The organism is Chitinophaga terrae (ex Kim and Jung 2007) (assembly GCF_900107795.1).
Taxonomy (GTDB): domain Bacteria; phylum Bacteroidota; class Bacteroidia; order Chitinophagales; family Chitinophagaceae; genus Chitinophaga; species Chitinophaga terrae.
In genome coordinates, this window is the sequence record NZ_FNRL01000001.1 from 116,215 (window position 1) to 346,900 (window position 230,686).

Here is a 230,686-nt window from a genome sequence, read left to right on the forward strand (position 1 = left end):
ACCCCAAAAATATTTTGCCATGTAAGCAAATTTTATTTGCTTTGTTCCATTATTCCAGCCGATGGACAATATTTACAAAAATATCATTAACCGGCCTTCCTAGCAGGATTCCCCCCTGCCGGCAGTTTTCATCTGCTATTTTCTAACTGATTTATTACCATCATATCGTTGCCAGGTACAGTATGTATTTGCACGATTTCCAACCATTCAATTTTTTTCTTTTATGAATTTTGAAAACAATCTGGCTTTCGCGAGAAGCCTGGATCAACATGATCCCCTGCATCACCTGAGGGAAGAGTTCCTGTTTCCACAGCAGCATGGCGAGCCATTTATTTACCTCTGCGGCAACTCCCTGGGTCTGCAACCCAAAACAGCGCGTAAATATATTGACAGGCAACTCAGCAACTGGGAGAACCTGGCCGTTGAAGGCTGGTTCGAGGGCGAAACACCATGGATGTTCTATCACAAAGAACTAAAAGAAATGATGGCCAACATCGTTGGCGCCAGCCCGCTGGAAGTATGCCCTATGAATACCCTCACTGTAAACCTTCACCTGCTGATGGTGAGCTTTTACAGACCCGCCGGCAACAGGTATAAGATCATCATGGAAGCAGGCGCTTTCCCGTCCGACCAATATGCCGTGGAAAGCCAGGTGAAGTTTCATGGCTATGATCCGACAGATGCGATCATTGAAGTAGCGCCCCGCAATGGCGAGCATACATTAAGAACAGAAGATATACTGGCTGCCATCGCCGATAATGGTGAACAGGTTGCCCTGGTATTATTCGGCGGCATCAATTATTTCACCGGTCAATGGTATGATATGCCTGCTATCACAAAGGCCGGGCATAATGCAGGAGCAGTTGTAGGATTCGATCTGGCACATGCTGCAGGCAACGTACCGCTGCAACTCCACGACTGGGATATTGACTTTGCCTGCTGGTGTTCTTATAAATACCAGAATGCTGGCCCCGGCGGTATCAGCGGTATTTATGTGCATGAAAAACACTTTTCCGATTCGTCACTTAACCGGTTCGCCGGCTGGTGGGGCTACCAGGAACAGGAAAGATTCAAAATGGAAAAAGGATTTTTACCCGAAGCCGGCGCAGACGGCTGGCAAGTGAGTTGCTCGCAGGTCATTCCCCTGGCGCTCTATCATGCTTCTTTAAAGATCTTTGAGAAAGCAGGCTATATCCAGCCGCTCAGGCAAAAAAGCATTCAACTCACCGCCTACCTGCAATACCTTATCAGTGAAGTAAACAACAGCCTGGGCTTTGAACAATACAAGATCATTTCACCAGCCAGGCCCGAAGAACGGGGCGCGCAACTGTCTATCGTTGCCAAATACAAAGCGAAAGAAATATTTCATGCTCTTGTAGCGAACAATGTGCTTGGCGATTGGCGCGAGCCTAACGTCATCAGGCTTAGCCCGGCGCCGCTATACAACAGCTTCGAAGATGTATTTGCAACGGCACAACGATTGATGAACATAAGTAAAGAATTGCTCACCTCCCAACAATAACTGCAACAAAATGGAAATTACACCTGAAATAAAAGACAAGCTTTTCCGATTGCAGGAAAAATATGCAGCGATGGGTCAAGACCTCACCGCCTACCTGGATGGGCTGCTATACGCCGATTACCTTACTTACTGGGATTATATCCACCTGGACACGCTGCTAAGCCTGCAACATCCAAAAACTTCTTACCCGGACGAAGAGATCTTCATCATGTATCACCAGATCACGGAGCTTTATTTCAAGCTGGTGCTGCACGAATGCAAACAGATAAGTACCAATGCTTCATTGACGCCTGATTTCTTCACGACCAGGTTAAAAAGGATCAACGCGTATTTTACAGCGCTGGTGTCGTCTTTTGATATTATGGTAGATGGCATGGATAAAGAACAGTTCCTGAAATTCAGGATGTCGCTGCTCCCTGCCAGCGGCTTCCAGTCGGGCCAGTACCGGATGATAGAGATCTATTGCACCGATCTTATCCGCCTGGTAACACTAAGCAAAAGGGAAGAATTAAAACATGCGTCGCTGGAAGAACAGTTTGAAAATATCTATTGGAAATACGGCGCCTCCGAACTCTCTACCGGTAAACAAACGCTTACACTGCAACAGTTTATCGCGAAGTATTCCACACAACTTTTCCAGCTTGCACAAAGTAATGTGAATACCAATTTTTCTGCGCTCTATCAGCAACTAAAGCAGCAGCATAACGACCTGGCTTCGGTAGAAGAAGAACTGCGCAAACTGGATCTTTTTGTAAATGTAGAATGGCCGCTTTCACACTACAAATCAGCCGTCCGTTACCTGGAACGCGATCCTGTTGATATTGCCGCTACCGGCGGTACCAACTGGCAGAAATACCTGCCGCCAAGATTTCAGAAAAGGATCTTTTACCCGGAGTTATGGACGGAGGAACAGATAGAACAATGGGGTAAGTCGTGGGTGATGAATGTGTTGAAGGCGTATAGGACGTAGATGGAATGTTATTGAAAAGTCGCCGGGGCAATGCCTTGGCGACTTTTTATATCAACAAAAGTTGCTTTAATTACATAGACTATATGACAATAACTTCTGCTTGTACATCTAATCTAACTCCGTATGATCTAAACCATTTCAATTGTGTTTCCTGGTCTATTTCCTGAAAATGAGGGCGCCGCTTATTACACGCAAATGCCTTTTTATGGCGGTATTGTGCCAAACTATGTTCCTCCAGAAAAAACTGAACAGTAGATTCCAATTGATCAATGGCATCAGTTATCCAATCAGAGGCCTTATCTTTTAACTCTACGAAAAATATATGCTCATGAGATGTTAACATCCCATCGCATCTGCCCCTACCTGGATGTTGATCCCCGGTTATCACACAAGCATCAATGGCAGTAAAAATCAGTTCAATTTTCTTTTTATTTATTACTGTGGCTACCCATTTAGAGTTGTCATCTACACTGGTATAAGCTTTCTTGCCATTTTGATCATCACAAATACCGAACAGTTCATCACAGCGTGGAGATTCCTGGCAAGTACTGTCAAAAAAATTCATATCGCTAGGTCTTCTTCTATTTCTAATAAGGCATCAAACAATTGATTCGCTTCTCTGATTTTCATATTGAGCTGATTCTTATCTGTCAGAATCCCTGTCGGAGCCGGCAGCTTCCGGATAGTTCCATCTTTTTCATCCAATTGGTAAACTACGACGTCTGCCGAACTTATTAACGAATTTTTATTTACTATTTCGTGCAGTCTTGGCAATAAATCTGAAGTTCGATTTGCATCTTCAATCTTGTTCTTTAAATCATGACCTAAGATAGCAATATTCAGAAAGCTGATAATGTAGGGACTATGTGTTGTCAGGATTAATTTGTTGCCAGCACTAATATTGTTAAAGCCAAGTAAACTTTGCAATATTTCCCATTGAGAATCAGGAAATAAATTTTGCTCTGGCTCTTCAACAATATTAATAAATGCCGATTTATTAAATTTTGCTGCCAGGGCCGAAAGTGCAAGCCTACGTTGTTCTTCTGTAAAACTGTCATTGTTCCAGATTTCCTCCACACCTTTCCTGAAACGCGCCATTTCATCCGCCGTCATTTGGTCTTTACCATTTTGGTTATCCCCGTTATTTTTTACAATTGAATTAGCCAAATGAGAGGAAACCAGGTAAAGCGGCACCAATGATTGAAAACCGCTGGACGCTTCAGATAACTTCAATCTATAGTCGGCGCCTCTTAAGTTTAAGGTATCATTTAATTTATCATACTCTATAGCAGTACTGTTGATCGGCAGAGGTTCAGGACCTCTCAATTCATTTTTTGCATTATCGAACTCAGTTAGAAACTCCTGTAAAGAAGGTGAAGATAGCTTTAACTCTTTTGGCGACTTAACGTATGCAATAAAGTTCCGTTCCGCCGGCACATACATGATCTGGGGCAACGGATAAGACGAATGAGTTATTTCCTCAATTGACAAAGAGCCTTTCTGGTAGCTAATGGAATAGGCCTCTCCAATATATTGAATCTCCGTTTGTTTGTCACCACTGGACTTAAGGTAGTTTTCTAACCTGTGGTAGGGTAAATATTGATTCTTAAGCTTGTTCTTGCGTTCAAACCATTTTTGAGGATAATCGCCCCGTACCAGCGCTTTTTCAATCCACGTAAAAGTGGATATCAATTTTGCAACTGTACTTTTACCGGAGCCTTGATTACCGATAAGTACGGTTGCCTTGCGTATGTCCATCCAACCTCCCTTCTCTATATAACCGTCACCGATAGGCCCAAAATTCTTTATCCTAATCTTACTCATCTTTAATATTAGTTATCATAGTAAAAAGACATCTTTATCAAAGTCTCCAGCGTCATTTTATCACTATAGCAAGATACATTTTTGTAGTTAAATAGACCGATGCAATTCCTGTATTTAAGCAAGAATACTTAATCTTACAAATTGAATTACATTCGAATATAATAATTATAACAGAAGCTATTTACAGTGTGCCAACAAACAAAAAAGGAAAACTGCTATTGGCAATTTTCCTGCTAGCTTCGTGTCCCGGATTGGATTCGAACCAATGACCGACTGACTAGAAGGCAGTATACTATTTTGTTAATTATAATGGAATCTGCATTGAATGATGTGTAGTCTTTTATCTTTTACGGTATAAACCAGTCTATGTTCATCATTAATACGTCTACTCCAAAACCCGGCGAGATTTCCTTTCAAAGGTTCGGGCTTACCAATTCCCTTGAACGGAGAACGCAATGTATCTTTAATAAGGTCATTAATTCTAAACAGAATTTTCTTGTCTTGTTCCTGCCAATAAAGATAATCCTCCCACGCGTTTGTCTGCCAAACCAATTCCATTATTTTTCAATCAATTTATGTTTAGCGGATTTCCCTTTGGCCATTTCCTGTATAGACTCCTCCAATCTTTTACGATTGGCTTTTGTACTTAATAAATGAAGTGTCTCTTGAATCGAGTTATATTCGTCTAAATCCATTACAACTACATTTTTTCCTTGCACCCTGGATACTACAACAATTTCCTTGTCATCATTTACAGCGTTGAGATTTTCCGCCAGGTGATTTCGAAATTCAGAGTAATTAACAACTCGCATTTGTTTATTTTTACGTACTAAATTACGTACTTTTTTCCGAACAAACAAACACAATCAAACCTAATACGAGATAATTCTTCTTCTTTAAAATGCAAATTGGCTTAACATAATCTGTGAAACATTCATCCTTAGGGAATTGAAGCGGCAGAAATCAGACAGGAATAAAAAAACCGATTGAAATTCAATCGGCTTACTTCGTGTCCCGGATTGGATTCGAACCAATGACCTACTGCTTAGAAGGCAGTTGCTCTATCCAGCTGAGCTACCGAGACTTATATATCGTTATTCCCCTTGTAATCTGAAATAAATTGTTATATTTATCTCGTTTTGGGAGTGCAAATTTATATAATTTCTTCCCAATTAATCAAATTTAATTCTATTTTTCTTTAAATATTTTGAGACCACTATGGACGTACAAATCGAATCAAGCTGGAAGGAAGTGCTAAACGAAGAATTCAAGAAGTCGTATTTCGAGCAAATAGCCATGTTCCTCAAACATGAAAAAGCGCTCGGCAAAACTATCTATCCCAATGGCAGCCTTATTTTCAATGCCTTTGAAAAAACACCGTTCCAAAACGTAAAAGTAGTGATACTCGGACAAGACCCTTACCATAACCCCGGCCAGGCGCATGGTTTGAGCTTCTCCGTTCCCGATGGCGTTAAACCGCCTCCTTCACTGGTAAATATCTATAAAGAAATGAAAACAGATCTCGGACTTGAGATCCCTACCAGTGGCAACCTCACCAAATGGGCTGAAAACGGGGTGTTACTCCTGAACGCTTTCCTGACAGTTAGAGCCAATGAACCCGCATCACACAGCAAAATCGGATGGGGTGATTTTACCGACGCTGTCATAAAAAAGATCTCTGATAAAAAAGAAAACGTAGTATTCCTGCTGTGGGGAAGATTTGCGCAAGACAAACAATATCTCATTGATGCTACCAGGCATCATATCCTGCAAGCTGCCCATCCATCGCCATTCAGCGCCGACAAAGGATTTTTCGGATGCAGGCATTTTTCCAGGACCAATGAAATATTAGGTAAAGCCGGTATTGAACCAGTAGACTGGCGACTATAAATAAAAAACTATGTTGAAGCTTATACTCGGCAGATTATATGCATTGTATGCGTTGTTGCTGTTTATTATCACAATGCTCATCGTTTTTATCCCTATCTGGATCCTTTCATTCTTCCCCGACCCTCAGAAATCCAAAGGATTCCTGGCTATAGGAAGAGTATGGATGAAAGTATATCTTCCTTTAATCGGCTGTCCTGTTACCCGTAAAGGCCTCGAAAACTTCAAATCCGGTGAAACCTATGTGATCGTCTGCAACCACAATTCATTAATGGACGTTCCTGTTACTACTTCAAAAATACCAGGACTCAATAAAACCCTGGCAAAAGCCAGTATGGGTAAGATCCCCCTCTTCGGCGTAATGTACAGGATCGGCGGTATCATGGTAGACAGAAGCAGTGAAGCCAGCAGGAAACAAAGTGTTGTTGAAATGAAACAGGCGCTGGAAATGGGATTCAATATCCTCCTTTATCCCGAAGGTACCCGCAACCGTACGCCTGATCCCTTAAAAGCTTTCTACGATGGTGCGTTCGCGTTAGCCATCGATTCCCAGAAACCTTTAATGCCTTCGTTACTGTTTAATACCAGGAAAATATTTCCTCCAAATAAAGGCTTCTACGCCTGGCCACATAAAATAGAATACCATTTCCTGCCGCCTATCCATACCACAGGCCTCACCAGGGACGATATCCCGGCCCTTAAAGAGAAGGTGTTTAAAATTATGTGGGATTACTACTCCGCGGGTGTTTCACGCGAAGACACAGAGGAAGCAAAGAGCGCAAAGGATTTTATTTAAGGAAAATAAGAAAGCAAAGGGAAAGAAGATTAAGTTATATAACATCTTCTTTTCCTTTGCTTTCTTATTTCTCTTAAAAGAATATCTTATGCTTCTTAGCTTCCTTCTTTTCTTTGCGTGAAACTATAGATCCATGAACTGCCGCGATCGGTTGATCCGCAGGTCCCGCAGGATACCGGCCTTCGGGTTGATGGTGATACTGAATTGCCTAAATGTACCGAACGGTACGAGGTTGATCGACATCTGCCAGCAATGCAGGTCCCTCGAAATATACATATTCGTATAGGCGATCTGCATATTCGTGAAATCAAAACCGCTGTTCATACCGATCTTCCACTTGGGCGTTAAACTGAAGTCGCCGTTGAAACTAACGTACTGGGTTAAACGACGTACATAACCGCCGGAGTCTACCAATACTGTGTTCGTATAAGAAAGGCTGTACGAAAGATCCAGTCGCCACGGAATATCGAAATCCACATACTCGCCAGGGTTATTTCTTACCATCTGCAATTGCCGCTGCTGCGCCTGGAAGGCCGCATCAGAGGTCTGCGCATTTTCAATGGAATCTATCGTTTGCTGCTTGGCTTTTGATTTTTTGTCTTTCGACTGGAAAGAAGTACTCAGTGTCAGGCTGGCATTGGTGAGGCGGCCCAGGCTGAGCTTACCCGCCTGCCATACATATTTATCCAACCTGTGCCCGCGGTTATCTACCTGGTAAGGATCAATATTACCGCTGGCAGAGATATTCACTTTGTCGAAGAGGTTCGTTCTGGCATACCAGCTAAATGGCGATAACTTGAACGAGTCGGCCAGGAGGTTATAGTTGGTATTAAGACCGAAACCATCCAGCAACTTCACTTTCTTTTCATGGTTCCCGGAAGTATCTTTTTTCGAGAAAACTTTCATTTCCAGGTTATTGTCCAGCCCGAAACTGATCCCCCCGAAGGAACCCGGGGACGGTACGCTCACGATAGCCCCGTCGAAATCAGACACCAGGCTTTTATCTCCTTCTTTGTTATACTGTAAATAGTGATAATAGCCTTTGGAAAGATCGGGGCTGAAACTGGCGCTGATAGTTGGTCTCATCACATGCCTGATGGCCTTGATCTTGGAAGTCTTTTTAAAGGCGTACATACCGTACAGGGCGGTAGACAAAGATACGCCGGTGCTCACGCTTCTTGCCGCATAGAAGCCCGCTGTATAGGAGGTATCAATCGCTCCCAGGGTATCTGTCTGCGGGTTGAATTTATTCGGGTTCCATGTTCTGTTGAATTTCTTTGTGAACCACGATTCTGTATAGTTGATACTGGGCGATAAGGTCAGTGTTTTCAGGATCGGGATAGAGAACGAGATCGGGATGTTATGTTGCATACCGGTCTGCATGGCGTCGAACATCTGCGGTTTCAGGAACAGGGAGTCTTTAAAGTTGGCCTGGTTGCGCAGCATGGTATTGTAGGAAATACCGATCTTCTGATACCATTTAGGTGTACCTACCAGTTCTTTAGGCTGGAAAGGGAAGATGGTATTTACCGTGAACGTCGCATCCGGGAAGGAAACGGATACATCCCTGGTGCTAAGGTTCTGGGTATGGTTCAGGCCCACGCTCAGGTTATAAGGTTTGCCCTGCCAGTTTTTTGAGAAGGTGATGGAAGACCCGATATTGTTATTCACCCTGGTGCTGTAGTCGTATACATTGTACCTGTTATACGAAGAAGTACCGAAGTTTACGGCTGCTCCGAAGTTCACACCCGGGCGGGCTTTACTGTCCATACTATGGTTCCAGGTAACCCTGAAGTCTTTGGATGTGGAAAACTCCGACTTGATGGCCGGATCCCCGAACCTGGTATTTGCGAAACTCAGGTTCAGCCCCCCGCTATATTTATATCTTTTTCTATATGTTGGACTGGCTGTTAAACTCCAGCTCCCGTAGGAATATACATCTCCTCTCATGGTCAGGTCGAAATGCTCCCCCAGGCCGATGTAGTACCCCCCGTTTTCGAGACCAATCCCTTTCTGTTGGTTTACAACGTATTGCGGAGGCAAAATACCTGAACGCTGTCCTTGTGTGATAGGAAATATGGCAAATGGAATAAATAATGGAGTTGGGATGCCTTCAATTTCCAGGTTCGCCGGACCTGAGATCACCAGTTTGTCGGGGATCACCTTGATCTTCTTGGCCCGGAAGCTGAAGTGCGGCGTATCCAGGTTACAGGTAGTATAGCCGTTCCTGAAACCGAAAATGGTGTTATCTGCCGCCTTTTTTGTTTGCTGGCTGTGGATATAGCCTTCCCCGTACTGGGATTTTGTATGATAGATCTTTGCTTTCTGAGAAGTAAAATTATATTTAAGCGTGTCGGATTCGAAGCTTTGACCGCCATCGTTCATTACGGGTCCTCCGAACAGCTTGCCGGCAGTGTCTTTCGCGTTGGTTGCCTCCAGGATACCGGTTTCCTGGTCGAAATTCATTTTTTCTGCCGACAGATCAATTGTCTTATATTTGGTGGTAGCCGCACCATACAGGTAGAAGCGTTTATCAGGCACCAGCAATACAATTGAATCTTTTGCTTTGTAACTTACAGGAGCATCCAGGGTATCCTTGGATATTTTTGGTATGTAGAGCGTATCTACTCCTGAAGAATCGGTGCTCTGGCTGAGGGAAGTACTGTCGCCCGCCAACGTGGCAGAATCCCGCTTTCCAAGCAGGTTGGAGTCTTTACCCGCCGGACGGCTGGTGTCTTTACCTTTGATTGGCGTAGTTGTATCTGCCAAATTTTTGTTAAAAAGGAAATTTCCTTGTGGCCTGGAGGCCGCAACTGCATCTATAATAAACGGAAAGGCGAAGAACATACCGGCAAAAACCAGGTATGCCTGTCTGAAAAACTTTTTATAATTATTTTTGTAGCTAGCGTTCATGTGTTATGGCGGCCACAAACCTACAAGATTTTGTACAATTTATTACAAAGGGTAAATTGTAATCCGAAAATATCTGCGAGGGGCAAAGTAGTGGAAACGCTCATGGAGCAAGCAGATTATTAGTTTAAAAGAAAAAGTTATTTTTTTTATTATTTGTGAAAAACAGCACCCATTAAAATGAGAATCACGCGCTGGAACAGATTTTGGATTTTAGGATTGGGGACTTTATTTACCTGTACCTTCTTTATCCAGGCCAAAGAAAATCCCGATTCGCCTAAACAGGATAAACCGATTAAAACTATCGTAATTGATGCGGGACATGGAGGCCATGACCCCGGCGCCAGGGGAAGCTACTCTACCGAAAAAGAAGTAACGCTGGATGTTGCTCTTAAACTGGGGAAGATCATTGAAGAGAATATGCCGGATGTAAAAGTGGTGTATACACGAAAAACGGACCGCTTCGATGACCCTCGCGTTAAAGCTCAGATTGCCAACGATAATAAAGGAGAACTCTTCGTTTCCATCCACTGTAATTCTACCGGTAAAATTCGTAAAGTAACAGGTTATAAGACTGTTTACCATAAAAAAGGTAAAAGGAAAGTAGCTGTAAAACAGCCTATATACGCCTACTACCCAAGCAATGCAAAAGGTACGGAAACTTATATCTGGGCTACCAGTAAAAACAATGCGAAAATGGAGTCGCTGAAACAAAACTCCGTGATCGTCCTGGACGCCAACTCCGAAGAAACGAAACAGCTGATGGATGATACTGATCCTGAAACCTTTATCCTGTTAAATACTTTAAGGAACGCGTACTTTGACCAAAGCCTCCGTCTTTCTACCCTCATTGAAGACGAATTTACAAGAGTGGGCAGGATCAGCAGGGGCGCAAGGCAAAGGAACGAGAAAGGTATCTGGGTATTATCCGCTACGGCGATGCCAAGCGTGCTTGTTGAACTGGGCTTCATCAGCAACCCGGAAGAAGAAGATTACCTGAACTCCGCAAACGGGCAAACTGAAATGGCTAACTGCATTTACAGGGCGATCAAACGTTACAGGGAGGAACTCGACAGATTCACCAACAACCGCAACACACCTAATTCTACAACTAAGATCAGCAATACAAAACAGAAAAACACTGCATCAACAGCAAAAACCGGGAAAACCACCAACGGTAAAACCGGCACTTCTTCCGATGCCTATTGTGTTCAATTACTGATCACAGATAAGATCTACAAACCAGGAGCTCCCATTTTCAGGGAGCTTCATGGTGTGATCAACCGCGAACAGGTGGTCATGAATAAAAAAAAAATGCATAAATATATCTGGGGCCGATTCAAGACCGATGAACAAGCCTCTTCTGCACTTAAGAAAGCCCGCAAACTCGGATTTAAAGACGCTTTTGTTACCTCCTGCTAACTTCTTCTACCCCAATAGCTTTTCTTAAAATTTTCCTTTTTTCCCCTTTTATTTATCAAGTTTTTTCCCTAACCACTTCCCGTGCATGCTTTTTGATTATTTTTGCGTGAACGTATACGAATCTCATGCTCAAATTATCTAATGAAACCAAAGTAGGGATATTGACAGTTGTGGGGATAACCCTCCTGGTGCTGGGTTTTAATCTATTGAAAGGAAAAAGCCTGTTTTCACACAATAAGACTATTTACGCCGTATATAAGAACGTAAATGGCTTAATGCCGGCAAACGCCGTACAGGTGAACGGTTTGGTCGTAGGTAGCGTAAGCAACCTGGAAGTAAAAGATAAAGACGCAAGCCAGATTTTAGTCACCCTTACCATCACCAAAAAAATTGACATCCCACGTAACTCTGTAGCCCGTATCAGTAGCGACTTATTAGGCACTAAAACAGTGCAGGTAGACCTGGGAAATGCCACCGAATACCTCCAGAGCGGCGATACCGTTTATGCCGCTACCGATGGCAGCATGACAGACGCGCTCAAAGAACAATTAAACCCGCTGGTGCAGAAATTACAGGGTACCTTATCCAATATCGACTCTGTATTGCTTACTGTAAACGCCATCCTCGATACCACTGCCAAAGGCAACCTCCAGGATGCTATCAGGAACCTGAACGCCACCATGCGCAACTTCACCCATACTTCTGCATCCCTGAACGGTATGCTGGATCCGCACAACGGGAATATCCAGAAAACCTTCGATAACCTTGCTGCAGTAACCGGCAACCTGAAAGACAATAACCAGAAAATCACCGGGATACTCGACAATGCAGAAAAAGCTACCGGCGCCCTGGCTAACGGGAATATCGACAAAACACTGCAACAACTGCAGCAAACGGCTAATAACCTGAACCAGACAATCGCCAAGCTTAATACTACAGATGGTACTGCCGGTTTATTACTGAACGATAAAAAAGTATATAATAACCTGCAATACTCATTAGGTAACCTGAATAAACTGTTGGAAGATCTGCGTATCAATCCTAAACGCTACGTACATTTCTCTTTGTTCGGTAAAAAGGATAAAACGAAACCATTACCTTCTGATACAGCAGCGGTACAACAATAAGAATCAATGCATCGACACATAAAATCAGGGATATTCCTGGCCGTTATATGCCTCCTCGCTATTTCGGCCAGTGCCCAGTTTCCGGTTCAGCCTCGTCCTAAATCCGGATCTGTTATAGAGATCCTGCATGCAGACAGCCTGCTGATGATAGAGCACGACTCCGTCAGCCTCACCAGGTTCGTAGGCAATACCCTCTTCAAACAAGGCACTACCCTCTTCAGTTGCGACAGCGCTGTAAAAAACAATAAATCAAACATCATCGACGCATACGGCAATATTCACATCAACCAGGCCGACAGTGTTCACATCTACGGCAATTACCTGAACTACGACGCCAACACAAGGATTGCCGTTCTCCGGGAAAATGCCAAACTAACCGACGGAAAAGTAACCATCACCGGACCGGAACTGCAATACGACATGAATGCCAAGATCGGCTCCTACCAGACAGGCGGGCGGCTCGTGAATGGAAAAAGCGTTCTGACAAGCAACGAAGGTTACTACTACACGGAAACCAAAGAAATGCACTTCATCCAGAATGTATTACTGGTAGATCCGGAATATACCCTCAGCACATCGGAACTCCTTTATAACACCGGTACCAAAATAGCCACTTTCGTTGCTCCTACTACTATCAACAACAACGACAAAAGCGTAATGTACGCCACCAGCGGGTATTACGACACAGATAAAGGATACGGCAATTTCGGGAACAGGCCTACCATCGAAGACAGTACCAGCAGCATCACTGCCGATAATATCGAAATGGACAGGGCAACCGGCATGGCCTATGCCACCGGTAACATGGTATACAGGGATACCACCCGCAAAATGTCGTTACTCGCCAACAAAGGCATTGTAAACCAGACACAGAAAACAGTACTGGCCATTCAAAAACCTTTGCTGATCATGGAAAAGAATAAAGACACCATGTACCTGGCCGCAGATACCCTGTTTTCGGGCGTTATCAGGGCCAACGACAGTCTTTCCATTCCTTCAGTCGCAGGGCTTAAACGCATACCGGATCCGCCTACCAAGAACCTTAAAAGCGTCAAAACGATCAAGCCTCCTGATAAATTCCCGGCAACCATCCAACTGCCGGTAAAAGGCGCCAACTCCGATAATAAAAACCTGGACACCGTTCCCGGCAAACCGGCTATGGTAGTTCCGGACAGCGTACTGGCTATCAATCGCCAGAAATTAGATCCCTCATTAAGCAAAAACATAAAAATTGCTCCGGAATCGAAGATCGAATTGCCGGATACGTCAAAAACCCTGACGCCACCCGTGGCTGCAAAAGCGGAGGACGATACCACCGAATTCAGGTACGTCCTGGCTTACCATAACGTAAGGATCTTCTCTGACTCTTTGCAGGGAGTGGCAGACAGCGTTTATTACAGTTCTCGCGATTCCATCTTCCGTTTCTATAAATCGCCGGTTTTATGGTCTAACAACACAACCCAGTTAAGCGGCGATACTATCTACATGTTCACCAAAAACCAGACTGCTGATAAAATGTTGTTGAAGAACAACGGGTTTATCATCAACGAAACAGGACCCAACATGTATAACCAGATCAAAGGCAACGAGATCACCGGTTATGTGAAGGATGAAAAGCTGGACTGGATGCATGTGGAAGGAAATGCGGAAACTATTAACTATATTAAAGATAAGGAAGACGCGTTCATGAGCGTTAACAAAACGCAGTCGGCCATTATCGACATCTATTTTAAGAACAGCGACGTTTACAAAGTTGTATTTATAAAAGACGGGGAAGGAACAATGTATCCTTTCACCCAACGTCCGATGGATCAGTTACAGTTAGAGAACTTTAAATGGGAAATAAAACGCAAACCCAAGACGAAGTATGAATTGATGCAATAAAAACCTTATTTTCAATACAGTTGCCGCGTTATTTCACCGCCCCCGGCCTTGAAATAACGCGGTGTTATTAAAGCCCGGTCTTAGTTATGATCCGTAATACAGTGAATATTGTTCGTGAGAAACTATTGTCTCCTATTTACACTTTCCTGAAAGACAGCCGCGCTGTGGGGATAATATTACTGGCATGCACCTTTGTTTCGATGTTGCTTGCCAACACTTCTACCGCAGAGGCCTACACTGGTTTCTGGACCAAACTCTTCGACCCGGCAGGCGAACATCATTATCATTTAAACGGTCTTATATTACCCAACTCGTGGCTCCTGTGGATCAATGACGGGTTAATGGTCCTGTTCTTTTTCCTGGTAGGGATGGAGATAAAAAGGGAATTGACGGTAGGAGAACTTTCTTCTGTCCGTAAAGCCATTTTGCCCGTTCTGGCAGCCATTGGCGGAATGATCTTCCCTGCAGTTATTTTTTCCGTCATTAACCAGGGTACTCCTTATGCTCACGGCTGGGGAATACCAATGGCTACCGACATTGCCTTTTCGCTGGGTATTCTATCCCTGCTAACCAAACGGGTACCCGTGGCATTGAAGATCTTTCTTATGGCGCTGGCGATCATCGACGACCTTGGCGCCATCCTTACTATCGCCATTTTCTATACCCCGCACCTGGATATTAAATTCCTGCTGATAGGTATTTTCGTGTACCTGATACCGTTATGCCTGAACTATTTCAGGGTTAAAAGACTGATCTTCTATTTTATACCGGGGATCATTCTCTGGTATTGCCTTTTCAATTCAGGCGTTCATGCAACTATTGCCGGTGTATTGCTGGCATTCAGCATCCCACAGGATAAAATTACAGCGTTGGTACATGGCCTGCACGATCCTGTAAACTTTATTATCATGCCTGTTTTCGCGTTGGCCAACACAGCTATCATGCTGCCTGCCGATATTGCAGGCGCCTTACAGAATTCGCTGAGCTATGGCGTGATGGCGGGACTGGTGTTAGGCAAACCATTGGGAATATTTTTATTCTCATTCCTGGCAGTAAAAACGAAGCTGGCAAAACTGCCATCTCAAAGCAGCTGGCTTCAGTTATTAGGCATTGGCGTTATTGCCGGAATTGGTTTTACGATGTCTATCTTCATAGCTTCTTTGGCGTATTCAGAGCGAGAATTGCAGATCATTGCCATTATCTCCGTTATTGCAGCATCTTTGCTTGCAGGTATTGCGGGATATATTTTCCTTCGGCTTGTCCGACCTGTTGGCACTGTTATTGTAAGGCAACGGTAACTTAAATTTATCGGAAAAATAACTTTCTGGAAAAGCCAATTTTAAAGTTTATCAAACAACAATCTATGAAAAAAGTCGTGTTACTTCTTAGCCTGGTAGCTATAGTAGCCACTCAAGCCAACGCACAAAAGAGGAATTACCGCAGCAGTGGTAATGAAGCCGCTAATTACTCTACAGCCCTGGGTATCCGTTTGAACCCATGGGTGGTAGGTTTCACCATCAGGCATTTTATTACAGGTCCTCACGCCATAGAAGGATTGGTAACAACCAACCACTCACATAAGAACAACGCAACTTTCACTGCTTTGTATGAATACAACTGGGGAATTGGTGTTCCTAACCTGAACATGTATGCAGGTGGCGGTGCGCACCTGGGATTTTACGATCGCCGCGATTATGATTGGGACAGGTATGTAGACAAAGGCAAAGGCGCCTATGTATCTCCGGGTCTGGATGGTATTATCGGTATCGAATACACGTTTAAAAATATTCCGCTGAACATCAGTGCAGATTTAAAACCTTATGTTCAGTTCGTTGGGCCTACCAATTATATAGGCGAAGAAATCGGTGGTGTTTCTGCCAGGTTTACTTTCTAATTCCGGCATACCACTTTATTCAACCGGGTCATGAGGCAAGCCATGGCCCGTTTTTTATTTTACAGGCTTTGGGTTGAAGGATCGAAATTGCTGATTTTGAATTATTTTTATTACCCAATCGCGTTAGAACTATGAAGATCTTCTCCGCAGCACAGATAAGGGAAGCCGATCAATATACCATTCAACACGAACCCATCAGCAGCGCCGATCTTATGGAAAGGGCTGCAGGGAAATGTGCCGAATGGATAGAAGATCATTTTTCCCCTACCCAACCTGTGTATATCTTCTGCGGAAAAGGAAATAATGGCGGAGATGGCCTCGTTATCTCCAGGCTGTTGCAGGAACATGGCTACACCGTTCATACCTGCATTATTCAACATTCACCCAACGCCAGTGCAGATCATACCCTCAAATTACAGCAACTCAGGGAAGCGTTTCCCGCTAACATAACGGAGATCGGCGACCTCTCCGATTTTCCCGGACTTCCGGATAATGCCATCATTGTAGACGCCCTTTTTGGAACAGGGATGAGCAGACCTGTAGAAGGCTGGCTTGCCGGGGTTATTCACCGGATCAACGACCTGCGCTCACAGCATACCGTTATCGCAATAGATCTGCCTTCCGGTATGATAGCCGATACCAGCAGCAACCATTTTGCCGTGGTAAAAGCTCATTATACCCTCAGTTTCGAGTTTTATAAACTGGCTTTCCTGTTGCCGGAGAATGCTGCATTAAGCGGGGAAGTACATATTCTTCCCATCGGTTTATCGCCCGATTATATTTTACATACCCCTACCCGTTATCACCTGACCGACAGGCAGATCATCCGTACTATTTATAAACCCCGAGACCCGTTTTCACATAAAGGCACTTATGGTCATGCCCTGCTGATAGCAGGAAGTTATGGCAAGATGGGAGCCGCCGTTCTGAGCGCCAGGGCCTGCATACGCGCCGGTGTAGGGCTGCTGTCATGCCATCTGCCCAAATGCGGGTACGAGATCATGCAGATCAGCGAGCCCTGTGCAATGTGCATACCGGATAAAGACACTTATTTTAACACCCACTTCCACACCGGGCTGGCAGACGCGCGTTATAAAGTGATAGGAATAGGCCCGGGGATAGACACCCAGCCTGAAACCGCCAGGTCGTTCGAACAGTTGCTACACTCGTGGCAGCAGCCAATGGTGATAGACGCAGATGCCCTGAACCTGTTGGCAAAGAATCCGAAGTTGTTGCAGCTTGTTCCAAAAAACAGTATCTTAACTCCTCATCCTAAAGAATTTGAAAGATTGTTCGGACCTGCCCCTAATGACGTTGAAAGATTGGCCCTATTATCAAAAGAAGCAGTGTCCAGGCATTTATATATCTTGTTGAAAGGTAGGTATACTGCAATGGCATGTCCGGATGGCAGTATTTATTTTAATCCCACCGGGAACCCGGGTATGGCAACAGGAGGCAGCGGAGATGTGCTGACCGGCATCCTTACCGGCTTACTGGCGCAGGGATATACGTCGAAAGAAGCATTAATACTAGGCGTCTGGTTGCATGGATATGCGGGGGACATAGCAGCCGCGGAACATTCGCAGGAAGCTATGACGGCAGGCGACATCATTACCGGGTTAGGGCAAGCCTTTAAAGAAGGTATCTGATATTTTTTTCTTGCTGAAATGCCGACTAATGACCGATGTGCAGAATAATTTTCCATTGCACTGCGCAATTAACAATTTATGTTTTATATTCATTTGAATATTTAGTGTAAATCCTATTTGCAAGAATAGCGCTTTTATCAACCTCGGATTTATAAATTTCACATACATGAATATCGTTTACCTCGTCCCATGTTTTGGATTATTGGCTTTGTTATTTACTGCCGTAAAAAGCTCCTGGGTTACCAAGCAGGATGCCGGCAATGATAAAATGAAAGAAATAGCTCAGCACATTGCTGAAGGCGCTATGGCATTTCTGAAATCAGAGTATAAAGTCCTTATTTACTTCGTTATTATAGCAGCCCTGTTACTTGGATACATGGGCGCTACACACGAAAATTCTCACTGGACCATCGCACTGGCCTTTATAATAGGCGCCTTTTTCTCTGCTACCGCGGGGTTTATTGGAATGAAAATAGCCACCAAGGCTAATGTAAGAACAGCCCAGGCAGCAAGAAGCAGTCTTGCCAAAGCTTTACAGGTATCTTTTACAGGAGGTTCCGTAATGGGTATGGGGGTTGCCGGTCTGGCAGTTCTCGGATTGGGATCCCTGTTCATTATATTGAAATCATATTTCGTTGCGGAAGCCAATACCGCCGAAATGATCAAAACAATTGAAGTACTGACCGGCTTTTCATTAGGCGCGGAAAGTATTGCGTTGTTTGCCCGCGTAGGCGGCGGTATCTATACAAAAGCTGCCGACGTAGGGGCCGACCTGGTAGGTAAAGTAGAAGCCGGCATCCCGGAAGACGATCCGCGCAACCCAGCCACCATTGCCGATAACGTAGGCGATAACGTAGGAGACGTAGCCGGTATGGGAGCCGATCTTTTCGGTTCTTACGTAGCTACTGTACTCGCAACCATGGTGTTGGGCTCCGAAACCCTCTCGCACGACCAGTTTGGCGGAATTGCCCCTATCCTGCTGCCTATGCTCATTGCCGGTGCAGGTATCATCTTCTCCATTATTGCAACTTTCTTTGTACGCATCAGCGATGCAGCGGGGTTAAACACTGCCGTGGTACAAAAAGCGCTGAACATGGGGAACTGGGGATCCATTATTCTCACCGCCGCTGCATCCTGGTTCCTGGTGTACTGGATCCTGCCGGATACAACAATGACCTTAAGGGGCCACGGCTTCACCAGCGGCCAGGTGTTTGGCGCCATCCTGGTAGGCCTTGCAGTGGGTACGCTCATCAGTATTATCACCGAATATTATACGGCAATGGGTAAACGCCCTGTTAAATCCATCATCAAACAATCTGCTACCGGTGCTGCTACCAACATCATCGGGGGCTTGTCTGTAGGTATGGAATCGACCATGCTGCCTATCCTGGTATTGGCGGCAGGTATTGCCGGCTCTTTCACCCTGGCTGGTTTATATGGCGTTGCCATTGCCGCCGCCGGTATGATGGCCACTACCGCCATGCAGCTGGCGATCGACGCCTTTGGTCCCATCGCCGATAACGCCGGTGGTATTGCCGAAATGAGCGAACTGCCTAAAGATGTAAGGGAAAAAACAGATATCCTGGATGCCGTAGGTAACACCACCGCAGCTACAGGTAAGGGGTTTGCCATCGCATCCGCCGCTTTGACCGCACTGGCATTGTTTGCTGCCTTCGTGGGCGTAGCAGGCATCCAGGGTATCGATATCTATAAAGCCAATGTACTGGCTGGCCTGTTCATCGGGGGTATGATACCGTTTATCTTCTCTTCCCTTGCTATAGCAGCCGTAGGCCGCGCCGCAATGTCAATGGTCCAGGAAGTACGCCGCCAGTTCCGGGAAATCCCGGGAATTATGGACGGCACGGGCAAACCGGAATACGATAAATGCGTGGCTATCTCTACCCAGGCATCCATCCGTGAAATGATGCTGCCTGGCGCTATCGCGCTGATAGCTCCTTTGCTGGTAGGATTCCTGGCCGGACCTGAAGTACTGGGAGGTTTCCTTGCCGGTGCAACTGTGAGCGGCGTATTAATGGGTATTTTCCAGAATAATGCCGGCGGCGCCTGGGATAATGCTAAAAAATCATTTGAAAAAGGCGTTGAGATCAACGGTGAAACCTATTATAAAAAATCAGAACCGCATAAAGCGTCTGTAACCGGCGATACCGTAGGCGATCCGTTTAAAGATACTTCCGGTCCTTCCATGAACATCCTCATTAAACTGATGTCTATCGTTTCCCTGGTTATTGCACCAACATTAGGACAGATGTACAAGACCAAAAGTACTCCTGCCCCGGATACCGCTAAAACAGCTCCCGTTCCGGCTAAAAAGGCGGCACAGAAACCAACGGCCATGCTGCTGGATAAAAACTAATTCAATTTTGGTTGATACAAAAAGGCGCTCCTGCTCAGCAGGGGCGCTTTTTTCATTTAATGCCCCTCTCCTCCCAAACCCATTTTTAAATATTTCTTTTGGAGAAATCACAAACTTGCCTAATTTTGTACTGTAACAAAAATAATTACAGTTTAAAACTGTAATAAATTACATTACATTTAAAACAATCAGCCTGTCAGGCTGTATTTATCTGATCATAAAATATATCATTATGAAAGTAGCTATTATCGGAGCATCAGGATTCATTGGCGCCGCTGTATTAGACGAAGCTTTGAGCAGGGGCCATGAGGTTACCGCCATTGTACGCCACCCGGAAAAGATTAAAGTCAGCAATCCCGGACTGACGGTAAAAAAAGGCGATACCACCAACGAAGCGGAATTGACTGAATTGCTGAAAGGCAGTGAAGCGGTGATCGTTGCTTACAAAACAGACGACACAGCCGAATCTGTAAAAGCTACCAATGCGTTGATAAACGCTGCCAGGAAGGATGGTATTAAAAGAGTATTGCTGGTAAGCGGCGCCGCCAGCCTGGAAGTAGCTCCCGGCACGCTGTTGATCGATACGCCTCAATTCCCTGCAGAATGGAAAAACCTGGCTATTGCTACCAAAGAAGCGCTGGAAGTGATCAAACAGGCTAACGACCTGGATTGGACAGCTTTAAGTCCTGCCATCATGATCGAACCCGGACCACGTACGGGTAAGTTCCGCCTCGGTACCAACCAGGTAGTGTTCAATGAGAAAGGGGAAAGTAAAATATCCAACGCCGATTATGCGGTAGCGTTAATTGATGAGTTGGAGCATCCTCAGCACATCAGGCAGCGTTTTACACTGGCATATTAATATATTATCTCCTACAGGTGAGGAAGCTTATTGCTTCCTTATCTGCAACGGGGTTACCCCGAAACGTTTCCTGAAAGCGTTGCTGAAATGTTGGGGAGAAGAATATCCCGCCTCTTCGGCTATCGCTGTCATACTCTGTTTTCCTTCCTGGATCATCTGGCGGGCAATATCCAGCCGGTGTTCGTTCAGGTAACCGAATACAGTATTGTTAAACAGCGCTTTAAAGCCTGATTTAAGTTTAAACTCATTCAACCCCACTTTTTTCGATAACTGGGCCAGGCTATATGGTTGCTGGATATTATTGATCACCAGTTCCCGGGCGTAGTACAGCCGTTCCATATCCTGGGCCGAAATACCTTCTTTGCCACGGGGATACTCCAATATATTATTCTCCAGTTGATCGCACTGCAAGGCAAGCAGTTCCAGGGCCTTGGAATGGAAAAACAGCTTTTTTACCGGGCCATTAAAGGGGCAACGACGGATATCTGCAATTACCCGTTGCATACTGGCGGTAATTGGCAGGTTACGTTTGTTGTGCAGGGCTACAAACTTGTTTCCTGCAACCCGGTTGGCCACTTTGTCCAACACTTTCCCGTTGTTATCGGCTAATTCCAGGAAACGGTCAGTAGAAAAGCTTAACCCGAAAAAGTGAATATTACTTTGCTTTTTAACGGTTGCAGACTCGGAATCGTGCGGGCTAAACAAAAGATTATGCTCCAGGGTCGAAAACGCCTTTTTCCCTGCAATACCATCTATCGAGGCGGTGATCTGCCCCTGTTCCATGAAGAACAGTCCTACCCGGGGTTCTATCTGGTCGGCTTTGATATTGATATTCTGGTAAGTGTCTGCTGTACAGAAAACAATGCTGATCCCATCGAAATGAAATTCCTGCAGGTTCGCTATCCCGAAATCCTTTTCAATAGCGTGAGACTCCTCCACGATGGTAGGGGAATGCACTATCTTCCTGTAATGTTCTGCCGGCATATCTTCTGTCATCAGCACATGCCTTTCATCATTCATAATCACTACGGCCATAAAAAATCCGTTTAGTGTAAAAGATTATCCTTCTCGTGTAACAGTTGTATGGGATAACGATGGCAAATTTGCATCAAAAATATTCCGATTAATTAAATTTTTCAACTCATGTTGGGAATATTCCGAACAAATATCCAAACAACGAAGGATAAAAGTGATGTTATCGATGCCATTGTCGCCCAACTCCCTGTAACTGCCTGCAGCGTTGACCTGGAAGATTGTGACAAAGTTTTGCGTATAGATAGCCCGGTTATTTTTGCCCCGGAAACGATCATCAACCTGGTTGCCGATCTGGGTTTTGATTGCCAGATCCTGGATTGAACTGCCCGTTTTTAAGCCTGTAGCCGCCTTTCATCTATTATCAAAAAAAAATATTTATTACGTAGGGGTATGATATTTTTGCTACGTCTTATCTACGTGCAATAAAAAATTGCGATAAGTCAAATATCAAACGGACCTACATATTATGAATAACAAGACTATCTTGTTGCTTCTGGTGTTGTTTCTGACGACAGGAAGATTAGCAACAGCCCAGCAACAGCGATATACCATCAGCGGCTATATCAAAGACAAGCAAAATGGAGAAAGCCTTCCGGGGATCTCCATTGGAAAACCCGGAACCACTCTTGGTACGATCAGTAATCAATATGGTTTCTATTCCCTCACCCTCCCTGCCGGAGAACACGAAATACAATTCTCATTCATCGGCTATGCCAGCTATAAAACAGTTGTTAAACTGAATAAAAATATTAACCTGGACGTGAGCCTCGAATCGTCCAGCAGCCAGCTGAATGAAGTAGTGGTAAATGGGCAGAAACAGGAGAAAATGGTTAATACCATTAATACCAGTATTAATAAGCTCGACATCCAGCAGATGAAAAAAATGCCCACTTTCATGGGAGAAGTGGATGTACTGAAAGCTATACAAACCTTGCCGGGCGTAAATACTGTAGGCGAAGGCGCTTCCGGCTTCAACGTAAGGGGCGGGAACAGCGACGAGAACCTTATCCTCCTGGATGAAGCTCCTGTTTACAACTCCACTCACATGCTCGGTTTCTTCTCCGTATTCAACCCCGATGCAGTAAAAAGCCTGAACCTCATTAAAGGCGGATTCCCTGCTGAATACGGCGGACGTACTTCTTCGGTATTAGACATCAGGATGAAAGATGGCAACAACCAGAACTTCAACGTGAATGGCGGTATCGGCAACATCTTCAGCCGGTTATCTGTAGAGGGTCCGCTGGTTAAAGACAAATCTTCCTTCATTGTTGCCGGCAGAAGATCATATATTGATATCCTTATGAAACCTTTTGTGAAAGGCGATATGAAGGATACCAAGCTAAACTTCTACGACCTCACTGCGAAAGCGAATTATAAATTCAATAAGAATAACTCTCTCTTCCTCAGTGGCTACTTTGGCCGTGATGTTTTTGGTTTTGGGAAAGATGTAAATATGAACTGGGGAAACCAGACAGCAACCATCCGCTGGAACCACGTTTTCACCAACCGTTTGTTCATGAACCTCACTACCTATTACAGCAAATATGATTACAGCCTGCAGTTCAGCAACGAATCGAAGAGGGCCGACAATGAAGCGCAGCAGGGATATGACTGGACTTCCAATATCATCAACTATGGCCTGAAACCTTCTTTCACCTATTACCTTAACGCAGCAAATAGCCTGCACTTCGGCGTACAGGGCGTTTATTATACCTTCAAACCAGGTAAAGGCGTGGGTACAGAAGGAAGTGACCAGCATGTAAAAGAACTGGCAGATAAACATGCGCTTGAATCTGCCGTGTACCTCGATCACGAGTTCAAACCTTCCAAGCACTTCGGTATCCAATATGGCGCTCGTTTCTCTGCTTATCAGCTGTTAGGTAAAGGAATCGTATACTATTTCAATGATACCACCCCCGGAATTCGTAAACCCCTGGCTGGCAGTAAGGAGTACGGGGCTAATGAGCTGATCAAAGGCTACTATTATTTTGAACCGCGTTTGAGCGCCAGGTACGCGATCAATGATCAACATGCCGTGAAGGTAGCATATAGCAGAACTACCCAGTTCATGCACCAGTTATCCAATACGGCCTCTCCTACGCCGCTGGACATCTGGACGCCAAGCAGCAACAATATTCAACCGATGGTTTCCGATCAGTATACAGCAGGATACTTCTACAATGCGCCGAACGATTCTTACGAGCTTTCTGCAGAACTCTTCTATAAGAACACTGACCACCAGATAGATTACATAGACAATGCGAACCTGACCCTGAACCCGTTGATCGAAGCAGACCTGCTGCCTTCTCAAACCAGGGCTTACGGATTGGAACTTTTTGCGAAAAAAGATATTGGCAGAACAACAGGTTGGGTAAGTTATACATTGTCGCGCAGCGAAAGAAAAACTCCCGGCATCAGCCTGAATGAGTGGTTCTTAAACCGCTACGACAGAACCCATAACCTGAATATTGTCGTTTCACATACATTGAACAAGAAAACTACCTTCTCCGCTAACTGGGCCTTTGCATCCGGTACGCCAGGAACATTTGCAGATAACAGGTTAGAATGGCAGGACTGGGATATTCCTTACAACAGTACTGAAAAACGTAACAACTATCGCCTGCCTGCATATCACCGCCTGGACCTGTCGTGCACTATCAAAGGCCGCCAGGACAGACGCTGGAAAGGCGAATGGGTATTCTCCCTTTACAACGTTTATGCGCGTAGAAATGCCTATACGATTTACTTCAAGCAGAACGACGACGACCCTACCAAGAAAGAAGCCGTTCGCTTGTCGATCATCGGATCTATTATCCCGGGCATTACCTACAACTTTAAATTCTAAACTATTAAGAGATGAAAAGATTGCATTTATTAATATTACTGGTTGCCGGGATTAGTATGGTATCGTGCGAAGACAAGATCAACCTGAATGTCGAGAAAGGTATTTCTTACCCGGTGCTGGATGCCTGGATCACTACGGAACAAGGCATACAAACAATTAAATTTACCATGTCGGTGCCGTATACAGATGAGGCGCCTGCACCTATCGTGAACGACGCCAAGATAACGTTATTTGATATGACCTCCGGCGCCAGCTATCCGTTCACCTTCAATAACAACAAGTATACTTACGACGCATCACAGAAGGCGATAGGTATAGTTGATCACATTTACAAACTGCATGTGGAATTCAAAGGAGAGATCTTCGAAGCATTTGATACGATCAAACGTGTACCGCCTATTGATTCCATCAGCTATAAGTTTAAAACGAAAGACGAATCTATCAGCGGTAAAGAAGGTTATTACGCCACAATGCACGCAAAAGATATCAAAGGAGCTGTAGATAATTACTGGATAAGGTCTTACCGCAACGATACCCTGCATAGACTGGAAGATAATTTTTCTATTGACGGATCTTATGATGCGGGAGTTTCTGATGGCGCAACATTTATCACGCCTATTGCTGAAGGCATCACTGATTACGAAAAACCTTTCCAGGCCAATGAGAAAGCAATAGTAAGGCTGATGTCGTGCAGCGCGCCCAGCTACAATTTTGTAACGCAGGTATATAACCAGGTAAACGCAGGCGGATTGTTTGCCAAAGTACTGGAAAATGTGAGAAGCAATGTTCACAGTACTACGCCAAGCAGCAAAACCAAGATCCTTGGCTGGTTTGGCACATCTGCTGTTAGCCGGGCAGAACGGAGCTTTAAGTAAGAGTTCCGGCGCCCGGTCAGAACGAATATAACAAAGGCCTTGATTGTCTGATGATAATCAAGGCCTTTCTGCTTTATAAAAGTTTTCTTCCTAAAAAAATTTCCCTTCGGGAAAAAAAATTTGGTCATTACGAAAACTATCGTACATTTGTTTACGAAGATATTCGTAGAACAAGTAATCACCCCTTAAAAATTAGTGTTTTGAAAACTATACGTCCGACCGATAGCGAGTTAGAGATTTTAAGCGTACTATGGGAAAAGGGTCCCTGCACTGTACGTGAGGTACATGACGTCTTATCTCAAACGAAAGATGCAGGTTATACCACTACGCTTAAACTTATGCAGATCATGCATGACAAATCTTTACTGCATCGTGATACCAGTAGTAAAACACATATTTACACAGCGGCTGTTTCGCAGGAAAAAACGCAGCAACAGTTGCTGGAAAAAATGATAGATACTGTATTTGGAGGTTCTGCTTCTCAATTGGTCATGCAGGCGTTGGGCCAGCATTCCTCATCAGAAGAAGAGCTGAATAAGATCAAGGCATATTTGGCAGACATAGAGAAACAACAAAAAAACGGTAAAAACTAAACCTTATGAACACATTGCACCTTACCAGTGATATTGTTCGTGCGTTAGGATGGTCTATCCTTCATTCATTATGGCAGGCATTCCTGGTTTTTGCCTGTCTGAAAATTGTACTGAAGGCATTACCGCAAGCAGGGGCCAGGATCAAACATAACCTGTCTTTGATTTCCCTTGCCGGTATTTTTGTGTGGTTTCTCGCTACTTTCTACCTGCATTTGGATCGTTTGCAGGCGGTAAGATCAACCCTTATTATCAGCGGCGTGCCTGGTGAAGCAACAGGAGATATTCCAATGCCGGTGGTGTATCCCAGCCAGCAATCCTGGCTGTACCTCATACCCACGCTGGAAAATTTCTTCCCTTACCTGGTGGCTGTCTATACGTTGGGAATGTTGTTAATGTCCTTAAAACTAGGCTCGGATCTTATCCAGTTGCAAAGAATACGTACTGTAAACACAGAGCCGATCGGCGAAGCATGGGAGAAATACGTGCAAAAACTGGCTGCCCAGCTGCAGATCCCGCGTAAAGTGACCTTATTGATCTCGCACCGGCTTTCCGTACCTGTAATGCTGGGTTTCTTCAAACCTGTCATCCTGGTACCGATAGCTATGGTCAACAATCTTTCAGAATCACAGCTGGAAGCAGTGTTGCTGCACGAGTTAGCCCACATCAAACGAAATGATTACTTGTTGAATATCTTCCAATCCATTGTAGAAACAATCCTCTTCTTCAACCCGTTTATCTGGTTGATCTCGAAGATCATCCGGATAGAAAGGGAACATTGTTGCGACGACCTGGTAATTGCCAATACGGCCCAACCTATTCAATACGCCCATGCACTGGTTGCATTGGCTGAGTATAAGCTGAACGCAAACAGGCTTACCATGGCAGCAGCCAACAACAAACAACACCTGTTTCATCGTATTAAACGCATCATGGAAATGAAAACAAGACATCTTAATTATACACAGAAATTCCTGGCAGTCCTGGTGATCGCAACCGGTCTGACATCCATAGCCTGGCTTAATCCGGCCAAAGGAAAAAACAATGAAGCCAAACAGGATAATAAAAAACAGAAGCAAGTTGTTACTTATAAATTCACACCGGCTAATGCGGATAAAAAAGACAGTGTAAGCATTAAATACAGCCATACTGTGACCATTAGCGTACCGGATTCCGTACCATCAAACAGGCACCAGTATGTAACGTATGATATGTCTGTCAATCCGCCGGCGCCACCGTTGCCGCCAACACCAGCGCCAGCAGCAACACCGCTTCCAGCGCCTTTACCGCCATTGCCTCCGATGCCTCCTTCCGCCCCTATGGCACCAATCGTTGTAACAAATACCACAGCTACGCTCACAGGTATTAGTCCCAACGTGCACCCGAACGTCAATTTCAACTATGCCTATACTACCAGGGATACAGTCATTGACGATGTAAACATCAAACAGCAGATCAAGTTGGCCCAACAAAGCATGCAGCAAGCCATACAACAGCTGAAAAATATTGATGTAAAGCAACTGCAGGAAGATATTAAAGCAGCAACCGCAGGTATTAATGCTGCTGAACTATCGAAAGAAACTCAGAAAGCATACGAAGCAAGCCTGGCCGCTCTTAAAAATGTGAACTGGAACGAAATGGCCAAGGCACAAAAAGAAGCAGCAGAAGCTTTAAGGAAGATTAATATTGATTCGATCAATAACACTGTTGCCATTGCGCTGAAATCAGTGAACTTCGACCAGATTTCAGCTGATGTGAACAGGGCAATGAATGAAGCGGCACGCGTCAATGCCGAATCGCATAGAGCTATGGACGAAGCATTTGCCAGTACGCAGCGTGCAGACGCGGCGAGGTCAGAGGCTAAAATAGCCGCTGTCAATGCCGAAGCAGCCAGGAAACAAGCAGCCGCCAAAAGCAAAAAGCTAAAGGAACTGGTAGCGAAGCTGGAAGGCGACAAACTGCTGGATTCCCGTAAAAGCTATCATATAGAGAAAAATGGGAACGAACTCTATATCAATGGCGTCAAACAACCCGATAGCGTGTTAAATAAATACCGCTCCTATTTCCCGGGTAACGAGGTAAGTATCAGCGGGTCGGCAGATAATTTCAATGTTAACATTCGTGATTGATTTTAACAGTAATAGTTCGATACCCTTACCGTTCATACGGTAAGGGTATTTTTTTTAACCCGGTTCCTTTAACTTAGCCTGCATAATTACAGCTTATGAAATATGGAATTATACTGGGCCTGCTAACCACCGCTGTTGGCATCGCAAATGCCCAGGAAAAAAACCTGGCGATCAATAATTTAACCCAGGTAAAAGTAAATGCGGCAACCCCTGTAAAATCCCAGGGCGAGACAGGCACCTGCTGGGCTTTCTCCACCACTTCCCTGGTTGAATCTGAAGCGCTTAGAAAAGGAATACCAGCGCTGGATATTTCTGAAATGTACACCGCCCGCAACATTTACATTGAAAAGGCGAAGAACTATGTTCACAGGCAAGGCAAGGCACAGTTTGATGAAGGAGGGTTAGGCCATGATGTTATCCGCGCCATGGCCAATTATGGAATTGTTCCTGAAAGTGTATACAGTGGCATGCTGCCGGGAGATACTATTCATAACCATTCTAAAATGGTGAAAGAAATGAAAGCCTACCTGGATACCTTACTGGCGCATACTCCTATTTCCAGTGATTGGGAAACGGGCTTTACTGCCATACTGGATAAATATATGGGGCGCCCGCCGGCCAACTTCCAATATAACGGTAAAAACTATACGCCTGTTACCTATGCAAAAGATGTTGTGAAATTCAATCCGAATGATTATGTATTTCTTACGTCTTTTACCCATCACCCGTTCTACCAGTCATTTATCGTAGAAGTACCGGATAACTTCTCCAATGGCGCTTACTTCAACGTTCCCCTGGATGAATTGACAGGTATAACGAATAAAGCGCTTGAAAAGGGTTACACCGTATTATGGGATGCAGATGTGAGCAATAAAGGGTTTTCTTACCGGAGCGGCTTTGCCGTTTTCCCGAAAGATACTTCTATTAAAAAAGATAAGCTGAACGCATCTACCGTGGAAGCGCCTTATTCGCAGGAGCTTCGTCAGCAATTATACGAATCGCTGACCACCCAGGATGATCACCTGATGCATATTACCGGTATTGAAAAAACGCCTGAAGGAAAGATCTTTTACCGTGTGAAGAACAGCTGGGGCAACAGCGGACCTTTTGGAGGTTACTGGCAGGCTTCAGAGGCTTATTTCGCAATTAACACTATTACTATTATAGTTCCGAAAGCAGCGTTGGATAAAGGGTTTGAGAAGAAGTACAATTTGTAGTACGGTTGCTTTGGCAACTGGTCGGCGGCATTGTATTTCGTTTGAAAAGAAGTACAATTTGCGGTACAGTTGCTTGGCAACTGGTGAGCGGCATTGTATTTCGTTTGAGAAGAAGTACAATTTGCAGTACGGTTGCTTTGGCAACTGGTCGGCGGCGTTGTATTTCGTTTGAGAAGAAGTACAATTTGCAGTACGGTCGCTTTGGCAACTGGTCGGCGGCATTGTATTTCGTTTGAGAAGAAGTACAATTTGCGGTAGGGTTGCTTTAGCAACTGGTCGGCGGCGTTGTATTTCGTTTGAGAAGAAGTACAATTTGCGGTACGCCCAGATGTTTGAAAAACATTTTAGTTGCTGTACGCGCGTTTGAGAAGAAATATAATCTGCAGTGTGCCGCGTTAAAGCGGTTAAATCATAATCCAGGTGAAACGGCAATGAACGTCTTTACCTGGATTATTGTATTTAGTCTCTGCGAGAATGTTGAATTGTATTCTCCTGATTCCAGAGGTAATGCATATGGCAAAAGTAATGCAAATTCTATGTGGTCTCAGTGTCGTTCGCCACAACTTCAACCATATTATCTACTTTCAAATCACTTTCATACGTAGCCAATGTGTATTGCCATTTCCTGATCATTGCTTTATCCCTAATCCGTTTAGCTATTTTTTCCTTCCTGCTATTTGATGGATGTCTCGAATAATCAATAGAAGCATGGCCTTCAAAGGGATGATTATCATCAATACACAACAATTCCTCACTTTCACAATCGTCAACCGAAACCGCTAATACTCCATATGATTTATTGCTTTTGACATAATGCTCAAACGCCTGCTTTGCGTCAAAAAAAGCACTGTTATAAACGGATAATTTATTGTCGTCTTTAGGAGTAGGTTTGAAAGCACTGGAAGTGACGAATGCCTGATTCGACACTCCATTATTTTGAACGAACGACGGATGAATTTGCCTGAAAAGTAAAATATCTTTTTCCAAAACTTTCTTAGGTTAATATGTTGAAATATCTGGTTATTTCTTTTTGTAATTGTCCCCATCCATCCTCACTTCCTAAGTCAATTCCTCTATCCCAATCCAGTGCATCATCATGCATATTATTATAATAGAGTTGTGCAGTCTTTGTTTTCAGGTTAACATATGCCGTTAAATCATGTGGCCCATTTTTCCATTCAAATTGAACATCTCCTTGGGGAGTAGGAAAGGTATATGGCAGATATGTTTCAGTATTAAAGTACTCTCTAAAACTGTCGCTAAGCCAGGCAATATCGTTTCGATTGAATTCTTCTCCTTCCCCATCAAACCATCCTTTTTGAAAACCCAAAAACTCATCGAGTCTATCTGGCACATCGAGTGGATCCAACAAGGTCACAGCTTCAACATCAATGCATTCCAATTTATCCTGTTCATTAAATAATCCTATCCCTTTAATTTCAACCTTTCTGTTGTTTTCAAAGCCATTAAAAGCCTCTAATAATGTTTGAGAACTTTCACTGTCGATATTAAGAGCTATTTTGAGTTTATCATTGGTAATAATTGTACATTTTTTTTCTGCTTTATCGAAAGCTGAAATTTTTCCTCTAACCGTTGTTTCAGCTGAGACCGAGGTAGCTCCAGGTACAGCAAGAACAAGCTTTTTCCGGTTGAGTTTAGTCAGCGTTGCTGTTGATTGCAGGTTGGGAGATTGGAACGTAATGCTTTCGTCATCTCTTAGTCGTTTTCCAATTTTATTGAAGTATTCTAAATACTTTGCAGGGAAACGTTCCTTCAATTCCCCATTCTGATCAGCGTCATTTATCGTTAAAATTATGCGTTGTCTAGCCTCTTCAAAGATGGGATACGTGTCCAATTCACCAATCAGGAACGAAGATGCAACCAATATTAAATTCGCTATGGAGCTTCCTTCCGATATATTAGATAATTTCAATGAAATTCCTTCACCAAACCCCTTTGGCACTTTGTGTTTATCATGCGTCTCATAATACACATGTTTGGCAACTTTCAGCAGTAATTCCTGGTAAATTTTAAAGTCCTCCAATAATTCAACCGGAATGGAATGATCTTCAAATCTTTTACCTGAAAGCTTCGGGTTCAAAAAAGGATGTGATTCCATCATCTAATGATTTCATTATTTAATAAGATTACACATTATTTTTAAATGCGTACTATAAAAGGAAAAGCATTCAACATATATTTTAAATTAAAATACAACAAACAACCAGCTTTGCTTACCGCCGGGAACAATCTACTCCCTAAAACTTGCTATTAAAAAACATATTTCACAACGAAGCGCAAAGAAATTCAGTAGCCTGTGAGTTGCCTGTGCACTACATAATTTCTTTGCGCTGTTGCTGAGGTTGCAAAACTCCAGCCGGTATAGGGAAAATTAGAATGGCATAGGAAACGAACACCTGTGCTCTGCAACCCGCTTTATGAATAAAGGATAGTAAAGCCTTTGATATGCTCTACTTCCCCATCTGTTACATTAACTTCTTTTACTACAGCCATGGCCGGACCCGATTTACACCATGATATGAAGTTCTCCATATTTTCCGGTGTAGCTTCTGCCATGATCCAAACACTTCCGTCAAGGAGGTTTTTCACTTGCCCCTGAACCTTCATTGATTCAGCTACACGTTTAGCATTTACTCTGAATCCCACGCCCTGAACATGGCCTTTAATTATGATCTCTTTGTGAATGATTGATTGGGTGGTCATATATAAACAATTAAATGCACTCGCACTATCTCCGAAAGCAACCGGCAGCTATTTCCATTTTTTCCGGCTCCTTCCCCGAATTACGGGATAAAGATACAAACAACCTCCATTCCATCTACAACAGATCGATAATTAAATCCTTAAGTATAATAAAATAGTAACAAATTTCAAGCTCTTCATACCGATACAACTAATACGTAGGCATCTGAACCTGAAGAAACTGTAACATACGGGAGAGCAATACAAATTTCAAACTGATCTTTCTGTACTTTAAAGGTTAACAAAAGGGGATCACAAACATAACATTCAATACAAGCTAAAAACAGTAAAATGGTAGCAAAAGCTGCTCATATCTGAACCAGGAAAATCACTCCCACCTGAACCAGGATTACCAGATGAATATACCCGCAACATCGCATGAACTGGGCATGCCGCGACTACAATACTTATCGCAATCATTATTACCAACGCGCGAATGATAACAAACAATTACAACAACAACAGTATGAAAGGTGGTTAACTTGAGGGAAACAAACATCGACGAAAATTGATACAAAGGGGATAACAAAGTATGTATAATCGTTCAATTTCTATCGATCTTGCGAACTTACCACCCGGTAATACCTGAATCAAGCAGCCAAATGCAGCTACGCCGCATAGTTATTTATAAACAAGGAACCTGGAAGATGTTCAATATCACCAAATACAAAATCCTTTACCCGCTCGTACTTCCCACCTTCCACAGGCCTTCTCAGCAAAGTGAAACAGTGGCAATTAAAGCTACGTACAAACATCTGCTGCGATAAAGTCGCCATTACCTTACCGGTTTCAGCTTTCCCTACTCCCCTGGCCAACAAAATATGCGGCCTGAATTGCTGCGGCTTTAGTTCAAATGTTTGCAAAATTGAACGGTGTAAATCAATTAATGGCTTCGGATTGGCAATATTGATAAATACACTATTATGACCGTCCGCATGCTGGTAGGTATCCATCTTTGCAGTATATACCACAAAACCACCTTGCTGACGCGCTGCATCCTCTAACATCGTGATAAAATCAGACTGAAAACGTTCAGGAAATGCTGACCTGAACAAAGCAATATGAACCGGGGCCCCCACCATCGTAGCATCATTCACTTCTGTTGCTACAAACTGGCGGATACGTGTTACATCCTGCGCAATCAAGACATCCGGATTAACAACTATCAAATAATCATAAATAGTATCCGTCATTTCAATATTCGTATTCATAACCGATAATTTAATTCGTTCTGTTAGAATGACACTACAAATATACAAACTCTTTTCAGAATTACTAATTTTTTTAGCAAAATTTACTAAAAAAATAAGCAGTCAAGATAAAAAAACGCGGCAACGCTGATCCACAGCGTGCCGCGCTCCTAATCTTTTGCTAAATGCTATCCCAGTTTCTGGATAATAGACACGAAATCAGCAGCTACCAACGACGCGCCGCCAATCAATCCGCCATCTACGTCCGGGCAGGCAAACAGTTCTGCCGCATTACCCGGTTTGGCACTTCCTCCGTACAAAATAGTTGTATGTAAAGCTATTTCATTGCCATATTTAGCCGCTACCTGCGAACGGATGAATGCATGCATATCCTGCGCCTGCGCAGAACTTGCTGTTAAGCCCGTTCCTATAGCCCAGATCGGTTCGTATGCAATTACAATCTTTTTAAACTCCTCTGCGCTCAGGTGGAAAATACTTTCTTCCAGCTGCTTAGCTACAAAAGCATTCTGAGTTCCTGCCTCCCTGATATTCAAAGGCTCGCCGCAGCAGAAAATTGGTTTTATTCCAAAGGCCAGCGCCTGGTCTACTTTCTTCGCCAGTATAGCATTGCTCTCCTGGAAATACTCCCTTCTTTCAGAGTGACCCAGGATCACATAATCAACATTGATAGACTGCAGCATCTCTGCAGATACTTCGCCTGTATAAGCGCCGGATTTCTCGCTTGCACAATTCTGTGCCGCTACAAAAAATCCCGGATAGTTCTTCAACAGCGATTTAGCTTTGGTCAGATATGGAAACGGAGTGGCTACAACTACTTCCTGTCCTTCTCCCAGCTTCAGTCCGGCCTGCAGTATATCATTGATCAACTGCTCGCCCTGCGCCAGTGTGAGATTCATTTTCCAGTTGCCCGCAACAATTTTCTTTCTCATAATTTTCTTTGATATTAAATTTTAAGGTCTTTTCTCTTTTGTTTGCTCATAAACCGCTTCCAGTATCTCCGCTTCTTCCCGCTGCAATGGCTGTCCTTTTAACTGTTTCCAGTTACCGGCATCCCGCAGCGCTTCCGTAAGCCGGTAACTCTGCTGATGATCTCCCCAACTGAAACTAGGCAGGAACTTTGGCGGCAGATGCGCGCCAAATATATTGCAGGATACCCCTACCACTGTCCCGGTATTCAGCATGGTATTAATGCCACAGCGGCTATAATCTCCCATCAGCACCCCGCATTTTGTACCGGCTACCGCCCATTCGCCCTGTCCTTCCATATAGATCTTCACAGGGGAAACATTGTTTTTCAGGTTGGAGCAGGTTGTATTAGCGCCCAGGTTGCACCATTCTCCCAACACCGCATCGCCCAGGTAGCCGTCATGCGCTTTATTGGAATACCCGAACATCACCGTATTCTTGATCTCTCCGCCTCCCACGCAATGCGGCCCTAAAGTTGTGGCGCCGTATACTTTGGCCCCCATCTTCAACACTGCCTTTTCTCCCAATGCCAACGCACCCCTGATCAGGCATCCTTCCATTACCAGCGCATCTTTACCTATATAAACAGGCCCGCTGCTGGCATTCAGCACACTGCATTCCACAGAAGCCCCAGGCTCCAGGAATATATCCGCAGGATTGATCAGTTGATTGGTGGATGATATGGGTGCAGATACCCTTCCTTCGGTCAGTAACCGGAAATCGGCCCTGATAGCTTTATCGTTAAGCGCAAAGATATCCCAAGGCTTATAAATTCCTAGTACCTCCCCCGTATAATTTTTACGGTTAGCGGATGGCAACAGGGAAATAGTTGGTTCGCTGATTGCTTTTGCCAGCAATTGGTCATTCCTGTATAACTCCTCGTCGGGCCCCAGCGCCTGTATAGCCGCAACCAGCCCGGCGTCGGGACATATATTACCTGCCACCAGCACATTTACCTGGTCTTTTTGTAACCGCAAAGGATATTTCGCCTGTAAATAAGGAATGGTAAAATGACTGACCGCGGCGCCTAACCAACGCTCCCATTTCTCCTGGATGGTTAAAATGCCTATACGACAGGCCGCCGCAGGCCGGGTATGTGTAAAGGGGTACAGATCTTCACGTACGGGCGTGTCAAATAATATGTAATTACGCTCCATAGCGCTAAAAATAAAAAATCCCATCGACAAGCCGATGGGATTTTACTAAAATATTTTACAAGCAAACTAAGCTTTCTTAGCGTAACGTTTGTTGAATTTGTCAATACGTCCTGCAGTATCCACCAATACATTCTTACCAGTATAGAAAGGGTGAGAGGTATTGGAAATTTCCAACTTGATCAAAGGGTATTCATTACCGTCTTCCCATTTAATAGTTTCTTTGGAAGGAGCGGTAGAGCGGCTTAAAAAGCTCTCACCGTTTGACATATCTTTAAATACCACAAATCTGTAACTTTCTGGATGGATTCCCTGTTTCATATCAAAATTATTGTAATAGAGGTGCAAAATTAAACAAAAACTTTGAACCCCCAAAGTTATTTCTAAAAATATTAGGATTTCATGTTTACATACTGTAAAGGAATACCCAGGTTCGATTCCTTCATCTTTTGTATAACTTCCTGTAAATCATCGATCTTTTTGCCAGTCACCCTTACAATATCATCCATAATGGCAGCCTGAACCTTTAACCCTGAATCTTTGATCAGTTTAACGATCTTCTTCGCATCTTCCTGTTTGATGCCATTCCTTACAGGTATTTCCTTCTTGAAAACTTTACCGCTCTGGTAAGGCTCCTTGCTCTGGTCATAGATGTTGGCATCCAGTCCCTGGCGCATCGTTTTGCTAACCAATACATCCAGCACCTGCCCTAACTTCATATCACTCTCCACCTCTATATTCAAAACCAGGTCTTTCTTATTCAACTCTATCTCTACATGCGAACCTTTAAAATCATAACGATTAGTGATCTCCTTCTTTACGGTGTTAACAGCGTTATCTAATGTCTGCAAATCTACCTTACTGGCAATATCAAAAGACGGCATAACCAATTACTTTTAAATGAACGTCAAAGATAAACATTCTTTCTCTTTTAGTTAAGCGTATCCTTCAAGGGCGGCGACCGCAAGTGAAATGCAACAAAAAAGGCATCCCCGGCGGAAGAGATACCTTTACATTTATTAACTATACTTAAAACCGGTAACAATGGCAGATGAGTGTAGAATAAAGCAGGCAGAGATCTACCTGCCGTCATTTCATATACTCTAAATCTAACTTGTTATCTTTTTGGCTATTATATCCTTGTTACGGTGCCTGCGCCTGAAATTCCCTGTTTTACCTGCGCATTACCTTTATATCTTATACGGCCGGCGCCTGATACGCCTGCATCCAGGCGTTTGTTCACGTTCACAGAAACCTTTCCGCTACCGCTCACGCCTATCTCTGCGTCATCAGTATTTAAATCCAGCGCTGCCACTTCTCCTGCGCCTGAAATGCCATACTCTGCTGATGCTGCATTGCCTTTCAGGTTAACCAGGCTGGCGCCGCTGGTGCCTACTTTCAGTTTGCGAACATTAATGTCCAGGTCAACCCTGGTTTTACCGCTGAGGCCCAGTTCCAGGTTATCTGATCTCAGGGTGCCTTTACTCGTGAAAGTACTGATACCGCTGGACGACAGGGTTTTAATATCCTTCATGGTAATGTAAACGTTGATCTTTTTGGTCGGCTCAATATTGTAACCATTTTTTGTACCGATACCCAGCGTACTTCCTTTTACCTTGGTTTCTATATATGGCAGGAGATTTTCTTCTGCCTCAATTCTTAAAGTACAGCTATTGCCTTGTTCAAGAATTACATTATAGATACCTGAAACTGCAACGCTGTTAAAAGCATCAACCGGGCGATTTTCTTCCTTTTGATTGCCGTTGCCGGTCACTCTTTCGTTGTCGAAACGAAAAGACATGAATATTCCTGCAGCTGCCAGTACGGTTACAACAGCCAGGCTTATTGATAGTAACTTTTTCATTTGTAGTTAGATTTTTGGTTAAAAGATTTTAGAATGGCGTTTTTTATTTAGAATACATCTAAGTTCACATCTGTATTGGTTCCCTTGATCTTCACCTGGGGCGAGCCGTCGTTACCTCCGCCGGCGATAGCGCTGTAATTGTGCACACTGCCCTTCTTCTCTGAATAAACATTCTTTACATCCAGGCCACTGACCCGCAGGTTTCCATACACCAGGTTAGCCTGTATGGCCAAGGGTTGCCGGCGGCTGAAAGCCAGCTTGATATCGGAGTAAACTCCGCGCAGATCTGCCCCTTTGAAACCTGTACCAACTTTCTCTACCTTGATACCTCCATAGGTCAGCGATACATTGATCTCCGACTGCACTTCTTCTGCTTTCACATCCGAATAAGTATACTTTCCATCCAGGCTGTTGATCTTTCCTATCTTGAGATCAGAGTAGTTCGCATTCAACTTCACATCCTGGGCCCGTTCTACAGTATAGTTGCTGTAATTGGCCGCAGTAACAATATTTTCTGCTCTCTCAACATTAACGGTGCTGTAGTTCGCTTTCAGATCTACCTGCTTTGCTCTGCCTATCTTTCCTTTATCGCAGTAATTGATCTTTAAATTCAGGTTCTCTGCGTCCCTGATATCAAAAGTGCAATAGTTCATATTCAGGATGGCAGGGAAAGTGAATCTCTCTACAATCACATCTCCAAACTGGTTATCTACCATTACCTGCTGTAAACTTTGCGGAACGTAAATATCATAGTCAATGTTCACATACCCTTTGGTATCGTTGTTGTTATTGCCCCATGAAAACCAGCTGCCGCCTGAACCTGGTCTGTTATAGGTGGTGCGCAGCGAAATCTGGGAAGAACTGTTCTCTGACTTGATCTCAACAGCTTCGGCATTGCTCTGGGCCTGGGCGTCATCTTTTCCGAAACCGGTAATAGTGATCGTTGCTTTCACTTCATTCTTGTTCCAGGTGTGGAAGATGATCTTTCCGTATTTGTTGGCAACATTGAAATTGGCATTGTTGTCAACTGTAAAGTTTTTGGTGATGATTTTTTTGTATGCTGTTTTTCCTTCTACCGCATATGCCATTATTGGTAATAAAAGGAACAGGAGACATTTAAATTTCAGCTTCATAATGCTTTTTTGTTTGTTCCGGAGTAACTTTTTTCTCTTGCAATTCCTCCAGAATTTTGTCGAGAAGATCCAGTTTCAGTTGATAATACCGTATGAGGGCTGCTTTGATCCTCTCATTGCCAGGGTTATTTTTTAACTCCTTTTCCAATGTTTTATACGTTTCATTGCGCAATTCAAGTTCTTTGCGGGCAGCGCTATCCAGGCCCAGCTCTTCCAACGGATAAGCATTGATCAACTTCAACTTTTCGTTTATCCGGCTGCTGTAGTAGGTCTTGGCCTCTGCCACATCCGGAGCTAACACAGCTAAAGAAGCTTTTCGCTGCTGATTACGGGAGATGAAAAAAAACATGGTACCAGCGTTTATCAATAATAAGGCGATGACGGCTGCTCTAAACCAGTTCCTTTTCACGAGGGGGATGATCTTAGCCCCTCCCTGTTGCGTTCCCAACTCCTTTTCAATTGCATCCCAAAGATGGGGAGACGGACCAGGTACTTCAAACTCCTCCCGGTGTTGCTGAACGAATCTTTCTAAATCTTCTGGCATTAACGAGTCGCGTTTTGTTGTTTTACAATCTGTCTTACTTTCTCTTTTGCACGCATGTACTGAGTTTTAGTGGTCGATTCAGAAATCCCCAACATCTCCGCTATCTCCTTGTGTGAATAGTCTTCAAACAAGTACAGGTTCAACACTGTACGATAACCATGCGGCAAAGTTTCGATCGCCGATTTAACGGCGGAAACTGTCCATGAGAAATGTTCTTCATCCAACCCGTCTTCCACTTCTACTTCCACTACTTCGGGATCTTCAAAATACACTTTCTTTTTCCGAAGAGTGTTCAGACAGTGATTTACCACTATCCGTTTGATCCATGCGCTAACACTGCCTGCATTTTCAAGTTTGTGAATATTCCGGTGCACCTGAATAAATGCTTCCTGCAGCGTATCCTCTGCATCGCTAACGTTGTTGGTCATACGCAAACAGATGTTGTACATCGCTCCGGAATAGGCATTGTATAATTCGCGAAATGCGCGAACATCCCCTTTCCTACAACGATCGATTAGAGTATCTGTTATTTGCGTCTGATTCAAGTTAGTGGCTGATGCTTTCATACTAAAGACAATGACTGTAAAAAAAGTTGCACGCTATTGACCAGAATTTTTGATCTTTTTAAACATTAAGCCAAGCTGAAACAACTATCTTATTAATTGTTAATTTGTTATGAAGATGAAATTATATTTATAACAGATAAAAATTTTATCCAAAACTAGGGGCATTTGCCAGTTCCGGTATTTGAAATCGTACTAAACCCCGTTTTCCTGTGACAAAAACTTCTTTTCCGGTTTAAAGAGGGGGCACGAGTCCTTACGTAACATCGTGACACCCCTACCTTATCTAAAAAACCATCTTAATTGCTCTTCACTCTTTCCTGTTCCGCTTCCAGTCCCGTCTGGCGGGCACGGGCTGCCTTTACATTGGTGTTACCAAAACGATAGGTGAAATTTATACGGATCTGTCTTGCATCATAAGTGTTCCTTACCACGCTATGCTGGCCGGCGTTGTCAAATGACCCGCGGAATTTATTGGTACCCAGCAGATCGGTTACATTCAGCTTCAGGGAACCTTTGTTCTTCAGGATCTTTTTCTGGATACCCAGATCCAGGCTGCCCATAGCGGCCATATGCCATAATCCATGCTCTGTAACCTGGGGCGACAGGTAGAAATAAGTCACTTCGCCGCTTAACGTTTTTGAGAAGGTGAACGTATGCTGGGTACGGCCAAAGAAGTTGAAGGACGAAAGCTTTACCAGGTCGTTGTTTACCACGGTTTCAAACATGTTGTAGTTTAAGGAAACGGAGGTAAAGGTGTTCCACCATTTCGTGATCGGGAAAGGCAGGGAAACATTCAGGTTTAACCTGTCGGCCTTTGCTACGTTGGTATATTTGTATTTCAGCATTACTGTATCGCCGGTTTTCGGGTCGATGCCGGCTTCCAGTACTTTCGTTACCATATCCTTCGTATGGGAGTAACCGATAGAAGTTACCAGGAACTCTTTAAAAGTATGCGAAAGTTCTACGCTGTTTGTGTAAGAAGGCCTCAGGTACGGGTTGCCGCTCTCGCTGGTGTACCTGTCGAGATAGAACTCGAACGGGTTCATATCATCGTAACCCGGGCGCTCAATCCTGCGGCTATACGTAAATCCCAGGCTATGTTTAGGATTCAGTTTATACGTCATAGCCATGCTTGGGAACAGGTTCAGGTAACTCGAGTCATTCTTTACATCTGCCACCTGCTGTTTTTTGTAAGAAGATGAAGTGGTATTTATATGTGTATACTCCCCTCTCAGGCCTACCTGTACGTACAACTTTTCAAATTGTTTGCTGAAGTTCACATAAGCCGCGTTAATATTCTCTTTATAGATAAAGTGGTTGGAGCGGTTATCGTCGAAGATCCAGTTATTGCCTTTCAGGGTATCGAAGCGGGCGTCGTTGTCGGTTTTCACAAAGCTAAGCTTGAAACCTGCTTCCAGCTTCGCTTTATTCTTTAATGGATGAACGTAATCCACTTTCGCGGTTTTGATGTCGATAATGGAAGGTTGCCTGCTGCTTGATGTATCGCCGCCCAGCGCTTTTCCTATAATGCTATGGCTGTTGGTATAGAGGAAAGTGTTTTGCCGGTCGCTGTTCCGGGCGTAATCCAGGTCTACATTCAATTCTTTGCCGGTCGAATCCAGTATGCCCCTGTAGTTCAGGTTGTACGCGCCTCTTTTCCAGTTACCCTTGTAATCCATTTGTGTTTTCAGTATAGAATCTACTCCTGCCGAGGTTCCCATATATGTGGTGGCGTAGCTTGGGAAGCGGGGGTTACCCATCGCCAGGTCTACCATTACGCCGATGGTGTTGCGCTTGTTCAGGAAGTAATCGGCGCCGATCTTGCCGCCGTGGTAATCAGACACCTGTTTCATGTCTGAAAACTGGTCGAAAACCCTGGTCTGGTTATCCTGGCTGAAGCTACGGTCCACCTCCAGCGTATTCTTTTGTTCGCGGTGATTAAAGTTGTAAGAACCGAAAACATTGAATTTCGCATTCCGGTGGTTGAGGTTCAATCCCCCGTTGTAGCGCGGCCTAAGACCGCAGGCGCCACCGAGAGAAAGACTTCCGTTCGTTCCGTAGTTGGTGTTCTTCTTCAGTTTCAGGTTAATGATCCCTGCATTGCCTGCTGCATCATATTTGGCGGAAGGATTAGTCATCAGCTCAATCTGGTCAAGATTGGTTGCTGGCATGTTTTTCAGCATTTCGGCAAGGTCGGTGGGCGACATATTGGTTTGTTTCCCATCGATGAGGATCAGTACTCCTCCCTTACCTTTCATAGAGATGTTGCCATCTTTATCTACAGTGATGGTCGGAGATTTTTCCAGGGCTTCGAGGGCAGTACCGCCGGCGGTAGCGATACTGCTTTCTACATTCACAACCAGTTTATCAGCTTTCTGTTCGATGAACGCTTTTTTAGCTGCTACTTCTACCCCTTTCAGGTTTTTAGCAGCAGTATTTAACAGGAGGTCAGGTAATTGGAGGTTGGCACCGTTAACGGTAAAAACTTTACTGTATCCTCTTTCCATACCAATTGCCACGGCGGAGACCAGGTAGTTGCCGGCTTTTACCTGCTCAAAATCAAATTTTCCATTTATATCGGCTACTGCGCCTTTAACAAGAGATGAGTCTTTTGCTTTTAATAAAGTTACTGTTGCAAATTCAACAGGTTTATTACCGGCCTGAGCCACTTTACCGCTAACGACCGGGGAGTTTTGGGCAAACACGCTTAAAGCTGTAAACAACGTACTCATTGTCAATATACTAGCTTTAAAATTTGTTTTCATGATTATATGCGATTTAGAGGTTTTTTAGATCTTTGGTTTAACTACTACATTGGTTTAACTACTACATTACTTAAACCACTACAGTAGATTAACAACTACGATGTAAAAGTAGGTATTATGTATTACATAGTACATGACGTTACATGAACGGCAAATATTCAGTGATAAGCGGAAAAAAATGTTTTATTTCCCCAAGAAGACGATCCAGGGTCGGAAAGGTTTCAACAGATTTGGAAAATTTTCACGTAAAGGAGATTGATTACTAGATAAGTTGATTAACACCAACTAAAAAAGGCCAACGGTATGATCACCCGTCGGCCTTTCTGTATATTTTTATAAACGCAGTTTAATTCAATCGTTCATCAAAGTTCATATCAAAATTAATCTTGATATTCTTTCTATCGGTCGCCCGGCGATGGTGATAGATTTGCATCAGGAACACGAAACCTGTCATCCCCAGGCAGATCAATATCAGCAGCAAAGTAGTGCGGAGAACCAATACCAGCTTTTCTTTTGAGAAGAAAAGAGACGGAAGTACAGGCGCATCCTGGCCCCAACTGGATTTGCGGTCGGTAAGCGGGTTGAAATCTTCGTACCGGTTTCCAAAGGTGAACTGCGTATACTCCAATACGGATTCTAGTTGAGCTTTTATTTTCTGAAGATCTGATGCTTTGCCGATGGCAGTTAAACACAGCGCCCCATTCCTTCCCAGCAGCCTGACCTCATAATTCAGGAAAGGCGAGAGTTTCGACTCAAACTTAAAGACCTTAGCCAGGTGTAAACTATGGTTGCTTTTATTGAAATAGGGAGGGAAGGCCCAGTCGACCGTTTTTATGGCGCCTACAGACCTGCCGCCTTTCAGCAGGTTGTCTTCCTGCAGTTCTTCTTTCATGCTATGCAGCAAGCGGTTATAATTAATCCTCTGCGCATCGTCGTCGTTCAGGTAGCCGGTAGGTTCAAATGAAATAATAATCCCTCCTACTTCCTTGTCTGTAGGACTTACCCGTTGAGGGATCAGCACTCCCAGGGTATTGGGGTTTTCAGGATTCCCCCATAGCTGTTCTACCAGTACCCTGGCCTGGTCGCCTTCCAGCAAACGATACCCCTGCGGTACTTTTAAAACCGCGAGTTGATTTAACACCTGTTCCCCAACCTTATAAGAAAATGATGCAGACAGAAGATCGGAAGAGTCTAACCGCTCATACCGACTCAGGCTATCTTCCCGCGAGAGACCTGATACTCCCGGCGTAATAGCCAAACAGCATAACAACACAACTAAGCTGTAGTACAATTTACACATAACTCTATTAGCTATAGGTTTATACCAGCTCAACAAACATGGAGAAAGCAATAAATGAAAATGAAGAATAGTATTGTATTATTAAGATTACCTGATCCTACTATAACTCTCTTTTACAAAATAATCTTAAAGCGGGTAATGTTCCAATAACACCTTTAGTACATTTATTGGTTATCCAGTTGTAAAACATCAAGCATCTCCGGCAATTGTTGCTGTATAAGTTCAAAGAATTCCCGTTCTTCTTTACGGATATGCGCTTCGAGGTTCACTGCCAGTACATGCATGGCGGCGTCGAGGTCTGTAGATTCTGTCAATGCGCTATACATGCGGGAAATAGCAAGATGTTCCTGCTGCAGATCGCTGATCATCTGGTCTATCTGCGCATTCTTTCCCAGGCATTTTTCGAACAGGTATTCTTCTTTCTGGATATGAGGTACCATGACCTCCTGGAACAAATTAATAATATATTCAAATCTTGCCTGTGTTTCCAGGGGGAAACCTTCGTATGGGGCGGCATCTTTCTTCAGGTATTGGCATGCAAATAACAAGCGCTTATGATCATGCGACAAGGTAACGAGGGAAGGGTGACGTTTCATATGCCTGTATCAGGATAAACTGGTAGTGTGCTTTTTTCGACAATAAAAAATAAACAGGGCTCCGCCTATCACCAGCAGAGTAGAAATAATTTCGGCTTGTGTAGGATGGAATCCGAATATATCATAACGGGTATCTACCCTGATCTTCTCAATAAAAAATCTTTCAATCCCGTTCAGGATAAGATAGATCCCGAACAATACGCCAGGTACTTTAATTTTCTTGCGTATAGCCCATAAGACGAGGAACAAACCAATACAGGTGATGATCTCGTATAAAGGTGTAGGAAATACTGCAATTGGCAACACGCGGCAATACTGGCCATCGCATCCTGCAATTTTCACCCCGTCGTTGATCACGTTGTGAGGATACCCATAAGCGAAGAACCAGTCTGGCAGGAAGCTTAATCCTGCAGGCTTTTGGAAGGTAATGTGAGGGATATTTTCGATACCGCCGTATTTAGGCTGGAAATAGGCGGCATTTTTCTGTACCGCTTCTTCAAAGGTCATAGCTGCCATAGGCACTGCTTTACCTGTTTGCACGTCTACAGTGTATGCGCTGTTGTAAACGCCCCAGTCGCCGTCGCCGGCAAAGTGGCAACCCATCCGGCCAATGCCGTATGCCAGCATTAATGCAGGTGCTACGCTGTCTACCAGCAGGCGGAGATTGATCTCTTTTTTCCGTGCATACCAAAGAATGATGGCTGCTGCAACGATCAGCCCACCGTAGAAGGTTAGTCCGCTGAACGATAATAATGCCCCTACAGGATCCTGCACAAAATCGCCCCAGTTCTCCAGGTTGTGAAAGATCTTGGCGCCTACCAAACCGCCGATAGCCGCCATCACGGTAATATCGGGCACCCGTTGGTGCGGCATTACAAGCACTTGTTTTTCTTCCGGCTTTGGAAGCGCTTTCTGTTTCCTTGTATAATATTCGCGGCCCGCCATGATAGCAGCAACCAGCAAACCGCCGATTAAACTACCCTGGCTGGAGAACATGTAAGATTGCAGATCTTCTGAGGCGGTACTCCATTGGAAAACGATACCAAGGAACTTGAAACCAAGGATAAATCCAACCAGCGCATAACCTAACAGTTCACTCTGCGACGCTGGTTTACCTATAACGATCTTTTCAATGGTGCCATGCATCAGACCCAATTTTTCGCGTCGCTTCAATTCCTGGGTAAATACATAGGCCGCAGCAATAAACGCTATGGCAACGAAAAACCCGAACGTATTAAAAATTTTCAGAAATGGAAGATGAATGCCGAACAGTTCTCTTAATGCGTAATATAAATTAGGATACATAGCCAAAAAAAATTGGTGATCTGAATTTTCCTATGAACAAAGCCGAATTAATCAAAAGGAAAATCAAACCACCAAAGTACGATGCAATTTCGAATTTCTAACTTTAAATATTAGAAATGTGAATATTTAGCAGTATTGTTCAAATGCATCCAGCAGGTTAGCAGCGATCATTTGCGCGGATCTGCCTTCAATCATATGACGTTCGATAAAGTGTACCAGTTCGCCGTTTTTAAACAAGGCAATAGCTGGTGAAGATGGAGGATAAGGTAATAAATGCTGACGGATCTGTTGTACAGCTTCCATATCATAACCCGCGAAGCTGGTTGTTAATCTATCTGGTTTCTTTTCGCTATGCGCAATAGCCATTAACACACCCGGACGAGCGGTACCGGCAGAACAACCACATACGGAGTTGATCACCACCAGGGTTGTTCCTTCTTTTTTCAAAGTATTGTCAACGCTTTCCGCAGTAAGCAATTCTTCAAAACCATTATCAGTCAATTCAGCCTTTCTAGGCATTACAAATTCTGCAGGATACATATCTTAAGTAATTTTTTCTGTTTTTGTTTCCACAAAGTTAACTATCTGAACCCAGAAAGAAAAAAATTGAAGAGATGATTAGACTTTTTGACATTCCAGATACAATACATATGACACAATGTCATAATCTGTAACATAAAAACTAACAAAATAGCAGTTTTTGGCATATGGTATTTGGTTTGTTCAGTAGCAGGTACAAACAAAAAATTGATAACAACACTAAAAAGTTAAATACTATGACACACATTAAATTTAATCAGAGCCCGGTTCCAAGAACTTTTGGTGGTTTAGTAGAAGATATTTTAAACGGCGGTTTCAATAAATTGGTAAAGGATGATTTCCTGACCAGCGATTTCTTCACCACTTATCCTCCCGTTAATATCGTTGAAACTCCTGAAGCCTTCCTTCTTGAAGTAGCGGCTCCCGGATTCAGCAAAGAAGATTTCAAGATCAGCGCGGCAGAAAAAACCATCAGCATCAGTGCAGAAAAGAAAGAAGCGGTGAAGAATGAAAGCGACAAACAGGTGCGCAGGGAGTTCAACTTCAAATCATTCAAACGTTCCTTCTCTATCAGCGATGTAGTGGATGCGAACAAGATCAATGCAAAATATGAAAACGGTATCCTGAAAGTTACCCTTGGCAAAAAAGAGAACAATCAGGATTCTCCTAAAGAAATAGTAGTGGAATAAGGGACTGAACAGACATGAGGGTTTAATGGAAAGGGCGCCTGCTTCAGGCGCTCTTTTTTTATTGTGTATAATTCACACAAACGTTATATCGCCCATTCTCCAGATTGCAATACCTTGCTTATTCAAGCAAATACCCATGCCAAAGCGCTTACTTAAAGGCTGGTCGCTCATCCGCAACATCTACCTGGCTACCGAAAAAAAAGTATTAGGTAAAGCCATACAACGAACAGACGACCTTTATGAACAGGCAAAGATCAAACTGCTTTTTGATTACGCCTTCTTTTATACGTTTATGCTAACCTTTATTCAACTGATCAACATGTGAGCCCAAAACGTTGTCAATCTTTTGCTGATCCCTTTCCTGATATTGCTACTGATCACGGGCCTGGTAATGATCAGCAAAGGATGGACGGCCCATAAAGCCGGCACGCTTATCTCCCTGGCCACCCTGATTATCCCTATACTTTCTTCTTTAATCAATGACCAGGATCTCAGTCCTAAATACACCATGATCTGGGTAATGAGCATTTTATTGTGCTATATTACGGTCGACCTCCGTACTACCCTGGTGTGGAGCGGTATTCTTTGCGCCTATCTTGCGCTGGTAGCCTACCTGAAAGTGAACGACCTGCAGATCTATGTGAGCCCCGGCTATTCTGCCGGTTTCCAATTTCTCGCCAACCCTGTTGTTACCGGTATGTACATCCTTTTCCTGATCCGCGCCCTGGGGCAATATTACCGGAACGTGATCCGGATGCAGCATATCAGGATAGTAGCCCAGCAGCAGCAACAACTTACAAAGGTCAATCACCAGCTTACCAAGCAATTCCTCCTGGTAAAGGGATTTTCAAGATCCGGGCGCAAAGCTTTCTCCAACGGGGAACTGGAATTGCTGGATACCTGTTTTTCGGAGATAGAAAAACAATGCGGAACCGCTATCGAATACCTGAACGATCCAAGGATCAGGTCGTAGACTACACTTCTGTGTTATTACCTGTTACAACAAATAAGAGAAAAATCAACTATATAGATATTTAAATATTATTAGTAACTCTACTCCATAGCCATTTTAACAGAATATTAGCAGCTTTCTCACAATAACTTACTAAAAAGCAGGGAACAAAAATTACAACTTTTATGGATGATGAAGATCTGGGCAGTGCGATATCTTTGCTGTATCAATATTCATCAGCTCCTATTTTCCTTATGCCGCGGTGAATAATATCTAACCTATGCCATGGATGGGCTTTCAGTAATGAAAGCCTTTTTTAGTCAATAACTGAGAAATTATAAAATGAAAAAAGAAAGCCCTCCGAATAATCGGAGGGCTCTTTTGTAGGATTACTAACCCATTTTTTTAATAACCCAAAATCTTCAGCATACTCTGAGAAGTTTGTTCCTTCGCGTACAACCAGTCTTTCAATTGACCGTTCTTGTCGTACCCCACGATAACATGTTTTGGGGAAGGGATCAGGCAGTGTTTGATGCCGCCATAACCGCTCAGCTGATCCTGGTACGCTCCCGTATGGAAGAAGCCAATGTACAATGGCTCGCCAGACGCTTGCTGCTTAGGCAGGAACACAGCATTAATATGTTCTTCAGACGTATAAAAATCGTATCCGTCGCAGGTAAGTCCACCTAAATGTACTTCCTGGTATTCCTGGTCCCACTTATTGATAGGCAACATCAGGAATTTTTCACCAATACCCCAGGTATCTGGCAACGTGGTAATGAAAGAACTGTCGATCATATACCAGGATTCACGGTCGTTCTGCATTTTTTCACCCAACACACTGTAAATCACTGCGCCGCTCTCTCCTACTGTGAATGATCCGAATTCAGTGAAAATATTAGGAACAGGCACTTTGTTCTTTTTGCACATGCTCTTAATATTTGCAACGATCTCGTTTACAATATAGTTGTAATCGTAATCGAACCCTAAAGAGTGCTTGATCGGGAAACCGCCGCCAATGTTGATGCTATCCAGTTCCGGACAGATCTTCTTCAACTGGCAGTAAAGGTTCAACACCCTGTTAAACTGGCTCCAGTAGTAGATATCGTCCTTAATCCCCTTGTTCATGAAGAAGTGCAGCATTTTCAGCTCAAACTTCTCGTTTCCCTTGATCTTATCTACATAATATTCCAGGATATCGCGGGGCGGTATACCCAGCCTGGATGTATAAAAGTCAAAGCTCGGTTCTTCCTCTGCAGCCACACGGATACCCAGTTTCACCTTATCTTTCGTACGTACGTTACGTTTATAGTCGTCCAGCTCCTCCTTATTGTCAAGAACCGGCATCACGTTACGGAACCCACTGTTGATCAGCCTGGAAATAGCTCTTGTATATGCTTTGGTTTTGAAACCATTGCAGATGACATAAATGTCTTTATTGATCTTCTTTCTTTCATACAGCTTATTGACAATATCAATGTCATAAGCAAACGAGGTTTCGATGTGAATCCCGTGTTTCAGGGCTTCCTCCATGATAAAAGAAAAATGCGAACTCTTCGTACAGTAACAGTAATAATACTGCCCCTCGTACCGGTTCTTTTTAATCGCCTCATGGAACATCTTCTTGGCCTTGTTGATCTGCATTCCGATCTTAGGGAGGTAGGTCAACTTAAAAGGCGTACCATACTTGTCAATCAGCGCTTTAATGTTTAACCCGTTAAATTCCAGGTAGTTATCTTTCACTTCAAAGCCTTCCTGCGGAAACTCAAATGTCTGCTTGACAAGGTCTGTGTAGGTGTTGTTCATTTAATACTGCAAATGAATTTTAGGAATTAGTAATAGAAACATCAGGATAACAATCCTCTTTTCCCTCACTGGGAAACTCCTGGTTTACACACCTACGTCAGTTCGAACCCCAGCAAAATAGGTTGCAAATCTAAATATTTTGTTGATTGCCTCGTTAATTTTTTTCGGGCGTAAATTGTTAAAAGACAGTAGTTAGATTAACAGATATGATAGTAAATATAAATCAATAATTTACGCAGCCAAAATTAATATTTTAACTCAACACTTCCAGGCTTTGTTTTCCCTCGCAAAATAACAGGTCCAGGATGCTCAAATTACGGATAAATCCTATGCGTTCCTGGAACACCTGGGTGTACTCCGGCTCGCCAAAAACAGCCGGCTCAGGCAGGATGCTGTCCCTGGCATCTGTAACCGACGGATCAACGACTTCTTTCTGGTATTCTTTCGTAAAAATTACCGGCACTTTTAATCCCAACTGCTTGTTAGCCCACTCCAGGCAAGCCATATTCCAGTCGAGCAGGTAGTTGAACGGCCTGGTGTACAACGTTTCCAGCTCCGGCTCATAATACTCAAACCAGGGCGAACGGCGATAAGCCGAAACCAGGGTTTTCCAGTGCTGACCCTGCCACTTTTCTTCGTTGCTGATCTTTATATCTTTCATTACCGTACGCTGGTTCTTGCCTTTAGACAACGGTACGCTCAGGGTAATCCGACCATTAGGCCCCGCTATATAACAACGGTTTCGATAGCTTACCTTCTGGTAATGCTCAAACTGCTCCAGTTGCAGGGTGTCGCATTTTACCAAAGCCTTGTAAACTTCAATAGGCGGAAAATATTGAGATTCAATCAGTAATACTTTTCCATCTGCCTGTTCTGTCATGTTATCTGAGTTAAGGACCAACCAGCCCGTTTATAAAAATGCTATTCCAATTCCCGGCCTAAAACCCTATACAGTTCATACTCAGTATATTGACGTTTTTTTGCCAGGGCGCAAAAATACTAAAGATTCACTCAACTTCAGCGGAAAGATGAACCACAAGATAACCAGCTTCAAAACCCGCCATCCCGGCCACCGTTAAATCTTTCCCAATTCAATTCTTTCCTTTTTGAGAACTAAGTCCTTTGCTGTAGGTTTACAGGAATTTTTCAATCCCGGGGATTTATATGAAACTTGTCAAAATATTTGTTGCTTTATTGTTAGTGGTGATGATCAGCTCTTGCGAAAAGAACCAGGATATCCAGTTCGTAAGGGTAGCAGGGTTAGACCTGGATGAGCTGGGCATGTCTAAAAGCGTGGTAAAGCTTACCCTTGCCTATTACAACCCTAACAAATACAGGCTGCAACTGAAAGACGCCAATTTCGACCTGTTCATAGACGACACCCAGGTAGGCCATTCCATCCAGGACACTACCATTGCCATCCCGGCCCGCGATACTTTCTATTTCCCTGTCAAACTCGAAGTGAATATGGCAAACGTCATGAAAAACGCATTGGGTTTACTGGGTAATAAAGAAGTTACTATTAAAGCCACCGGTAACTGTAAAGTAGGTAAGGCAGGGATCTGGGTACCCTTCCCTATCAAATGCGAAACCAAACAGGCGCTGAATTTCTTCTGATCCCTTTAACGGGAACAGGCATACGAAATTTGTCAGGTTGTTTCCAAAAGGTCAACCAACTCCAGCAAGTGCCGGCATTCCTTCAAACTCCGGATCGGCGATAAACCGATCATCTCTCTCAGCCTGTTAATATCTGCCAGCTGATCGCCGCTTAAACGCCCATCTCGCTTAGCCGCCTCATAAAGCAGGGCTGTTTTCAGCGCAGTTGCCTTGATCCGCCTGGTATGAGGCACATGCCTGCCCGGATGTACATGCACAAATCTTTCTCCTGCTGCAAACCTGAGCGTCCATACAGCATGGTCGCTGAGCGTTACAGGGATATAGTCCCCCCGCGAAGCAAGATATTCCCGGTAAACAGTACGGTCGGTAATGCCGTTTTCCCCCAGGAAAGAGGCAATTTCTTTGAAAATAGCCCGGGGAGGGAGTTTCCCGGTATACATATCCATTTGGGAAGAGCCCAGTTTTAACAGCAGCGGGAAGAGGGCTTCAAAACCGGTATGGGACAAAATATCATATAATACCCCCAGGTGATGTTTCAGGGGATTAAATAAAAAAGGAACAGGCAACTCTTCTTCTTTCATCATAGTATGCAGAATTAAAGTTGCCTGTTCCTTTTCTATCAAAACAATTAGTGTTTCTTATCCATTCCACCGCCATCTTCCGGCTTTTTGCAGCAGGTAGGCAGCTTGGCGTAAGACTCAGGGTTCGCGGTAACATTGTCTGCATCGTAACCAGCGTTGGCAATACCGGTTTTGATGTTTTCGATGTTAGTACGGTCTGTGAAATATTTTACTGTGGTAATATGCTTCTTTACATCCACTTTTACAGATTGCACACCTTCTTCCCTGGTCATATACCTTTCAATACGGTTCTTGCAGGACTCGCATTGTACGGTTGGTGTACTGATCTTAACAGTTTCGATGGCTTTCTGCTTCTGTTGTGCCATTGTGGTACCGGTACCAACAAATAACATCAATAGGAATAATTTCAGGATACGCATAGTTATGATTATTAGAACCCGAATATACGAAAAAAGTTAAATGCCCTGGTTATCTGCCCCACTGGTCGGGAGCTGCTCTCCATGCTTGCAAAGTAGCGGTTTCCTCGGCAGATACCATTCCTTTTTCCTGCGCCAGCGCGATCAGTGCGTTATAATTGCTTAACGAATAGAAAGGCACCCCGGCTGCTTCAAACGCTTTCACCGCGATGTCGAAACCATAGTTGAAGATGGAAACCATCCCTACTACCTCGCCACCGGCAGCCCTGATAGCCTGCACCGCTTCCAGGCTGCTTTTGCCTGTTGAGATCAGGTCTTCCACTACCACTACCTGCTGGCCCGGCTGTAACACGCCTTCTATCTGGTTGCCCATCCCATGTTCTTTAGGTTTGGAACGAACGTAGATAAATGGCAGCTTCAGCTGGTCGGCGATCAATGCGCCATGAGGAATACCCGCAGTGGCTACGCCTGCAATCACCGCAGCGTCAGGAAACGTGCTGAACACCAGGTTAGAGAGTTCTGATTTGATATAATCCCTCACATAGGGATAAGACAATGTTTTACGGTTATCGCAATAGATAGGCGACTTCCAGCCAGACGCCCAGGTGAATGGAGCGGCAGGACTCAATTTCACTGCCTGTACCTGCAGTAATTTTTCTGCAACTTGTTTTTCGCTTATTGTACTCATACGAGCGCCAAAAGTACTACCATTTTTATAATTAATCGCGCTTTTAAGGTAACAGCTCTTCTATTCTTTTTGTATCTTATTTTATATTTTTTCATCCTCATTCTTACATTTGCGTCATGCAAGAAAACATCACCATCTATCTGAACGAGCGGCCTTTATTACTCAGTGCGGCATCTTCCCCGATCCCTGCACATCTTTCGGAAGCCAAGGTTTATGAAAATCCTGACAGCAAGAAAATGGAATCCGTTTTACAAAAACTGGAAGACGGAAAAAAAGAAGCGGCTGTTTTTGTAGCACCTGACGTGAACCAGTTGCTGAAAAAAGTTAGCTTGCATTTTACTCCTATCGTAGCCGCCGGTGGACTGATCACCAATCCGGGCGGCGATATCCTGATGCTTTTCCGCAGGGGGAAATGGGACCTCCCCAAAGGGAAACAAGACCCGGGAGAAGATCTCGAAACCTGCGCCCTCAGGGAAGTAAAAGAAGAAACAGGATTATTCAACGTCACCCTCGATCATAAGCTGACAGAAACTTTTCATTACTACCCTATGAAAAGCAAAAAGGTATTGAAGCATACTTACTGGTATAAGATGTCTTTCACCGGCACGGAACTTACCGTACCGCAGATAGAGGAAGATATACTGGATATTGAATGGATCAAACCACAGAACGTGAATAAGTACCTTAAATTCTCATACGCCAACATCCGTGAAGTCTTCCGCGCCGCGGATATCTAGTTTCACGGAGAGGTTTCACGCAAAGACGCAAAGAAGCAAAGAGCGCAAAGATTTTTGTTTTAAGTAAAATAAGAAAGCAAAGGAGGGGAGATTATGTTATTTGTTATATAACACAATCTCCCTCCTTTGCTTCTTAAAATCCGCTTCGGTCAAAAAATCTTTGCGCTCTTTGCTTCTTTGCGTCTTTGCGTGAAACCTCTCCGTGAACTACTTTTTATCGCGGACAGCCACAGTAAGGCGGCTTACGCAGATGAGTTTATGTTCGTCGTCTGTGATGCGGATGTCCCAAACGTGGCTGGAGCCGCCGATATGCAAGGGTCTGGCCATTGCATGTACATAGCCGCTTCTTACTCCCCGTACATGGTTGGCATTGATCTCCATCCCTACGCAGATCTGCTTTGCGGGATCTATGATCAGCGCCGATCCGATGCTGCCCGCTGTTTCTGCCAGGGCGGCGGAAGCGCCTCCGTGAAGCAGGCCGTAAGGCTGTATGGTACGATGATCTACCGGCATCATCAATCTTAAATAATCAGGACCTATCTCCGTAAATTCCATCCCCAGCCATTCGCCCATAGTGCCTTTTCCGTGTTCATTCAACTGGTCTAATGAAATATCTTTGGAATGCCAGATCGTTTTCATACAACTACTTTTTTAAGTTCTTTATTCCTTCCAATACTGCTGCGGGCAGGAAAGAAGATACATCTCCTCCGTACCTGTAAATATCTCTTACTAATGTAGAGGCTATTGCAGAATATTTGGGAACGGGGGTCAGGAAAATTGTTTCAATTTCAGGCGCAATAGCCCGGTTGGCATCAGCGATCGCTTTCTCGTATTCGAAATCACTGACATAACGAATACCACGCAGGATATACCGGGCGCCGATTTGCTTGCAAAAGTCGATGGTCAGGCCGGAATAAGCGGCTACGTCAACCTTCGGCTCATTCTTGTATATCTCTTTTATCCAGGCAATACGGTCTTCCAGGTTGAACATAGGGGCCTTGCTGCTGTTCAATCCAATACCGATCACAATCTTGTCGAATAATTCTATTCCCCTGTCGAGTATATCCGTATGTCCTAAAGTGATCGGATCGAAAGTTCCCGGAAATAAACAAATTCTCATAATATCTTGGGATAGTTGCGTTACTTCTTAAGCGAATCTCTGTTGATGAAGATAGAAAAGACCGTTTCTCCATAATTCCGCTCCGACCGGTACCAGGAGTAGTCTTTAAATTTATTCTGTTGGGTATGTTCTATTACCAGCCAGCCCTCAGGGTTCAGCATCTCTTTTTCAAATACTATTAAAGGCAGCTGGTCCAGCGTTTCCATCATATATGGAGGATCTGCAAAAATGAGATCAAATTTTTCCGTGCATTGCTGCAGGTATTTGAACACGTCCGTTTTTACCAGCTTCATACCTTCAATGTCCAGCGCGGTAGCGGTTTTACTGATAAAAGCCGCCATGGCAGGATCTTTCTCCACGATCGTCAGGTCTGTTGCGCCTCTCGACGCCAGTTCATAAGTGATGCTGCCTGTTCCGCCGAAAAGATCCAATGTTTTTAAGGTTGAGATATCGAGGTTGTTCTCTAATATATTAAACAGACCGCCTTTTGCGATGTCTGTTGTTGGCCGCGTGTGCGGCATCCTGGTAGGCGGTTGTATCTTTCTGCCTCCACTGTTTCCTCCGATTATACGCATAATGCCAGGGCATACAAATTATGAAAATAATAACCCGGTATCTCCTGCATCTTTGTGATGTAGCTAAGTCCCGGTACCCGCTGGATCCACTCCAGTTGCGGAATGAATTTATACATTTCCTGGTAAACAGAAGTATCTGTTGCCACTGCTCCTCCCAGCTTCACTTTTACTTTTTGCTCGTCCAGGCCTAATTGCCGTAACAGGTTCACCACTGTATATACGACGTCCAGCCCTTCTACGAATGCTGCTTCCTTCTGGATCTGCAACTGCCCGTTCCTGAAAACAGTGATCGTAAAACGCTGTTCTTCTATCTCAACAAAGGCAATACCCGCGCTGTGATTGAAATCCAGGTCCATAGGGTAAGATTGCAACAAGGCTGTATTGGCGTGCAGTATCAGGTCGGTGGAGAACTCCTTCCTTAGAAAACCCAACAGGTCTTTATCTACGCTATAGATATTCACCATGGGCAACTGTTCTTCCTGATCTACCAGTATAGCTTCCTGTATCCTTTCCGGGAAAGAAAAATGCAGGTAGTCTTTTTTCAGGGAAGGAAGGTAATAGGCAGATGGCACTAATACACTGTTACCTGTCTTGAAGGCCAGTAAAACGGATTTAAAGGCTGTCAGCAACAATTTGTCTGTATCAAATACCTGTTCGATCATTTCCAGGTCGGCCAATGCCAGCTTGCTGGGCGTGTACTGATAAGATTTTAATGCCAGGAATTTCTTAGCCACAGCATCAAACACCACATAACTAAATGTTCCGTTACCCACCATCACTAACAAATTACAGGCAGTAAGATCCGTTTCCAGTAGTGTTTCATCATCTACAGCAAAAGACGGATATATGTTGTAAGCTACGGGCATACTATTCCATTCAAAATGAATTACAATAATAATCTTTTTCAGTTATTGGAAAAGCCCTTTTGTTCTTTTATGTCGGGAGAATGACGACAATAAAGCTATCTTTGCTGCCTGTACCTATTTGGACGTACTATGCAGCTGGAAGTTAACTACAGGGAAATCATGAAGATTGCGGGCCCTATTTGCCTGGCCCTTATCATCCCCCAGATCAATCACATTACCAATACAGCGTTTTTAGGCCGGTTAGGAGAATTTGAGCTGGCTGCCAATGGTATTGCGGGTATCTACTACCTGGTCATGTATATGATCGCCTACGGGCTGAACAACGGGATGCAGGTACTGATAGCCCGCCGGGCGGGTCAGCAGCAGTACAGCGGGATCGGTCAGCTGTTTTCCAATGGCATACAACTGGGCCTGGTCTTTTCTTTCATCGCCATCATCATCACCTTATCTGCCGCTCCCTGGTTTTTCTCCAAAAGCCTGCACGATAAACATATTTACGAGGCAGCCGTTTCGTTTATCCGTATCCGGATCTGGGGACTGCCTTTCCTGATGCTGCTGAATATGTCGAACGCTTTCTATATTGGCAGCGGGCACTCCAAAGTATTGGCGGCCACGTCGTTATGCCAGGAATTCACCAATATAGCGATGGATTACCTGCTGATCTTCGGGAAACTGGGCCTGCCCCAACTGGGACTGAACGGGGCCGCAGTAGCCTCCGTGATCGCGGAAGCCACAGGCTTCATAGTAGCCTTTACCATATTGTTCGCGGGGAAATATCATTTGCGGTATCAATTATTCGGATTCCTGCGGATCAGCTGGAAGGTTATCTGGAATATCCTGAATGTTTCGGCTCCGATTATCGTACAGTTCCTGTTCAGCATCGGCAGCTGGTTTGTTTTTTTCATTTTTATTGAACACCTGGGAGAACGGCCTTTGGCGGTTTCCAATATGCTGAGGAGCATTTTCGGCCTGTTCGGTATTTTTACCTGGTCGCTGGCCGCGGCCTGCAATACAATGGTCAGCAATGTGATTGGCCAGGGAAAAAGCGAACAGGTATTCCCGGCCATCAGGAAGATCGTGGCACTTAGCCTGCTTTGCGCTGTTACCGTTTGTATCATTATTAACCTGTTCCCCTATACGTTGTTGAAGATCTATACAACGAACAACGACCTGATAGCAGCGGCTATTCCGAGCATCCGTGTTATTTCCCTGAGCACCTTGCTGATGGCTGTATCGGCCGTGGTGCTAAGCGGGGTATTGGGCACTGGCAATACAAGGATGAACCTTATCACCGAAATTGTTGCGGTGATCGGCTACCTGGCGTATTGCGACATCGTGATAGAACGGATGCGCAGTCCTTTGCAGTGGGCCTGGGGCGCCGACTTTATTTACTGGATCATTATCTTCCTCCTGAGCTACCTGTATCTCAGGAGCGGGAAGTGGAAAGGAAAAGAGATATAAGGGGGTTTGTTATTGAAGATCGTCCAGCATTTTTTTGCAATCTGCTTTAATGCTGGCGTCATCCTGGGTAATATTCCTGAGGGTGAGCGCTTTTTTCAGTACTTCTATGGCTTTATCCTGCTGGTCGTTCTCTTTATAAGCCCTGGCCAGTTCGTAGTAGTTCAGGAGGAAACCGGGGTCCAGCTGCCTGGCTTTTTCGTAATTGGCAATGGCGTTCTGCAAAGATCCATCCGGCAACCCGCCGAACAGCATTTTTGCTGCACCTCTTTCAAAGGCGTTGAGGTTCGCCACTTCGAAATTCCATTTCCCCAGTACATGATAGGCCTGCGCCATATTAGGATTCAGTTTGATCGCCAGTTCAGCGTATTTCTTCACGTCTTTGGAGGCAGCAACTTTGTCCTTAGCCCCTGAGATCAGGGCCATACGGCCCATGGCAATGGCCATGGAGAGGTTAGACTCCGCGCTGTTAGGATTCACCTTCAGGGCTTCCTGGGCATAGCTCTTAGCCTGGTTGAAATAATTTATTTTGTCAGATTTATCTTTCTGGCGATTACCTACCCTTGCCGAAAGCTGGCTGGCCTGGTTGAGTGCATCTAGCTGGGTAGGCTGAATTTTTAAAATCTCTTTATCCTTTTGCAGTGCCTCTTCTTCTTTCATCTGCTTTTCAAGCTGTTTTGCCTCTTCCACCATTTCATTTACACTCTGAGCCTGGGTAACCAGCCCTCCTAATAACAAAAAGGCAACTGCCATGATCCGTTTCAACATAGGACAGGATTTTTACAGTGAATTAATTGATTAGCTTATATCTATAAATTTACGAAAATTACAGATGACAAACGTTATCAATACCCTAAAAAAATTTAATACGATTTTTCCAGCGACACGAGGGAGTTGCGAACGCTGGCGCCCATAGGCGGGTTCATTTTGCGAAGGCTTACAACACTGTGCTGGATGGCCGGGTAGCGTTGTTTCAGTTCATCGGTGAGGGCATAGACCACTTCTTCCAGCAGCGGGCGAGGCACGGCCATTACCGCCTCGGCTATCTCGTAGATCCCTTGATAGTTAACGGTTTCGGCTAGCTGGTCTGTGTGTTGCATATCGGGGATGCGAACAGCGATATCGAGAATAAAAGTATTGCCGATAATTGTTTCCTCCGGGTATAGACCGTGATAGGCGTAGAAAGAAGCCTGTTCCAGGGCGATAGTAAGCATGTACAGATATTGAAAAGGATAACAGCCGGTTGACTGTTATCCTTTTATATTTTTATTGGTGTTGATGTTCTTTGGCAGAGAGATATCTTTCCGCATCCAGGGCAGCCATACAGCCGCTTCCCGCAGCGGTAACCGCTTGCCTGTAGATCTTGTCCTGTACGTCGCCGCAGGCGAAAACGCCTTCAACATTGGTGCGGGTAGATCCCGGAACGGTTATGATATAGCCTTGTTCGTCCAGCTCTACATAGTCTTTGAAGATCGCGGAGTTAGGCTGGTGACCGATAGCCACGAAGAATGCGCTTACAGCGATCTCTTTCTTTTCCTGGGTTTTGTTGTTGTAGATGCGCAGGCCTTCTACTTTGTTTTCGCCCAGCACTTCATCGGCTTCTGAATTCCAGTAAACGATGATGTTGGAAGTTTTCAGTACGCGGTCCTGCATTACTTTGGATGCGCGCATTTCGTCGCGGCGTACCAGCATATGCACGGTGCTGCACATTTTAGAGAGGTATAATGCTTCTTCGGCAGCGGTATCGCCGGCTCCGACGATCGCTACTTCTTTACCGCGGAAGAAAAACCCGTCGCATACTGCGCAGGCAGAAACACCGCTACCGTTCAGGCGTTGCTCGGAAGGAAGTCCTAACCATTTGGCAGAAGCGCCTGTGGCGATGATGATCGCGTCGGCGGTGATTTCTTTTTCTTCGTCGATAACGACTTTATAAGGTTGTTTGCTAAAATCAACGGAAGTAGCCATTCCGTAGCGGATATCGGCGCCCATGCGGGTAGCTTGTTTTTCGAAATCCACCATCATTTCCGGGCCTTGTATGCCTTCCGGGTAGCCGGGATAGTTTTCAACTTCAGTAGTGATCGTTAACTGGCCGCCGGGTTGGATGCCCTGGTACAATACTGGTTTCAGGTTGGCTCTTGCGGCATAGATTGCGGCGGTATAGCCTGCGGGGCCTGAACCGACGATCAATAAATGCACATGCTCTTGTTGCTTGTTTTCCATACTTTTTGCTGTATAATTACTTTCGTATAAATATCTTCTTATACTTTGCCGAGTAACCGCCCCAGTAGCCTAAGGCTCCGGGGATGTTGCCAAGGATGCGGGTTGGGGATGAAAAAGGATTACCACTTGTATTAAAGGCATAATCGACTGTACGCCAGAAATCCCAGGTTGGTTTGTCAATATTACAAAACTTCAGGGTAATGGTGTCTCCCAGGCTGAATAATGCATAGTAGGTATCAGGATCTGGTTTCTGACTCCTGTCTATTCCAGCGTCCAGGGGAATTTCAAATGTTGTGCCGTTCACAATTCTATCATCTATGACAGATGTAATTCCCGGGTAGGTTGGTTCGCTATTCCTTTTTGTAAAATACCGTACATAACCGCTGTTGTCTGGATCGTCTGTAATCCTTGCCCACAGCCGGATCTTGGTTGTGTCCCCATTATTCAGCAATACTCTCGTGCACCAGATAGAGTCCAGCTCCATTCCTGTCAGTGGAATGGTCGTTACTGACTCGTATGTCTTATTGTCAGTTTGAATTTTCAGCGTATACTTCCCGGCTACTTTTCCTTTGAAGAAAACACCGGGTCTGCGCAGATCGGGCCTGTAGGCATAATAAGTTGCTCCCTGCGGCAAAGTAAGCCGCTGTTCCGACAACTCCATTGTCTGACTGCCATTGCTGACGGTAACAACTGCATTATGCACATAGGTATTCTCAATTATGGCAGAATCGATGCTGGAAAAATAGCTCAGGCTACGGGAGAGGATCACCTGCGGGTAGCTGTCATTTTCTATCACTCCTTCTACTACTAATTGGGGGTCCGACGACTGTATATCAATATTGATGTCCTTTTCACAAGCTGAAAACAGGCAAACGATCAGGGAACATAGAGGTATCAGGCGCATGTATGCAAAAATAAGGGTAGTATATAAAATAAGAACACCGGCCATGTATTTACCAGGCCGGTGTTCTTATAGAATAAAGAGGATTAGTAGAGATTATCCTGTTTAATGATTTTCTTCTATCGTTAGCAACTTCTAGGTAAAAATCAAAAAAAGTTAAATTCAGAACTATTATCCCAGGTATGATTTTAAAGCGCCGCTATAACGAGCTTTTTGCAGTCGCTTGATAGCACGTTCTTTAATTTGCCTGATCCTTTCTTTTGTCAGATCGTATTTCTGACCGATTTGTTCGATTGTTGCGCCATTTTCACCATCCAGACCAAAATAAGCATTTACGATTTCCGCTTCGCGTGGGCTGAGAGATTTCAGGACTCTCTTAATTTCCTCACGGAGTGAATCTCTCATAACGTCGTCGTCAGTGATATCGCCACCTTCCAGCAGATCGCCCATTGCTACGTCTTCAGCCTCGTGCACAGGTGCATCCAATGACATGTGGCGGGTGTTGCTTTGGAAGATGTTGTTGATTTCTGATTCGGACATTTCCAGGATTTCTGCGAGTTCCTCGGTAGACGGTTCCCGTTCGTTTTCCTGTTCGAATGCCATGTAAGCTTTGTTAGCTTTGTTATAAGTGCCAATTTTATTTTGCGGCAGCCTTACAAGACGACCTTGTTCAGCTAACGCCTGCAGGATGGATTGGCGGATCCACCAAACTGCATAAGAGATGAATTTGAAACCTTTCGTTTCATCGAAACGTTGTGCCGCTTTGATCAAGCCGAGATTACCTTCATTAATAAGGTCGCTAAGGCTAAGGCCCTGGTGCTGATACTGCTTGGCAACAGAAACAACGAAACGTAAGTTTCCTGTAGTCAATCTTTCAAGAGCCTTTTGATCGCCCATTTTTATACGCTGCGCCAAAACGGTCTCTTCCTCAGGTGTTAACAAAGGGATCTTCGAGATTTCCTGCAGGTATTTTTCTACCGCCTGCGAATCACGATTGGTGATCTGGGTGGCAATTTTAAGTTGCCTCATATGAAAAATTGTATTGGTTTATAAATAAATAACAGCGAAAGAAATTTTTTGTTCGATTAAGGAAAATAATTAACTTACAAAGTTTCCCGCGCTTTATTGTTTTTTTCCGAAATAAGTCTGCAAAGATCGTGCTAACGAATCACTCTACCAAATCGTTCTTATATTTGCCAGCCATATAACAAAGTACGTTTTAATAACGAATTTTAATAGTGTTTTAGTTGTTAAAATGCTGTGCTTTATACAAATTTTAACAATTGATAAAGAATCATTATTAAATTATCATCATCACTAATTTATTCCAGAAGCACTTGCAAATTTTTCAATAAAATGATTGACTTTAGAAGCGACACTTTCACACGTCCCACCCCTGGCATGTTACAGGCGATGATCACCGCCGAAACCGGGGACGACGTTTTCGGCGAAGACCCAAGCGTGAATAAATTAGAAGCCAGGATGGCAGACTATTTTGGCAAAGCGGCAGCCTTGTACTGCCCTTCCGGCACAATGAGCAACCAGATCGCCATTAAAGTACATACGCAACCAGGGGATGAAGTGGTTTGCAGCGACCTTGCCCATGTTTATATTTATGAAGGCGGCGGCATCGCTTTTAATGCCGGCGCACAAACCCGCCCTATAGCCGGCGACCGCGGTATGATCACCGCAGCCCAGGTAAAAGCAGCCATCAACCCGGATGATGTGCATAAAGCACGGACCAGCCTCGTTTGCCTGGAAAATACTTCCAACAGGGGCGGCGGCTGCATCTACGACTGGCAGGAAATAGAAAAGATCGCAGCCGTTTGCCGGGAGCATGAACTGGCGCTCCACCTCGACGGAGCCAGGCTCTTTAACGCCCTGGTAGCCACCGGCCAGGACCCTAAAGCCTATGGGAAAACATTCGACACCATCTCCGTTTGCCTGAATAAAGGAATGGGCTGCCCAATGGGTTCCGTACTCCTGGGAAGCGAAACCTTTATCAAAGCCGCCCGCCGGATCCGTAAAAAACTGGGAGGAGGCCTGCGCCAGGCAGGGTTTATGGCTGCCACCGGACTCTATGCCCTTGAAAATCATATAAACAGGCTGGCAGAAGATCATGCCCATGCCCGCCAGATCGCGGATGTATTGAATACCAAATCATTCGTCAGCAACATGTTGCCTGTCGAAACCAATATCCTCATCTTCGATGTTTCCGGCAGCTATACGCCTGCTACCTTCGTTGAAGCGCTGCAAAAAGAAGGCATACTGGTAGTGGCTATCTCCCCTACCCAGATCAGGATAGTAACACATCTCGACATCACGCCCGACATGGTGGCCAAAACCTGCCAGGTGATCGCAGCGCTTTAATTTATAGCAACTCCCTTTCCCACTTTGCTAGCAACTTTTGCCGGCAATCTGTTATTTTTGCAACCTTATATATTAATAGCATGGAACTTTCGAAAAACTACCTACCTGCAACGGTTGAAGAAAAATGGTACCAACATTGGATGGACAAAGGTTATTTCCGCTCAAAACCGGATGGCCGCCAACCCTTTACTGTCGTGATCCCTCCTCCTAACGTCACCGGCGTCTTACACCTGGGCCATACTCTGAATGAAACCGTACAGGACATACTGGTACGTCGTGCGCGCATGAGCGGGTACAACGCCTGCTGGGTTCCGGGTTCCGATCACGCCTCTATCGCTACCGAAGCGAAAGTGGTAGATATGCTCAAAAGAGAAAAAGGTATCGAGAAATCACAACTCAGCAGAGAAGAGTTTTTAAAATATGCTTTCGAATGGAAAGATAAATACGGCGGCATCATCTACCACCAGATAAAAAAACTGGGCTGCAGCTGCGACTGGGACCGGGTTACCTTTACTATGGACGATCACTACTACAAAGCAGTGATCAGGGTGTTCATTGATCTGTATAAAAAAGGCGTTATCTACCGCGGCGCCAGGATGATCAACTGGGACCCTAAAGCTAAAACCGCGTTGAGCGACGAAGAAGTAGAATACAAAGACATACAGGGTAAATTATATCATGTAAAATACCCGGTAACTGATGCTGCCGGCACACCAACCGGAGAATTCATCACTATTGCCACCCAACGCCCTGAAACTATCATGGGCGATACTGCTATCTGCGTTCATCCGGAAGACGAAAGATATACTCACCTGAAAGGCTTCTATGTAACCGTTCCACTGGTTAACCGCCGCATTCCGGTGATCTTTGATACCTATGTAGATAAAGAATTTGGTACCGGCGCCCTGAAAGTAACGCCGGCTCACGATATCAACGACTATAACCTGGGTCTGAAACATAACCTGGAAATTGTTGATACGCTGAACGATGATGGTACACTGAGTGAAGCTGCCGTGGTATTTGTGGGAGAAGACAGGTTTGCTGCCCGCAAAAAAGTGGTAGCCGCGCTGGAAGAAGCAGGTCAACTGGTTAAGGAGCAGGAATATACTACCCGCCTGGGTTACAGCCAACGCAACCCGGATACTGTAGTAGAACCACGTATTTCTACCCAATGGTTCGTAAAAATGGCCGAAATGGCCAAACCGGCACTGGATGCAGTTGTGAACGGCGATGTAAGGATCCATCCGGGCGATCGCTTCCTGGCCACCTACAAATACTGGATGGAAAATGTGAAAGACTGGTGTATTTCCCGCCAGCTCTGGTGGGGACAACGCATTCCTGCCTGGTATACCTCCGACGGATCGTTTGAAGTAGCCGCTACTGCAGAAGAAGCCGTTCAGCAATTTGCCGCCCGCGGCATCCAGGTTAGCGCTGCCGATCTGACCCAGGACGAAGACTGCCTGGATACCTGGTTCAGCTCCTGGCTCTGGCCTATGGAAGTATTTAACGGTATTTCCAACCCCGGCAATGAAGATATTAACTACTACTACCCTACCTCCGTACTGGTAACGGGTCAGGATATTATCTTCTTCTGGGTTGCCCGTATGATCATGGCCGGCCTGGAATACAAACAAACAAAACCATTCAGCGATGTTTACTTCACCGGGATGGTGCGCGATAAACAAGGCAGAAAAATGAGTAAGCAACTGGGTAACTCGCCCGACCTGCTTGAACTCATTCACGAATTCGGAGCTGATGCGGTTCGTTTCGGTATCATGATCTCATCTCCTGCCGGTAACGACCTGTTATATGATAACGCCAGCTGTGAGCAGGGCCGTAATTTCAATAATAAGATGTGGAATGCGCTGAAACTGATCAAGATGTGGGAACAGCGCCAGGAAGTGGATAACACAGACGCCAACGGGCATTTTGCTGTCAAATGGTTTGAAAGCCGCCTGAACCAGGTGCAACAGGAAGTAGCTGCACTGCACCAGGACTTCCGTTTGAGCGAAGGCCTGAAAGCGCTTTACAGCCTGATCTGGGACGATTTCTGCAGCTGGTACCTGGAGTGGATCAAACCTGGTTTTGAACAACCAATTTCCGCTGCTGTATATCGCAAAACCATTTACTTCTTTGAGCAGTTGATGCAATTGCTTCACCCTTATATGCCTTTCATCACAGAAGAGATCTACCAGTTGCTGGATAACAGGGCGGCAGATGATTCACTGATGATGAAGCAGTTCACTTCCCCTGCACAACCGGTTCACAGCGTCCTGGTTGAAGGCGCCCTGGCTAAAGAAGTGATCACCAGCATCCGCGATGCACGTAATAAAAACCAGATCAAACCTAAAGACCAGGTTGTACTGCATATAGAAACAAAGCACCAGCATGCATTTGCACAAATTGAAAACATCCTGGCCAAACAGGTGAATGCCAAGACTATCAATTTTGTACAGGAACCGGTACCGGGTTGCATCAACCTGGTGATCCAGAAAGATAAATTCTATATTGAAACAGAAACAGCGCTGGATACTTCCGCTCAGAAAGCAACCCTGCTGAAAGACCTGGATTACCTGAAAGGCTTCCTCGTATCAGTAGAGAAAAAGCTTTCCAACGAACGTTTTGTACAGAATGCCAAACCGGAAGCTGTTGAGGCGGAGCGTCGCAAGAAATCGGATGCCGAAGCCAAAATCGCTGCCATAGAGGAAAGTTTAAAATCCTTATAATTTTTAAGATCGCCCGGCGTTACTATACCGGGCGATCTTATATCCCCATATCATCATGCTGAAAAAACTGTCACTAAGTTGCCTGTTTGTATTTTCTGTTGCCTGTACTTTTGCTCAAAGCAGCAAAAAGCCGGCTAAAGCGGCCCCCTCTCCCGCCACAAGCGCCAACAAAAGACCTGCGAAACTCCGCAGCAGCTGGAGCATTTTTTTGAGCGATACCCTTCCAAAAAACGAAGTGATCAAACTCCTGGATTCAGCCCTCATTGTCAGGGATGAAAAAAATGTCAAATACCCGGTTATTTCCTTTGCCTTTACCTACGAAAAACATGAACCCTATCTCAATGATACTACCGGCCAGGTGAACATCTATAAAGACTATACCGGCGACAATTTCAAAGCCGCCACTTTATCTCCCCTCTGGAGCAAAGCCCTGAAAGCCAACCTGGAAAGCGGCGATGTATTGTACTTTGATGAGATCATTATTCAATATACTCCCGACAAAATGTATAAAGCTCCAAGCCTCAGGTTTGACGTAAAGTAGACGGTAACCACCAGGCAAACTCTTATCTATAACATGGAAAATCACTTTTGGCAATATTGCTAAAATTCCACGTTATGGCACTGCAACAAAATATCATGATCAATAATTAAACAACTGCTGGATAGGCACAATAAAGTCTACCCGTTGCTTTGCATTGTCTACCGGGTCGTTATCCAACAAATGACTCACCCTCACACCAAAGGAGAATGGAAGGGCGTTGCCGATACGGGTATCGAAATACAGCTCTCCCCCGGTTGAGGAATACCGGGCACGCGAATGATTGATAGCGTAGGTAGATTGGCTGTAATCATAAAAGACATTGGCACGTATGCGCTTGAAATAAAGTATCTGTGCAAATCCCCAATCGGGGTACGCAATAGGGAAATGATAGTTGGCGCCCAGCTTGTAAATGCTGGTATATAAAGGCTTGTTATACCCTCTCGCATACACGAAATTATCAGAGAAGCTATAATAGAATGATTTATCCCTTTGCTGGTAAGCTGCCTGCAATACAATGCTGTGATTCTGCCAGATGCCCGGCAGGTATTGGTCGAACCGCAGGTATAGCTGCTCTGCAAAAAGGCCGCCTGTTGTACGGTTATACTGTGCCGCCAGGTATTGCCCGAAATGGGTATAAATATTTTGAAGACCTTTTAAACGCTGGTTGCTGAAGATGAGGGTATTGGACAGGAATTGCAGGTCGTTATTCGCATATTTGCTGCTCAGGTAACGATGCCGGAGATTAAAATTACTTCCCAGGCTGAGACTCCGGCTGTAGAGGCCCGACGAGAAATTCAGCGGGATGCTGAACCCTATATACCCGGTTGCTTCATTCCAGTATACTTTGTTCCGGTTCTGGTCAAACCCGTACCTGTTGATGTTATAATCGGCGCCGATAGACAGGTAAGGGAACCATCCGCCAAACGTAAACCGGCCATAGATATCGGAACTTCCTTCATTATTATTATATGTATAACCAATGCTGGTGCTGGTCGTATTCAGGATATTCTCTCCCAGCAACGCAATCCCGTATTCGGGATCATTGAACGACGGCACCCAGCTGTGAAAGTTGAAAGGCCTTGTCAACTGTGCATATTTCTTCACTGGCAAAGAATCCGCAGGCACCCGGTCAAGGATATTGCCCCCTTCTGCAAATGCCGGTTGCAACCACTTGCTTTGCGTAAGCTGATCAACATTCACTTTCTTTAACCTTGTGGCAGCTTTATACAAATGATACCCCCGATCTGTGAACTCGCTGAATACAAGACTGTCGCCCGCCGGCGACAAAGCCGCCTGGGAAACGCTGTTACCCCGGTCTGTAACTTCGTACTGTTGCCGATCACGTAAGGTGATCGCATAGAGATCATTAACATCTTTATAGCCGGCAGCAAAGAAAACTGTATCTCCCTTCAGCGTGGGAATGCCAATAGCTTTATAGCTCCAGTTGGTAAGCAAAGCAACGCTGCCATCCTGCAGGGAGATCTGCGCCAGTGCCATTTCTCCACGATGATTTCTCACTCCACTGATCACCTGGTTACGGGCAATATCAAATTTTGGATAGGTATAATACCAGTTCTCCGGGTTAGGCAACTGCTTTTCGGGCTTCCCTGTTTCAGCGTTGATCAGTTGCAAACTGTACTCCATTGCCGGCGTTACAACCACTGCAACAATCTGCCTGCCATCTGGACTGATATCGGGAGAAAAGAACTTTCCCCAGCCGGTAACAGTTCTCGTCTGGCCGGTATGTATATCATGCACCCGGATCACCGAAAGGTCTTTCCAGCTCCAGCGTGGATGAAAACGTGCAGCCGCCCAGGTTATACGCCCGTTGCTATAGCTGAAATAATCGTCGAACGCCAGTCCCGGCCTTACAACAAGTTCGCTCTCCCCATTCTCTTTTATCTTAAAGATCCCGGGAACTTTGTTATAAGCATCTTTTAAAACCAGCCATTCATTGTTACCGGCTGCATATACATATTTATAGTCTGTAACTGTCCTGGAGGCGGGAGTAACAGGAACAGCCGGGGTAGTATCGGGCCTGGAGGCGTAATTCTTCCAGTAGGCCTGGTACTCTTCCAGCATGCTGTGATAGAATGCAGTAACGTTCTTGCCCGTACGTTTTTTCAGGCTGTGAGAAAGGGGATAAAACAGTCCGCGGTACCTGACTGCATCCGTGGTCACATCTTTCCAGAAATCATTACCATAATGTGTTCTTCCATAAGTTGCCATTAAATAGCCTAAAGGGTAATGATTGGGAACAAAATCGACATACGACCCGTTGCGTATCTTCATATAGGCATACTTCCTGTTGCTCAACGCAAGCGCTCTGAATCCATCGAAGAAGCCCGGCAGCCGGCCCCGCCCCTGTGGAGAAAGCGCTGTTTCCATCACCACTGCATCTCCTTCCCAGAACCAGTCAGGAACCGCAATATTCGTAGCAGCAGCCTGGCCTAGCTGGCCTCCTAAAATGGAAAATACCCTGGAGAGTCCCTGTCGGAAATTCATATTCTGCAATACATGCCTGTATTCATGCACGGATAACTGGTCAACCCAGTTAAGCGATCCCAGGTCAAACGAAGACGGGGGCGGCGTTAAATAAAATTCTGAACGGAAAGGCCCCAACTGCACATAACCATTAGACATCATTGTCTGGTTCTGTAAAACGATATCTACTTTTTTCTGCAGGTTTCCGATAGAACTCCTGGTTGTCCTGTTGATCAGCTGAACGGTATTGGCTACACGTTCTCCCTGGAGCGACATGCCTTTGGGAAATATAACCCTCACAGTATCGGTATTGATCTGTTGCCATTTCAGGGATGGAGGGTTTCCGCCGAACTGTTGGGCTGATAAAGTTACTGATGTCAGCAGTAAGGAAGTGGCCAGGATAAAGCGCATACGAAATACCGGATTACGGTCAGTTGTAGTAAAATCGATGTAAACGAAAATAGGCTACTTTCCCAACATCTCAAAAACGACAACAAAATCCGTAACCCGGTAGATGGATCAGCATTCGGGTAAACTGATAGGAATGTTTACCGCTAATCCTCCGTCTGAAGTTTCTTTATATTTTGAGTTCATGTCCTGCGCTGTTTCCCACATGGTTTTCACGACTGCGTCGAGCGATACTTTGGCCAGTTCCGGGTTGCTTTGCAACGCCAGTTGTGAAGCGGTGATAGCTTTGATAGCGCCCATTGTATTCCTTTCTATGCAGGGCACCTGAACCAGTCCGCCTATCGGGTCGCAGGTCAGGCCAAGATGGTGTTCCATGGCTATTTCTGCGGCCATTAAAACCTGGCGTTGCGATCCGCCCAGGCATTCTGTCAGCGCAGCAGCAGCCATGGCCGACGATACGCCGATCTCCGCCTGGCAACCGCCCATAGCAGCGGAAATGGTTGAACGTTTTTTGAAGATGCTGCCGATCTCGGATGCTACCAGCAGGAATTGCTGAATCTTGTCGTCGTGCAATCCGTCGCAGAATGCGATGAAGTATTGCAAAACAGCAGGAATAACGCCTGCCGCTCCGTTTGTAGGCGCTGTTACTACCCTGCCAAACGAAGCATTTTCTTCATTCACGGCCAGGGCAAAGCAGCTAACCCAGTCGAGCGTATACGAAAAGTGCGTACCGCCTTCGCGGATAGCAGCTATCCACGAAGCATAATCGGTATAGGTACGGCCTTTTAAAAGCTTTTTATTGAGCGCGGCTGCACGGCGGGCTACACGAAGGCCGCCTGGCAGATCGCCGGCGGTATGACAACCCCTGAAAGTGCATTCCTGCATCACTCTCCAGATATTCAACAACCCTGCGCGGGTCTGTTCTTCGGGCCTCCAGGCCAGTTCATTTTCCAGCACCAGTTCAGAGATGCTGTAACCGGTTTTGATACACCATTGCAGCAGCTGCCGGGCGGTATCTATCGGGAAAGGCAGATCTACCTGTTGAGCGCTGCTGCCGCTCTCTCCTTCCTGCACTACGAAACCGCCGCCAATGGAATAATAAGTTGACGCCAGTTGTTCTCCGTCGGCCAGCGATACTAAAAACGTAAGGGCGTTAGGATGGAAGGGTAATGATTCTTCATAAAGGAAATCGATGTCCTCCACGGGATCGAAGTCGATCTCATATTTGCCGGCTACCGTCATTTTCCGGTCGCGGCGTATAGTATCTATTTTAGGATTGATCTGGTTTACGTCGAAGGTAACGGGATCATCGCCGCATAGCCCCAGTTGAACGGCGATATCGGTACCGTGCCCGTGGCCGGTTTTAGCTAACGATCCGTACAGCAGTACCTGTACTTTCTGAACGGAAGGTAATTTACCTGTTGATTCCAATTGTTGGAGGAAGCGCAGCGCCGCTCTCCAAGGCCCTAAGGTATGGGAACTGGAAGGGCCTACCCCTATTTTGAAGATGTCAAAGACGGAAATACATTCTTGTGCCACTAGTGAAATCTATTTAACATGTAAAACTACGTAATGTTTCGCGGTTTCCCGCAGAGGGGTTTCCCGCAAAGACGCAAAGAAGCAAAGACACAAAGAATTTATATTAAGAAAGTAAGGAGGCAAAGAAAGCGAAGATTGTGTTATATAACATAATCTTCGCTTTCTTTGCCTCCTTAAAACAAAATTCTTTGCGTCTTTGCTTCTTTGCGTCTTTGCGGGAAACCCCTCTGCGTGAAATCTACTTATTAACGAAGTCGTAAAGTTTCACGTTGAATACCAGTACGGAGTTAGGCGGGATAGGGCCGTTAGCGTAAGGACCGTATCCGTAGATGGATGGCACGAAGAGATTGATTTCTCCGTCTTTACCGATTTTTGGAATACCTACGGTCCAGCCGGTGATCACTTTATTGAGATCGAAATAGGCGGTATCCTTTCCGTCGAATTTGGATTTATCCAGCAAGGTACCGGTATAACCTACTTTTACGCTGGCAACGCCGTTGGGTTTCTGTTCTCCTCCGGGTTTTACGATCTGGTAGAAAAGGCCACGAGAGTCGTGTTGTACGTTCTGAATATTGTTGGCTTGTATGTAGGCTACAATTTTGGCAGAATCGATATCGTATTGTGCATTAGGGTCGTAGTCCGGCCCGTTGTCTTTTTTATTACATGCGGCGAAAGCAAACAGCAACACTCCGGCTCCCAGGACGAATAATTTCTTCATACAGTGTCAGTTATGTTTATATTACGTTAAGTTAATCAATCTTCTTTAATCGATCTTTACCAGTTCTATTTCTGAGATCAGGATGGCGTTGGGCGGTATAACCCCGGCTACGCCTACATTTCCATAGGCCAGTTCCGGAGGGATGTATAACCTGATCTTTCCTCCCTTTGATATCTTATATAGTCCTATCTGCCAGCCGGGAATGTGGTTTTTCAGTTCCCTGCGGTCGAAATCCGTTGGTGCAAAGGAAGAGCCTACGATCTGCCCATTGAGGAGTTTGGAGGTATAAATGATTGAGGGAATGGAAGTTGGCTTGCAGAAGTGCTCGCCGTCGCCCGGTTCCAGGATCCGGTAATAGATGCCTGAAATGTCCCTGATGGCTGAATCATTATGCTGGCGCAAATATGCCTGTATGCTGCTTTCCGCTTTCGGATCGGCCATGATGAGCGCTCCGTCTTTGTTTTTAATGCAGGCAGTTATCAGAAACAGCAGGCAAATGCTTAGAATACGTACAACTGGTTTCATCCGCTTCTTATTTCTTGTATTTGTCGTGTAACGGATTTGAACCGGTAAAGTTACAATAGGGAGATTGAATGGCATAAAAAAAACTCTCTCTACCGGGTGTAGAGAGAGTTTTCCTTCTATGAGTAAGTTGATTATTAATAATCCATACCCATACCGTGACCACCAGGCATAGCTGGAGCAGCGGCTTTAGGTTCTGGTTTATCAGCGATTACGCATTCTGTAGTCAGGAGCATAGACGCGATAGAAGCGGCATTTTCCAGGGCGATACGGCTCACTTTAGTTGGGTCGATAACACCGGCTGCCAGCAGGTTTTCATAAGTTTCAGTGCGGGCATTGAAACCGAAATCTGCTTTACCTTCTTTTACTTTCTGAACTACGATAGAACCTTCGATACCAGCGTTAGCGGTGATCTGGCGAAGAGGTTCTTCGATTGCGCGTTTAACGATGGTAATACCGGTTTGTTCGTCGTTGTTGTCGCCTTTCAGGCTGTCCAGAGATTCGATAGCGCGGATGTAAGCAACACCACCACCTGGAACGATACCTTCTTCAACGGCAGCGCGGGTAGCGTGTAATGCGTCGTCTACGCGGTCTTTTTTCTCTTTCATTTCAACTTCAGTAGCAGCGCCTACGTACAGTACAGCAACACCACCGCTCAGTTTAGCCAGGCGTTCCTGTAATTTTTCGCGGTCGTAATCTGAAGTAGTTACTTCGATCTGAGCCCTGATCTGGCCGATACGAGCCTGGATCGCGTCTTTTTCACCTTTACCGCCTACGATCGTAGTGTTGTCTTTATCAATAGTGATAGATTCAGCTTTACCGAGGTAGGTCAGGTCAGCGTTTTCCAGTTTGTAACCTTGTTCTTCGCTGATCACGATACCACCAGTGAGGGTAGCGATGTCCTGCAGCATGTCTTTTCTTCTGTCGCCGAAGCCAGGAGCTTTAACAGCAGCAACTTTCAGGGTACCGCGTAATTTGTTCACTACCAGGGTAGCCAGTGCTTCGCCTTCCAGGTCTTCAGAGATGATAACCAGTGGAGCGCCTTGCTGAGCTACTTTTTCCAGGATGTGCAGGATATCCTTCATAGTGCTGATCTTTTTGTCGTAGATCAGGATATAAGGATTAGAGAGTTCTGCCTGCATTTTCTCGCTGTTAGTGATGAAGTATGGAGACAGGTAACCGCGGTCGAATTGCATACCTTCAACTACTTCTACAGTAGTATCAGTACCTTTTGCTTCTTCAACAGTGATCACACCGTCTTTAGTTACTTTCTGCATAGCTTCAGCGATCAGTTTACCGATTTCGCTGTCGTTGTTTGCAGAGATAGAAGCAACTTGTTCGATCTTTTTAGTATCGTTACCGATCTTTTCGGATTGTTTTTTCAGGTTTTCAACAACAGCTTTAACAGCTTTGTCCATACCGCGTTTCAGGTCCATTGGGTTAGCGCCTGCAGCTACGTTTTTCAGACCTTCGCCGATGATAGCCTGAGCCAGAACGGTAGCAGTAGTAGTACCATCACCTGCCAGATCAGCAGTTTTGGAAGCTACTTCTTTCACCATTTGCGCACCCATGTTCTCGATAGCGTCTTCCAGTTCGATTTCTTTAGCAACTGAAACACCGTCTTTAGTTACGCCTGGAGCTCCGAATTTCTTTTCAATAACTACGTTACGGCCTTTTGGACCCAGGGTCACTTTTACTGCATCAGCCAAAGTATCAACGCCCTTCTTCATTTTGTTGCGGGCGTCTATATTGAAGAATATTTGTTTTGCCATAATACTTTACAGTTTTTCTTTTTTAGGAATTAAAATTTATCCTTTACTACTTAGATGATAGCGAGGATATCTGATTCACGCATGATTAAGTAATCTTCGCCTTCAATCGGAAGTTCCTGACCAGAATATTTACCATATAACACGGTATCGCCTACCTTAACTGTTATAGGCTCATCTTTTTTACCAGGACCAGCAGCCACTACGGTGCCTCTCACTGGTTTTTCTTTCGCGGTATCGGGGATGATGATACCACCAGCTGTCTTCTCTTCTGCTGCTGCAGGTTTCACGATCACCCTGTCAGCTAAAGGTTTAATACTTAATTGTTTAGCCATAGTAGTTTTTATTTAAAAAAGAAGTTTGAAAATTTGTGTTTTCTCGTCCACGAACATTATGCCAAGGCCGGATTTGGGTCAAATTTGCAGGTTACGAAGGTATTGTCTTCCCGGCATACTGACAAATCATGACAAGCGTCTGGAAAAAATGTCAGTTTATTTCCCGCAAAGGAGCGAAGTTTCCCGCAAAGGAGCAAAGAAGCAAAGCAGCAAAGACATTTTTTGAGATTATTAAGGATAATAAGGAAAAGATTGTATTATATAATGCTATACAATACTACATAATGCTATATAATGTTATTTAATACAATCTTTTCAACCCTTGCTCCCTTATTTTCCTTAATAATCTCAAAAAATGTCTTTGCTGCTTTGCTTCTTTGCTCCTTTGCGGGAAACTTCGCCCAATGAATATGAAAATTTTTCTCTAGTTTTGCGCCCTTATACCAGTTCTTTTTTATACGATGATCAGTAGAAGAAACATCCGGGTTAAAGTGATGCAAACGCTATACGCCCTGGAAACGATGGAGCAAAGCAGTATTAAGCCAGGCACGGCTACCAGACTTTTGAACGAAAAGCTGGACCAGACTTGCCAGATTTTCACCTACCTGCTCTACTCAGTAACACAGGTAGCGCAATATGCCGAGATTGACGCACAATCCCGTGCTTCAAAACACCTACCATCAGCAGAAGACCTGCAGGTGAACACCAAGATAGCCGGAAATGAATTTATTTACCAGATTACTGGCGACAAGGGCTTCCAGGTAAACCTGGAACAATGGAGAATGAAACAATACATTGATGAAAGCCTGATCAGAAAACTCTATAACCAGTTAGTAGCCACCGATGCCTATAAAGCATACATTGCCGACAATTCCAGAACGAAGGCAGGCGAAAAAGAAATACTGGAATTCATTTATAAAGAAATACTGGCTAAAAATGAACTCTTCATCCAACACATGGAAGATACTTTCCTCCACTGGGGCGATGATGAAGAAATGATGGGCATCTTGATCAATAACTATTTCAACAAGCCGCATCTGTTCAACTTTATGCAGCTCATCAGCAAAGAAAAGCTGGAATACGCCAGGGAACTCCTGTTAACAGTGATCGATAAAAAAGATTACTGCTTGGATCTAATCAAACCTAAATTACAGAACTGGGATTCCGAACGTATTGCGGCAGTAGATATGTTGCTTATGGAAATGGGGGTATGCGAATTCCTGTATTTCCCAACCATCCCCACCAAAGTAACGATCAATGAATATATTGATCTGGCTAAAGCCTACAGTACGCCCCAGAGCGGTCAGTTTATCAACGGGATCCTGGATAACATCCTGAAAGACCTGGAAAAAGATCAGCTGGTTCAAAAACAGGACCGCCCTAAAAAGTAAGTGGGAAAAGTTATTTTTAGCTCAAAATAGCAATGCCATGAAAAAACTGTTCTGTTTATTTGCCCTGGGAAGCCTGCTAGCAGCAGCTTGTAACAATAATAACACCCATTCTGAAGCCGGCTCTGCAAACACCGGCCAGCAGAAAGTTGACACAAGCCTGGCTTCCGCTTTGACCTTTGAAGAAAAGGTTCATAACTTTGGCGACATCACCGAAGGTGAAAAAGTGGAATATTCTTTCAAATTCACCAACACTGGCAATAGCCCGGTTGTTATTGAAGATGCGATCTCCAGTTGCGGCTGTACAGTTCCTGAATGGCCTAAATCACCCATCAAACCAGGTGAGTCCGGCTTTATGAAAGTGATCTTCGACAGTCATGGAAAATCAGGATATACAGAAAAGGAGATCTCTATCAAAACAAATGGCAGCCAGGGATATATTTTAGGGCCAAAAATTCAGTGTAATATTGTCTCGAAATAAGACATTAAACTAATAAATCAACAAATAGATGAACATTCTAAACATTTTACTCATGGCCCCTCCGGCAGGAGGCGCTCAAGGCGGCGGAGGCGGATTTCAAACTATCCTGTTCATTGGAGGTATGATCCTTATCATGTGGCTCTTCATGATTCGTCCTCAGACCAAGAAAGCCAAACAGCAAAAACAGTTTATCGATAACCTGAAAGAAGGTGATAAAATTGTTACTATTGCCGGTATCCATGGTAAGATCAAGAAAATGAACCCTGCCGATAATACTGTAGTGATTGAAGTTAGTCCTGGTACTACCTTCACCATCGAGCGTTCCGCTATCAGCATGGAATACTCTGCTAACCAACAGAAAGCAGCTACCGACGCTAAATAGTTCACGCAAAGAAACTAAGGAAGCTAAGAACGCAGAGATTTTTTTACAATCGAAGCGGATATAAAAAGCAAGGAAGCAAAGAATATGTTCCAGACATCTGAACATATCTTTGCTTCTTTGCTTTTTATTTTTTTCTCTCCTCCCTTTGTATTCTTAATTCCCTTATCATATCCTTACGCTTCCTCCCCCAACTTTGCCCCTTTGCGTGAAACTTCATACCTTGTACACATGTTAAAGATTGGAATCACCGGAGGGATCGGCTCCGGCAAAAGCACTGTAAGTAAAATTTTCGAACTATTAGGTGTCCCTGTATATTATGCAGACGACAGAGCCAAAGACATCATGGTAAGGGATCAAATTCTGGTAGCCCAGCTCAAAGAGCATTTCGGGCCTGAAACCTATGACGCCAACGGCGCCCTGAACCGGAAATACCTGGGAAATATCGTCTTTAACGACAAAGAAAAACTGCAACTGCTCAATTCCCTTGTTCATCCCGCTACCATACGCGACTCTGACCAATGGGCCAGTGAACAGAAAACGCCTTATGTACTGAAGGAAGCAGCCCTGCTGTTCGAATCCGAATCCTTCCATCACCTGGACAGGGTCATTGGCGTATATGCGCCGCAACCGCTTCGTATTCAACGGGTCATGAAACGCGATAATGTAACCAGGGAAGAAGTACTGGCGCGGATACAGAAGCAGATAGATGAAAGGATTAAAATGAAACTCTCCGACTACGTTATCTATAACGATGAACAACAACTGGTTATACCACAGGTGCTTAAGCTGCACCAGCAATTACTTGAGCTGGCCGCCCGGCAGGCATAAGGTTACCTGCAAGAAAGCACTGTAACGCGAACCCAACGCGATTCCCTAATTTTGATAAAAATTGAAAATCAATCATGAACAACACTCCTATTCTGCTCACTCCCACAGCTATACAGGTTATCAGGTCGTTGATGGAGTCGGGCCAGGCTACCTCTCCCTTTTTGCGGGTTGGCGTCAAAGGCGGTGGCTGTTCGGGGATGGCTTATATGATAGGCTTTGATGAGCAACAGCAGGACGACGAGTTGTTTGACATTGCCGGTATCCCGGTTCTGATGAAAAAAGCGCATGGCATGTACCTGTTAGGCATGGAAATCGACTACCAACAGGAAGAAGCCGCCCAGGGCTTCGTTTTCAGGAAGCAGTAAGCAGATAATATTATTCTTACCTTAAAAAAGAAAACCTCTCTCTAGTTGATAGAGAGAGGTTTTTTATGTATCAAACATTCGTTCTGTTATACTTACTTCGTTGCAGGAGATGCTTTCTTTACAGTAACATCTACTGACTCGCTTTCATTACTCAATTGGTTTTTCTTGTCGAAATCTACCAATACAGGAGCAGCAACGAAAATAGAAGAATAAGTACCGGTGATCACACCCACTAACATTGCAAAAGCAAATCCACGGGTTACTTCACCTCCGAAGATAAACAGGATCAGGATGGTGAGGAACACGGTGAGGGAGGTCATAATGGTACGGCTCAAAGTATCGTTGATCGCCTTGTTGATCACCTTATTCCTGTCGCGACCATGTTCGCCCGTTTTGAAGTATTCACGGATACGGTCAAATACGATCACGGTATCGTTCATGGAGAAGCCGATCACTGTCAGGATCGCAGCAATAAAGTGCTGGTCGATTTCCAGGGTGAACGGAACAAATGAACGGCACCAGGAGAATACTGCCAGGATAACCATTACGTCGTGCAGCAGGGAGAAGATAGTACCGATTGAGTACTGCCATTTGCTGAAACGTAATAAGATATACAGGAAGATCACCACCAGCGACAGGATGGTCGCTTTTACCGCACCTGCGCGCAGGTCGTCCGAAATGGTTGGCGATACGGTTTGAGACCCAACGATATAACGGCTGCTGAACACTTCAGGCGTTACAGACGCATCGTAGTATTTTTTCAGGCCATTGTAAAGTTTAGCAGCAACTTCTTTGTCAACGTCCTGGTTTTGTTGTTCAATTTTATATGAAGTAGTGATGCTCAATTGGTTGGTTGAACCAATAGTTTTCACGAATACTTCAGATTCGAATTCTTTTTCCAGTTGATCAGCAATTTCCTGCCTGTTCATCGGGCGTTCGAAACGAACGGTATAATTACGACCACCGGAGAAGTCGATACCGTGGTCGAAGCCATGGAAGAAGGAAGAAATACCCGCCAGCATTACAAAACCGGAGATAATGTAAGCGATCTTACGTTTACCAACGAAATCGAAGGCTGCGTGTTTGAAGATCTTGCGGGAGATCGGCGTAAAGTATTCGAAATGTCTTTTCTTCTTCATCCAGAAGTCAGTAACCATACGGGAAACCATGATACCGCAGAACAGAGACAGGATCAAACCTATGATCTGAGTGGTAGCAAAGCCCAGTACAGGACCCAAACCGAAGTAGAAGAGGATGATAGCTGTCAACAGGGAGGTGATGTGACCATCCAGTACAGGCGCGTAAGAGCGTTTGTAACCGTGGCTTACCGCATCGGCATATGATCTGCCATGTGTCAGTTCGTCCTTGATCCTTTCGAATATGATTACGTTGGTATCTACCGCCATACCGATGGTCAGTACCATACCGGCGATACCGGCCATGGTGAGCGTAGCGCCCATGGAAGCGAGGATACCGAAAGTATACAGGAGGTTCAGGATCAGCGCGATGTTAGCCACCCAACCGGCGGTGTTGTAGTACACCAGCATCAGTACGAAGATGATAACAAAGGAGATCATGAATGATTTGGCGCCTGCAGCGATAGACTCGGCGCCCAGGGTAGGTCCAACGATCTGTTCCTGTACGATCTGTGCAGGAGCAGGCATTTTACCTGATTTCAGGATGTTAGCCAGGTCGTTTGCTTCTTCAACAGTAAAACTGCCGCTGATAGAAGAACGGCCACCGGCGATCTCTGACTGGATGGAAGGAGCGGAATAAACGATATTATCCAGCACCACTGCTACATAGTTATAAGAAGCAGGGTTGTTAGGATCAGCAGGTTTTAATTCGTTTGTCCATTTTCTCCATTCGTGCGCACCGATATTGTCCATGGTCATGCTGATCTCAGGACGGTTATGCTGGTCGAAATCCTGGCGGGCATCAACGATGCTTTCACCACCTACCCGCGGAGTTGGATTAGCAGGGTTTACTTTCAGCACGTAAACAGAGATAGGACCATATTTATCCTGCTTGTTTTCAGCGCCGAACGCAAATACCGCGTCTTTAGGCAAGAGGTTCTTTACAGCAGGGATCTGCATGTAGCGGTTGAAAGTAGCAGTATCTTTTGGTAAGATAGAACCGATAGAAGGGGAAGGATACAGGGAACCGGATTGAGGATCGTAGTTCGGGTGCAATACCATGAACAGCGGGTTCTCTTTCTGCGCCTGTTGCAACTGTAATTCTTTGCTGGAAGAAGCAGAATCCTTACCTGTTTTCTTGATGAATGAGCTTAAGCTGCCGTCTTTGGAAGTATCGGCGGCATTGTTATTTGCGGCTGTAGCAGTAGTGTCGGTAGTCGCAGGAGCGGCAGCGGCAGGAGTTACAGAGGCATTTTTAATAGCTTCGTTCATTGGCACCAGCACATTCTGGAAGAAATCAGGAGAGTTTTTGTAAACGTCCCTGAATTCCAGGTTTGCGGTAGCCTGTAAGTATTTGTGTACGCGGGCTGCGTTATCAACGCCTGCCAGTTCTACAGAGATCAGGCCTTTGTTTTCGTCAAGGCTGATGTTTGGCTGGGCAACCCCGAATTTATCAATACGTTTCTGAAGTACGATATAGGTGTTTTTGATAGCCACTTTAGACTCTCTGCGGATCATGTCCAGTACCTGGGCATTGGTAGAGTTAAAAGTGATATCTTTTTGATAAGCATTAGCGAAAATGTTAGCCAGTCGGCCCTGAGGTGCAATTTCGCTGTATGCCTGCCCGAACAAAGTAACAAAATCTGCCTGGTTAGTCTTTTTCAGTTCATTTGCCCTTTCCAGCGCTTTGTTGAATGCAGCATCTTTGGATTGGCCGGAGAGCGCGCGGATCACATCCTCCACGTTCACTTCCAGTACAACGTTCATACCCCCAACCAGGTCGAGACCCAGGTTCAACTCTTTTTCTTTTGCTTTGGTGTAGGTAACGTTCCAAGGGAAACCTGCAATCTGCTTGCTGCTGGTACTGTCCAGAATCTCTTGTCTTCTGTCTTTTACATACCCTTTCAATGTATCAGAGTAAAAGCTCTGAAGTTCCTGGCTGCCCGGATATTTTTTTTCAGGTGTAGGGTACGCTTTGGCCACATCGCTTTCGGCCTGCTGCTCTATCTTCTTCTCATAGTTCCGCACTAAAAACGTGAAGGACAATTGGTACAAAGAGATAAGGATCAGTGCGATGGCAAAAAATCTTACCAGTCCTTTAAGTTGCATACTGTTTGTTTCGGGTTTATAAAAAAAATTTTAAGAGTTGCAAAGATAGAATTTAAATCGATATATTAAAGTCCTTGTTCAAAGAGGTGCAAAATCAATACAAGCGTGCTTTTCAGATTTGCTGGCATTTTTTTAAAAAGTTCGGCAGATCCTGGATTCTGGTCTTTATTTTAGATAATTCCTTTGCTTTACAGTCACTAATCGCGACAAATATATGCAAACCCAACATTATCCGGCAACAGATAATTTCCTGGAGGCTTTGCTGAAGAGTCAATATACGAAGCTAGGGCCTATTTTTGCCGATCCCGAAAAATACAGGCTCCAGGTGATTTATACCCGCATAGACCGGGACGCTAACCAGTTCCCGCATTTCACTGATTATCATTATGGTGTGAGTCCGGACACCTATTTCTACCCCGCATCTACTGTTAAGCTGCCGGCGGCCGCGCTGGCCCTGGAGAAGCTCAACGACCTGCAGATCCCACTCCTACACCGGGAAACCCCTTTCTTTACGGCGCCCCTGCAGGGAGTCAACACCGGCGTACAACGCGACCCTACGGCGCCGGGAGGAATACCGACCATTGCCAATTATATTAAAAAAATATTTCTTATAAGCGATAACGACGCGTATAACCGCTTGTACGAATGGATCGGCCAGCAGCCCTTCAATACCCGGTTATGGGAAATGGGGTATAAGGATATCCAGGTACGGCACCGGGTAGGGCTGCCGTTGCACGAGGAAGCCAATCGCTGGACCAACCCTGTCAGTTTCCGGCAGGATGGGGATATTATATACCAGCAGGATGCCCGGTATAGCAGGTTATCGTTCCCTCAACGGGCAGATTGGGCCGGAAACGCCTATTACAATCACCGGGACCAACTGGAAATGCGGCCCATGGACTTTTCTTTCAGGAACCGGCTTCCGCTTACCGACCTGCATAACCTGCTGCGGAGCATTATTTTTCCGGAGGCTGTAACAATTTCCCAACGTTTCCGTTTAACAGATTCAGATTACAGGTTTTTATATCGATGTATGTCGGCTTACCCAACCAAAGAATATAAAGGTTATGATCCGGCGTTGCATTGCCAGGCATACACGAAATTCCTGCTTTTTGGAGGAAACAGATCCAGTAAGATACCAGACACCGTAAGGATTTTTAACAAACCTGGCTGGGCATACGGATTTTTAACGGATACAGCTTATATTGTGAACCTTGCCGAAAAAACAGAGTTCCTCTTGTCAGCCAGCCTATTCGTAAATACCAGCGGTATCCTGGGCGACGATCACCAGGCTTTCGAAGAATCGGGAAAACCATTTCTGCAAACTTTGGGAGAAATAATCTATAAAGCGGAATCTGAACGTAATCGAACTGTAAAACCAGATCTGTCACGTTTTAACCTGTCTTTCGACAATGCGTAAAAAAACAACCGTAGATAACACAAAAACTGAGTGCAAAATGCTGACCAAGAAAAATCGCGTATGGGGAATAGCAGCCCTTCTGACACTGGCTATTGGCTTTTCATCCTGCCTGAAAAACAAGAACGACTTTACTCCTAGCAGGCCTATGGCTGCTATCTGGTTCATGAATGTGGCAAATACCTCTATTGTTCCATCGTTTTATGACAATGACGAAAAAATTGCAGACAGCATTACCTACAATTTCGTTTCGAGATATGCAGTGTATGGCGGATTGCACAAATTTGACCTTCGCAAAAAAGGCGGCGACAGCCTGGTAGTGTCCAACACCACGAACTACGATTCCACTTCGTATTACACTTATATCGCTTATGGTACATCAACCGTTAAATCTGTAACCATAAAATCAGATTTTACCGGTTCTGACCTGAACAAGATCAATATCCGCTTCCTTCACCTGAGCGAAAATGCAGGCCCTGTGGATGTTTACATCGGCAACGAAAAGATCGACAGCAACCGTACTTTGCTGCAAAACCCGACCAGTGAACAATCTACCCGCTTCAAGCAGTTCAACAGCTTCAGCGTAGTAGATAAGGTGACGATCAAAGCGGCAGGTACTGAAACAGTACTGGCCAGCAACGCATCCCTGGCTATCGGTTCTTTCAGAAACAATAACGTGTATACTATTTATTTAACAGGTACTAAAGGTAGTCAAGATAAAGACAAACTGGCTGTAAATGCTTATTACAGCTACTGGTAATAGAAAGTCTGATGTTTAAAATAAAAACGAGGCCATTCCGGGATTCCGGGGTGGCCTTGTTCTTTTCAGGGCAGCCCGCGTTCTCCCTTTATTTCATACAAATATTTGCTTAGAATATCTACTTTTTTTGTGTAGGTTTGTCCCCTGTCAATTCAATCATAATAAAAACATGAATCAACTAGCAGATAGGCTGTCCAGGATTTCGGAGCCTCAAACCATCAAAATGTCTAAACTCGGACGCGAGTTAAAAGCACAGGGCATTGATGTTATAGATCTTAGCATCGGAGAACCTGATTTCGATACACCCGCCTACATCCGTGAAGCAGCGAAGAAGGCCATCGATGACGGCTACACCCACTATACCCCAGTTGCAGGCTACCTGGATGTGAGACAAGCAGTAGTGCATAAGTTGAAACGCGACAATGGATTAACTTATACTCCTGAACAGATCGTTGTAAGTACAGGCGCAAAACAGTGCCTGGCCAATGTTGTACTGAGCGTTGTGAACCCGGGCGATGAAGTGATCATCCCTACTCCTTACTGGGTTTCCTACTCCGAGCAGGTGATCCTGGCAGAAGGAACAGTTGTATTTATCCCGGGCACCCTGGAAAACAACTACAAAATCACTCCTGAACAACTGGAAGCGGCAATTACGCCTAAAACCAAATTGTTCATGTTCTCCTCTCCCTGCAACCCTTCAGGCGCTGTATATTCCAAGGAAGAATTGGCAGGCCTGGCCGAAGTATTCGCCAGGCATCCTAAGGTCTACATCATTTCTGATGAGATCTATGAATATATCAACTACGAAGGAAAACACGAAAGCATTGCCCAGTTCGGAGACCTGATCAACCGTACTATTGTGATCAACGGTTTAAGTAAAGGTTTTGCAATGACCGGATGGCGTCTTGGCTACCTGGCCGCTCCTTTGCACATCGCAAAAGCCTGCGATAATATCCAGAGCCAGTTCACTTCCGCTACCTGCTCTATCACGCAACGCGCTGCCATCACCGCTTTAACAGGCGACCTGACCACTGTTGATGAAATGGTTGCGGAATTCGCAAAACGCCGTGAATTTGTATTCAACGCACTGAGCGCAATTCCCGGCCTGAAAGTAAACAAACCGGAAGGCGCATTCTATATGCTCCCCGACGTGAGCGCTTACTTCAACAAATCATACGAAGATACCCACATCAAAAACGCAGATGACCTGAGCATGTTCCTGCTGAACAAAGCCCACGTTTCTGTGGTGACCGGAAGCGCATTCGAACAACATGAATGTATCCGCCTTTCTTATGCCAACAGCATGAAGAACCTGGAAAACGGTATCGAAAGGATTAAGACCTGGTTAGCCAAATTGAAATAATCGATTTTTATCATCTATTCATAAAGCAGCAAAGGAAGACATCCTTTGCTGCTTTAGTTTAAAAATTTCGACTATATATATAATTTTATTATATTTGTGCGCTAAAGCAGAAAGATGGATGACAATAAGCTTCTATATATAGCAATCGCAATAGGCGCAGTGGCAATTATATACCCATCTGTTAAAGACCTATTCAAGAAGAACAAGCCAACGGAACCAGGCGAAGACAAACCGGGAACACCAAATGCAGCGGTACTTCCCCTACAATTACAGGCATATGAGAGGCTTGCCCTGTATGTAGACCGGATCACCCCCCAAAGCCTCATCGGCCGTATTTATACGCCAGGATTGTCCGCTGTTGACATGCAAATAGCCATGGTACAGCAGATCAAAGCGGAATACGAGCATAACGTCACCCAGCAGATCTATGTATCAGCCATGACCTGGGAGGCAGTAAAAACGCTGAAAGAACAAACCATTTCCGTGATCAACCAGGTTGCGGTACAACTTCCTCCGGACGCGTCAGCTTTAGACTTGAACAAACAGATCCTGGAAGTTTTTTTACAGGCAGGAGAATCGCCCGCTGAATTAACCGCCCAGATCATCAACGCCGAAGCCAAAAGGCTTATGCGCTAGACTATTTAACAGTGATCACTTCATTCAGCAGATAGCCTTTTCCGTTAAATAAAATAAAGAGGGGATGACCGAAATACCAGTTGGTATCCGGGTTTCTGGCATGTACCTGTATGTGCAGATGCGGTTCAGTACTAAACCCTGAATTGCCTACACATCCAAGTGCCTGCCCTTTTTTTACATACTCCCCTTCCTTTACGACCAGGCTATTCTGCTTCAGATGCGCCATAAAAACATAGTAACCGGGCGTTTCCAGCAATACCTGGTTGGTATTCTTAGGCCCCCTGTTCATATTAGGCGGGATATTGTCGGGGTTTTCTTCTACCGCCCTTGCAACCAGACCATCGCAAGGCGCGTAGACAGTATCGTTGAATATCTCGTAATCCCGAAGGTTCCTGCTGAATATCTTGTCCGCCCTGCCGCCATACTTGTTCAGCTTCACAATATCCATCGCATAGATAGCCCCACGCAGGCTGAAATGGAATACATTGGTAGGTAATCCCTTTCCTCCCTGCAACACGAAATAACGCCCGCTTTTAAAAGGAAAACCTAATTCCACTGTTCTCGGTTTGCCGGTTGTACCGGTAAAATATAATATAATGATAAAGATGAGGACCGCAGAAATGACAAGGTTACTCAACCTTTTCCACCGGGGAGGCGCCTTGGCCTCATGATCATGTTTCCTGAAAATATAACCCAGGCAAACAAACAGGATCAGCGCGCCAAACAGGTATTTCAGGTAAATGGAAATATATACCCACACGCCAAAAAGATAGAGGAATATGCAGAGGGAAAGCCCCAGCAGCAGGTAACTGTAAGTTTTGCGGACAGGCCTGCTTCCTGCCTTCCATACCAGGTATAAACTATAGCCAGCCAGTAACAAGGTAATACCGATCAACGTATAAACAATCATAGGATGTGTCGACTTTCCTGCAAAATATAGATATTTTTCTCAGCGGCGAAGTACCATAATATTTGTAACATTGCAACGCTAGTTTCTGACACTATGGAAAAAACCATTCAAACTGATTCGGGGATAGTTATAGACCCGTTGTACACACAACCGGTTCCGATGGAAGAGCGCCCGGGCGTTTTCCCATTTACCCGCGGTATTCATGCCACTATGTACCGCGATAAATTATGGACAATGCGCCAATACGCAGGCTTCAGTACTGCGGAAGCCTCTAACGAACGCTATCACTATCTTTTAAGTCAGGGAGTGATGGGACTAAGCGTTGCCTTCGACCTTCCTACCCAGATCGGGTACGACTCCGATCATGCCATGTCTGAAGGGGAAGTAGGAAAAGTGGGAGTGGCCATCGACTCGCTGGAAGATATGGAGCGGCTCTTCAAAGGCATCACACTGGAACAGATCTCCACTTCCATGACCATTAATGCAACAGGTTTCATCCTGCTTGCCTTATATATAGCCCTGGCCAAAAAACAGGGCGCCGATCTGAAAAAGATCTCCGGTACTATCCAGAACGATATCCTTAAAGAATATGCGGCCAGGGGCACATTTATATACCCGCCCAAGCCTTCTATGAGGATCATTACCGATATTTTCGCTTATTGCAGCAAGGAAGTTCCCAAATGGAACACCATCTCCATTTCGGGCTACCATATCAGGGAAGCCGGCGCTAACGCGGTGCAGGAGCTGGCGTTCACCCTGGCTAACGGGAAAGCCTACCTGAAAGCGGCCATAGACGCAGGACTGGATATCAACGTTTTTGCCAAACGCCTTAGCTTCTTCTTTAACGCACATAACCATCTGTTTGAAGAAGTGGCTAAATTCAGGGCGGCAAGAAGAATGTGGGCAAAAATCACCGCCGACCTGGGCGCTACCGATCCTAAAGCGCAGATGCTCAGGTTCCACACCCAAACAGGGGGCAGTACGCTCACAGCACAACAGCCGCAGAACAATATAGTCAGGGTAGCCATACAAACGCTGGCGGCTACACTGGGAGGAACGCAATCGCTGCATACCAACGGCTACGACGAAGCCCTTTCCCTGCCTACGGAAGAAGCAGCGCGCATTGCGCTCAGGACACAGCAGATCGTTGGTTATGAAAGCGGGATTGCCGATACCGTAGACCCGCTTGCGGGCTCGTTCTATGTAGAAGCGCTCACCAACGAAGTAGAAGCCAAAGCCTGGGAGCTTATCAATAAAATAGATGTGATGGGAGGCGCCGTAAGCGCCATTGAGCAAGGCTTTGTGCAGGATGAAATAGCCCGCAGCGCTTATAAATATCAACAGGAAATTGAGAATAATGAGAAAATAATCATTGGCGTTAATAAATTTACAGCCGCCGACCAGGTAACTCCCGAGGTCTTCAGGATAGATGACAGTATACGGGTCATCCAGGCTGAAAGACTGAAATCACTGCGGGAGCGACGAAACAACGAAGCTGTAAAAGCCTCGCTGCTCCGGATCCGGGAAGCTGCCCTGGGAACAGACAACCTTATGCCTCCGGTAATTGAAGCCGTGGAAAATTTATGTACCCTCGGTGAAATTGCTGATGTACTCAGAGAGATCTGGGGAGAATATAAATAACATATTTGTAAGCGTATCAAAAAACCAATGAGCTTAATCTACCATAACAACTGTCCGATTTGTGGCTCCTCACAAATCCGTAAAGTATTAACAGCCAAGGATTACACAGTCTCTAAATCATCATTCGATATCTTTCACTGCGGCGGATGCGCCGGGCGATTCACTCAAAACGTACCCGGACCATCAGAAATCGGCCGTTATTATCAATCACAGGAATATATTTCCCATTCCGAAACCAAACAAGGACTGATCAACCGCTTATACCACAATGTCAGGAAGATCACCCTCCGCTCCAAACACAACTGGGTAAAGCAGTCGACAGGCCAGAAAGCCGGGAGCGTACTGGATATCGGCAGTGGTACCGGCGCATTCCTGCATTACATGAAACAGGTTGGCTGGGAAGTAACAGGGCTGGAACCTGATGAAATTGCAAGAAAGAACGCCAAAGATATCTACGGGATAGAAGCGAGACCAATAGAAGACCTGTACACCCTTCCTGCACAGCAATTCGACGCCATCACCATGTGGCACGTTTTAGAACATGTTCACGAACTTCACCGCTACCTGGATCATCTTAAAACTTTACTGAAACCAGGCGGCTCCCTGCTGATCGCCGTACCTAACTATACCTCTGCAGACGCCAGCTATTACCAGGAATACTGGGCCGCATACGATGTGCCACGGCACCTCTACCACTTCTCTCCTTCCTCCATGGAACAACTGTTATCACAACATCACTTCACGCTGGTAAAAAAACACCCGATGGTGTTCGACGGCTTCTATGTAAGCCTGCTGAGCGAGAAATACAAAACCGGTAAAAGCCGCCTCATACAAGGCTTCCTTCACGGCCTCCTCTCCTACCGCAAAGGCCTTAAAAACGTTGATCGGTGCAGCTCCATCGTATACGAGTGTAAAGGGGAGTTTCACGCAAAGAAACTAAGGAGCAAAGAAGCATAAGAAGTTTTGACCGAAGCGAATTTTAAGAAAGCAAAGGAGTTGAAAATTATGTTATATAACACAATCGTCAACTCCTTTGCTTTCTTATTTTCCTTAAAATAATATCTTATGCTTCTTTGCTCCTTAGCTTCTTTGCGTGAAACTTCTTTGCGTGAAACAACTACATGAGTTTCATTTCGTTGATGAGGCGGGTACAGCCGGCGTATTTATCGATAATGAAAAGCACGTACCGGATATCTACCATGATGTTGCGGCAGATAGACGGATCATAATTGATATCGCTCATGGTGCCTTCCCAGGTACGATCGAAGTTTAAACCTACCAACTGGCCGTAAGCGTTTAGGGCAGGACTACCCGAATTGCCGCCGGTAGTATGGTTAGAGGCGATAAAGCAAACAGGCATTTTGCCATTTACTCCATACCTGCCATAATCCTTTTTCTTGTATAGTTCTATCAATTTGGCCGGTACATCAAATTCATAATCTCCGGGTACATATTTTTCCATTACGCCATCGAGGTAGGTATAATAGTCGTAGTCTACCGCGTCGCGGGGACTATAGCTGTCTACCTTACCGTAGGTGATCCTTAATGTGCTGTTAGCATCGGGGTAGAAACGTTTTTTACCTGCAAATACATCCATCTGCGCCTGCATATAAGTGCGTTGCAGTTGGTTCACTTTAGCCTGCAGGGAGCTTAACGGCCTGCTTACCTGGTCTACAAAACTGTTGCGTAATGCGATAGCGAAGCTGATCGCCGGGTCGTTCTTCAGTTGTTCTACCGCATTAGCGTAAGGCTGGTTCAGCACTTTCGCTAACCGGTCGTAAGAGGTGAGAGAAGAGGTAAACAGGACTTTTGCCAGTTCGCGGCTGTCGTTGTTATTCTGTTTCCATATCTCTGCATACTGGCCTCCCCTGAAGGTTTCAGGAACTCCCTTGTTGTAGAGGTTCAGGAGTTCTATGCTGATGTCGTGATCAACAGTTGAATTATAGTTTTGGTAGAAGGTAGATTTCATTCCGGCGAGGAATTTTTCCCGCAGCTCCGTGTATTGCGCGGCGCCTGATGAATTTACCTGGTTTAAGAAGGAAATAACCAGGTCGGCTGCATTAAAGAGTTCCACGTTCTTTACCAGTTCGCTGTAATAGTCGCGGGTTTGCGCATACGGCTGGATCTGGCGATAATAATCGTTCAATGAATCCAGCAGGCCGGCGTATTGTTGTTTAAGTGCCGGATTATCGTTCAGCAAACGGGTATATTCAGCTTCATAGCGGAGTTTCCTGCCGATACCGTCTGTTCTTTTTACGCCCTGCATTTCGCCCATCCATTTTTTCCAGTAGTTAGCGGTGCCTGCATATTTAGCTGCATATTGGATCTTGATCTGCGGGTCTTTGCGCATATAGCTGTCTATCACTTTCAGTGCTGCATCTCTCATTTCCACTTTAGCAGCGTCCAGTATTTCTACAGTTTGTTTTACCGCTTCTGAAGGCAGGTATTCGGTAGTACGGCCAGGGAAGCCAAACACCATAGTAAAGTCATTCTTTTTTACGCCTTTCATGGAGATGGTTAAAGCATACTTAGGTTTCAACGGAACGTTATCTTTGGAGTAGGCCGCTGGTTTACCATCTTTGCCGGCATAGATCCTGAACAGGCTGAAATCGCCGGTGTGGCGGGGCCACACCCAGTTATCTGTGTCAGATCCGAACTTGCCGATCGAAGAAGGCGGAGCTCCTACCAATCTTACATCTTTATATGTTTCAGTAACAAAGAGGAAATACTGGTTCCCTTCATAGAAAGGTTTGATAACAATATCCTGCCAGCTTTCCTTTTTGGTTGTTTCACGTATTTCGTTCAGGCGTTTGTCGATGGCCGACTGGCGCTCGCTTTCGCTCATACCGGGTTTTACGTCTTTCAACGCCGCTTTGGTAACATCTTCAATACGAATGATAAACGTTGCGAATAAACCTTCATTTGACAGTTCCTCGTTCAGTGATCTTGCCCAGAATCCATTTTCCAGGAAATTATTCTGGAGACTGGAATGTTTCTGGATGGAGCTGTACCCGCAGTGGTGATTGGTTAACAGCAATCCCTGGTCGGAGATCACTTCTGCGGTACAAAAACCGCCGAAGCTAACAATAGCATCCTTCAGGCTCCCTTTGTTAATACTGTAAATATCCGCGGCAGAAATCTTCATTCCCATGCCTTTCATCTCTTTTTCATTCAGGCCGGAAAGTAGCTGGGGAAGCCACATCCCTTCTGTAGCAAAAGTGCAGTGAGATATCAATAGCAATACCATCACCATCACCGGCTTCACGATTCGTTGCAACATATCTGATTTTCTTTTGATAAAAAGGGCAATTTACTACAATTCAGGGGATAAGCCTATGATATGAATCATTCATCGATATAAAGCAGGGATCTACAGACAACCGGATGGCTATCTGCACAGAATACCGCATCTTCAGTTAACATTTTATATTACGCCATGTTCCGGTTAAAATCTTCGGTAGTAATTATTCATATTACGGGATGGCTAATCTGTCTGAGCTTCCCTTTGTTGTTTATATCCGGTCAATCAACCGACCTCAGTGCGTTGTCTATACTGTGTTCGGCGAATTACCTGGTCTTTCTGTCAACCTATCTCGCGCTTTTCTATTTTCATTCTACTATCCTCTTTCCCAAACTCTTTTACAAAAAACAATATATCCTGTATTTTTTATCTGTGTTGGTTTTATTGATGACTATCAATTTTTTAAAACCGCTGGATCATCTGATCGCGCAACTGAAGCCGGCATCCGTTACACTAATGCATTCAAGTCCTCCCCTGCAGGAAGGTCAGGACAACTATCCGCCTGTGAGGATCGACTTTGTGAGCGATTTTCTTTTCTTACTAACCATATCATTCAGCCTGGCAAACGAAACAACACTACGGGGACGGCAAACCGAGAAAAAAGCACTCTTTGCTGAAACACAGAAAAAACAGGCAGAATTATCTTTCCTGAGATCACAGATCAACCCTCATTTTCTCTTCAATACATTAAATAATATTTACTCGCTGGCTATTACACAGAGCGAACACACAGCGGCCAGTATTATGAAACTCTCCAACATGCTGCGTTATGTAACGGAAGAAAGCAAAGGAGATTTCGTATTGCTGGAAAGCGAGATCGATTGCCTGAAAGATTATATCGCACTGCAGCAACTCAGGTTAACAGCTAAAACAAAGCTGGCATTTTCAGTCATCGGGCAACCGGGTATTAAAACCATTGCGCCACTGGTGTTGCTGCCCTTCCTGGAAAATGCGTTTAAATATGGCGTGAGCAACCAGGAAGCGTCCGAGATCAATGTGATGCTGACCTGCACGGATAACTCCATCTTATTCACCTGCAGTAATAAGATATTCAGAACACAACAGGAATTGAATGGAACAGGGATAGGTATTGCCAATACGCGGCAAAGACTGGATCATTTATATGGCGACAGGTATTCTCTCCGCATCCATACTTCCAATAATATTTATACAACTACTTTATCGCTTCCTTCCTGAGCGATAGTTATCTGAACCCTGCACTTTCACAACAAAGAAGCGGATATCCCCGGCTATTGGGCTATAATACTGTCTTTTTTAATAGCTTTATACAGTTAAAAGAGAGATATGTGCTTTGTAAAGAAGGTTTACTTTACTTTATTGCTGATACAGATCATTATTGTTCCACTCTTTGCTACAGAATACCCGATCAGGTACCTGGGGATCGAAGACGGGTTATCTAACAATGCGGTGACCAGTGTTTACCAGGATCACAAGGGGTTTATGTGGTTTGGCACCTATGATGGATTAAATCGTTATGATGGTTACAAATTCAGGATATTCAGAAATAAATTCGGCGACAGTACAACATTGGTAGACAATGGCGTTTACACACTGGCAGATGATCCTCATCACCAGTTATGGGTAGGCGCCCGCAGGGGTGTTTGTGTTTTCAACCCTGCTACCGAAAAATTTTCCATACCCCGTTACCAGCCGGCCAATGGCGATCCCGCGCAGCCGGTCAATGACAATACACATATCATCCAGTCGAACGACAACGGCATTATACTTATTGGTACGGAAAATAAAGGACTGCTGCAGTTCACCGGCAGCAGCGCTACCGGCATACAGATCCCGCTGGCCGGGAGGCAAACCGCCTATGAAGTGACAGCCATCAAATTTGTAGAGCAGGGAACTATGGCCTGGGTATTTGTACAGCACACCGGTTTATGCAAGTACGATGTAGCCGCACGGCGTTTGACAGTGATCAGCCGGGAAATCACCAAAGGCAACTGCCTCACAACCGACGCTGCAGGTAACATCTGGGTAGGAACAGACAACGGCGTATTCCGTTACCTGCCTTCTGTTGGAAAATATACTCCTAATGCGCTTCCTGTAAACAGTAAAGTAGTGAACCTGTATGTGGATAATGCCGGAGTGGTATGGTGCGCGTCGGACGGCAACGGTATTTACCTGATCTCATCTCCCGACCAACCCGGTAAACCGCTGACTACACCGGGCAGCCCTCAGCAACTCAGCAGCAACGCTGTATACTCGCTCTACGAAGACCGCCAGGGCAGGAAATGGGTAGCTACCCTGAGGGGAGGTATTAATATCATAGAACCTAAACGCAACCCGTTTACGCTGGTAACGCCAAATAATAACAGCCGGTTGACCAGTGCAGCAGATAATTTCGTCTTTTCATTTTGTGAAGACAGCCGGCAACGGATCTGGGTAGGTACTGACGGAGGCGGCCTAAAAAGCTGGGACCGCGCCAGCAACACCTGGATCTCTTTTAAACAAACAGCCGGCACCTCCCATGGCATCAGCAGCAACTTTATAACGTCTATCATCAACGACGGCGATAAAGGCCTATGGCTATCTACCTGGTTTGGCGGCGTAAATCATTACAACGCGGCCACAGGTACATTTGATCATTACATATGTTTTAATCCGTATACCCGCGCAGCAGAAAATAATGTATGGCTGGTATACCAGGACAGGCAATCAACACTCTGGGCCAGCACCACTAACAACGGGACTATGTACCGCTTTAACCGCCCTGAGCAAAGGTTTGAACTATTTGACAGCAGTCTTGTAAATATGCAATGCCTGGAAGAAGACAAGGCAGGAAACCTCTGGGGCGGCAACTATTCTTCCGTGATACTCATTGACCGGGCGCACCTGCAACACAAACGTTTCTATGTTGGCTATACCATCCGTTCCCTGCATGAAGACGGGGAAAACCGGTTCTGGGTAGGAACAGATGGCGGCGGGTTGCTCCTGTTCAACCGGCAAACGGGCCAGTTCAGCAGGTTTACAACATCTGAAGGTTTACCAAGCAATTCAATACTCCGCATCCTGGAAGACAGTCATGGCAACCTTTGGTTAAGCACCTTCAACGGGATTTGCAGGTTTGATCCGGAGAAAAGAAGTTTCAGGAATTTCTCTGCGTCCGATGGTTTGCAAAGCAATCAATTCAGCTTTAACGCAGCATTGAAACTGCAATCGGGCGAGTTCCTGTTCGGCGGCATCAGGGGATTCAATATGTTTTTCCCCGACAGCGTGATCACACAAAGTCCTATGCCTCCCGTATGGCTCATTGCCGTTAAAGTGAATAACACACCCATAACCGAACTGGGTAAATACGTGACCAACCGAAACCGGGATGAGATAGAAGAAATCACCGTTCCATACGATAAAGCAACTATCGCTATTGATTTCGTGGGCCTGGAATATACCTCGCCGGATAAGATCAATTATGCTTACCGTCTGAAAGGCTGGGACAATAACTGGATCAATGCAGGCCAAACCAGGACTGCCAATTACACGCACCTGCGGGAAGGAAATTATGTGTTTGAAGTCCGGGCCAGCAATGCAGACGGAGTCTGGGGACCGGATCAGCAAACCATCAGTATTACCGTGCTCCCGCCCTGGTACCGCACCTGGTGGGCCTACCTGCTGTATGTTGGCAGCACTATAGCTGCTATTTACCTGTACATCAGTTACAGGACAAGGGAAGAGAAACTGAAGTATGAGATCAGGCTTGCACACCTGGAAAAGGAAAAAGAAAAAGAGCTGAACGAAAAGAAACTGGCCTTTTTCACAAATGTTTCCCATGAGTTCAGAACACCGCTGACACTGATCATCAACCCGCTGAAAGCCCTGATACAACAAAAAGACAACGACGAATTAGGCATAGTTTACAGGAATGCCAGGCGCCTGCTTAGCCTGGTGGACCAGCTGCTGCTGTTCAGGAAAGCCGACCAGGAAGGCGATCAGCTGAAGGTTTCCCGGCTCGACCTGGTGCATCTTTGCCAGGAGGTGTTCCAATGTTTCTCCCAACTGGCAAAAAGCAAACATATCGACTACCAGTTCAGATGCGGGGCGGAGGAACTGGAATTGTACGGGGATAGTGAAAAGCTGGAGATCATATTATTCAACTTGCTGTCGAATGCCTTCAAATTCACGCCGGATAACGGAAACATCATCCTGGAGGTTACGGAGGCAGACGATACGGTGGCCATCACGATCAAAGACAGCGGACCGGGGATATCCGGCAATATAGGCAACAGGATATTTGAAAAATTCAGCCGGGCGAGAGACCAGAAAGATTCCCTGCAAACAGGCTTCGGAATTGGTCTTTACCTGGTGAAACATTTTACAGAGAAACACCATGGGCATATCACTTACCGGAGTGAAGTGAACCAGGGCACCGCGTTCATAATAACGTTGAAAAAAGGGTCTGCGCATTTCAGGGGTATGGAGCTGCACGAAGAGGCGCCGCCAAAATCTAACTTCCTGGAAGAACTGGCGCCCTCGGTTGAAAACCCGGTGTTACCATCGCCGGCTAAAGATGCAGAATTACCTACTACCACGATCACAGAAAAGAAATCCATTTTACTGATCGATGATCATGATGAGATCAGGCAATACCTGAAACAACTCTTCCATGATAAATTCATTGTATATGAAGCCAGTGATGGCAATGCCGGTTTTGCGGCTGTGCAGAAGCTGATGCCCGACCTGGTGATCAGCGATATACAGATGGATGGAATGGACGGGATGGAGCTTTGCAACCGGATCAAACAAACGGATACTGTCAGCCATATCCCGGTTATTCTTCTTACGGGGTCGTCGGCCCAGGATACCCGGATCAAAGGCCTGGAAGGAGGCGCCGACGATTATATCACCAAGCCATTCGATAAAGATTTCCTGATGGCCAAGGTGAATAACATTATTAAGAACAGGAACAGGTTACAGCAATACTTCTTTGACAACATTACCCTGAAGAACAGCAATATCAAGGTACCGGCAGAGTACCAGGATTTCCTTAAAAGATGTATAGAGATCATAGAGAACAACCTGGATGACGAAACTTTCTCTATCAAGAAATTCACTATGGAAATAGGCATGAGCCATTCCAGTTTATATAAAAAGGTAAAATCCATATCCGGTCAGACTATTAATTCTTTTATCCGGAGTATCCGTCTCCGGAAAGCGGCTGTTCTATTGTTAAAAGAAAATTGCACCATTACCCAGGCGGCCATGCAGGTAGGGATAGGCGATATTAAATATTTCAGGGAGCAATTTGTCAAGTTGTTCGGGATGAACCCTTCTGATTACGTGAAAAAATACCGGCATTCGTTTAACCGGGATTTTAATGTGACGGAAAACCAGTAAGAACCGGGGCAATTTTCCCGATCGGCCATAGCAGGGGGTTTCATGGCTTGTTTTTGCAAGTTACCCCCTCTCGAATTTAACGATTTTACCCCCTTTTTTAAATGATTTACCCCCTCTATGGAGTCTGGGGGGCATAGTACATTGCAGCTTTGCAGCTCGGGAACAAATGTTTCCGCAACCAAAATTTGAGTATTCCAATTCCAATTCATCAAATCTAATGCGTTATGAAAAGAACTTTATCCGGAAGGGGCAGTCTATTATTTGTCCTGTTACGGAGCACCTCTTTGATGCTTACCTTTCTTTTACTGCTGATCGGATCAGGAGCCTGGGCTCAGCAGGGAACTGTTACAGGAACAGTAACCTCCGGACCAGATCATGTTCCCGGCGTAACCGTAAGGATTAAGAACAAGACGACAGGTACCCTTACCAATGCCAACGGAAGTTTTTCAATCACCGCTGTACCGGGCGATACGCTGGTATTCAGCCATATGTCATACCAGGAACAAATTTATGTAGTAAAGAACTTCTCGCCGGTTAAGATATCGCTTGACGGGTTGAGTAAAAGTGTAAATGAAGTAGTGGTAGTGGGATATGGCACCCAGAAAAAGGCTACCCTTACCGGGTCTATTTCGGTAGTAAAGGGTGCAGAGCTGGTACAAAGCCCGCAGCCCAACGTATCCAACTCGCTGACCGGCCGTTTCCCCGGTATTATCGCCAACAACCGTTCCGGAGAACCGGGATACGATGGTTCCAGGATCACCATCCGCGGCCTTGCCACTACCGGGAATAACGACGTATTGATGGTAGTGGATGGAGTACCCGGCCAGATCGGAGGTCTTGAACGCCTGGACCCTAATGATATCGAGAGCATATCAATCCTGAAAGACGCTTCTGCTGCCATTTACGGAAGCCGGGCGGCAAATGGGGTAATGCTGATCACTACCAAACAGGGACAAACCGGTAAACCGGTTATCAACTATTTCTTCAACCAGGGCTTTTCGTCGCCTACCCGCCTGCCTAAAATGGCGGATGCGGCTACCTATGCCCAGATCATGAACGAGATCCAGTATTACAATAACCCGGCAGGAGGAATGAACCAGTTCTACAGCGCCGAACAGCTTCAAAAATTTAAAGACGGGTCAGACCCGGTTAATTATCCGAATACCGATTGGCAAAAAGCAACGCTGAGGAAAATGACCACCCAGAACCAGCATAGCCTGTCTGTAAGAGGAGGAAGCGACAATATAAAATATTACCTGTCGATCGGTATGATCAACCAGAATGGTTTGTACAAAGACGGGGCAACAAAATACAACCAATACAACTTCAGGTCTAATATCACGGCAGATGTTACCAGCCGTTTGAAAGTAGGATTATATCTTTCCGGCCGCCAGGAAGACCGGCAGTACCCTACCACCGGTGCAGGAGCTATCTTCAGGGGCATCTACAGGGCCTACCCGACGGTGCTGGACAGATACCCTAATGGTTTGCCAACCACCGGGATCGAAAACAACAACCCTATCATGCAGGTTACAGATGCGGGCGGGCTTAACAGGAATCCTTCCCAGGTATTCAATGGAATACTGAAAGGCAGTTACGCCATACCGGGAGTAGAAGGTCTGTCGCTCGACGGTTACCTCTCTGCTGATAAAAGCTGGAATTTTGGCAAAAACTTCAGCACTCCATACAAAGTATATACGCTCAATAAAACAACCGGTGCATACGACCCTACAGTGGTTGGCGGTTCCAATGGCCTGCCTACATTGAACGAGTCGCAGGAAAACGTGACTATGATCACATCCAACATCAAGCTGAACTTTGCACGTCATTTCGGCGCACATAACGTCAACGCATTTGTCGGATATGAACAAAGCAAAACATCCGACGAGCTGTTTGGAGCATCCCGCCGTAACTTCCCTACCCCGCAGGCGCCTGAATTATCGCAGGGCGGCGCTGCGGCTACGGATAAAGACAACTTTGGTTCGAGCTGGAATTTTACCAGAAGAAGTATCCTGGGCCGGCTGGCTTATGACTACCAGGAAAAATACCTCCTGGAATTGCAGGCCCGTCGCGATGGTTCTTCTACCTTCCCTGAAGGCAAGCAATGGGGTTTCTTCCCTTCCGTGTCTGCCGGCTGGCGTATCACCAACGAGTCATGGTTCAAGCCTGTTAAGTTTATCAACGACCTGAAACTGAGAGGATCTTATGGTTCCCTGGGTAACGATAACGTAGGAATGTTCCAGTATTTCAACAACTACTCTTTCGTTAACCAGTATGTGCTGAACGGCGTAATACAAACAGGTATTGACCTCACCAAGCTGGCCAATCCCAATATTACCTGGGAGGTAGCAAAGAAAATGGACCTGGGGTTAAACATGACCTTCCTGAAAGATTTCTACCTGGAATTTGTCTACTTCCAGCAGAAAAGATCTAAGATCCTTACCCAGCGCAATTCTTCCGTACCTCAGTTATCCGGTATCGTAAACCCGGTTGGTTCAGATCCATTGGTACCGGCAGAGAATATTGGTAAAGTGAACAGCGGCGGTATCGAAGGATTGCTGGGTTATACCCATACTACCAAAGGAGGCTTCCGTTACGACATTTCCGGTAACATAACCTATGCTAAGAACAAGATCATTTTTATAGATGAAGCAGCAGGAGCACTGTCTTACCAACGTCAGACAGGACGCCCGATGAACACTTACCTGCTTTACAATGCTATCGGCATCTTCAGAACGCAGGAAGATCTCGATAAATATCCTCACCTGCCTGGAGCTAAACTGGGTGACCTGATCCTGGAAGATTACAATAACGACAAACAGATCACCGCCGACGACCAGGTAAGATCCAAATACGGCAATATCCCGGAAATCACGTATGGCCTTTCCCTGAATGGCAGCTACAAAGGGTTTGATCTCTTTATCTTATTTGCAGGCCAAACGCATGTAAGCCAGTATGTGTTGCCTGAATCAGGAACCATCGGCAATTTTTACAGCAGCTGGGCAGATAACCGCTGGAGCCCCGACAATGTTAACGGCAGCTATCCACGCGTCGATGAACGGGCTTCCTCTTCTGTGAACGGAGGACGGTATCCAAATACCTTCTGGATGAACAATGCTTCATTCCTCCGCCTGAAGAATGTATCGCTTGGTTATACCATCCATTCAGATCTTTTAACCCGCTGGAAAGTATCCAGCCTGCGGATCTATGCCAACGCATTCAACCTCCTGACCTTTACCAGGGTTAAAGACTATGATCCGGAAGGAGATAGCGGCAGCGGCCAGTTTTACCCGCAGCAGCGTATCATGAACATTGGCGTAAACCTGAAGTTCTAACCCAACAAAAATGATTACAATGAAAACTAGCAATATAATATGCGGTCTTGCCCTCGCAGCAGCCGGATTAATATCTTCCTGTAAGAAAGATTACCTGAATATCGTACCTACCGACCGTATACTCGGCAGCGCCGTGCTGGCCGATTCCATGCTGTTCCAGGATTATATCATCAACCGGTATATGAGCATCCGGTTGCAGGATAAAGAAGGAGAAGGCACCAATCCAGGCTTTGGCCGCGGCTTTGAATACGGTTTGTGGAGTTCCATTTCCGACGAATCCATTTATAACAACGACGACAATACCTGGGTGATACAACAGGGACAAATGGCGCCTGAAAATACAGGTATTGCCGGTACTATCTGGGGCAGAAGCTACAGGAGCATACGGGAATGCAACTTCGCCCTTAACAATATAGACAGCGTTGCTATGAGCGACGGGCTGAAGAAAAAACTGAGAGCAGAATTACGTTTCATCAGGGCGTTCAGGTACCATGATCTTATCCGTAACTATGGCGGAGTAGTGCTGATGGGTGACAAAGAATATAGCCTGAGCGATAATCTTACTAACCCGGATATGTTCAAAAGATCTACGATCAAGGAATGTATTGATTATGTAACAGGCGAGCTAACTGCTGCGGCGGCAGATCTTCCACTTAAAAATAATGATAGCTGGCTGTTGGGGCGCGCAACCAAAGGCGCAGCGCTGGCCCTGAAAGCAAGACTGTTGTTATATGCCGCAAGCCCGCTTTACAATGCAGGCAGCTGGCAGGCAGCTGCAGATGCGGCGAAGGCCGTAATGGAACTTTCCCAATACAGCATCGACAACGACTATGCTAAATTATTCCTCAGTCCCAACAGCAACGAGATCATTTTTGAACGCGTTTATGCTGTCAGCGCCCGCCACGTATGCCTGGAGATCTCCAACGGTCCCAACGGTTATAACGGATGGGCAGGAAACACACCGTTGCAGAACTTAGTGGATGCATATGAAATGAGCAACGGTAAACCCATCTCCGATCCAGCTTCCGGTTATGATCCGCAAAACCCTTATGCCAACAGGGATGCCCGTTTCTATGCTTCCATTTTGTATAATGGCGCACCGTACAGGAATTCGACTATCCAGGTGTTTACACCAGGCGGTAAAGACAGTAAAGACGGCCCTTCAAACTGGAACACTACCAAAACAGGTTACTACCTGCGTAAGTTCATGGACGATAAAAACCCTATTGATAACCCTTGGGATGTAGCTGGTTTGCAGCCCTGGATCTATATGCGTTATGCAGAAGTATTGCTGAACTATGCAGAAGCGGAGAACGAAGCTGTTGGTCCTAACGCCAGCGTGTATGAGGCTATTAACCAGATCAGGCAGCGCGCGAGCGTAAAACAGCCGCCGCTCACGCCGGGTCTGAGCCAAAGCGAAATGAGGGAAGCGATCAGGAGGGAACGCCAGGTGGAACTGGCCTTTGAAGAACATCGTTTCTATGATGTACGCCGTTGGAAAATAGCCGATGTAACTGAAAATACGCCAGCTTACGGTATAGACGTAACAGTTAGCAACGGCGTTTACAAGTATACACGAAAAGTAGCGCTGGCCAACCGCGCATTCAAGACAAAACATTACTGGCTGCCTATTCCGCGCGCCGAAATACAGGCGTCCAATAACCAGCTGGAGCAGAATTTTGGCTATTAGAAATATTTAACGCCTATTTTTGCAAACTTACTAAGCCTCCGCGGAGGCGGTTAACTGTTATTTGTCTATGAAGCAGATCTTATGTTGTTTGCCGCTACTGGGACTAATGCTGCAAAAGGCAGCTTCCCAGTCGCATGTTCTGAATATAGATCCGGGAAAAACGGTACAATCCATTCATAATTTCGCCGCCTCCGATGCATGGTCCTGCCAGTTTGTTGGAAACTGGCAGGATAGTAAGCGCAATCAAATGGCCGACTGGCTATTCAGCATGGATACAACCGCCAGCGGGCAGCCGCGTGGAATAGGCTTGTCTATGTGGCGTTTCAATATAGGCGCCGGAAGCGCAGAACAGGGCGACAGCAGCGGCATACGTGATGTATGGCGCAGGGCTGAATCGTTCTTCGGTCCCAACCAGGACTACGATTGGAACAAACAGGCCGGCCAACGCTGGTTCCTGCAAGCCGCCAAAGAGCGGGGAGTAAAGCAGTTCCTCGGGTTCCTGAATAGTCCGCCGGTCGCTTTCACCCGAAACGGTAAAGCATTTGCCTATAAGGGTAAATGCAATATTGCACCGGAACAATACCAGGCAGCAGCCGACTATATTACCGCCGTAGTGCAGGGCATACGCCGTACGATGGGCATTACCTTCAATTTTATCAGCCCGGTGAATGAGCCGCAGTGGGACTGGAGTGACGGAGGCCAGGAAGGGTGCCCTTATGATAACGATGAAATTGCAGGATTTACCAAAGCTATTGCAAAGACTTTCCAGCGGGCTAAACTGCCAACCCAGTTGCTGCTTACAGAAGCAGGACAGCTGAACTACCTGTATTCTTCCCATGGCAAAGCAGCCAGGGGGCAACAGATAGAAACATTTTTCGGAAAAGGCGCACCTGAAAAGGTTTATAAAGGAATAGCCGGGCATAGTTATTTCACCACATCGCCTGAAGATACGGCCATTGCTATACGAAAAAGAGTAGCCGCGGCCCTGAAGGGCATTGAGTTCTGGCAGTCGGAGTATTGCATACTGGGCGATAATGCCGGTGAAATAAACGGGGGCGGCAGAGACCTGGGAATGGATGCAGCGCTTTATATAGCCCGCGTCATACACACAGACCTGGCAGTGGCCAATGCCTCGGCATGGCAATGGTGGCTGGCAATATCGCCTTACCAGTATAAAGACGGGCTGATTTACGTAGATAAGCAGGAAAATGATGGCGAGATCCATGACAGCAAGATGTTATGGGCGTTTGGCAACTATAGCAGGTTTATCCGTCCGGGCGCCAAACGGGTGATGTTAAGCGATGAAGAAAACACGGGGAAGGATATACGAATTTCTGCGTTCGTCAATACCAATCGCCAGCTCTGTATAGTGATCATCAACAGCGGGAACAGGCAGGAAACTATTGATATTCGTTGCAAAGGCCTGAAGAAAGGGAACATGCGAAGCTATACTACGAACAGCGAGGGGAACCTGCAGCCAGGTTTCGTTAACGGTGAAGCAGTTATTCCTGCCCGTGCCGTGGTAACGTTAACAGGAAATATTCAATAACAAACAGAAAAGCAATGAAAAAATTAAGTATCGCCATCCTGATGTTGTTATGCGCCTTCCAGCTAAAGGCCCAGCATACATTCCAGCTTGGAGACTCCGCTTTCCTGCTGGACGGGAAACCCTTCCAGATGATATCCGGCGAGATACACTACCAGCGGGTGCCGCGCGAATGCTGGCGCGACCGCCTGAAAATGGCCAAGGCAATGGGCCTGAACACCATTGGAACCTACGTGTTCTGGAATATGCATGAACCGGAGAAAGGGCATTACGACTTTACCGGCAACGGAGATGTAGCGGCATTTGTGAAAATTGCACAGGAAGAAGGACTCTGGGTGATTTTACGCCCCAGCCCCTATGCCTGCGCCGAATGGGAATTCGGGGGTTATCCTTACTGGTTGCAGAACGAAAAAGGACTGGAAGTAAGAAGTAAAGAACCGAAATACCTGGAAGCTTACCGGAACTATATCAAAGCAGTAGGCCGCCAGCTGGCAGGCTTGCAGATCAATCATGGCGGCAATATCCTCATGGTGCAGATTGAGAACGAATACGGTTCTTACGGCAGCGATAAAGAATACCTGGAGATCAACCGCAAGATGTTCGTGGAAGCGGGTTTCGACGGGCTGCTCTATACCTGCGACCCTGCAGCCGATGTAGCAAAAGGGCATTTGCCTGGCTTGCTCCCGGCGGTGAACGGGGTAGACGATCCGGAGAAAGTGAAAAAGCTGGTGAATGAAAACCATAACGGGAAAGGCCCGTACTATATTGCAGAGTGGTATCCTGCCTGGTTCGACTCCTGGGGCCAGAAGCATCATACGGTGCCTTATGAGCAGTTCCTGGACAGGCTGGACAGGGTACTTGCAGCTGGTATTTCCATCAACATGTACATGTTCCATGGCGGTACTACCAGGGGTTATATGAACGGCGCCAACTACAATGACCAAAGCCCTTACGAGCCGCAGATCAGCAGCTATGATTACGATGCGCCATTGGATGAAGCAGGAAATGCTACTCCCAAGTTCATGCACTTCAGGGAAGTGATTGCCAAGCATCTGCCGGCGGGTACAAAACTCCCGGATGTACCAGCGAAGAAGCCTTCCATACAAACGCCGGTTGTTACCTTCACCCGCAGCGGCAGCATATTCGATAACCTGCCACAGGCTGTGAAAAGCGTAAATCCGTTAACGTTTGAAGATCTTCGGCAGGCTTATGGTTTCGTATTATACCGGACAACGGTTAAAGGAGGATACAACGCCTTGCTTAAACTCAAAGACCTGAGGGACTATGGGATCGTTTTTGTAAACGGCAAACGGGTAGCAATACTCGACAGGCGATTGAAACAGGATAGCGTGCAAGTGGCATTACCAGCCGGTACTGTAACGCTCGACCTGCTTGTTGAAAACCTGGGACGTATTAATTTCGGTCCATATCTTCTTAAAAACAAAAAAGGGATCACTGAAGCGGTATTGTTGGATGGCAAGCCTGTACAGGGCTGGCAACAGTTTAAACTCCCATTCGACAAACAGCCTGCAATTAAAACAGGAAAATTGACCGCCGATGCGCCGGTTCTGAAAGAAGGCAGTTTTTCACTCGATGCACCAGGCGATACCTATTTAGATATGAGCAACTGGGGCAAAGGCGTAGTATGGATCAATGGTCATCACCTGGGCAGGTACTGGCAGGTTGGCCCACAGCAAACATTGTATGTACCGGCTGAATGGCTGCATAAAGGTAATAACAAGGTAACAGTGCTGGAGTTAATCAAACCTGCTGCTGCAACCTTGCAGGGAATTGATCATCCGATCCTCGACCAGTTGCAGGCGCAGTAAGAAAGAACAGAAGCTCGGATGTTTATGAAAAAAGGATAAAGAATTTCCGACAGGATAATAATACAGTTTTAAAAAAAATCCTCTCCGGTAAACGGAGAGGATTTTTTTTGATATAAAACAGTTTGACTGATTACAGGTGAATAGCTTCGCCGTATGCTACTTCGATAGCGTCTTTTACGGATTCGCTCATGGTTGGGTGAGGATGGATAGAATCCAGTACTTCCTGGTAAGTTGTTTCCAGCTTACGTGCAACCACTGTTTCAGCGATGATCTCTGTAACGTTGGCGCCGATCATGTGGGTACCTAACCATTCGCCATATTTAGCATCGAAGATCACTTTTACAAAACCTTCAGTAGCGCCGGCAGCAGAAGCTTTACCGGAGGCTGAGAATGGGAATTTACCAACTTTCACTTCATAACCCGCTTCTTTAGCCGCTTTTTCTGTGTATCCTACAGATGCGATCTCAGGAGCGCAATAAGTACAACCAGGGATGTTCATGTAATCGATGGTTGCAGGTTTGTGAGCATATTTCTTTTCGTTGTAAGCGATTGCTTCCACGCAAACGATACCTTCCTTGGAAGCAACGTGTGCAAGCGCCTGACCAGGAACCATGTCGCCGATCGCGTAAACGCCAGGAACGTTTGTCTGGTAATATTTATCTACCACTACGCGTCCTTTATCGGTTTTGATACCCAGTTGTTCCAGTCCGATATTTTCGATATTAGCAGCGATACCAACAGCGCTCAGTACAACGTCAGCTTCGAGGGTAACCTCGCCGGTTTGTGTTTTAACTTTAGCTTTAACGCCGTTACCGGTTGCTTCCACAGCTTCTACAGAAGCGTTGGTCATGATATCGATACCTTTTTTCTTGTATATCTTTTCCAGTTCTTTGGAGATATCCTCATCTTCTACCGGTACGATACGAGGGAGGAACTCAACGATGGTCACTTTAGTGCCCAGGGTTGCGTAGAAATAAGCAAATTCTACCCCGATAGCGCCGGAACCAACAACGATCATTGATTTAGGTTGCTGAGGCAGTACCATTGCCTGGCGGTAACCGATCACGTTCTTGCCGTCGATCTTCAGGTTAGGCAGTTCACGGGCGCGGGCGCCTGTAGCCAGGATGATATGTTTTGCATCATAAACTGTAGCCTTGCCATCTTTATCGGTCACTTCTACCTGGCCTTTAGACTTCAGTTTACCATTCCCCATGATCACATCGATCTTATTTTTCTTCATCAGGAACTGAACGCCCCTGCTCATTTTATCTGCAACACCACGACTGCGTTTGATCACTGCGTCGAAATCTACTTTAGCATCAGCTACCGTGATACCGTAATCTTTGGAATGCTGAGTATATTCATATACCTGTGCAGTTTTTAATAATGCCTTAGTTGGAATACAGCCCCAGTTTAAACAGATACCACCCAGGCTCTCTCTTTCCACTACAGCGGTTTTAAATCCAAGCTGTGAAGCACGGATAGCAGCCACATATCCGCCGGGACCACTACCAATTACGATAACGTCGTATGCCATATTGTTTAATTTTAAATTGAACTCGCCAAAGGTAAAAAATAATTATGAATTGCCTATTATATATAAAGGCCGCCGATCTGAACCCGCTAAAAAGACAAAAGCGAAGACCCGTTCGTCTTCGCTTTCACATAATATCTTAATAATGAGACAGTAAGGACATTATTATCTTAAATCAACTACCTCTACTCCAGGATAATTCTTGGCATCGAAAGTGAAAGTAGCGTCGCTCAGGTTAGTGTTAGGAGTGAAATTGGTGATATCGTAAGTATAATGATTGCCATTCTTCTCAAACACCTTCATCCTTGCAATTGCCTGGTTCTTTTTATCGATAGATACGATCACCTTAAATATGTTCTTGGATTTATCTGTAGGCGTCAGCTCAATGTTCTGCAGCACTTTACCTTTTTCTGTTGTTTCGCCATTGAGTTTGTACAGGTAATCTTTGTCATAAAAATTGGTGAACAGCTTGGCTGGCGTCATTGCTCCGCTGCTCTGGTCCACGTTATTGATAGTTACTTCATTTACGTCTTTAGCGTAGGTCCAGGATGTTTTGTTGTCGCTGATGATCTCCTGGCCTGGCAGTGTTACTTTATATTTTGCGCCTTTCAGGTAAACAGTACCTTTTTTTGAGTCGGATACGCTGTTATTTGCACCTTCTACTTTTAAAACAAAATTCGCAACTACTGTTTTTAATGATTTGAATTTATTACTAACGCCATCGAGGATGGTTTTTGCTTTGGGATCAGAAGCACCTTTGGACTGTGCCATGCCGCTGAAAACAATACCACTCAACAACATTCCGGTTAATACAAATTTCTTCATCGTAATTCTTTTTGGTTTTTGCTACCCAGCAAAGACAAATGCCATGCCGTTAAAATTAGCTTTTTCTGTCAGGGTGCAAAATTGAATATATTTTCCTGAAAATGGGAATAAATTCAGAAAGTTATAACATATTATAACAAATTATTAAGGATTTCCTGCAGTTCGCTTTCTGTTTTTACCAGCACTTCCCTGGCCTTGCTTCCCATGTTTGGCCCAACAATGCTGGCTGCTTCCAGCTGGTCCATCAGCCTGCCGGCCCTGTTGTAGCCCAGTTTCATGCGGCGTTGCAGCAAGGAGGTAGAACCCTGCTGGGTAGAAACGATCACCTGGGCCGCCTCTTCAAATAACGGGTCCCTGTCGGCAATGCTCAGTTCCTTTCCATCCGGGTCTTTATCATCTACGTACTCAGGCAGCAGGAAGGCATCCGGGTACCCTTTCTGGTTTCCAATAAATTCGGCCACGCTTTCCACTTCCGGCGTATCCACGAACGCACACTGCAGCCTCACCAGCTCGCCGTTGAAAGATACCAGCATATCCCCCTGTCCTATCAACTGCTCGGCTCCTCCTATGTCCAGGATGGTACGGGAGTCGATCTTGGACGAAACTTTGAATGCTATACGTGCAGGGAAGTTCGCCTTGATGGTGCCTGTAATAATGTTAACTGACGGGCGCTGAGTAGCAATGATCAGGTGAATACCCACAGCCCTGGCCAACTGGGCCAACCTGGCTATCGGCATTTCCACTTCTTTACCTGCCGTCATGATCAGGTCAGCGAACTCATCCACTACCAGCACGATAAATGGCAGGTAACGGTGCCCTTTAAGCGGATTCAGCCTGCGTTGGGTGAATTTCGCATTATACTCCCTGATATTACGGGTTCCTGCCTCTTTAAGCAGGTCGTATCTCAGGTCCATTTCAATACACAAGGCATTGAGGGTATGTATCACCTTTTTGGTGTCGGTGATGATAGCGTCTTCCTCTCCCGGTAGTTTAGCCAGGAAGTGTTTTTCTATCAGTTTATAGAGCGATAATTCAACCTTTTTAGGATCGACAAGCACGAATTTCAGTTGGGAAGGATGCTTCTTGTAGAGCAGGGAAACCAGGAGGGTGTTGATACCCACTGATTTACCCTGACCGGTAGCTCCTGCCATCAACAGGTGCGGCATTTTGGCCAGGTCGGCTATAAAGTTCTCATTGTCGATCTTTTTACCGATGGCGATCGGCAGGTCCATGGTACTGGTCTGGAATTTCTCTGAAGCCAGGAGGTTTTTCAGGGAAACGATCGATTTCTTCACATTTGGCACCTCGATACCAATAGTACCTTTACCCGGGATAGGGGCAATGATGCGGATACCAAGCGCCGAGAGGCTCAGGGCAATATCATCTTCCAGGTTCTTGATACGCGAGATACGGACACCGGCCGCCGGCACTATTTCATAAAGCGTAACGGTAGGCCCTACGGTAGCACTGATCTTCTGGATGGAAATATCGTAGTTTTTCAGTGTGTCAATGATCTGGTTCTTGTTCTTTTCCAATTCGGTAGTATCCTGAACAATAACCTTATCGGCATTGTGATTTTCCAACAGGTCGAGGGTCGGGAACTTGTAGTCTCTCAGGTCCAACGACGGATCAAAAGGATCTACCGGTTCTACCGGCGCTGCAGGTGCAACGATCTCCACGTCCTCTTCTTCATCCCGGAAAGTAGGCTTGATCTCGAACGCCACTTCAGTTCCGTTGTCTTTTTTTCTTGGCGTCGGATCTATTTTCTCGGGAGTTTCTTCTATATATAACAACGGTCCGGGGTCTTCCACTTCTTCTTCCTCTTCTACCAGCTCTTCATCCAGCAACGCTGCATTCACCGGCGTTACTACAGCAACCGGGTCTGGCGGTATATACGCGGTATGAGCAGGAGGGATAGAGAGTTCTTCTTCTTTCTCAACCAACTGCATAGGAGGCAGATCGTTTTCCTCTTCTTCGGTAACAGCAGCAGAAGGATGGAGCATTCCTCCTTCTTCTTTCAACCCATTTTTTCTTGCCGGCTCCTCTTTTGCGGGAACAGGCACTGCTACAGTAGCCGCAGGCACAGGAGCTGGTACTACCGCCTGTACGGGTTTAGGAGGCTTTACTTTTTTCTCCGGCCATTTGAAATCCCAGTTGAATTTCCAGATAAGCCAGGACAGGCCTATCACCAACAACAGCAGGGCGGTACCGGTTTTTCCTACAAAGCCGGAGGTCCATTTGTTCAGGGCATCTCCCAGGGCGCCTCCCCAGGGGAAGTTGCCGCCTCCGGCAATAAATGCCATGGTTGTGCTGATGAATAAGAGACCGAATAAAATATATTTAACGTTGCGCCATACACGAAATACCCGGCGGCCAACGATGAAGTTTACACCTATAATGAAAAAGAAATAACAGAAGAGATAAGCGGCGATACCTACCCCATAAAAGAAAAAGTTGTGCGACACGTAGGCGCCGAGGCGGCCCAGCAGGTTATCTACTTTTACATCTCCCAGCAATAGTTCCCGGGTCGAGTAATGAAAAATCTTATCCTGGTCATCTTCCCAGGTAAAAAGGTAAGAAGTGAAAGCGATAAAACAGTAAACAGCCAGCAAAAGGAAAAACACACCCATTACCTTATGCGTGCGCTCATCTTTGACCAGCTCCTTTACTTTAACCTCAGGCTCTTTATCTTTCTTCAGCACATCAGGATTTGGGGTAGTAGTGCCTTTCGGTTGTTTGCTTTCCGGTTTTTCGTTTTTCAGTTTATTCTTGGACATAATTTAAATTCAGATTTTGGGCCCCGACCATGGCGGCAACTGTAGTATCCAGTGTGCCATAAATTCGGGAACCAGGGGATCAATGGTTTGTTCCAGCTCTCCATATTCATCAGGCTCACAGGTTATACAACGCTGAAACAAGTGATTTAGTCCTTGAAACTGACGGACTGTTGTAAATCCATTTCCATTTTCACGTAAGATACGCTCTATTGCGTTCAAATTTGCAGTGGCGTCTACCTGCACATCGTTCGTTCCGTTAATTGCCATGAACGGGCATTTGATCTTCTTCAGCTGCTCCAGTGGTTTATATCTTAATACCGAAATGGCTTCAGGGGTGATATTGGCGCCCTTGACCATTTCTTCGGCTGTGGTACTTTGTTTTATTTCGGCTGGCGATTCATCATATAATTTATGGATCATGGCTTCGGCCAGCGGGCGCACCACTGAAATGGGCTGATCTCCGGCCAGCAGATCCCAATACGGTTTCATTCTCTGTACCTGCGCATTTGCTACGCTGTCGGGCACCCCTTCCAGCCTGTTTTTGATCCTGGTTTGCAGATCTACCAGTTCTCGGCCTGGCAATCCTATTCCCGCCATAGAAATTACAAAAGCGATGGACGGATTGTTGGCTGCAACCAGTTGCGCTATGATCGCTCCTTCGCTGTGCCCTAATACCCCGATCTTCTGTTTATAAACATCCCTTCGGGTGTTCAGGTAATCTACCGCTGCCTGCGCATCATTTGCAAAGTTATAGATCGTAGCGGTATCAAATTGCCCCGAGGAAGCACCAACACCCCGGTCGTCGTACCGGAGTGTCGCTATTCCATTTTTTGCAAAATAATCTGCCAATACCAGGAAGAGTTTATGACCTGCCATTTCATCGTCGCGGGTCTGTGCTCCTGAGCCTCCCAGCAGGATCACTACCGGGTAGAGGCCAAACTGGCGGGGGCGGGTGAATGTACCGCCCAATGTTATTTTTTCTTTGGTATTTGTGAACTGTACTTCTTCTGTTAAGTAGGAAAAAGGAGGTTTAGGTTCCTGGGGCCGTTTATTGATATCCCCTTTCTCAATTTCCTTTCTTCCAAAATTAACAGCGCTCATGTCAGGACCAAAACTGGCATTCCCTTTAAACTGCCTGGTTGCCGGGTCCCAAACCCCTGCATAGGCGAAACGTATTTCATCGATCCTGAACAACAGGGTATCGCCCCGCTGGATGGTCACTGTAACATTGAACCGTTCTGCTACGGGCAGGTCGGGCAATGTTAACGTGCCTTTATACTCCCCTGCTTCTTTTTCAAAGTTCAGTATGATCCGCTGCCTTTCCCCATAGTAAAGTTTATAGGTGCCAAACCACTTCCCTTCCAGATCTGCCTGCTGTTGCGCCATTGCAGTTGTTCCCAGTACCAATCCTATCATCAACACCCAAAACCTTTTCAACATATCTCTCTTTTTATGCTTTATATTTTAATAACCCTGATAATAAGCAGATCCAGCCTGCAATAAAAAATACGCCTCCTATAGGCGTCAGGATACCGATTAATTTAGGAATTTCATTTCCGCCGATCTTCAGCGCCGTGATCAGGTAAAGAGAACCTGAAAACAGGAAGATGCCGATGATAAAACATCTGCCGGCCCATTCCAGTGCGCTTGCCGGCAGATAGGCAAAGAGAATGCCGGTCGCGATCAATGCAAACACATGATAGAACTGATATGTAACGCCTGTCTGAAATACTGAAACACTTTCCGGCGTCACGAGTTCTTTCAGTTTATGTGCGCCGAACGCACCTAAAATCACTGCCAACGCGCCTAAAGCTGCTGCCCAAACTAAGAAACTTTTATGCATGACCTAATTTTTCCGTAAAGGTATCCAATGTTATATTATCTGAAGTAATTATATGCCTTGATTGCTGGTAGAAAGGCAGCCTTTCTGCCAGTTTTTTTTCGATGAACCCTTCCAGGTCCTCATCTTCCAGGTCGGCGATCAGCGGGCGTTTCTGTTTTTTCCTTTTCAGCCTGTCTGCCATTGTTTCGAGCGACGGGTTGATCCAGATCGTAGTACCGTTGCTGTTCATAAAGTCCATATTTTCCTGGAAGCAGGGAGTACCTCCGCCGCAGGAGATAAGGAAATTATCCTGCTTCGATAATTCTCTCAGCAACAGGCTTTCTTTTTCCCGGAAATAATCTTCTCCTTTCGTTGCAAAAATGTCGGCGATCGCCATTTCTTCTGTTTCCACAATTACATCATCGAGGTCGTAGAACGGCAGTCCCCAGTGATCAGCCAGTTGCTTACCCCAATAGGATTTGCCGGCACCCATAAAGCCGAGTAGATATATCTTCATATTAAACGCAGAGTTCTAAGTCTTAAAAAATTATGCAGGATGAGTCCATGCCAGGCATAGGTCATTTTCCATTATGAATTGCAAATATAACCGCGTATTTGTATCGGGTTTGTTAAATTCGGCGGTTATAAAGCCCGTTGCCTGGTAAGGAAACGGTTCCAGGTGCATATTGGCCCTGAAATCCACTTTCCCATGTCCATACCATTTAAACATCGCTTCCTTGGCGCTCCAGCAGATGGTTTTATGCCGTAGTTCGTTCGCGGGATCAATAAACGCCGCTTCGTCGGGCGATAAAAACTTATGCGCTACCAATTCGATCTTCGGTTTTGCTTCCTCAATATCAATGCCTACATGCGATTTCCGGCTTACAATGGCCGCTGCATAGTCGCCGCAATGAGAAATGGAAAAATAATAACTGCCACAGATCAATACAGGTTTCCGCGTATTCGTAACGGTGATCTCTTGTATAGGGAAGCCAGGGAACAACTTCACCAACAAATACCGGCCGGCAAAATGCTGCAATCGTTTATGCGGATGATGAATAGCCGGGCTGATATTCACCTCCTTCCTGAAGAAAGATTCATCCTCTGTAATCTTCCATACACCTAGCTTCGTCTCCGGGTCAATTTGTATCGTTCGTATTAATGGCATATCTTGCCAAATTAAAGCAAAAAAGCAGAAAAAAACGCTTTTACACCTTAAAACAACCGCTAAAACTAAACTAACAAAAGCATGATTCTGTCAGACAAACGGATTCTGGAGGAAATTGAAAAAGGCACTATCGTTATATCGCCTTTTGACAGGAAATACCTGGGTACCAATTCCTATGATGTACACCTGGGAAAATACCTGGCTACCTATAAAGACCGGGTATTAGATGCACGCAAACACAATGAGATCGAGCACTTTGAAATCCCTGAAGACGGCTTTGTTCTGCAGCCGGGAACGCTGTACCTGGGCGTAACGGAAGAATATACAGAAACTCATGCGCATGTTCCTTTCCTGGAAGGAAAATCAAGTACCGGGAGACTGGGTATCGACATCCATGCTACAGCGGGTAAAGGAGATGTTGGCTTCTGCAATACCTGGACCCTGGAAATCTCCTGTGCACAGCCTGTAAGAGTATACGCCGGCATGCCTATCGGCCAGCTCATTTATTTTGTAGTGGAAGGAAATATCGAAACTTTCTACAACAAGAAAGGAAATGCTAAATATAACGGCCGCACGATCAGACCAGTAGAAAGTATGATGTGGCGCAACGAGTTCTAATACGTACAACAAAACCTGCTATGAAAAGAATCTTTCTCTGCGCTATTGCAGCAGCAGCCGTTGCCTGCAACAATGGTAACGGAAATGCCCGCCAGGGCGCTGCCGACAGCATCCTGAACCTGGCTTTCAGCAACTATGAACAAGCTTTTATAGCCGACCTGTGGAAAGAGAACCCAGACTGGGCTACCAACGTGGGGTATCATAATTACGACACTGTACTTATTGTACCAGACAGCCTATCCCGGCAGGCCGACCTCCAGTTTGTTGCAAGGCACCTGGATTCCCTGAAAGCCTACCCGCTTGATAAGCTGACAGACGCCAATAAAATCGATCACCAGCTGATTTCCAATTACCTGCAATCCGTTCAATGGTCTGTTAATACAGAGAAAAGTTACCAATGGAATCCTTCTTCCTATAATATCAGCGGCACGTTCGCCTTCATCCTGAATGAGAACTATGCCCCGCTGGAAACCAGGTTAAGAAGTTTTGCAGCCAGGCTGAAAAATGTACCGGCCTACTATGCCGCCGCAAAAAGCCAGGTAGTGAACCCCGTGCCGGAACTGACAGCGCTGGCCATAGATCAGAATATGGGCGGACTTTCTGTTTTCCAGAAAGACTTTGCCGATTCCCTGAAAAAAACAACTATCCCAGCTGTCGAACAGGCAGAGATGATAGCCGCTTCCAAAGCCGCAGTACAGGCAGTTACCAACTATGCCAACTGGTTAAAGGCACTGAAGCCTGAAAACCCGCGCAGCTTCCGTTTAGGCAAAGCGCTATACGATGCGAAGTTCAATTACGAGATCCAATCGTCTTACCCTGCCGAACAGATCTATGATTCGGCTATTGCACGCAAAGCGTTTGTGCATGGGGAGATGGCTAAAATAAGCAGGTCGCTGTGGCCAAAATATTTTGGTAATACCGCTATGCCTGCAGATTCGCTGGAGCTGATAGGAAAGATGATAGATACCTTATCTGCCAATCATGTTAAACCTGAAGAATTCCAGTCGGCAATCGAAAAACAATTGCCTGCGCTTATTTCTTTCATTAAGGAAAAAGACCTGTTATATATCGATCCTTCCAAACCGCTGGTTGTCCGTAAAGAACCCGCTTACATGGCGGGCGTTGCCGGCGCCTCTATCAGCGCGCCAGGCCCTTACGACAAGGGAGGCAACACGTATTACAACGTGGGCAGCCTGGAAGGATGGCCTAAAGATAAAGCAGAAAGCTACCTGCGCGAATATAATCACTATATCCTGCAGATCCTGGATATACACGAAGCTATCCCCGGCCACTATACGCAGCTGGTATACTCCAATCAATCGCCCAGCCTGATCAAATCAATTCTCGGAAACGGCGCGATGGTAGAGGGATGGGCTGTTTACACCGAGCAGATGATGCTGGAAAACGGCTATGGCAACAATGAACCAGAAATGTGGTTGATGTGGTATAAATGGAACCTTCGTACCGTATGCAATACCATCCTGGATTACAGTGTGCATGTAAAGAATATGAGTAAGGAAGATGCCATTCATTTGCTGACGAAAGAAGCGTTCCAGCAGGCGGCAGAAGCAGAAGGAAAATGGAAACGCGTAAGCGTGACCAGCGTACAGCTGACCAGCTATTTCACGGGGTATAAAGAGATCATCGACCTGCGTGAAGCATATAAAAAGCAGGAAGGTGAAAAATATAGGTTGAAGGCATTCAACGAGAAATTCCTCAGCTACGGCAGCGCCCCCGTTAAGTACATCAGGGAACTAATGCTATCTCACTAGTTTCACGCGAATGTTTCACGCAAAGGGGCATAAGAAGCAAAGAAGCATAAGATTTTTTGGACCGAAGCGGATTTTAAGAAGCAAAGGAAGGGAGATTGTGTTATGTTACAAATAACACAATCTCCCTTCCTTTGCTTCTTATTTTTTCTTAAAACAAAATCTTATGCTTCTTTGCTTCTTATGCCCCTTTGCGTGAAACATTCGCGTGAAACATTCGCATGGTTAACCCTTCTTCTTCTTTGAACGGTCGCGTTGTTGAAGCAGGTGCAATATTTTATTCAGCTTAACGGGATCGTTGATGTAAGGAGACAGATCAAAGAGTTCTACTTTCCTGAAAGCAACCGGATGACTTTCGCTTTGCAGTGAGATGGAGCCTTCTGTTAACAGGCGTCCTTCTTCGAGTAGGGCCGGGTCGGCGTTGGATACGCTTCCGCCGCCTACCTGCGGTTTGTTATAAACGATCACTGTATCACCTTCTACGATGTGTTTGATCACAGAATCGCGCAGTACCAATGCTTCAGCGCGTACCCACCTGTCGCCATGGTAGGTTTTGGATGTAGAACTGATGCAGTGGTCTTTGATCAGTTTGCCGTTCATTACCACGTTGGTGCCCGGGGTGCAAAGATTGGCGGTGCTGCGCGGATCTTTGCCGTTACCGCCAAGGAGTTGTTCTTCCAGGGAAATCGGGAAATCCTGATCTTTAGTCATACTGGCTGCCGTTTGTCCGTGCAGCATGATGCCGCTGTTGCGGAAAGCCCAGCCCGGACCGCCTTTCACCTGGTCGCCGGTAAAGCGGTATTCAACCACCACGAGGTATGCAGAGAAATTCTTTTTATAGAAAATATGCCCATATTGTTCCCTGAATTCATCATATCCATCATAGCTCACTTTGAGCATGCCACTGTCGACCCTGAAAGTATTGGCGAAGTTATCATTTAGTTCATGTCCTCTTATTTTGATATCCCAGTCTTTAAGGTCTTTGCCATTAAAGAGTTTTATCCATTTATCAGGGCTAATTTCCTTCTGGGCGTAGGTAGATAGTCCGGCGAGTAACAATAGTGCGGTGAGCGTTTTTTTCATGTAATCTGAATTTGGCTGGTCAAGATAGCAGATAGAAAAGATAAAAACAAGGCTGGCATATAATTCGTAACGGTGCCCTTATTGACTAAAGCACTAATTTATGCAGTACCTGAACTGGCTAGTCGCCGCATTTAGTTTGTTACCCTTCTCGTTGATTGCCCAGGATAACTGGCAACAAACCCTGAAAACCCAGTTGGAACAAATGGAAAAAGCGAGCCCCGAGAAATGGCCCCCTCATGTAAAAACATTAAAAAACCTGGCAGAACAGAACCCCGGTGAATGGCTGCTGCAATACTATGCAGGATGGGCTGCTACGCAGTTGTCTTTCCGCAGTTCCAAGTCGGATGCAGAGTCGCTTTGCGATCAGGCAGAACCCTTTGTTAAAAGGGCATTGGAGCTGCAACCAGAGAATACGGAAACGCTGACTTTAATGGGGTACTGGCTTTCGGCCCGCATCAATGCGGTACCCACGCGGGGAGCCACGCTGGGAGAAGAAAGCAGGAAGTATGCAGAGAAAGGAATAGCGGCGAATCCCGATAACCCGAGAGCCTGGCTGGTAAAGGCGTTGAATATCTATTATACGCCAAAACTCTTCGGGGGAGGCAAGCAAAAAGCTAAATCGGCCGTGGATACGGCAGGCGATAAATTCGCCCGGTTCAAGCCCAGTAATGCACTGGCTCCGAACTGGGGGCAACAGGTCTATGACATGCTGTTGGCAAATTATAAATAGTGTGTAAGAAAGTATACAACGTATCGCCGGTGCCACAGTAGCGAACATACGAAATATGTATAACAGTCTACTTATCAATTAATTACATTTTTGCAGGATTTTAGTGGCGTCAATCATAAACGCTTGTTAATTATGAATATCCGGACACATAGACTAAACAACGAGGATGCAGCTACGCCTAAAGCTGGTCCTATATATGAAAGCTCTAATCTGATCAATGTTACACCAGAAGGCCGTATCGTTTCCATTTTTGTTGGTTCCTGGCTGGTAGGATCCGCCATCAGCAAAGTGGATAAATCGCCGGTTCAAAGCCTCTTTAAAATCCTGGGCGCCGGTTACCTGTTATACAGGGGAATAAGCGGCAACGACCTGGTAAGTGGATTATTCGGAAAGCGGACCCCTGACAGGCATACAAAATCCATTAATATCCGTACTTCTATCCGTATCAATAACCCAAGAGAAGAAGTATATTATTTCTGGAGACAACTGGGCAACCTGCCAACCTTCATGAAACACCTGCAAAGTGTTGATGAACAGGATCCGTTCCATTCACATTGGGTAGTAAAAGGTCCGGGCGGCATTGGTACCCTCGAATGGGATGCTGAAATTGTGAAAGAGATCCCCGGCGAGATCATTGGCTGGCGGTCTTTACCTGGTTCATCTATCGCTACCGCCGGAAGGGTAACCTTCCTGGATACGCCAAACGGAGGCACTGAAATAGATGTGATGATCACTTACCGTCCTCCGGCCGGTTATGTAGGTTCAGGACTGGCCTGGTTGTTAAACCCGACTTTTGAGAATATGGTAATTAAAGATATACGCCGTTTTAAAAGCTTTATGGAAACAGGAGAAACGATCAAATGATCATTCATCCTACCCGCTATAAAAGATGAAGGGCTAATCAAGCAAATTGATTAGCCCTTCTTAATAAGTTGAAACCAGTTAACATCAGGAGAGTGCATCCCTTTTGAAACGGTTAAAGGTATGTTGACTTCTGTTAATCAGCTTTAAAACTCTCTGACGTGCATCGTCCTGGAGCCCAGCTATTTCATGTTCGAATACTTCTTTCAGATCAGATAAGTCTTCCTGGCTTCTGCCAACAAGTCCGTTAATTTTATGTCGCCAGTCGTCGGCTGTATTTTTAATCTTTCTGCGGGTATTGTTGCCACTCTCTGGTGCAGTTAACAATCCAATCGCGATTCCTGTAGTTAATCCGGCGAGGACACCTGCTAAAAATTTCGTAGTAGACATAATACTGGATTTTTATGGTTTAACAAAAGAAACGTGTGCATGGTTTAACACGTCAAGCCCATAATTTCCAAATATCGCGCCATCCCAAAATTCAGGGCAGGAAAAAGCCACCTGTATTGGTTGAGGGAATTGCAGTAAAACAGCAATATGAATTCAAAAAAACGTGGAAAACGTGGAATGGATCCGGGACAACCTCAGAACCGATAATTGCCCCGGTCAGGTGGATAAGAAGATAAGCGTATTAGATAATGGAATTTATAAAAGTCAAACGGTGGAATTAAAAATAAACACATTCTGGTACTTTTCAAACCTTTTTGAAAGAAATGAAATAATAAATTTTCTTAAAAAGTAAATCCCCCCTGGAAATGTAGTACCAGAGGGGATTTAAGCAGTTTTTAAATATATTAAATAAGGTGAGATTTTTTGCCTAGTTGGCTAATAACTGGGTAACCAACCTGTTAAAATCAGATTGGAATTGTTCATAGTGTTCGCCGGTTCCCGGACCGGAAAAACCGGTATGCACTTCTGCCACTTCTCCTTTTTTGTTGATGAAGATAGTGGTTGGGAAGCCTTTGATACCTGTCAGTTGCGGCAGCGTTTTCTCTCCTTTTTCAGGATCGGCAGGCGTAACGCCGGTAATGAGCACCGGATATTTCACATCAAATCTCTTCAGGAAGCCTTCCAGGCTCTTTTTGGATTTTTCGAAATCGGTGGTTCTTTCATAAGCCAGGCCTATCACTTCTACTCCCCTGTCTTTATTCTTATCGTACCATTTGCTGAGGAAACCGGTTTCATCCATACAGTTCGGGCACCAGGAGCCCATCAGGGTGATAATGACCACCTTGTTTTTGAAACGGTCGTCGTTGATGCTTACTTTATTGCCATTGAGATCAGGGAAGGTAAAATTGAGTTTTGTCTGTCCCGGCTTCATGGTAGCCAGTGTTCTTTCATCGGGCAACTTAGCCGTATCGTTCCTGACAGCGGAGAAATACTGCAGACCGTCGCCGATGCCGGCATAGAAAACGCCGTTGGCGATGCTGTCTTTTGCTACCCGGGCAGTGAACAGGTAGGCATGTGAACCATCAAAAGTAGAGAGTTTCAGGGTATCGCCGCTCACCACTCCTTCCAGGAAACGGTAGTCGCCCGTGGTGGTCAGGAAAGTGCCGTGCACCAGGTCGCCTGTTTGTTTAAACTCGCCGATTGCCAGGGAAGGGGCTTTGTCTTTATCTGTTGGCGAAACAAATTGGGTCACCCATCTCCCGCTAACATCAACAGTTGATTTTTGTGCAACCGGGAATCTTTCGGCCTGTCCTGCAATCGCTGAAAAAGGAACGCTTACATCCTTATCGGCCAGGTGCCTGATCCACACGCCTTTTGCAGCGCTGTCGGAACTCAGCACCGCTTTGAATTCTGAATCAAAGAACGGCATTTTGATAAACAGGGAATCGCCCTGTAATTTCACATCATCTACCAGCAGCCTGTCGTTCGCATTGAGAACGAAGAGCACTTTTTTGCCGGCAGTATCCTTTACTTCGAAATTGAAAACGATGTCGGCTCCATCTGCCCGGTGCAGTTTCGCCTGCCAGATTCCATCGGCTAATTGTTTGTTCGGGTTTCCAGCTCCGCAGGCGGCCATTAAGAGGCCGAGGAAGCCCATCCAGCTTTTTTTCATACCATTAATTTTGTGAATAGTTTCTTTTACCAAACAGCAGGCTGCCTATGCGTACCATGGTGCTGCCTTCTTTTAGGGCCAGCGGGTAGTCGGCGCTCATACCGATTGATAATTCCTTAAAATCTGTATTGCCCTGCAGGTAAGTATTGGCAAGGCGGGTGAATATATCGTGGAGCTGGTGGAACTCCGATTGTACCTGTGCGTTATCGTCCGTATTCGTGGCCATCCCCATTAACCCTACTATCTTCGTATTGCTATAGGCGTTAGCGTTAGTTGTGACTGTTCTCAGCAGTTCTTCTATCTCCTTTTCATCCATTCCGAATTTCGTTTCCTCGTCCGCGATATGGACCTGCAAAAGGCAATTGATCACACGCTGGTGTTTGGCCGCCTGCTTATTGATCTCCTGCAGGAGTTTCAGGCTATCTACTGCGTGGATGGTATGAACGAACGGAGCGATGTATTTTACTTTATTGGATTGCAGGTGTCCTATAAAATGCCATTCGATATCAGCAGGTAATTGGGCCTGCTTTTCCGTCATTTCCTGCACATAGTTCTCACCGAAGATCCGTTGGCCTGCTTCGTACAAAGCTGAAATATCTTCCGCCGGTTTGGTCTTGGACACCGCTACCAGTTTTGCATGAAATGGTTCCAGTTCTTCCAGTATCTTCTTATATGCTTCTAAATTGATTGCCATGGCACAAAAATAATCAGGATTCACTGAATTTGATGGCGATGCCACAAATTCGTGAATCCTGACGTATGAGTTGACCGTAATTTGCTGTTGACTAACTGAGTATAGACCTGCTGATAACGATGCGCTGGATCTCAGAAGTTCCTTCGTATATCTGCGTGATCTTGGCATCGCGCATCAGTCTTTCTACATGATATTCTTTCACATAACCATAACCACCGTGCACCTGTACAGCTTCTGTAGCTACCCACATAGCAGTTTCGGATGCGAACACTTTAGCCATAGAGCCGCTTAGAGTGTAATCGAGATGCTGGTCTTTTTCCCATGCGGCTTTGAGGCACAGCAACCTGGCTGCTTCGATCTTTGTGGCCATATCCGCCAGTTTGAACTGGATAGCCTGGTGCTGGGAGATCTCTTTACCGAATGCTTTTCTTTCTTTTGAATATTTCAATGCCAGTTCAAACGCGCCGCTGGCAATACCCAGGGCCTGGGAGGCAATACCGATACGGCCGCCGGCCAGGGTTTTCATGGCGAACTTGAAACCGAATCCATCTTCTCCAATCCTGTTTTCCTTTGGCACTTTAACATCCTGGAACATGACGCTATGCGTATCGCTGCCCCGGATGCCCAGTTTATTTTCTTTAGGCCCGATAGTGATGCCCGGAGTATCTTTTTCTATGATCAGTGCATTGATACCTTTGCTGCCTTTTTCAGGGTGCGTTTGAGCCATCACCAGGTAAACGCTGGCAGAACCTCCGTTAGTGATCCAGTTCTTGGTACCGTTCACCAGGTAGTGATCTCCTTTATCTTCTGCAATGGTACGCTGGCTGGTTGCATCAGACCCGGCTTCCGGCTCGCTGAGCATAAAAGCGCCGATGATCTGGCCGGATGCCAGCGGCACCAGGTATTTCTGCTTCTGTTCTTCTGTGCCGAAAGTTTCGAGCCCCCAGCATACCAATGAATTGTTCACGCTCATTACCACGGAAGCAGATGCATCGACCTTGGATATTTCTTCCATTGCCAGTACATATGAAATGGTGTCCAGTCCGGCGCCACCGTATTTGGGGCTAACCATCATCCCTAAAAAGCCTAATTCTCCCAGTTTTTTTATCTGTTCGGCTGGAAATTTCTGGTGTTCATCTCTTTCTATTACACCAGGCAATAATTCATTGACCGCAAAATCCCTGGCCGCCTTTTGAATCATCAGATGCTCTTCCGTGAATTGAAAATCCATTGTTTTAGTTTTAGTGTATTTATCCCAAATTATTTATAAATCAGCATCTAAAAAAATGGCTGAATTAAAATTAGGCTTTGTCAACCAGAACAGGTAAAATATTGAACAAAACGCTATAATTCCCCAACTGCATTGGATTTGATTTAGCGTTTACCATCAACTTTTACACCTGTATCCTTTTAGCTGCCTTGACCGTTCAGTAAAAAACCGGTAGCTTGCCAGTAATTCTGTCTTTATGAAGAATATTAAAATCATTGAAGTAAAATCAGAAATTGGCGCCGGAACACGCGGCGCGAGTTTAGGAGTGGACGCCATCAAGATCGCTGCACTGGATTTCATGAGCAACTTTTTTGTCCACTTCCCCACCGAAGCAATCGAAACGGAAAACAAACTGCTGTTCGAACCTATCGAATCTCCCTACGCCAAAAGAATCAAGGGAACATTGACCATGTATGAAAGGATCAGCAAGAGTGTTTGTGAAACAGTAAAAACCAACTGGTTCCCGGTTGTATTGTCTGGCGATCACAGTACTGCCGGCGCTACGATTGCCGGGCTTAAAATGGCCCATCCCAAAGCGAAACTGGGCGTGATCTGGATAGACGCGCATGCCGACCTGCACACCCCTTACACCACTCCTTCCGGCAATATGCACGGGATGCCGCTGGCTACCGCCATCGCGGAAGACAATATGGATTGCAAGGTGCATGAAATAGACGAAAACACGGCTAAATCATGGAATGCGCTTAAGAACATCGGCAAGATATCTCCCAAAGTTCTGCCGGAAGATATTGTATTTATCTCCCTGCGGGATTTTGAAAAAGAGGAAGACCATCTCATTAAAAAATACGGGATGAAGGTGATTACTACCAACGAGGTACGCAGAAAAGGCCCGGAAGCTATTTCCAGGTCGGTTTTCCGTTACCTGAGCGACTGCGATTACATCTATGTCTCGTTTGATGTTGACAGTCTCGACGCCTCTATTTCCCGCGGTACCGGTACCCCGGTGAGCAATGGGTTAAGAGAAAGGGAAGCTGAAGACCTGATCGCCAAATTTATGCAGCACAGGAAGATCTGCTGCTTCGAGATCACGGAAGTGAACCCGACGCTGGACAGGGAAAACCTCATGGCCGAAATAGCCTTCAACATCCTGCAGCGCAGCGTGAATATGCTGATGATGAACTAATAACTATAAACGGAAGTAAGCGATCAGCCACCCGGTTACTTCACTGTAACTCCGGATACCTTTGTCTTGTTTGTTGGCTTTCAGGTAACGGTCGTATAAGAAGGTCGAGTATTCGTCCACCTTGCCGGTATAAGGTTCGTAAAAGCTGATCATGGCCTTATAATCCGCTTTTACGCCGGGCAACGCCTTGTTCCAGATCTCCTTTGCCAGCGTGGTATCCCTGAAACTGAGCTGCCTGACGCTGTACAGGAACATATCGAATTGGGCGGAATAACGGAAACGGGCATCCGAAATGCTGGTAGCCGCCAGGTAGCCTACAAAGTTAGCCTCTTCTTCCGGCGCATAACCCAGTTGATGGGCCATTTCATGACAGGTAATAAAAGGATGCAGCACAGGAGGTACTGTGAGGTTCACCTGGGCCTCGTTGGTGAAAGGGTTAAGATATCCTGTAACCCCTGTATAGTTCAACAGTTTGCCGTAAACAGCCTTCTTTACACTCGGCGCTTTATATTTTAATGCGGACCAGGAGCCGGCGGCGGCATCATAAGCGCCTATGGCCCGTTTGAACAGGGTATTGCTGTCGGGGTCTGGCCCCAGTACCCGCAGGCTATCGCCTGTCCGGAGCTTTTCTTTATTTACCAGTTGAACAAGTGTATCAGAAAGATGGTAGATTTGCTGCGTGTTGTAAGAAGTTGTTGCAAGGCCTACATCTTTTGCCAGGGAATCGCGATCATAGTTGAAACCCCAGAGAACCAGGAATGCCAGGTAAGCTCTCAGCAGGAAGTGAATAGCTCTTAACAGTATTTTTCCGATATCCGCCCAGGCAAAGGTTATTAGTTTATAACATACTTTTAACACATAAACTATACCTGTAATAATCCACACTGTATATATTACATCGCCAATGCTAAATGGAACTATACCTGTTATTTGCCTGAAAACCAGACTGCTCCAGTCATACCACCTATGGAAGTAGAAATTTCTGAATTGGTCACTCCAGGAGAATAAACCTTTTAACAACAGTATAGCCGCAAGTGTTAGTACAATACGGACGATTTTCTTTTTAATCCAGACCTTTGTCTCCATATAATGTGGCGAACATGATAGATGAAACTCTACTAAAACAACTAAGTACGGCAATTTCCGAACAACTGAACGTAAAAATACTGATTAATGAAGCAAAAAGCATTCATGGAGGGGATATCAACCAGGCGTACAGGATAGATACGAATGAAGGATATTTTTTCCTGAAGATGAATGATGCTGAAAAGTACCCCGATATGTTCAGGCAGGAGCTTGCAGGCCTGCAGGCCCTGCATAATGCCAACGCTTTACCGGTGCCCAAACCGCTGGCATACGGAAAGGTTGGAAGCCGGTCGTACCTGTTGCTGGAGTTCATCACCAAAGGGCAGACAGTGGCTGATTTCTGGGATAACTTCGCTTTGCTGCTGGCCAGGCAGCACCGGGTTACGCAGCCGCATTTCGGGTTTAACACGCCTAATTACCTGGGCACCTTAAAACAATACAATACCCCTTACAGCAACTGGCCGGTGTTCTATGCTTTCAACCGGCTGCTGCCGCTTATCAGGATGGCGTATGACCAGCAGATCGTGGATAAAGGAATGGTGAACCAGGTAGAATCATTATGCAAACAATTGCCCCGGTTATTCCCGGCGGAACCGCCGGCTTTGCTGCATGGCGATCTATGGTCGGGCAATTTTATGGTAGGCAGCAACGGGAGGGCCTGTGTGTTTGATCCGGCGGTTTATTACGGGCACAGGGAAATGGACCTGGCGATGACAAGGTTATTTGGCGGATTTGATACCCGTTTTTACTATGCCTACCAGGCCGTTTACCCACTGCAACCGGGATGGCAGCAGCGGATAGGGGTCTGCCAGTTATATCCGTTACTGGTGCATTTAATACTGTTCGGAGGAAATTACTATAACAGTATCAGGGAAGTATTACAGGCTTACTGATTCTCGTCCTGCGTTGCTATAAAATCCTGCATCCTGGCATATTGTTCTTCGATGAGGGGATAGAACTTATCGACGTCCGACCTTACATCTTTAAACAGCTGTACCACTTCTTCTTCGTTTGGCTGCGGGTTGCTCCTGAAAATATTTTCCAGTTCCTGCATTTTGGCGCTGATCCATGTCAGGCCTACCATAGCGAAGTTAGGTTTCAGTTTATGCACCTGGAACTTCATCAGGTTCCAGTCTTTGTTTTCCAGCACAACGCTCAGTTTATCCAGTTCTTCCCTGATTGTGCGGATAAAAATTTCAAATAGGTCGGCGGCATAGGAGATATTGTTCTCATAGAGATCTGTGAGATATTTGACATCTAAATCTTCGCTAAACTCAAATCCGCTAATGTTCTGCACTTCTTCCATTATAAGTTCTGTTTCGTCTTCGTTGAGATATTTATTAAAAATCTGCAGCAGCTGGTCCGGCGTATAAGGTTTCGTAAGGATATCTGTTATTCCTGCCATTCTTGCCATGGTTGCAGTACTTTCCATTGCTACAGCGGTAGTGGCGATCACGGGGGTAGCCACGTTAGGTTTGTTTTCATCGGCCCTGATATGCTGCGCTAATTCCAGGCCGTTCATGCCAGGTATCCGGATATCCATCAGAATAAGGTCGTATTGTTTGGACTCCAGGAACCAGGAGGCATCGGGCCCGTTAGTGGCCAGCTGGTAATATATCTTATACTTTTCCAGCAGGCTCATTATATAGCGGAGGTTCATAGGGTTATCTTCTACTACCAGTACCCTGGCGCCTTCGAAGGATCTCTGAACCTGTTTCCTGCTTTTTGCCGCAGCATTTACCACCAGCGGTTTACGGCTATCCATAAACGGGATGGTAAAGCTGAAACAGGTGTTAAAACCAGGCATTTCTTCCACGCTGATCTCGCCTCCCTGGAAATTGACAAGTTGTTTGGCGATGGCCAGGCCAAGGCCTGATCCGCCATACTGTTCCCTGATCTCCTCCTCTGCCTGCTTATAGTCCTGGAATATCAGTTCCAGTTTCTCTTTTTTGATACCGATCCCGGTATCGCATATGCGGAACCGTATCCATATTTTATTTTCCTGCCAGTTTTCTACAGTTGCTTTAATAGCAATTTCACCTTCGTGAGTGAATTTCTCTGCATTACCTAACAAATTGATTAATATTTGGTTTAAAAGCATATCGTCGCCGATCAGCCAGGTGTTCAGCGCGGCTTCCAGTTCGGCGGTAACGGTAACGGGCCGGCTTCCTACTTTCAGTTCGAAGGTTTGGCGGAGGGACTGGATCAGTTCCCTGAGATTGAATTCGCGTTGATTGACGCGGATTTCGCCGGCTTCAATACGTGAAATATCGAGAATATCACTGACTATACCCAGCAGTATGTTGGAGGCATGTTTGAGGATCCTGACATATTCGGTTTGCCGGGGGTCCAGGTTTGTTTCTTCCAGGAGGTGCGACATCCCGATGATGGCGTTTAGCGGGGTCCTGATCTCGTGGCTCATACCGGCGAGGAACTCCTTTTGCGCCTGTTGGGCTTCTTCGGCCTGGCGGCGGGCAGTTTCCAGTTCTTCCTGCAGTTTTTTCTGGCTGGTGATATCCATGTGGATACCTGCGCCGCCGATCACGTTGCCGGCGTTGTCGTACAGGTTGGTGGAACTGGCCAGTATCCAGCGGGGAGTACCGTCTTTGAGGCGGATCTCCATATCGTAGACCAGCGGAACTTTGTCGTCCATCCGCTTTTTGCGGAGAGCGCGGGCATAGGCGCGGTTGTTTTCAGGTACGAAGAGGTCTGTGATATTTTTGCCTAGGAGTTCTTTTTCCGAGTAACCGGAAAGGCGGCAGAAGCTTTCGTAAACGCGGGTAATGTTCCCGTCAATGTCGGTTTCGCACATGGCGGCGTTAAGGTTGTTCAGGATAACCCTGAATTTTTCCTCGTTCCGTTTGATCTCTGCCTGAATATGATGGCGCCGGGTAACGTTAATTGCCTGCCAGATGGCGCCCCTGAATGCTTCTCCGTGTACCAGGGGGAGATGGGTTATTTCCCAGATCTCGCCGTTCCGGAAAGGGACTTCCCAGCCGAACCAGGGTTTCTTCTCATTTTTGAAGGTCATCATCTGTTCCGCGATATTGACGGAGGGGTCGACCATTGGTTCAAAGAAGCTGATAAGTTGGGAGAAGGAAAGGTTAAGCGGGCTCTGGCCTTCCATATATTGGAGGAAAATATCGTTAACCCAGGTACATTGATAGTTTTCATCGGTGACGAGGAGACCGGCTATTGAGCTGTTCAGCCAGGCGGTTATGGGCAATGAGAAAATGTCCTGGTTGCCAGGAGGTGGCATACCGGTACCTTCATTATTGGCATTAGTTCCATTTTTTTCTACGGTTTTCATCATCTAAGATGGACTGGGGGTAAGGGTTTTTCAATGCGATTGCGTTGTGAAAACGGGCGAAAATGATTACCTTTGCGGTTCACACCTGTTGGTCACAGCACTAATATGGCTGATATTTTACGATATAAATATATATATAAATAAGATATCAATAGTGAACAAATTTACTAAATTTTTGCAATTGCAAATATTTAATTACCTTTGCATCCCTCTAAAAGTGAGGATATTAATATGAAACAACTCCGCGAATTTGATATTGCCTTTGTTGGGTTAAAGCCAGGAGAGCATTCATTTCAGTATGAAATCGGAGACAGTTTCTTTGAGAACTTTGAAGAGCCAAAGGATTTCAGCAATTGTTCGGCGACGGTTCATCTGACGTTGGATAAGAAGAGTAACTTCTTTTTGTTGAAATTCGCCATAGGTGGCAAGGTAACTGTAACCTGCGACCGTTGTGGGGAGCCATTTGAGATGCAGTTGTGGGATGATTTCAACCAGATAATAAAACTGGTAGACAACCCGGAAGAGATGAGTGAAAGTGAGGAGGATCCGGATGTTGCATATATCTCTAAGACAGAGAGCCATTTGAATGTCGCGGAACTGATATATGAATTTATTCATTTGAGTATTCCAATGCAGCGCATTCACCCGGATAAGGCTCCTGGTCAAAGCGGTTGTAATCCGAAGGTATTAGAAATGCTGGCTCAGATGAATCAGCAGGCAAAAGAAAACGATAACCCAATCTGGAAAGGGTTGGATAAATTTAAGGACAATTAAAAATTAAATAAAATGCCAAATCCTAAACGCAGACATTCTCAGCAAAGATCAGCAAAGAGAAGAACGCATTATAAGGCGGTAGCGGATACATTAAGCACAGATAGCGCAACCGGTGAAGTGCATCTGAGACACCGTGCTCATTGGGTAGAAAATAAACTGTACTACAGAGGTAAAGTAGTGTTGGAAAAACAGAGCGCTGCTAAATAATAAATTTTACTAATTTTACCCGAGCTAACAAGAACAAACTTGAGTTACATGAGAATCGGGCTTGATATGATGGGCGGCGATTTCGCTCCCACAGAAGCAGTAAAAGGAGTAAAATTATTTTTAGACACTGTTGCATCTGATGTGCATTTGGTACTAATCGGAGATGAAGCACAGCTTACTCCCTTATTATCAGTTGCACAATTGGACCAATCAAGATATTCAGTTGTTCATTCATCCCAGGTAATCGGGATGAATGAACACCCTACCAAGGCACTGAAGGAAAAGCCACAATCTTCCATCTCCATTGGCTTTCATTTACTTAAGAACGAACAAATTGATGCTTTCATCAGCGCCGGTAATACCGGAGCCATGATGGTAGGCACTTTTTATTCTATTAAGGCAATAGAAGGAGTGCAACGTCCTACAATCTCTACTCTCGTACCCCGTGAAAACGGCGGATACGGCCTTTTACTCGATGTAGGTATCAATGCCGACTGCAAACCAGAAAATCTGTCACAATTTGCTATTTTAGGTTCCCTATATTCTAAACACATTCTGAATATCGACAATCCCAGGGTTGGTTTGTTAAATATCGGTGAAGAAGAAGGTAAAGGCAACCTGCTGGCAATGGCTACTTACCCTTTACTCAAAGAAAACAAACAAGTCAATTTTATCGGCAACATCGAAGGTAGAGACATCTTTACCGACAAAGCCGATGTAATTGTTTGTGAAGGTTTTACAGGTAACGTGGTACTCAAAATGGCCGAATCGTTCCATGAAGTAGCGGTAAGACGCAATATTCAGGACGAATACCTGGATAAATTCAATTTCGAAGCATACGGCGGTACTCCCGTCTTAGGCGTTTCCAAACCAGTGATCATTGGTCACGGTATCTCACAGGGACTCGCCTTCAAAAACATGATCCAACTAGCGAAGCAGATCAACGAAAGCAAACTACTGGAAAAAATTAAAGAAAGCTTCACACAGAGCGTGTAGTTGTTTCCCGCAAAGAAGCAAAGGAGCAAAGAAGCATAAGATATTGTTTTAAGGAAAAAAGAAAGCAAAGGAGTTAAAGATTGTGTTATATAACGTAATCTTTAACTCCTTTGCTTTTTAAATTTCGCTTCAGTCAAATTTCTTATGCTTCTTTGCTCCTTTGCTTCTTTGCGGGAAACAACCTAGATGAGCGGAAGTTTTACGTAGAAAGTAGTGCCCTCATTCAGCTTCGTTTCGAACCAGATTTCACCCCTCGCCTGCTCCGCTATATTCTTGCACATCGCCAAACCAAGACCCGTACCCGACGATTTGGTCGTAAAGTTAGGCACAAAGATCCTCGACTGGATCTCCGTTGAAATACCTTCACCATTATCCGATACGCTTACAATTACATGCCTGTCGGCAGTTTCCTGGAAACGAACAACAATATGACCATGTTCGCCTTCGGGGATGGCCTGGATAGCGTTTTGCAGGAGGTTGGTAAACAGGCGGTTCATCTGTGTCTTGTCTGCAAACACATAGAAATCGCGGGATGGCGCAATATACTCTACTTCGCAACTCTCCTGCCCCTGGTAGAGGGAAGTGAGAGAGTATAAGACCTCGTTCAGCATCACCTGCTCATTATTAGGCTCGCCTATACGGGCAAAGGCCGAAAAGTCGGAGGCAATGTTGGATAAATGTTCTATTTGCTCCACTAAGGTATTGGCTACGTTGCGCGACAACTCTTTCACATTAGGAGAATCGTTCGCAATGGCCCGTTGCAGGTACTGGATGCTTAATTTCATTGGTGTCAGCGGGTTCTTGATCTCGTGCGCTACCTGCCTGGCCATTTCCCGCCATGCTCCTTCCCTTTCGCTTTTCGCCAATCGCACAGCGCTTACTTCCAGCTTCCGTACCATCTTATTATATTCCTTTACCAGGGCGCCTATCTCATCGTCTTTATCCCATTCAATTTCATCGTTGCGCTGCCCCAGGTTCACATGCCGCAGTTTTTCAGCAACCAGCGAGAAAGAACGGGTGATGGAATTGGTGATCAGCAACGCCAGCATACCTGCTATAAGGAAGATGAAAGCATTGAAGTTGATCAACGCTACCAGGAAGTTGGAGATCTGTTGGTTCAACTCTGTTTGCGTGGCGAAATACGGCACATTCAGGTAAGCGATCACTTCGTGGGTATCGTGGTTCCTGAGCGGCGTATAGCCCGACAGGTACGGCATCTGGCCGATGTATTCCGTATGGATGTATTGTACTTCCTCCAGTCTTGACAAATGGTAAAACGACTGGGGGTCCATCTTATCGGAGATCAATCCCTTGTCCGTCATCATCGGTTGCGTGGTAAGCTGCAGGTTGCCATCGCGGTCGTAGATGTTTACATCCAGGGCCCGCTCTTCTGCAATATCAGCCAGCGACGCAGATAATCTTTTCATCAGTTCCGAATCATAGATATCTCCTACCTGGTCGAGATCCCGCTGGTTAGCGAAGATCTTTTCCACATCCTGCGATACTTCCCTCATGGTTCTGCTGAGCCGTTCCCGGTTCTGGGTTTCAGACCTGTATGTAAAGAACTTCACCGTGGTAAGACCCAGGATAACAAATGAAAAGACTACAACAAAAATGATGGTGCCATGAACTTTACGACGGATACTAACATCAATGAGGGAACGAAGATTACTGATGCGCATCCGCGCCTTGATCAGCAGATCAAAGAACTTGTAAATAGCCACGATAAGCAGGAACAGGCAGAACATGTAGGCGAAGAGCGTAATAAACTCTATGAACATCCTGTTCTCTTTTACCACGATTACCACTTTATCCTGGCTCGCCTTATAGATCATTTCTGAATACCCGTTATTCGTTCGTACAGCGATATCTGAAACCGGCAGATCATGGGCATATAAACGGATAGGGAAAGGATAACCACTGTTATTGCTTACGAGGATATTTTTATCGTAGACGGCATATGCATAGCTGCCCACTTTTTCGCGGGTCGGGTCGGAAAGGTCGCCTTCCACCAACAGCTCTGGATACAGGCGCCCGCTATTCATCACCTTAGGCGTAAGGGTATAAACCAGCCAGCCGCTAACCTCGTTGTTGGTATTATGAAATTCCTTTTTAACGATGTAGCTGTAATCGTTGAAACTTCTTTCGTAATAATACAGGTCGTTACCCGAACTCAGTGTGGGCGCCGCCTGCGACTCGAAGAACATCAACCTGTTAAAGGTCATCAGGCTTACTGTATCTGCATTCGGGAACAGGGAGGCGCCGTTCTCATCATAAGCGTATATGCTTACCCGGAACCGGCTCAGGTAGCCCTGGAAATATTTTTGTAACAGGAGATTATCGAATGCCGATTTCCTCTTCTCACGGCGCTGGCTATCCTGGAAGAAATACTGAATTGTCTCATCGTGCTCTATCTTCTTCCCAACATCTATCAACAACATTTCAAGATAAGGGTCTTTCTTCCTCGACAGGTCTTCTGCCAGCTTCTGACGGGTAGTAAGTTCTTTGTGATTATTGTAATGAACGAGAACTGCTGAAGTAGTGATCGTTAGCAGGAATAACCAGAAAAGGAAAGGCACGGTAGCGGTACTGCTCTCGAACCTGTCGGCCAGGAAATCCAGCAATACTATATACAGCATCAACCAGATCATCATTGACACGAAGAAATAGATCTCCGGGTTATGCAGGCGGAATAAAAGCCAGATGACGCCAACTGCGCCCAGCCAGATATATTTGGTCCTGTACTGGAAGTTCGTTAACTCATTCAGCAGGTAGTTGATGATCTGGGAGAAGAAAAGAAAGCTGAAAGAAATAAATCCCAGGACCACAAACCCTATCACGCTATACTCGGTAAGACTGAAAGGATTGGTAACGTCGAACGAGATCTTGGAGTCGATCACGAGGCTCTGGATCAGTTCAGCCAGGAACTGTTCAACGATGTAAAGGATCAGGCTCGCCACTATGATGATCAGGCTCTGTATCCACCGGTTACGGATCACCGGCGGATTAATGGTTTTCACATGTTCCCTGAAGAAGAGGATCATCCAGAATGTCAGCAGCACGTTGATGAGCAGGTCGCCCAGCGAATAGAAGACTTCATCTTTCGCGTAGATGCGCGGATCAAATACGTTCAGGGCGCGAAGGTTGAACGGGAAAGGATAATAATAACTGGTGATCCTTAAACCCAGGACAATTATAAATAAGAACAGGAAACCGTATAGGGGGTTGGTTGTTTTAGCAAGAAGAGTGGCAAAAAGATTTATGAAGATGAGTACACAGATACTTCCCAGGGTCATCAGCAGGGCGCTGAGGGTATTGGGCGGGTGTACATGCATCCCGGTGTTGTAATCGAGGTAGAACAGCGTTTCTCCCTTAGAGTTATTGACAGGCAGGACGATATGTTCTGAAAGAAGCAATGACGGCATTTCTCTCAGGATACTATATTCATCTCCTAATTCTTCTTTATCATAAAAATGATTAACGAGGTAATTATTTTTGATAGAATACTCGAGCCGTACGGGGATGACAGCTACCAGGTACCTGTGATGTTTCTTTGGCGCCGCTACCTGTTGCGTGATCACTTCATAATAGCCGTTCTTCAGCTTCATGAAACGGGAGCCGTTTGTAAAAGAGGTTTCCAGCTCTTCAGGCTGTACCTGGCTGGTACTCCAGAAGGTTAGCCAGATGCCGGTATTGCTGGAATCGTAGGCAAACAGGTAATATTCCAGGGAGGAGATGCGATCCAGCAGTTTCTGGTCGTAGCTCCGGTTAAGCAAAGCGCTGGTAATAGTGGTATCGCCGGCGATCCTGGAAAAACTTTTCTCCCGCTGATGGATACTCTTTTCCATGCTTCTTTTCACGCCCTGGGGCGATGAATAGTAAGACCAGTAGTTGCTGAACAGGAAGGCAAAAGTGAACAGCCATGCGGCAATGATCAACAGGTATCCGTGTCGCAGTAAGAATAACCGTATTTCCTTAGTATCGATCAATTTCTATTTTTCAGTTGCTTTTACTTGATTCCAGAGCGCGTCCATTTCCACCAGGGAAAGGTCATTGAGCGTCTGTCCTTTATCGAGGGCCAGTTGTTCCATTGCCTGGAAACGGCGTTGAAATTTCTTATTGGTTCTTTCCAGGGCGTTTTCAGCATCTATTTCCAGGAAGCGGGAGTAGTTGACAAGCGAGAACATGACATCGCCAAATTCATCTTCTATTGCATCTTTATTTCCTGTATTGGCTACTTCTTCCAGCTCCCCTATTTCTTCTTTTACTTTATCCCATACCTGTTGGGTATTATCCCACTCGAACCCGGTTTGTTTGGCCTTCTCCTGGAGGCGCATGGCTTTCACCAGGGCGGGCAACGATTGCGGAACACCACTGAGAACAGATTTCTTTCCTTCTTTCAACTTCAGTTTCTCCCAGTTTTGTTTTACCTGTTCCTCAGTTTCGGCTTTTACATCACCGTAGATATGCGGGTGGCGGCGGATCAGTTTTTCGCATACGCCGTTGATCACATCATTTATATCAAATTGTTGTTGTTCGGAAGCGATTTTAGCGTAGAAAACCATGTGGAGCATGATATCTCCCAGCTCTTCTTTAATGGATTTCCAGTCCTCGTCTGTAATAGCGTCGGCCAGTTCATAGGTTTCTTCAATGGTAAGCTGGCGGAGGGTTTGGATGGTTTGTTTCTTGTCCCAGGGGCATTTTTCCCTCAGGTCGTCCATTATCTTGAGCAAACGGTCAAAAGTAGCAGTCTTTTCCATATTTGTAAAAATAGGGATGATTTTCCGAATTTCGACCGGAAGTAGCACATATCATGCCATAGCGGCGGACGGGGATAATTAAATATTTGTTCTTTTTGTTGCTTAACAGCCCATTTTAATTACATTTGCCAGCTATTAAATTTGTAGCGATTTTAAGATTGGGAGATAAGGAACCCGGCGCTTTAACCGCCCTGGTTCAATGATCCGAAAATCCAGGAATCCCAAAATAATTGAATTATGAATCCGAAACACATTGCACTTATTTCATCGGAGCTGGGTATTTCCGGTAAACAGGCAGAAAACACCATGGCCCTTTTATCGGAAGGTTCTACCGTACCATTTATTAGCCGTTACCGTAAAGAAGTTACAGGTAGCCTGGACGAGGTACAAATAGGCCGTATCGAAGATCTGCAAAAACGTTACAAGGAAGTCGATGAGCGTCGTGAGTTTATTATTAAAACGATCACCGAACAGGAAAAGATGACTCCCGAGTTGCAGGCTAAACTGGAAGAAACCTGGTCGTTAGCTGAACTGGAAGACATCTATCTCCCTTACAAACCTAAACGTAAAACACGTGCTACCGTGGCTATCGAAAAAGGTTTGGAACCGCTGGCACACCTGCTGTTCGAACAACAGGATGGCGATGTGGCTGCGGCAGCCGAATTCCTGAACGAGCAGGTAGGCAGTGCAGAAGAAGCGTTAAAAGGAGCAAGGGATATCATCGCAGAATGGATCAATGAAAATGCAGAAGGAAGGGATAAGCTGCGTAAGTTATTTACTAATACCGCTAAACTGACATCCAGGGTAGTAGAAGGAAAAGAAGCGGAAGGCGATAAATACAAGGATTACTTCGAGTTCTCCGAAGATCTCCGTGAAATGCCTTCTCACCGGGTGCTGGCTATCCTCCGTGCAGAGCATGAGGGTATCCTCTTCAGTTCCATTGCGCCTGAAGAAGAAGAGGCAATGGCTATTCTTCAAAAACAATTCGTAACAGGCAAAGGCCCGGCTGCCGAACAGGTTAGCAAAGCGGCTGCCGATGCATATAAAAGATTATTACGTCCTTCCCTGGAAAATGAATTCAGGGCGGCAGCCAAAGAAAAAGCGGATGCGGAAGCGATCGAGGTATTTGCCGAGAACCTTCGCCAGTTGTTGCTGGCAGCGCCGTTGGGACCAAAAGGCGTTATTGCCATTGACCCGGGCTACAGAACAGGATGTAAAGTAGTAGCGCTGGACAACCAGGGTAATATGCTGGCTCACGATGTTATTTTCCCATTGGAGAAAAACTATAAACGTGACGATGCCGAAGCATTGCTGAAGAAATGGGCAGAAAAATATCATACAGAAGCCATTGCCGTAGGTAATGGAACTGCCGGACGTGAGACAGAAGAATTTGTAAAGAAGATTGATTTTGGAAGAAAGATCAATGTATTCATGGTAAATGAAAGCGGTGCATCTGTATATTCTGCTTCCGAAGTAGCAAGGGAAGAATTCCCAGATCATGATGTGACTGTACGCGGCGCCGTTTCCATTGGCCGCAGGCTGATAGATCCGCTGGCCGAACTGGTGAAGATCGATCCTAAATCCATCGGGGTAGGTCAGTACCAGCACGATGTTAACCAGTCGTCGCTCAAACAAAGCCTCGACAGGGTTGTGGTAAGCTGCGTGAACAATGTAGGCGTAAACCTTAACACAGCATCCAAACACCTGCTGGCTTATGTATCCGGCCTTGGTCCTTCACTGGCAGAAAACATCGTTAAATACCGTAAAGAGAACGGCGCGTTCAAAGACCGTTTACAACTGAAAAAAGTACATCGCCTGGGCGACAAAGCATTTGAGCAATGCGCAGGTTTCCTCCGGATCGAGAACGGCGACAACCCGCTTGATAATTCAGCGGTTCACCCAGAGCGTTACGAGCTGGTAGAAGCGATGGCAAAGAAACAGAACTGTACCGTTTCTGACCTGATGAGTAAAGAAGATCTTCGCAAGAAGATCGTTCCAAAAGAATATGTAAGCGAAGAAGTGGGTTTACTGACCCTGGAAGATATCCTGAAAGAGCTGGCTAAACCGAGCCGCGACCCGCGCGACGAGATCTCTATCTTCGAATATGCAGATGGCATTCATTCGATCGAGGACCTGAAACCAGGAATGGTGTTGCCGGGCGTTGTTACCAATATCACTGCCTTCGGCGCCTTCGTGGATGTAGGGGTTAAACAGGATGGCCTGGTGCATATCTCCCACCTGTCTAATAAGTTCATCAGCAACCCGAATGAAGCGGTTAAACTGAACCAGAAAGTACAGGTAACTGTGTTGGAAGTAGACGTGCCACGCAAACGTATTTCATTGTCTATGAAAACAAATGAAAAACCGGCTACAGGCGGCAACCAACCCAATCAACGCAGGGACCATCAACCACGCAAAGACAAAGCTCCTGCCAAGGAAGCCCCGCTGAACGACTTCCAGGCCAAGCTGGCGGCCCTCAAAAGCAAGTTCAACTAGTTTCACGCAGAGGAGTTTCACGCAGAGAGGCATAAGAAGCAAAGAAGCATAAGGATTTTTGACCAGAGCGAATATTAAGAAAGCAAAGAAGGAGATTGTTATGATCCTACTTCTTTGCTTTCTTATTTTCCTTAAAAATATATCTTATGCTTCTTTGCTTCTTATGCCTCTCTGCGTGAAACTCCTCTGCGTGCAATCTATTGGAATTGTTGCATCCACTGCAGGAAGGGTTCAGGGTAGTCGGTGTCTCCTTTTTCGCTGAAGATGATGAGATTCTTGTTGATGGTAAATCCTACATAGATGATATCCCTATCGAAATCGATGGCTATTGCCGCTTCATCGTATGTTGATTTTCCGGGCATATATCCCTGGTCGAAAAGAATATGGTTCTGTACTTCGATGGGTGGAGTTACTTTCAGTCGCTCCATAAATGTTTTCCGGGCTTTGCCTACCAGGGCGTTGAAGCGGGCTTTGAGGGGAGCGGCTTCAAACAGCTGGCATTCGGAAGGGTATTCGCCTTCGAATTGCTGGAACCTGTTCCAGGAAGCGATGGAGTCGGTCTGAATGTTGTCTGCTGTTGCGATCATGGTGTCTGTTGGTACTGCATTCTTTTGAATGGTCACAACTCTGGCGGGTCCTGTTGGGGCATTACAAGCAATCAGGCAAACAGTGAACGAGAATAAGGTTGTAACAGGTAACCTTTTGGCAATCATGGTTAAATTTTTTTGGCCAACATTCTACTGGATCTGTTGACAATCTAATAGTCAGATTTTGTTAGTGGAAGGTTAACAACTTAAATAATAAAAATGTTTAAATTATTATGGCTACTTTCCTTTGAACACAGGTGGGCGTTTTTCAATAAAAGCCTGCATTCCTTCCTGTTGGTCCTGGGATGCAAAGAGAAGGTAGAAATTCTTTCTCTCAAAATGCAAACCTTCCTCTAACGTTGTGTCGAACGCCTTCAGTACGGCCTCTTTAGCCAGTTTAACGGCTATGGGGCTTTTCTCGGCTATTTCGGCGGCTAAGTTAACAGCTTCCTGCAAATATAATTCAACCGGCACAACTTTGTTGATCAATCCTGCCTGCAGGGCTTCGGCGGCGGAGATCATGCGGCCTGTAAGCACCATTTCCATGGCGAGGGCTTTGCCTACGGCCCGGGTAAGACGCTGGGTTCCGCCGGCGCCTGGCATAATTCCCAGTTTAATTTCGGGTTGCCCGAAACGGGTTGTTTCGCTGGCTACTATCATATCGCAAAGCATGGCCAGTTCGCATCCTCCTCCCAGTACAAATCCACTGGTGGCAGCGATAACAGGCTTCCTGGTTTTCTTGATGGCGTCCCAGGTGCTGAACTGGTCGATATTCAGCATATCGATGGCGGTTTTATCGGCCATTTGTTTGATGTCGGCCCCTGCGGCGAAAGCTTTTTCATTCCCGCTGATCACGATCGCTCTCACCGTGTCATCGGCGTCCAGAGCCTTTAATGCGTCCCTTAGTTCGCTCATGAGCTGGAGATTAAGGGCATTTAGCTCCTTTGGCCGGTTTAGCTGGATATGCGCCACATAGGGGGCAACTTGCTGGTGTATTATAATAAATTGAGGCTGCATGCCTAAAGTTACAGAAATATCGCATATACCAGCATCGCGTGAGCGGCGAATACGGGGACTCATTGTAAAACTATACAGCGGGAATAATGCGCCGGCTTTCAGAGGAACGAATGCAGGTAACAGAAAGCAGGGGGAAACAAACATAACGGTATAAAAAATTTTAATGTAGAAATTGCGTTTTACATTTGTTGCCATCAATTAACAACGTTTACATATTCCATGAAGAAAGGGTTTCTATTGGTTTTAACTTCGCTGGCCTTTGCAGTAAAGGGTTTCAGCCAGTATTATTTCCAGGACATTTATAACACCCGGCAAACAACGGCTACTATGGCCCTGCTGAAAGAGAATAAGGTCAAAACCCAGAAGGTGCTGACCCTGGATGCCAATATGGAGATGGACAAGGATTTCCGTTGCGAGCGGAGTATAAATCCCACTTACCGGCAGATGAAGTCGCAAACCCAGTCGAGCGCCACGGGTTATTCGGCGCTTGTATCCTCCTTTTCGGCCAAGGGAGAGCTTATAAAGACGGTAGACAGTTCGGAAGCCAGTATTACAACTACCCAATACCGGTATGACGGGAAGGGGCATTTGGTGAATGTAAGCAGTATTTCTATTGCCCGCAGCAACCGGATGCGGTTTGATGAAAGCCGGAGTTATGCTTATGATACCAGTGGTCGTTTATTGCAGATGGTGCAGAAAAAGGGGGGAGCGTTGGATTCGGCATTGGTAGTGTTTAAGACGGATAGTGCAGGCAATGTGATAGAAGAATTTGAGAAAAAAACGGGGAAACGTACGTTTTATAATTATGATAAAGAGGGGCGGTTAACAGATGTATACAGGTATCATGCGGCGAAGAAGCGGATGTTGCCTGATTATATTTTTGAGTATACGTCGTCAGGTCAGTTATCGAAGATGACTACCGTTAACGCACAAACGTCGAGCTATACGATCTGGGAATATGAGTATGAGTCTAATGGGTTGCCGTCGAAGGAAACCTGTTATGGTAAAGGGAAGGAGTTGTTGGGTTTGGTGAAATACAGCTATGAAATGCAGCCTTAAATACAGGGTAAAAAAAGTTGATGGATAAAATATTTTGAATCAACGTCAAAAAAATTTTGTGAGTTCAAAAAGATTGCTATCTTTGCAATCCCAACGAAAAACGAAGGGGATTAGTTCTTAGAAAAGCGGAAGTAGCTCATTTGGTAGAGCACGACCTTGCCAAGGTCGGGGTGGCCGGTTCGAGCCCGGTCTTCCGCTCGAAATTTCTCACAAACCCTGGTGGTGGAATTGGTAGACACGCGGGACTTAAAATCCCGTTCGCAGCAATGCGAGTGTGGGTTCAACTCCCATCTGGGGTACAACTCGGGATTTTTCCCGAACAAGTTAAGGGCTCATCGATTTCGATGAGCCCTATTTTTTTGGCTTTCAATGCGTTAGATTGTAATGCCGGGTGTACATTTTTGGTTCGATAGCGCCCTCCTGAATAAATGAGATTACCGTCGAACCCTACACGTAATAATTTTTGTCGGCTTTGCGGTGATGCACTATCAAAGAAGGATCTTAAGTTATTCATTCTCGGTAAAACCTTACTTAAACGATTCCATTTCACTTGCAGGCTCCCTGTTCTCAAATTATTCAGCTCCTCGTCCAGTACTCCTAATTGTTGAAATAATTTCACCCTCCACTTCTTAAAAGTATTGCTGTCAATCTCTTCATTTATCAACCTTTCTTCTAATTTATCTAGCTTCGCCTCAATTTCACTTTTTTGTTTGGCGCGGGTTTGATAAACTTTCTCGCTCTCCTTCATGGTTTCACGTATCATTTCTTTCGAGCGCTTATTTATATAGTCAAGTTGATTTTGGTCAAGAGACAGTTGAATAGTCCTAAAATAGGATGACAATATTAAGAATAAATCTCGGTTGCCTTTTGTGACCGAGATTTTGTTTTATAGACATTATCTGGCGTCTTCATGTTTAGCGCCAAATGAGGCCTTTTGTGATTGTATAAATCTATACTTTCCTTTACCAGTATTCTGGCATGTTCCTTTGTTCTAAGTGTACCATCCATACCAAATTCCTCTTTGATTGTACGGTTCATTCTTTCTGCCAATGCATTTTCGTATGGATCGCCATTCTCAGTCATACTAAGACTAATATTATTATCGACAGCCATTGCAACATAATCTTTGCTACAATACTGTAGACCTCTGTCGGAATGATGGATAGTAGCTACCGATGGGGAATACCGCTGCTTGGTTGCCATTTTGAATGCTTCAATCATGCTTTCCGTTCCCATGTTATCTGCAATAGCATACCCCATGATTCGTCTGCTGTACATATCTGTAACCATATTAAGGTAACAATTACCTTCTCTGGTTTTTAAATAGGTGATATCACTTACCCAAACCTGATCAGGGTATGTAATCTCTAAATCCTTGATAAGATTTGGCCATTTTCTTAGCCAATGCTTACTCATAGTCGTTGTAGTATATCTACGCCTGGGTTTTATTAGCAGATCATGCTCTGCCATTAATGTAAATAATTTATCTCTCCCAAACCTGAGCCTCAATCTATCTAGATCTGCTTTGATCAGATAATAGATTTTACGAGTACCTAATCTAGGTAGGAGCTTCCTTTCTCTATCCACTAACTCTTTGACCGCCTGCATTTTTTTTATTTCATCTGATTGGGTCTTCTGCTGTTTATAGACATGTTGTCGACTATAGCCCAATACTGAAGCGACTAGGCGGACGGAGTATCCTCTTCCCCCTGTTGGCTTTCGGAAGCTTTCTGCGACAGGGGTAAGTACTTTTTTTTCTGATATCTGTTGATAACATATCATCTGCGATATCAATTGCTCGATTTAAAATCTCTTTTTCGGCTTCCAGCCGCTGAATTCTCTTTTCCAGTTCTCGAATCTGTTTATTAGGAGTTGGTTTGCCCATTTTCTTTTTTGGACTCCAATCTAAGCTACCATGCTTTCTTAACCAAATCAAAATCGTTGAGTTTCCCTGAATCCCATATTTCCTTTGCGCCTGATCCTGGTTTAGTAACCCTTTTTCTACTTCATTTACCACCTGTAGTTTAAATGCTAAACTGTAGTCTTTTTGAGACCTCTTTACATAACTGCTAACGTTGCTGTTTTCCATAGTTTGATACATTTTGTGTCAACCTATTTCAGGACGAGGCATTGTCTACTATCAAAAAGACTTGAGTTTGAAATACATTTTAAATTTTCTTAAAGTATGGCCAACTCAAATTTTCTCCATTTCTCCTAGTGTATTTTGCTAAAAAAATAGAACTTGATTTCTTTTTAATGGGAACAGTGAACTTTTTTATTCAGTTTGCAAGAAATAGCAATATACTTCACTACCTAACTTTTATACCATACTTTTCCGAACGTAATTTCTCCGGAAAGAAAGTCTTTACTGTTTTCTAGATTGTAAGTAAAGCCGTGGGCGAATAAATATTGGATAAGATAAAAAAAATCTGATTACAGAATTTGAAAACGAATCCTACTTGATAGATTGATATGCGATAATCATAAAAAGAATCTTATCTAGTTGCCTATCAGATAATCTTTTGTCGAAAATTTTCAGCATTTGGTAGAAATGGGGAGGGAAACTATTTTTTTTTGAAGTAGAATGCAGAACTGTTTCAAAAAACTCCAAATTCTTCAGGCAATATTGACAAAATAACCCAATTGTGTATTTTTTTCTTTAATAACTTAAATCCAAATTGTATGAAATTTGAAAATTTGAATTCAAAAATCTTCAAGCCCCTGAAAAAAGAACAATTGATTGCTATCAAAGGTGGCACCGATTCTTTCACAAGAACTGTGAGCCAAAAAACAAAAAAAGAAGATAGCTCCAGAGAAGCGGATTGATTTAATTATGCCTTTGGGAGCTGTTCAGGAACAATTCCGGGGACAGCTCCCAATTTGTTTTACTAAACAATACAAGAACTAAACAAAACTCCAAGCATCTGTCCCATTGGGGCATATGAGCAAAACTTTTTAAATGAAGAAGCTGCTACTGATTGTATACATATGGATGTCATCTACATGCACAGGTCAAACTCCCGAAGGATATTATATGTTGAAAAAAGCAGATTCGCTGTTCGGCCAAAAAGAATACCAACAGGCATCCGTGATCTACACTACAATCATTAATTCTCAACTTTGGAAAATAAGTACAAACGACTATTATAACCTTTGTAAGGCTTTCGCGTTATCTGGCAATCAGGAATCCGCCTTCTCCTCACTAGAGATTTTAACCACAAAAATGAAGTATTCCGATTTGGAACAACTTTCACATGACAACACCTTTTCGCAGATGCACAAAGATTCCAGATGGAAGGGGATACTCAAAGTCGTATCAGAAAATAAGTTGATGGCTCAAAAGAAAAAAAACATAAAACTAGAAAAAATATTGGTTCAGGTTTTTGACGAGGATCAAAAGTCTAGAGAAAACTACCTCAACATAGCAAAATCTAAGGGTTTTGACTCACCGGAGGCAGACTCTGTTGGCAAACTCTTAGACAAAGTGGATAGTATCAATTTGATTAAGGTTGAAAATATTCTTGATAATTATGGATGGTTGGGAAAAGAAGTGGTATCTGAAAAGGGCACCAACGCTTTATGGCTTATAATTGATCATGCTGAGCCTGCTGTTCAAAAAAGGTATATCGGAGTAATGAGGCAAGCTATTGAAGAAGGAAGATTGGAGGGAAAATACCTTGCCCTTGTTGAAGATAGAATTGCTCTTGATAGCGGACAAGAACAAATTTATGGGACGCAGTACATATTAAATGAAAAAAGCAATCTTAACGAGTTACTACCTGTTATGGATATAGAGCAAATTGATGTCAGAAGGGCAAAAGTGGGATTAACACCCCTAAGGGAATACTTAAAAGAAAACCAAATCGCCATTTATCCTAAAACTTACCGATGATTTTGATTCTAAGCAGGGGAAAGTCCGAAACGACCACTGATCTCGTTATTGATTGGATAATGCGACTAGGGGGAAACTATATCCGAGTGAATGGAGATGATATTTCCGAAAAAGACAACCCTTATGGAATAAATATAAATAATGAATTCTCAAAGTTTAATATTTCTGGAAAGGGGATTGATTATGATAGTTTGACAAGCGATGATAAAATAAACATTGTTTGGTATCGAAAGTGGATCATACCTTATGGCCACGAATATTTGAAATTCATCGGAGATGGCGACTTTGCAGCAAAGCTACAATTTCATCTTAGTGGAGAAGCCAATGGTGCAAGCTATGGATTGTACAGTCAATTCCTTAATGCAAAATGGGTTGATCATCCATTAGTAATCCGAAGTTTGCAGAAGCCAATCGTATTAAAGATAGCAAATGAACTCGGACTAAATGTTCCAGCAACCTTAATTACTAATAACATTAAAGATTTAAAAAGTTTTCTAACGTTGCATAACAGAATAGTTACCAAGTGTATCACAGACGGCATATTCCTCACTGTAAATGGTATAGACTATGGGATGTACACGAAGGAGATTACATGGTTAGAAATAGAGAAATTAAAGACTGAATATTTTTACCCCTCCCTTTTTCAGGAACTATTGGATAAAATGTACGAATTGAGAGTCTTTTATCTCAATGGGAATATTTACTCCATGGCAATCTTTTCACAAAATGATCCTCAAACAACAATTGATTTCAGGAAATACAATCTGCGAAAACCGAATAGATATGTTCCCTATAAACTTCCGGTGGATATTGAACAAAAACTATGCTTGTTGATGAAAAAACTGAATCTTAAGTGTGGCTCGATAGATATTGTCAGAAAGAAGGACGGAGAATACTACTTCCTTGAAATAAATCCTCTGGGACAATTTGGTATGGTATCAGGTCCATGTAATTACTATTTGGAAAAAGAAGTAGCAAAATATTTGATAAAAAATGATAAATGAAGTAAAATCAAGACTTAAACATGAAATTCCTTTGACTGAATTTCTGCCGGAGATGAAGATTCCCCTTAACTATCACTATTTCGATGCTTTTGATGCAAATAGCATTGACGATGATGATCTTGTAGAATGGCGAGAACTGGACACCGACTTTGCTAGAGCAGAGGTAATACTCGCCTCTCAGTTCTATAAGCAGATTTCAAAACTTCATTGATATTAAATTTATGCCATGGACATTGTAAAACTTTTTGCCTGTTGTGTTCCTGTAAAGGGGCATACCAGGAGTATCATTTGCGATATACAGCGCATGAAATATCATTTCATACCAAATACACTGTATGAAATCTTGATTAACCATGAGAACAAATCACTTGCTTACATAAAAGAATATTATGGGAATGAGCATGATGAAACAATAGAGCAATACTTTACTTTCTTACTGGAAAGTGAATATGCCTTTGTATGCCAGGAAAAGGATATTGCCAGATTCCCCAAGCTGAATCTTTCATGGCAATCACCATCCCTTATTACTAATTGTATCATTGATCTATCCGAGGAACAACTCAAACTTGATTTCTCCGATATTTCAAAACAATTGGACGAAGTAGGTTGTAATGCATTGCAAATAAGGTGTTATCAAGATATTAAACTGGAAAATATAGCTGAAATTCTAAAGGCATTTTCGCGCAGCCGTTTGAAACACATTGATGTGTTGCTCAAATTTAATCCGAGCTATACAACCCAAGATTATGAACCACTATTCGTAAACAACCCAAGGTTATTTTTCCTGACCTTGCACTCTGCAAACGAAAATATCATCTTCGACCCTCAAGGAACTACATTATGTGTTCACCTGACTACAAAGAAAATCACTTCTGCTGCTGATTGTGGCTGCATCAATCCCTCTTATTTTTCTCCAAATATTGCAACCTTCACGGAAGCGCAAAATCATAATTCCTGTCTGAACAGAAAAATTTCTATTGACTCATCCGGCAATATCAAAAACTGCCCGAGTATGAACAAAAACTACGGCAGCATTAGAAATACAACATTAAAGAGCATAGCAGAGTCCAAGAGTTTCAAAGAACTATGGAATCTTAATAAGGATAAGATTTCTGTATGTCGAGATTGTGAGTTCAGATATATATGTACAGACTGTCGAGTATTCAAGACAGATGACACAGATATTTACAGTAAGCCTGCAAAGTGTAGCTATGACCCTTATACGGCAACGTGGGCTGAATAATAGAATACACAAATGCCGAAACACTAATTAAAAGCTCGTAATCAATGGCATTTCCTACATATAGACAATTAGATTTCATGGACTGTGGTCCAACTTGTTTGAGAATGATAGCTAAATATTATGGAAGGAGTTATGATTTAGCATTTTTACGCAGTATTTCATTTATCTCCAGAGAAGGAGTGAGCCTTTTAGGTATTAGTGAAGCTGCCGAAAAAATTGGATTTCGTACTTTCGGCACTGAAGCTACTTTTGAACAATTAATGAATGAGGCTCCTACTCCCTGTATCTTGCACTGGAAACAAAACCATTTTGTCGTGCTCCCGCCTCAGCGGGCTAAACGAGGTAGATCAAACAATAGCATTCTGATCGCTGATCCCGCTCACGGACTTGTCACGGTCGACCGGGCAACTTTTATTCGTTTTTGGATTAATAAAGACAGCCAAGAAGGTATAGCCTTATTCCTGGAACCAACTGATGCCTTTTATCAAGAGACTGAAAACCCTAAACAGGAGCAAAAAAATGGATTTTTGTTTCTATTAAATTATCTCCACCCTTATAAAAAATACTTAATTCAGGTTGGAATTAGCTTGTTAATGGCAAGTTTATTGTCATTAATTTTCCCATTTCTAACGCAGGGACTTGTAGACTATGGGATAAATCATCAAGACATTGGCTTTGTAAACTTAATCCTACTGTCTCAATTGGTACTCTTTGGCGGCAATACAGCCATTGAGGTTATCCGAAACAGGCTGTTGCTACACATAAATAGCCGCATAAACGTAAATATACTAGGTGATTTCTTAACAAAGTTGATGAAACTACCAATCCGCTTTTTTGACACAAAACTTATCGGTGATTTACACCAACGAATAGCGGACCATCAGCGTATACAAGATTTTCTCACAGGATCAACCCTGAATGTGGCTTTCTCTTTTGTGAATTTCGTTGTTTTTATGGTGGTACTATCGCTATATGACCTGAAAATAGCTGCGTTTTTTTTAACATTTAGTTTGGCATCTTTACTTTGGATTCTGTTTTTTTCCAGCAAACGGAAGGAGTTAGACTACAAAAGGTTTCAGCGCATGTCCGAACATGAAAATGCAATTTTTGAATTAATTACGGGGGTCCAAGAGATAAAACTGAATAATTGCGAAACCATTAAAAGATGGCAATGGGAGAAAATACAATCACAACTATTTAAGGTCAATATTAAAAGCTTGGCACTTGGGCAATATCAACAAATGGGTTCATCTTTTTTTAATCAACTAAAAAATATACTGATCTCCTTTATGAGTGCAAAAGAAGTGATTGATGGTAATATGAGTTTAGGTATGATGCTCTCGATTAGCTATATTATAGGACAGATGAACGGACCGCTTGAACATTTACTTGAATTTATTCATGATGCCCAGGATGCTAGATTAAGCTTGGATAGGTTAAACGAGATTCATGGTAGAAATGAGGAAACAAGTGCGGGATATGGGATTGGACTTGAGCTGGATTCTGGAGTGGCACAGGATATTTCATTTTCAAATGTTTCATTCAAATATGATGAAACCGCTCCAAATTATATTCTCAGAGACATAAGGCTTACCATTCCCGCTGGTAAAATCACTGCTATTGTAGGAACTAGTGGGAGTGGGAAATCTACACTTTTAAAATTATTGCTGAAATTCTACGAGCCAAGCGATGGAACCATATTGGTGGGAAGATCCGACTTGAAGAATATTTCTCCATCTTCCTGGCGCAGCCGCTGTGGAACGGTCATGCAGGAGGGATTCATATTTTCTGATTCTATTATAAATAATATATCAATAAGCGATGAGCATACTGATAAACAAAAAGTACATCACGCAGTTTCTGTTGCTAACATTCAAGAATATATTGAGGAATTGCCATTAGGCTATCAAACAAAGATCGGTAACAGTGGCAATGGTATTAGTTCGGGTCAAAGCCAAAGGATACAGATTGCAAGAGCAGTATATAAAGACCCTAAATATCTCTTTTTTGATGAAGCGACAAGTGCTTTAGACGCCAATAACGAAAAAGCTATAATGAAGAATCTGGATAGTTACTTTGAAGGAAGAACGGTTTTTGTAATTGCCCATCGGCTGAGTACTGTAAAAAATGCTCATCAGATCGTTGTCTTGGAGAAAGGGGAAATTGTTGAAGTGGGAACCCATGAACAATTAACTCATAAGAAGGGATACTATTATGAACTAGTCAAAAATCAATTAGAACTTGGAACTTGATTTTATAATTAACGATAATGGATGGCAAACCTGTCAATAATATAAATGCGCTCGAAATGAGCGATACACCATATAAGACACCTATAATGTCTGATGCGAATAGTGAGGAAGTTGGAGACATAATGGGAAAAATGCCTTCATGGGCAAACCGTTGGGGTATCAGCATTACTAGCATTTTACTTCTTATGGTACTGATTTCCACGTATTTTATACGTTTTCCAGAAACCCTCGATGCAAAAGTTATAGTTTCATCAAGCGCTCCCCCTGTAAAGATGGTGTCAAGGTCGAGTGCTCCTATACAAAAGTTATTGGTGGGAAACAATGACCTAGTTAGAGAGGGAGATATCTTATGTATTTTATCCAATTCCAGCAAATACGGAGACGTTGAATTAGTTGCTAAATACGCGACGTTGATTGACACCTCCATAACACTCGTGGAGGTAAAAGATAAACTTCATATTCCTTCAGGACTTCAACTCGGAGAACTACAGACCCAATATACAGAGCTATTACAATCCATCCAGCAGTATAAATTTTTCTTATCCCAAAACACTTATAAGGCCAAAGTGGAGTATTTGGTTTCACAATCGAATCTGCAAACACGCCTTATCGGGGAACTAGAGAAGAAAAGTCATTTGCTTAAGGAACAATTGGATTTGGGTCATCAACATTTTGAGATTGACTCAGGTCTGGCTTTAGAAAAAGTGATTTCCCGTCTTGCCTATGATGAAACAAGAAGAAAATTTATTGATGAAAAAATTAATACGGAAGGAAATGATATCAGTATCCTGGAGAATAAGTTATTAGAACGGGAGTATAAAAAGAATATTTCAGAAACTTTGTTGGAATTACAGGAGAAGGATAATGAACTTCAACAAAAAATTAGAGACGCGGCGAAGAAATTCCGAGGAGTATACGCAATCTGGCAACAGAATTATATAATTAAGAGTCCTATCGCCGGCAGGATTGTTCTTTTCAATTATTGGAAAGAAAACCAATTTGTACAAGTGGGTGAGAATATTCTTACGATTATCCCACAAGTGTCAAAATATGTCGTAAAAGGAAGTGTCGGAATGATAGGAGCCGGCAAAGTGAAAAATGGACAAAAGGTGTTAATAAAATTGTACGCCTATCCATATAAAGAGTATGGAGTATTGGTTGGAAGCGTAAATTCAATGTCAACGGTTTCTATGGATAGCGCTTTTGCTCTTGAAATCATCCTAAAAAGAGGTTTAACAACGAATCTTAATAAGAAAATATTGGAGCATCACCAATTGGAAGGTATGGGGGAAATCCTACTGGATGATAAGAGTGTTTTTGAAAGACTTTTTGAAAATATCTTCGGATCATGGAGAAAGCATGTCTAATTTGTAATAGTCAGTATTTAATCTTACAAGGTAGTATTACATAAAGTGTGTCAGTGGTTTAAAGATTGAGTTTGAGCCTGTCACCAAAGATAATAGATAACTGGGCAAGAGTTTGATTCCAATTATGGACAGGTTTGTTCCATTTAGCACAGATATTCTCCTGTATCAGGAATAGTAGTTTCATCAGGGCGTCTTCTGATTGGAAGGCGCCTTTTGATTTGGTGATCGCGCGGAGCTGACGATGAAAGCCTTCGATGATGTGGTAGTGTACATAATCCGACGCACTTCTTTATTATACTGAAAATAGCTACTTAAGCGAGGCCAGTTCTTCCGCCAGGACTCTATTACTTTAGGGTAACGCTGGCCCCAGTTTGCTTCAAGCTGAGCCAGGTTACGTTCTGCAAGTTCTACCGTAGTAGCTCGGTATACACTTTGAAGATCCTTCATAAAGGGTTTAACGTCCTTATAGGATAGATACTTTTGACTATTATGGATCTGGTGGACAATGCAAAGCTGGACTTCTGTTTGAGGGAAGATGCTCTCAATTGCGTCGGCAAAGCCTTGCAGGTTATCTATACAGGCAATGAACATGTCTTCCAGCCCACGATTTTGCAGGTCTGTCTGTCGGCTCCCCCAAATTTCGGCCGCAAGAATTAGAGTTATAAATTAAATGATTTATTAACTTTAATCTAGCAATATGAAAAGGAAGAATTTTACAGAAAGTCAGATAGTTACTGCTCTTAAAAGACAGGAAGGCGGCATAGCTGTTAAGGACATCGCACGTGAATTAGGGATAAGTGAGGCTACCTTTTACAACTGGAAAGCAAAATATGGTGGGATGGAAGCCAGTGATGTCAAGCGTCTAAAAGAACTCGAATCAGAACATGCAGAGCTCAAAAAGATGTATGCAGAACTTTGTATTGAAAATCGGGCCATGAAAAACCTGATTGAAAAAAAGCTGTAACGCCTCAGGAGAAACGGGAAGCAGCTGATTTTCTTGTAAAGGAAGAACAGCTTAGTATCCGCAAGGCGTGTAAGATCGCATCTATCCCGCGTAGTACCTATGATTATAAAGTGGTACCAAAAGATGACTCAGCGCTGCAGAAGGCCCTGGAATCTTTAACGGAGAGACATGCTGGTATTGGTTTTTGGCAATCCTATTACAGATTGAGAAATAAAGGGTTTGCCTGGAATCACAAAAAAATCTACCGGGTGTACACTTCTATGAAGCTCAATATCCGCCGGAGGGTTAAACGCAGGTTGCCAGCCAGGATAAAAGAAGCTTTAGTGATCCCCGATCATCCTAACGAAGTATGGAGCATTGATTTTATGAGTGACGCCTTAGTGGATGGGAGGAAATTTCGCCTGCTAAACATCATAGATGATTTTAACCGGGAGTCATTGGCTATTGAAGTAGACACATCACTCCCTGCATTACGACTAATCCGTGTACTGGAAAGAATTATAGAACAACGGGGAAAGCCTGCTTGTCTGAGAACAGATAATGGCCCTGAATTTATCAGCCATAAACTTCAGGAGTGGTGTGAGAATAAAGGAATCCGGATAGCTTATATCCAACCAGGCAAACCAACGCAGAATGCCTTTATTGAGCGAAAGAATGGAAGCCTGCGCAGAGGGTTACTGAATGCATATCTTTTTAGCAGCTTAACTGAAGTTAGGTTTATGGCTGAAGAATGGCAGCGGGATTATAATATGGAAAGACCACATAAGTCACTCGGCTATCTGTCGCCTGTAAAGTATGCCCAAAAGCAACTCGAAGCCAAAAACTCTAATCCCTAGTGGCCTAGTTTTAGGGGAAGCTTACAGTAAGATTCCTGTTTAGCATATTCGATAATAACTCGATAATAGCTCCCATTATCCTAATATGCTTTAAGTCTCTGTTTAGGATTGAAACTCCAAAAAGGAGCACCTCTAATATTCTAAAACCATAAAACATTCAATATCACTTTATTAAACATAAAAATAAAAAAATACACAAAAATTTTTACAGCCTAAATATAATTTATGACAAAAAATGTCGTAATAATGTCGTAATAATGTCGTAATAATGTCGTAATAATGTCGTAATAATGTCGTAATAATGTCGTAAATTACGGTGAAATGTCGCAATAAATTATGGCCAAAATCACTAATGTAAATGATATATTATTAAATATACTTGGTCAGTTCCCTAATGGAGCATCCATTGAGGATATTATTTCCCGGAGTGGATTACAGTTAAATACACGCACCTTACAGAGACGATTGAACGATTTACGTATATCCGGTCACATAACAACTACAGGCCAAACTCGGGGACTTCGCTATTATCTGGCAAGTCAAAATAAATTGGAGAATAAAAACAGTTTGACGGCTATTTTATTATCCGATTCTGCTAATGAAATTCTTTCAATTGTCCAAAAGCCCATACAACAACGTTCTCCTGTTGGGTATAATCGCAGTTTCCTGGAGAAGTACCAGCCCAATATCACTAATTATCTATCTCCCACAGCACTGCAAAAGCTGGCAGCATTAGGTAATACTGCCAGACTAAATGAACCTGCGGGAACCTACGCGAAAGAAATCCTGAATAAACTACTGATAGACTTATCCTGGAACTCCAGCCGCCTGGAAGGTAACACCTATTCCCTTCTCGACACCGAACGACTGATTTCTTCCGGCCATGTTGCAGATAACAAATCTGCGAAAGAAGCTCAAATGATCCTGAATCACAAGGATGCTATTGAATTTATCGTGCAACTAGCAGATGAAATTGGTTTTAACAGGTATACCCTGCTAAACCTTCACTCACTGCTGTCTAACAACCTTTTACCCAATCCTGCTGCATCAGGAAGGTTAAGACACATTCCAGTAGGCATTCAAAACAGCGTGTATACTCCACTGGCTGTACCTCAGCTCATTGAAGAAATGTTTGATCTAATGCTTGACAAGGCCTCTCAAATTGAGAACCCTTTCGAACAAGCATTTTTTATCATGGTACATCTGCCTTATTTACAACCTTTTGATGATGTGAATAAAAGAGTATCCAGGTTAGCCTCTAACATCTCACTGAATAAACACAATCTGGCTCCTTTATCCTTCATTGATGTACCAAATGAACTATATACAAAAGGCCTGATTGGGATTTACGAATTAAATAGAATCGAATTATTGAAAGACGTTTTCCTTTGGGCTTATGAACGTTCTGCTGCACAATACTCTGTACTCAGACAATCTCTTGGTGAACCAGATCCATTTCGGCTTAGATACCGCGATCAAATCCGGTCCATTATCCAGAAAATAATATCTGAGGCCATGCCAAGAGTCCAAGTAGATCCATTTCTGCAAGATCAGGCCAGAGGACTGCCTGAAACAGACAGAGACAGGTTAATCGAAGTAGTGGAAACAGAACTACTATCGTTACATGAAGGGAATTTCGCAAGATACATGGTACGCCCCTCCGAATTCAGGAAGTGGCAGAATGAATGGAAACATTAAACATCCGCAATGGTAATCACAATACCATGTATTTCAGATAAAAAAGAGGTGAAATTTTCCAAATAACTCCCATCTGGGGTACTTCATCAGAACTGGCGTTCTGAAAGTTGTTAAAAGGCATCGCGGAAGCGGTGCCTTTTTTGTTTTACAACTATCCTACAGCCTGCCTTTATAGAAATACCTCACATTATTAGCCATAGTTATCAGAAATTTTATATCTTAGATTTCAACCTAATTCTAACTTACTCAAAATTTGACCATTCTTAACCGTATTAACCTATTTGATACTTATTATTATTCCCCATACTTGATCCAATGAATAAAGAAAAATTCGGCTTCCAAAATCTCGCAAAAAAAGGTCTTGCAGTAATTACTGCTGCCTTAAGTACATTTTCACAGACAAAAGCTGCCGCTCCACATACTAATTATGAATCAGATGATAATAAAAATATCAGCTATGAGAACATTCATAGAAACGTATTAAAACCCAAGCTGGTTCTCAGCTTAAATGTGATGAATCCAGAGAGAAGCTTCGTACTGATGCACAGTTCTCATAGTTCACACCGATCACATTCATCTCATAGCTCACACAGCTCACATTACTCCTCCTCATATAGCTCAGGACGCAGTTATACACCTGCTGTAACACCTGCTTACTATCCCAGTTCATCATCATCTTCTTCTTCTTCATCTTCATCTTCATCTTCATCCACTGGTGGAAGCACTACATCTTCAGGAAGTACGAACAAATCATCCGGTACAAGGACTAGCGGACAAAATACAAATGCTACATCATTTTATAATCGAAATACAATTCCTGCCAATGCGCCTGATTCTATGCATCTAAAATTAGGAGATCGTGCGTTGTTCAAAGGTTGTGAAGGAACAGATGTAGAAGCACTCCAAAAGATACTAATGGCATTTAAGAAAGATATGTATGTTACAGGCTATTTCGGGGCTCAGACAGAAATTATCATTATTAAATTTCAGCAGGACAATGAACTCAGACCTAATGGCATTGTCGATCACAAAACACTACAGGCACTAATAAATAAATCAAATGGAAGTTCTCCAAAGTGATAGTCTACTGAAGATATCCGTGAATGCACATGTTTATACAGATGTAATGCTAGCGAAATGCTTTTATTGGTATAGTAATAATTATGAGGTAGATTTCAGAAAATCAGGCAATGAGAATTTTGAAATTACGTTAAAACCTCTTCGCACCTCAGAGGTTATTGACTGGACCACTATAATTCCTAAAATAAAACAAGATCTGATAGATTTTAAACTAAGGCAGCACATCACTGATGAGACAAAGACAATCAGAGAGCTGATTATAGCCAAAGCATTTATCTACTTTGACGATGAGGACGCTCCTGTATCAGAGATTAGCGATCCAGTTGGATTTACGCCACAATCAATTAAGGTATGATGGCTATAAGTACCAAAACAACAGATCATTCCAGAAAATTTAAAGATTTCGGAGATTTTTTATCTACTCCGGGATATGCTTTATTGCCTTTCAAATTCCACCGGATTTCAGAAGAAAAAGAGGTACTCGTAAATGAAATTGGAGATTTTCTGGTAACTCCATCTGGTACCGCAGCCAGGATCGTTGCGAGAGAGGTTAATCCTGAAAATCCATCAGATCTGGAACTATATGCGGACCTGATAGCTAACTTTTTTATCTCGCCCTCGCCTCTTCCGGATCTTATTGAAGTGCTTGCGACCCGCTACCGCACAAAAAAATCATTTCTGGATTACTTCACATCTCTCCACATTTTTGTGATTAGCCTGAGATGTGAGCATACATGCCATTACTGTCAGGTTTCACGCGTAACTACTGACAAAAACAGGTTTGACATGTCCCAATTTCATATTGACGAAGGAATTGCAATGATGATGAAATCTCCAAATCCCAGGGTGACTATGGAGTTTCAGGGAGGAGAGGCCCTATTAGCATTTGAAAACATTGTCTATGCCGTTGAGAAAACAAAAATGGAAGCGGATAAGCACGGAAAACATGTTACATATGTAGTATGCACAAATCTTGCGTTGCTTTCCGACGAAATGGTGCAATATTTCTATGCAAACAATATCCTCGTTTCCACTTCTCTTGATGGGCCGGCGTTCATCCATAACAAAAACAGACATAAAGCTAATGCTAATAGCCATCAGCTTGTAATTGATGGAATTCATAAATGCCGGGAAATTTTGGGCGAAGAAAATGTTTCTGCCTTAGTCACAACAACAACTCTGTCTTTAGAATATCCGGAAGAAATTGTTGATGAATACGTCAGATTAGGTTTTCACAATATCTTTCTAAGACCGATTAGCCCATATGGTTTTGCAACCCGAAATACTAATAAGAACAAGTATGAAACAGCAAGATTTCTGGATTTTTATAAAAAGGCACTGGCCAGAATCATTCAATACAATATAGAAGGTTATTTCATTCGTGAAGATTACGCCAGTATTATTTTAAAGAAAATACTAACACCATTCCCTGTTGGGTATGTTGACCTTCAATCACCTGCCGGCCTTATTACTAATGTAATCGTATTTAATTATGACGGATCCATTTACGCCTCTGACGAGGCCAGGATGCTGGCAGAGATGAATGATCAAACATTCAAGTTGGGCACACTTGGTGAAAATACATACGAAGAGATATTTTATGGCGGCAAAGCCGCGGCGCTCAGCGAAGTGATGGTGAATGAATCTCTCCCAGGATGCTCTGAATGTGCTTTTCAGTCATATTGTGGCGCGGATCCAGTTTTTAACCATACCACTCAGGGAGATTTAATAGGCCACAGACCTACCAGCTCTTTCTGCCAGCGAAATATGGAAATTATCAGATATCTCATAGAAACTATGGATAGGAATAAAGAGATAGAAAAAATATTCAGAAGTTGGATAACCGATAGAAGCTAATGTTACTAAAAACGAAAGGTATACCGTCCGCTATAAACGCTCCGATAATTGGCAGGGTTACATTTGATCCAGAAAGTAATGCTGAAATTTTTATCATTACTGATCATATTCCAAGATACCTGGAGCGTTTCAAGGCAATAATTTCAACAGGTACTCAACATAGTCTATTTGACAAGCCATTGGTATATGCTGTTACAACAACAGCTCATTTATCTGAAGGTGATATCGTTGTCGTAAATACAGATGGAGTTATTAATACATTGTATAGAAAAAACTCTAATCATAATTTCCTGTTATTTACGGAAAGATGTAACAGCAACTGTCTGATGTGTTCGCAGCCTCCCAAAAACAGAGATGATACAAGCTATTTATTTGACCTTCATTCACAGACTATACCATTAATATCCAAGGACTGCCTGGAGTTAGGTATTACTGGTGGAGAACCAACCCTCCTAGGTGAACTTTTTTTTAGACTGTTAGAACAAATTCAGGTGGAATTGCCAGAAACAGAAGTGCACTGTTTAACAAATGGACGTTCCTTTGCATGGCCAAATTTCTCTAAGAAACTTGGCAGCATGGCATACTCCCGGCTCATGCTGGGCATCCCCTTGTATTCCGACTACTATGCGCAGCATGATTATATCGTTCAGGCAAAAGGAGCCTTTAATCAAACTGTCCAAGGACTATATAACCTGGCCAAACATAATGTCAGATTAGAAATCCGGGTGGTGCTGCATAAACAGACAATACCCCGGCTTGGAAAATTATCTCAGTTTATTTACAAAAACCTCCCATTTGTAGAACAAGTCGTGTTTATGGGACTGGAACATCAGGGCTATACACCCCATAATATGGAAAAACTGTGGGTAGACCCGAATGAATACGGCCCTGCGCTTGTAGATGCCATGATGTATTTATCAGATTTTGGCATCAATACATCGCTATACAACGCCCAGTTATGTACAACACCCCAAACCATCTGGCCATTCACTCGGAAGTCAATTTCTGATTGGAAAAACATTTTTCATGAAGAATGTTCAATATGTTCCATGAAGCAAGCATGTGGTGGGTTCTTTGCATCAAGTACACTTAAACGAAGCAGCGCAATAAAAGCCTTTCCGGCAGAGTTCAGACCCCCAATAGGCTGCTGATAATGCATCTTCCTCTTGTTGATTGAAATGAATTCAACCCAACCATTTCATGCCATTCGCGACACTTATTGACGCAAAAGGCATGAAATTATTTTTTTAACGTAAATTGCAATAAATGCCATATCAATAATGACAGAGAAAACCGCCCTGATCAAGGCAATTAAAGAATTTCTAAACGGAGCCTCTCTTGACGAGATATGTACCTTATAAAAAAGATCTTGCCAACAACCTTATAAACAGGTTTACGTCTTTAACAGATTAAAAATATTAGGAAGCCCCTTCTTCGCCCAGCGCTTTTTTAACACCTTCTTATCCATCATCACTACATTTTTACTCTCCAACTTCACTAACAATGTTGGCTTAGCCATCCCATCGTACAAACAAATCACATGGAAAGTTTCCCAGTAGTCATTGATAAACTTTAGGTTTAGCTCATATACACCTTTAATCGTTCTGGCATCCACAGCATGTCCTCCTTCCTTAACTCTCTGTCTTACGCGCTGTTCACAATCAAGGATACCATCCAGACATAGATAGTTCAATTGAATTTGATAACCGGCATTTTCGAAACGGTCGATATACCTCCAGTAATCAGGATGCGATAATGGAGTTTCTAATACGAAGTGTTGCTTATTAGTTATGGCATCATTAATCTTTGTAGAAAGATAATTCTCCATCATAAGAGACGATTGACTACTGATTTCTTCCGGAGTTAATCCTTTCCCTTGAAGTTCTTTCTCAAACGCGGTACGGGTCAAATCTCTATCAAAAGGGGGAACACCATCGAACAATTCGGGAAGCATGGATTCAATATGTGTAGATTTTCCTGCTCCATTGGGGCCGGAGACAACAAGCAATGTTGGCTTACTGTAATCCATTTTTCAGTTTAAAATCATTGCGCACCACGATAGCCTCTGTTTCAGAAAGAGTGCGAATAAACCTGGTTTCAATATCGGCTCCTATTGTATATACTTCTTGGATCTCTATGTGTCCATCAGCATATTCATAGTAGCCTTGGCCTTCTGGCAAGTTATTAGATAAGATCAGGAAAGGTAAATTTCTTGAGAAATTACGATTTCTGATCCGCTCAATTGTAGCAGCAAACTTTTTATCCTGAATAGCTAATTCTTTTTCTAAGGCTGTCATTTACTCACTTAATACTTAAAAAAATCCTAATAAAATTAGCAAAAAGTGGACAAATGACCAAACAAATATGAATTCATTAGCCTTATGACAAAACATTAAAAAACACCTTAACTAAATATATTTTAAATATTTATAACTATTTGAATTTCACTTATTAAAGAAACAGGTGTTGGCCAAAGTCCCGTTAGTAGTAGACCTTGTCTATTCTCATTAAACTTATTGTAATGGCTTAAAAAATTTATGGCCTGTGTTCAGACGATCTCGGTTAATAATACATGGATTTCGATTCATACTTGCTCACTGTCTACTTCAATGTAGCTACTCTAGGAGGATACCACTTACCATCTTTTGTCCAAACATATTGTGTCCCATCTTTGCTGGTTCCGAGGTATACTGCTCCATGAACAATTTTCGTCGCACCAAACCCAAAATCTTCCTTATAACCAAATGAAATAGCAGTTTGACCAAACTTAAAACTTGATGGGTTACCTGAGACGTTTACATAATTATTCTGAATATCGCTTACAAACTGAGATTCTGATGTAAAGGTCGAAAAGCCCGGCGTTTCTCCGTGTGTAACAGCTAATGCACAAGTCCAACAATTGTAATTTGTCTCAAATAAATTATTGGCTGTAGCAGAGTTGATACGGAGCATTCGCCGGTACGCATGAAAAGTGATACCGTGGTTTTTGAGGAACCAGCGTCGTATCTGATGCGGCTCAATACCACGGCGAAGCAGGTCTGCATCCTTCACCTTCAGCCCAGGGTCCTCTGCCAGCTCCAGCAGCAATTGCCGGATATTATCGGGGGTTTGGTTAAGTTGCTCCAGCGGATGGCATACTTTACAGGGGCGATATCCTTTCAGGATACATTCTTTGGTAGTGGCAAAGAATTCTATATTCTCCGGCTTCGGTTTCCGGGCACGGCAGGACGGCCGGCAGAAAATGCCGGTCGTTTTTACCGCTGTGAAAAACACGCCTTCAAATGCCACGTCTTTCTCCAGCGAAGCCTGGTACATCCTGTCAAAACTCAATTGCATGGTCTATCTGATTGATTGCCCCACAAAAGTAGAGTGGTTGTAGCCGCCGGACAACCGAAAAATTGACAACTATTTTTCCAGATGTAATTTACGAAAACAATGATCTGTGTCTTGCTATCATTCCCCGCTATTCACACTGAACCGGAACCTCGCCGCCCCCAACACTCCCGTCTCATTTACTCCCTCAAACGTTCCCTGGAATCTGCCACGTATATCAGAGCAGTGGAAAGTAAGCGTAGCTTCCCCCTTTTCATCGGTCACAATTACAGGTTTCCAAAAAAGCACGTTACGGATATCCGTCACTGCATTGTCCCTGTCAAAATCCGGCTCATAGAACTTCCTGCTTTGATAGTATCCTTTAGCTACCGTTAACCGGAACTTTTGAAGCAGTTCCTCTTCAGAGTATTTTGGGTACTTATAAACGACCTTTCTAACATCATTTCCCCCGATCGGGAAAGGATGCGAAGTTACCTGCGCCTTCTTTGCCGGCGTTAGTTCTGAATAAGTTCTGCCTTCTACCGGCTTGGTTCCGCTGCCGCATGCAGGGCAGTTCAGGATACCACATGCCCCTACGAAATCCGTATTCCCTTCGTATTTTGCAATACTATCCAGCATGCCAAGGTATTTATCGCTAAAGCCGCTTCCCTTTCCACTCACCGTTATTTCCCGAAGTCGTTGGCCATATTGCAGGAAACCGGTATCCTGTTTTTTTTCCCGCAGGTTCCTTTCTTCTCCCGCCATATATACCGGGCGTTGTAACTGTTCTGCATCCTTGATCGCTTTAAAAGGATTGAACACCTGTATACGGTATCCCTTCTCCGAAAAATATTGGATAAAGAAACGGGGGCCTGTCAGCAGGTTATCAGGACTTAGGTAAAAGAGGCCATTGTCAGCAGGCATTAAAGGGAATAAGGTCGATCGGTTATAGTTAAAAGCTATCAATGAGGATGGAAGTTTTTCTTTACCGCCCCTTTTCGACGGTGTTATCTCCAGGGGTAAACTATCTGTCAATACCTGGCGTCCGGCGTTCTCTTTCAATACCATTTCATTCCAGGTATACTGACGCCAACCCTGGGATAACAACAGCAGATCCAGCGCTTCCAACCGGTCTTTATTGGTATCATCAAAATAGTAAGATGGATCATAAATCTTTCCACGCAACTGGGTAGATAACAGGTAATAATTGACGATGTCACGCGCCGCACGGGGATCTCCAAACAACCGGTCATGTACAGCCAGGCTTAATACAGCCGGTACCGGCCTGCCGCCGGGATCCCTAGTTTGCACTTCCAGCGTAACTTTCTCACGGGGCTTGTATTGTTGTTTCAGCCCCCGGATGCTGATTTGCAACCGCTGTTCCGGGTGCAAAAATACCAGGCGCTCCGCCAGTGGACGCAATTGGTCATCGAACATAGTAACTTCTCCCACACCGGGCGGAGCGTCATTCACCGGTATTTTTACAATAAGGCTATCTGCAATTACAGCGCTGGCGAGCGACTGGGTCATACCGCGAACCTGCAACCGCAAATACACAGCGGTTTTGCCTGGCAGGTTGGAAAAAACTTTAAAAACGAGGCTGTCTTTCTCCTGCTTCGCCAACTGCATTAATATGCCATTATCCTGAGCCGGCGGTACAGGATAAGTACTGTCAGGACACTCCTCCAGCCGGATATGGTAAACAGCCTGCTTCGCCGGGGTAAACAAAAAACTTCCCATTCCGGCATGCGTTGTATTGAAGCGGCAAACAACCTTATCATTTTCCAACAATGTTCCCTTCACCTCAACAGGGTCGCCATTTCTGCCTACCGCCTTAAAAGCCACGAGGTTCTGCAACCCCGCTATTAACTGTCCTCCTTCCGGGAAAACGCCGAACTGCACCGGCTCATTTCCTGGCAGCGGCGTTGCCGGTTTTAAAGTACTACGCCCAATAGACCGGAACTCGTTTACCACGCGCACCCGGGCAACTGCATAAAACAGGGATTGATGACTGCGGAATGAATGTGCTGTATAAGCTTTCAGCAGGTAATCTCCTTCCGCTAATGTTTCCGGCAAATACACATGCCCTGACGACAAACCATTGCTGATGGGATACATTTCATTCCAGACAATGCTGTCATTGTTCCTTTGTTGTAATTGTACATACAAAGTTTTATCAGCTTGCGATAACGTAAATAACTGCCCGTCGAGCACAAATGCATTAAACCAAAGATCTTCCCCACTGCCATAAATTTCTTTATCTGTTTTGAGGTATACAGAAGTTCTACCCTCCTTTGGTATAAGGTCATGGAGCTGGTCCGCCAACTTATCTAATGTGGATTTCCCTGCCTGGGCAAACCCAGTTATGGTTGCAAGCAGTAACAGAATAATGATGCCTGTTGTTTTCATAACGTGTCCTGTAATTATTTAATTCCCCGCTATTCCTGAAGCTACATTTGAACAATGTAAGAAAATATAAAATAGCATATTTATTCATCCTGTCAAATTTTAACGGTCATGGGATAAAAATGAAGGTTCAGGTAGTAGATACGGCCCTTCCTGTCACCTCATGTACTTACATAGGCATCTATTAAAAAATATACCAATTAATCCCACATCTACAGAAACATTATCTCATATAAAAGTGTTGTAACTCCGGGTAAATACCTTAACGATCAAACAGGTATGAAGATAAACGGCTAAGAAATAATTGCAGATGGCATCGACACTTTGCTAACCGATAAGCAACCCAATATGAGCACCGGCAACTCTCACAAACGCAAGTATGTCCTTTTCCGGAAGTGGTGTAATTTATTGAAAGACTCAAAGGATACCTTTACATTTGAAGGAGCGGCGATTATCTGGTTGCCACTTGCCCTTATGTTAATCATAGGATGCTTTCTTTTGTTGCAGGACTTTGACGATCCAACGAAAGATACTACGCATATTACTAATATCGGGTTTGCCGTATTAGCGGGTATCTCCTCTTTGTCGTTCACCTGGGCCGGGAAGATCGAACAGTCATCAGACCGGAAACTACACGACGAAGTAGTGCGTATGGGAGAAGTCTCTTTTCATGCGGCCCTTGTTTACATTATTGCATCAGGGCTTAAATATATATACATCCATATTGATGCCGCCATGGGGTCGCACTACTGGTTCGGAGAAAGAGTAATCAGGTTTACTTATATAATTTGTTTTTTCATGGCATTCGAGAAAACCATTTTTTCTATAACGGGGCTTAACAAGTTATTATATCGTAAGTCCAGGAAAAAAAATGAGAATTAGCGATTGCTTAAACGCCATTTATCAAACTACGATGCTTTCTGCAAAAACCATATTTCTGCCAGCTCAAATAAGATGCAACCCCCATGCTTTTCCACACCCGCAGTTCGTTATCCTTATCAACTCAAAATTTTTTCGGGGCAGGAAGAAATAGTAAATTAGCAAAACGTACTGGTTAACAGATTGATTTATTTCTGCAAAATATCAAGATAATGGGCTTTTTAAACAAATTGTTCGGTGGCTCCAATACAAAAGGAAAACGCGCTCCCAATCAAAGAGCCGAGTTCAAGGATGCCAGGTTTTTTGAAGCTATGCTGAAGAAAAAGGAGCATAACATTATAGCAGACATGGAAACCAGGGAAATGCTCGAAAAGGAGGGGAAACTAACCGCTTATCACAACTGGATGATGGCCTTTGATTACCTCGATAAATTCCAGGTTGAGTATTCAATGGGGCATTCCATTGAACAATGTTACGAGGTATTTATTAAAGCAGCAGAATGGTATGCCGGCGGCTGGGAAGAGGATTCTACGTATGCCGACATGCTGGAAATGGTTGCGATCGGCTATTTGCTGGAGATCCCTGATGAGAATTATGAAGGAATAGTTCGTACCGTAGAACAGTCAGATGCCGGTTCCGACTATCCTGAATGGAAACCGGATGGCATCCTCTGGTTTATTATCAATGGACGCAAAGCCCGTCGCCCTCAACCTGATGCGGTGATCTGGCCTTCTCTTTACCAGTCGTTGCTGGACCTTACAAAGATGAACAAAGCAGATGCAGAAGTAGCGATGAAACAATACCTGGAAAATTGGTATGAGCTGCACAGGAACGATCCCTGGTATGATACTCATAAAAAAGAACTCGCCTATACAGGCTACTGGTGCTGGGAAGCGGGTGCTATCTCTAAAATAATGGGGCTCGACGACACTTCGTATAAAGATAGTCCCTACTATCCTTACGACCTGGTTCACTGGAAACCATAGGTTATTTAATTGATGAATAAACAGATCAACATGAAAATATTTTACGCCGACTATGTCGAACAGCATGAGATTCCTTTTGATAATGGAGTAGAAATGGACCGCGAAAAAGCGTTACAGTCATTTTCTGAGCTAACTGATTTCGAGGATAATTTCTGGGGGCTGTTCGATGATGCCGACCGTACATTGCAATTCATGTCGACCGGCGACGACTGGTTAGCAGATATTCCGGACAGCAGCAAAGGAGGTTCCTATGTGAAACATTGTACATTCGATGAATGTCTTTTATTGATCCGGGAAGCATATGAAAAGAATAAAGTAGAAGTTCCTGCTGGTTTTGAGTTTGAGAAATGGTGATGTGTGCTTTTATAGGTCACTTCCTTTGATAATACTCCCTCATCACCTTCCACGCCTTCTTCTTCTCTCCTTTCTCCGACAACAACCCTTTCCGGTTATATCCTTTCTGGTACACAGGATGCAGCCGGCCAGGCGACTTATAGTCGAATAACAGCCACGGGCACACGCCGGCGAGATGTGGAATAGAATCGAACATCGCTAATTGATCCGTATAGATCTTTTCCTGGTAGCTTTCTGTCCAATAGGCAGCCATATCAGCTGGTTCATTGCGTGAACCGTAAAGCGCTTCCCCGCCAAATTCAGAAATAACAACCGGCTTATCGCCGAAGTCCATTTTCCATTTGGTATCGGTAGGTTTGCCCTGCCAGGGCACATACCAGCCAATGTATTCGTTGACAGCCACAATATCAGCATACCGGTAAAGGGTATCCGAAACTTCCATTATGTTGTTGGCATATCTCTGGGTATTGGTTACGTGTGCAACCAGGCGGGTCGGATCTTTTTGCCTGCATGATCCCGTCAGTTTTATAAGGGCGGAATTCCTGTTGGCAGTGGACGGATAAGTTTCATTGGAAAGGCTCCAGATGATAACCCCACAGCGGTTCTTATCTCTTTTAACCATCTCAGACAACATTAACTCCATTTTTGCAGGAACTGTACTATCGGAAAAGTTAATATGCTGGTATATTGGCAGCTCGTCCCAAACCATAAGCCCCATTTTTTCGGCCTCCCTGATCATATTGTCGTTATGCGGGTAATGAGCGAGCCGCACAAAGTTACAACCCAACTCCTTAGCTGCGCCCAGGAGCAGCCTGGCATCTTCCAGCGAAGCAGCCCTGGCGCCTTTGTAAGGATTTTCTTCGTGAATATTCACCCCTTTCAGGAAAACCGGCTGTTTATTAAGCCATACTTTACCATCTTTCACTTCAATGGATCTGAAACCAATGCTATCAGTAACGCTATCTGTCCCGCATTCTATCATCACCTCATATAGTTTAGGCTGGTCGGGCGACCATAACCTGAAGGGGCCAGAAAACTCGACAGACGCATACCCGGTACTGTCGGAAACTATCTTCTTTTTGATATTCAGCTCGGGTATTTTGATGGTGATGTTATTCCGTGCCGCCTGGTTGCCATTCAATTTAACCATGCACTGGACCGTTTTTAGACTCCCCTTCTTCAACCGGAGCGTAAAATCGTCGATATAGGTTTCTCCTGTTTCAACCAGGTCAACATCCCTTGTAATACCGCCAAAATTCAGCCAGTCGAAGCCGTTGGCCGGCAAACCATTCTTCTGCCTGGCGTTGTTGGTTTTAACGATGATAGAATTGGCGCCGTTCTTAACCATACCGGTAATTTCAAACTGAAAAGGGGTAAATCCGCCTTCATGGCTCCCCAGTTTCTTCCCGTTTAAATAAACATCGGCCTGGTAATTAACCCCGCCAAAGTAAAGGAATAACCTTTTCCGGTCTTTGGAGGTATATTCGAATTCCTTCTTATACCAAACCACACCCTCATAATATGTAAGATCGCATCTCTGCGAGTTGAAGTCGCCCGGTACATTCAATACAGGACCATTTTCGAATGAGTATTCAAAGAAGTCCGTCTTTTTTTCCGGCTTCTTTTCCAGCCATACCTGCAGCCACTCGCCTGTATTTGAAGGATCAACGATCACTTTCCATTCGCCATCCAGGCTATGCCGGTTCCTGGACCAGGGGTTGGTCATTGCCGTTTGGGCGTTTGCCAGGTCAGCGATCAGCAAAAATAAAAGAACAGCGTATATCTGTACAGCTGAAAATACCTTCAGGCAGCTATGCATTTTTTCTTTTCTCATTTCCATTTTTGTAGCCGGGTTCGGAAGCTGTAAAATTAGTGCCTTCGCATATTTATAGGGGGGCGAAATGTTTCAAACTGGGCTGCCGGAACGCGATCACCCCTCACCTCTTCTCCTTGCCCCACGCGTCAAATTTCTTGTTCTGCAACGTATACACCCTCGCCGTTCCCTTATCATCGGTATCCACTCTTTCGGATTCTTTGAATGGCACTACCTGTTCACCTTTTGAATTGATCAACGCTGCCTCGGTTACCTCGCCGTTTTTACGGGTAACCAAAGATAGGCCAAGATTAAAGCCGGTAACTGAGGCATACTCAAATGGGATTGCCACGCGCCCCTTTGTATCTATGAAGCCATATTTGCCCTCTTGGTTTTCTACAAACGCCAACCCTTCGCTAAACGGATCAATATCGGCATAGCCGCTCACGTCTATTGCCTTTTTGCCCTGCGGATCAATAAATGACGCTTTTCCTGCCTTATCCCATACCAGCAATAAACCATCACTGAAGTTATCGAGGGTCCTCAGCGGACCTGTAATCACTTTCCCATTGGTGTCGTAAATCGTAGTAAGACCGGCCAAAGGACCGTCTTCTGTGATTTTATTGGCAAAGAGAAGTTTAGTAGCCGGGTCTATTGACACATTGTCCCACTCGGGCTGTAACAACAACTCGCCCGATGATTTCATGACTGCATATTTGCTTTCCAGGCCTTCGGCTACCTTCACCAGCTCGGGTGTCAGGTCATATACGTATCCTTTCACCGGCACGAGCTTTTTGGAAGCCGTATCCAGCCGGTAGTTCCGGACGGCTTTGGAATCGCTTGTTACAAAGAACCAGGGAGTAACAGTCTGCAGCTTTTCGTAGCTGTAAGGGATCACAAGCTGGCCTGTAGCAGTTGATACAAAACCAAATTTCCCGCTGGCAGGGTCCTGCACCCTGGCCAGGCCGGAATAATTAGGAGCATTGTTATGCAGCACCATTGTTTTCGTGACTGACTTTGTATCATCTTTGAAATACATTTTCACCCTGGCTACGTTTCCCTTGAAAAAAGCCTCTACATATCCTTTCTTGGGGTTATCAAACGGCGTAAGATCCGGCATTTCATCTCCCACATCTTTTTGCAATGCCGCTACATCTTTATACGATCCTTTCTCCAGGTTACGTAAGAGCTTCTGAACTGCTTTTTGATAACTTTTCAACAGGTCATCCAGGTTTTCGTCTCCATCCGGTCCCTGTTGATAACTCGACCTGCTGAGTAATTTACCATCCTTATTGAACGCCTCCATTTCAAGGTAACCTTTGATCGCTTCTTTTTCCAGTGCTACACGCACACAGTTATCTTTGATCTTAACCAGTTTGATAGCCGCGCCTTTGAAGCCTGCCTTTTCATGTTTATTGTCAAGATCTACAGCGGTAACTTTTGTTGGGTAACGATAGGTAACATCCACTACCGCGCTATCTACCGTTTGAAGTGAAGCAAGATGCTGAGATTCGCCCAGGTCCAGTTTTTCATTTTTTTTACTTCCATCATGAAAGTATAGCTCCCTGGCTATAAATTCAGGGTCTTCCACGGAAGCGCTGCGCAGGGATGGGCCATCAGGCTCCAACACGCTAAACTTCAGGGAATAGGTTTGGTTGAAACCTACATCGCTGAGCGCCAGCCTGTAGGCATCTTCCAGGTGCGTAGGATCAGGCGGGGTAAAAGGAGTTCCCTCCTCTTCATCCTCGGGTTTAATATGCTGGGGCTTCTCATCCTTGAAATTCGACATGAATTTCAGGAAGGAGCCAACTTTCTCGTCTTCTTCTTTCAGGATATCCCTGGCTTCGTCCAGGGTTTTGCCGTCTAATTGCTTCAGGAAGTCCTGCACTGCAGGCGATGGTTCTTTTTTGCTTTTACATGCAGATAGCGCCAATATAACTACCATGCACATACCAATTCGATTGATGGTTTTCCTCATGATTACCGTTAATAATTAATAGTGGGGAATGGGCAACAAACCCTTTCTAACGGCAAAAATTAGTAAAAAACAGGCAACTATCAAACATTCCTGGTTGAATATCAATACAGTCAGGTGTTTTATCGCATGGATCCCTTACTGATTCTTGTCTTGTAGCACGGCAGGTAAAATGTATTCCTCCATCATCCTGTCGGCCTGCGGGTGCGCATATGCCTGCCCGTAAGCGCTGGCAGTGATCACTACCACCAGGGGCTGATCTTTGAAGATAAATATCTTATTCCCGCCGTTACCGGTACAGTACCAGGTTTCATATTCACGGCCATTGACGTGGTATCGCTTATTCCAGAAAAGGTAGCCATAGTATTCGTTTTGTTTACCGGGAAAACCTGTCTCCTATCTCCCCGCCACTTTTTCATCTGTATCATCCAGCTTCCATAACAACAATCCACAGGCTATAAATATGTATACCGGGTAATTAAAGGGAGCCATGGGACCTAGGGAAAAGAACATGAATAGCCCAAAGATCAGGGTAATAAGGGAGGTACCCAATCCCATCCATTTTACCCGGTACCCGATAAGAAGGCCCAGGGCCAAAAGCCCTTCGAGCACAGTGGCGATTACCGCAAAAACGTTGGCTATACCGGCGTTAACAAACGGGATAAGTTTATTGGTATAGGCCGCAAAAGCATGCCAGTTGCCCCACGCAACACCTGTTGTACCTTCGGGGCCCAGAACGCCCAGGCGGTCTAAGATAGGGAGAATAAACCCTGCTGCCAATGCGATCCGTGCTATGAGTTTTACCATTGCCTGATTTTTAATACCGGCAAAATTAACTCAAAAACATAGCGTATTTCCATAACAGATCTGAATACACGAAGGAGCACAGATCCCTTCACCCTACGCTTTGTCCGGCCACTCCCCCAATTTGTCCGCTTCGCCCTGAAACAACTGGTCTTTCCAGCCATAGCAAAGCATCTTTGTGTCATCATCCACAACAAATAAAATATTACAACTATGACACAAAAAACAACAACAGCAATTTATTGGACAGGAACAGTTCTTACCTCCATGTGGTTTGGCGCCAGCGGTTTCTTTGAAATCACCAGGAACCCTATTGTTTGGGAAATCACCCAGCAGTTAGGTTATCCTCCCCACTTCATCTATACACTGGGAGTTGCGAAACTGGCAGGAGTTGCAGTGCTTTTAATTCCGGGCAAGTTATTAAGACTGAAAGAATGGGTATTTGCAGGTATCTTCTTCGACATCATCTTTGCCTTCGCTTCCAAATTAAGCGTACTTGGTTTACCGGCAACAACAGATGCAATTGTAGCGTTCATCATGGTATCAGTAACTTACTTTATGTTCAGAAAATTATACCCCGGATTAGCGCAGCAATTTGCATAGAACCTAAAAAAAATAAAAATGCAGAAAGCCCCTGGATATTATCCGGGGGCTTTCTTATTGCCGTATATATAAATGACAAAAAAAAGATGATGCAGAAAATATCCGCATCATCGCATCTCTGATTTAAGACTAATTACTTGCTGCCTGCCGCTTCTATGATCACCTTCGCCACCGCTTCCGGCTGGGAAATAAACACCACATGACTGGCCTTTATCTCCCTGATCTTTGCATTGGCGCGTTTATACATGGCTCTTTCTGTAGCCGGGTTCAGCGCCTTATCTTCCGTTGCAACAATTCCGAAACTCGGTTTGGTTTTCCAGGCTGCTTCCTGTACCGGTTCTTCGAACGACTTGCCAACGATAGGTACCTGCGATGCATTCATAAAAGCGCTTTGCTCTTTACTCAGATCGGCTGCAAAACCTCCGTGAAATTTCTCATGATCAAAATATACGTATCCAAACGCGTCAGGATTTGTGAAGCCCGCTTCCGGCGCCGGCGGCGCGGCTGCTACCCATTTGCCGGTGCTTTCTCCCCTGTCGGGCATAAAGGCCGCCACATATACCAACGATGCAACCTTAGGATTTACCCCCGCTTCCGTGATCACCGTGCCGCCCCAGGAATGGCCGACCAGCACTACCTGTCCGTCCTGCGCATTGATCACGCTGTTTGTTGCATTTACATCGTCTTTCAGTGAAGTAAGCGGGTTTTGAACGATGCTTACATGGTATCCCTTACGGGTAAGGATATCGTAAACCGGTTTCCACCCCGAACCATCGGCAAATGCGCCGTGTACCAATACGATATTCTTAACGGGAGTACGTTGTGCGTAAGTAGCGCTGATGCCGGCTACTGCTACTGCTGATGTCATTACCAGCGTCTTGAAGGCATTAAATATCCTGCTCATTGAATCATTGATTTTAAAAGGTTGATGATATTATTTATAATGTTACGTGTGTTGCCGCGGTGATGGCCCCGGTATTCCTGTTCTGCACCCAGGCTATTACTTCCCAGCCCTGGGTATTAAATCCTTCGGGCAAACTGATCTGCTGCCTGTTATTACCGAACTCAAATTCATGCAAAGCCCTTACTATCTGGACATGCGATAAAGTACGGCCTTCGTTCTCTCCCCTTTTTACGTTGCTGACTGCATGTTTTTCTACCACTGCTACCATTAATTTGCTTTTGTTGGAGTTGCCCGTTACCTGGTAATCCAGGTCCAGTTTTCCTGCCCGCAGCTGGCCATGAACATTCAATGCCACGTCGGCACTGCCATTCAAAGCGTTCCTGATAGCGCCGGTAACAGCCGATTCATCCGACCCGATGAATTCTCTCTGTCCGTTCACTACTAACTGCGGCGTATATACCTGTGCGGGAAGCTGTTGACTGTATTGATACTGGCGTTTGGAGAACTGGGAACTGCTGAAAGAATCTTTCCAGCCGAGATGATCCCAGTAGTCGACATGGTAAGCTAAAATGTAGATGGGTTTATTGCCTGCTTCTTCCTGTATGCGGGCCAGCAATGCATCGGCAGGCGGACAACTGGAACAGCCTTCCGAAGTGAATAATTCCAATACTGCAAAACCCTGGCCTTTGATTTCTTTGCCTGAAGCGTTATTCCAGGTAAGGAATACTGCAATAAATAGAGAGAGCACTACGGCTGCGCTGATTGCTGAGATTCTTACTGGTTTCATGTCTTTTGAATTTTATTTAATTCAAAAGTACCAGTACTTCGGGCGCCGGGTAAGTGAAATGTCCGCCAACCGGACATTTTAGCGCCTTAACACGGCCGCCATACGGGCGACCGGGACTCCTGCTGTCAATCCTTCCAGTTATTGCAATATCCTGATCATCATATCCAGTTCTTTGATCAATTCTTCATTATTTCCATCAAAGCCATTTGTCCGGAACCTGATATTCCCTGCCTGATCGATGATCACTTTATATGGAACGCTTGTAACCTTATAATGGCTAAATGCTTTATATGCCGCCTGCTCTCCCAATTGCTCATCTACCAGGTAGGTAAAGGGGAAAGGATGATCAGCCGCAAAGTTCTTCACCAGTTTTACCACGTCGTTTTTCTCGAAGGTGCAGATATAGAGGAATACTACCTCCGGGCGCCGCGCCATTACCTGCTGCATGGCCTGGAAAGAAGCGATGCATGGTTTGCACCAGGTAGCCCAGAAGTCCAGTACCACTATCTTTCCTTTCAGCTTCCCGATATCTACCCTGTTGCCGTTTATATCGTTTAGCGACAAGGCCCCAACCTTCTCATTCAGCAACTGTGCTTTTATAGCCTGTTCGGAAATATCCGCTACTTTGGGCGCCGTAGTGTGAAAGGCTACTATATCACTGAATTTGCGGGCCAATTGCGTGTCTGTACCGGCATACAGACCGGCAGCCAGTTTGTAAACTTCCAGTCCATTGAAATTCCGGCTGGTATCGATACCGGCCAGCGCTTTGTCTATATACCCTCTTGCCAGTTCGGGATCAATCGTCTGCATGTTACTTGCTATCTGCGTGTATACGTTTACTTTATCCGCATTGCGTTGTAAGCGTTGAATATATTTCTCCGCTTCCTCCCGTGCCCCGGCTTTGGCGGCTGCCAGGGCCATCAACTGGTAAAGAGACAGGTACTCGTACGACTGCGTTGCGCCGCTCTGTTCAGGAAACCGGTTAATAAACTCCCGGAACAAACGCTGTTTATGCGTCCAGTCAGTTTCTTTCTTTACGGCATCCATAGCGGTTTCACGGACGTATATCCCTGAAGGGTACTGCGTTGTTAATATATTGGCTATAGAGTCGGCCGACTGCTTCCGGCCCAGGAAACTGAGATACTTCTGCGCCATGGTAAGATCCGTTTCTCCTGCATCCTTATCTTCCAGCAATAAATTTATAAGCATCGCTTTATCTGCCGGTTCAGGCGAATTCACCAGCATATTAAAGTAAGGCTGCCTGAACTCCCGGAAGGCGGCGGGATTATTTGCCACTTCCTTCTTCATATAAGCGAGCGATTGCTGCTGGTCTTTCTTCAATGCATACATCCCTTGTTTCAGCATTGCAAGACTATACCAGCTATAGGGAACGGCCCTGCCGTTTTCGGTTAGCGGGAACAGGAAACCGTTGCCATAGTTATCGTCTGTTGCCGGTCCTTTCTGCACAGCAACGGCAAAAGCCACAGCGTTCGACGGTACCTGCAGTACGCCCGCATAAACATGTTTGGCTTTAAGTGGTTTCAATACCAGGGTATCTGTTTTTACTACAGCGTTCTTCCCGTGGTACGAGACAATTGCCTGCCATGCGCCGTCTACAGTTGAAGGAACCGGACTGCCGGCAGTATCATAGCGTATTTCCATTGTTTGCCCAGAAGAGGGAGCGACCGTCAGACGTTGCTGTGCATTCAGGTTTATAGCCGCTGCCAGGAAGCAGCATAGCAGCACATTTCTCATCATGTCCTATTTAAATAACGATTTGATCTTATTGTCGAGTTCTTCGCCGGTAAGATTGCTGGCAATGATTTTTCCCTGCTGATCGATGATCACATTGGCCGGTATCCCGATCACAGGATAACGCTTAATAACCGGGCTTTTATCTGCCAGGCCATCTGATACATTAGGCCAGAGCAACTGTTCTTTTTCAGAGGCTTTTTGCCAGGCAACCCTGTTATTATCCATGCTGAAAGATACTATTTCAAGTCCCTGCGGGTGATATACCTGGTACAATGCTTTAAGCATGGGGATTTCGGCCCGGCAAGGCACGCACCACGAAGCCCAGAACTGCAGCAAGGTATATTTATGCGATTTCACCAGGTCGCCCAATCTTTGCTGACGCCCCTGCAGATCGGGCAATGTAAAATCTATAAAGTCTTCGCCTATCATCTTTCCCTGCCTCCTGGTTATCATTTCCAGTTGTGATTCATTCATGCGCCTTGCCTGCTTTAGCAGCTTGCTGTTCTCGCCCAGTTCAGGTGCGGCCGCTTCCACGATCTTCATGCTGGCAGCCCTGTCTGGCTCCAGTTCCAGCATTACAGCGGCAATAACGGCGGCTACAGGATCTTTTTTGTTATGCAGCACCTTTTGCAGGTATTGGCTCCTGATATCAAAGCGTTTCATGAAATGCTGGATGCCTTCCCATTCAGCCTCGGGGCCTTTACCTGCATTAGGCTGTCTGAACGCCCATACATCCCTGTCGGCCTTTACATAGTCGCTGTCGCGCTGGTACCCGAGTATCCAGTTATTATACTTTGCGCCACTTACCTGGGAAAGCCCTGTTGAGGTGAGCTTAAACCGCACTTTCCCTGGTTCCAGGATCACCGGGTAAGAGTACATGCTCCTGCCCTGGTGATAAACCAGGGAAACATTCATTATTTCCTTTACAGGGCAATGCAATTGAAACTTCCCCTGGCGGATGGTATCCGTCGCTAATTGTTCAGCATCGCCATACGGGTCGCGCACCAGCGAAACAGCCAGGTTATCTGCATCCGGTATTGTACCGGTTATAGTAAATTCTTTAGGTTGCGGAGCGCTGTTAAAAGCAAACAATCCTCCCAGGAGCACAGCGCCTGCAAGCACTGCCCTCCATGCCCTGATCATATTTTTCATAAACTATCTTGGGTTTTGTGTGATTTCCGGGTTCATCGCAATATACTTCCTGCCAATTGCCAAAGCCGTTCTGTTGCTGTTTGGAGCAATTTGGTAAGTTCCATCTGGCAGTATATGCGTTACTGTTATACCTGCGTTGTCGAATGTATTGTACCTTCGGATGTCGAACCAGCGGCTACCCCTGAAGGCCATTTCCCTCCTGCGTTCCGCTTTTACCAGGTTAAGCACTTCAGTAGCGCTGCCTGCACTGAGCTGGTAACTGGCACCGGTTTTATAACGGTTAGCCCTGAGCGTGTTCAGGTCCGACAATGCAGCATCCGTATGACCCAATCTTGCATTCGCCTCCGCCCGCAGCAGGTAGGCTTCAGGTACAGATAACCCTTTGGCCGGCGATTTGCCAGACCACTCATTGCTGAAATAACCGAAGCTCAAACCGAACTGTTTATCGTCAAAAAAGAAAGCAGGGAACCTCAGGTCATTAGCCTGATCGTAAAGGCTAAGCAACGCGTTGCTGGCATAAACAATGGGGCTTATCATCGCGCCGGATTTTTCCAGCAGCATTTCGCTGTTCTGAAAATTCTGCGGGTAGTTCAGTACCGTGGGAAACGAAGGGTTCGGCGGCAGGTTGTTGAAGTTGACCAGCGTGCTATAATTATTCAGGCTGGAATCTGCATACCGCAAAGCGTTTTGCGCATCGTTGCGGAATAGATAGACTTTCGATAATAAAGCAAACGCGCTGGCTTTAACCGGCCTGTTAGTTAGCCCGATAGCCGGCTTGGCCGGCAGGTCCTGCACCGTGCTTAAAAGCTCCGACAGGATATAGTCGTAAACTTCTGCCACGCTTGCACGCGGCAGCTTTTCTTCAAAGTCGAGGCCTTTGCGGATAGGAACTCCGGGATCTGTACCTGCCGAGCTGCTGAACTGTTTTGCATACAGGTTCACCAGTATAAAATAAGCATAGGCCCTGTGTACACTGGCTTCCGCAAACAACTGGCGTTTCTCGGCGGTTGTGCCGCCTGTTGAGTTCAATACCTGCGAAGTAACCAGGTTGCAGGTATAGACCTGGTTGTACATAGCTTCCCAGTCAACATCCGATTCGCTTTCTGTATAGATATTTTCCGAAAACTTATAGGCATTCAAGGCGGCCGCTTTGTAGTAGGTCAGCGAAAACTGGTTGATAGACATATCGTCATCCAGCATCAGGTCCATACTATAAGTATTAAAGAAGCCATTCGATTTTTGCTGGGCGGAAGTTTCATCCAGCAACAACCGGTAGTCGGAGGTCTTTTCAGGAATAAACGCCCCTTTTGGTTTAATGTCCAGGTATTTTTTACAAGACGTGGCGCCAAGTAAAATTCCGCTGGCAATATATATGATTAATTTTCTCATGATCCGCGATTTAAAAATTAGCCTTAATACTAAAGGTGAATTCGGCTGGCGGCGCCAGTAAAATATTCGACGTACTCAGGTCAGATGCGTAGTCAGGATCGATCTTTTCTTTATTGAATAAGAATACGCCCAGGTTGCGGGCCTGCAAAGAGGTAGTGATCCTTTCAGCTTTTATCCTGCCTGAAATAATAGATGGCACCTGGTAGCTTAAGATCAGTTCGTTGAAACGGATGTTGGAAGCGGTAGCCACATGGATATCGGCGTACCGTATGTAGTTGTCAAATACAGAGAGCCCCGACTGGCTTGCCGGCATAGCCGGCACATTGGTGAATTGTTCATCGCCCGCTTTCTGCCAGCGTTTATCCCAGTCTTTATGTATCTCGCTCACCTGTTCAAACAACTTTGCATACTGCAATTGCGGTATCCTGAAACGATGTCCGAAATTATAGGCAAAGCCGGCGGTTAAAGAAAACGCTTTATAGCCGAAATCAAAATACCAACCACCGTAATGAGGGGGCACTGTTGTTCCCTGGTAAACCAGGGCGGCGATGCTGGTCATCTCTTTGGTATAATCTACTGCTTCATTCTTTTCATTATATACCTGTGGTGCGCCGGTACTGCTTAGTCCTGCCCATTTATAGCTGTACAGGTAGTTCAGTGGCTTGCCTGCCTGGGCCAATCCAGCCGTATAGGCGCCTACGGTAGGATTCGGGAAATCGACGCTCACCACTTCATTTTTATTATAGCTGTAGTTCAGGGTTGTGCTGATATTCAATTTGCGTTTCAGTAACACCGCGCTGATACGGGCATCAACGCCGCTATTGCGCATGCTTGCATAGTTGATATAAGCGCTGTTGAAACCATAAGTACCGTTGATAGTAGCATTGCCAAGCAGATCGGTGCTGTAACGGTTATAATATTCTACACTACCTCTCAGCCGGTTGTTAAGCAGCACATAATCGATACCGATGTTTTTCACTGTTGTTTTCTCCCAACGCAACAGCGGGTTGGCGGGGTTGGAAATATAACCATAGTTCAGGTTGGTCTGCTGATCCTTTGCTACCTTGGCAATGAGGAAAGGACTGGTAGATCTGTCCACATTCCCGTTGATCCCGTAAGTAGCCCTCAGGATAAGCACAGAGAAGGGGCTGTTCATCATAAAGTCTTCTTTCTGCAACTGCCAGCTAACGCCGGCAGACCATAGCCAAACATTTTTGTATTTATCGCTGGACCCGAAGAGGTTTGTTTTATCCAGCCTCGCGGAAGCGTTCAGGGAATACTTGTCTTTATATGTATAACCGGCATTGGAATAAATAGAAACATACCTGTTGGTCGTATCTGCAAAAATGGTAGCATCGCGGATGTAGGACTTGGTACCCAGGATATTGGTATACCCGTTCACGTAGTCGAGATTGGCGTATTGGAGCGTATTCGGATCGTAGCCATATTTCGTTTGGCTGGAAGATTTTCCTCGTACTTCGCGGATCTCGAAACCGGCGATAGCCGTCAGCTCATGATCGTTGTTCCCGATTGTTCCGTCGAACTTCAGTTGATTCCGCAGGGTGTGCGATTGCAGATGCGCTTCTGCAATGCTGAAAATACTTCCTTTAGGCAGGCCTGTGGTCATCTGTCCGTTCTTCACATAGGTAGAGAAATTCACCTGGTTCCTCACATCGTAGGTTTCTTCATTTTCCAGGACGGTGTTGGTGCTGCTGTAATTCTCGTACTGGTAGTTGCTGCTGATGGAAAAGCCTTTAGACAACAGGTAAGTGATTCCTGCTACCGCGGTTACATTCCTGTTCTGCGTTTTGTTGTTCGTATTCCTGAATTCCTGCAGCAAGTTGTAGTTCCAGTTGTAAGGGTATCCCGACTGGTATAAAGCGTCTTTATCCGCCTGGTAAAAGGTCTTGGGCTGAGGCACATAGTTGCCATTCGCATCCAGCATCTGCTGGTATGGGAGCAGGTTGTTCAGCGCATCCAGCGTGAGGCCGCTGTTGTTGAAGTTCGACATCACGAAATTCACGCCCATGTCCAGGTGCAGTTTTTTTGTTAAGGCAGTGGATTGGAACAGGTCGGCGGAGAATCTTTCATTCCCTGTATTTTTCATATAGGAGGGAACGTTATCATAACTGAACGAACCTCTTGTACTGCTTTTTTCTCCTTTGGCGGCCAGTGAAAGATTGTATTGCTGCCGAAGGGCCGATTGCATAAACAGGTCGCTGAATTCATCCAATCCATGATATTGCTTTAGTGAGTCAGTGATCCTTGCCGCGTTGGCAGGATTGTTCAACCAGGCATCTGCCACGGGGCTGATCGCATTTCTCGGTTTGCCGTAAAGAGTGGTCAGTTTATTATCCACTTTGTATTTTTCGAAGTCCATGAATGAACCTGTGGAAGCGAAAGGAATATCAGATAAAGAAGGTTTTGTCCTGTAGGCCAGGGAAGTGCTGAAACTTATATCCAGCGGCTTGCGGGAAGCGGCGCCACGTTTTGTCTGGATCACGATCACCCCGTTGGAGGCCCTGACACCCCAGATAGAAGCGGCAGAAGCATCTTTCAGCACGGTAATGCTTTCCACATCGTTGGGGTTGATGGTGTTGATATCCCTTTCTACGGCAAAACCATCTATTACCAGTAAAGGACTGCGATCTGCCAGGAAAGTGCTTCGACCGCGTATGGTCATGCGGCCGTCGGAGCCTACCAGCAGGCCTGGTACCTGGCCTTGCAGGTAGTTGATCAGGCTATAGTTATTCCTTTTCTCCAGCGTGGCGGTATTCAGCACGCCGAACGAACCTGCGGCCCGTTCACGCGACAGGCTTTGGTAACCTGTATTCACCACGGCTATTTCATTCAGTTCATTCACTGCAATGCTGAGTTGCAGGTTTCCCAGGTTCTTGTCCTGGCCTGCCACTTCCAGCGTTGAACGATAAGGCTGGAAACCGATTGAAGTTACTTCTATTGTATACTTGCCTGCCGGAACCTGGGCGATGGTAAAGTTCCCGTTTTCGTCGGTTACGGCGCCTTTGCCAAGCGGCGTAATTTTCACTGTGGCCAAAGGAAGTGCGGCGCCTTCCGGGTCAAGAACGCGGCCCGATACAGCAGCCAGGTTTTGAGAAGAAGGCGCATTCTTCAGCCCCAGGTAGATGCTTTTATTTACGATCCGCCAGTCGACAGGCCGGTCTTTAAACCCTTCAGCCAGTGCAGTTTGCAATGCAACGCTGTTTACCGTTACCGATATATTGCCTATTTGTTTCGGGAGCGCTTCATCATAGAAGAAGCCATATCCTGTCTGCTTCTTTATCTCCCTGAAAAACTGTTCTACAGGCGCATTGTGCAGGTTAAGACTAACCTGCTGGCCGAATGAAACAGCGCTTACCTGCAGCGATAATATTAACAGCAATAAAACCTTGTTCATAAGCCGGGTGCTACCGGGCAGGCGTTTCCTGTGGAAAACAGCGCCCTTACCGGATCTCTCCGGCATAAATAATAAATTCATACATTTGATTTGGGTTGAGAAATAAAAATCTGCAAGTATTTTTTGAATCGCCCTTTACAACCGGAAGTATCGGAAGTACTTCCGGTTTTTTTCAGATACGACTCCTGTAACCTGCGGGACCATGACAAATTGGTTGACGCTTCATGTTGGTTGGTTTTTGATTTAAGGCATAATAATCACTTTGCGGCCTTCTGTCCTGTAGTTGATACCACTGACAGACAACCCTGTAAGGACTTCTGACAAACTGGACGATCTTGGAATTTCTCCGCTGAACTTCTTTGTTGGAACGGCTCCGGCAAATACGACCTCTATGTCGTACCACCTGGAGATCTGTTGCATCACTTCCCGGATGCCTGCCTGCCGGAACTGGAAATAGCCGTTCATCCAGGCGATGGCCTGTTCTGTATCTGCGTGTGCCGTTAGTGTGAGCACCTGCGGCTGACCGCTGGTTTTGCTTACAGCCTGCTGACCAGGCAAAAGCGTAAGACTGTTTTGGCTGCTGATCTTTACTTTACCCTGTAACAGGGTGATCTTCTGTTCTTCGTCGTTGGAATAGGCGCTGATATTGAATTTCGTGCCCAATACTTCAACCGAGGTATTATTGGCTGTTACTTTAAAAGGTTTATTATGGAGCTGCGCCACTTCAAAATAGGCTTCACCGGTAACGGATACATTTCTTGAACCGGCGGGGAAACTGACAGGGAAACGGATGCTCGACATAGCATTCAACCAGACCTTTGTACCATCGGGCAATACGAGTTTGTACTGGCCTCCTTTGGGGGTATTCAGCACATTGAAACTGCGGCTGTCGGAAGGCTGGTTATCCAGGCTGGTATATACGAGGGTACCATTCTTTTGCTGGCTGATGGCGGTATTTTCTTCCCTGGCCAGTTCCTTATGTTCCTGTTGGTCGAGGGTAATGACCTTACCATTTGCCAGGGTAAGGGTAGCCTTATTGCTGCCGGGTGCAAGGGCTGCAACAACGGGAGGCGTGTTAACGGTTTGTTGTGGTTTATGATATAGCCAGAACAGGCTGCATCCTGCCAATAGTATAACAGCAGCAGCATATTGCAGCCAGCGGCGTTTATAAACGGGAACAAGCCCGATGCGCCTGTCGATCTTTGCTTTCAGCTGTTCCTGCGCTTCCAGGTAACGGCTGCCTTCCAGCTCCCAGGATTGCTCGTTCACCAGCGACTCGTACCATTGCTCAACGCTGGCCTGTTCTTCAGGCGTGCACCTGTTTTCCAGGTATTTCTTCAGTAATGATTTAGCCTCCTTTGGATTCATGACATACTATTTCCCTCTTAGGTTAGTGACATAATGGAAGCAACAGTGGTAGACCGGGAGAAAAAAAATTTTTTAAGACTGATGAGGGATGATAGAAAGCAGGAAAATTAGTCCTGCCGGCATATAGCCAACCTGGTTGCGCAGGCGTTGCAATGCGTTGCTGATCTGTTTCCTGACGGTTTCTTCGCTGATCCCCAGTTGTATGGCTATTTCTTTGTACGAGAGCTGCTGCTTGCGACTCAAATTAAATATTTCCCTCATCTTTTCAGGCAGGCTGGCGATGGCCTGTTCAATCTTTTCTTCCAGGTTGCGCATATGGAGGAGGGTTTCAGGGGATGGTACACCGCCGTTATCTATCTGATCAGATAAGCGTTGCAGGTAATTGGAACGGGTAATATTCCTTTCTATATTTCTGATGGCCATATAGCGGGCGCTGTTGAAGAGATAAGTGGATAGCGCATAGTTTATTTCCAGTTTGGACCTGTTCTTCCAGATGGAAACAAATATCTCCTGCACAATATCTTCTGCTTCCGAATACACACGAACTGCCTTCATTGTATGCTGCATCAACGGATACCAGTATTTATTGTAGATGGCGGTAAATGCCTCATGATCTCCGTCCTTCATCATCTGCAGCAATGATACATCATCTGTGGCAGTGTGTTTTGTCATTCTACCCTGTTTAATACTCCAGTAAAAGTAAAAAAAAGCCGTTAATATAGAAATTATCCGCCCAATAAATGCCCCCTAAACCTGGCTTTTCTCCCTGCAAAAACGTATCTTTGCCAGCTCGCTGAAGAGGCTTATTCCACTATATTTTAACCCGTTGCTAACGATTGTTGATGCGTACACATTCCGTGAATGAAGAAAAGACTACAGACAAACCGATTCCTGCTTTTAAAGATGCCCTGAAGTTCTGGTTCAAGCTGGGCTGGATCAGCTTCGGAGGTACAACCGGGCATATTTCCATTATGCACGATTACCTGGTAGAGAAACGGAAATGGATCAGCAACGGGAAATTCCTCCAGGCGTTGAACAGTTGCATGATATTGCCCGGGCCGGAAGCCCAGCAGTTAGCTATTTATATCGGCTGGAAATTGCATGGCAGGAAAGGCGGGGTCGCCGCCGGCGCACTTTTCGTTTTGCCTTCCATGTTCATTCTTCTTATCCTTAGTATAATTATGTTATTTATGGTAATCAGCCTGTGCTGATAAGCATTTTTGACGGGCTGAAACCCAGCGTGCTGGCCATTATACTGGTAGCTACCTATAAAGTAGGAAAGAAAGCCTTGCATAGCAGCGTTCATTACTTCGTTGCATTGATGACGTTTGCTCTCTCCTATTTCCTGCATGTAGCCATGCCGCTGGTGATCCTTGGCATCATTGTGCTGTCGGTAATTATGGATAAACTATTCCCCAGGCTGGCAGGCATCGCAAAAAGCGGGATAGCAAAACCCGACAGGCAGGAAGAAAGTGAATATGTGATCAATCTTCGTCAGGAAGAAAAACCATTAAGCAGGAAAACCATCGTGAAAACATTAGCCGGCTTCTTCGCCTTATGGGCAATCCCGCTGTTATTATTGATATTATAGGGGAAGGACAGCGATTTCTGGTCGTCGATGGTCTTTTTCTTCACCCAAACTGCCTGTATCACTATTGGGGGTTCCTATACAGTTATCCCCTATGTGGCACAACTGGTAGTTGCAAAGTTCATGTGGCTTTCCAGGTTACAGATGCTGGACGGATTTGCGTTAGCCGAAACCACACCGGGACCGTTGATCATTGTGCTGTCGTTCGTAGGTTTTATGGCTGCCTACAATCACTTCAGCCATTCTATAGCCCTGGGCGTAACAGGATTATTGGCCACTACTTATTATACCTTTCTTCCTAATTTCCTTTTCATATTCTTAGGCGCACCGTTGGCCGACCGGTATAAAGATCATCACCTGGTTCAAACTACCTTATCGCTGGTTACTGCAGCAGTGGTAGGCGTTATCCTGAACCTGACCTTCTTCCTTGGCCGCAGTATTATTTTCCCCGGCGCCGTTAGTTTATCGCAGGTCGATTATGTAGCCGTAACCTGGGTATTGTTTGTATTGATATTGTTGCTGAGATACAACACCAATGTGCTGTACCTGGTGTTAATGAGCATGGTGTTCGGGTTGAGCAGGTACTGGTTGCATATCTGACAGGTTGTTTATACAGGGAAAGAAGGTACAGTAAATAAATCTGTATGGCTATTGTTATCCCTACTTACGGCAACGGATGTACGCCAGCGTCGCATACGGCTGCGTCGGCTAACAGAGGAATTTGTACTGAATGGCTTTACGCTTTTTACCGTACCTTCGGCAGAATTGCATACAACGAATGGAACACTTAGGAACTTCGCCATTATCAGACCATCTCAAACTCTACACCCAATCAGCCCATCAGCAGCTCGAGAAAAAACTTGTCATGAACATGAAACAGATCACGACAACTGCCGGCTATATAAAGTTACTGGGTTTGTTCTACACCTATTATCACATACTGGAAAAGAATTTGCAGCCACATCTCAATATTCCGGATGCCGGAGAAAGAAGAAAAGCTGACGCCATTATAGCAGATATCAAAGCCCTGGGGGGCGAATTACCTGGCAGACCGCACGACGTGCCTCAACCCGTGGTAAGCAATTATGCCCAGGCATTAGGAGCAGCATATGTACTGGAAGGCTCTACGCTGGGTGGAATAATAATTGCAAAAATGATCAGCAAGCAACTAGGAATTCCCGCTGCAACAGGCTTTTCCTTTTTCAATGGCTATGGAGATGCGACAGTAGAGATGTGGAATAAATTCCGCAATTTCTTGAATGCCTTGCCAACTGCGCAACATTTTGCGGCGGCTGAAGCAGCAAAAAACACTTTTTTAACTTTTAACGAATGGGCCACAACATATGAGTCAGTATTCGAAGTATGATTCCGAGTTTTGCGGTAATATACCAATCCATATCATTAATACTATCCAGGCATACGGCGTACTAGTAGTGACCGATCATTCACTTATTATACAACAGGTAAGTGAAAACATTTCCGGGGTTGTGGACCATGACTTTAAAACCGTGATAGAACAGCCATTGTCGGCGATTTTCGGAACGGAGCTGGAGGAACAGGTAAAAAATTATATAGCCAATAACCAACAGGAAACAATTACTACTTCCTGGAACGGTCATTATATCATCGTCCATTTCAAACCTGAACTGGTATTGCTGGAAATTGAGATCGAGCGTTCCGCCAGCGAACCGGCAACCTTTACCAACCAGTTCAGGAAAATACAATCCTCTATCCGGAAAATTGAATCGGCGCAGGATATCGACGCCGTTTGCACGACTGCAGCTAAAGAATTGAAGGCTGTCAGCGGGTTCGATAAAGTGATGATCTATGCCTTTGATAAAGACTGGAACGGTCATGTACTTGCTGAAGCGCGGGAACCGGGTATGGAAACCTATCTCGGTTTCACCTTCCCTGCCTCCGATATCCCTAAACCCGCCAGGGATATCTATAAGAACAGTGCTTACAGGTTTATCCCCGACCGGGATTTTGAACCTGTAAAACTCTATCCTGTCATCAACCCGGTTACACATGGCTTCCTTGATATTTCCGATTGCAATGTGAGAGCAGTGGCTGCCGTGCATGTGGAATACCTGAAAAACATGAAAGTGGCCGCCTCCATGTCGGTAAGGCTGCTCAATAAAGGAGAACTATGGGGATTGATAGCCTGTCATCATACCACTCCCAAATCAATAGGCCATGAGCTGGGCGCAACAATGGAACTTTTGTCGACCATCCTTGCCGCCAGGATCAGTTCCCTGGAATTGAAATCCTATCACGATTTCAACAGCAGGCTTAACTCGCTGTACACACAGATCATTGAAAATATATATACGCAGAACAGCCTGGTAAAAGGCTTGTCAGAAGGCGCCAGGCATCCGCTGCTGATGGACCTGGTGCATGCCAGCGGCATGACCCTACTGCTGAACAAGGAAGAGGTGCATTTCGGCGAAGTACCAGAACCCGCACAACTGGAAGACCTCCTGCTATGGCTGCAGTTAAAAGATCCCAAAAGGGTCTTTCATACCAATTCGCTAGGCGCACAATACGACAACATAGGCGATATGGAAACATTGGCCAGCGGCCTGCTGATCATTCCAATCCAATCGCAGCAGGATGAATACATCCTTCTATACAGGAAGGAAGTTATCCAAACCACAAACTGGGGCGGGAACCCGGAAGAGAGGATCTTCTTTGATAAAGACCCCCAGATATATCATCCCCGCCATTCTTTTAAACTATGGCAGGAGCATGTAAAAGGACAATCGCTTCCCTGGCAGCAGGAAGAAGTACAGACCATGGAAAACCTGAGAAGTTTCATCTTTGAATTTCTCTCGGTTGGCCCCTTAAATTAATCGCATGACCAAACCAATTAACCAGCATTACGTAGTTGCAATCGGAGCATCCGCCGGTGGTCTCGAAGCCATCCAGGAATTCTTTGATAATATGCCTAATGCTGAACAACTTTCATTTGTGATCATCCAGCACCTGTCGCCCGACTTCCGCAGCCTGCTGGTAGAACTGGTAGCGAGGCATACCCATATGAAAGTAGTGGAAGCAGAACACCAGCAACTGGTGCAGAAACAGCATATCTACGTCATACCGAACAATAAACAGATCAGGATAGAACACAGCAGGTTGATCCTCTCTGAGAAAACCCATGAAAAAGGGCCTAACAATGCGATAGATGTATTCCTTCACTCGCTGGCGGTAGACAAACGTCAACGGGCCATCGCAGTTGTGCTCTCCGGTACCGGCACCGACGGCACCCGGGGCATTGCCACTATCAAAGAATATGGAGGCCTGGCATTTGCCCAGGAACCTAAATCCGCCCGGTTCGACGGTATGCCCAACAGCGCTATTAGTTCCGGATGTATAGACGTTATCGCCCCGCCTTCCGAACTGGGTTCCGCAATTATTGAAGCCCTCAATAATACCAACAGCTCCAAAATGCTGCCCGAAGAACCTGACGAAAAAGAATTGGCAACGATATTCAAGATCATTGCCAATGCGGAAGGACAGCATTTCCATTACTATAAAACGCCGACAATACTCAGGCGTGTCAGCAAACGAATGCAACAACTGCAGATCCGGGAACCGGCGAAATATATCGATTATCTTGCCGCGCACCCGGAAGAATCCAAAGCCCTGGCACATGACTTCCTGATCAGCGTTACCCGCTTTTTCAGGGATAAAGACGCTTTCAGCATACTGGAAACAAAAGTTTTACCCGAAATACTGGCGGAGAAAGAAACAGACGAACAACTGAAAGTCTGGGTGGCCGCCTGCAGCACAGGCGAAGAGGCTTACTCTGTTGCCATCCTTATAGACAGGGTACTGGAAAGACAAAACAAAACGCTGGATGTTAAGATCTTTGCATCGGATATTGACGCCGCCAATCTTGAACTGGCCTTTTCAGGCGTCTATCCTCAAACCATCGTCAATGATGTACCAAAAGATATACTGCAAAACTATTTTACACAGAAAGGAAAATACTATACAGTAATACCAAGGATACGGAAACAGATCGTATTTGCCCGTCACGATATTACCAGGGATCCTCCTTTTATCAAGAACGATCTTATCACCTGCCGCAACATGCTCATATATATGAATCCTGTTCTGCAGGAAAAAGTATACAGCATGCTGCAATTTGCTGTGAATAAAGGCGGATACCTGTTCCTTGGCCCCAGCGAAAATCCTACGAGCGCCAAAGGCGTATTGCATACGATCAGCTCAAAATGGAAGATATACCGGAAGGAAGTAGACATACGACCCAGGATCAACATCTCTGAAAATCTTTCCTCCAACCTGAAAGCGGCCAAAGAAGATAATTCTTACAGTAAAAAATATTCAGAATCCAAGCACCAACGGGCGTTGTGGACGGATATCAGGCAATCGCTGCTGCAGGACCAGGGATTGATAGGGCTGTATATCGACCGGAACTTTGAAGTAAAGGAAACGATCGGCAACTATGAGCGGGTGCTCACCTTGCCGCGCAAGATACTGAACCTGAACCTTAGCCGCATGCTGCCCCCAGGCGCCGGAATGGCGATCAGCAAGGCGATCAGGCATGCCTGGAAAACCAATAAAACAGAGCTGCTGCATAATATAGTGCTGGAAAAAGAAGATACTACCTACCTGTTGCAGATCGCCATTCACCCGGTTGTAGGAGAATCGGACCTGACGCTGGTAACCATTTTGCCAACTCCGGCCCCTGCCTCCCTCCAGGTAGTTACGCATAGCGAAGGCGCCGCCGACCCGGATTATGTGAGCAACCTGGAAAACGAACTGAATGAAGTGAGGAATAACCTGCAGGAAGCAGTGGAAGACCTGGAAACGCTGAATGAAGAGCTGCAGAGTTCCAACGAAGAACTGCTGTCGTCCAACGAAGAACTTCAGAGCTCCAACGAGGAACTGCAATCCCTGAACGAAGAGCTTTATACGCTCAATACAGAGCACCAGCTTAAGATCAAGGAACTGGTAGAGCTGAACGACGACCTTAATAATTATTTCAGGAGTACCGATATTGCCCAGATCTTCCTGGACAGCGATTTCAATATCCGGAAATTCAACCCCGCTTCCGCCAGGATGATCAATTTCATCGAATCAGACCTGGGCCGCCCTATTGCGCATATCTCCAACAATATCAAATATGATAAGCTGATGGAGGATATCAACCACGTACAGCGTACCCGCAAGACGGTAGAAAAAGAAGTACAACTGCTGGAAGGTAAAAATATGCTGATGCGTATCCTTCCCTACCTGACCCGCGATAATAAATATGCCGGCATTATTATCACCTTCGTGGATATTACCGTGGTCACCCATCTCAATAATATTATCAGGAGCGTGTTCAATGCCAGCCAGAGCGCCATCCTGGCACTGCAGTCGATCACCAACGAATCCGGGCAGATCGCCGATTTCAAGATCTCTACGCTTAACCGTACCGCCCTCGATTGGTTCAGCAAGGATAAAAAACCGCTGGAAGGCCAGCAACTGAAAGAGGTATTGCCGGAATTGCTGAAAGATGAACTGCTGCAGGAATACCAGCAGGTGATTGCGGAAGACAGGGTATTGCAAAGAGACCTGTACATGGTAGAGAAAAAAGCCTGGTATGAGATCAGTGGCGTGAAAATGCCGGGGGGCCTGGTCATTACCTTCACAGATATCACCGATAAAAAACGTTCCCTGCAAAAGATCAGGCAGAACTACGCAGAACTGAACGAAGTGAAAGAACACCTGCGGGAACTGAATGCCGAGTTGGAGAACAAAGTAAGAGAACGGACCAGGGAACTGGCTTTCAGCGAAGAGCGATTCAGGCTGGTAGCCAAAGCTACCAACGATGCGCTGTGGGACTGGAACCTGACCGATGACCAGATCTGGTGGAGCGAATCCTTCAATAAATTATTTGGTCATAGCACCGATAACATGACACGAAGGAAATGTATAGACCTGGTGCATCCCGACGACAAACAACTGCTTACCGCCAGCATCTATGGCGCTATTAACGAAGGGCGCAACCAATGGAGCCAGGAATACAGGATGAGAAAGGAAAACGGCGAATATGCGCATGTATTGGACCGCGGGTATATACTCCATAACGAATTTGGGGTTCCCTACCGGATGCTGGGTTCGATGATGGACCTTACCGCCCTGAAAGAGGCGGAAAGTGCAGTAGCAACAAATATTGCAGAAAAAGAATTCCTTGCAGAGTCGATGCCGCTCACCGTCTGGACCGCCATTGAACCGGGGAAACTGGATTTTGTGAATACTCAATTCGAGCACTATACGAATATGAGCTTCGAAGAAGCGGTTGGCGAAGGATGGAAACGGGCCGTACACAAGGCGGATCTGCCGTTGTTGATGGAAATATGGAAATCGGCGGCCCTCGAAAAACATGATTTTACCTGCGAGATCAGGTTAGCGACCAGTTCGCCTACCTATCGCTGGAACCTGCTCAGGGCAAAGGCCAGGAAAGATGATGAAGACAATGTGTCGGGCTGGGTGATCACCATCATGGATATGCACGAGCAGAAAGTAATGAATGAAATACTGGAAGAAAAGGTAGCGGAAAGAACTCACCAGTTGCAGGAGATCAATGAACGGTTGGAAGCCAGCAACAACGACCTGCAGCTTTTTGCTTCGGTAGCTTCGCACGACCTGCAGGAGCCGTTACGGAAGATCCATATGTTCTCCAAACTGGTCAGGGACCGGCACAAAGACGACCTGCCAGACACAACGGTTGTTTACCTGAATAAGATCATGCAGTCGGTGAACCGGATGAAATCACTCATGCTGAATATCCTTAATTTCTCGAAGCTGACCGCCAACAGGGGCGGCACTGAATGTGTTAACCTGAAAGATATTATAGAAGAAGTGAAAGAAGATTTTGAAATGCTGATCTCGGAAAAAAATGCGCATATAATAGTTGGGGAGATGCCTGCCCTGATGGTTAACCGTTCGCAGATGCAGCAGGTATTTCAAAACCTGATCGGGAATTCATTGAAATTCACCCATAAAGATAATGACCCGGTAATCAATATCACAGCTACCAGGATAACGGAAAAATCGTTTGACGCACCTTCGTCGCCCGACGGCCGCTGGTATAAAATATCTGTTTCCGATAACGGGATAGGCTTTGAACAACAGTTTAAAAACAAGATCTTTGACCTGTTCTTGCGGCTGAATTCAAAAGACCAGTATGAAGGGACCGGCATTGGTCTGGCTATTATTAAAAAAATTGTTGAAAATCACCAGGGATTGATCACTGCAGAAAGTACAATGGGAAAAGGTGCAACATTTCATATAATTTTGCCGACAGAACAGGAATAATAGTTATGATAACACTAAAAAAGATTCTGCTAGCAGAAGACGATGAAGACGATAGGATGATCTTTGAGGAGATCGTACAACACTACCAGGAAGAGCGGGAGTTTTCCTTTCATGCAGTAGAAAACGGCTCACTCCTGATCCAGTTATTGAACCAGCAGCTGAAGACCGATCCTGCGGTACTCCCCAATTTACTGGTACTGGATCAGAACATGCCGCAAATGAACGGGCAGGAGGCGCTGAAAGTGATTAAAGGGCATCCGCAGTTCAGGAAAATTCCTGTTGTGATATTCTCTACGTATAACGATAGCCGTTTAGCCAACGAATGCCTGAACCTTGGAGCTGCGCTGACTATTACCAAACCCGATTCTTATGAAGGATTCCAGAGAGTGATAGGCGACCTGATAAATGAATTTCTTTTCCCGGAAAAAGAGTAACCCGGCCGGCGACCTGGCAACTTGATAAAATTTGCCAGCAACATTTCTAACTATTTATTTTTTTCTTTTCATTACCAGACCGGGATCCGGATAATTACCCTATATGCCGGGCTTGCAATACTCCTGCATTTCGTTAATTTTTCCGTCCTATTCTGTGCAATCATGAAAGCAATCAATTTTATGAGGGCCTGCTTCTTTGCAGGCCTGTTTTTATCTCAACAAGCCGCCGCCCAGCAATCCCGCTTCTCCCTGGGCCTCCGGGCAGGATTAAACCTTTCTAACGCCAACGAAACGATAGATTACCTGGACGGAAAGATCGGTCCAAAGTTGGGCTACCAGGGAGGCGTAACCGTCGAATACCAGTTGTATAAGCGCCTTTGCCTGCAGTCGGGCATCCTTGTAACAGCGAAAGGCACTAAACATAGAGGTACCGACCTGTGGATAGGAGGAAGCAACGCGCCCACCACCACCTGGGTCAGAACTACCAACCTTGTATATGCACAGGCGCCCCTGAGAATTGCCTATAAATTCCCTGTGGCAAGCCAAATAGATATCTTTGTAAATGCAGGCGGATACTACGCGCTTGGCATAGCTGGGAAAGTAGTATGGAAAGGCAAAACGAACCGGGAGGAAATTCCCGACAAAACGACCAAATTCGACAGCTTCGGGGATGAAAGGGGAAGTTTTTCGAAAACGGATGCAGGGCTGGGATTCGGAGTAGGCGCCACCTACAGGAGGTTCTCCCTGGGCCTGGATTATGAACAGGGATTAGTGGATATCGGGGCGCTAAAGGATGCCGCCACTACCAACCATCGTTCTTACAAAAACTACAATTTCGCGCTGGTACTGGGTTATCGCCTGAAATAAATTTCTCCTCCGAAGCGCTGCTTTGGAGGAGAAAATGACTTTATATCAAGGGATTTTCTCTCCTGCCTACAAACTTTAACGCTGCCCCTTTTTCTTAGGAACCACGGTATTCGCAGTTGCATTTTTCAGGTAAACTCCATTTACTTTGGTATCTGTTTTTTCCGTCAACTCCTCGTCAAAAGTGATCCTTCCCTTTTTTATCTCGTAAAACTTCGATGCAACGTAGTACATAGAATCAGCAGAGGGATAAACAGCGGTTTGCTCGCTTCCTCCAAATTCCATATTGCCATCATGATCGTAATCCTTTACGTCAGATGCAATAGCATATGCTACAGAATCGGCAATGGAATGATCTATATTGAAGACATACATCTTGTTCTTATTAGGCTTGTCTTCCACTTCCAGGAACAGGAATACGGTTCTCCCGTTCTCTATCAGTTTATTGCGCCTGCTGTTGTACACAATCGGGTCGGTCGGCAAAACAAATGTTTTATTACCATTCACAAAGATGTTACCCTTATAAATAGTGATCAGTTGTTGCTGGCTGCTGGTATAGTGCAGTTCGTTTGGCTTTTTCTGGGCGAATGACGATAATCCTAAAGTCAGGCAAAGGCTGAGAGGAAGTAAGAAGCGTTTCATAGTCTAATAATAATATCTGTCGAATTTATATAATTCTACCCGAATAACGGCCATCTATACTGTAAATTCGCATTTATCAACTCTTTGCTCAATGGCGTTCTACCAGTTCACCCAAACCCAACAAATTCCGGCCAGCCTTGATGCGGTATGGAACTTTATAGCCAATCCTGATAACCTGGCAAGGATCACCCCGGCCTATATGGACTTTAAAGTGACCAGCGGGGCCATCGCCGGGCCGATGTACCCGGGGATGATCATCACCTATATCATCAGGCCGGTGCTGGGAATTCCTGTACGCTGGATGACGGAGATCACACAGGTGAAAGAAAGGGAATATTTTATCGATGAGCAACGGATAGGCCCCTACCGCTTCTGGCATCATCAGCACAGGTTAACAGAGACAGAACAGGGCGTATTAATGACAGATATTGTTACATATGCGCCTCCACTGGGTGTTATCGGAACAATTGCCAATAATCTCTTTATAAAAAAACAACTGAAAGGTATCTTCGACTTCCGGACTATCGCTATCGAAAAGGAATTTGGAAAGTTTACAGCGCATCATGGAAAATAATGCCTAAGCTATGCCGCTGACCTGTATGCAGCGGGCTTACCCCATGTTTCATCGCAACCTTGTAATACCCCCTGCTGCCTTGTACCGGCCGGAAGTTCGTGGCAAAGATCAACATATCTCCCTGTTCCGGCTGGATAACGTTGGCTTTTGACTGCGCCCTCGGCACCTGTTCGGTTATCACAAATTCTCCCCCCGTATAATCAATACCCGGTTTATTCAGCATCAGCACCACCTGCATAGGGAAATATACTGACCCATAAAGGTCCTGGTGCAGGGTGTTATACCCGTTTTCGCCATATTTTAGGATAAGCACTGTGGGATTAACCTGTCCTGCCGCCCTGCATTGCTCCAGGAATTCGTTGTGCCGGGGCGGATAGACAACTGGTATCTGCATCGCCTTCATCCATAAATTGGCTATAGGCGCCAGGTAAGGATAGATCTCCGTTCTTAATTCCTGGATCAATGGGGGCAGGGGATAAGAAAAATACTTATACTCGCCCGATCCGAACCTGTACCGCTCCATCCGGATAGTTTTGCGGTAACAGGACGAATGATCGTAATCATCGGCTAACTGTTTACATTCCGCATCTTCCAGCAGGTTCTTTACAATAGCAAAACCCTTGTTGTGTAACTCCTGTTCGAGGCGTTCCCAATCATAACTCTGCAGCTGTTTCATAGATCAACATTTGATTTCTTCCACAACCGGTACTCATGGGTCATACAATGCGCGCAAGGTCTGAAGCCCGCATCAACAGCGGCCTGCATGCTTTCAAAAAACACCCTGTTGCAGCGTTTCATCCGTTTGCCGGATCTGCAGGAAAGCAGTCCGAAAATCTTTCCAGGCAGGTAGCCTCCGTACCGGATCTTTCCCGCATGTACCAGGCTAAAAAGTTCTTTGTCGTTAAGCGTTGCGTGCAACCACATGATCATTACCTGTTGTCTGCAACAAAGTTAGATGCCGGCGCTGTGCCGGTAAACCCGGATCTTGCTATTTATCTTTTACACAACGGAAGCCCAGGTTATTGCCTCCGCTGCTTACTTCACCCTTGCCCCTGCTGCCTGCTTTGTAGCGGATGCAGTACTGGTCGCTGCATAGAAAAGATCCGCCTCTTTGCACTCTTTTAACCGCTCCGGGTTCTTCGGGGTCGTAGCTGTCTGCCGGCCCCTTGGGATTAGTTTCTTCTTTTTCTGTATAACTGTCTGGCCTGTAGTAGTCGACGCACCATTCCCAAACATTTCCGTCCATATCGTATAACCCGTAGGCGTTGGGTGGAAAGGATTTAACCGGCGCCACTCCTGCATAGCCGTCTTCAAGGGTATTATTCCAGGGAAAATCGCCCTGGAAAATATTGGCCGGCCAGCGTCCTTTGGGTTTTAACGTATCTCCCCAATAGTAAGCGGCAGAAGGCTTTCCCTGCCTCGCCGCCATCTCCCATTCTGCTTCCGTAGGCAGCCTTTTACCCGCCCATTTAGCATAGGCGGCTGCATCAATGAAACTTACATGCACTACAGGATCATTGTCTTTCCCGTTGATGTTGCTGTTCGGGCCAAAGGGATGTTGCCAGCTCGCGCCGTATACATATTCCCACCATTGCATTGGGTTATCCAGGGCTACGGGGTGGGCAGGCGGGGTAAACACAGCCGACCCTGGTTTCAGTTTATCAGGGTCTACACCGGGGTAATCTTCCGGTTTCAGCGGCTTTTCAGCATCTGTTACATAGCCGGTAGCTTTTACAAATTCTGCGAACTGGGCATTGGTAACTTCGTGTTCGTCCATCCAGAAACCTTCCAGGGTAACTTTATGAACAGGTTTGCTATCTTCAAACTCTTCAGATCCCATCATGAAACTGCCGGCTGGTATCCACACCATTCCGGGCATTTCCTGGGCGGGCTGCTCCTGCTGTCTGGCAGGGGGTTGCCGGCAAGCCATAAATAAAATGCTGCTTAGATAGAAGTACTTTTTCACTGTTACCTTTTACTGTGTTGCATTAAGAATTGTTGCCGATATTCCCCTTCTGTGACTTGATCTTAAAAGAAACCTGCGATGCAGTGATCCGCGGTTGGCAATAGAATCGGCTGACACAAATATATAGCCTGAAATTTAACAGGCAAACAGGAAGGAAATTAAAATACGACTCCTACAATGAACAGGTGGGCGTTGACAGACAAATTGCCGAATTTCACCTGTTGTTCGTTGATATTGATCGCGTCGGGGCGGCTGTACTTATAACCGCGGTAAATATACGAAGCAAAAAGTCCTACATTCTTTAAATGGAACATGATGCCGGCGCCGGCGCCGTAAAAGAATTTGCCTGTAAGATTATACTCGATCTCATGTTGGGTGCCATCCGTAGCTGCGATCATATCTTTATGCGCAACATTATAACTGTTACGGCCAAACTGGCCTGCCAGGTAAGGTTCGGTTATCCCAAAGCGATTTTTGATCTTCAGGTCAGCAAATACGGGAACCATCAGGTGCCCGTCGTACGAGGTCAGTTCAACTCCAGGCCCTAATCCAATATGATCATTCAACAGGTTCACGTTGCCGATCACTCCACCGCCAAACTTGCTGTCGTGCAACATCAGGTAAGCAAATCCATTGACCAGCTTGCTTTCTTGCCCCCAGCTTAATAATGGCAGGAACAGTAGTATCCATAATATCGTTTTCATAACTAAGGCATTTTAAATCACCCGATCTATAACAGCTGCCGGTTGCTTATTGTTCCCTCTTCTTCACATAAAAAGGCTGCCCTCCTGCTTAAAGGATAAAGGCAGCCTGAGGGCTTTCCCAGGATAGTTGACACTGAGAATTTGGGGTTTCGCAAACCGTTGTACCGTTTTCTCCTAAAGGAGCAAATCTCTTCGGGAAAATTCCATTATTTAATACGCTCTTGTTTTTCCACGCATCAAAAGTATAAACGCCGGATCAACTCCATCTCTCGGATCGGGAATCTGATTTACGCAAAACGGAAATTGTAAATATGATTTTTTCAGGGTATGCTGTAAGTTTTTATTATTTTCTGCAACTAATAAAGAAAAAGGAGTTTATGGAAGAAGCCAGGTTCCTGGAGCTTATACAAACCTTTCAGCCGATGCTGTACAAGATCTCGCGCATCTATAGGAAGTCGAGGGAAGACCAGGAAGATCTGCTGCAGGAGATCATTTACCAACTCTGGAAATCACACCGGTCGTTCAATGGAAGCGCCCAGGTCGGCACCTGGATTTACAGGGTAGCGCTGAACACCGCGCTCGCCGATTTCAGGAAAAAACGACCGCCTGTTCAATATCCCGACCAGTTGCCAGACATGGGCACTTCACAAGAAGAGGAAGATAACAGGGAAGCCAGGTTGATCAACGCATTACAGCAATTGCCAGATGGCGACAAAACAATTATCATGCTTTACATGGAATCACTGAGCTACAAAGAAATCGCGGCAATAACAGGGATCAGTGAAAACAATGTAGGTGTGAAACTGAACCGGATCAAATCCAAACTTCAAAATATTTTATCCAATGGAACTGAATGAACTACAAAACTCATGGAAGGGAATCAAAACCCCTCGCCTAACAGATCAGCAGATCTATACAATGATCAAACAAAACGATCATCCCTCCTTACAAAAAGGACAAAAACAGGTGCTAATCGAGTCTGCCTGTTTTATCATCTTCCTGTTTCTCTATTACACTATGCTGGATGGCAACAAAAAGCCTTTCTATATTAACGCTATCCTTGTTGGTACCGTTATGCTCAATATCATTCAGCAATTATCTGTTTTTGCATTGAATAAGAACATAGGAGCGGCAGACAATATCAGGAATACATTAAAAGGCTATAGCGGGAAACTCTCCAGGTATTATATCTTCACTATTGTTACCCGCCTGGGACTTATGGCCGGCATAATTATTTTCAGTACTTATAATATTGTGTGGGATACTAACAAAATAATCCTGCTTGCATTGTTGATGGCTGTATTTTCAATCCAGCTATTCTTCTTTCACAAACTCTGGAAATCGAGAATAGACAAGGTTAGAGAAGACGTTCTTTATTTTAGAGATTAAATATTTCACGCAGCGATGTTTCACGCAAAGTGGCATAAGGTGCAAAAAGAGGCATAAGATATTTTGATCGAAGCGAATTTTAAGAAAGCAAAGGAGTTGATGATAATGTTATATAACACAATCTTCAACTCCTTTACTTTCTTATTTCCCTTAAAAAAATATCTTACGCCTCTTTTTGCATCTTATGCCTCTTGGCGTGAAACTATTACAGAATGGCTGACAACGGTGTCGAGGTATTTCTTTCTTAGCAATTTGAAAATGATATCCACGTTTTCTATAGACCTGATACCAGTATGATAGGTAGACATCATTTCGTCGCTGCTGCAGGTATTCCCTACAAAGTACGGGTAGTTGGTACCCAGGTAGGCTTCCATCTGCGTCTTAAAGTCAGGTTCAGCTTCCGATACCAATGCAGGATCATCCAGGATGGATCGCATCACCACTTTCAGTTCGTTGTCCTTTTCTTTGATCACTTCTATCACGGCCAGGAGACCGTTGAGATCCCAGTCGTCCCTGTTGTAGATCTCTTCTATTTTCATTTTCAGGACGATTGCGATGATCTCTAACTGGTTCAGGTATTCCTGGGCGCGCAGGATCTGGCTATACAGGCTTTTCAGTTTATTCCTTTCTTCCTCGCAACCGGCAAGGTTCAGGTTCAGTTGATACGCTTCCTGGTCGCGCTGCTTCAGCCATTGTGCGCCTTTTTCCACATCCGCGCACAATTGCGCCAGCACTATTTCTACCTCTGAAAGCTGGAAGCGTTTCCCGTCGAGCTTAAACTGTTCAACGGCGATCTGCTTAGCCGCAATTGCTTCCAACACATCTTTATCCTGCTTGTTCTGCAGGTGCTCATTCACTTTTTCGACCAGCCCGGTGCTATAAAATTCTTCCAGGGATGTTGCCTGTACAGGTACTGTAATATCTTCGACGGAAGGAAATACTCCCCGGTTGTAGTAGCCGTTGAATACAGCAGGCATTTCGAATTTTGCTTTTACTGTTTTCAGTTCCTTCAGCAATTCGTCTTTGCTGACGGTAGCCTGGAGGTTGGCAGCAGGAAAGGTGATACCGGCCAGGTGTTTTGTCATTTCCTCTTCCAATGCAGGGCGGTTGGAGAAGAGTTCCCAGGCTAACCTGTTATCTGCAGTATTTGTGATATTCGCTTCCCTGTAACGGGTTTCTCTTTCCTCTTCACTGGGGTGGCTGGACCACAGGTCTTCGTACTGGATCCTGGATTTGCTTACGCCTGGCAACGGCCTGTTTTTCAGTACCGGCAACCCGTTCACTGTTTCAACCTTGTATTGCTCGCAGGTAAAAGCGATAATACTTCTTTGCAGGTCGTATATATTTTCCAGTATTTTATTTTGGCCGGCCAGTTCAAAGAATTTATTGGTACAGAACTGCATGCACATTTCTCCGAATTCCACTCTCCGGATCGCCGAAACGGCAATATCGCTGCCGGTTACGGACACGGCTACTGCATCTGCATGAAATTCCATTTCTTTCGACAACCGCCTGTGCGAAAGGTTAATAACCTCATACATCCTGCGGAGTACTGTCTGTATCACTTTTATGATCGCCACGGTCAGATGGCCTGTCAACAAAAATACTGAATGGATGCGTTGCAGCCCGGCCAGCATTTTTGAATAACTGCGGTTCTGGTAAAGCATATTGTAGATGATGTGGTTCAGCGTATATATATACCCGCCAAACCGCATGCTCCGTTGGGAGAAGTGCCCGAATTCGTGTGCAAGCACCTGTTTGAATTCGCTGATGTTAAGAGAATTGACAAGCCCCAGCCCTATTTCCAGGTTCTTCTTGACAGGGAGTATCATGCTGAGGAAACTGCTGTCGTAGAATACGCAGGCGCCTACGCCGGGAGAAATATATACGCGTTTAGGCATGGGCGTTTTAGTATCTGTTGTCAGTTGCCTGATGAAATCGAAGAGGTGAGGATGATCTTCCGGCAGCACTTCTACCCTGCCTGCTTTGCTGTCTTCAAACCTGGCGAAAACAAACTTGAACAGGTAAATGATAATAAAGATGCCGACTCCTATCAGTGAAAGGCCAACCAGGATAACCAGGTAGTTGGCGCCAAGGGTAAGGAGGAAGCCGCCGGCCGCCACAAAACCGCCTGCAATGCCTAATGCCGCCGCCAGCAACAAGAGGTAAACCAGGCAGAATAACAATATTGCCAGCACCACTTTAAAAACTTCACGCCGAAAGGTTTTTCCGGGCCTGATAAGAAGAGGATCAACGTTTGCAGGGTTAGATGGATAAAAATTGTGCTCGTTCATTCTCATAGCATTCGGTATAGATACACAAAATAGCTTAATTTTTAATTCGGCTGCTAAATTTATAGCTACAAATAGGTATTTTTTGCGCCCCTGTTACCTCCCGGGTAAAAAATATATTAGTTTTAGCTCCGAAAGGAATTCGCGAATGTGCAGGCTGACCCCTATAACAAACTGGCATAACTCTTAAACTATATTTAATTTCAAACATTCATTATGCGAAAAAGTTTCGTACTCGCAGTAGCAGTATCCCTACTTGTTTGTGCTTGTTCCAAGAAGTCAGATAACGACAACAACCCCGGTCCGGATCCCAATCCCGGCGCCAACAACAACACTGCCGCTTTAAACAGATTATATGCGAACCTGCAGGGTAAGTGGGGTTTCTCAAACATCATATTGCAGGCGAGGCAGAGCGCTGCAATCAAAGCATCAACTAAATTCAACAGGATGGGCGGACTGCATATACAGGCCAGGGCAGCCGACGACAAAACCGGGTATATAGAATTTACCACAGACAGTACTTTCCTGCTGGAAGATGGGGAAGGTAAATATTATACCGGCAAATATTCGCTGAAAGACAGTACAACCGCCGAATTAAAAGGCCTGGGCACTTTAACAAAGATCAATTTCTCCCAGAACGCTATCAGCTTTACTTTGAGCTATGGGGCCAATGGCGCCAAAACCGCAACAGTTGCAGGAACAAAAGCAACTCCCGTAGCAACAGACGATAGAACCAAATCACTTTGCCGGCTCTGGTACCTGACAGCAGAAGAAAATGGTAAAGACTTTATCGGCGAGGAAACGGAGATCTATGATGAAAACGGAGATCTGATTGAAACATTTATACTGGACAGCCTTACTTACCGTGCAACCATATACGGTACTTATGTTGTAGAACAATATTCAAAGAAAGTGCTGAAACAGTCCAGTGTTATGAACTGGAAGTGGCATCCAACCAATTCTGAGCGTTTCCTTTACTGGGACAGCAACTATGACCAGCATGTCGGGGAAGTGCTTATCCGTTCATTTAAAGATAATGTGTTGAAATTATCAGACTATTATGACCCGGTGGAAAGCCCCGACGAGCATGATGATTTCACATTGAAATCCGTTTACTGATCATCAATAAATTATTCAATAGACAACGATCAGGAGAGCAGTAAAAAAACTGCTCTCTTGATCGCTTTTTCGTATAGCCATTGAAAATTTTCTCCCCTCCTCATAATATATAGTTAGCTGTAAATCAATCCATAACAAACCCATCACTGAAGACTTCCCGCAATCACATTACCGTTGTATAAAAACATAATTTTTTTTCTTTACTTTTATTCGCACGAAGTTGCTGTTGTTTAGAATTAACTCGTGGTTTTTGCTTTGTATTGACTAAATCTAACTGCCTACAGCAGAACTGTATGTATGACCAAAATCGAACCGTAAACTTTAATTTATATAGGTTTTATGCTAACTGACTGACTACTGTAGTATGCCGGGCGTAGAATCATTATTTTATTCACAACAAAAAACTAAAACTAAACTAAAACTGAAACAACAAAACTGACAATGCTTATAGTTAACTGTATGTAAACCGAAATCTGACATCAATTTTTCACTGTTTAACTCAATGGATTGATCGCTGAACCGCGTCTGCAAGACGTTTGGGAGCAGCGAACGGACAACTATTTTTTTTAACCAAAATCTCAACTACATGAGGAAATCATTACTCGTGGTGGTCAGCATGTTATTGCTTGTAACTTCCGTGCTGGCACAAGCCCATCGAACCGTTACGGGAAAGGTCACAGATGAAAGCGGAACTCCGCTGACCGGCGTAAGTGTTAGCATTCCTAACGGCAAATCAGGAACAGTCACTGATGCAAGAGGGGTATTTACTTTATCGGTAGCCGCCGATGTTAAATCATTACGCGTTTCCTTTATAGGATTTGAAGAGAAGAGCATACAGCTCAGCTCCGACAACCTGGGAACAATACGCCTGGTTCCTGATACCAAATCTATCTCTGAAGTGGTGGTAGTAGGTTATGGAACACAGAAAAGAAAAGATGTAACAGGTAATATTGCATCTGTAAAGGGAGCCAGTATCTCTGCACTGCCTGTACAAAGCTTTGAAGCCGGCCTGGGCGGCCGCGCAGCAGGCGTTCAGATCACCGTTCCAAATGGCGTGGTGAACAACCCTCCTGTATTCCGTATCCGTGGTACCAACTCGCTCTCCTTAAGCGCTTACCCCCTTATCGTAATTGACGGGGTGCCTACCTTCAGCGGCGATGTCGGATCTACCAACGCTCCACTGAACCCCCTTTCCAGTATCAATCCTGCGGATATCGAATCTATTGATATCGCGAAAGATGCCGCCGCTACTGCCATCTATGGTAGCCGCGCTGCCAATGGCGTGGTATTCGTTACCACTAAAAAAGGTAAAGCCGGCAAAGCCCGCGTAGGATACGACGGATGGGTAGGTATCACCAGTCCAAACCGCCTGCCTAAAGTATTGAACAGCAGCCAATACCTGATGATCAAAAACGAAGGTCTTGCAAATGCAGGCGATGCAAGAAGGTATGTAGCCAACCTGGATGCGAAAGGCGATACCATCAATACCGACTGGATGGACATCGTATATCGCGACAAGTCTATCTCCCAGAGCCACAGCGTTAACGTAAGCGGCGGAACAGAAACTTCCAGCTATTATCTCTCTGCCGGCTATACGAAACAACAGGGTATCCTGGAACGCAACGACTTCGTTCGTAAAAACTTATTGCTGAATGTTGACCAGCGCCTGGGAAGGGCTTTCTCTGTTGGTGGTAAAGTATCTTACTCCAACGAAAACAGCCTGATCTCCGGTTCATCCGGTTCACTGGAAGGCGAGGCCTTTAACTCCGGCGGTCTGGCCAGGCTGGCCTTCTTAACTTCACCGCTGGTAGCGCCTTACAACAACGATGGCAGCTACAACGTAGTGGACGGCGGTATCGGCGGCGGAAAAAACACCCTGCCTGTAGGTATTTACAATCCTAAAACCATGCTGGACCTGGATCATTCCAATACGGAAGCGCATCATATCCAGGGCAACGTATATGCAGAATTCAAACCTTTCCCATGGTTGGCACTCCGCACCACTTACGGCGCCGACTATGTAATCATGAACAACGACATGTTCCAGAACGCCCTCACAGGCGACGGATCCTCTCCTAACGGCAGGGCAACCAGCATCCACAGCGACTATAAAAGATGGGTATGGACCAACACCGCACAATTCGACAAATCGTTCAACCAGCATAACATCAATGTACTGATAGGTAATGAACAGCAACGCGATCAGCGCGAACGTTACGGTTTAAGACGCGATAACCAGGCAGATACCTATTTCAACAACACTGAAGGCGGTTTCTTAAGCGATTTCTCTACCGACCTGCTTCGCCGCCAGAACTACCTGTTATCTTCCTTTGCCCGTGCCAACTATAACTATAAAGAAAAATATTTCCTGTCTGCCAACGTGCGCCAGGACCAATATTCCGCCTTCGGCGAAAACAATAAGAAAGGTGTTTTCTATGGCTTCTCCGCTGGCTGGGAGATCGCTAAAGAACAATTCTGGGCAGACAGCAAACTGAGTGAAATATTCAGTTCATTCAAGCTGAGAGCCAGCCACGGTAAAGTAGGTAACCTGGCAGGCCTGGGCGACTTTGATGCACTGTCCCTCTATGAACCAAGACCTTACGGCGGTACGTCTGCCCTGTACTATTCACAGGCAGGAAACCCTGACCTGGGTTGGGAAGTGAGCAAGAAAACAGATATCGGCATCTCATTCGGCTTCCTGCAAAACAGGATCACCGGTGAACTGGCCTATTACAACAACAACATCAACGGTCTTATCCTGAAAGTGCCGCAACCGCCTTCTGCAGGTATCCCATCCAGCACTGTTTCCGCTACAGTCCCTGCGAACATCGGGGAAATGTATAACAGGGGCGTTGAGTTCAACGTGAACGCTATGGCGATCACCAGGAAAGATTTCACCTGGAACACCGGTTTCAACATCGCTTACAACAAGAACGAAATCACTAAACTGGTTGGCGAAGTAAGTTCTATTCCGTTCACCACCAGTACGCTGGAACAAACCAGCGTTAACCAGGTAGGACAACCGGTTGGTATGCTTTACGTTGTAAGGACCAATGGCATAGATCCTGCAACAGGAAGAAGGATCTTTATCAATGCTGCGGGTGAAGAAGTATATTTCAACATTGCAGCTGCCAACAGGTACCAGTATGCCGACGGCAAAGTAGCGCCGGCAGTTGGGGTGAAAGACGCAGTAGCGTACAAGAACACCAATCCTAAATTTGTAGGAGGTTTTGAAAACACCTTCCGTTACAAAAACTTCGAACTGAACGTATTACTGACCTACCAGACAGGTTTCTATGTTTACTATGGCAGCTATGCCGGTTTAAAAGACAACCGTTACTGGAACAACAGCGTAGATGTACTGAACAGGTGGCAGAAAGCAGGCGATCAGACAGATATTCCTAAGATCGTGTACGGCGATAATATTTCCAATGGCTCATCCTTTGCCATTGCCGCCAATGTGTTCAAAGGCGATTTCGTGAAGTTGAAAACAGTTGGTCTGACCTATATTATCCCTGATGCAGTTGTAAAACCACTTCATATTTCAGGCGCTAAAGTATATGTAAGAGGACAAAACCTCGCTATGATCACCAAGTATCCGGGTCCTGACCCTGAGGTTTCTTCCAATGGCAACAACGCATCCGGCCAGGGTATTGACCGTAACACCCTTGGTAATGGCCGTACTGTGACCTTAGGATTAAATGTTAATTTCTAAACTGACTGATGATGAAAAAAGTAAAATATATATTGCCGCTGCTTGCAGGTTTAGCCATGGGATGCCAGAAAGACCTGCTGGATAATGTGCCAACAACGAACATCCCCGACACGAAAGCTTTCGATACGAAAGAGCGCGTGGAGAGCCAGGTAAATGGCATGTATACGGTGCTAAAGAATGGTAAATTCCTGGGAGGTAAAGTAGTTATAGCGAACGAGATCCGGGGTGAGGACTATGTAAATGAAAAGGCTAACAACGTTACCCTGAACGCCTCCTGGAGAATGGTTACCACTGGCGAAGCGCAGGAAGTAAAGGAGATATGGTCTCAAGGTTACATGACCATCAACAGCGTAAACGTGTTCCTGGCTGGTATGGCTGCAAAAGGCAGCAGCGTTACCGGTAAAGAATTGTCGGATAACTTTATAGGCGAAGCGAAGTTCATCAGGGGATTAAGTTATTTTCACCTGCTGCAACTGTTTGCCCGCCCGTATGTTGATGGCGCAGGCAGCAAGCTGGGACTCATTCTCTATACTGAACCGCATACCAAGTTAGGCAATTACAGCAAGGCCAGAAGCACCGTGGCAGAAACATACGCCCAGATCATCCGCGACCTCGACTCTGCTGAAACAATGCTCCCTAAAGCCGCCGACCAGGTAACAAGAGCTAACTCTTACGCTGCCATCGCGCTGAAAACAAGAGTTTACCTCTATACCGGCCAATACGACAAGGTGCTCACAGAAGCAAATAAAATTGTTCCTGCCGCCCCGCCGTTCGAGTCGACTGTTGGCTACAAACTGGAGCCTAATATCAAAAATGTGTTCGTAGGAAACTATACAGGCGCTGAGGCTATCTTCTCGCTTCCTAATACAGAAGCGGTAAACGATTACCCTGGCACCCAAACGCAGCTGGCATATTACTTCAATCCAACCGCCCTGGGAGGAAACGGAGAGTATTCACTGCACCCATCCGGTATTATTTCAGACGCTTCCTGGAAAGCAGCTGATGCAAGAAGGAAGTTTGTAGTTACCGCTGGCAATAAAAGCTGGATGAACAAGTATACTAAAGGAAGTCCGTACACCGACTATGTGCCTGTTATCAGGTATGCCGAAGTGCTGCTGAACCTGGCCGAAGCAACAGTACGTGTAACCAATACCGTAGATGCAAGAGCTATAGCCCTGCTGAACGCCGTACATGGCCGTTCAGATGCAACCACTGTTTTTACGGTTGCCGATTTTGCTACGCCACAGGCCCTGATCAACACCATCCTGAAAGAAAAACATATTGAATTGTTAGGAGAAGGATTCAGATCTATGGAAACAACCCGGTTAAATGCTACTTTCCCTTCAAAGAGTTCAACAGTAGCGGAAGTAACACCGGCAATGTCGTCTTACATCTGGCCAATTTCGTCTGACGAATTAGTATATAATAAACTGTGTAAAGACAACTGATAAACGACTTATATCAGGCGTCTGTTTTCCAGCATACCGCCTTTTCATAAGCAAAACAAAGGGCTGTCCGTTCTACCGGGCAGCCCTGTTTTTTTATATCACCATCTTATTCTCCGGCCAGTGTAATAAAAGCGCAGGATTCCAGGTCCAGGCTGGCTACCCCGTTATGTACGGGAATTGTTTTCTTTGTTTTCATTGCCTGCTGCTGGCTGGTAACCGTTACGCCCAACTCTTTAACATAGGCAGGCAATCCGTTTAACACTGCTTTCCTTGCAGCGCCATTATTCACCAGGTGTATCATCAACTGCTTTTTCTCTTTATTTCCTAATGCCGCGATTGAAACATCCTGCCTGCTGCTGGCTGCCTGCAAGGCTTGTAAACCAGCCGGCGTTGCAGCCAGCTGTTTGAGGTTCCAGAATCTTTGGGTTGGCTGCAAAGGCCGCTGATCGCCAAAGATGCCGCCGCCTGCCAGCGGCGAGTAATCTGCCGTTAACTGCCATTGCAGGATAGAGGCAGGCTGGCAGATGTTTAACAAACGGACATAGAGATTGATCTCTTCCAGTGCATATACTGGCTCCTCGAAAATAGCCGGGTATCCCCAGGCCTGGGCATCTATACTTCCCTCTCCTACTATCAGCGGCTTGCCTGTCTTCTGCGCCGCTCCGGCCCATTTCTCCAGCGTGCTTTTTTCCCATCCTCTCCAGGAGTGGAACGATACCGCGCCGATATAGGGATAGGTAGCTGGATCATTTAATGCTACATCCAGGAAAGACCAGGTGGTGGCGTCTGAATTGTCGCCCAATAATAATTTGGTCTTTAATCCCCGCTGCTGCAGGCAGGCGCCCAGGCCTTTGATCAATGCTGCATGTTCTTCGGGCGTTTGACGGATATTAATACCCAGGTCTGACTCGTTAAAAGAAAAATATCCTGCTTCCACGCCATAAATGGTTTGCAGGCAGCTGATGTAGTCGGCAATAGATCTATAGATCTCGTTGGTATGCGCGGCGTTCAGCGGGTTGCCCCAGACGCCGTCTGGTCCTGGCTGAAATTTAGGTTCGCCTACCACCGCCCAGGCAGGAGCCGACCAGGCCGAAAGTATTACCGGCATTCCTTTTTTATACAGCCGTTGCGCCATTTCCATAGCCGCTTTAACTGCAGGGTGCAAACGCCCGGCTTTTGCAGAATCCAGCGGTTGGTCAGTTATATTTCGCTGCCAGAACCTCCAGGGCATCTCCACCCTTCCCCAGGCTACCCTCATATTCTCCAGGCAATAATCTATCACCTGCGGATCAGTTGCCGGGTTCTGCAAACGGAAGTTGCCCCCGAAACCATCGAACACGCGGCCAGCTGCCGCCGCATTCACTGTAAGCGCCACCGGGCTCTTGTCTGCCTTCCCGTTTACTGTAAAAGTAAATTGCAGGCTGGCCGTATCTCCCTTTTCGAAATTGCCCGTGTGAACGGGCACCAGTAACTCATTGCCATAAGGTTTCAGCGTCAACGGCGTACTGAATTCCAGCTTCACCACCTGGTTACCGGATTTGAAGCCAAGGTCCCTGACTGGTTCATTCACCGCGGCAACTGTTTTGCCGTTAACGCTCAACTGCGCATTGCCGGGTACTTTAACAGCGAGATAAAGGCCTTGCGCCGTTTGCGCTTCTTTAGCAACGGCAAATACGTTTAAGGCAGCCGTATTTGTTGTACTGGCAATTAACCGCTCTTTAAGGTCTATATGCTGCAAGGCAGTGGCGACCACCTGTTCGTTCCCTGTACGTTTGTAAACAGGGCGTTGCAGCTCTTTCCCGGTGGCGGTCATATGCTGGTTATTGTCCAGCAAAATCAGCCTGGTTTCGAAAGGGAATAGTTGTCCTTCTATCCTGACCCCGGTAACATTACCCCAGGGCGCTATTTCAGCCTGTGAGAAAGCCGCATGGCTACTCATCATTCCTAATGCTATCAGCCATAGCCTACATTTCATAACGTTATATTTATAGTTGGATAAGAAAATACCGGTACCATGAAAATACAAACAGGGTGGGTCTATACCCACCCCTTTTTTTCTACTTAACGATCATCAGATTTCACTGATTTACTATTGCTATAATTGTACATGTGCGTTAACCGATTAATATCCCGGGTTCTGCGTCAGCTGCTGGTTCAGTCCTATCTGGATCTGCGGAATAGGCATCAGGTCTTTCCCTGCGGGAACCGTGATACCGTATTTTTCCTTCACAAACCTCAAATGCTCCCCTGATCTTCTCAGCATATACCAGAGCGACATTTCTCCTGCCAGTTCGTGCCGGTATTCGTCCAGCAGGCTGTTCATCACATTGGTTCCGCTAACAGGCCCCAGGCCGGCCCTGTGCCTGATCTGGTTATTGATGATATCTATTGCCTCGCCGTCATTACCGCTTTTATGCAGCGCTTCCGCCAGGCTCAAAAGTACCTGTCCGTAACGCATCATGATCACATTCTGGCCACTGAAAATGTAAATATCGCCGGTGTTTCCTGTTACATTCGGATCTCTCCAGGTTTTCACTCCATAATAGCCAGACCTGGCCTTATCCGAACCTTTCCATGGATTGGCTTTGGTACCGCAGGTATTGATACCGCCGAAATTGGAGATCACTCTCGGGTATTTGGAAATCTGGCATTTAGGGTCCGGATGCGTATCGCCAGGCCCTATAACGGTAGCGGCTTTACGCTGATCGCCGGGTTCGAAAGAGTTATACAGGTCGGCGGTTGCGTATGCGTAGCCAAACTGCGTGATCTCTTCCGGCATACCAAAGGAAGCCAGCCAGTGATTATTGTTGGTGTGGTTCCACGACATATCAGCGCCTGCAATGAACTGTACTTCGAAGATGGATTCTTTCCCGTTCTGATTATTGAAATCATGTATATCGATGAACTTCGGCTCCAGTTGGAAATGCCCCTGCAGTTGTTTATAACTTTGAACGGCGTCTGAATATTTTTTCAGCCACATCTGCGCGTCGCCGAGGTAGGCCAGCGCTGCGCCTTTGTTGGCCCGGCCCAGGTCGGCCGGCGCCAGGTCTTCTTTCCACGGAAGCAGATCAGCCGCTTTCTTCATATCTTCTGCAACTGCTGCAAACACCTCGTCCTGCGTATTGCGGGGATGCCGGCCATCGTCTGTTACCGTTTTCAGTTCCAGCGGTACGCCCCCGAAATTGGAAGCCAGGTAATAGTATAAAACACCCCTGAGGAAATAGGCTTCACCGGTTAAACGCTTAGCCAGGTCTTCATTGATAATGTTGGCGCTCCTCATTTTCTCAATGATCGGGAAAGCGGAATTAGCCCTGGCAATACCCTGGTAGGCACGGGTCCAGAACGTGTTCAATGCGCCGAAATCTGTTGGTACTTCGTATGTTTTAAAGAAAACATCCGCTCCGTAGTTCTGGAAATCCTGGGTTAAAAAATTGGCCTGGTACCATAACGCTTTCAGCATAAAGTCTACATCGTGGAAAGTATTGTAGATGCCTGTTACCAATGCAATTCCATCTTCCGGTTTTTTGAACAACGCATCTTCCGTGATACCGGAAGTATTTTTCTGTTCAAGGAAACTTTTGGAACAGCTTTGCGGGAAAACCAGTGAAGCAAAGCAGATGGCTGATATATATATGAATTTCTTATTTCTCATGTTCCGATTTTTTAAAGATTAGAACTGTACGTTTAACCCGATTGTATAGTTCCTGGTAGACGGGTAAGTACCCAGATCGATACCGGAAGCTGTAGCCCCGTTCTGTTCCCCGATCTCAGGGTCCAATCCCGAATACCCGGTGATGGTAAAGAGGTTCTGACCACTTACATATACCCTCACTTTACCAACATGCAGGCGCTTAGCTATATCAGCAGGCAAAGTGTAGCCCAGCATCAGGCTGCGCAGGCGCAGGTAACTGCCATCTTCCACATAATAATCAGAAGGACGGGTATTGCCGTTCACATCTTCCCTTACCGCACGGGCATAAGTGGTAGAAGGATGGGTTGGAGTCCAGCGGTTCAGGTACCATTCTTCTCCCACGTTCTGCACGCCTACTCCGCCGTTGGTAGCAAGACTTTCCAGGTTCCTTCTCGCATAGTTCAGGATATCGTTGCCTACAGAGTAGTAGAAGAATAAGCTCAGGTCGAAGTTCTTGTAAGCCGCATCGTAATTCAGTCCGCCGTAAAATTTGGGAATAGGGGAACCGATGATGGTCCTGTCGGCATCGGTGATCTTGCCGTCGCCATTCAGGTCAATGAACTTGCGGTCGCCGGGCGAAGTAGTGGAAGCCTGGTAGTAAGTAGTTTGACCGTTGTTGTTTTTGGTAGCTATTGCATTCAGCTCATCGATCTCCTGTTGGGTTTGAAAAATGCCGCCGTTCTTAAAGCCATAGAAAGCGCCCAAGGAGTTGCCGAGCGTGGAGTAGCTGTATACCTGCCAGGTATTGCCGCCATAATCAGGGAACCCGAGGTTGGAGAAGTTGCTCTGCCCTGTTTGTCCCGGCGCCAGTTTCAGTATTTTATTCTTTACAGTAGTAACATTGCCTGCGATCTCCCAGGTAAAATCGCCTGTAGTTTTACGGTAGCTGAGCGCGAGCTCAACTCCTTTGTTTTCGATGCTTCCAACATTCCTGGTAGCATTAGGGAAGCCGGTTTGCGCCGGAACATCCACTTTCAGCAGGAAGTCGCTGGATACACGCCTGTAATAATCGGCAGTCAGGCTTAACCTGTTATCGAGTACGCTTACTTCCAGGCCTACGTTGCCCTGTTTGGAGGTTTCCCATACCAGGTTAGGATTAGGCAGATCCTGTAGGGTGATGCCGTCGTAGAACACTTTGGTAGCGCCGAATACATAACCGCGGTTGTTTTGTGTTGTACCCGAACCATAGTTGCCCTGGTATTGGAAAAGACCAATGTTCTGGTTACCTGCGGTACCGTAGCTACCACGGATCTTCAGGTCGTTCAGCCAGGTAAGCCCTTTCATAAAGGATTCGTCGCCCAGGCGCCAGGAGGCGGAAACAGAAGGGAATACGCCCCATTTATGCCCGTCGGCAAACCTGGAAGATCCATCCCGTCTTACCGTTCCGGTGATGATATATCGATCCATTAATTTATAGGTGAGCCGTCCGAACTGCGAAGCCAGCGACCAGGTTTCCTGGTTGCCATAAATGCTGGCCAGGCGTTGTACAGACCCCAGGTCTCTCAGTTCGTCACTTACCATCTGTGAACCGTTGGCCCCTATCTGGCGGAAAGTGTTTTTCTGGGAAGAGACGCCGCCGACAAAGTCGATGTTATGGATCTTGTTGAATGTTTTCGTATAGGCGACAGTGTTCTCCCAGAGCCATTCGAACGAGTTGTTCGCGCTTTGGCTGTAGAAAGGATAAGCAGCCGGCTCCACCCTGTTGTTGGTTGGAGTAAAGTAATAACCGGAGTAATCGCTGAAGTTGATACCGAAATTGGTTTTCAGTCTTAAGCCGCTTACAGGGGTCACTTCCAGCGCAGATGCCGCCAGCAGGTTGTTGGATGCATTGCGGGTATCCTGGGTTTCTATATCGGCAACGATATTATTGCTTCCCGATGTCACTGTTTTCCCTTTGGTATAAAAACCATAGTTGCCATTGGCATCTTTTACTTCATCTGTCAGCGGGTTGCCTGTCATGGTCGGGATCAGTTTCGTCAGGTTGCCGATACCTGTCAGGCCGCTGCCCAGCCGTACAGTTCCGTCTGTGCGGGCGTATTTCACGCTGTTATTCACCTTCAGCCAGGAATTTGGCGTATAGTCAAGGTTCAGGCCTGCGTTATATCTTTTATAGTAAGAAAGCATTATCACGCCCTTATGATCTACCATGCCTGCAGAAAACGCCGTTTGTACTTTGTCGTTACCTCCGCGCAGCGCGATGTTGTAGTTCTGTCTTAAGCCCTGCTGGTATACTTCGTCCTGCCAGTCGATGTTCCTTAACGAAGCGGGGTCGCTCCATTCGGGCAATACTTCGTAGTTAGACTGCCGGGCAATCTCTGTGGCAAATGGCCCGAACTGCTGTGCGGTAAGCACCCTGTATTTTTTAGGTTTGGATTGAAAGCTGTTCACGGCATCGAGGGTTACCTGTATGCCATCTTTGCGTCCGCGTTTGGTAGTGATCACCACTACCCCGTTAGCAGCGCGGTTACCGTAAATGGCAGTAGCGGAAGCGTCTTTCAGCACATCTATCGTGGCAATATCGGAAGGGTTGAGGTTAGATAAGCCGCCCGACAAAGGATACCCATCTACTACATACAGCGGGGAGTTATCGCCGAAGGTGCCTATACCGCGGATGCGTACAGATACGGCGGCGCCGGGAGAACCGTCGTTATTCGTTACCTGTACCCCGGTTGCACGGCCCTGCAAGGCCTGGTCGATAGTGGTAACAGGTACTTTTTCGATCTGTGCAGCGCTTACAGAACTGATAGCGCCTGTGAGGTCTTTACGTTTTTGCGTACCGTAACCAACTACAACCAGTTGTTCCAGGTTCTTCGCAGTGCTTTCCATTTGGATGTCTATATTCATCCGGTTGTTTACCCTTACTTCCTGGGTAGCGAAGCCGAGGGCGCTGACAATAAGTACGGCATTCGGGGAAACGTTCAGCGTAAATTCGCCCTTGTCGCCTGTCTGTGTCCCGGTGGCTGTTCCTTTAACCTGGACAGTAGCCCCCGGGATACCGGCGCCATCCCCGGTTACCCGTCCTCTTACTGTTCCCTGCTGGGCAAAGAGCCATTGACAAGAGAAAAGAAAAACGACACACAAAAAGCCAGTTTTCCTGCTTTTATACTCGTGTGCATATGAAGAAATAATCCTCCACAGGGATAAAGAAATGTTCATAAACGATGGAATTTTTAATGTGAATTGTTACCGGCACCAATCTGACCGGGTGAGCAAAATTAGGCGGAATTCATACTGGGCATGGTATCGGTATGTTGAAGATAAGGGATCGGAATGTTGCCTGCGAAGGGGTACTATAGCCCCTGGCAGCGCGGGGAACAGGGTTAAATGCAAAACGCGGAGCGCATGCACACAAGTTGTTGCATACGCTTCGCGTTTTATGGTATTAGCTGCCTTGTAATGAGAAAGACTGTCGTTTTTTCAGGATAAATTTATCTCCTGTCCCGCGGTTTGTTTCTGGAATTGCGAGGGAGTGACACCGAAAGTTTCCTTGAAGTACATGGAAAATTTCTTCGGGTTATTAAACCCTACTTCATAAGCTACTTCAGCAATGGTTAGCTGGCTTCTTTCCAGGAGTTGCCGTCCTCTTTTGATCCGGATGTCGCGGATGAATTCCTGCGGCGAGCGGCCGGTCAGCGACAGCAGTTTCCTGTACATGCCCGCCCGATGCATGAAAAGTTCTTTGCTGAGTTCTTCCACGGTGAATTCTGTATTGCCCATATTCTTTTCAAGAACAGCCAATACCTGTTGCAGGAACTGCTCATCGGCAGGTGTGATATTAACTTCTGCCGGCTGCAGATCAACCTGGGGCCGTTGTTTCTTTCCTGTTGCCCGGTGCCGGGCTACCAGGTTGCGGATCTTGGATGCAAGTATCTCGTAGGTAAAAGGTTTTGTCATGTAATCGCTCACTCCCAGCCTGTAACTTTCCAGCTGCATATCTTCATCTCCTACAGCCGTAAGCAATATCACCGGCACGGCGGCAAGCGCAGGATGCATTTTGATCCTGCGGGCCAGTTCTATCCCATCCATTAACGGCATCATCACATCGCTGACCACCAGGTCGGGTTTCCACCTGCCCAGTTCCTCCCAGGCTTCCTGTCCGTTGGCGCATGCCACTACTTCATACTCCAGGTTCAGGTTATCTTTCAGGTAGAAGCGGAAGTCGTCGTTATCTTCTACCAGCAGAACGGATGGGCGGTTTTTGGAAGATGGTTTTCTTGTTTTGCCGGCAGCTTCCAGCTCCGGCGGTTTTACTGCTTCAGGCGCAGAGCGCCACAGCAACGGGAGCGTTACCGTGAATGCAGCTCCTTTCTCTGGCTGGCTTTCCACGGCAATAGTTCCTCCATGCAGCTTTACAAATTCTTTTGTTATGGCCAGCCCTATTCCGGTTCCCGGATGCATGATGTTGGCAGGAACATCATGCTGGAAAAATCTTTCAAAGATATGTTCCTGTTTATCCGGCGGTATGCCCATACCAGTATCTTCTACTCTTATCTTCAACACTTCTCTTCCTTCTTCAGTTAAAGGACCTTCTACCTGTACCCTGATGATCCCACCGGCGGAAGTATATTTGAAAGCGTTGGATAAGAGGTTGAATAATATCTTTTCCAGCTTATCCCAGTCGAACCAGGCCGAAAGGCTCTCCCGGCGCCAGTCTGTTACCAATGCAATCTTTTTCATCTCTGCCACATCGGAAAAAGAGTTGCAGATATCTTTCACGCAATGAATAACGTCGCCTTCTGTTGGCTGCAGTTTGAATTCGCTGACTTCCATCTTCCTGAAATCCAGCAACTGGTTTACCAGGTTAAGCAGGCGTTTCCCGTTCCGCTGGATCAGCTGGAGCTGTTTGCGCTGCGCAGGATCTGCAGCTGTATTAATGATCTTATCCAAAGGCGCGAGTATCAGGCTCAGCGGAGTTCTGAACTCATGGCTTACATTGGTGAATAACTTTGTTTTCACGGCATCCATGGCCAGCACTCTTTCCCTTTCTGTTCTTTCCTGTACCACAGCGAACCTCATTCTCTCTTTTTCTATCACATAACTTCTTGCCATGTATAACAGGCCGGCGGCCAGCAAACCATACAGCACAAACGCGAAAGGCGTTTTCCAGAATAAAGGGGTGATGGTGATCTTCAACACCTTCTCGTTATTCCCCCATACCCCGTCGCTGTTCGTGGCTTTTACCCTGAAATAATAAGTGCCGGGATCCAGGTTGGTATAGGTCACCTTCCTGTTGGCGCTGTTGGTATAGGTCCACTGGTCGTTGAATCCTTCCAGTTTATAGGCATATTGATTATTTCCTGAAAAGTCCAATGCTGCAAATTCTATAGAGAAGATATTTTCGTTATGCCCCAGCGTAATGGCGGAGGTAAAAGGGATGGCTTCTTTCAGCACCACGTTTTTATTGAGTTGCTGGCCTACCCCGATCTCGTTGTTGAAAATATCAATATTGGTAAATACCAGCGGCGCCTCTGTAGTCCGTATGTTTACTTTATCCGGATCTATGATATTGAATCCATTGGCTCCGCCAACATACACCAGTCCTTCCCTGCTCAACATGGCGGCGCTTTCATTGAATATCTTTCCCTGGATATTATTGCTGCTGTTGAAATTGCGTACATCCAGCGACACTACTTCTCCTCCCTCCCGCTTAACCAGCAGCTGGCATAAACCTTTGGCAGTTGTCATCCAGGCGTTATCATGTTTATCGATCAGGAGAGATAAAATAGTATTATCCGGAAGCCCGTTATCAACAGTCAAGCGCCTGAACTTACCTGTACGGGGATTAAAAACATTAAGTCCAACGCGGGTAGCAACCCAGATCAACCCTGTCTTATCTTCAACGATATCGCGTATATGATCATGTGTCAGGCTATTGGGATCGCTGGTATGTTTGTAATGGGTGAACTGATCTCTTGCGGGATTGAGCATTTCCAGCCCTTCTGAAGTGCCGATCCAGAGATTGCCCCTGCTGTCTTCCAGCATGGTAGGGATATAGTTGGAATGTATAGACAGGAGAGAAGGATGATCGATGGCATAGCGATAAAACCTGTTGGTAGCAGGATCGAACCTGTTCACTCCCCCCAGCAGCGTACCAATCCAGAGAACATGGTTGCGGTCTTCCATGATGTGCCAGATCCTGTCGTCGGCCAGCGAGTAAGGGTCGGCGGGGTTATGCCTGAAAACTTTGAATTCTTTCCCGTCGAATACATTCAGTCCGCCCATGAAGGTGCCTATCCATACTTTGCCTTCATGATCCACACAAAGGCTGACAATGATATTGCTGCTAAGACTGCGGGGGTTATGCGGATCGTGCAGGTAGCGGGTGAATTGTTGCCTGGCCCTGTCGAAATATATCAACCCGCTGCTATTGGTACCTATCCATACGTTTCCCTTTGCATCTTCTGCAAAGCAGTTGATATCATTGTCCGGCAGGCTGAATTTATTTCCCGGTTCATGACAATACAGTTCGAAACGGGTGCTTTGCTGGTCCAGGAAGTTCACGCCTTTTTTGCCTGTGCCTATCCAGATAATACCCTGCCTGTCTTTGAAGATGGTTTCTACGCTGTTGTAGCTAAGGCTGTTCTTATCGTTTTCTTTGTTCACCAGGTAGGTGACCAGGGCCGGGTTAGCTGCATCCACCACGTTGATACCGCCATGATCTGTTCCTATCCAGATATCGCCGTTCCGGTCTTCCACGATTCCCTTGATAAGGTTATCATTCAGCCGGTTATGGGAGTTGCTGTGATAGTACAACGTTTGCCTGGTTTGCGGATCAATTTTCAGTACGCCCGTTGGATCGTCGACGGTATAGCACCAGATATTGCCAGGTTTATCCACATATATCCTGTAGTTGTTGTGTTTTCCCCGGAAGAAGTCCTTTAGTTGTTCATTCACCAGCAGCGCTTTGCAGCTCATCCCATCTACCTTAACCAGCGTACCGTTGGCCAGCGCTACCCAGATATCCCCCTGTTGATCTTCGCTGCAGGATGTATAGGAGTTTCCTCCCGGCAGGCGGAAATTACGGAGTTCCCCGGTTGTGGGCGTGAAACAAAATAATCCTTCCTGCTGGTAAAGGAACCAATACCTGTTTTGTTTGTCTTTCAATATGTTCAGCACCCTGGCTGGCGGCAGTCCCAGTTCTTTCAAACGTTGGGCAAAGTGCCTGTCGAATTTCTCGGTAGCGGGGTTGTAGATGGCTACGGCATTTATTCCTTTGGCGCCTACCCACATTTTATTTCCCGGGAACGGGAGGATATCTGTGATAAAGTTATCTTCCAGGGAAGTAGAATCGGCGGGCAGACTGGTAAATATCCTGCAATTGTGGCCATCATAGCGATTGAGTCCTGCTGCGCCGCCAAACCATACAAACCCGGTTTCATCCCTGTAAATGGCATAAACCTGGTTATGAGACAACCCGTTGTCGATATCGAGATGGGAAAAATTATAGTTACGTTGCTGTGCAAACAACGACAATGACATCAATAAAAGCAAAACTAGTACAACGTGGCACCTGGATGGCATAATGTGCTTAAAATATTATCGTGATTTTGGCAAAAAAACATTGAAATAAGCGCTGGTAATGTACTAAAAAATTCCGTCGCCCCTGTTTTTAAGCATACAAATCGGTAATTCCTGCTAAAAAAGTATCAACTTTAATGCAAAGTTGCATAAGTTAATTTTATACAAAATCATTCAGGGAAGGCGATATAATTTCTTACCTTAAACAGGAGGAATATTGTTTCATTTAAACAGGAAATCATGATATCGAACCGTCACCTCGTTTTCATGGAAGTAGCCCAGCAGAAAAGCTTCTCCAAGGCCAGCCAGGCGCTTTTTATCTCGCAGCCTGCGGTTAGTGTGCATATCAAAGGACTGGAAGAGCATTATAAAACGAAGTTGTTCGAGAGAAAAGGATTGCAGATAGAGCTGACGGAAGCCGGCCAGTTGCTCTATAACCGCTTGCTCACCGTGCTGCATATACAGCAGGAAACGGAGTTCGATATTTCGGTGATCCACGACCAGCAACAGGCTACAGGCGTACTGAACCTGGGAGCCAGTACCACGGCTGCTTTATATATCCTGCCTAAGGTAATGTCGGCGTTTCACCGCGAATATCCCCTGGTTAATATCACCCTGCTGAACCGCAACAGTGAAATTGTATTACAGGCATTGCTGGATAAAGAAATTAACATTGGCGTAACAGAAGAGAAAGGACAGTTGAGCAATATCACTTACCAGTCATTTCTGAAAGACCAGATCGTGGCAGTATGCAGCAAACATAATCCCCTGGCCAGGAAAAAACCTTACCAGCCTAAAGATCTGCTGCAAATGCCGGTAGCGATACGGGAACGAGGCAGTGGTACGCTGGAAGCCATTAAACAGGGTTTGCAACGCAACAAGATCAGGCTAAACGACTTGCAGATAAAAGTAAGGTTGGGTGGTACGGAAGCGCTGAAAAATTTCCTGCTCGAATCCAACTGTGTAGGATTCTTATCTACCCGGTCTATCGCCAAAGAATTGCAGCATGGAGAGCTGACAATATTGTCATTCGACAATTTACGTATAGAACGTAATTTTTATTTCATACAAAGGAAGGGAGAAACCAGCGAATTGAATAAAAGATTCATCAAAATGGCCAAATCCATTTATAATTATTAATTATAGGTTATAAGATTATTATATAGCCATAATTATAAGGTAAGGCCTACTTTTGAATGACACAAAAATGCCGGTTTATGAACATGCTTTTTTATTATGACGAGTTATACCATGCAGCCGTCGAACGAATCAATAAGTTAGTTGACCTTTCTGTAGCCCAGAAGAACATTTTATTACAACGTTTGCAACAAACGCCATTCCTGTCCACTACCACAGAGGACATTGAACTGGTTACCAATAAGATCCTTCACTCCCTTGGCGCCGTTCTTTGCCCAGAAGCATATGCTGACTATGCGGGCAACGGCAAACTCCTGGAAATGGAGATGCTCGACAACGGCGAGTAATTTCATGCAGAGGGGGTTTCACGCAAAGAAGCTAAGGAGCAAAGAAGCATAAGAGGTTTTGACCGAAGCGAATTTTAAGAAAGCAAAGGAGTTGACGATAATGTTATATAACACAATCGTCAACTCCTTTGCTTTCTTATTTTCCTTAAAATAATATCTTATGCTTCTTTGCTCCTTAGCTTCTTTGCGTGAAACTACCTGCAAATGTTGATGTTCGGCGGTTGGCCTGCCTTTCCTGCGAGGTAGCAACGGATAATATACCGTTATACAGGTGGGTTAACAACATTTTCTTTTTATAATAATCCTGCAACCAGGGCGGCAGCCAGCGTATTGCCCAGGTTCACCATATTATTACCTATCCATTGCTTTCTTTCAAGTGTAGCGCCAAGCAACGAATCAACGATGTTTCCTATAAAACCGGCGAGCACGATGATCAGGCAATTGAACCCAAAGCCATATAACAAGCCATATAATAATGCAATAACACCCGCGCCTAACAATCCTATCAGGGTACCTTCCCAACTGATCACGCCATCCAGGCCCCTGGCCTCCTTTTTAAATGTCAGGATATTGAAGGTATGTTTACCATAGATCATCCCTAACTCCGACGATAAGGTATCGGCAGTAGCGGCAGCCAGGCTGGCGGCCATCATTAATATATAGTGGTCGGCCTTGCCGGGATTCAGCCAGGCCAGAGCAGCCATAAACCCCGCCACGCCCCCGTTGGCCAATACCTGTTCAGGGGTTCTTTCTTCCGATCCGGCATTCTTTTCTTCTTTCTTATACCTGGTTGCCAGTACCCCCAGTATAAAGAAAGCGCCCAGTAACACCACCCCTCCCGGCCCGGCGCCGAGTAACAAAAGCAATGCAACCAGCCCCCCTGTTAAGGAAGCCCGCACCGTGAGCTTACCTGTTTTAACAGCCAGGATCATGGCCAGTATAATAATTCCAAGAAATAAAAACGTTGTAATAGAGATCTGCATACCGGGGCGTAAAGCTATATAAAACGTGTTAAAATACGCAACCGATTTCAAAACCTTATCCATAAAAAAACGCGCAAAAGGAAAATCCATTTGCGCGCTCCCGTTTAGGCATTTAAACGTTCCCTACTTAGTTGGCAAGTCCGTAAACCAGGAGACTTCTCCTGCGGGGGTAACTTTAAGGACTACTGGTCGGCCTTTCTTATCTGCCACTTCTATAAAATAATTGTCCGCATCCTCGAACTGTACACCATACAATATCATATCGGTTTCGTTTGACTCATTGTCGTCATAAAAAATAACCGGAGCATCCTGATAATTCGTATAGTGTTTCATGATTTCCTGCTGGGCAGACATGGGTAGACTGGCAAATGAAGAAGGAGTTGATGTTCCTACAAGTTGCCCGTTATAGTCATAAAACGCACTGATTTTGGTTCCTTTGGAATTGGTAAAAGTTGCCTTGTCGAAGTATAGATCACGTGACCATGTCACATCCGGCATATCACCAAAATCGCTCTGGAACTGGGCTTTTGATTGTTCGCTTACATCCGTGCCTTCCAGTTGCCGGACGGTGATCCGCTGTTCTTTACGTTCTTTCCTCATTTCCTTCCTGGCCTGTTTGCTGGCAAACTTGGGATCTGACTGGGCCTGCGCCGCTAAGACCGCTAAGAGCAACGTCATAGAGATCATAATCTTTTTCATAGTCAGTGTATTTTAAGTGGTGTGCATAAGCATAATACACTAACAAACGGGAAATACGCCCTGTTTTAAATTTTATGTTAAAAGAAACGGCTAGGGGATTCTGCCGCTTGTATCTATATCCAAGGCCGCGTCTGTATCCCTGAGGTTGGGTGACCGGCCCTCCGTCATCCACCTGGCAGGCGGCGCACCTTTCAGGTAGTGATCAAAGAACTGCCGCATGCGCAGGGTAAAATCATCGCCTTCTTTTCCCATCACTACATGACTGTTATTATTCCCATATTCCAGCAACCATATCTTCTTACCCAACCTTTTTCCCGCAAGAAAAAACTCCATAGCATTAAAAAAAGGTACGGTAAAATCCTTTGTTGTATGCATCAGGAGCAAAGGAGTAGTGAGCTGCGGCGCGCTGAATACGGCCGAATTACGGATATAGGTTTCCGGCAGGTCCCAAAGCGTTCCTCCCATCTGGTAAGGTCCTCCTTCTTCGAACTGGTATTGCTTTATCTCCCCGGTATTGATGCTGTTGTAACCGCTCACCATATCCGCCAGGCCCGACGCCGATACGGCCGCCGTAAACCTGGAAGAATGGGTTACAATATAATTGGTAGTAAACCCACTGAAACTGCATCCCTGGATTCCCAGCCTGAGGCTATCCACATAGGGCCTCGTTACCAGTACGTCGGCAGCCGACGAAATAGCTTCCAGGGCGCTTTTACCTGTTTCTCCCTTAAAAAAATAGATATCGGGAGTAAACACCAGGTATCCGTTGCTTACATACGTAGGAATATCGATAATACAACCGGCGCAGGCCTGGGGCGTGATATAGGCATGCAGGTTAGCAGAGGCTTTCCTGTAATGATAAAAGATCAAGGGGTATTTTTTCGTGGAGTCAAAATTTTCAGGTTTGTATAAGACGCCCTGCAATTCTATTCCCCTGGCGGTCTTCCAATTTACCAGTTCTGTAGTATACCAGTTATATTCCTTCTCCGGTGCATTGTTCGTCAGTTGCGTGAAATGTTTAAAGTCTTTTGTTACCAGGTAATTCGGCGCCGATGTGGCAGTGGCCCGGGTAAGCAGCCATACAGCGGCATGCTTTGCTTTCAGCGGTTTAGTGAAACCGCTGCTCAATCCTGCAAAACTAAGCGGCATTACAGGCACCCAATAAGTGCAGGGCTGCATGATAAGCATTTCCGGGTCGCCCGGCGCGAAAGCCGGTGATTTACGATAAAAACCATTTTCCTTGGTCAGGGTATTGAATGCCGAAAATACTATTTCCTTATTACCGTCGATCTTGCCCGGCATAGCATTAAACCCACCGCCTTCGCTAACCAGCGAGAAAATGATCTTATGCTTTCTTCCATAGCCATTGGTCACGCAAACCGGCTGCTGCCTGCCCGCCAGATCCAACTTCCAGATATCGTATTGATCGCAAACGTATACCGATTCATTATCTTCTCCCCAACTCACTATTCCCTGTATATAGTTCCAAAAATCGTAGTCTCCATTTTCCCGGGTTGTCCAGTTGTTGTTTATTCCTGCCGTGAGGTTCCTTTCCTCGTTCTTCTCCAGGTCATGTACCTGGTAATCCTTTCCATCAAAATACAACAGGTATTTAAGCCCCGGGGTAGTAATGTAACTATGCTTTCCGCGGTATATTTCAGTACCGTCGACGCTGGAAATAAGCCGGCTGCGGGTGAGCCCCGCCCGGAAAGGAGACAGGGAATCCTGTGTCAGCAAGGCATATTTATCTCCCCCATCTTCCAGCAATTCCAGCCTGCTTCCTTCTCCTCCACCCAACAGGGTTACCTGCCCCCCAGGAAGGGCAACCGACACGGTATAAGCCGACCTTGATCCAAAGTACTGCGCATCCCTGTTTGCAGGATCTTTATACGACCAGATATTCACATCTGCCAGCTCCAGCTTTTTGGTTGTATCTGCCTTCTCCAGGGTGAAAAAAAAGCGTTTGCCGTCTTTACTGAAGCGCAGGGGGAATGAAAACGCATAGTTCTTAATAATGCCGCCGGTACCGGGAAGTAAAGCAGCGGAACGGCGGTTTGCGCAGTCGTACACCGAAATTGCGTTATCCTTGCCCCATACATAGGCCAGTTGATTATTGACCGTATCTTCAGTTATGAATTTTACCGGGAGAAGAGATGCAATCGTTGCCAGCTCCCCGCTTTCAAGATCCGCTATCTTAATATCAAACTGTTCCCCGTCTTCCACCTTAACAACCAGGACTTTGATCTTTGGGAAGAAATGGTATCCCGCAATTTTACCAATACCCGCCAGGTGATGGAGCGAGCGTTCACCAAACCGCTTAAAATACAGACCGGCAGTATCCTGCTGGAAGAAGAGCCAGGATTTATTGTGGGAGTAAGACAGTACTTTAAACTGTTCCGTTTTGTTGTCTCCCGGTTTCACGAGGTTTAAAGTATCATGGCTTTTTACAAGAAAGAACTTATCATCAGCTACCGGTTCGCCCAGCATAACACCGGGAAACTCTTTGCTCCACTTGTTGCTGGCCGCCGCCAACCTGAAAGTATTTTCGTTGGTCAGCCGGTTAGCAAGGGTATAACTGACATACCTGCCATCGGCTGTAATATATGGATTCCAGAGCTCCGGCCATTTTTTATATGCTGAGGAATCGATGGGTTTCTTCTGGCCAACAACAGTTAAAGAAAAATACAGGACACAGGCATGTAGGAGAAGAGCTATTTTCATTTACCAGGTATTTAAGGGCATAGCCTGAAATTCAGGTAATTGAAAATAGCAACAGCTTATGCAGCGGAAATTCAGTTAAATATTTTTTCAGAATAGGAACCAGATCATGGCCACTGCTGCCGCAGTCATCAAAATAAAGGTAATTACCCCCAATATGTTGGAGAGCAGCGAATTCGTATGCTCTTTCATGATCTTCCTGTTATTGCCGATATGCAGGATGATGACGATCATAACAGGAGCAGTTATACCGTATAAAATCGCTGTGTACAGCAATGCCTGCATAGGGCTGATGCCAACCATTTCAAGACACAGACCCACGACCAGTGAAACAATGACAGACAGGTAAAAAGGTTTGGCCTGGGAGAATTTCTTGTCTAAACCTGCCGACCATCCAAAGGTTTCGGCAAGCATATACGACTGCGATCCTGCCAATACAGGTATGGCTAAGAGCCCGGTACCCAATACCCCTGTTGCAAAGATCAAGTAGGTCAGCTTACCTGCCAGGGGTTCCAATGCCTTCGCTGCTTCATCCACTGTATTGATCTCCCTGATGCCTGCAGGAAACAATACCGATCCCGTGGTGAGGATAATAAAGAACATCACCAGGTTAGAAAACAGCATACCGGTGTTTACATCCGTTTTCATGTCGTTCAGCAACTGTTTGTCTACCACGATGCCTCTATGTTCCTGGTCTTCGGCCTCCATGGTTGTTTGCCAGAAGAAGAGGTATGGAGAGATAGTAGTACCTAAAAGCGCCACGATGATTGAAAGGAAGTCTTTATTCCATCTGAACGTAGGAATAAAGGTGCGCCGGGCTACCTGCCCCCAGTTGAGATGCAACATAAACGGCACAATAATGTATAATAACAGGGAAATACAAAGCCATTTAAGGATCATCGATATCTTCCTGTAAGGGTATTGGATGATCACATACATTAAAATAGCAGTGATACTGATACAAAATATCCAGGTAGGGATACCGGGGAAGATCATATGGCATACGGCCCCCATTCCCTGTATATCGGCCCCTATATTGAGCGTAATAGCAGGAAAGCTGAATAGCAGCATGGTATACAATACCGGTTTGGAGTAATGCTTCCGGAGGGTAACGGTAAGACCTTCGCCGGTTACCAGTCCAATCCTGGCGCACATGCCCTGGATTGCAGCCATTAATGGAAAAGTTATGATAGCGGTCCACAACGTGGCGAGGCCAAATTGTGCGCCCGCCTGCGAGTAAGTGGCAATCCCGGAAGGATCGTCGTCGCTGGCCCCGGTGATCAAGCCGGGACCCAATTTTTTCAGGAATCCGCGCATAGCTTAAATTTAACTAATTTTCCTGTGGGATGATCAACTACTATACGCATTAACCGGGTTTAAGGTTTTAAACTGATGGCGGATATTTTGGTTGGTATCCAGATCTCCATCTCCCCTTTGCCCCGGTTAGCCCAGGAAAAATAAGGTATGGCGGTAACGGGTTGCTTTTCTGTGGTAACCGATTGTCCATCGGCCGACAGCTTTACGACAGGCACTTCTCCTTTCAGGGTCACTACCCCGTTTAACAGGTTATTGTCCATTTCGGCCTTCCACTTTGTTGGTTCGGGGACGATGATATTTTTTACCTGGCCGTTGTTGTCGGCATGTTCCAGGCAGTAAACCAGGGGACCGCGTTGCAGCGCTATCCTGTTCCTGTTTTCCTTAATTTTGTCTATAGCCGCTACTTTACGGACTTCCATTGGCAGATCCACGGTTAGCACATCCCCCTTCTTCCAGGTACGGTTAATAACCGCATAACCGTTATTCACCTGGTAGTCGACAGGCTGGCCGTTTATTTTGATAGTTGCTTTTACTTCCAGTTTATCTGTAAAATAATAGGCATCGCCGGGGGTAGCGGTATTCTGCGCCCAACCGGGGATGCGGATATGCAGCGGGATCTGCTGGCTGCGTTTAGGAGAAACGGTGATATTCACCGTTCCATCCCAGGGGTAGTTGGTTTGTTGCTGCAATTCTACTTCTCCATTCTTCAACTTTATCTTTGTCTTGCTGCCTATAAACAAATTTACCCACAGCTCTTTATCCGATTGCACATATACATAGTCGCCCACCGATGCTACTAACCTGGAAATATTGGCAGGGCAACAGGCGGTTCCGAACCACTCCTGCCGCTGATGCTGGCCACTGCTGGCAAGAGGGTTGCCGTAGAAGAAACGGTCTCCGCTCAGGGAAAGGCCATCTAACGCCCCGTTATATAAGCTCCGTTCCAGGACATCTATGTATTTAGCATCGCCAGTTAAGCGGTTCATGCGCTGGTTCCAGAACACCATCCCAACCGATGCGCAGGTTTCGCAGTAGGCGTGTTCGTTAGGCAGGTCGTAGTCATCCGTGAATCCTTCGTTATGGCCTGAGGAGCCGATGCCGCCTGTCAGGTACATATTCCTGTGCACAACATCTTCCCACACGGCTTCCATTGCTGTCATATAACCGCTGTCTTTCAACGCGGCGCCAACATCGGCCGCCCCGGTATAGAGGTACATAGCCCTCACGGCATGCCCGGTGATCTGTCGCTGATCCCTGACCGGCAAACTATCCTGGCAATAGGCGGAGTTGGTCCAGTTATCCCAGATCACGCCCTTACCGTAGCCATGGCCCCGTTGCTGCAGGAACCAGTCGGCCAGGTCGAGATACTTTTTATTATTGGTAGCTTTATAGAGTTTCACCAAAGCCAGTTCAATTTCTTCGTGCCCCGATACCCAGTGGCGGTTTGGTTCCCTGAAAGTTTTGTCGATATGATCGGCCAACTTCGTTGCCACGTTCAGCAATTTCGTTTTGCCGGTAGTGTTATAATAGGCCACTGCCGCTTCAAACAGGTGTCCTGCACAGTAATCTTCATGCTTTTCCATATCGGACCATCGTTTGTCGATGCCGTTAAGCGTGTAGTAAGTATTGAGGTATCCATCCGGCTGTTGGGCGGCAGCGATCTTATCTATCCATTCGTCCGCCTTCTGCTCCAGTTTCTCGTCGGGGTGGGTTTTAAGGCTGTAGGCGATGGCTTCCAATGCTTTGTAGACATCGGAGTCGTCGAAGTAGATGCCTTCATGTTTTTGGCCGCTATGGTTAGTTACTTTTTCGAAATTTCTTATACGCGGTGTTTTGACTTCGGTTTGGAAGATGCAGACGGGGATGGTTGTTTTGCTGATGGTTAGTTGGCGTGGGGACCAGAATTGGTCGGTGATAGCGACTTGGGAGAATGGGACGGGTTGGAGGAGTTGGGCGGTTGTTTGGAGGGAGGTGGCGAGGAGGGTGACGGTGAGGAGGTGTTTCATGGTGGAATTTTTGATGGAAGATAGGAAAATCAGTAGAAATCAACCAATTGATAGACATGTAATACTTTTTTCGCCGATATCAACGACCAACTTTAATCAATATCTATATCGGGATCGATCTACTACCAAGATTTAGCATACAGATTTAAGTCAAATTAACCATAGCTAACCGCTTTGTCTCCTGGCCAATCACAAAACCACTGCAATGTAGTAGCAAAGAAAAAATGGAATTTGTATAAATTGAAGCAATTGATATGAAACAGATATTTTCACTATTACTATTATTTCTATGTTGCACAGCATCTTCACAAAATTTAATATCCATACGAGGAGTAGTTTTTGATAGCTTGACACTTCTTCCTTTACAAGGATCATCTTTAAAGTACTTTGCTTCCGACGACTCAATTAAAGCAAAAACTATAAATAGTGATAACAACGGCGCTTTTCTGATTTCAAATATAAAATTTGAAAATATAACAATAGTGATAAGTTATTTAGGATATAAGCAACGAATTATTAGACTGCCCAAAAGTGATAAAAATTTATCACTGTCTATTGGTATGGAGAGTACAGGATTAAATTTGTCAGCCGTCGAGATCAGATCGACCAAACCAATTGTATCCTACTTGGGTGACACAATTCAATATGAGGCAACAATGGTAAAAGTCAATCCTGATGAAATGATTTCAGCGATACTAAAAAAAACTCCAGGCTTCGCGCTAAATAAAGATGGGATCGTTACCTACAATGGTGAACCCGTTAATAAAATTCTGCTTAATGGTCGAATATTCTTCGGAAACGATATAAAAAAAGCCTTAACGTTAATTCCAGCAGAACTAATTAACAAAATACAGGTTTATGACGCATACTCAGATCAATCGACTGCCTCTGGTGAAAGAAATATTAAAGAAAAAGTACTAAACATTACAGTAAAAGAAGACAGTAAAAATAAAATAACGGGTTTAGCAACATTAGGAGCCGGGTCCAGTAAAACCTATGCCTCTAAAGCGGTCCTGAATAAGTTTAATAACAGTGGTCAATATTCCTTTTTTGAAGAAGGAAACAACATGGGGGGATATTTGGATCCCTGGGGCGCGAATAGCTTGAAATCGGAGGCTTGGAACGCTGGGCTTAATTACTCGGGAGAACTAGGGAAAAAAATAGCTATTTCAGCAAACTATACTCTATATAAAGAGTCAAAACATACTAGTCAACAATTCAATAAAACGACCTTCTTAAGCGACACGACCATACAGTATAGTCAAAATCAAGTAACTATAAACAGCCAGGTATCCAACAATCTTCTAACACGAATCAACTATAATATTGACTCATCCAACTCAATTCTATTTGACAATTCGATTATCCTAGGGAAGTCAACCTCGAATACTCTGTCCGACTATTTCACAAAGGTAGATGATTCACTAATAAACATTGGGCAAAATAAAATAAATGATCAAAAAAGAATAACGTCTATAAACCAGTCCATTTATTACCAAAAGAAATTTAACGGCAACGGACATCAGTTATCTGTTTCAATAAATTTTTCCAGTATACATTCTCCGAGTCTGCAATACAATAATTCATTTAATAAATACAAAGAATCTGCTATAGAAGACAGCACAATATACTATGATCAAAAAAACAACCTATTCAGCAATATCTCAAACATGAGATTATCCATCTTTTACAACATACCTTTAACAGGCAAGTATAGTCTACAAATTAACAGTTCCACCTCTAAAGAAAAAACAAACAAAGATCAGGCTTACCACAACTTTGATAACACTTCGAAAGAATATAACATCCCAGACGACAGCCTTAGCAGTAAGATCACTAACTTCTTAAAAAAAAATTCGTTAAAAGTATCACTACAATATGAACATAAGAAGTTAAGATATTACCTAGCTATTGAATATGCAAACGTAAAGAACACATTAAATCTCAACAAAAACGTCAACTTTCCCAACATCAACACAAGAAAATTGCTGCCGTCCGCCTTTTTCAACTATAAGATAAAAGCTCTTTCCACTTTGCAACTCGCTTACAAAAGTCAAATAAAAGCACCTATTTTTTTCCAATTGTATACTCTACCGGACAACACAAATTCAACCATCAGAAGATACGGAAATGAATCACTCATACCAGAATTATCCCATAATATAGAATTCGTTTATAATAATGTATCTAAAAAGGAAAACAATACCTTTAGAGCGCAGCTTAATTATAACCTCACCCAAAATCATATCATCGAATCAATAAGCATTCTAAACGGAAATCAATTCATCACCTATGAAAATATAAATGGATTGAATGCCACTGAACTACTGATAAACAATTCCAGAATAGTTAATAATCATTTTAACTTTGAAACCGCTTTCAATATTAACTTAAGTAAGAACCCTTATACGACAGGTAATAATAAATATTATAGCAAGAACCAGTCATATACACCGAGCTTATCCTTCAACTATAAACTAAAAAACCTTCTTAGTGTTGGTTTTAGTAAGATATATTCATATACTGTAATTAAATATTCAAATGGTTTAGAAAGTCTAAAAATTAAAAATTTATCCATAGCTGGCTCGTTAAACCTGTACCTAACGAAAGATATTTTTTATAACGCAAATTATTCCTACTCCGCATCATATATTCAATCCGAAAAGCTGCAGGCATCGACATTGAACATGGATATCTCAAAATCATTCTTGAAAAGGAAGAACCTACTAATAAAGTTTCAAACATTTGACATGTTGAATACCAATAAAAATATTATACGAAACGTTGGGAACAATTATATTGAAAGTTATCAAATTGGCACTCTGGGAAGAGTGTATCTGCTCAGCGGTTCTTATATATTTAAATAATTCAGTATTTACATCCAATTCCTTTAAGCAGACTAATAGCAGTAGAGTTTCTTAATTTCAACTAAAGAAGATTTGGTAAATAAAAACACAGTGAATGGTCAAATACTTTTATTGTATCCTAACACGTAAAAACATTGCATTATGAAAAAGGAAAAAATTTATCTATTGGTCACACTTGTTGTTGCAATTATTGGTGCAGCGACAGCAAAAAAAACAAGAAGTTTGGCTAAAATAATCTTTACTGCCACCGGAAATCATTGTACCTTATCATCTTCCGGTGTCTTTTCTACGGTACCGACAGCTTACTGGATTCCGTCTCTGTCCTTTAGTACTGTACCGGGACCTTGCCTTATTACAACGAAGATAACTAAAATTGCCATAGAATAACAAACTAATCCAGCCAAGCCACCTGCCTTTTCAAAAATTTTAAATTCAATCTATTAGCTATGAAAGTAAAAATTCTTCTTGGTTTCATAATCATTTCTGCAATTACAAGTGCTGCTCTCGCAACTAAAATCAGGGTACGCGGCACCACAATATTTACAAGATTTATAGGACCTGCCTGCACTAACAGTTCTACCGGCGTATTTTCCACTGCGACATCGTTCTCCGTCCCTCTGATTTCCTTCAGTACGGTCTGGGGACTTTGTTCCTATACAACACGGTTAATTAAAATTGACCTTGAATAAAGACAATCTATTTAAATGCACTAATCGCTTCAAAAGAAATTCCCAAGCATTTTGAATTGAAAGCGAACTATTATTATGATTCAGTTGCTTTTAGCAGGCAATATCATTTGTATGATGAGGTAATACATACAGACCATTGTCGTTTCCTACAAAAGGAAATCCATTTGCAGATTTGTAACCATAACTAGGCAAGGGAGAATACTTGCCTAGTTATATTAATTCATCAAGTGAGATATTATAACTGTGCATCAAACAACCAATCAGGACGATTTCGATCTTTAAGATAATAGTCAAAAAACTCCATCATTCTTCTATTAAAATCCTTCCCCTCGAGACCAAAAACATTGTGGTCATTTCCTGCACCATATTCAAGTAACCACACTTTCTTGCCTGCTCTTCTAGCAGCAAGAAAAAACTCCACGGCGTTAGAAATAGGAATGAGACCGTCGTTTGTAGTATGCATCAATAAAAGAGGCGTTGTTAATCTATCAGCTCTCAACACTGCCGAATTCTCAATATAAGCTTCGGTCTTTTCCCATAAAGTCCCTCCCATCTGATATGGACCATCTTCAAATTGCCGCTGTTTAATAGATCCAGAAACACCCGGAGTTACACTATTATACCCACTAATAAAATCCGACAAACCAGACGCGGAACAAGCTGCAGAAAATACATTTGTATGTGTTATAATATAATTAGTTGTAAAGCCGCTAAAGCTACAACCTTGCACCCCGAGCCTGTTACTGTCAATATATGGCAAGGAAGAGAGGAGCCTTACGGATCCAAGTACTGATTCCAGAGCACTTTTACCCGTTTCTCCTTCAGTAAAATAAATGTCAGGAGTAAACACCATGTAACCGTTACTGACATACAATGGAATGTCAATAATACATCCAGGACACTCCTTCGGCACCATGAAACTATTCAAGTTATCCGAGGCCTTTCTATAAAAGTAAAAAATCACCGGATACTTCTTGGTAGAATCAAAATTCTCAGGTTTATATAACACACCTTGCAGTTCTATGCCATCCGATCTTTTCCAGCTCATCAGTTCGGCGGACATCCAAGTATATCTTTTCTCAGGATAATTAAATGATATTTGTTTAAATCTTTTAAAATCATTTGTTACAAAATAGTTCACAGAGGATTTTGACGTAGATTTAGCGACCAAAAAAACGTTTGATTTCCTTGCCTTAAACGGCTTCATATCTGACGATGTTATATTAGGAAATGACTTAGGTTCCGATGGGATCCAATACATAGCATCATCCATTGATAACAGCTCAGGATCTCCTTTCACCAGATAGTTGCTCTTTTGGAAAAAACCATTTTTCTTACTTTGCTTATTAAATGCTATAAAAATTGCTTTGTCCTTTGAAGTAAAGAAAGAAGCTGCCTCTCCATAACTTAAATCTTCCCCCTCTCCCAATAACGAAAATTTAATTCTATTTTTTCTTCCATATCCGTTGGTGATATTATTTGGGCTAAAATGTCCGTTCAAGCTACATAGCCACAAATCGAATCCATCCGATATTATTACCATAGGCTCGCCTTTTGACAATCCTACCACCATTGATTTTTCGATAAAATAGTCTGCATCTCCATTCTCGGGTAAGAATAATTGAGGATTAACCCCCTCAGTAATATTCCTTTTTATTCCCGTCGCTAATTCATAAGACCAATAGATACCACCTAAATTATAGATTAAATATTTTTGATCACCTGATAAAACACTTCCTGGCAGTTTAAAAATTGAATCAGACTCTGTTCGATTAAAAATTGTACCATATTCAATCAAGGGGTCGTACATAATTACAGCCCCTTTATCAAGATCCATCCAATAATTTTCCACTCTATAGGTTGGTATATTATCAGAAGCACTTTTTGGGGGAAATACCTCATCCACATATCTCCAAATTCTCAAGTCAGGGTGTGCTAAATTAGCATTCTGGATTCTATCCATTTGCTTAGATGCCTCAAAAAAAAGATATTTATCATCTTTCGAAACACTTATCAAGTTAATTTGATAAGTATTGAGCTTGACAGAAGGAGTAATTTCAGTTAACTTTTTTTTAGAGAAAGAATACTTCCAAATTGATTTGGTTCCGTCATTATTCGTTGACATTCCTATAAGATGATCACGCCCAACCAAATATTTCTCAATATATACCTCTCCTATAATTGAAGTTAGAGTATAAGTGGTCAAATTCAGTAACTTCAATTCAAAAAGACCCTCATTTTTCACCTTATCCGGCGCGATAACCAGTAATACAGCGTCAGGAGACGGTAGATGTTTATAGTCGACTATCCTACCATTAATACCATCTAAACGTCTGAACTGTGATGTATTCAAATCTGTCAAGATTAGGTCCTGACTCTGTTTTATGTTTTGGTATAACAATAGATGGTCATTATTATCTTTTGGACTGAAAAATGATGTCACGATATATTCCTTTCTTTTATCACCTCCCAACCAAATTATATTAAGGCTATCCTGGTCAATTCTTTTATAAAATAGGCATTTGCTATTGTTAACAAATCCAGTTTGAGGAATACCAATCATATTTGAAAAATTCACTTGAATATTCCACCGATTCTTTGTTGATTTAACTATAAGAGTATAATTTCTAGAATAGTTTGAATCTTTTAAATAGCTTGCGTATTGACCATTATCTGACAATATTGGCCGTCTCAATTGAGTCCAACATTTATATGTTGTACTGTCAATCAATTTCTTTTGCGCAAACAAACTGACAACCGAACAAAACAAAAGGAGAAGAAAACAACAACATTTAAGCATAAATCTTACCATTTATGTGATTAACTATCCATTCTATATTAATACACAAAATAAAAATCAATGGTACCA

Annotated in this window: 189 protein-coding genes, 3 tRNA genes and 1 pseudogene; 93 read left to right on the forward strand and 100 right to left on the reverse strand. The window is 45.0% G+C overall.

Going from position 1 to position 230,686, the window contains the following annotated elements:
* The first annotated feature begins 223 nt into the window (after nucleotides 1-223).
* Nucleotides 224-1,522 carry a kynureninase gene (kynU, locus tag BLV62_RS00465; protein WP_089757505.1) on the forward strand — a complete coding sequence of 433 codons (1,299 nt, stop codon included), beginning with the start codon at nucleotides 224-226 and terminating at the stop codon, nucleotides 1,520-1,522.
* A gap of 10 nt (nucleotides 1,523-1,532) precedes the next feature.
* Nucleotides 1,533-2,492, forward strand: a complete 960-nt coding sequence (locus BLV62_RS00470; protein WP_089757507.1) for a tryptophan 2,3-dioxygenase family protein — start codon at nucleotides 1,533-1,535, stop codon at nucleotides 2,490-2,492.
* 79 nt (nucleotides 2,493-2,571) lie between these two features.
* Here the strand turns inward: BLV62_RS00470 and BLV62_RS00475 are convergent, their stop codons facing one another.
* The 5 genes from BLV62_RS00475 to BLV62_RS00495 form a co-directional block, all read right to left on the reverse strand.
* A complete protein-coding gene (locus BLV62_RS00475) occupies nucleotides 2,572-3,057 on the reverse strand; it encodes a hypothetical protein (protein ID WP_089757509.1) in 486 nt (161 codons plus the stop codon).
* Nucleotides 3,054-4,316, reverse strand: a complete 1,263-nt coding sequence (locus BLV62_RS00480) for an AAA family ATPase (RefSeq protein WP_089757511.1) — start codon at nucleotides 4,314-4,316, stop codon at nucleotides 3,054-3,056. Before BLV62_RS00480 ends, BLV62_RS00475 begins: the two co-directional genes overlap by 4 nt.
* A gap of 300 nt (nucleotides 4,317-4,616) precedes the next feature.
* Nucleotides 4,617-4,874 carry a Txe/YoeB family addiction module toxin gene (locus BLV62_RS00485; RefSeq protein ID WP_089757513.1) on the reverse strand — a complete coding sequence of 86 codons (258 nt, stop codon included), beginning with the start codon at nucleotides 4,872-4,874 and terminating at the stop codon, nucleotides 4,617-4,619.
* Entirely contained in the window at nucleotides 4,874-5,128 is a 255-nt protein-coding gene (locus BLV62_RS00490) for a type II toxin-antitoxin system Phd/YefM family antitoxin (protein ID WP_089758153.1), read from the reverse strand. The genes BLV62_RS00485 and BLV62_RS00490 overlap by 1 nt, the downstream gene beginning before the upstream one ends.
* Nucleotides 5,129-5,326: 198 nt before the next feature.
* Nucleotides 5,327-5,400: transfer RNA gene (locus BLV62_RS00495), tRNA-Arg, on the reverse strand.
* Between the two features lie 134 nt (nucleotides 5,401-5,534).
* Here BLV62_RS00495 and ung point away from each other — a divergent pair.
* Complete coding sequence (ung, locus tag BLV62_RS00500) at nucleotides 5,535-6,206, forward strand: uracil-DNA glycosylase (protein WP_089757515.1); 672 nt, start codon at nucleotides 5,535-5,537, stop codon at nucleotides 6,204-6,206.
* 10 nt (nucleotides 6,207-6,216) lie between these two features.
* Nucleotides 6,217-6,999, forward strand: a complete 783-nt coding sequence (locus tag BLV62_RS00505; RefSeq protein WP_089757518.1) for a lysophospholipid acyltransferase family protein — start codon at nucleotides 6,217-6,219, stop codon at nucleotides 6,997-6,999.
* A 123-nt stretch (nucleotides 7,000-7,122) separates the two neighbouring features.
* Here BLV62_RS00505 and BLV62_RS00510 read toward each other — a convergent pair whose 3' ends face one another.
* Nucleotides 7,123-9,768: a putative LPS assembly protein LptD gene (locus tag BLV62_RS00510; RefSeq protein ID WP_139169864.1), complete on the reverse strand. Its 2,646-nt coding sequence runs from the start codon at nucleotides 9,766-9,768 to the stop codon at nucleotides 7,123-7,125.
* Between the two features lie 321 nt (nucleotides 9,769-10,089).
* Between BLV62_RS00510 and BLV62_RS00515 the strand changes: the two genes are divergently transcribed.
* The 8 genes from BLV62_RS00515 (at nucleotide 10,090) to BLV62_RS00550 (ending at nucleotide 21,121) form a co-directional block, all read left to right on the forward strand.
* A complete protein-coding gene (locus BLV62_RS00515) occupies nucleotides 10,090-11,331 on the forward strand; it encodes an N-acetylmuramoyl-L-alanine amidase family protein (protein ID WP_089757522.1) in 1,242 nt (413 codons plus the stop codon).
* A 125-nt stretch (nucleotides 11,332-11,456) separates the two neighbouring features.
* Nucleotides 11,457-12,458, forward strand: a complete 1,002-nt coding sequence (locus BLV62_RS00520; RefSeq protein WP_089757524.1) for an MlaD family protein — start codon at nucleotides 11,457-11,459, stop codon at nucleotides 12,456-12,458.
* 6 nt (nucleotides 12,459-12,464) lie between these two features.
* Nucleotides 12,465-14,342, forward strand: a complete 1,878-nt coding sequence (locus tag BLV62_RS00525) for an OstA-like protein (protein WP_089757527.1) — start codon at nucleotides 12,465-12,467, stop codon at nucleotides 14,340-14,342.
* An 86-nt stretch (nucleotides 14,343-14,428) separates the two neighbouring features.
* The gene (nhaA, locus tag BLV62_RS00530) at nucleotides 14,429-15,640 is read left to right on the forward strand and encodes a Na+/H+ antiporter NhaA (RefSeq protein WP_089757529.1); all 1,212 of its coding nucleotides are present in this window, start codon (nucleotides 14,429-14,431) and stop codon (nucleotides 15,638-15,640) included.
* A 65-nt stretch (nucleotides 15,641-15,705) separates the two neighbouring features.
* Nucleotides 15,706-16,236, forward strand: coding sequence for a hypothetical protein (locus tag BLV62_RS00535; protein WP_089757531.1), 531 nt, complete (start codon nucleotides 15,706-15,708; stop codon nucleotides 16,234-16,236).
* Between the two features lie 131 nt (nucleotides 16,237-16,367).
* On the forward strand, nucleotides 16,368-17,885 hold the full coding sequence (locus BLV62_RS00540; protein ID WP_089757533.1) for an NAD(P)H-hydrate dehydratase: 1,518 nt from the start codon (nucleotides 16,368-16,370) through the stop codon (nucleotides 17,883-17,885).
* Nucleotides 17,886-18,051: 166 nt separating this feature from the next.
* Nucleotides 18,052-20,259, forward strand: coding sequence for a sodium-translocating pyrophosphatase (locus BLV62_RS00545; protein WP_089757535.1), 2,208 nt, complete (start codon nucleotides 18,052-18,054; stop codon nucleotides 20,257-20,259).
* A gap of 232 nt (nucleotides 20,260-20,491) precedes the next feature.
* Nucleotides 20,492-21,121, forward strand: coding sequence for an NAD(P)-dependent oxidoreductase (locus BLV62_RS00550; RefSeq protein ID WP_089757537.1), 630 nt, complete (start codon nucleotides 20,492-20,494; stop codon nucleotides 21,119-21,121).
* A 27-nt stretch (nucleotides 21,122-21,148) separates the two neighbouring features.
* Here the strand turns inward: BLV62_RS00550 and BLV62_RS00555 are convergent, their stop codons facing one another.
* Nucleotides 21,149-22,156 (reverse strand): helix-turn-helix transcriptional regulator, encoded by a 1,008-nt coding sequence (locus tag BLV62_RS00555; protein WP_089757540.1) that lies wholly within the window; start codon nucleotides 22,154-22,156, stop codon nucleotides 21,149-21,151.
* A gap of 108 nt (nucleotides 22,157-22,264) precedes the next feature.
* Here BLV62_RS00555 and BLV62_RS00560 point away from each other — a divergent pair, with 108 nt between their 5' ends.
* The 6 genes from BLV62_RS00560 to BLV62_RS00585 all read left to right on the forward strand — a co-directional run bounded on the left by BLV62_RS00560 (nucleotide 22,265) and on the right by BLV62_RS00585 (nucleotide 29,812).
* On the forward strand, nucleotides 22,265-22,477 hold the full coding sequence (locus BLV62_RS00560) for a hypothetical protein (protein WP_089757543.1): 213 nt from the start codon (nucleotides 22,265-22,267) through the stop codon (nucleotides 22,475-22,477).
* Between the two features lie 145 nt (nucleotides 22,478-22,622).
* Nucleotides 22,623-25,001 (forward strand): TonB-dependent receptor, encoded by a 2,379-nt coding sequence (locus BLV62_RS00565; RefSeq protein ID WP_089757545.1) that lies wholly within the window; start codon nucleotides 22,623-22,625, stop codon nucleotides 24,999-25,001.
* Nucleotides 25,002-25,012: 11 nt separating this feature from the next.
* Complete coding sequence (locus BLV62_RS00570) at nucleotides 25,013-25,876, forward strand: DUF4249 family protein (RefSeq protein WP_089757547.1); 864 nt, start codon at nucleotides 25,013-25,015, stop codon at nucleotides 25,874-25,876.
* A gap of 200 nt (nucleotides 25,877-26,076) precedes the next feature.
* On the forward strand, nucleotides 26,077-26,469 hold the full coding sequence (locus BLV62_RS00575) for a BlaI/MecI/CopY family transcriptional regulator (RefSeq protein ID WP_307379139.1): 393 nt from the start codon (nucleotides 26,077-26,079) through the stop codon (nucleotides 26,467-26,469).
* Between the two features lie 5 nt (nucleotides 26,470-26,474).
* Nucleotides 26,475-28,595, forward strand: a complete 2,121-nt coding sequence (locus BLV62_RS00580; protein WP_089757552.1) for a M56 family metallopeptidase — start codon at nucleotides 26,475-26,477, stop codon at nucleotides 28,593-28,595.
* A gap of 95 nt (nucleotides 28,596-28,690) precedes the next feature.
* Nucleotides 28,691-29,812: a C1 family peptidase gene (locus BLV62_RS00585; protein WP_089757554.1), complete on the forward strand. Its 1,122-nt coding sequence runs from the start codon at nucleotides 28,691-28,693 to the stop codon at nucleotides 29,810-29,812.
* 534 nt (nucleotides 29,813-30,346) lie between these two features.
* Here the strand turns inward: BLV62_RS00585 and BLV62_RS00590 are convergent.
* The 17 genes from BLV62_RS00590 to BLV62_RS00670 all read right to left on the reverse strand — a co-directional run bounded on the left by BLV62_RS00590 (nucleotide 30,347) and on the right by BLV62_RS00670 (nucleotide 46,519).
* Nucleotides 30,347-30,799, reverse strand: a complete 453-nt coding sequence (locus BLV62_RS00590) for a hypothetical protein (RefSeq protein ID WP_089757556.1) — start codon at nucleotides 30,797-30,799, stop codon at nucleotides 30,347-30,349.
* Between the two features lie 7 nt (nucleotides 30,800-30,806).
* Nucleotides 30,807-31,934 carry a hypothetical protein gene (locus BLV62_RS00595; RefSeq protein WP_089757558.1) on the reverse strand — a complete coding sequence of 376 codons (1,128 nt, stop codon included), beginning with the start codon at nucleotides 31,932-31,934 and terminating at the stop codon, nucleotides 30,807-30,809.
* A gap of 314 nt (nucleotides 31,935-32,248) precedes the next feature.
* Complete coding sequence (locus BLV62_RS00600; protein ID WP_089757559.1) at nucleotides 32,249-32,536, reverse strand: acylphosphatase; 288 nt, start codon at nucleotides 32,534-32,536, stop codon at nucleotides 32,249-32,251.
* 647 nt (nucleotides 32,537-33,183) lie between these two features.
* On the reverse strand, nucleotides 33,184-33,786 hold the full coding sequence (locus BLV62_RS00605) for a 2'-5' RNA ligase family protein (protein WP_089757561.1): 603 nt from the start codon (nucleotides 33,784-33,786) through the stop codon (nucleotides 33,184-33,186).
* A 167-nt stretch (nucleotides 33,787-33,953) separates the two neighbouring features.
* Nucleotides 33,954-34,715, reverse strand: a complete 762-nt coding sequence (tpiA, locus tag BLV62_RS00610) for a triose-phosphate isomerase (protein ID WP_089757563.1) — start codon at nucleotides 34,713-34,715, stop codon at nucleotides 33,954-33,956.
* A gap of 21 nt (nucleotides 34,716-34,736) precedes the next feature.
* Complete coding sequence (locus tag BLV62_RS00615) at nucleotides 34,737-35,909, reverse strand: putative sugar nucleotidyl transferase (RefSeq protein WP_089758156.1); 1,173 nt, start codon at nucleotides 35,907-35,909, stop codon at nucleotides 34,737-34,739.
* 66 nt (nucleotides 35,910-35,975) lie between these two features.
* Nucleotides 35,976-36,227, reverse strand: coding sequence for a type B 50S ribosomal protein L31 (locus tag BLV62_RS00620; protein WP_089757565.1), 252 nt, complete (start codon nucleotides 36,225-36,227; stop codon nucleotides 35,976-35,978).
* A 71-nt stretch (nucleotides 36,228-36,298) separates the two neighbouring features.
* A complete protein-coding gene (locus BLV62_RS00625) occupies nucleotides 36,299-36,790 on the reverse strand; it encodes a YajQ family cyclic di-GMP-binding protein (RefSeq protein ID WP_089757568.1) in 492 nt (163 codons plus the stop codon).
* Between the two features lie 248 nt (nucleotides 36,791-37,038).
* Nucleotides 37,039-37,770, reverse strand: coding sequence for a head GIN domain-containing protein (locus BLV62_RS00630; protein WP_089757570.1), 732 nt, complete (start codon nucleotides 37,768-37,770; stop codon nucleotides 37,039-37,041).
* A 47-nt stretch (nucleotides 37,771-37,817) separates the two neighbouring features.
* Entirely contained in the window at nucleotides 37,818-38,903 is a 1,086-nt protein-coding gene (locus tag BLV62_RS00635; RefSeq protein WP_139169866.1) for a hypothetical protein, read from the reverse strand.
* Entirely contained in the window at nucleotides 38,887-39,447 is a 561-nt protein-coding gene (locus BLV62_RS00640) for a hypothetical protein (RefSeq protein WP_089757574.1), read from the reverse strand. The genes BLV62_RS00635 and BLV62_RS00640 overlap by 17 nt, the downstream gene beginning before the upstream one ends.
* Nucleotides 39,447-40,013: an RNA polymerase sigma factor gene (locus BLV62_RS00645; protein ID WP_089757576.1), complete on the reverse strand. Its 567-nt coding sequence runs from the start codon at nucleotides 40,011-40,013 to the stop codon at nucleotides 39,447-39,449. Before BLV62_RS00645 ends, BLV62_RS00640 begins: the two co-directional genes overlap by 1 nt.
* 296 nt (nucleotides 40,014-40,309) lie before the next feature.
* The gene (locus BLV62_RS00650) at nucleotides 40,310-42,745 is read right to left on the reverse strand and encodes an outer membrane beta-barrel family protein (protein ID WP_168928036.1); all 2,436 of its coding nucleotides are present in this window, start codon (nucleotides 42,743-42,745) and stop codon (nucleotides 40,310-40,312) included.
* Nucleotides 42,746-43,124: 379 nt separating this feature from the next.
* Entirely contained in the window at nucleotides 43,125-44,078 is a 954-nt protein-coding gene (locus BLV62_RS00655; RefSeq protein ID WP_089757580.1) for a DUF2167 domain-containing protein, read from the reverse strand.
* A 164-nt stretch (nucleotides 44,079-44,242) separates the two neighbouring features.
* Nucleotides 44,243-44,674: a hemerythrin domain-containing protein gene (locus BLV62_RS00660; RefSeq protein ID WP_089757582.1), complete on the reverse strand. Its 432-nt coding sequence runs from the start codon at nucleotides 44,672-44,674 to the stop codon at nucleotides 44,243-44,245.
* Nucleotides 44,675-44,683: 9 nt separating this feature from the next.
* Complete coding sequence (locus tag BLV62_RS00665) at nucleotides 44,684-45,979, reverse strand: prolipoprotein diacylglyceryl transferase family protein (protein ID WP_089757584.1); 1,296 nt, start codon at nucleotides 45,977-45,979, stop codon at nucleotides 44,684-44,686.
* 126 nt (nucleotides 45,980-46,105) lie between these two features.
* Entirely contained in the window at nucleotides 46,106-46,519 is a 414-nt protein-coding gene (locus tag BLV62_RS00670) for a BrxA/BrxB family bacilliredoxin (protein WP_089757586.1), read from the reverse strand.
* 236 nt (nucleotides 46,520-46,755) lie between these two features.
* Here BLV62_RS00670 and BLV62_RS00675 point away from each other — a divergent pair, with 236 nt between their 5' ends.
* The 3 genes from BLV62_RS00675 to BLV62_RS00685 all read left to right on the forward strand — a co-directional run bounded on the left by BLV62_RS00675 (nucleotide 46,756) and on the right by BLV62_RS00685 (nucleotide 48,181).
* Entirely contained in the window at nucleotides 46,756-47,208 is a 453-nt protein-coding gene (locus tag BLV62_RS00675) for an Hsp20/alpha crystallin family protein (RefSeq protein ID WP_168927833.1), read from the forward strand.
* A gap of 136 nt (nucleotides 47,209-47,344) precedes the next feature.
* Nucleotides 47,345-47,533, forward strand: a complete 189-nt coding sequence (locus BLV62_RS00680; protein WP_089757590.1) for a hypothetical protein — start codon at nucleotides 47,345-47,347, stop codon at nucleotides 47,531-47,533.
* Nucleotides 47,534-47,554: 21 nt separating this feature from the next.
* On the forward strand, nucleotides 47,555-48,181 hold the full coding sequence (locus tag BLV62_RS00685; protein WP_089757592.1) for a hypothetical protein: 627 nt from the start codon (nucleotides 47,555-47,557) through the stop codon (nucleotides 48,179-48,181).
* A gap of 384 nt (nucleotides 48,182-48,565) precedes the next feature.
* Here the strand turns inward: BLV62_RS00685 and BLV62_RS00690 are convergent, their stop codons facing one another.
* The gene (locus BLV62_RS00690; RefSeq protein WP_089757596.1) at nucleotides 48,566-49,966 is read right to left on the reverse strand and encodes a type III PLP-dependent enzyme domain-containing protein; all 1,401 of its coding nucleotides are present in this window, start codon (nucleotides 49,964-49,966) and stop codon (nucleotides 48,566-48,568) included.
* A gap of 253 nt (nucleotides 49,967-50,219) precedes the next feature.
* Nucleotides 50,220-50,846, reverse strand: a complete 627-nt coding sequence (locus BLV62_RS00695) for a WbqC family protein (RefSeq protein ID WP_089757599.1) — start codon at nucleotides 50,844-50,846, stop codon at nucleotides 50,220-50,222.
* A gap of 284 nt (nucleotides 50,847-51,130) precedes the next feature.
* Here BLV62_RS00695 and BLV62_RS00705 point away from each other — a divergent pair, with 284 nt between their 5' ends.
* Nucleotides 51,131-51,583 carry an LEA/WHy family protein gene (locus tag BLV62_RS00705; RefSeq protein ID WP_089757603.1) on the forward strand — a complete coding sequence of 151 codons (453 nt, stop codon included), beginning with the start codon at nucleotides 51,131-51,133 and terminating at the stop codon, nucleotides 51,581-51,583.
* A 32-nt stretch (nucleotides 51,584-51,615) separates the two neighbouring features.
* On the opposite strand, the gene BLV62_RS00710 is transcribed toward BLV62_RS00705, so the two are convergent.
* From BLV62_RS00710 to pyrE, 3 genes are read right to left on the reverse strand one after another with little or no spacing between them, the layout of a single operon-like run.
* Nucleotides 51,616-52,167, reverse strand: a complete 552-nt coding sequence (locus BLV62_RS00710) for a hypothetical protein (RefSeq protein WP_139169868.1) — start codon at nucleotides 52,165-52,167, stop codon at nucleotides 51,616-51,618.
* A gap of 44 nt (nucleotides 52,168-52,211) precedes the next feature.
* Nucleotides 52,212-52,583 carry a heavy-metal-associated domain-containing protein gene (locus BLV62_RS00715; protein ID WP_089757607.1) on the reverse strand — a complete coding sequence of 124 codons (372 nt, stop codon included), beginning with the start codon at nucleotides 52,581-52,583 and terminating at the stop codon, nucleotides 52,212-52,214.
* Between the two features lie 49 nt (nucleotides 52,584-52,632).
* Nucleotides 52,633-53,268 carry an orotate phosphoribosyltransferase gene (gene pyrE / locus BLV62_RS00720; RefSeq protein WP_089757609.1) on the reverse strand — a complete coding sequence of 212 codons (636 nt, stop codon included), beginning with the start codon at nucleotides 53,266-53,268 and terminating at the stop codon, nucleotides 52,633-52,635.
* Between the two features lie 116 nt (nucleotides 53,269-53,384).
* Here pyrE and BLV62_RS00725 point away from each other — a divergent pair, with 116 nt between their 5' ends.
* A complete protein-coding gene (locus BLV62_RS00725; RefSeq protein ID WP_089757611.1) occupies nucleotides 53,385-54,005 on the forward strand; it encodes an NUDIX hydrolase in 621 nt (206 codons plus the stop codon).
* Between the two features lie 207 nt (nucleotides 54,006-54,212).
* Here the strand turns inward: BLV62_RS00725 and BLV62_RS00730 are convergent, their stop codons facing one another.
* The 4 genes from BLV62_RS00730 to BLV62_RS00745 are packed head-to-tail and all read right to left on the reverse strand — an operon-like array spanning nucleotide 54,213 to nucleotide 56,566.
* Nucleotides 54,213-54,644: a hotdog fold thioesterase gene (locus BLV62_RS00730; RefSeq protein WP_089757613.1), complete on the reverse strand. Its 432-nt coding sequence runs from the start codon at nucleotides 54,642-54,644 to the stop codon at nucleotides 54,213-54,215.
* Between the two features lie 4 nt (nucleotides 54,645-54,648).
* Nucleotides 54,649-55,125: a pantetheine-phosphate adenylyltransferase gene (gene coaD / locus BLV62_RS00735; protein ID WP_089757615.1), complete on the reverse strand. Its 477-nt coding sequence runs from the start codon at nucleotides 55,123-55,125 to the stop codon at nucleotides 54,649-54,651.
* A gap of 20 nt (nucleotides 55,126-55,145) precedes the next feature.
* Nucleotides 55,146-55,700 carry an RsmD family RNA methyltransferase gene (locus BLV62_RS00740; protein WP_089757617.1) on the reverse strand — a complete coding sequence of 185 codons (555 nt, stop codon included), beginning with the start codon at nucleotides 55,698-55,700 and terminating at the stop codon, nucleotides 55,146-55,148.
* On the reverse strand, nucleotides 55,691-56,566 hold the full coding sequence (locus tag BLV62_RS00745; RefSeq protein WP_089757619.1) for a DUF3822 family protein: 876 nt from the start codon (nucleotides 56,564-56,566) through the stop codon (nucleotides 55,691-55,693). Before BLV62_RS00745 ends, BLV62_RS00740 begins: the two co-directional genes overlap by 10 nt.
* Before the next feature lie 129 nt (nucleotides 56,567-56,695).
* Here BLV62_RS00745 and BLV62_RS00750 point away from each other — a divergent pair, with 129 nt between their 5' ends.
* Nucleotides 56,696-58,027, forward strand: a complete 1,332-nt coding sequence (locus BLV62_RS00750) for an MATE family efflux transporter (RefSeq protein ID WP_089757621.1) — start codon at nucleotides 56,696-56,698, stop codon at nucleotides 58,025-58,027.
* Nucleotides 58,028-58,036: 9 nt separating this feature from the next.
* Here the strand turns inward: BLV62_RS00750 and BLV62_RS00755 are convergent, their stop codons facing one another.
* The 5 genes from BLV62_RS00755 to BLV62_RS00775 form a co-directional block, all read right to left on the reverse strand.
* Nucleotides 58,037-58,792 carry a tetratricopeptide repeat protein gene (locus BLV62_RS00755; protein WP_089757623.1) on the reverse strand — a complete coding sequence of 252 codons (756 nt, stop codon included), beginning with the start codon at nucleotides 58,790-58,792 and terminating at the stop codon, nucleotides 58,037-58,039.
* A gap of 95 nt (nucleotides 58,793-58,887) precedes the next feature.
* Entirely contained in the window at nucleotides 58,888-59,238 is a 351-nt protein-coding gene (locus BLV62_RS00760; RefSeq protein WP_089757625.1) for a dihydroneopterin aldolase, read from the reverse strand.
* Between the two features lie 52 nt (nucleotides 59,239-59,290).
* A complete protein-coding gene (gene trxB, locus BLV62_RS00765) occupies nucleotides 59,291-60,244 on the reverse strand; it encodes a thioredoxin-disulfide reductase (protein ID WP_089757626.1) in 954 nt (317 codons plus the stop codon).
* Nucleotides 60,245-60,260: 16 nt separating this feature from the next.
* Nucleotides 60,261-61,148, reverse strand: a complete 888-nt coding sequence (locus tag BLV62_RS00770; protein ID WP_168927832.1) for a DUF4249 domain-containing protein — start codon at nucleotides 61,146-61,148, stop codon at nucleotides 60,261-60,263.
* A 168-nt stretch (nucleotides 61,149-61,316) separates the two neighbouring features.
* A complete protein-coding gene (locus BLV62_RS00775; RefSeq protein WP_089757630.1) occupies nucleotides 61,317-62,174 on the reverse strand; it encodes a sigma-70 family RNA polymerase sigma factor in 858 nt (285 codons plus the stop codon).
* 327 nt (nucleotides 62,175-62,501) lie between these two features.
* On the opposite strand from BLV62_RS00775, the gene BLV62_RS00780 reads away from it, so the two are divergent.
* From BLV62_RS00780 to BLV62_RS00790, 3 genes are all read left to right on the forward strand, one after another.
* Nucleotides 62,502-63,515 carry a threonine aldolase family protein gene (locus BLV62_RS00780; RefSeq protein WP_089757632.1) on the forward strand — a complete coding sequence of 338 codons (1,014 nt, stop codon included), beginning with the start codon at nucleotides 62,502-62,504 and terminating at the stop codon, nucleotides 63,513-63,515.
* 80 nt (nucleotides 63,516-63,595) lie between these two features.
* Nucleotides 63,596-66,241 carry a valine--tRNA ligase gene (locus BLV62_RS00785; RefSeq protein WP_089757635.1) on the forward strand — a complete coding sequence of 882 codons (2,646 nt, stop codon included), beginning with the start codon at nucleotides 63,596-63,598 and terminating at the stop codon, nucleotides 66,239-66,241.
* A 55-nt stretch (nucleotides 66,242-66,296) separates the two neighbouring features.
* Nucleotides 66,297-66,782 (forward strand): hypothetical protein, encoded by a 486-nt coding sequence (locus BLV62_RS00790; RefSeq protein WP_089757637.1) that lies wholly within the window; start codon nucleotides 66,297-66,299, stop codon nucleotides 66,780-66,782.
* A gap of 99 nt (nucleotides 66,783-66,881) precedes the next feature.
* On the opposite strand, the gene BLV62_RS00795 is transcribed toward BLV62_RS00790, so the two are convergent.
* From BLV62_RS00795 to BLV62_RS00820, 6 genes are all read right to left on the reverse strand, one after another.
* Nucleotides 66,882-69,677, reverse strand: a complete 2,796-nt coding sequence (locus BLV62_RS00795; protein ID WP_089757639.1) for a TolB-like translocation protein — start codon at nucleotides 69,675-69,677, stop codon at nucleotides 66,882-66,884.
* Between the two features lie 108 nt (nucleotides 69,678-69,785).
* On the reverse strand, nucleotides 69,786-71,213 hold the full coding sequence (locus BLV62_RS00800) for an L-serine ammonia-lyase (protein WP_089757641.1): 1,428 nt from the start codon (nucleotides 71,211-71,213) through the stop codon (nucleotides 69,786-69,788).
* 238 nt (nucleotides 71,214-71,451) lie between these two features.
* A complete protein-coding gene (locus BLV62_RS00805) occupies nucleotides 71,452-71,931 on the reverse strand; it encodes an FKBP-type peptidyl-prolyl cis-trans isomerase (protein ID WP_089757643.1) in 480 nt (159 codons plus the stop codon).
* 45 nt (nucleotides 71,932-71,976) lie between these two features.
* A complete protein-coding gene (locus tag BLV62_RS00810) occupies nucleotides 71,977-72,456 on the reverse strand; it encodes an FKBP-type peptidyl-prolyl cis-trans isomerase (RefSeq protein ID WP_168927831.1) in 480 nt (159 codons plus the stop codon).
* Nucleotides 72,457-72,590: 134 nt separating this feature from the next.
* Nucleotides 72,591-74,225, reverse strand: a complete 1,635-nt coding sequence (gene groL / locus BLV62_RS00815) for a chaperonin GroEL (RefSeq protein WP_089757647.1) — start codon at nucleotides 74,223-74,225, stop codon at nucleotides 72,591-72,593.
* Nucleotides 74,226-74,275: 50 nt separating this feature from the next.
* Nucleotides 74,276-74,557, reverse strand: a complete 282-nt coding sequence (locus BLV62_RS00820; RefSeq protein WP_089757649.1) for a co-chaperone GroES — start codon at nucleotides 74,555-74,557, stop codon at nucleotides 74,276-74,278.
* Between the two features lie 461 nt (nucleotides 74,558-75,018).
* On the opposite strand from BLV62_RS00820, the gene nusB reads away from it, so the two are divergent.
* The 5 genes from nusB (at nucleotide 75,019) to BLV62_RS00845 (ending at nucleotide 78,001) form a co-directional block, all read left to right on the forward strand.
* The gene (nusB, locus tag BLV62_RS00825) at nucleotides 75,019-75,948 is read left to right on the forward strand and encodes a transcription antitermination factor NusB (protein WP_089757651.1); all 930 of its coding nucleotides are present in this window, start codon (nucleotides 75,019-75,021) and stop codon (nucleotides 75,946-75,948) included.
* 37 nt (nucleotides 75,949-75,985) lie between these two features.
* Nucleotides 75,986-76,426 (forward strand): DUF1573 domain-containing protein, encoded by a 441-nt coding sequence (locus tag BLV62_RS00830; protein WP_089757654.1) that lies wholly within the window; start codon nucleotides 75,986-75,988, stop codon nucleotides 76,424-76,426.
* A gap of 28 nt (nucleotides 76,427-76,454) precedes the next feature.
* Nucleotides 76,455-76,808, forward strand: coding sequence for a preprotein translocase subunit YajC (gene yajC / locus BLV62_RS00835; protein WP_089757656.1), 354 nt, complete (start codon nucleotides 76,455-76,457; stop codon nucleotides 76,806-76,808).
* Between the two features lie 228 nt (nucleotides 76,809-77,036).
* Nucleotides 77,037-77,636 (forward strand): dephospho-CoA kinase, encoded by a 600-nt coding sequence (coaE, locus tag BLV62_RS00840; protein ID WP_089757658.1) that lies wholly within the window; start codon nucleotides 77,037-77,039, stop codon nucleotides 77,634-77,636.
* Between the two features lie 74 nt (nucleotides 77,637-77,710).
* A complete protein-coding gene (locus tag BLV62_RS00845; RefSeq protein ID WP_089757660.1) occupies nucleotides 77,711-78,001 on the forward strand; it encodes a HesB/IscA family protein in 291 nt (96 codons plus the stop codon).
* A gap of 92 nt (nucleotides 78,002-78,093) precedes the next feature.
* Here BLV62_RS00845 and secDF read toward each other — a convergent pair whose 3' ends face one another.
* Nucleotides 78,094-81,246 carry a protein translocase subunit SecDF gene (gene secDF, locus BLV62_RS00850; RefSeq protein ID WP_089757662.1) on the reverse strand — a complete coding sequence of 1,051 codons (3,153 nt, stop codon included), beginning with the start codon at nucleotides 81,244-81,246 and terminating at the stop codon, nucleotides 78,094-78,096.
* Between the two features lie 214 nt (nucleotides 81,247-81,460).
* On the opposite strand from secDF, the gene BLV62_RS00855 reads away from it, so the two are divergent.
* The 4 genes from BLV62_RS00855 to BLV62_RS00870 all read left to right on the forward strand — a co-directional run bounded on the left by BLV62_RS00855 (nucleotide 81,461) and on the right by BLV62_RS00870 (nucleotide 85,422).
* Nucleotides 81,461-82,666 carry a serine hydrolase gene (locus tag BLV62_RS00855; protein ID WP_089757663.1) on the forward strand — a complete coding sequence of 402 codons (1,206 nt, stop codon included), beginning with the start codon at nucleotides 81,461-81,463 and terminating at the stop codon, nucleotides 82,664-82,666.
* Nucleotides 82,667-82,703: 37 nt separating this feature from the next.
* Complete coding sequence (locus tag BLV62_RS00860; protein ID WP_168927830.1) at nucleotides 82,704-83,423, forward strand: DUF4397 domain-containing protein; 720 nt, start codon at nucleotides 82,704-82,706, stop codon at nucleotides 83,421-83,423.
* Nucleotides 83,424-83,592: 169 nt separating this feature from the next.
* Nucleotides 83,593-84,786 carry a pyridoxal phosphate-dependent aminotransferase gene (locus BLV62_RS00865; protein WP_089757668.1) on the forward strand — a complete coding sequence of 398 codons (1,194 nt, stop codon included), beginning with the start codon at nucleotides 83,593-83,595 and terminating at the stop codon, nucleotides 84,784-84,786.
* Nucleotides 84,787-84,900: 114 nt separating this feature from the next.
* Nucleotides 84,901-85,422 carry a DUF7935 family protein gene (locus tag BLV62_RS00870; protein WP_089757670.1) on the forward strand — a complete coding sequence of 174 codons (522 nt, stop codon included), beginning with the start codon at nucleotides 84,901-84,903 and terminating at the stop codon, nucleotides 85,420-85,422.
* Nucleotide 85,423: 1 nt separating this feature from the next.
* Here BLV62_RS00870 and BLV62_RS00875 read toward each other — a convergent pair whose 3' ends face one another.
* Nucleotides 85,424-86,332, reverse strand: a complete 909-nt coding sequence (locus BLV62_RS00875) for a M23 family metallopeptidase (protein WP_089757673.1) — start codon at nucleotides 86,330-86,332, stop codon at nucleotides 85,424-85,426.
* 93 nt (nucleotides 86,333-86,425) lie between these two features.
* Here BLV62_RS00875 and BLV62_RS00880 point away from each other — a divergent pair, with 93 nt between their 5' ends.
* Nucleotides 86,426-87,973, forward strand: a complete 1,548-nt coding sequence (locus BLV62_RS00880) for an acyl-CoA mutase large subunit family protein (protein WP_089757675.1) — start codon at nucleotides 86,426-86,428, stop codon at nucleotides 87,971-87,973.
* Nucleotides 87,974-88,000: 27 nt separating this feature from the next.
* Nucleotides 88,001-88,930 carry a class I SAM-dependent methyltransferase gene (locus tag BLV62_RS00885; protein ID WP_089757676.1) on the forward strand — a complete coding sequence of 310 codons (930 nt, stop codon included), beginning with the start codon at nucleotides 88,001-88,003 and terminating at the stop codon, nucleotides 88,928-88,930.
* A 160-nt stretch (nucleotides 88,931-89,090) separates the two neighbouring features.
* On the opposite strand, the gene BLV62_RS00890 is transcribed toward BLV62_RS00885, so the two are convergent.
* Entirely contained in the window at nucleotides 89,091-91,253 is a 2,163-nt protein-coding gene (locus tag BLV62_RS00890) for a S46 family peptidase (RefSeq protein ID WP_089757678.1), read from the reverse strand.
* A 408-nt stretch (nucleotides 91,254-91,661) separates the two neighbouring features.
* Here BLV62_RS00890 and BLV62_RS00895 point away from each other — a divergent pair, with 408 nt between their 5' ends.
* The 6 genes from BLV62_RS00895 (at nucleotide 91,662) to BLV62_RS00920 (ending at nucleotide 105,035) form a co-directional block, all read left to right on the forward strand.
* The gene (locus tag BLV62_RS00895; RefSeq protein ID WP_168928037.1) at nucleotides 91,662-92,471 is read left to right on the forward strand and encodes a sensor histidine kinase; all 810 of its coding nucleotides are present in this window, start codon (nucleotides 91,662-91,664) and stop codon (nucleotides 92,469-92,471) included.
* Nucleotides 92,472-92,579: 108 nt separating this feature from the next.
* A complete protein-coding gene (locus tag BLV62_RS00900; RefSeq protein WP_089757682.1) occupies nucleotides 92,580-96,635 on the forward strand; it encodes a hybrid sensor histidine kinase/response regulator transcription factor in 4,056 nt (1,351 codons plus the stop codon).
* 224 nt (nucleotides 96,636-96,859) lie between these two features.
* Nucleotides 96,860-99,970 (forward strand): SusC/RagA family TonB-linked outer membrane protein, encoded by a 3,111-nt coding sequence (locus BLV62_RS00905; protein ID WP_089757685.1) that lies wholly within the window; start codon nucleotides 96,860-96,862, stop codon nucleotides 99,968-99,970.
* Between the two features lie 19 nt (nucleotides 99,971-99,989).
* Nucleotides 99,990-101,660 carry a RagB/SusD family nutrient uptake outer membrane protein gene (locus tag BLV62_RS00910; RefSeq protein ID WP_089757687.1) on the forward strand — a complete coding sequence of 557 codons (1,671 nt, stop codon included), beginning with the start codon at nucleotides 99,990-99,992 and terminating at the stop codon, nucleotides 101,658-101,660.
* Between the two features lie 67 nt (nucleotides 101,661-101,727).
* Nucleotides 101,728-103,209, forward strand: coding sequence for a glycoside hydrolase (locus BLV62_RS00915; protein WP_089757689.1), 1,482 nt, complete (start codon nucleotides 101,728-101,730; stop codon nucleotides 103,207-103,209).
* A gap of 14 nt (nucleotides 103,210-103,223) precedes the next feature.
* Nucleotides 103,224-105,035 (forward strand): glycoside hydrolase family 35 protein, encoded by a 1,812-nt coding sequence (locus BLV62_RS00920; RefSeq protein ID WP_089757691.1) that lies wholly within the window; start codon nucleotides 103,224-103,226, stop codon nucleotides 105,033-105,035.
* A gap of 130 nt (nucleotides 105,036-105,165) precedes the next feature.
* Here BLV62_RS00920 and lpdA read toward each other — a convergent pair whose 3' ends face one another.
* The 7 genes from lpdA to BLV62_RS00955 all read right to left on the reverse strand — a co-directional run bounded on the left by lpdA (nucleotide 105,166) and on the right by BLV62_RS00955 (nucleotide 113,161).
* On the reverse strand, nucleotides 105,166-106,572 hold the full coding sequence (gene lpdA / locus BLV62_RS00925) for a dihydrolipoyl dehydrogenase (RefSeq protein ID WP_089757693.1): 1,407 nt from the start codon (nucleotides 106,570-106,572) through the stop codon (nucleotides 105,166-105,168).
* 162 nt (nucleotides 106,573-106,734) lie between these two features.
* A complete protein-coding gene (locus tag BLV62_RS00930; RefSeq protein WP_089757694.1) occupies nucleotides 106,735-107,394 on the reverse strand; it encodes an outer membrane lipoprotein periplasmic chaperone LolA1 in 660 nt (219 codons plus the stop codon).
* Between the two features lie 131 nt (nucleotides 107,395-107,525).
* Complete coding sequence (locus BLV62_RS00935) at nucleotides 107,526-110,171, reverse strand: DNA translocase FtsK (RefSeq protein WP_089757696.1); 2,646 nt, start codon at nucleotides 110,169-110,171, stop codon at nucleotides 107,526-107,528.
* Between the two features lie 9 nt (nucleotides 110,172-110,180).
* Entirely contained in the window at nucleotides 110,181-111,611 is a 1,431-nt protein-coding gene (locus BLV62_RS00940; protein ID WP_089757698.1) for an alpha/beta hydrolase family protein, read from the reverse strand.
* A 10-nt stretch (nucleotides 111,612-111,621) separates the two neighbouring features.
* Nucleotides 111,622-112,014 (reverse strand): DUF423 domain-containing protein, encoded by a 393-nt coding sequence (locus tag BLV62_RS00945; RefSeq protein WP_089757700.1) that lies wholly within the window; start codon nucleotides 112,012-112,014, stop codon nucleotides 111,622-111,624.
* The gene (locus tag BLV62_RS00950) at nucleotides 112,007-112,510 is read right to left on the reverse strand and encodes a shikimate kinase (protein ID WP_089757702.1); all 504 of its coding nucleotides are present in this window, start codon (nucleotides 112,508-112,510) and stop codon (nucleotides 112,007-112,009) included. Before BLV62_RS00950 ends, BLV62_RS00945 begins: the two co-directional genes overlap by 8 nt.
* 30 nt (nucleotides 112,511-112,540) lie before the next feature.
* A complete protein-coding gene (locus BLV62_RS00955) occupies nucleotides 112,541-113,161 on the reverse strand; it encodes a 4'-phosphopantetheinyl transferase family protein (protein ID WP_089757704.1) in 621 nt (206 codons plus the stop codon).
* 81 nt (nucleotides 113,162-113,242) lie between these two features.
* On the opposite strand from BLV62_RS00955, the gene dcd reads away from it, so the two are divergent.
* A complete protein-coding gene (dcd, locus tag BLV62_RS00960; protein WP_089757706.1) occupies nucleotides 113,243-113,779 on the forward strand; it encodes a dCTP deaminase in 537 nt (178 codons plus the stop codon).
* Between the two features lie 20 nt (nucleotides 113,780-113,799).
* A complete protein-coding gene (locus BLV62_RS00965; RefSeq protein ID WP_089757708.1) occupies nucleotides 113,800-115,551 on the forward strand; it encodes a DUF885 domain-containing protein in 1,752 nt (583 codons plus the stop codon).
* 222 nt (nucleotides 115,552-115,773) lie between these two features.
* On the opposite strand, the gene BLV62_RS00970 is transcribed toward BLV62_RS00965, so the two are convergent.
* Entirely contained in the window at nucleotides 115,774-116,631 is an 858-nt protein-coding gene (locus BLV62_RS00970; RefSeq protein ID WP_089757710.1) for a 3-keto-disaccharide hydrolase, read from the reverse strand.
* Between the two features lie 100 nt (nucleotides 116,632-116,731).
* Between BLV62_RS00970 and BLV62_RS00975 the strand changes: the two genes are divergently transcribed.
* Nucleotides 116,732-117,361, forward strand: a complete 630-nt coding sequence (locus BLV62_RS00975) for a hypothetical protein (protein ID WP_089757712.1) — start codon at nucleotides 116,732-116,734, stop codon at nucleotides 117,359-117,361.
* Between the two features lie 132 nt (nucleotides 117,362-117,493).
* Entirely contained in the window at nucleotides 117,494-118,225 is a 732-nt protein-coding gene (locus BLV62_RS00980) for an SRPBCC family protein (protein WP_089757714.1), read from the forward strand.
* Nucleotides 118,226-118,309: 84 nt separating this feature from the next.
* On the opposite strand, the gene BLV62_RS00985 is transcribed toward BLV62_RS00980, so the two are convergent.
* From BLV62_RS00985 to BLV62_RS01005, 4 genes are all read right to left on the reverse strand, one after another.
* On the reverse strand, nucleotides 118,310-118,612 hold the full coding sequence (locus BLV62_RS00985) for a YtxH domain-containing protein (protein ID WP_089757717.1): 303 nt from the start codon (nucleotides 118,610-118,612) through the stop codon (nucleotides 118,310-118,312).
* Nucleotides 118,613-119,039: 427 nt separating this feature from the next.
* The gene (locus BLV62_RS00995; RefSeq protein WP_089757721.1) at nucleotides 119,040-120,284 is read right to left on the reverse strand and encodes a TlpA disulfide reductase family protein; all 1,245 of its coding nucleotides are present in this window, start codon (nucleotides 120,282-120,284) and stop codon (nucleotides 119,040-119,042) included.
* A 4-nt stretch (nucleotides 120,285-120,288) separates the two neighbouring features.
* Entirely contained in the window at nucleotides 120,289-120,978 is a 690-nt protein-coding gene (locus BLV62_RS01000) for a YggS family pyridoxal phosphate-dependent enzyme (protein WP_089757724.1), read from the reverse strand.
* Between the two features lie 91 nt (nucleotides 120,979-121,069).
* Complete coding sequence (locus tag BLV62_RS01005) at nucleotides 121,070-122,209, reverse strand: acyl-CoA dehydrogenase (RefSeq protein ID WP_089757726.1); 1,140 nt, start codon at nucleotides 122,207-122,209, stop codon at nucleotides 121,070-121,072.
* Between the two features lie 235 nt (nucleotides 122,210-122,444).
* Between BLV62_RS01005 and BLV62_RS01010 the strand changes: the two genes are divergently transcribed.
* Nucleotides 122,445-123,392, forward strand: coding sequence for an arginase (locus BLV62_RS01010; protein WP_089757728.1), 948 nt, complete (start codon nucleotides 122,445-122,447; stop codon nucleotides 123,390-123,392).
* Nucleotides 123,393-123,395: 3 nt separating this feature from the next.
* Here the strand turns inward: BLV62_RS01010 and BLV62_RS01015 are convergent, their stop codons facing one another.
* The gene (locus BLV62_RS01015; RefSeq protein ID WP_089757730.1) at nucleotides 123,396-124,478 is read right to left on the reverse strand and encodes a DUF3810 domain-containing protein; all 1,083 of its coding nucleotides are present in this window, start codon (nucleotides 124,476-124,478) and stop codon (nucleotides 123,396-123,398) included.
* Between the two features lie 14 nt (nucleotides 124,479-124,492).
* On the opposite strand from BLV62_RS01015, the gene BLV62_RS01020 reads away from it, so the two are divergent.
* On the forward strand, nucleotides 124,493-125,371 hold the full coding sequence (locus BLV62_RS01020) for a fructosamine kinase family protein (protein WP_089757732.1): 879 nt from the start codon (nucleotides 124,493-124,495) through the stop codon (nucleotides 125,369-125,371).
* Here BLV62_RS01020 and BLV62_RS01025 read toward each other — a convergent pair.
* A complete protein-coding gene (locus tag BLV62_RS01025) occupies nucleotides 125,365-127,791 on the reverse strand; it encodes a PAS domain-containing hybrid sensor histidine kinase/response regulator (RefSeq protein ID WP_089757734.1) in 2,427 nt (808 codons plus the stop codon). The two genes, BLV62_RS01020 and BLV62_RS01025, sit on opposite strands and share 7 nt — an antisense overlap.
* A 228-nt stretch (nucleotides 127,792-128,019) precedes the next feature.
* Here BLV62_RS01025 and BLV62_RS01030 point away from each other — a divergent pair, with 228 nt between their 5' ends.
* The 3 genes from BLV62_RS01030 to plsX are packed head-to-tail and all read left to right on the forward strand — an operon-like array spanning nucleotide 128,020 to nucleotide 129,765.
* On the forward strand, nucleotides 128,020-128,562 hold the full coding sequence (locus tag BLV62_RS01030) for a YceD family protein (RefSeq protein ID WP_089757736.1): 543 nt from the start codon (nucleotides 128,020-128,022) through the stop codon (nucleotides 128,560-128,562).
* Between the two features lie 12 nt (nucleotides 128,563-128,574).
* Nucleotides 128,575-128,769: a 50S ribosomal protein L32 gene (gene rpmF / locus BLV62_RS01035; protein ID WP_079473289.1), complete on the forward strand. Its 195-nt coding sequence runs from the start codon at nucleotides 128,575-128,577 to the stop codon at nucleotides 128,767-128,769.
* Nucleotides 128,770-128,817: 48 nt separating this feature from the next.
* Nucleotides 128,818-129,765: a phosphate acyltransferase PlsX gene (plsX, locus tag BLV62_RS01040; protein WP_089757738.1), complete on the forward strand. Its 948-nt coding sequence runs from the start codon at nucleotides 128,818-128,820 to the stop codon at nucleotides 129,763-129,765.
* A gap of 182 nt (nucleotides 129,766-129,947) precedes the next feature.
* Here plsX and BLV62_RS01045 read toward each other — a convergent pair whose 3' ends face one another.
* Both BLV62_RS01045 and mazG read right to left on the reverse strand, forming a co-directional pair.
* Nucleotides 129,948-133,754: a sensor histidine kinase gene (locus BLV62_RS01045; protein ID WP_139169870.1), complete on the reverse strand. Its 3,807-nt coding sequence runs from the start codon at nucleotides 133,752-133,754 to the stop codon at nucleotides 129,948-129,950.
* A 3-nt stretch (nucleotides 133,755-133,757) separates the two neighbouring features.
* On the reverse strand, nucleotides 133,758-134,525 hold the full coding sequence (mazG, locus tag BLV62_RS01050; protein WP_089757743.1) for a nucleoside triphosphate pyrophosphohydrolase: 768 nt from the start codon (nucleotides 134,523-134,525) through the stop codon (nucleotides 133,758-133,760).
* Between the two features lie 237 nt (nucleotides 134,526-134,762).
* Between mazG and BLV62_RS01055 the strand changes: the two genes are divergently transcribed.
* Nucleotides 134,763-137,021, forward strand: coding sequence for a Tex family protein (locus BLV62_RS01055; protein ID WP_089757745.1), 2,259 nt, complete (start codon nucleotides 134,763-134,765; stop codon nucleotides 137,019-137,021).
* Nucleotides 137,022-137,218: 197 nt separating this feature from the next.
* Here the strand turns inward: BLV62_RS01055 and BLV62_RS01060 are convergent, their stop codons facing one another.
* Nucleotides 137,219-137,734: a hypothetical protein gene (locus BLV62_RS01060; protein WP_089757747.1), complete on the reverse strand. Its 516-nt coding sequence runs from the start codon at nucleotides 137,732-137,734 to the stop codon at nucleotides 137,219-137,221.
* A 111-nt stretch (nucleotides 137,735-137,845) separates the two neighbouring features.
* Complete coding sequence (locus BLV62_RS01065) at nucleotides 137,846-138,625, reverse strand: enoyl-CoA hydratase-related protein (RefSeq protein WP_089758159.1); 780 nt, start codon at nucleotides 138,623-138,625, stop codon at nucleotides 137,846-137,848.
* A 219-nt stretch (nucleotides 138,626-138,844) separates the two neighbouring features.
* Between BLV62_RS01065 and BLV62_RS01070 the strand changes: the two genes are divergently transcribed.
* The 3 genes from BLV62_RS01070 to BLV62_RS01080 all read left to right on the forward strand — a co-directional run bounded on the left by BLV62_RS01070 (nucleotide 138,845) and on the right by BLV62_RS01080 (nucleotide 139,983).
* On the forward strand, nucleotides 138,845-139,684 hold the full coding sequence (locus BLV62_RS01070; RefSeq protein ID WP_089757750.1) for an RHS repeat domain-containing protein: 840 nt from the start codon (nucleotides 138,845-138,847) through the stop codon (nucleotides 139,682-139,684).
* Between the two features lie 125 nt (nucleotides 139,685-139,809).
* Nucleotides 139,810-139,882 (forward strand) — tRNA-Gly (locus tag BLV62_RS01075).
* Nucleotides 139,883-139,897: 15 nt separating this feature from the next.
* A tRNA-Leu gene (locus BLV62_RS01080) sits at nucleotides 139,898-139,983 on the forward strand.
* Here BLV62_RS01080 and BLV62_RS01085 read toward each other — a convergent pair.
* The 3 genes from BLV62_RS01085 to BLV62_RS28915 form a co-directional block, all read right to left on the reverse strand.
* A complete protein-coding gene (locus tag BLV62_RS01085; RefSeq protein WP_139169872.1) occupies nucleotides 139,965-140,447 on the reverse strand; it encodes a hypothetical protein in 483 nt (160 codons plus the stop codon). The genes BLV62_RS01080 and BLV62_RS01085 overlap by 19 nt on opposite strands.
* An 80-nt stretch (nucleotides 140,448-140,527) precedes the next feature.
* Nucleotides 140,528-141,355: an IS3 family transposase gene (locus tag BLV62_RS01090; protein WP_168927827.1), complete on the reverse strand. Its 828-nt coding sequence runs from the start codon at nucleotides 141,353-141,355 to the stop codon at nucleotides 140,528-140,530.
* Entirely contained in the window at nucleotides 141,345-141,773 is a 429-nt protein-coding gene (locus BLV62_RS28915) for a transposase (RefSeq protein ID WP_168927826.1), read from the reverse strand. The genes BLV62_RS01090 and BLV62_RS28915 overlap by 11 nt, the downstream gene beginning before the upstream one ends.
* Nucleotides 141,774-142,366: 593 nt before the next feature.
* On the opposite strand from BLV62_RS28915, the gene BLV62_RS28240 reads away from it, so the two are divergent.
* The 7 genes from BLV62_RS28240 to BLV62_RS01120 all read left to right on the forward strand — a co-directional run bounded on the left by BLV62_RS28240 (nucleotide 142,367) and on the right by BLV62_RS01120 (nucleotide 149,442).
* Nucleotides 142,367-142,510 carry a hypothetical protein gene (locus BLV62_RS28240; protein WP_168927825.1) on the forward strand — a complete coding sequence of 48 codons (144 nt, stop codon included), beginning with the start codon at nucleotides 142,367-142,369 and terminating at the stop codon, nucleotides 142,508-142,510.
* A gap of 133 nt (nucleotides 142,511-142,643) precedes the next feature.
* On the forward strand, nucleotides 142,644-143,576 hold the full coding sequence (locus BLV62_RS01095) for a DUF6624 domain-containing protein (RefSeq protein WP_089757758.1): 933 nt from the start codon (nucleotides 142,644-142,646) through the stop codon (nucleotides 143,574-143,576).
* Nucleotides 143,573-144,580, forward strand: a complete 1,008-nt coding sequence (gwsG, locus tag BLV62_RS01100; RefSeq protein ID WP_089757760.1) for a grasp-with-spasm system ATP-grasp peptide maturase — start codon at nucleotides 143,573-143,575, stop codon at nucleotides 144,578-144,580. The genes BLV62_RS01095 and gwsG overlap by 4 nt, the downstream gene beginning before the upstream one ends.
* Nucleotides 144,570-144,791 carry a hypothetical protein gene (locus tag BLV62_RS01105; RefSeq protein WP_089757762.1) on the forward strand — a complete coding sequence of 74 codons (222 nt, stop codon included), beginning with the start codon at nucleotides 144,570-144,572 and terminating at the stop codon, nucleotides 144,789-144,791. Before gwsG ends, BLV62_RS01105 begins: the two co-directional genes overlap by 11 nt.
* A 15-nt stretch (nucleotides 144,792-144,806) precedes the next feature.
* Nucleotides 144,807-145,823, forward strand: coding sequence for a grasp-with-spasm system SPASM domain peptide maturase (gene gwsS, locus BLV62_RS01110; protein ID WP_089757764.1), 1,017 nt, complete (start codon nucleotides 144,807-144,809; stop codon nucleotides 145,821-145,823).
* 44 nt (nucleotides 145,824-145,867) lie between these two features.
* Nucleotides 145,868-148,075 carry a peptidase domain-containing ABC transporter gene (locus BLV62_RS01115; protein ID WP_089757766.1) on the forward strand — a complete coding sequence of 736 codons (2,208 nt, stop codon included), beginning with the start codon at nucleotides 145,868-145,870 and terminating at the stop codon, nucleotides 148,073-148,075.
* A 17-nt stretch (nucleotides 148,076-148,092) separates the two neighbouring features.
* Nucleotides 148,093-149,442, forward strand: coding sequence for an HlyD family secretion protein (locus BLV62_RS01120; protein WP_089757769.1), 1,350 nt, complete (start codon nucleotides 148,093-148,095; stop codon nucleotides 149,440-149,442).
* 58 nt (nucleotides 149,443-149,500) lie between these two features.
* On the opposite strand, the pseudogene BLV62_RS28920 reads toward BLV62_RS01120, so the two are convergent.
* A pseudogene (locus BLV62_RS28920) lies at nucleotides 149,501-150,063 on the reverse strand (IS256 family transposase); the annotation flags it as partial.
* Between the two features lie 76 nt (nucleotides 150,064-150,139).
* Between BLV62_RS28920 and BLV62_RS01130 the strand changes: the two are divergent.
* The 6 genes from BLV62_RS01130 to hxsC all read left to right on the forward strand — a co-directional run bounded on the left by BLV62_RS01130 (nucleotide 150,140) and on the right by hxsC (nucleotide 157,028).
* Nucleotides 150,140-151,242 (forward strand): IS3 family transposase gene (locus BLV62_RS01130; RefSeq protein WP_089757773.1). Its coding sequence is split into 2 segments (ribosomal slippage): nucleotides 150,140-150,392 and nucleotides 150,392-151,242, totalling 1,104 coding nucleotides; the frame shifts between segments, so codons are not numbered across the junction.
* Between the two features lie 336 nt (nucleotides 151,243-151,578).
* Nucleotides 151,579-152,940: a Fic family protein gene (locus tag BLV62_RS01135; RefSeq protein ID WP_089757775.1), complete on the forward strand. Its 1,362-nt coding sequence runs from the start codon at nucleotides 151,579-151,581 to the stop codon at nucleotides 152,938-152,940.
* 315 nt (nucleotides 152,941-153,255) lie between these two features.
* Complete coding sequence (locus tag BLV62_RS01140; RefSeq protein ID WP_089757777.1) at nucleotides 153,256-154,020, forward strand: peptidoglycan-binding domain-containing protein; 765 nt, start codon at nucleotides 153,256-153,258, stop codon at nucleotides 154,018-154,020.
* On the forward strand, nucleotides 154,001-154,375 hold the full coding sequence (gene hxsD, locus BLV62_RS01145) for a His-Xaa-Ser system protein HxsD (RefSeq protein ID WP_089757779.1): 375 nt from the start codon (nucleotides 154,001-154,003) through the stop codon (nucleotides 154,373-154,375). Before BLV62_RS01140 ends, hxsD begins: the two co-directional genes overlap by 20 nt.
* Nucleotides 154,372-155,877 (forward strand): His-Xaa-Ser system radical SAM maturase HxsB, encoded by a 1,506-nt coding sequence (gene hxsB, locus BLV62_RS01150; RefSeq protein WP_089757782.1) that lies wholly within the window; start codon nucleotides 154,372-154,374, stop codon nucleotides 155,875-155,877. Before hxsD ends, hxsB begins: the two co-directional genes overlap by 4 nt.
* Nucleotides 155,877-157,028 carry a His-Xaa-Ser system radical SAM maturase HxsC gene (gene hxsC / locus BLV62_RS01155; protein WP_089757783.1) on the forward strand — a complete coding sequence of 384 codons (1,152 nt, stop codon included), beginning with the start codon at nucleotides 155,877-155,879 and terminating at the stop codon, nucleotides 157,026-157,028. The genes hxsB and hxsC overlap by 1 nt, the downstream gene beginning before the upstream one ends.
* A gap of 242 nt (nucleotides 157,029-157,270) precedes the next feature.
* Here the strand turns inward: hxsC and BLV62_RS01160 are convergent, their stop codons facing one another.
* The 4 genes from BLV62_RS01160 to BLV62_RS01175 form a co-directional block, all read right to left on the reverse strand.
* Nucleotides 157,271-157,906: a zeta toxin family protein gene (locus BLV62_RS01160; RefSeq protein WP_089757785.1), complete on the reverse strand. Its 636-nt coding sequence runs from the start codon at nucleotides 157,904-157,906 to the stop codon at nucleotides 157,271-157,273.
* Nucleotides 157,893-158,174 carry a hypothetical protein gene (locus BLV62_RS01165; RefSeq protein WP_089757787.1) on the reverse strand — a complete coding sequence of 94 codons (282 nt, stop codon included), beginning with the start codon at nucleotides 158,172-158,174 and terminating at the stop codon, nucleotides 157,893-157,895. The genes BLV62_RS01160 and BLV62_RS01165 overlap by 14 nt, the downstream gene beginning before the upstream one ends.
* 304 nt (nucleotides 158,175-158,478) lie before the next feature.
* Entirely contained in the window at nucleotides 158,479-159,213 is a 735-nt protein-coding gene (locus BLV62_RS01170; protein ID WP_089757789.1) for an Ada metal-binding domain-containing protein, read from the reverse strand.
* A 117-nt stretch (nucleotides 159,214-159,330) separates the two neighbouring features.
* A complete protein-coding gene (locus tag BLV62_RS01175) occupies nucleotides 159,331-161,598 on the reverse strand; it encodes a hypothetical protein (protein WP_089757791.1) in 2,268 nt (755 codons plus the stop codon).
* A gap of 345 nt (nucleotides 161,599-161,943) precedes the next feature.
* On the opposite strand from BLV62_RS01175, the gene BLV62_RS01180 reads away from it, so the two are divergent.
* The 3 genes from BLV62_RS01180 to BLV62_RS01190 all read left to right on the forward strand — a co-directional run bounded on the left by BLV62_RS01180 (nucleotide 161,944) and on the right by BLV62_RS01190 (nucleotide 163,814).
* On the forward strand, nucleotides 161,944-162,477 hold the full coding sequence (locus tag BLV62_RS01180) for a hypothetical protein (protein WP_089757793.1): 534 nt from the start codon (nucleotides 161,944-161,946) through the stop codon (nucleotides 162,475-162,477).
* Nucleotides 162,478-162,686: 209 nt separating this feature from the next.
* Entirely contained in the window at nucleotides 162,687-163,460 is a 774-nt protein-coding gene (locus BLV62_RS01185; RefSeq protein WP_089757795.1) for a PoNe immunity protein domain-containing protein, read from the forward strand.
* 30 nt (nucleotides 163,461-163,490) lie between these two features.
* Nucleotides 163,491-163,814 carry a hypothetical protein gene (locus BLV62_RS01190; RefSeq protein ID WP_139169874.1) on the forward strand — a complete coding sequence of 108 codons (324 nt, stop codon included), beginning with the start codon at nucleotides 163,491-163,493 and terminating at the stop codon, nucleotides 163,812-163,814.
* 16 nt (nucleotides 163,815-163,830) lie between these two features.
* Here BLV62_RS01190 and BLV62_RS01195 read toward each other — a convergent pair whose 3' ends face one another.
* From BLV62_RS01195 to BLV62_RS01210, 3 genes are all read right to left on the reverse strand, one after another.
* Nucleotides 163,831-165,648 (reverse strand): glycoside hydrolase family 2 protein, encoded by a 1,818-nt coding sequence (locus BLV62_RS01195; protein WP_225889569.1) that lies wholly within the window; start codon nucleotides 165,646-165,648, stop codon nucleotides 163,831-163,833.
* A gap of 103 nt (nucleotides 165,649-165,751) precedes the next feature.
* On the reverse strand, nucleotides 165,752-167,572 hold the full coding sequence (locus tag BLV62_RS01200; RefSeq protein WP_168928038.1) for a WG repeat-containing protein: 1,821 nt from the start codon (nucleotides 167,570-167,572) through the stop codon (nucleotides 165,752-165,754).
* Nucleotides 167,573-167,998: 426 nt separating this feature from the next.
* A complete protein-coding gene (locus tag BLV62_RS01210) occupies nucleotides 167,999-168,409 on the reverse strand; it encodes a hypothetical protein (protein WP_089757801.1) in 411 nt (136 codons plus the stop codon).
* A gap of 210 nt (nucleotides 168,410-168,619) precedes the next feature.
* On the opposite strand from BLV62_RS01210, the gene BLV62_RS01215 reads away from it, so the two are divergent.
* Complete coding sequence (locus tag BLV62_RS01215) at nucleotides 168,620-169,009, forward strand: DoxX family protein (RefSeq protein WP_089757803.1); 390 nt, start codon at nucleotides 168,620-168,622, stop codon at nucleotides 169,007-169,009.
* Between the two features lie 133 nt (nucleotides 169,010-169,142).
* Here the strand turns inward: BLV62_RS01215 and BLV62_RS01220 are convergent, their stop codons facing one another.
* The 8 genes from BLV62_RS01220 to BLV62_RS01255 form a co-directional block, all read right to left on the reverse strand.
* A complete protein-coding gene (locus BLV62_RS01220; RefSeq protein WP_089757806.1) occupies nucleotides 169,143-169,913 on the reverse strand; it encodes an alpha/beta fold hydrolase in 771 nt (256 codons plus the stop codon).
* 34 nt (nucleotides 169,914-169,947) lie between these two features.
* On the reverse strand, nucleotides 169,948-170,700 hold the full coding sequence (locus tag BLV62_RS01225; protein ID WP_089757808.1) for a DUF1223 domain-containing protein: 753 nt from the start codon (nucleotides 170,698-170,700) through the stop codon (nucleotides 169,948-169,950).
* A gap of 138 nt (nucleotides 170,701-170,838) precedes the next feature.
* On the reverse strand, nucleotides 170,839-172,458 hold the full coding sequence (locus tag BLV62_RS01230) for a TlpA family protein disulfide reductase (RefSeq protein ID WP_089757811.1): 1,620 nt from the start codon (nucleotides 172,456-172,458) through the stop codon (nucleotides 170,839-170,841).
* 3 nt (nucleotides 172,459-172,461) lie between these two features.
* Nucleotides 172,462-173,607, reverse strand: coding sequence for a TlpA disulfide reductase family protein (locus tag BLV62_RS01235; protein WP_089757814.1), 1,146 nt, complete (start codon nucleotides 173,605-173,607; stop codon nucleotides 172,462-172,464).
* Between the two features lie 3 nt (nucleotides 173,608-173,610).
* On the reverse strand, nucleotides 173,611-174,996 hold the full coding sequence (locus tag BLV62_RS01240; protein WP_089757816.1) for a RagB/SusD family nutrient uptake outer membrane protein: 1,386 nt from the start codon (nucleotides 174,994-174,996) through the stop codon (nucleotides 173,611-173,613).
* Nucleotides 174,997-175,006: 10 nt separating this feature from the next.
* Nucleotides 175,007-178,492, reverse strand: a complete 3,486-nt coding sequence (locus BLV62_RS01245; protein ID WP_089757818.1) for a SusC/RagA family TonB-linked outer membrane protein — start codon at nucleotides 178,490-178,492, stop codon at nucleotides 175,007-175,009.
* 162 nt (nucleotides 178,493-178,654) lie between these two features.
* Nucleotides 178,655-179,779: a FecR family protein gene (locus BLV62_RS01250; protein WP_089757822.1), complete on the reverse strand. Its 1,125-nt coding sequence runs from the start codon at nucleotides 179,777-179,779 to the stop codon at nucleotides 178,655-178,657.
* A 72-nt stretch (nucleotides 179,780-179,851) separates the two neighbouring features.
* Nucleotides 179,852-180,451, reverse strand: coding sequence for an RNA polymerase sigma factor (locus BLV62_RS01255; RefSeq protein ID WP_089757824.1), 600 nt, complete (start codon nucleotides 180,449-180,451; stop codon nucleotides 179,852-179,854).
* A 170-nt stretch (nucleotides 180,452-180,621) separates the two neighbouring features.
* On the opposite strand from BLV62_RS01255, the gene BLV62_RS28475 reads away from it, so the two are divergent.
* The 9 genes from BLV62_RS28475 to BLV62_RS01285 all read left to right on the forward strand — a co-directional run bounded on the left by BLV62_RS28475 (nucleotide 180,622) and on the right by BLV62_RS01285 (nucleotide 190,000).
* Nucleotides 180,622-180,990: a chromate transporter gene (locus tag BLV62_RS28475; protein ID WP_211117720.1), complete on the forward strand. Its 369-nt coding sequence runs from the start codon at nucleotides 180,622-180,624 to the stop codon at nucleotides 180,988-180,990.
* Nucleotides 180,984-181,370 carry a hypothetical protein gene (locus BLV62_RS28480; RefSeq protein WP_211117719.1) on the forward strand — a complete coding sequence of 129 codons (387 nt, stop codon included), beginning with the start codon at nucleotides 180,984-180,986 and terminating at the stop codon, nucleotides 181,368-181,370. The genes BLV62_RS28475 and BLV62_RS28480 overlap by 7 nt, the downstream gene beginning before the upstream one ends.
* Nucleotides 181,371-181,397: 27 nt before the next feature.
* Nucleotides 181,398-181,967, forward strand: a complete 570-nt coding sequence (locus BLV62_RS28485; RefSeq protein ID WP_211117718.1) for a chromate transporter — start codon at nucleotides 181,398-181,400, stop codon at nucleotides 181,965-181,967.
* Between the two features lie 44 nt (nucleotides 181,968-182,011).
* Complete coding sequence (locus BLV62_RS28245; RefSeq protein WP_168927814.1) at nucleotides 182,012-182,158, forward strand: hypothetical protein; 147 nt, start codon at nucleotides 182,012-182,014, stop codon at nucleotides 182,156-182,158.
* Nucleotides 182,146-182,733 (forward strand): biliverdin-producing heme oxygenase, encoded by a 588-nt coding sequence (locus BLV62_RS01265; protein ID WP_168927813.1) that lies wholly within the window; start codon nucleotides 182,146-182,148, stop codon nucleotides 182,731-182,733. The genes BLV62_RS28245 and BLV62_RS01265 overlap by 13 nt, the downstream gene beginning before the upstream one ends.
* On the forward strand, nucleotides 182,711-184,219 hold the full coding sequence (locus BLV62_RS01270; protein ID WP_089757829.1) for a GAF domain-containing protein: 1,509 nt from the start codon (nucleotides 182,711-182,713) through the stop codon (nucleotides 184,217-184,219). The genes BLV62_RS01265 and BLV62_RS01270 overlap by 23 nt, the downstream gene beginning before the upstream one ends.
* A 4-nt stretch (nucleotides 184,220-184,223) precedes the next feature.
* Nucleotides 184,224-188,699, forward strand: a complete 4,476-nt coding sequence (locus BLV62_RS01275; RefSeq protein WP_089757831.1) for a chemotaxis protein CheB — start codon at nucleotides 184,224-184,226, stop codon at nucleotides 188,697-188,699.
* Nucleotides 188,700-188,704: 5 nt separating this feature from the next.
* Nucleotides 188,705-189,133: a response regulator gene (locus BLV62_RS01280; protein ID WP_089757833.1), complete on the forward strand. Its 429-nt coding sequence runs from the start codon at nucleotides 188,705-188,707 to the stop codon at nucleotides 189,131-189,133.
* A gap of 162 nt (nucleotides 189,134-189,295) precedes the next feature.
* Nucleotides 189,296-190,000, forward strand: a complete 705-nt coding sequence (locus BLV62_RS01285; protein ID WP_089757835.1) for a porin family protein — start codon at nucleotides 189,296-189,298, stop codon at nucleotides 189,998-190,000.
* 75 nt (nucleotides 190,001-190,075) lie between these two features.
* Here the strand turns inward: BLV62_RS01285 and BLV62_RS01290 are convergent, their stop codons facing one another.
* Nucleotides 190,076-190,639 (reverse strand): hypothetical protein, encoded by a 564-nt coding sequence (locus BLV62_RS01290; RefSeq protein WP_089757838.1) that lies wholly within the window; start codon nucleotides 190,637-190,639, stop codon nucleotides 190,076-190,078.
* Nucleotides 190,640-190,730: 91 nt separating this feature from the next.
* Between BLV62_RS01290 and BLV62_RS01295 the strand changes: the two genes are divergently transcribed.
* Complete coding sequence (locus BLV62_RS01295; RefSeq protein ID WP_089757840.1) at nucleotides 190,731-191,213, forward strand: SRPBCC family protein; 483 nt, start codon at nucleotides 190,731-190,733, stop codon at nucleotides 191,211-191,213.
* On the opposite strand, the gene BLV62_RS01300 is transcribed toward BLV62_RS01295, so the two are convergent.
* The 4 genes from BLV62_RS01300 to BLV62_RS01315 all read right to left on the reverse strand — a co-directional run bounded on the left by BLV62_RS01300 (nucleotide 191,191) and on the right by BLV62_RS01315 (nucleotide 193,883).
* Nucleotides 191,191-191,889: a 2OG-Fe(II) oxygenase gene (locus tag BLV62_RS01300; protein WP_089757843.1), complete on the reverse strand. Its 699-nt coding sequence runs from the start codon at nucleotides 191,887-191,889 to the stop codon at nucleotides 191,191-191,193. The genes BLV62_RS01295 and BLV62_RS01300 overlap by 23 nt on opposite strands.
* Nucleotides 191,886-192,137, reverse strand: a complete 252-nt coding sequence (locus BLV62_RS01305; protein ID WP_089757845.1) for an Ada metal-binding domain-containing protein — start codon at nucleotides 192,135-192,137, stop codon at nucleotides 191,886-191,888. The genes BLV62_RS01300 and BLV62_RS01305 overlap by 4 nt, the downstream gene beginning before the upstream one ends.
* 64 nt (nucleotides 192,138-192,201) lie before the next feature.
* Nucleotides 192,202-193,179, reverse strand: a complete 978-nt coding sequence (locus BLV62_RS01310) for a formylglycine-generating enzyme family protein (protein WP_225889568.1) — start codon at nucleotides 193,177-193,179, stop codon at nucleotides 192,202-192,204.
* A 158-nt stretch (nucleotides 193,180-193,337) separates the two neighbouring features.
* Nucleotides 193,338-193,883 (reverse strand): hypothetical protein, encoded by a 546-nt coding sequence (locus tag BLV62_RS01315; RefSeq protein WP_089757850.1) that lies wholly within the window; start codon nucleotides 193,881-193,883, stop codon nucleotides 193,338-193,340.
* A 377-nt stretch (nucleotides 193,884-194,260) separates the two neighbouring features.
* Here BLV62_RS01315 and BLV62_RS01320 point away from each other — a divergent pair, with 377 nt between their 5' ends.
* Both BLV62_RS01320 and BLV62_RS01325 read left to right on the forward strand, forming a co-directional pair.
* Complete coding sequence (locus BLV62_RS01320; RefSeq protein WP_089758163.1) at nucleotides 194,261-194,740, forward strand: RNA polymerase sigma factor; 480 nt, start codon at nucleotides 194,261-194,263, stop codon at nucleotides 194,738-194,740.
* The gene (locus BLV62_RS01325; RefSeq protein WP_089757852.1) at nucleotides 194,727-195,272 is read left to right on the forward strand and encodes a hypothetical protein; all 546 of its coding nucleotides are present in this window, start codon (nucleotides 194,727-194,729) and stop codon (nucleotides 195,270-195,272) included. Before BLV62_RS01320 ends, BLV62_RS01325 begins: the two co-directional genes overlap by 14 nt.
* A gap of 182 nt (nucleotides 195,273-195,454) precedes the next feature.
* Here BLV62_RS01325 and BLV62_RS01330 read toward each other — a convergent pair whose 3' ends face one another.
* Nucleotides 195,455-197,572 carry a M48 family metallopeptidase gene (locus tag BLV62_RS01330; RefSeq protein ID WP_089757854.1) on the reverse strand — a complete coding sequence of 706 codons (2,118 nt, stop codon included), beginning with the start codon at nucleotides 197,570-197,572 and terminating at the stop codon, nucleotides 195,455-195,457.
* Between the two features lie 207 nt (nucleotides 197,573-197,779).
* On the opposite strand from BLV62_RS01330, the gene BLV62_RS01335 reads away from it, so the two are divergent.
* The 3 genes from BLV62_RS01335 to BLV62_RS01345 all read left to right on the forward strand — a co-directional run bounded on the left by BLV62_RS01335 (nucleotide 197,780) and on the right by BLV62_RS01345 (nucleotide 203,845).
* Nucleotides 197,780-198,682 carry a hypothetical protein gene (locus BLV62_RS01335; protein ID WP_089757856.1) on the forward strand — a complete coding sequence of 301 codons (903 nt, stop codon included), beginning with the start codon at nucleotides 197,780-197,782 and terminating at the stop codon, nucleotides 198,680-198,682.
* A gap of 586 nt (nucleotides 198,683-199,268) precedes the next feature.
* Nucleotides 199,269-202,397, forward strand: a complete 3,129-nt coding sequence (locus BLV62_RS01340; protein ID WP_089757859.1) for a SusC/RagA family TonB-linked outer membrane protein — start codon at nucleotides 199,269-199,271, stop codon at nucleotides 202,395-202,397.
* An 11-nt stretch (nucleotides 202,398-202,408) separates the two neighbouring features.
* Entirely contained in the window at nucleotides 202,409-203,845 is a 1,437-nt protein-coding gene (locus tag BLV62_RS01345; RefSeq protein WP_211118318.1) for a RagB/SusD family nutrient uptake outer membrane protein, read from the forward strand.
* Between the two features lie 106 nt (nucleotides 203,846-203,951).
* On the opposite strand, the gene BLV62_RS01350 is transcribed toward BLV62_RS01345, so the two are convergent.
* The 4 genes from BLV62_RS01350 to BLV62_RS01365 all read right to left on the reverse strand — a co-directional run bounded on the left by BLV62_RS01350 (nucleotide 203,952) and on the right by BLV62_RS01365 (nucleotide 215,015).
* Nucleotides 203,952-205,820 carry a glycoside hydrolase gene (locus BLV62_RS01350; protein ID WP_089757862.1) on the reverse strand — a complete coding sequence of 623 codons (1,869 nt, stop codon included), beginning with the start codon at nucleotides 205,818-205,820 and terminating at the stop codon, nucleotides 203,952-203,954.
* A 147-nt stretch (nucleotides 205,821-205,967) separates the two neighbouring features.
* Nucleotides 205,968-207,497 (reverse strand): RagB/SusD family nutrient uptake outer membrane protein, encoded by a 1,530-nt coding sequence (locus BLV62_RS01355; protein ID WP_089757864.1) that lies wholly within the window; start codon nucleotides 207,495-207,497, stop codon nucleotides 205,968-205,970.
* A gap of 18 nt (nucleotides 207,498-207,515) precedes the next feature.
* A complete protein-coding gene (locus BLV62_RS01360; RefSeq protein WP_089757866.1) occupies nucleotides 207,516-210,692 on the reverse strand; it encodes a SusC/RagA family TonB-linked outer membrane protein in 3,177 nt (1,058 codons plus the stop codon).
* 261 nt (nucleotides 210,693-210,953) lie between these two features.
* The gene (locus tag BLV62_RS01365) at nucleotides 210,954-215,015 is read right to left on the reverse strand and encodes a hybrid sensor histidine kinase/response regulator transcription factor (RefSeq protein ID WP_168927812.1); all 4,062 of its coding nucleotides are present in this window, start codon (nucleotides 215,013-215,015) and stop codon (nucleotides 210,954-210,956) included.
* Nucleotides 215,016-215,294: 279 nt separating this feature from the next.
* On the opposite strand from BLV62_RS01365, the gene BLV62_RS01370 reads away from it, so the two are divergent.
* Nucleotides 215,295-216,194, forward strand: coding sequence for a LysR family transcriptional regulator (locus BLV62_RS01370; RefSeq protein WP_089757870.1), 900 nt, complete (start codon nucleotides 215,295-215,297; stop codon nucleotides 216,192-216,194).
* 77 nt (nucleotides 216,195-216,271) lie between these two features.
* Nucleotides 216,272-216,538: a hypothetical protein gene (locus BLV62_RS01375; RefSeq protein ID WP_089757872.1), complete on the forward strand. Its 267-nt coding sequence runs from the start codon at nucleotides 216,272-216,274 to the stop codon at nucleotides 216,536-216,538.
* Between the two features lie 293 nt (nucleotides 216,539-216,831).
* On the opposite strand, the gene BLV62_RS01385 is transcribed toward BLV62_RS01375, so the two are convergent.
* The 5 genes from BLV62_RS01385 to BLV62_RS01405 all read right to left on the reverse strand — a co-directional run bounded on the left by BLV62_RS01385 (nucleotide 216,832) and on the right by BLV62_RS01405 (nucleotide 224,261).
* Nucleotides 216,832-217,521 (reverse strand): DUF92 domain-containing protein, encoded by a 690-nt coding sequence (locus tag BLV62_RS01385; RefSeq protein WP_089758165.1) that lies wholly within the window; start codon nucleotides 217,519-217,521, stop codon nucleotides 216,832-216,834.
* Between the two features lie 123 nt (nucleotides 217,522-217,644).
* Nucleotides 217,645-218,199 carry a hypothetical protein gene (locus tag BLV62_RS01390; RefSeq protein ID WP_139169876.1) on the reverse strand — a complete coding sequence of 185 codons (555 nt, stop codon included), beginning with the start codon at nucleotides 218,197-218,199 and terminating at the stop codon, nucleotides 217,645-217,647.
* 111 nt (nucleotides 218,200-218,310) lie between these two features.
* Nucleotides 218,311-220,941 carry an alpha/beta hydrolase family protein gene (locus BLV62_RS01395; RefSeq protein WP_089757878.1) on the reverse strand — a complete coding sequence of 877 codons (2,631 nt, stop codon included), beginning with the start codon at nucleotides 220,939-220,941 and terminating at the stop codon, nucleotides 218,311-218,313.
* Nucleotides 220,942-221,028: 87 nt separating this feature from the next.
* The gene (locus tag BLV62_RS01400) at nucleotides 221,029-222,255 is read right to left on the reverse strand and encodes an NRAMP family divalent metal transporter (RefSeq protein WP_089757880.1); all 1,227 of its coding nucleotides are present in this window, start codon (nucleotides 222,253-222,255) and stop codon (nucleotides 221,029-221,031) included.
* Nucleotides 222,256-222,314: 59 nt separating this feature from the next.
* The gene (locus BLV62_RS01405; protein ID WP_089757882.1) at nucleotides 222,315-224,261 is read right to left on the reverse strand and encodes a glycoside hydrolase family 127 protein; all 1,947 of its coding nucleotides are present in this window, start codon (nucleotides 224,259-224,261) and stop codon (nucleotides 222,315-222,317) included.
* 254 nt (nucleotides 224,262-224,515) lie between these two features.
* Between BLV62_RS01405 and BLV62_RS01410 the strand changes: the two genes are divergently transcribed.
* Entirely contained in the window at nucleotides 224,516-227,128 is a 2,613-nt protein-coding gene (locus BLV62_RS01410) for an outer membrane beta-barrel protein (protein ID WP_089757884.1), read from the forward strand.
* A gap of 141 nt (nucleotides 227,129-227,269) precedes the next feature.
* A complete protein-coding gene (locus BLV62_RS28040; protein WP_139169878.1) occupies nucleotides 227,270-227,515 on the forward strand; it encodes a hypothetical protein in 246 nt (81 codons plus the stop codon).
* Between the two features lie 537 nt (nucleotides 227,516-228,052).
* On the opposite strand, the gene BLV62_RS01420 is transcribed toward BLV62_RS28040, so the two are convergent.
* Nucleotides 228,053-230,629, reverse strand: coding sequence for an alpha/beta hydrolase family protein (locus BLV62_RS01420; RefSeq protein WP_089757888.1), 2,577 nt, complete (start codon nucleotides 230,627-230,629; stop codon nucleotides 228,053-228,055).
* Between the last annotated feature and the right edge of the window lie 57 nt (nucleotides 230,630-230,686).

Bases quoted from the DNA above. Each gene is read 5' to 3' on its own strand.
- kynU (WP_089757505.1), top strand. From the start codon at position 224: ATGAATTTTGAAAACAATCTGGCTTTCGCGAGAAGCCTGGATCAACAT.
- BLV62_RS00470 (WP_089757507.1), top strand. From the start codon at position 1,533: ATGGAAATTACACCTGAAATAAAAGACAAGCTTTTCCGATTGCAGGAA.
- BLV62_RS00475 (WP_089757509.1), bottom strand. From the start codon at position 3,057: ATGAATTTTTTTGACAGTACTTGCCAGGAATCTCCACGCTGTGATGAA.
- BLV62_RS00480 (WP_089757511.1), bottom strand. From the start codon at position 4,316: ATGAGTAAGATTAGGATAAAGAATTTTGGGCCTATCGGTGACGGTTAT.
- BLV62_RS00485 (WP_089757513.1), bottom strand. From the start codon at position 4,874: ATGGAATTGGTTTGGCAGACAAACGCGTGGGAGGATTATCTTTATTGG.
- BLV62_RS00490 (WP_089758153.1), bottom strand. From the start codon at position 5,128: ATGCGAGTTGTTAATTACTCTGAATTTCGAAATCACCTGGCGGAAAAT.
- ung (WP_089757515.1), top strand. From the start codon at position 5,535: ATGGACGTACAAATCGAATCAAGCTGGAAGGAAGTGCTAAACGAAGAA.
- BLV62_RS00505 (WP_089757518.1), top strand. From the start codon at position 6,217: ATGTTGAAGCTTATACTCGGCAGATTATATGCATTGTATGCGTTGTTG.
- BLV62_RS00515 (WP_089757522.1), top strand. From the start codon at position 10,090: ATGAGAATCACGCGCTGGAACAGATTTTGGATTTTAGGATTGGGGACT.
- BLV62_RS00520 (WP_089757524.1), top strand. From the start codon at position 11,457: ATGCTCAAATTATCTAATGAAACCAAAGTAGGGATATTGACAGTTGTG.
- BLV62_RS00525 (WP_089757527.1), top strand. From the start codon at position 12,465: ATGCATCGACACATAAAATCAGGGATATTCCTGGCCGTTATATGCCTC.
- nhaA (WP_089757529.1), top strand. From the start codon at position 14,429: ATGATCCGTAATACAGTGAATATTGTTCGTGAGAAACTATTGTCTCCT.
- BLV62_RS00535 (WP_089757531.1), top strand. From the start codon at position 15,706: ATGAAAAAAGTCGTGTTACTTCTTAGCCTGGTAGCTATAGTAGCCACT.
- BLV62_RS00540 (WP_089757533.1), top strand. From the start codon at position 16,368: ATGAAGATCTTCTCCGCAGCACAGATAAGGGAAGCCGATCAATATACC.
- BLV62_RS00545 (WP_089757535.1), top strand. From the start codon at position 18,052: ATGAATATCGTTTACCTCGTCCCATGTTTTGGATTATTGGCTTTGTTA.
- BLV62_RS00550 (WP_089757537.1), top strand. From the start codon at position 20,492: ATGAAAGTAGCTATTATCGGAGCATCAGGATTCATTGGCGCCGCTGTA.
- BLV62_RS00555 (WP_089757540.1), bottom strand. From the start codon at position 22,156: ATGGCCGTAGTGATTATGAATGATGAAAGGCATGTGCTGATGACAGAA.
- BLV62_RS00560 (WP_089757543.1), top strand. From the start codon at position 22,265: ATGTTGGGAATATTCCGAACAAATATCCAAACAACGAAGGATAAAAGT.
- BLV62_RS00565 (WP_089757545.1), top strand. From the start codon at position 22,623: ATGAATAACAAGACTATCTTGTTGCTTCTGGTGTTGTTTCTGACGACA.
- BLV62_RS00570 (WP_089757547.1), top strand. From the start codon at position 25,013: ATGAAAAGATTGCATTTATTAATATTACTGGTTGCCGGGATTAGTATG.
- BLV62_RS00580 (WP_089757552.1), top strand. From the start codon at position 26,475: ATGAACACATTGCACCTTACCAGTGATATTGTTCGTGCGTTAGGATGG.
- BLV62_RS00585 (WP_089757554.1), top strand. From the start codon at position 28,691: ATGAAATATGGAATTATACTGGGCCTGCTAACCACCGCTGTTGGCATC.
- BLV62_RS00595 (WP_089757558.1), bottom strand. From the start codon at position 31,934: ATGATGGAATCACATCCTTTTTTGAACCCGAAGCTTTCAGGTAAAAGA.
- BLV62_RS00600 (WP_089757559.1), bottom strand. From the start codon at position 32,536: ATGACCACCCAATCAATCATTCACAAAGAGATCATAATTAAAGGCCAT.
- BLV62_RS00605 (WP_089757561.1), bottom strand. From the start codon at position 33,786: ATGAATACGAATATTGAAATGACGGATACTATTTATGATTATTTGATA.
- tpiA (WP_089757563.1), bottom strand. From the start codon at position 34,715: ATGAGAAAGAAAATTGTTGCGGGCAACTGGAAAATGAATCTCACACTG.
- BLV62_RS00615 (WP_089758156.1), bottom strand. From the start codon at position 35,909: ATGGAGCGTAATTACATATTATTTGACACGCCCGTACGTGAAGATCTG.
- BLV62_RS00620 (WP_089757565.1), bottom strand. From the start codon at position 36,227: ATGAAACAGGGAATCCATCCAGAAAGTTACAGATTTGTGGTATTTAAA.
- BLV62_RS00625 (WP_089757568.1), bottom strand. From the start codon at position 36,790: ATGCCGTCTTTTGATATTGCCAGTAAGGTAGATTTGCAGACATTAGAT.
- BLV62_RS00630 (WP_089757570.1), bottom strand. From the start codon at position 37,770: ATGAAAAAGTTACTATCAATAAGCCTGGCTGTTGTAACCGTACTGGCA.
- BLV62_RS00635 (WP_139169866.1), bottom strand. From the start codon at position 38,903: ATGAAGCTGAAATTTAAATGTCTCCTGTTCCTTTTATTACCAATAATG.
- BLV62_RS00640 (WP_089757574.1), bottom strand. From the start codon at position 39,447: ATGCCAGAAGATTTAGAAAGATTCGTTCAGCAACACCGGGAGGAGTTT.
- BLV62_RS00645 (WP_089757576.1), bottom strand. From the start codon at position 40,013: ATGAAAGCATCAGCCACTAACTTGAATCAGACGCAAATAACAGATACT.
- BLV62_RS00650 (WP_168928036.1), bottom strand. From the start codon at position 42,745: ATGAGTACGTTGTTTACAGCTTTAAGCGTGTTTGCCCAAAACTCCCCG.
- BLV62_RS00655 (WP_089757580.1), bottom strand. From the start codon at position 44,078: ATGTGTAAATTGTACTACAGCTTAGTTGTGTTGTTATGCTGTTTGGCT.
- BLV62_RS00660 (WP_089757582.1), bottom strand. From the start codon at position 44,674: ATGAAACGTCACCCTTCCCTCGTTACCTTGTCGCATGATCATAAGCGC.
- BLV62_RS00665 (WP_089757584.1), bottom strand. From the start codon at position 45,979: ATGTATCCTAATTTATATTACGCATTAAGAGAACTGTTCGGCATTCAT.
- BLV62_RS00670 (WP_089757586.1), bottom strand. From the start codon at position 46,519: ATGTATCCTGCAGAATTTGTAATGCCTAGAAAGGCTGAATTGACTGAT.
- BLV62_RS00675 (WP_168927833.1), top strand. From the start codon at position 46,756: ATGACACACATTAAATTTAATCAGAGCCCGGTTCCAAGAACTTTTGGT.
- BLV62_RS00680 (WP_089757590.1), top strand. From the start codon at position 47,345: ATGCCAAAGCGCTTACTTAAAGGCTGGTCGCTCATCCGCAACATCTAC.
- BLV62_RS00690 (WP_089757596.1), bottom strand. From the start codon at position 49,966: ATGAACAACACCTACACAGACCTTGTCAAGCAGACATTTGAGTTTCCG.
- BLV62_RS00695 (WP_089757599.1), bottom strand. From the start codon at position 50,846: ATGACAGAACAGGCAGATGGAAAAGTATTACTGATTGAATCTCAATAT.
- BLV62_RS00705 (WP_089757603.1), top strand. From the start codon at position 51,131: ATGAAACTTGTCAAAATATTTGTTGCTTTATTGTTAGTGGTGATGATC.
- BLV62_RS00710 (WP_139169868.1), bottom strand. From the start codon at position 52,167: ATGATGAAAGAAGAAGAGTTGCCTGTTCCTTTTTTATTTAATCCCCTG.
- BLV62_RS00715 (WP_089757607.1), bottom strand. From the start codon at position 52,583: ATGCGTATCCTGAAATTATTCCTATTGATGTTATTTGTTGGTACCGGT.
- pyrE (WP_089757609.1), bottom strand. From the start codon at position 53,268: ATGAGTACAATAAGCGAAAAACAAGTTGCAGAAAAATTACTGCAGGTA.
- BLV62_RS00725 (WP_089757611.1), top strand. From the start codon at position 53,385: ATGCAAGAAAACATCACCATCTATCTGAACGAGCGGCCTTTATTACTC.
- BLV62_RS00730 (WP_089757613.1), bottom strand. From the start codon at position 54,644: ATGAAAACGATCTGGCATTCCAAAGATATTTCATTAGACCAGTTGAAT.
- coaD (WP_089757615.1), bottom strand. From the start codon at position 55,125: ATGAGAATTTGTTTATTTCCGGGAACTTTCGATCCGATCACTTTAGGA.
- BLV62_RS00740 (WP_089757617.1), bottom strand. From the start codon at position 55,700: ATGCGTATAATCGGAGGAAACAGTGGAGGCAGAAAGATACAACCGCCT.
- BLV62_RS00745 (WP_089757619.1), bottom strand. From the start codon at position 56,566: ATGCCCGTAGCTTACAACATATATCCGTCTTTTGCTGTAGATGATGAA.
- BLV62_RS00750 (WP_089757621.1), top strand. From the start codon at position 56,696: ATGCAGCTGGAAGTTAACTACAGGGAAATCATGAAGATTGCGGGCCCT.
- BLV62_RS00755 (WP_089757623.1), bottom strand. From the start codon at position 58,792: ATGTTGAAACGGATCATGGCAGTTGCCTTTTTGTTATTAGGAGGGCTG.
- BLV62_RS00760 (WP_089757625.1), bottom strand. From the start codon at position 59,238: ATGCTTACTATCGCCCTGGAACAGGCTTCTTTCTACGCCTATCACGGT.
- trxB (WP_089757626.1), bottom strand. From the start codon at position 60,244: ATGGAAAACAAGCAACAAGAGCATGTGCATTTATTGATCGTCGGTTCA.
- BLV62_RS00770 (WP_168927832.1), bottom strand. From the start codon at position 61,148: ATGCGCCTGATACCTCTATGTTCCCTGATCGTTTGCCTGTTTTCAGCT.
- BLV62_RS00775 (WP_089757630.1), bottom strand. From the start codon at position 62,174: ATGAGGCAACTTAAAATTGCCACCCAGATCACCAATCGTGATTCGCAG.
- BLV62_RS00780 (WP_089757632.1), top strand. From the start codon at position 62,502: ATGATTGACTTTAGAAGCGACACTTTCACACGTCCCACCCCTGGCATG.
- BLV62_RS00785 (WP_089757635.1), top strand. From the start codon at position 63,596: ATGGAACTTTCGAAAAACTACCTACCTGCAACGGTTGAAGAAAAATGG.
- BLV62_RS00790 (WP_089757637.1), top strand. From the start codon at position 66,297: ATGCTGAAAAAACTGTCACTAAGTTGCCTGTTTGTATTTTCTGTTGCC.
- BLV62_RS00795 (WP_089757639.1), bottom strand. From the start codon at position 69,677: ATGCGCTTTATCCTGGCCACTTCCTTACTGCTGACATCAGTAACTTTA.
- BLV62_RS00805 (WP_089757643.1), bottom strand. From the start codon at position 71,931: ATGAAGAAATTATTCGTCCTGGGAGCCGGAGTGTTGCTGTTTGCTTTC.
- BLV62_RS00810 (WP_168927831.1), bottom strand. From the start codon at position 72,456: ATGAAACCAGTTGTACGTATTCTAAGCATTTGCCTGCTGTTTCTGATA.
- groL (WP_089757647.1), bottom strand. From the start codon at position 74,225: ATGGCAAAACAAATATTCTTCAATATAGACGCCCGCAACAAAATGAAG.
- BLV62_RS00820 (WP_089757649.1), bottom strand. From the start codon at position 74,557: ATGGCTAAACAATTAAGTATTAAACCTTTAGCTGACAGGGTGATCGTG.
- nusB (WP_089757651.1), top strand. From the start codon at position 75,019: ATGATCAGTAGAAGAAACATCCGGGTTAAAGTGATGCAAACGCTATAC.
- BLV62_RS00830 (WP_089757654.1), top strand. From the start codon at position 75,986: ATGAAAAAACTGTTCTGTTTATTTGCCCTGGGAAGCCTGCTAGCAGCA.
- yajC (WP_089757656.1), top strand. From the start codon at position 76,455: ATGAACATTCTAAACATTTTACTCATGGCCCCTCCGGCAGGAGGCGCT.
- coaE (WP_089757658.1), top strand. From the start codon at position 77,037: ATGTTAAAGATTGGAATCACCGGAGGGATCGGCTCCGGCAAAAGCACT.
- BLV62_RS00845 (WP_089757660.1), top strand. From the start codon at position 77,711: ATGAACAACACTCCTATTCTGCTCACTCCCACAGCTATACAGGTTATC.
- secDF (WP_089757662.1), bottom strand. From the start codon at position 81,246: ATGCAACTTAAAGGACTGGTAAGATTTTTTGCCATCGCACTGATCCTT.
- BLV62_RS00855 (WP_089757663.1), top strand. From the start codon at position 81,461: ATGCAAACCCAACATTATCCGGCAACAGATAATTTCCTGGAGGCTTTG.
- BLV62_RS00860 (WP_168927830.1), top strand. From the start codon at position 82,704: ATGCTGACCAAGAAAAATCGCGTATGGGGAATAGCAGCCCTTCTGACA.
- BLV62_RS00865 (WP_089757668.1), top strand. From the start codon at position 83,593: ATGAATCAACTAGCAGATAGGCTGTCCAGGATTTCGGAGCCTCAAACC.
- BLV62_RS00870 (WP_089757670.1), top strand. From the start codon at position 84,901: ATGGATGACAATAAGCTTCTATATATAGCAATCGCAATAGGCGCAGTG.
- BLV62_RS00875 (WP_089757673.1), bottom strand. From the start codon at position 86,332: ATGATTGTTTATACGTTGATCGGTATTACCTTGTTACTGGCTGGCTAT.
- BLV62_RS00880 (WP_089757675.1), top strand. From the start codon at position 86,426: ATGGAAAAAACCATTCAAACTGATTCGGGGATAGTTATAGACCCGTTG.
- BLV62_RS00885 (WP_089757676.1), top strand. From the start codon at position 88,001: ATGAGCTTAATCTACCATAACAACTGTCCGATTTGTGGCTCCTCACAA.
- BLV62_RS00890 (WP_089757678.1), bottom strand. From the start codon at position 91,253: ATGTTGCAACGAATCGTGAAGCCGGTGATGGTGATGGTATTGCTATTG.
- BLV62_RS00895 (WP_168928037.1), top strand. From the start codon at position 91,662: ATGACTATCAATTTTTTAAAACCGCTGGATCATCTGATCGCGCAACTG.
- BLV62_RS00900 (WP_089757682.1), top strand. From the start codon at position 92,580: ATGTGCTTTGTAAAGAAGGTTTACTTTACTTTATTGCTGATACAGATC.
- BLV62_RS00905 (WP_089757685.1), top strand. From the start codon at position 96,860: ATGAAAAGAACTTTATCCGGAAGGGGCAGTCTATTATTTGTCCTGTTA.
- BLV62_RS00910 (WP_089757687.1), top strand. From the start codon at position 99,990: ATGAAAACTAGCAATATAATATGCGGTCTTGCCCTCGCAGCAGCCGGA.
- BLV62_RS00915 (WP_089757689.1), top strand. From the start codon at position 101,728: ATGAAGCAGATCTTATGTTGTTTGCCGCTACTGGGACTAATGCTGCAA.
- BLV62_RS00920 (WP_089757691.1), top strand. From the start codon at position 103,224: ATGAAAAAATTAAGTATCGCCATCCTGATGTTGTTATGCGCCTTCCAG.
- lpdA (WP_089757693.1), bottom strand. From the start codon at position 106,572: ATGGCATACGACGTTATCGTAATTGGTAGTGGTCCCGGCGGATATGTG.
- BLV62_RS00930 (WP_089757694.1), bottom strand. From the start codon at position 107,394: ATGAAGAAATTTGTATTAACCGGAATGTTGTTGAGTGGTATTGTTTTC.
- BLV62_RS00935 (WP_089757696.1), bottom strand. From the start codon at position 110,171: ATGTCCAAGAATAAACTGAAAAACGAAAAACCGGAAAGCAAACAACCG.
- BLV62_RS00940 (WP_089757698.1), bottom strand. From the start codon at position 111,611: ATGTTGAAAAGGTTTTGGGTGTTGATGATAGGATTGGTACTGGGAACA.
- BLV62_RS00945 (WP_089757700.1), bottom strand. From the start codon at position 112,014: ATGCATAAAAGTTTCTTAGTTTGGGCAGCAGCTTTAGGCGCGTTGGCA.
- BLV62_RS00950 (WP_089757702.1), bottom strand. From the start codon at position 112,510: ATGAAGATATATCTACTCGGCTTTATGGGTGCCGGCAAATCCTATTGG.
- BLV62_RS00955 (WP_089757704.1), bottom strand. From the start codon at position 113,161: ATGCCATTAATACGAACGATACAAATTGACCCGGAGACGAAGCTAGGT.
- dcd (WP_089757706.1), top strand. From the start codon at position 113,243: ATGATTCTGTCAGACAAACGGATTCTGGAGGAAATTGAAAAAGGCACT.
- BLV62_RS00965 (WP_089757708.1), top strand. From the start codon at position 113,800: ATGAAAAGAATCTTTCTCTGCGCTATTGCAGCAGCAGCCGTTGCCTGC.
- BLV62_RS00970 (WP_089757710.1), bottom strand. From the start codon at position 116,631: ATGAAAAAAACGCTCACCGCACTATTGTTACTCGCCGGACTATCTACC.
- BLV62_RS00975 (WP_089757712.1), top strand. From the start codon at position 116,732: ATGCAGTACCTGAACTGGCTAGTCGCCGCATTTAGTTTGTTACCCTTC.
- BLV62_RS00980 (WP_089757714.1), top strand. From the start codon at position 117,494: ATGAATATCCGGACACATAGACTAAACAACGAGGATGCAGCTACGCCT.
- BLV62_RS00985 (WP_089757717.1), bottom strand. From the start codon at position 118,612: ATGTCTACTACGAAATTTTTAGCAGGTGTCCTCGCCGGATTAACTACA.
- BLV62_RS00995 (WP_089757721.1), bottom strand. From the start codon at position 120,284: ATGAAAAAAAGCTGGATGGGCTTCCTCGGCCTCTTAATGGCCGCCTGC.
- BLV62_RS01000 (WP_089757724.1), bottom strand. From the start codon at position 120,978: ATGGCAATCAATTTAGAAGCATATAAGAAGATACTGGAAGAACTGGAA.
- BLV62_RS01005 (WP_089757726.1), bottom strand. From the start codon at position 122,209: ATGGATTTTCAATTCACGGAAGAGCATCTGATGATTCAAAAGGCGGCC.
- BLV62_RS01010 (WP_089757728.1), top strand. From the start codon at position 122,445: ATGAAGAATATTAAAATCATTGAAGTAAAATCAGAAATTGGCGCCGGA.
- BLV62_RS01015 (WP_089757730.1), bottom strand. From the start codon at position 124,478: ATGGAGACAAAGGTCTGGATTAAAAAGAAAATCGTCCGTATTGTACTA.
- BLV62_RS01020 (WP_089757732.1), top strand. From the start codon at position 124,493: ATGATAGATGAAACTCTACTAAAACAACTAAGTACGGCAATTTCCGAA.
- BLV62_RS01025 (WP_089757734.1), bottom strand. From the start codon at position 127,791: ATGATGAAAACCGTAGAAAAAAATGGAACTAATGCCAATAATGAAGGT.
- BLV62_RS01030 (WP_089757736.1), top strand. From the start codon at position 128,020: ATGAAACAACTCCGCGAATTTGATATTGCCTTTGTTGGGTTAAAGCCA.
- rpmF (WP_079473289.1), top strand. From the start codon at position 128,575: ATGCCAAATCCTAAACGCAGACATTCTCAGCAAAGATCAGCAAAGAGA.
- plsX (WP_089757738.1), top strand. From the start codon at position 128,818: ATGAGAATCGGGCTTGATATGATGGGCGGCGATTTCGCTCCCACAGAA.
- mazG (WP_089757743.1), bottom strand. From the start codon at position 134,525: ATGGAAAAGACTGCTACTTTTGACCGTTTGCTCAAGATAATGGACGAC.
- BLV62_RS01055 (WP_089757745.1), top strand. From the start codon at position 134,763: ATGAATCCGAAACACATTGCACTTATTTCATCGGAGCTGGGTATTTCC.
- BLV62_RS01060 (WP_089757747.1), bottom strand. From the start codon at position 137,734: ATGATTGCCAAAAGGTTACCTGTTACAACCTTATTCTCGTTCACTGTT.
- BLV62_RS01065 (WP_089758159.1), bottom strand. From the start codon at position 138,625: ATGCAGCCTCAATTTATTATAATACACCAGCAAGTTGCCCCCTATGTG.
- BLV62_RS01070 (WP_089757750.1), top strand. From the start codon at position 138,845: ATGAAGAAAGGGTTTCTATTGGTTTTAACTTCGCTGGCCTTTGCAGTA.
- BLV62_RS01085 (WP_139169872.1), bottom strand. From the start codon at position 140,447: ATGATACGTGAAACCATGAAGGAGAGCGAGAAAGTTTATCAAACCCGC.
- BLV62_RS28915 (WP_168927826.1), bottom strand. From the start codon at position 141,773: ATGGAAAACAGCAACGTTAGCAGTTATGTAAAGAGGTCTCAAAAAGAC.
- BLV62_RS28240 (WP_168927825.1), top strand. From the start codon at position 142,367: ATGAAATTTGAAAATTTGAATTCAAAAATCTTCAAGCCCCTGAAAAAA.
- BLV62_RS01095 (WP_089757758.1), top strand. From the start codon at position 142,644: ATGAAGAAGCTGCTACTGATTGTATACATATGGATGTCATCTACATGC.
- gwsG (WP_089757760.1), top strand. From the start codon at position 143,573: ATGATTTTGATTCTAAGCAGGGGAAAGTCCGAAACGACCACTGATCTC.
- BLV62_RS01105 (WP_089757762.1), top strand. From the start codon at position 144,570: ATGATAAATGAAGTAAAATCAAGACTTAAACATGAAATTCCTTTGACT.
- gwsS (WP_089757764.1), top strand. From the start codon at position 144,807: ATGGACATTGTAAAACTTTTTGCCTGTTGTGTTCCTGTAAAGGGGCAT.
- BLV62_RS01115 (WP_089757766.1), top strand. From the start codon at position 145,868: ATGGCATTTCCTACATATAGACAATTAGATTTCATGGACTGTGGTCCA.
- BLV62_RS01120 (WP_089757769.1), top strand. From the start codon at position 148,093: ATGGATGGCAAACCTGTCAATAATATAAATGCGCTCGAAATGAGCGAT.
- BLV62_RS01135 (WP_089757775.1), top strand. From the start codon at position 151,579: ATGGCCAAAATCACTAATGTAAATGATATATTATTAAATATACTTGGT.
- BLV62_RS01140 (WP_089757777.1), top strand. From the start codon at position 153,256: ATGAATAAAGAAAAATTCGGCTTCCAAAATCTCGCAAAAAAAGGTCTT.
- hxsD (WP_089757779.1), top strand. From the start codon at position 154,001: ATGGAAGTTCTCCAAAGTGATAGTCTACTGAAGATATCCGTGAATGCA.
- hxsB (WP_089757782.1), top strand. From the start codon at position 154,372: ATGATGGCTATAAGTACCAAAACAACAGATCATTCCAGAAAATTTAAA.
- hxsC (WP_089757783.1), top strand. From the start codon at position 155,877: ATGTTACTAAAAACGAAAGGTATACCGTCCGCTATAAACGCTCCGATA.
- BLV62_RS01160 (WP_089757785.1), bottom strand. From the start codon at position 157,906: ATGGATTACAGTAAGCCAACATTGCTTGTTGTCTCCGGCCCCAATGGA.
- BLV62_RS01165 (WP_089757787.1), bottom strand. From the start codon at position 158,174: ATGACAGCCTTAGAAAAAGAATTAGCTATTCAGGATAAAAAGTTTGCT.
- BLV62_RS01170 (WP_089757789.1), bottom strand. From the start codon at position 159,213: ATGCAATTGAGTTTTGACAGGATGTACCAGGCTTCGCTGGAGAAAGAC.
- BLV62_RS01175 (WP_089757791.1), bottom strand. From the start codon at position 161,598: ATGAAAACAACAGGCATCATTATTCTGTTACTGCTTGCAACCATAACT.
- BLV62_RS01180 (WP_089757793.1), top strand. From the start codon at position 161,944: ATGAGCACCGGCAACTCTCACAAACGCAAGTATGTCCTTTTCCGGAAG.
- BLV62_RS01185 (WP_089757795.1), top strand. From the start codon at position 162,687: ATGGGCTTTTTAAACAAATTGTTCGGTGGCTCCAATACAAAAGGAAAA.
- BLV62_RS01190 (WP_139169874.1), top strand. From the start codon at position 163,491: ATGAAAATATTTTACGCCGACTATGTCGAACAGCATGAGATTCCTTTT.
- BLV62_RS01195 (WP_225889569.1), bottom strand. From the start codon at position 165,648: ATGAGAAAAGAAAAAATGCATAGCTGCCTGAAGGTATTTTCAGCTGTA.
- BLV62_RS01200 (WP_168928038.1), bottom strand. From the start codon at position 167,572: ATGGTAGTTATATTGGCGCTATCTGCATGTAAAAGCAAAAAAGAACCA.
- BLV62_RS01210 (WP_089757801.1), bottom strand. From the start codon at position 168,409: ATGGTAAAACTCATAGCACGGATCGCATTGGCAGCAGGGTTTATTCTC.
- BLV62_RS01215 (WP_089757803.1), top strand. From the start codon at position 168,620: ATGACACAAAAAACAACAACAGCAATTTATTGGACAGGAACAGTTCTT.
- BLV62_RS01220 (WP_089757806.1), bottom strand. From the start codon at position 169,913: ATGAGCAGGATATTTAATGCCTTCAAGACGCTGGTAATGACATCAGCA.
- BLV62_RS01225 (WP_089757808.1), bottom strand. From the start codon at position 170,700: ATGAAACCAGTAAGAATCTCAGCAATCAGCGCAGCCGTAGTGCTCTCT.
- BLV62_RS01230 (WP_089757811.1), bottom strand. From the start codon at position 172,458: ATGATGAGAAATGTGCTGCTATGCTGCTTCCTGGCAGCGGCTATAAAC.
- BLV62_RS01235 (WP_089757814.1), bottom strand. From the start codon at position 173,607: ATGAAAAATATGATCAGGGCATGGAGGGCAGTGCTTGCAGGCGCTGTG.
- BLV62_RS01240 (WP_089757816.1), bottom strand. From the start codon at position 174,996: ATGAGAAAATTAATCATATATATTGCCAGCGGAATTTTACTTGGCGCC.
- BLV62_RS01245 (WP_089757818.1), bottom strand. From the start codon at position 178,492: ATGAATTTATTATTTATGCCGGAGAGATCCGGTAAGGGCGCTGTTTTC.
- BLV62_RS01250 (WP_089757822.1), bottom strand. From the start codon at position 179,779: ATGAATCCAAAGGAGGCTAAATCATTACTGAAGAAATACCTGGAAAAC.
- BLV62_RS01255 (WP_089757824.1), bottom strand. From the start codon at position 180,451: ATGACAAAACACACTGCCACAGATGATGTATCATTGCTGCAGATGATG.
- BLV62_RS28475 (WP_211117720.1), top strand. From the start codon at position 180,622: ATGCGTACACATTCCGTGAATGAAGAAAAGACTACAGACAAACCGATT.
- BLV62_RS28485 (WP_211117718.1), top strand. From the start codon at position 181,398: ATGGTCTTTTTCTTCACCCAAACTGCCTGTATCACTATTGGGGGTTCC.
- BLV62_RS28245 (WP_168927814.1), top strand. From the start codon at position 182,012: ATGGCTATTGTTATCCCTACTTACGGCAACGGATGTACGCCAGCGTCG.
- BLV62_RS01265 (WP_168927813.1), top strand. From the start codon at position 182,146: ATGGAACACTTAGGAACTTCGCCATTATCAGACCATCTCAAACTCTAC.
- BLV62_RS01270 (WP_089757829.1), top strand. From the start codon at position 182,711: ATGAGTCAGTATTCGAAGTATGATTCCGAGTTTTGCGGTAATATACCA.
- BLV62_RS01275 (WP_089757831.1), top strand. From the start codon at position 184,224: ATGACCAAACCAATTAACCAGCATTACGTAGTTGCAATCGGAGCATCC.
- BLV62_RS01280 (WP_089757833.1), top strand. From the start codon at position 188,705: ATGATAACACTAAAAAAGATTCTGCTAGCAGAAGACGATGAAGACGAT.
- BLV62_RS01285 (WP_089757835.1), top strand. From the start codon at position 189,296: ATGAAAGCAATCAATTTTATGAGGGCCTGCTTCTTTGCAGGCCTGTTT.
- BLV62_RS01290 (WP_089757838.1), bottom strand. From the start codon at position 190,639: ATGAAACGCTTCTTACTTCCTCTCAGCCTTTGCCTGACTTTAGGATTA.
- BLV62_RS01295 (WP_089757840.1), top strand. From the start codon at position 190,731: ATGGCGTTCTACCAGTTCACCCAAACCCAACAAATTCCGGCCAGCCTT.
- BLV62_RS01300 (WP_089757843.1), bottom strand. From the start codon at position 191,889: ATGAAACAGCTGCAGAGTTATGATTGGGAACGCCTCGAACAGGAGTTA.
- BLV62_RS01305 (WP_089757845.1), bottom strand. From the start codon at position 192,137: ATGTGGTTGCACGCAACGCTTAACGACAAAGAACTTTTTAGCCTGGTA.
- BLV62_RS01315 (WP_089757850.1), bottom strand. From the start codon at position 193,883: ATGAAAACGATATTATGGATACTACTGTTCCTGCCATTATTAAGCTGG.
- BLV62_RS01320 (WP_089758163.1), top strand. From the start codon at position 194,261: ATGGAAGAAGCCAGGTTCCTGGAGCTTATACAAACCTTTCAGCCGATG.
- BLV62_RS01325 (WP_089757852.1), top strand. From the start codon at position 194,727: ATGGAACTGAATGAACTACAAAACTCATGGAAGGGAATCAAAACCCCT.
- BLV62_RS01330 (WP_089757854.1), bottom strand. From the start codon at position 197,572: ATGAGAATGAACGAGCACAATTTTTATCCATCTAACCCTGCAAACGTT.
- BLV62_RS01335 (WP_089757856.1), top strand. From the start codon at position 197,780: ATGCGAAAAAGTTTCGTACTCGCAGTAGCAGTATCCCTACTTGTTTGT.
- BLV62_RS01340 (WP_089757859.1), top strand. From the start codon at position 199,269: ATGAGGAAATCATTACTCGTGGTGGTCAGCATGTTATTGCTTGTAACT.
- BLV62_RS01345 (WP_211118318.1), top strand. From the start codon at position 202,409: ATGAAAAAAGTAAAATATATATTGCCGCTGCTTGCAGGTTTAGCCATG.
- BLV62_RS01350 (WP_089757862.1), bottom strand. From the start codon at position 205,820: ATGAAATGTAGGCTATGGCTGATAGCATTAGGAATGATGAGTAGCCAT.
- BLV62_RS01355 (WP_089757864.1), bottom strand. From the start codon at position 207,497: ATGAGAAATAAGAAATTCATATATATATCAGCCATCTGCTTTGCTTCA.
- BLV62_RS01360 (WP_089757866.1), bottom strand. From the start codon at position 210,692: ATGAACATTTCTTTATCCCTGTGGAGGATTATTTCTTCATATGCACAC.
- BLV62_RS01365 (WP_168927812.1), bottom strand. From the start codon at position 215,015: ATGTCATTGTCGTTGTTTGCACAGCAACGTAACTATAATTTTTCCCAT.
- BLV62_RS01370 (WP_089757870.1), top strand. From the start codon at position 215,295: ATGATATCGAACCGTCACCTCGTTTTCATGGAAGTAGCCCAGCAGAAA.
- BLV62_RS01375 (WP_089757872.1), top strand. From the start codon at position 216,272: ATGAACATGCTTTTTTATTATGACGAGTTATACCATGCAGCCGTCGAA.
- BLV62_RS01385 (WP_089758165.1), bottom strand. From the start codon at position 217,521: ATGCAGATCTCTATTACAACGTTTTTATTTCTTGGAATTATTATACTG.
- BLV62_RS01390 (WP_139169876.1), bottom strand. From the start codon at position 218,199: ATGACGTTGCTCTTAGCGGTCTTAGCGGCGCAGGCCCAGTCAGATCCC.
- BLV62_RS01395 (WP_089757878.1), bottom strand. From the start codon at position 220,941: ATGAAAATAGCTCTTCTCCTACATGCCTGTGTCCTGTATTTTTCTTTA.
- BLV62_RS01400 (WP_089757880.1), bottom strand. From the start codon at position 222,255: ATGCGCGGATTCCTGAAAAAATTGGGTCCCGGCTTGATCACCGGGGCC.
- BLV62_RS01405 (WP_089757882.1), bottom strand. From the start codon at position 224,261: ATGAAACACCTCCTCACCGTCACCCTCCTCGCCACCTCCCTCCAAACA.
- BLV62_RS01410 (WP_089757884.1), top strand. From the start codon at position 224,516: ATGAAACAGATATTTTCACTATTACTATTATTTCTATGTTGCACAGCA.
- BLV62_RS28040 (WP_139169878.1), top strand. From the start codon at position 227,270: ATGAAAAAGGAAAAAATTTATCTATTGGTCACACTTGTTGTTGCAATT.
- BLV62_RS01420 (WP_089757888.1), bottom strand. From the start codon at position 230,629: ATGGTAAGATTTATGCTTAAATGTTGTTGTTTTCTTCTCCTTTTGTTT.